This is a genomic window from Paeniglutamicibacter sp. NPDC012692 (assembly GCF_042901625.1).
Lineage (GTDB): Bacteria > Actinomycetota > Actinomycetes > Actinomycetales > Micrococcaceae > Paeniglutamicibacter.
In genome coordinates this window covers 1-226,671 of record NZ_JBIBDE010000002.1, presented here as the reverse complement: position 1 = coordinate 226,671, position 226,671 = coordinate 1, and the positions used below count along the sequence as shown (strand labels likewise).

204 protein-coding genes, 2 tRNA genes and 1 riboswitch (1 of these 207 only partly in view) are annotated in these 226,671 nt (G+C 65.5%); of the genes, 109 read left to right on the top strand and 97 right to left on the bottom strand.

The window, feature by feature from the left end:
* Both ACFY5D_RS09200 and ACFY5D_RS09195 read right to left on the bottom strand, forming a co-directional pair.
* Positions 1–36 carry the beginning of an amino acid synthesis family protein gene (locus ACFY5D_RS09200; RefSeq protein ID WP_387528191.1) on the bottom strand. The gene continues 633 nt to the left of window position 1, outside the view, so only the first 36 of its 669 coding nucleotides appear in the window; its start codon is at positions 34–36; its stop codon lies beyond the left edge, outside the window.
* A gap of 38 nt (positions 37–74) precedes the next feature.
* A complete protein-coding gene (locus ACFY5D_RS09195) occupies positions 75–779 on the bottom strand; it encodes a GntR family transcriptional regulator (protein ID WP_387528188.1) in 705 nt (234 codons plus the stop codon).
* 117 nt (positions 780–896) lie between these two features.
* Between ACFY5D_RS09195 and ACFY5D_RS09190 the strand changes: the two genes are divergently transcribed.
* From ACFY5D_RS09190 to ACFY5D_RS09180, 3 genes are all read left to right on the top strand, one after another.
* The gene (locus ACFY5D_RS09190; RefSeq protein WP_387528185.1) at positions 897–1,871 is read left to right on the top strand and encodes a flavin reductase; all 975 of its coding nucleotides are present in this window, start codon (positions 897–899) and stop codon (positions 1,869–1,871) included.
* Between the two features lie 221 nt (positions 1,872–2,092).
* Positions 2,093–3,532, top strand: a complete 1,440-nt coding sequence (locus tag ACFY5D_RS09185; protein ID WP_387528182.1) for a purine-cytosine permease family protein — start codon at positions 2,093–2,095, stop codon at positions 3,530–3,532.
* Complete coding sequence (locus tag ACFY5D_RS09180; RefSeq protein WP_387528179.1) at positions 3,529–4,107, top strand: cysteine hydrolase family protein; 579 nt, start codon at positions 3,529–3,531, stop codon at positions 4,105–4,107. Before ACFY5D_RS09185 ends, ACFY5D_RS09180 begins: the two co-directional genes overlap by 4 nt.
* Before the next feature lie 151 nt (positions 4,108–4,258).
* On the opposite strand, the gene purB is transcribed toward ACFY5D_RS09180, so the two are convergent.
* Positions 4,259–5,668: an adenylosuccinate lyase gene (gene purB / locus ACFY5D_RS09175; protein ID WP_387528176.1), complete on the bottom strand. Its 1,410-nt coding sequence runs from the start codon at positions 5,666–5,668 to the stop codon at positions 4,259–4,261.
* Between the two features lie 199 nt (positions 5,669–5,867).
* Between purB and ACFY5D_RS09170 the strand changes: the two genes are divergently transcribed.
* Positions 5,868–6,200: a hypothetical protein gene (locus ACFY5D_RS09170; protein WP_387528174.1), complete on the top strand. Its 333-nt coding sequence runs from the start codon at positions 5,868–5,870 to the stop codon at positions 6,198–6,200.
* Positions 6,201–6,208: 8 nt separating this feature from the next.
* Complete coding sequence (locus tag ACFY5D_RS09165; RefSeq protein WP_387528171.1) at positions 6,209–7,684, top strand: hypothetical protein; 1,476 nt, start codon at positions 6,209–6,211, stop codon at positions 7,682–7,684.
* Here the strand turns inward: ACFY5D_RS09165 and ACFY5D_RS09160 are convergent.
* Positions 7,665–8,057 carry a phage holin family protein gene (locus ACFY5D_RS09160; protein WP_387528168.1) on the bottom strand — a complete coding sequence of 131 codons (393 nt, stop codon included), beginning with the start codon at positions 8,055–8,057 and terminating at the stop codon, positions 7,665–7,667. The genes ACFY5D_RS09165 and ACFY5D_RS09160 overlap by 20 nt on opposite strands.
* A gap of 92 nt (positions 8,058–8,149) precedes the next feature.
* Between ACFY5D_RS09160 and ACFY5D_RS09155 the strand changes: the two genes are divergently transcribed.
* From ACFY5D_RS09155 to ACFY5D_RS09130, 6 genes are all read left to right on the top strand, one after another.
* A complete protein-coding gene (locus ACFY5D_RS09155) occupies positions 8,150–9,271 on the top strand; it encodes a histidinol-phosphate transaminase (RefSeq protein ID WP_387528165.1) in 1,122 nt (373 codons plus the stop codon).
* A 120-nt stretch (positions 9,272–9,391) separates the two neighbouring features.
* On the top strand, positions 9,392–10,540 hold the full coding sequence (gene pdhA, locus ACFY5D_RS09150) for a pyruvate dehydrogenase (acetyl-transferring) E1 component subunit alpha (protein ID WP_387528162.1): 1,149 nt from the start codon (positions 9,392–9,394) through the stop codon (positions 10,538–10,540).
* Positions 10,537–11,514 (top strand): alpha-ketoacid dehydrogenase subunit beta, encoded by a 978-nt coding sequence (locus ACFY5D_RS09145; protein ID WP_387528159.1) that lies wholly within the window; start codon positions 10,537–10,539, stop codon positions 11,512–11,514. The genes pdhA and ACFY5D_RS09145 overlap by 4 nt, the downstream gene beginning before the upstream one ends.
* Before the next feature lie 71 nt (positions 11,515–11,585).
* Entirely contained in the window at positions 11,586–13,016 is a 1,431-nt protein-coding gene (locus ACFY5D_RS09140; RefSeq protein WP_387528156.1) for a dihydrolipoamide acetyltransferase family protein, read from the top strand.
* A gap of 143 nt (positions 13,017–13,159) precedes the next feature.
* On the top strand, positions 13,160–13,915 hold the full coding sequence (locus tag ACFY5D_RS09135; protein WP_387528154.1) for a hypothetical protein: 756 nt from the start codon (positions 13,160–13,162) through the stop codon (positions 13,913–13,915).
* A gap of 105 nt (positions 13,916–14,020) precedes the next feature.
* A complete protein-coding gene (locus tag ACFY5D_RS09130; protein ID WP_387528151.1) occupies positions 14,021–14,644 on the top strand; it encodes a phosphoribosylanthranilate isomerase in 624 nt (207 codons plus the stop codon).
* A 27-nt stretch (positions 14,645–14,671) separates the two neighbouring features.
* Here ACFY5D_RS09130 and ACFY5D_RS09125 read toward each other — a convergent pair whose 3' ends face one another.
* From ACFY5D_RS09125 to ACFY5D_RS09100, 6 genes are all read right to left on the bottom strand, one after another.
* Positions 14,672–14,932 carry a hypothetical protein gene (locus ACFY5D_RS09125; RefSeq protein WP_387528148.1) on the bottom strand — a complete coding sequence of 87 codons (261 nt, stop codon included), beginning with the start codon at positions 14,930–14,932 and terminating at the stop codon, positions 14,672–14,674.
* Between the two features lie 263 nt (positions 14,933–15,195).
* Complete coding sequence (locus ACFY5D_RS09120; RefSeq protein ID WP_387528146.1) at positions 15,196–16,845, bottom strand: dipeptide ABC transporter ATP-binding protein; 1,650 nt, start codon at positions 16,843–16,845, stop codon at positions 15,196–15,198.
* Entirely contained in the window at positions 16,842–17,744 is a 903-nt protein-coding gene (locus tag ACFY5D_RS09115; RefSeq protein ID WP_387528144.1) for an ABC transporter permease, read from the bottom strand. Before ACFY5D_RS09115 ends, ACFY5D_RS09120 begins: the two co-directional genes overlap by 4 nt.
* The gene (locus ACFY5D_RS09110; RefSeq protein ID WP_387528141.1) at positions 17,741–18,682 is read right to left on the bottom strand and encodes an ABC transporter permease; all 942 of its coding nucleotides are present in this window, start codon (positions 18,680–18,682) and stop codon (positions 17,741–17,743) included. The genes ACFY5D_RS09115 and ACFY5D_RS09110 overlap by 4 nt, the downstream gene beginning before the upstream one ends.
* A 90-nt stretch (positions 18,683–18,772) precedes the next feature.
* The gene (locus ACFY5D_RS09105; protein ID WP_387528138.1) at positions 18,773–20,440 is read right to left on the bottom strand and encodes an ABC transporter substrate-binding protein; all 1,668 of its coding nucleotides are present in this window, start codon (positions 20,438–20,440) and stop codon (positions 18,773–18,775) included.
* A gap of 219 nt (positions 20,441–20,659) precedes the next feature.
* Positions 20,660–21,265: an NAD(P)-dependent oxidoreductase gene (locus tag ACFY5D_RS09100; RefSeq protein ID WP_387528135.1), complete on the bottom strand. Its 606-nt coding sequence runs from the start codon at positions 21,263–21,265 to the stop codon at positions 20,660–20,662.
* 109 nt (positions 21,266–21,374) lie between these two features.
* On the opposite strand from ACFY5D_RS09100, the gene ACFY5D_RS09095 reads away from it, so the two are divergent.
* Positions 21,375–21,752: a winged helix-turn-helix transcriptional regulator gene (locus ACFY5D_RS09095; protein ID WP_387528132.1), complete on the top strand. Its 378-nt coding sequence runs from the start codon at positions 21,375–21,377 to the stop codon at positions 21,750–21,752.
* A gap of 48 nt (positions 21,753–21,800) precedes the next feature.
* On the opposite strand, the gene ACFY5D_RS09090 is transcribed toward ACFY5D_RS09095, so the two are convergent.
* On the bottom strand, positions 21,801–22,583 hold the full coding sequence (locus tag ACFY5D_RS09090) for a DUF2182 domain-containing protein (RefSeq protein ID WP_387528130.1): 783 nt from the start codon (positions 22,581–22,583) through the stop codon (positions 21,801–21,803).
* Positions 22,584–22,611: 28 nt separating this feature from the next.
* Positions 22,612–23,217 carry a DUF1326 domain-containing protein gene (locus ACFY5D_RS09085; protein WP_387528127.1) on the bottom strand — a complete coding sequence of 202 codons (606 nt, stop codon included), beginning with the start codon at positions 23,215–23,217 and terminating at the stop codon, positions 22,612–22,614.
* Between the two features lie 305 nt (positions 23,218–23,522).
* On the opposite strand from ACFY5D_RS09085, the gene ACFY5D_RS09080 reads away from it, so the two are divergent.
* The 4 genes from ACFY5D_RS09080 (at position 23,523) to ACFY5D_RS09065 (ending at position 28,790) form a co-directional block, all read left to right on the top strand.
* Positions 23,523–25,154 (top strand): FAD-dependent oxidoreductase, encoded by a 1,632-nt coding sequence (locus tag ACFY5D_RS09080; protein ID WP_387528124.1) that lies wholly within the window; start codon positions 23,523–23,525, stop codon positions 25,152–25,154.
* A 68-nt stretch (positions 25,155–25,222) separates the two neighbouring features.
* Positions 25,223–26,521: a cytochrome P450 gene (locus ACFY5D_RS09075; protein ID WP_387528121.1), complete on the top strand. Its 1,299-nt coding sequence runs from the start codon at positions 25,223–25,225 to the stop codon at positions 26,519–26,521.
* Positions 26,522–26,652: 131 nt separating this feature from the next.
* Complete coding sequence (locus ACFY5D_RS09070; protein WP_387528118.1) at positions 26,653–27,105, top strand: DUF4383 domain-containing protein; 453 nt, start codon at positions 26,653–26,655, stop codon at positions 27,103–27,105.
* A 221-nt stretch (positions 27,106–27,326) separates the two neighbouring features.
* Positions 27,327–28,790, top strand: a complete 1,464-nt coding sequence (locus tag ACFY5D_RS09065) for an L-lactate permease (RefSeq protein ID WP_387528115.1) — start codon at positions 27,327–27,329, stop codon at positions 28,788–28,790.
* A gap of 35 nt (positions 28,791–28,825) precedes the next feature.
* Here ACFY5D_RS09065 and ACFY5D_RS09060 read toward each other — a convergent pair whose 3' ends face one another.
* The 4 genes from ACFY5D_RS09060 to ACFY5D_RS09045 form a co-directional block, all read right to left on the bottom strand.
* Positions 28,826–29,122, bottom strand: coding sequence for a DUF503 domain-containing protein (locus tag ACFY5D_RS09060; protein ID WP_387528112.1), 297 nt, complete (start codon positions 29,120–29,122; stop codon positions 28,826–28,828).
* Positions 29,123–29,155: 33 nt separating this feature from the next.
* On the bottom strand, positions 29,156–30,418 hold the full coding sequence (locus ACFY5D_RS09055) for a PLP-dependent aminotransferase family protein (RefSeq protein ID WP_387528109.1): 1,263 nt from the start codon (positions 30,416–30,418) through the stop codon (positions 29,156–29,158).
* A gap of 68 nt (positions 30,419–30,486) precedes the next feature.
* Positions 30,487–31,128, bottom strand: coding sequence for a GerMN domain-containing protein (locus tag ACFY5D_RS09050; RefSeq protein WP_387528106.1), 642 nt, complete (start codon positions 31,126–31,128; stop codon positions 30,487–30,489).
* A 93-nt stretch (positions 31,129–31,221) separates the two neighbouring features.
* Positions 31,222–31,623, bottom strand: a complete 402-nt coding sequence (locus ACFY5D_RS09045) for a helix-turn-helix domain-containing protein (RefSeq protein WP_387528103.1) — start codon at positions 31,621–31,623, stop codon at positions 31,222–31,224.
* Positions 31,624–31,745: 122 nt separating this feature from the next.
* Here ACFY5D_RS09045 and ACFY5D_RS09040 point away from each other — a divergent pair, with 122 nt between their 5' ends.
* The 5 genes from ACFY5D_RS09040 (at position 31,746) to ACFY5D_RS09020 (ending at position 36,844) form a co-directional block, all read left to right on the top strand.
* Entirely contained in the window at positions 31,746–32,570 is an 825-nt protein-coding gene (locus tag ACFY5D_RS09040; protein ID WP_387528100.1) for an AraC family transcriptional regulator, read from the top strand.
* 180 nt (positions 32,571–32,750) lie between these two features.
* Positions 32,751–33,725 (top strand): ABC transporter substrate-binding protein, encoded by a 975-nt coding sequence (locus ACFY5D_RS09035; RefSeq protein ID WP_387528097.1) that lies wholly within the window; start codon positions 32,751–32,753, stop codon positions 33,723–33,725.
* The gene (locus ACFY5D_RS09030; RefSeq protein ID WP_387528094.1) at positions 33,722–34,648 is read left to right on the top strand and encodes a siderophore-interacting protein; all 927 of its coding nucleotides are present in this window, start codon (positions 33,722–33,724) and stop codon (positions 34,646–34,648) included. Before ACFY5D_RS09035 ends, ACFY5D_RS09030 begins: the two co-directional genes overlap by 4 nt.
* Entirely contained in the window at positions 34,623–35,696 is a 1,074-nt protein-coding gene (locus ACFY5D_RS09025; protein ID WP_387528091.1) for an iron chelate uptake ABC transporter family permease subunit, read from the top strand. The genes ACFY5D_RS09030 and ACFY5D_RS09025 overlap by 26 nt, the downstream gene beginning before the upstream one ends.
* A gap of 17 nt (positions 35,697–35,713) precedes the next feature.
* Positions 35,714–36,844 carry a FecCD family ABC transporter permease gene (locus ACFY5D_RS09020; RefSeq protein ID WP_387528088.1) on the top strand — a complete coding sequence of 377 codons (1,131 nt, stop codon included), beginning with the start codon at positions 35,714–35,716 and terminating at the stop codon, positions 36,842–36,844.
* A gap of 272 nt (positions 36,845–37,116) precedes the next feature.
* On the opposite strand, the gene ACFY5D_RS09015 is transcribed toward ACFY5D_RS09020, so the two are convergent.
* Positions 37,117–38,877, bottom strand: a complete 1,761-nt coding sequence (locus tag ACFY5D_RS09015) for an ABC transporter ATP-binding protein (RefSeq protein ID WP_387528085.1) — start codon at positions 38,875–38,877, stop codon at positions 37,117–37,119.
* Entirely contained in the window at positions 38,874–40,553 is a 1,680-nt protein-coding gene (locus ACFY5D_RS09010) for an ABC transporter transmembrane domain-containing protein (protein ID WP_387528082.1), read from the bottom strand. The genes ACFY5D_RS09015 and ACFY5D_RS09010 overlap by 4 nt, the downstream gene beginning before the upstream one ends.
* A gap of 198 nt (positions 40,554–40,751) precedes the next feature.
* On the opposite strand from ACFY5D_RS09010, the gene ACFY5D_RS09005 reads away from it, so the two are divergent.
* The 3 genes from ACFY5D_RS09005 (at position 40,752) to ACFY5D_RS08995 (ending at position 43,998) form a co-directional block, all read left to right on the top strand.
* Positions 40,752–41,537 carry an ABC transporter ATP-binding protein gene (locus tag ACFY5D_RS09005; protein WP_387528079.1) on the top strand — a complete coding sequence of 262 codons (786 nt, stop codon included), beginning with the start codon at positions 40,752–40,754 and terminating at the stop codon, positions 41,535–41,537.
* A 248-nt stretch (positions 41,538–41,785) separates the two neighbouring features.
* Positions 41,786–42,961, top strand: coding sequence for an NADP-dependent malic enzyme (locus tag ACFY5D_RS09000; protein WP_387528076.1), 1,176 nt, complete (start codon positions 41,786–41,788; stop codon positions 42,959–42,961).
* A gap of 221 nt (positions 42,962–43,182) precedes the next feature.
* On the top strand, positions 43,183–43,998 hold the full coding sequence (locus tag ACFY5D_RS08995) for a Gmad2 immunoglobulin-like domain-containing protein (protein WP_387528073.1): 816 nt from the start codon (positions 43,183–43,185) through the stop codon (positions 43,996–43,998).
* A gap of 172 nt (positions 43,999–44,170) precedes the next feature.
* Here the strand turns inward: ACFY5D_RS08995 and cycA are convergent, their stop codons facing one another.
* Entirely contained in the window at positions 44,171–45,625 is a 1,455-nt protein-coding gene (gene cycA / locus ACFY5D_RS08990) for a D-serine/D-alanine/glycine transporter (protein WP_387528070.1), read from the bottom strand.
* A 207-nt stretch (positions 45,626–45,832) separates the two neighbouring features.
* Between cycA and ACFY5D_RS08985 the strand changes: the two genes are divergently transcribed.
* Together ACFY5D_RS08985 and ACFY5D_RS08980 are read left to right on the top strand one after the other, a co-directional pair.
* Entirely contained in the window at positions 45,833–46,678 is an 846-nt protein-coding gene (locus tag ACFY5D_RS08985; RefSeq protein ID WP_387528067.1) for an HpcH/HpaI aldolase/citrate lyase family protein, read from the top strand.
* A 195-nt stretch (positions 46,679–46,873) separates the two neighbouring features.
* Entirely contained in the window at positions 46,874–47,494 is a 621-nt protein-coding gene (locus ACFY5D_RS08980) for a class I SAM-dependent methyltransferase (protein ID WP_387528064.1), read from the top strand.
* Between the two features lie 51 nt (positions 47,495–47,545).
* On the opposite strand, the gene ACFY5D_RS08975 is transcribed toward ACFY5D_RS08980, so the two are convergent.
* The 7 genes from ACFY5D_RS08975 to ACFY5D_RS08945 form a co-directional block, all read right to left on the bottom strand.
* A complete protein-coding gene (locus ACFY5D_RS08975; RefSeq protein WP_387528062.1) occupies positions 47,546–49,099 on the bottom strand; it encodes a long-chain fatty acid--CoA ligase in 1,554 nt (517 codons plus the stop codon).
* A gap of 111 nt (positions 49,100–49,210) precedes the next feature.
* Positions 49,211–49,867 carry an SDR family oxidoreductase gene (locus ACFY5D_RS08970; RefSeq protein WP_387528059.1) on the bottom strand — a complete coding sequence of 219 codons (657 nt, stop codon included), beginning with the start codon at positions 49,865–49,867 and terminating at the stop codon, positions 49,211–49,213.
* Between the two features lie 87 nt (positions 49,868–49,954).
* A complete protein-coding gene (gene rraA, locus ACFY5D_RS08965; protein WP_387528057.1) occupies positions 49,955–50,419 on the bottom strand; it encodes a ribonuclease E activity regulator RraA in 465 nt (154 codons plus the stop codon).
* Between the two features lie 293 nt (positions 50,420–50,712).
* On the bottom strand, positions 50,713–50,973 hold the full coding sequence (locus tag ACFY5D_RS08960; RefSeq protein ID WP_387529758.1) for a GlsB/YeaQ/YmgE family stress response membrane protein: 261 nt from the start codon (positions 50,971–50,973) through the stop codon (positions 50,713–50,715).
* 366 nt (positions 50,974–51,339) lie between these two features.
* Positions 51,340–52,188, bottom strand: coding sequence for a fumarylacetoacetate hydrolase family protein (locus ACFY5D_RS08955; RefSeq protein WP_387528055.1), 849 nt, complete (start codon positions 52,186–52,188; stop codon positions 51,340–51,342).
* A gap of 111 nt (positions 52,189–52,299) precedes the next feature.
* Entirely contained in the window at positions 52,300–53,949 is a 1,650-nt protein-coding gene (locus ACFY5D_RS08950) for an amidohydrolase family protein (RefSeq protein WP_387528052.1), read from the bottom strand.
* A gap of 443 nt (positions 53,950–54,392) precedes the next feature.
* The gene (locus ACFY5D_RS08945; RefSeq protein ID WP_387528049.1) at positions 54,393–55,511 is read right to left on the bottom strand and encodes a polysaccharide deacetylase family protein; all 1,119 of its coding nucleotides are present in this window, start codon (positions 55,509–55,511) and stop codon (positions 54,393–54,395) included.
* 427 nt (positions 55,512–55,938) lie between these two features.
* On the opposite strand from ACFY5D_RS08945, the gene ACFY5D_RS08940 reads away from it, so the two are divergent.
* The 12 genes from ACFY5D_RS08940 (at position 55,939) to ACFY5D_RS08885 (ending at position 67,209) form a co-directional block, all read left to right on the top strand.
* The gene (locus ACFY5D_RS08940; protein ID WP_387528046.1) at positions 55,939–56,880 is read left to right on the top strand and encodes an amino acid ABC transporter permease; all 942 of its coding nucleotides are present in this window, start codon (positions 55,939–55,941) and stop codon (positions 56,878–56,880) included.
* Positions 56,877–57,641 (top strand): amino acid ABC transporter ATP-binding protein, encoded by a 765-nt coding sequence (locus ACFY5D_RS08935; protein WP_387528043.1) that lies wholly within the window; start codon positions 56,877–56,879, stop codon positions 57,639–57,641. The genes ACFY5D_RS08940 and ACFY5D_RS08935 overlap by 4 nt, the downstream gene beginning before the upstream one ends.
* A 48-nt stretch (positions 57,642–57,689) precedes the next feature.
* Positions 57,690–58,610, top strand: coding sequence for an ABC transporter substrate-binding protein (locus ACFY5D_RS08930; protein WP_387528040.1), 921 nt, complete (start codon positions 57,690–57,692; stop codon positions 58,608–58,610).
* 31 nt (positions 58,611–58,641) lie between these two features.
* Complete coding sequence (locus ACFY5D_RS08925) at positions 58,642–59,403, top strand: GntR family transcriptional regulator (protein WP_387528037.1); 762 nt, start codon at positions 58,642–58,644, stop codon at positions 59,401–59,403.
* Positions 59,404–59,458: 55 nt separating this feature from the next.
* Positions 59,459–60,238 carry a BtpA/SgcQ family protein gene (locus tag ACFY5D_RS08920; RefSeq protein WP_387528034.1) on the top strand — a complete coding sequence of 260 codons (780 nt, stop codon included), beginning with the start codon at positions 59,459–59,461 and terminating at the stop codon, positions 60,236–60,238.
* A complete protein-coding gene (locus ACFY5D_RS08915; RefSeq protein ID WP_387528031.1) occupies positions 60,235–60,765 on the top strand; it encodes an ureidoglycolate lyase in 531 nt (176 codons plus the stop codon). Before ACFY5D_RS08920 ends, ACFY5D_RS08915 begins: the two co-directional genes overlap by 4 nt.
* Positions 60,758–61,714, top strand: a complete 957-nt coding sequence (locus ACFY5D_RS08910) for a carbohydrate kinase family protein (protein WP_387528028.1) — start codon at positions 60,758–60,760, stop codon at positions 61,712–61,714. The genes ACFY5D_RS08915 and ACFY5D_RS08910 overlap by 8 nt, the downstream gene beginning before the upstream one ends.
* A 1,036-nt stretch (positions 61,715–62,750) precedes the next feature.
* On the top strand, positions 62,751–63,392 hold the full coding sequence (locus ACFY5D_RS08905; RefSeq protein WP_387528025.1) for an ABC transporter permease: 642 nt from the start codon (positions 62,751–62,753) through the stop codon (positions 63,390–63,392).
* Positions 63,385–64,665, top strand: coding sequence for an ABC transporter ATP-binding protein (locus ACFY5D_RS08900; RefSeq protein ID WP_387528022.1), 1,281 nt, complete (start codon positions 63,385–63,387; stop codon positions 64,663–64,665). The genes ACFY5D_RS08905 and ACFY5D_RS08900 overlap by 8 nt, the downstream gene beginning before the upstream one ends.
* On the top strand, positions 64,662–65,447 hold the full coding sequence (locus tag ACFY5D_RS08895) for an ABC transporter permease (protein ID WP_387528019.1): 786 nt from the start codon (positions 64,662–64,664) through the stop codon (positions 65,445–65,447). The genes ACFY5D_RS08900 and ACFY5D_RS08895 overlap by 4 nt, the downstream gene beginning before the upstream one ends.
* A 2-nt stretch (positions 65,448–65,449) precedes the next feature.
* Positions 65,450–66,442 carry a glycine betaine ABC transporter substrate-binding protein gene (locus tag ACFY5D_RS08890; RefSeq protein WP_387528016.1) on the top strand — a complete coding sequence of 331 codons (993 nt, stop codon included), beginning with the start codon at positions 65,450–65,452 and terminating at the stop codon, positions 66,440–66,442.
* A gap of 146 nt (positions 66,443–66,588) precedes the next feature.
* Positions 66,589–67,209 carry an NTP transferase domain-containing protein gene (locus ACFY5D_RS08885; protein WP_387528013.1) on the top strand — a complete coding sequence of 207 codons (621 nt, stop codon included), beginning with the start codon at positions 66,589–66,591 and terminating at the stop codon, positions 67,207–67,209.
* On the opposite strand, the gene ACFY5D_RS08880 is transcribed toward ACFY5D_RS08885, so the two are convergent.
* From ACFY5D_RS08880 to ACFY5D_RS08855, 6 genes are all read right to left on the bottom strand, one after another.
* A complete protein-coding gene (locus ACFY5D_RS08880) occupies positions 67,162–70,008 on the bottom strand; it encodes a molybdopterin-dependent oxidoreductase (RefSeq protein WP_387528010.1) in 2,847 nt (948 codons plus the stop codon). The two genes, ACFY5D_RS08885 and ACFY5D_RS08880, sit on opposite strands and share 48 nt — an antisense overlap.
* A gap of 5 nt (positions 70,009–70,013) precedes the next feature.
* The gene (locus tag ACFY5D_RS08875; protein ID WP_387528007.1) at positions 70,014–70,862 is read right to left on the bottom strand and encodes an FAD binding domain-containing protein; all 849 of its coding nucleotides are present in this window, start codon (positions 70,860–70,862) and stop codon (positions 70,014–70,016) included.
* A complete protein-coding gene (locus tag ACFY5D_RS08870; protein ID WP_387528004.1) occupies positions 70,853–72,067 on the bottom strand; it encodes an XdhC family protein in 1,215 nt (404 codons plus the stop codon). Before ACFY5D_RS08870 ends, ACFY5D_RS08875 begins: the two co-directional genes overlap by 10 nt.
* Before the next feature lie 30 nt (positions 72,068–72,097).
* Positions 72,098–73,594 (bottom strand): NCS2 family permease, encoded by a 1,497-nt coding sequence (locus tag ACFY5D_RS08865; RefSeq protein WP_387528002.1) that lies wholly within the window; start codon positions 73,592–73,594, stop codon positions 72,098–72,100.
* 14 nt (positions 73,595–73,608) lie between these two features.
* Entirely contained in the window at positions 73,609–74,100 is a 492-nt protein-coding gene (locus ACFY5D_RS08860) for a nucleoside deaminase (RefSeq protein ID WP_387527999.1), read from the bottom strand.
* A 408-nt stretch (positions 74,101–74,508) separates the two neighbouring features.
* Positions 74,509–75,330: a DUF4184 family protein gene (locus tag ACFY5D_RS08855; RefSeq protein WP_387527996.1), complete on the bottom strand. Its 822-nt coding sequence runs from the start codon at positions 75,328–75,330 to the stop codon at positions 74,509–74,511.
* A gap of 282 nt (positions 75,331–75,612) precedes the next feature.
* On the opposite strand from ACFY5D_RS08855, the gene ACFY5D_RS08850 reads away from it, so the two are divergent.
* A complete protein-coding gene (locus ACFY5D_RS08850; protein ID WP_387527993.1) occupies positions 75,613–77,088 on the top strand; it encodes an ABC transporter permease in 1,476 nt (491 codons plus the stop codon).
* A gap of 78 nt (positions 77,089–77,166) precedes the next feature.
* Positions 77,167–77,835 (top strand): ABC transporter ATP-binding protein, encoded by a 669-nt coding sequence (locus ACFY5D_RS08845; RefSeq protein ID WP_387529755.1) that lies wholly within the window; start codon positions 77,167–77,169, stop codon positions 77,833–77,835.
* Between the two features lie 93 nt (positions 77,836–77,928).
* On the opposite strand, the gene ACFY5D_RS08840 is transcribed toward ACFY5D_RS08845, so the two are convergent.
* Entirely contained in the window at positions 77,929–78,870 is a 942-nt protein-coding gene (locus ACFY5D_RS08840; RefSeq protein WP_387527990.1) for a LysR family transcriptional regulator, read from the bottom strand.
* A 78-nt stretch (positions 78,871–78,948) separates the two neighbouring features.
* Between ACFY5D_RS08840 and ACFY5D_RS08835 the strand changes: the two genes are divergently transcribed.
* The 3 genes from ACFY5D_RS08835 to ACFY5D_RS08825 all read left to right on the top strand — a co-directional run bounded on the left by ACFY5D_RS08835 (position 78,949) and on the right by ACFY5D_RS08825 (position 82,858).
* Entirely contained in the window at positions 78,949–80,688 is a 1,740-nt protein-coding gene (locus ACFY5D_RS08835) for an L-aspartate oxidase (RefSeq protein ID WP_387527987.1), read from the top strand.
* Between the two features lie 170 nt (positions 80,689–80,858).
* Entirely contained in the window at positions 80,859–81,407 is a 549-nt protein-coding gene (locus ACFY5D_RS08830) for a hypothetical protein (protein WP_387527984.1), read from the top strand.
* Positions 81,408–81,772: 365 nt separating this feature from the next.
* Entirely contained in the window at positions 81,773–82,858 is a 1,086-nt protein-coding gene (locus ACFY5D_RS08825) for a zinc-binding dehydrogenase (protein ID WP_387527981.1), read from the top strand.
* Between the two features lie 108 nt (positions 82,859–82,966).
* Here the strand turns inward: ACFY5D_RS08825 and ACFY5D_RS08820 are convergent, their stop codons facing one another.
* The 3 genes from ACFY5D_RS08820 to ACFY5D_RS08810 are packed head-to-tail and all read right to left on the bottom strand — an operon-like array spanning position 82,967 to position 85,912.
* Positions 82,967–83,605 (bottom strand): lactate utilization protein C, encoded by a 639-nt coding sequence (locus ACFY5D_RS08820; protein WP_387527978.1) that lies wholly within the window; start codon positions 83,603–83,605, stop codon positions 82,967–82,969.
* A gap of 4 nt (positions 83,606–83,609) precedes the next feature.
* Positions 83,610–85,115 carry a LutB/LldF family L-lactate oxidation iron-sulfur protein gene (locus ACFY5D_RS08815; protein WP_387527975.1) on the bottom strand — a complete coding sequence of 502 codons (1,506 nt, stop codon included), beginning with the start codon at positions 85,113–85,115 and terminating at the stop codon, positions 83,610–83,612.
* Positions 85,112–85,912 carry a (Fe-S)-binding protein gene (locus tag ACFY5D_RS08810; protein ID WP_387527972.1) on the bottom strand — a complete coding sequence of 267 codons (801 nt, stop codon included), beginning with the start codon at positions 85,910–85,912 and terminating at the stop codon, positions 85,112–85,114. The genes ACFY5D_RS08815 and ACFY5D_RS08810 overlap by 4 nt, the downstream gene beginning before the upstream one ends.
* Before the next feature lie 156 nt (positions 85,913–86,068).
* Between ACFY5D_RS08810 and ACFY5D_RS08805 the strand changes: the two genes are divergently transcribed.
* Positions 86,069–86,803 (top strand): FadR/GntR family transcriptional regulator, encoded by a 735-nt coding sequence (locus ACFY5D_RS08805; RefSeq protein WP_387527969.1) that lies wholly within the window; start codon positions 86,069–86,071, stop codon positions 86,801–86,803.
* Positions 86,804–86,903: 100 nt separating this feature from the next.
* Here ACFY5D_RS08805 and ACFY5D_RS08800 read toward each other — a convergent pair whose 3' ends face one another.
* The 5 genes from ACFY5D_RS08800 to ACFY5D_RS08780 all read right to left on the bottom strand — a co-directional run bounded on the left by ACFY5D_RS08800 (position 86,904) and on the right by ACFY5D_RS08780 (position 93,155).
* The gene (locus tag ACFY5D_RS08800) at positions 86,904–88,565 is read right to left on the bottom strand and encodes an amidohydrolase (protein ID WP_387527967.1); all 1,662 of its coding nucleotides are present in this window, start codon (positions 88,563–88,565) and stop codon (positions 86,904–86,906) included.
* 14 nt (positions 88,566–88,579) lie between these two features.
* A complete protein-coding gene (locus ACFY5D_RS08795) occupies positions 88,580–90,055 on the bottom strand; it encodes an MFS transporter (protein ID WP_387527964.1) in 1,476 nt (491 codons plus the stop codon).
* A gap of 145 nt (positions 90,056–90,200) precedes the next feature.
* Positions 90,201–91,469, bottom strand: coding sequence for an ROK family protein (locus ACFY5D_RS08790; protein ID WP_387527961.1), 1,269 nt, complete (start codon positions 91,467–91,469; stop codon positions 90,201–90,203).
* 245 nt (positions 91,470–91,714) lie between these two features.
* The gene (locus ACFY5D_RS08785) at positions 91,715–92,725 is read right to left on the bottom strand and encodes an NADP-dependent oxidoreductase (protein ID WP_387527958.1); all 1,011 of its coding nucleotides are present in this window, start codon (positions 92,723–92,725) and stop codon (positions 91,715–91,717) included.
* Positions 92,726–92,765: 40 nt separating this feature from the next.
* Positions 92,766–93,155: a DUF1304 domain-containing protein gene (locus ACFY5D_RS08780; protein WP_387527955.1), complete on the bottom strand. Its 390-nt coding sequence runs from the start codon at positions 93,153–93,155 to the stop codon at positions 92,766–92,768.
* 95 nt (positions 93,156–93,250) lie between these two features.
* Between ACFY5D_RS08780 and ACFY5D_RS08775 the strand changes: the two genes are divergently transcribed.
* On the top strand, positions 93,251–93,856 hold the full coding sequence (locus ACFY5D_RS08775) for a TetR/AcrR family transcriptional regulator (RefSeq protein ID WP_387527953.1): 606 nt from the start codon (positions 93,251–93,253) through the stop codon (positions 93,854–93,856).
* A 59-nt stretch (positions 93,857–93,915) separates the two neighbouring features.
* Here ACFY5D_RS08775 and ACFY5D_RS08770 read toward each other — a convergent pair whose 3' ends face one another.
* Positions 93,916–94,428 (bottom strand): cupin domain-containing protein, encoded by a 513-nt coding sequence (locus ACFY5D_RS08770; protein ID WP_387527950.1) that lies wholly within the window; start codon positions 94,426–94,428, stop codon positions 93,916–93,918.
* Between the two features lie 362 nt (positions 94,429–94,790).
* Between ACFY5D_RS08770 and ACFY5D_RS08765 the strand changes: the two genes are divergently transcribed.
* The 4 genes from ACFY5D_RS08765 (at position 94,791) to ACFY5D_RS08750 (ending at position 98,605) form a co-directional block, all read left to right on the top strand.
* The gene (locus ACFY5D_RS08765) at positions 94,791–95,441 is read left to right on the top strand and encodes a TetR/AcrR family transcriptional regulator (protein ID WP_387527947.1); all 651 of its coding nucleotides are present in this window, start codon (positions 94,791–94,793) and stop codon (positions 95,439–95,441) included.
* Positions 95,442–96,404 (top strand): ABC transporter ATP-binding protein, encoded by a 963-nt coding sequence (locus ACFY5D_RS08760; protein WP_387527944.1) that lies wholly within the window; start codon positions 95,442–95,444, stop codon positions 96,402–96,404.
* Positions 96,401–97,207 carry an ABC transporter permease subunit gene (locus ACFY5D_RS08755; RefSeq protein ID WP_387527941.1) on the top strand — a complete coding sequence of 269 codons (807 nt, stop codon included), beginning with the start codon at positions 96,401–96,403 and terminating at the stop codon, positions 97,205–97,207. Before ACFY5D_RS08760 ends, ACFY5D_RS08755 begins: the two co-directional genes overlap by 4 nt.
* Positions 97,208–97,360: 153 nt before the next feature.
* The gene (locus tag ACFY5D_RS08750; protein WP_387527938.1) at positions 97,361–98,605 is read left to right on the top strand and encodes an MFS transporter; all 1,245 of its coding nucleotides are present in this window, start codon (positions 97,361–97,363) and stop codon (positions 98,603–98,605) included.
* Positions 98,606–98,718: 113 nt separating this feature from the next.
* Here ACFY5D_RS08750 and ACFY5D_RS08745 read toward each other — a convergent pair whose 3' ends face one another.
* The 7 genes from ACFY5D_RS08745 to ACFY5D_RS08715 all read right to left on the bottom strand — a co-directional run bounded on the left by ACFY5D_RS08745 (position 98,719) and on the right by ACFY5D_RS08715 (position 105,673).
* On the bottom strand, positions 98,719–100,272 hold the full coding sequence (locus ACFY5D_RS08745; RefSeq protein WP_387527935.1) for an amino acid permease: 1,554 nt from the start codon (positions 100,270–100,272) through the stop codon (positions 98,719–98,721).
* Positions 100,273–100,863: 591 nt separating this feature from the next.
* Positions 100,864–101,409: an OsmC family protein gene (locus tag ACFY5D_RS08740; protein WP_387527932.1), complete on the bottom strand. Its 546-nt coding sequence runs from the start codon at positions 101,407–101,409 to the stop codon at positions 100,864–100,866.
* Positions 101,410–101,448: 39 nt separating this feature from the next.
* Positions 101,449–101,567: riboswitch (SAM riboswitch) on the bottom strand.
* 147 nt (positions 101,568–101,714) lie between these two features.
* Positions 101,715–101,990 (bottom strand): DUF4190 domain-containing protein, encoded by a 276-nt coding sequence (locus tag ACFY5D_RS08735; RefSeq protein ID WP_387527930.1) that lies wholly within the window; start codon positions 101,988–101,990, stop codon positions 101,715–101,717.
* Between the two features lie 343 nt (positions 101,991–102,333).
* Positions 102,334–102,660 (bottom strand): hypothetical protein, encoded by a 327-nt coding sequence (locus ACFY5D_RS08730; RefSeq protein ID WP_387527928.1) that lies wholly within the window; start codon positions 102,658–102,660, stop codon positions 102,334–102,336.
* Between the two features lie 211 nt (positions 102,661–102,871).
* A complete protein-coding gene (locus ACFY5D_RS08725) occupies positions 102,872–103,375 on the bottom strand; it encodes a MarR family winged helix-turn-helix transcriptional regulator (RefSeq protein WP_387527925.1) in 504 nt (167 codons plus the stop codon).
* 116 nt (positions 103,376–103,491) lie between these two features.
* Entirely contained in the window at positions 103,492–104,004 is a 513-nt protein-coding gene (locus ACFY5D_RS08720) for a MarR family winged helix-turn-helix transcriptional regulator (RefSeq protein WP_387527923.1), read from the bottom strand.
* Between the two features lies 1 nt (position 104,005).
* Entirely contained in the window at positions 104,006–105,673 is a 1,668-nt protein-coding gene (locus tag ACFY5D_RS08715) for an MDR family MFS transporter (protein WP_387529752.1), read from the bottom strand.
* Between the two features lie 246 nt (positions 105,674–105,919).
* Between ACFY5D_RS08715 and ACFY5D_RS08710 the strand changes: the two genes are divergently transcribed.
* Entirely contained in the window at positions 105,920–106,351 is a 432-nt protein-coding gene (locus ACFY5D_RS08710; RefSeq protein ID WP_387527921.1) for a VOC family protein, read from the top strand.
* Between the two features lie 72 nt (positions 106,352–106,423).
* Here the strand turns inward: ACFY5D_RS08710 and ACFY5D_RS08705 are convergent, their stop codons facing one another.
* The 3 genes from ACFY5D_RS08705 to ACFY5D_RS08695 form a co-directional block, all read right to left on the bottom strand.
* Entirely contained in the window at positions 106,424–107,254 is an 831-nt protein-coding gene (locus ACFY5D_RS08705; protein WP_387527919.1) for an SDR family NAD(P)-dependent oxidoreductase, read from the bottom strand.
* 44 nt (positions 107,255–107,298) lie between these two features.
* On the bottom strand, positions 107,299–108,033 hold the full coding sequence (locus ACFY5D_RS08700) for a LuxR C-terminal-related transcriptional regulator (RefSeq protein ID WP_387527916.1): 735 nt from the start codon (positions 108,031–108,033) through the stop codon (positions 107,299–107,301).
* Positions 108,034–108,155: 122 nt separating this feature from the next.
* The gene (locus tag ACFY5D_RS08695) at positions 108,156–109,175 is read right to left on the bottom strand and encodes a proline racemase family protein (protein ID WP_387527913.1); all 1,020 of its coding nucleotides are present in this window, start codon (positions 109,173–109,175) and stop codon (positions 108,156–108,158) included.
* Positions 109,176–109,528: 353 nt separating this feature from the next.
* Here ACFY5D_RS08695 and ACFY5D_RS08690 point away from each other — a divergent pair, with 353 nt between their 5' ends.
* The 17 genes from ACFY5D_RS08690 to ACFY5D_RS08610 all read left to right on the top strand — a co-directional run bounded on the left by ACFY5D_RS08690 (position 109,529) and on the right by ACFY5D_RS08610 (position 129,069).
* Complete coding sequence (locus ACFY5D_RS08690) at positions 109,529–111,478, top strand: glycoside hydrolase family 127 protein (RefSeq protein WP_387527910.1); 1,950 nt, start codon at positions 109,529–109,531, stop codon at positions 111,476–111,478.
* Between the two features lie 102 nt (positions 111,479–111,580).
* A complete protein-coding gene (locus ACFY5D_RS08685; RefSeq protein ID WP_387527907.1) occupies positions 111,581–113,275 on the top strand; it encodes an ABC transporter substrate-binding protein in 1,695 nt (564 codons plus the stop codon).
* Between the two features lie 127 nt (positions 113,276–113,402).
* Positions 113,403–114,266, top strand: a complete 864-nt coding sequence (locus ACFY5D_RS08680) for an ABC transporter permease (RefSeq protein ID WP_387527904.1) — start codon at positions 113,403–113,405, stop codon at positions 114,264–114,266.
* On the top strand, positions 114,263–115,258 hold the full coding sequence (locus ACFY5D_RS08675) for an ABC transporter permease (protein WP_387527901.1): 996 nt from the start codon (positions 114,263–114,265) through the stop codon (positions 115,256–115,258). The genes ACFY5D_RS08680 and ACFY5D_RS08675 overlap by 4 nt, the downstream gene beginning before the upstream one ends.
* Positions 115,255–116,115 (top strand): ABC transporter ATP-binding protein, encoded by an 861-nt coding sequence (locus ACFY5D_RS08670; protein WP_387527898.1) that lies wholly within the window; start codon positions 115,255–115,257, stop codon positions 116,113–116,115. The genes ACFY5D_RS08675 and ACFY5D_RS08670 overlap by 4 nt, the downstream gene beginning before the upstream one ends.
* Entirely contained in the window at positions 116,112–116,972 is an 861-nt protein-coding gene (locus tag ACFY5D_RS08665) for an ATP-binding cassette domain-containing protein (RefSeq protein ID WP_387527896.1), read from the top strand. The genes ACFY5D_RS08670 and ACFY5D_RS08665 overlap by 4 nt, the downstream gene beginning before the upstream one ends.
* Complete coding sequence (locus tag ACFY5D_RS08660; RefSeq protein ID WP_387527893.1) at positions 116,969–118,258, top strand: alpha/beta fold hydrolase; 1,290 nt, start codon at positions 116,969–116,971, stop codon at positions 118,256–118,258. Before ACFY5D_RS08665 ends, ACFY5D_RS08660 begins: the two co-directional genes overlap by 4 nt.
* A gap of 477 nt (positions 118,259–118,735) precedes the next feature.
* Complete coding sequence (locus ACFY5D_RS08655; RefSeq protein ID WP_387527891.1) at positions 118,736–120,208, top strand: alanine/glycine:cation symporter family protein; 1,473 nt, start codon at positions 118,736–118,738, stop codon at positions 120,206–120,208.
* A gap of 128 nt (positions 120,209–120,336) precedes the next feature.
* Complete coding sequence (locus tag ACFY5D_RS08650) at positions 120,337–121,242, top strand: dihydrodipicolinate synthase family protein (protein WP_209999925.1); 906 nt, start codon at positions 120,337–120,339, stop codon at positions 121,240–121,242.
* A gap of 95 nt (positions 121,243–121,337) precedes the next feature.
* Positions 121,338–122,339: a proline racemase family protein gene (locus ACFY5D_RS08645; RefSeq protein WP_387527888.1), complete on the top strand. Its 1,002-nt coding sequence runs from the start codon at positions 121,338–121,340 to the stop codon at positions 122,337–122,339.
* Positions 122,336–123,289 (top strand): ornithine cyclodeaminase family protein, encoded by a 954-nt coding sequence (locus ACFY5D_RS08640; RefSeq protein WP_387527885.1) that lies wholly within the window; start codon positions 122,336–122,338, stop codon positions 123,287–123,289. The genes ACFY5D_RS08645 and ACFY5D_RS08640 overlap by 4 nt, the downstream gene beginning before the upstream one ends.
* Positions 123,286–124,029, top strand: a complete 744-nt coding sequence (locus ACFY5D_RS08635; RefSeq protein WP_387527882.1) for a GntR family transcriptional regulator — start codon at positions 123,286–123,288, stop codon at positions 124,027–124,029. Before ACFY5D_RS08640 ends, ACFY5D_RS08635 begins: the two co-directional genes overlap by 4 nt.
* A gap of 8 nt (positions 124,030–124,037) precedes the next feature.
* The gene (locus ACFY5D_RS08630) at positions 124,038–125,219 is read left to right on the top strand and encodes an NAD(P)/FAD-dependent oxidoreductase (RefSeq protein WP_387527879.1); all 1,182 of its coding nucleotides are present in this window, start codon (positions 124,038–124,040) and stop codon (positions 125,217–125,219) included.
* On the top strand, positions 125,216–125,482 hold the full coding sequence (locus tag ACFY5D_RS08625; RefSeq protein WP_387527877.1) for a (2Fe-2S)-binding protein: 267 nt from the start codon (positions 125,216–125,218) through the stop codon (positions 125,480–125,482). Before ACFY5D_RS08630 ends, ACFY5D_RS08625 begins: the two co-directional genes overlap by 4 nt.
* Positions 125,479–126,930: an FAD-dependent oxidoreductase gene (locus tag ACFY5D_RS08620; RefSeq protein WP_387527874.1), complete on the top strand. Its 1,452-nt coding sequence runs from the start codon at positions 125,479–125,481 to the stop codon at positions 126,928–126,930. Before ACFY5D_RS08625 ends, ACFY5D_RS08620 begins: the two co-directional genes overlap by 4 nt.
* 75 nt (positions 126,931–127,005) lie before the next feature.
* Positions 127,006–128,469: an aldehyde dehydrogenase (NADP(+)) gene (locus ACFY5D_RS08615; protein WP_387527871.1), complete on the top strand. Its 1,464-nt coding sequence runs from the start codon at positions 127,006–127,008 to the stop codon at positions 128,467–128,469.
* 189 nt (positions 128,470–128,658) lie between these two features.
* Positions 128,659–129,069 carry a hypothetical protein gene (locus tag ACFY5D_RS08610; RefSeq protein ID WP_387527869.1) on the top strand — a complete coding sequence of 137 codons (411 nt, stop codon included), beginning with the start codon at positions 128,659–128,661 and terminating at the stop codon, positions 129,067–129,069.
* Here ACFY5D_RS08610 and ACFY5D_RS08605 read toward each other — a convergent pair.
* Positions 129,066–130,169 carry a PQQ-dependent sugar dehydrogenase gene (locus ACFY5D_RS08605; protein WP_387527866.1) on the bottom strand — a complete coding sequence of 368 codons (1,104 nt, stop codon included), beginning with the start codon at positions 130,167–130,169 and terminating at the stop codon, positions 129,066–129,068. The two genes, ACFY5D_RS08610 and ACFY5D_RS08605, sit on opposite strands and share 4 nt — an antisense overlap.
* Positions 130,170–130,345: 176 nt before the next feature.
* Here ACFY5D_RS08605 and ACFY5D_RS08600 point away from each other — a divergent pair, with 176 nt between their 5' ends.
* Together ACFY5D_RS08600 and ACFY5D_RS08595 are read left to right on the top strand one after the other, a co-directional pair.
* Positions 130,346–130,684, top strand: coding sequence for a bifunctional 3-phenylpropionate/cinnamic acid dioxygenase ferredoxin subunit (locus ACFY5D_RS08600; RefSeq protein ID WP_209999910.1), 339 nt, complete (start codon positions 130,346–130,348; stop codon positions 130,682–130,684).
* A gap of 93 nt (positions 130,685–130,777) precedes the next feature.
* Positions 130,778–131,989, top strand: a complete 1,212-nt coding sequence (locus ACFY5D_RS08595) for an NAD(P)/FAD-dependent oxidoreductase (RefSeq protein ID WP_387527863.1) — start codon at positions 130,778–130,780, stop codon at positions 131,987–131,989.
* 26 nt (positions 131,990–132,015) lie between these two features.
* Here ACFY5D_RS08595 and ACFY5D_RS08590 read toward each other — a convergent pair whose 3' ends face one another.
* Complete coding sequence (locus ACFY5D_RS08590; protein ID WP_387527860.1) at positions 132,016–132,828, bottom strand: hypothetical protein; 813 nt, start codon at positions 132,826–132,828, stop codon at positions 132,016–132,018.
* Positions 132,829–133,116: 288 nt separating this feature from the next.
* On the opposite strand from ACFY5D_RS08590, the gene ACFY5D_RS08585 reads away from it, so the two are divergent.
* From ACFY5D_RS08585 to ACFY5D_RS08575, 3 genes are all read left to right on the top strand, one after another.
* The gene (locus ACFY5D_RS08585) at positions 133,117–134,361 is read left to right on the top strand and encodes an MFS transporter (RefSeq protein ID WP_387527857.1); all 1,245 of its coding nucleotides are present in this window, start codon (positions 133,117–133,119) and stop codon (positions 134,359–134,361) included.
* Positions 134,362–134,481: 120 nt separating this feature from the next.
* The gene (locus tag ACFY5D_RS08580) at positions 134,482–134,937 is read left to right on the top strand and encodes a DedA family protein (protein WP_387527854.1); all 456 of its coding nucleotides are present in this window, start codon (positions 134,482–134,484) and stop codon (positions 134,935–134,937) included.
* A 118-nt stretch (positions 134,938–135,055) separates the two neighbouring features.
* Positions 135,056–135,550, top strand: a complete 495-nt coding sequence (locus tag ACFY5D_RS08575; RefSeq protein ID WP_387527852.1) for an Lrp/AsnC family transcriptional regulator — start codon at positions 135,056–135,058, stop codon at positions 135,548–135,550.
* Positions 135,551–135,581: 31 nt separating this feature from the next.
* Here the strand turns inward: ACFY5D_RS08575 and ACFY5D_RS08570 are convergent, their stop codons facing one another.
* Entirely contained in the window at positions 135,582–137,039 is a 1,458-nt protein-coding gene (locus tag ACFY5D_RS08570) for a GuaB1 family IMP dehydrogenase-related protein (protein WP_387527849.1), read from the bottom strand.
* Between the two features lie 240 nt (positions 137,040–137,279).
* Here ACFY5D_RS08570 and ACFY5D_RS08565 point away from each other — a divergent pair, with 240 nt between their 5' ends.
* From ACFY5D_RS08565 to ACFY5D_RS08555, 3 genes are all read left to right on the top strand, one after another.
* A complete protein-coding gene (locus ACFY5D_RS08565; RefSeq protein WP_387529749.1) occupies positions 137,280–137,573 on the top strand; it encodes a DUF1540 domain-containing protein in 294 nt (97 codons plus the stop codon).
* Positions 137,574–138,055: 482 nt separating this feature from the next.
* Positions 138,056–139,273 (top strand): NRAMP family divalent metal transporter, encoded by a 1,218-nt coding sequence (locus ACFY5D_RS08560; protein WP_387527846.1) that lies wholly within the window; start codon positions 138,056–138,058, stop codon positions 139,271–139,273.
* Between the two features lie 46 nt (positions 139,274–139,319).
* Positions 139,320–140,138 (top strand): putative hydro-lyase, encoded by an 819-nt coding sequence (locus ACFY5D_RS08555; RefSeq protein WP_387527843.1) that lies wholly within the window; start codon positions 139,320–139,322, stop codon positions 140,136–140,138.
* Positions 140,139–140,231: 93 nt separating this feature from the next.
* Here the strand turns inward: ACFY5D_RS08555 and ACFY5D_RS08550 are convergent, their stop codons facing one another.
* Positions 140,232–141,221 (bottom strand): adenosine deaminase, encoded by a 990-nt coding sequence (locus ACFY5D_RS08550; protein ID WP_387527840.1) that lies wholly within the window; start codon positions 141,219–141,221, stop codon positions 140,232–140,234.
* Positions 141,218–142,207, bottom strand: coding sequence for a nucleoside hydrolase (locus ACFY5D_RS08545; RefSeq protein ID WP_387527838.1), 990 nt, complete (start codon positions 142,205–142,207; stop codon positions 141,218–141,220). Before ACFY5D_RS08545 ends, ACFY5D_RS08550 begins: the two co-directional genes overlap by 4 nt.
* A gap of 306 nt (positions 142,208–142,513) precedes the next feature.
* Here ACFY5D_RS08545 and ACFY5D_RS08540 point away from each other — a divergent pair, with 306 nt between their 5' ends.
* On the top strand, positions 142,514–143,722 hold the full coding sequence (locus tag ACFY5D_RS08540; RefSeq protein ID WP_387527835.1) for an MFS transporter: 1,209 nt from the start codon (positions 142,514–142,516) through the stop codon (positions 143,720–143,722).
* Here the strand turns inward: ACFY5D_RS08540 and ACFY5D_RS08535 are convergent.
* The 7 genes from ACFY5D_RS08535 to ACFY5D_RS08505 form a co-directional block, all read right to left on the bottom strand.
* Positions 143,719–144,423, bottom strand: a complete 705-nt coding sequence (locus ACFY5D_RS08535) for a response regulator (RefSeq protein WP_387527832.1) — start codon at positions 144,421–144,423, stop codon at positions 143,719–143,721. The two genes, ACFY5D_RS08540 and ACFY5D_RS08535, sit on opposite strands and share 4 nt — an antisense overlap.
* A complete protein-coding gene (locus tag ACFY5D_RS08530; protein WP_387527829.1) occupies positions 144,420–146,924 on the bottom strand; it encodes a DUF4118 domain-containing protein in 2,505 nt (834 codons plus the stop codon). Before ACFY5D_RS08530 ends, ACFY5D_RS08535 begins: the two co-directional genes overlap by 4 nt.
* Before the next feature lie 3 nt (positions 146,925–146,927).
* Entirely contained in the window at positions 146,928–147,539 is a 612-nt protein-coding gene (kdpC, locus tag ACFY5D_RS08525; RefSeq protein WP_387527826.1) for a K(+)-transporting ATPase subunit C, read from the bottom strand.
* 71 nt (positions 147,540–147,610) lie between these two features.
* Positions 147,611–149,776 carry a potassium-transporting ATPase subunit KdpB gene (gene kdpB, locus ACFY5D_RS08520; RefSeq protein WP_387527823.1) on the bottom strand — a complete coding sequence of 722 codons (2,166 nt, stop codon included), beginning with the start codon at positions 149,774–149,776 and terminating at the stop codon, positions 147,611–147,613.
* Between the two features lie 6 nt (positions 149,777–149,782).
* Positions 149,783–151,450: a potassium-transporting ATPase subunit KdpA gene (kdpA, locus tag ACFY5D_RS08515; RefSeq protein ID WP_387527821.1), complete on the bottom strand. Its 1,668-nt coding sequence runs from the start codon at positions 151,448–151,450 to the stop codon at positions 149,783–149,785.
* Positions 151,450–151,539: a K(+)-transporting ATPase subunit F gene (gene kdpF / locus ACFY5D_RS08510; protein WP_387527818.1), complete on the bottom strand. Its 90-nt coding sequence runs from the start codon at positions 151,537–151,539 to the stop codon at positions 151,450–151,452. Before kdpF ends, kdpA begins: the two co-directional genes overlap by 1 nt.
* 236 nt (positions 151,540–151,775) lie before the next feature.
* Positions 151,776–152,297 (bottom strand): hypothetical protein, encoded by a 522-nt coding sequence (locus ACFY5D_RS08505; RefSeq protein ID WP_387527815.1) that lies wholly within the window; start codon positions 152,295–152,297, stop codon positions 151,776–151,778.
* Between the two features lie 250 nt (positions 152,298–152,547).
* Here ACFY5D_RS08505 and ACFY5D_RS08500 point away from each other — a divergent pair, with 250 nt between their 5' ends.
* Positions 152,548–153,288: a SurA N-terminal domain-containing protein gene (locus ACFY5D_RS08500; RefSeq protein ID WP_387527812.1), complete on the top strand. Its 741-nt coding sequence runs from the start codon at positions 152,548–152,550 to the stop codon at positions 153,286–153,288.
* Between the two features lie 33 nt (positions 153,289–153,321).
* Here the strand turns inward: ACFY5D_RS08500 and ACFY5D_RS08495 are convergent, their stop codons facing one another.
* Both ACFY5D_RS08495 and ACFY5D_RS08490 read right to left on the bottom strand, forming a co-directional pair.
* The gene (locus ACFY5D_RS08495; protein ID WP_387527810.1) at positions 153,322–154,575 is read right to left on the bottom strand and encodes a sensor histidine kinase; all 1,254 of its coding nucleotides are present in this window, start codon (positions 154,573–154,575) and stop codon (positions 153,322–153,324) included.
* On the bottom strand, positions 154,562–155,218 hold the full coding sequence (locus ACFY5D_RS08490; RefSeq protein WP_387527807.1) for a response regulator transcription factor: 657 nt from the start codon (positions 155,216–155,218) through the stop codon (positions 154,562–154,564). The genes ACFY5D_RS08495 and ACFY5D_RS08490 overlap by 14 nt, the downstream gene beginning before the upstream one ends.
* 167 nt (positions 155,219–155,385) lie before the next feature.
* Here ACFY5D_RS08490 and ACFY5D_RS08485 point away from each other — a divergent pair, with 167 nt between their 5' ends.
* From ACFY5D_RS08485 to ACFY5D_RS08470, 4 genes are read left to right on the top strand one after another with little or no spacing between them, the layout of a single operon-like run.
* A complete protein-coding gene (locus tag ACFY5D_RS08485) occupies positions 155,386–155,886 on the top strand; it encodes a hypothetical protein (RefSeq protein WP_387527804.1) in 501 nt (166 codons plus the stop codon).
* Complete coding sequence (locus ACFY5D_RS08480; RefSeq protein ID WP_387527801.1) at positions 155,883–156,986, top strand: peptidoglycan-binding protein; 1,104 nt, start codon at positions 155,883–155,885, stop codon at positions 156,984–156,986. The genes ACFY5D_RS08485 and ACFY5D_RS08480 overlap by 4 nt, the downstream gene beginning before the upstream one ends.
* Positions 156,983–157,681, top strand: a complete 699-nt coding sequence (locus tag ACFY5D_RS08475) for an ABC transporter ATP-binding protein (protein ID WP_387527799.1) — start codon at positions 156,983–156,985, stop codon at positions 157,679–157,681. The genes ACFY5D_RS08480 and ACFY5D_RS08475 overlap by 4 nt, the downstream gene beginning before the upstream one ends.
* Positions 157,669–158,862, top strand: coding sequence for an ABC transporter permease (locus ACFY5D_RS08470; RefSeq protein WP_387527796.1), 1,194 nt, complete (start codon positions 157,669–157,671; stop codon positions 158,860–158,862). Before ACFY5D_RS08475 ends, ACFY5D_RS08470 begins: the two co-directional genes overlap by 13 nt.
* A 285-nt stretch (positions 158,863–159,147) precedes the next feature.
* Here the strand turns inward: ACFY5D_RS08470 and ACFY5D_RS08465 are convergent, their stop codons facing one another.
* From ACFY5D_RS08465 to ACFY5D_RS08450, 4 genes are read right to left on the bottom strand one after another with little or no spacing between them, the layout of a single operon-like run.
* Positions 159,148–159,828: a GntR family transcriptional regulator gene (locus ACFY5D_RS08465; RefSeq protein ID WP_387527794.1), complete on the bottom strand. Its 681-nt coding sequence runs from the start codon at positions 159,826–159,828 to the stop codon at positions 159,148–159,150.
* A 41-nt stretch (positions 159,829–159,869) separates the two neighbouring features.
* The gene (locus tag ACFY5D_RS08460) at positions 159,870–161,612 is read right to left on the bottom strand and encodes an acetyl/propionyl/methylcrotonyl-CoA carboxylase subunit alpha (RefSeq protein WP_387527791.1); all 1,743 of its coding nucleotides are present in this window, start codon (positions 161,610–161,612) and stop codon (positions 159,870–159,872) included.
* A gap of 11 nt (positions 161,613–161,623) precedes the next feature.
* Entirely contained in the window at positions 161,624–163,264 is a 1,641-nt protein-coding gene (locus ACFY5D_RS08455; protein WP_387527788.1) for a carboxyltransferase domain-containing protein, read from the bottom strand.
* Positions 163,261–164,019, bottom strand: coding sequence for a LamB/YcsF family protein (locus ACFY5D_RS08450; protein WP_387527785.1), 759 nt, complete (start codon positions 164,017–164,019; stop codon positions 163,261–163,263). Before ACFY5D_RS08450 ends, ACFY5D_RS08455 begins: the two co-directional genes overlap by 4 nt.
* A 201-nt stretch (positions 164,020–164,220) precedes the next feature.
* Between ACFY5D_RS08450 and ACFY5D_RS08445 the strand changes: the two genes are divergently transcribed.
* Positions 164,221–164,409: a hypothetical protein gene (locus ACFY5D_RS08445; RefSeq protein ID WP_209999827.1), complete on the top strand. Its 189-nt coding sequence runs from the start codon at positions 164,221–164,223 to the stop codon at positions 164,407–164,409.
* 245 nt (positions 164,410–164,654) lie between these two features.
* On the opposite strand, the gene ACFY5D_RS08440 is transcribed toward ACFY5D_RS08445, so the two are convergent.
* Positions 164,655–165,785, bottom strand: a complete 1,131-nt coding sequence (locus ACFY5D_RS08440) for a D-alanyl-D-alanine carboxypeptidase family protein (protein WP_387527783.1) — start codon at positions 165,783–165,785, stop codon at positions 164,655–164,657.
* Between the two features lie 598 nt (positions 165,786–166,383).
* Between ACFY5D_RS08440 and ACFY5D_RS08435 the strand changes: the two genes are divergently transcribed.
* Together ACFY5D_RS08435 and ACFY5D_RS08430 are read left to right on the top strand one after the other, a co-directional pair.
* Positions 166,384–166,884, top strand: coding sequence for a DUF456 domain-containing protein (locus tag ACFY5D_RS08435; protein WP_387527780.1), 501 nt, complete (start codon positions 166,384–166,386; stop codon positions 166,882–166,884).
* 205 nt (positions 166,885–167,089) lie between these two features.
* Positions 167,090–167,452 (top strand): hypothetical protein, encoded by a 363-nt coding sequence (locus ACFY5D_RS08430; protein ID WP_387527777.1) that lies wholly within the window; start codon positions 167,090–167,092, stop codon positions 167,450–167,452.
* A 76-nt stretch (positions 167,453–167,528) separates the two neighbouring features.
* Here the strand turns inward: ACFY5D_RS08430 and ACFY5D_RS08425 are convergent, their stop codons facing one another.
* On the bottom strand, positions 167,529–167,768 hold the full coding sequence (locus ACFY5D_RS08425; protein WP_387527774.1) for a hypothetical protein: 240 nt from the start codon (positions 167,766–167,768) through the stop codon (positions 167,529–167,531).
* Between the two features lie 79 nt (positions 167,769–167,847).
* Entirely contained in the window at positions 167,848–168,513 is a 666-nt protein-coding gene (locus ACFY5D_RS08420) for a TetR/AcrR family transcriptional regulator (protein ID WP_387527771.1), read from the bottom strand.
* A gap of 109 nt (positions 168,514–168,622) precedes the next feature.
* Between ACFY5D_RS08420 and ACFY5D_RS08415 the strand changes: the two genes are divergently transcribed.
* The 8 genes from ACFY5D_RS08415 (at position 168,623) to ACFY5D_RS08380 (ending at position 177,335) form a co-directional block, all read left to right on the top strand.
* Positions 168,623–170,047, top strand: coding sequence for a flavin monoamine oxidase family protein (locus ACFY5D_RS08415; RefSeq protein ID WP_387527768.1), 1,425 nt, complete (start codon positions 168,623–168,625; stop codon positions 170,045–170,047).
* Between the two features lie 4 nt (positions 170,048–170,051).
* Positions 170,052–170,930 (top strand): universal stress protein, encoded by an 879-nt coding sequence (locus tag ACFY5D_RS08410; RefSeq protein WP_387527765.1) that lies wholly within the window; start codon positions 170,052–170,054, stop codon positions 170,928–170,930.
* Positions 170,931–171,018: 88 nt separating this feature from the next.
* Positions 171,019–172,548 (top strand): APC family permease, encoded by a 1,530-nt coding sequence (locus ACFY5D_RS08405; protein ID WP_387527762.1) that lies wholly within the window; start codon positions 171,019–171,021, stop codon positions 172,546–172,548.
* A gap of 224 nt (positions 172,549–172,772) precedes the next feature.
* On the top strand, positions 172,773–173,297 hold the full coding sequence (gene idi / locus ACFY5D_RS08400; RefSeq protein WP_387527759.1) for an isopentenyl-diphosphate Delta-isomerase: 525 nt from the start codon (positions 172,773–172,775) through the stop codon (positions 173,295–173,297).
* A gap of 128 nt (positions 173,298–173,425) precedes the next feature.
* On the top strand, positions 173,426–174,190 hold the full coding sequence (locus tag ACFY5D_RS08395) for an electron transfer flavoprotein subunit beta/FixA family protein (RefSeq protein ID WP_387527756.1): 765 nt from the start codon (positions 173,426–173,428) through the stop codon (positions 174,188–174,190).
* Between the two features lie 13 nt (positions 174,191–174,203).
* Positions 174,204–175,172 (top strand): electron transfer flavoprotein subunit alpha/FixB family protein, encoded by a 969-nt coding sequence (locus ACFY5D_RS08390; protein ID WP_387527753.1) that lies wholly within the window; start codon positions 174,204–174,206, stop codon positions 175,170–175,172.
* Positions 175,173–175,211: 39 nt separating this feature from the next.
* Positions 175,212–176,144, top strand: a complete 933-nt coding sequence (locus ACFY5D_RS08385; RefSeq protein WP_387529746.1) for a cytochrome b/b6 domain-containing protein — start codon at positions 175,212–175,214, stop codon at positions 176,142–176,144.
* Positions 176,145–176,198: 54 nt separating this feature from the next.
* Positions 176,199–177,335 carry an acyl-CoA dehydrogenase family protein gene (locus tag ACFY5D_RS08380; protein WP_387527750.1) on the top strand — a complete coding sequence of 379 codons (1,137 nt, stop codon included), beginning with the start codon at positions 176,199–176,201 and terminating at the stop codon, positions 177,333–177,335.
* Positions 177,336–177,433: 98 nt separating this feature from the next.
* On the opposite strand, the gene ACFY5D_RS08375 is transcribed toward ACFY5D_RS08380, so the two are convergent.
* The 5 genes from ACFY5D_RS08375 to ACFY5D_RS08355 are packed head-to-tail and all read right to left on the bottom strand — an operon-like array spanning position 177,434 to position 181,849.
* On the bottom strand, positions 177,434–177,850 hold the full coding sequence (locus ACFY5D_RS08375) for a Rid family hydrolase (RefSeq protein WP_387527747.1): 417 nt from the start codon (positions 177,848–177,850) through the stop codon (positions 177,434–177,436).
* Between the two features lie 60 nt (positions 177,851–177,910).
* Positions 177,911–178,675, bottom strand: coding sequence for an amino acid ABC transporter ATP-binding protein (locus tag ACFY5D_RS08370; RefSeq protein WP_387527745.1), 765 nt, complete (start codon positions 178,673–178,675; stop codon positions 177,911–177,913).
* The gene (locus tag ACFY5D_RS08365; RefSeq protein ID WP_387527742.1) at positions 178,672–179,592 is read right to left on the bottom strand and encodes an amino acid ABC transporter permease; all 921 of its coding nucleotides are present in this window, start codon (positions 179,590–179,592) and stop codon (positions 178,672–178,674) included. The genes ACFY5D_RS08370 and ACFY5D_RS08365 overlap by 4 nt, the downstream gene beginning before the upstream one ends.
* Positions 179,593–179,609: 17 nt before the next feature.
* Positions 179,610–180,551, bottom strand: coding sequence for an ABC transporter substrate-binding protein (locus ACFY5D_RS08360; protein ID WP_387527739.1), 942 nt, complete (start codon positions 180,549–180,551; stop codon positions 179,610–179,612).
* Positions 180,552–180,553: 2 nt separating this feature from the next.
* A complete protein-coding gene (locus ACFY5D_RS08355) occupies positions 180,554–181,849 on the bottom strand; it encodes an alpha-hydroxy acid oxidase (RefSeq protein ID WP_387527736.1) in 1,296 nt (431 codons plus the stop codon).
* A 128-nt stretch (positions 181,850–181,977) separates the two neighbouring features.
* Between ACFY5D_RS08355 and ACFY5D_RS08350 the strand changes: the two genes are divergently transcribed.
* Complete coding sequence (locus ACFY5D_RS08350) at positions 181,978–183,672, top strand: PucR family transcriptional regulator (RefSeq protein WP_387527733.1); 1,695 nt, start codon at positions 181,978–181,980, stop codon at positions 183,670–183,672.
* A gap of 90 nt (positions 183,673–183,762) precedes the next feature.
* Here ACFY5D_RS08350 and ACFY5D_RS08345 read toward each other — a convergent pair whose 3' ends face one another.
* The gene (locus ACFY5D_RS08345; protein ID WP_387527730.1) at positions 183,763–184,161 is read right to left on the bottom strand and encodes a RidA family protein; all 399 of its coding nucleotides are present in this window, start codon (positions 184,159–184,161) and stop codon (positions 183,763–183,765) included.
* A 144-nt stretch (positions 184,162–184,305) separates the two neighbouring features.
* Positions 184,306–184,782 (bottom strand): Lrp/AsnC family transcriptional regulator, encoded by a 477-nt coding sequence (locus ACFY5D_RS08340; protein ID WP_387527727.1) that lies wholly within the window; start codon positions 184,780–184,782, stop codon positions 184,306–184,308.
* Between the two features lie 396 nt (positions 184,783–185,178).
* On the opposite strand from ACFY5D_RS08340, the gene ACFY5D_RS08335 reads away from it, so the two are divergent.
* The 3 genes from ACFY5D_RS08335 (at position 185,179) to ACFY5D_RS08325 (ending at position 187,023) form a co-directional block, all read left to right on the top strand.
* Positions 185,179–185,391 (top strand): helix-turn-helix domain-containing protein, encoded by a 213-nt coding sequence (locus ACFY5D_RS08335; protein WP_387527724.1) that lies wholly within the window; start codon positions 185,179–185,181, stop codon positions 185,389–185,391.
* An 80-nt stretch (positions 185,392–185,471) separates the two neighbouring features.
* Positions 185,472–185,544 (top strand) — tRNA-Ala (locus ACFY5D_RS08330).
* A gap of 378 nt (positions 185,545–185,922) precedes the next feature.
* On the top strand, positions 185,923–187,023 hold the full coding sequence (locus ACFY5D_RS08325; RefSeq protein WP_387527721.1) for a hypothetical protein: 1,101 nt from the start codon (positions 185,923–185,925) through the stop codon (positions 187,021–187,023).
* Between the two features lie 616 nt (positions 187,024–187,639).
* Here the strand turns inward: ACFY5D_RS08325 and ACFY5D_RS08320 are convergent.
* Both ACFY5D_RS08320 and ACFY5D_RS08315 read right to left on the bottom strand, forming a co-directional pair.
* The gene (locus tag ACFY5D_RS08320) at positions 187,640–188,767 is read right to left on the bottom strand and encodes a Gfo/Idh/MocA family protein (RefSeq protein ID WP_387527719.1); all 1,128 of its coding nucleotides are present in this window, start codon (positions 188,765–188,767) and stop codon (positions 187,640–187,642) included.
* Positions 188,764–189,585, bottom strand: a complete 822-nt coding sequence (locus ACFY5D_RS08315) for a sugar phosphate isomerase/epimerase family protein (RefSeq protein WP_387527716.1) — start codon at positions 189,583–189,585, stop codon at positions 188,764–188,766. The genes ACFY5D_RS08320 and ACFY5D_RS08315 overlap by 4 nt, the downstream gene beginning before the upstream one ends.
* A gap of 116 nt (positions 189,586–189,701) precedes the next feature.
* On the opposite strand from ACFY5D_RS08315, the gene ACFY5D_RS08310 reads away from it, so the two are divergent.
* Positions 189,702–190,334, top strand: coding sequence for a TetR/AcrR family transcriptional regulator (locus tag ACFY5D_RS08310; RefSeq protein ID WP_387527713.1), 633 nt, complete (start codon positions 189,702–189,704; stop codon positions 190,332–190,334).
* Between the two features lie 33 nt (positions 190,335–190,367).
* On the opposite strand, the gene ACFY5D_RS08305 is transcribed toward ACFY5D_RS08310, so the two are convergent.
* From ACFY5D_RS08305 to ACFY5D_RS08295, 3 genes are all read right to left on the bottom strand, one after another.
* Entirely contained in the window at positions 190,368–191,642 is a 1,275-nt protein-coding gene (locus ACFY5D_RS08305; RefSeq protein ID WP_387527710.1) for an MFS transporter, read from the bottom strand.
* A 395-nt stretch (positions 191,643–192,037) separates the two neighbouring features.
* Positions 192,038–195,859: a PQQ-binding-like beta-propeller repeat protein gene (locus ACFY5D_RS08300; protein ID WP_387527708.1), complete on the bottom strand. Its 3,822-nt coding sequence runs from the start codon at positions 195,857–195,859 to the stop codon at positions 192,038–192,040.
* Positions 195,860–196,067: 208 nt separating this feature from the next.
* Positions 196,068–197,387: a HupE/UreJ family protein gene (locus ACFY5D_RS08295; protein ID WP_387527705.1), complete on the bottom strand. Its 1,320-nt coding sequence runs from the start codon at positions 197,385–197,387 to the stop codon at positions 196,068–196,070.
* Between the two features lie 343 nt (positions 197,388–197,730).
* On the opposite strand from ACFY5D_RS08295, the gene ACFY5D_RS08290 reads away from it, so the two are divergent.
* From ACFY5D_RS08290 to ACFY5D_RS08280, 3 genes are all read left to right on the top strand, one after another.
* The gene (locus ACFY5D_RS08290) at positions 197,731–200,937 is read left to right on the top strand and encodes a glycoside hydrolase N-terminal domain-containing protein (protein WP_387527702.1); all 3,207 of its coding nucleotides are present in this window, start codon (positions 197,731–197,733) and stop codon (positions 200,935–200,937) included.
* 201 nt (positions 200,938–201,138) lie between these two features.
* Positions 201,139–202,296, top strand: a complete 1,158-nt coding sequence (locus ACFY5D_RS08285) for a N(5)-(carboxyethyl)ornithine synthase (RefSeq protein ID WP_387529743.1) — start codon at positions 201,139–201,141, stop codon at positions 202,294–202,296.
* A gap of 200 nt (positions 202,297–202,496) precedes the next feature.
* The gene (locus ACFY5D_RS08280) at positions 202,497–203,168 is read left to right on the top strand and encodes an alpha-ketoglutarate-dependent dioxygenase AlkB family protein (protein WP_387527700.1); all 672 of its coding nucleotides are present in this window, start codon (positions 202,497–202,499) and stop codon (positions 203,166–203,168) included.
* 2 nt (positions 203,169–203,170) lie between these two features.
* Here the strand turns inward: ACFY5D_RS08280 and ACFY5D_RS08275 are convergent, their stop codons facing one another.
* Positions 203,171–204,157 carry an endonuclease/exonuclease/phosphatase family protein gene (locus ACFY5D_RS08275; protein WP_387527698.1) on the bottom strand — a complete coding sequence of 329 codons (987 nt, stop codon included), beginning with the start codon at positions 204,155–204,157 and terminating at the stop codon, positions 203,171–203,173.
* 344 nt (positions 204,158–204,501) lie between these two features.
* Here ACFY5D_RS08275 and ACFY5D_RS08270 point away from each other — a divergent pair, with 344 nt between their 5' ends.
* The 3 genes from ACFY5D_RS08270 to ACFY5D_RS08260 all read left to right on the top strand — a co-directional run bounded on the left by ACFY5D_RS08270 (position 204,502) and on the right by ACFY5D_RS08260 (position 207,775).
* A complete protein-coding gene (locus ACFY5D_RS08270) occupies positions 204,502–205,704 on the top strand; it encodes an NAD(P)/FAD-dependent oxidoreductase (protein WP_387527696.1) in 1,203 nt (400 codons plus the stop codon).
* Between the two features lie 236 nt (positions 205,705–205,940).
* The gene (locus tag ACFY5D_RS08265) at positions 205,941–206,225 is read left to right on the top strand and encodes a hypothetical protein (RefSeq protein ID WP_387527694.1); all 285 of its coding nucleotides are present in this window, start codon (positions 205,941–205,943) and stop codon (positions 206,223–206,225) included.
* Positions 206,226–206,539: 314 nt separating this feature from the next.
* Entirely contained in the window at positions 206,540–207,775 is a 1,236-nt protein-coding gene (locus ACFY5D_RS08260) for an MFS transporter (RefSeq protein ID WP_387527691.1), read from the top strand.
* Positions 207,776–207,784: 9 nt separating this feature from the next.
* On the opposite strand, the gene ACFY5D_RS08255 is transcribed toward ACFY5D_RS08260, so the two are convergent.
* Positions 207,785–208,390 carry a TetR/AcrR family transcriptional regulator gene (locus ACFY5D_RS08255; protein ID WP_387527688.1) on the bottom strand — a complete coding sequence of 202 codons (606 nt, stop codon included), beginning with the start codon at positions 208,388–208,390 and terminating at the stop codon, positions 207,785–207,787.
* A gap of 699 nt (positions 208,391–209,089) precedes the next feature.
* On the opposite strand from ACFY5D_RS08255, the gene ACFY5D_RS08250 reads away from it, so the two are divergent.
* Positions 209,090–209,162 (top strand) — tRNA-Ala (locus ACFY5D_RS08250).
* Between the two features lie 77 nt (positions 209,163–209,239).
* Here ACFY5D_RS08250 and ACFY5D_RS08245 read toward each other — a convergent pair.
* The 3 genes from ACFY5D_RS08245 to ACFY5D_RS08235 form a co-directional block, all read right to left on the bottom strand.
* Positions 209,240–209,599, bottom strand: coding sequence for a VOC family protein (locus ACFY5D_RS08245; RefSeq protein WP_387527686.1), 360 nt, complete (start codon positions 209,597–209,599; stop codon positions 209,240–209,242).
* Between the two features lie 110 nt (positions 209,600–209,709).
* Positions 209,710–210,627 (bottom strand): N-acetylglucosamine kinase, encoded by a 918-nt coding sequence (locus tag ACFY5D_RS08240; RefSeq protein ID WP_387527683.1) that lies wholly within the window; start codon positions 210,625–210,627, stop codon positions 209,710–209,712.
* Complete coding sequence (locus tag ACFY5D_RS08235; protein WP_387527680.1) at positions 210,624–213,650, bottom strand: alpha-mannosidase; 3,027 nt, start codon at positions 213,648–213,650, stop codon at positions 210,624–210,626. The genes ACFY5D_RS08240 and ACFY5D_RS08235 overlap by 4 nt, the downstream gene beginning before the upstream one ends.
* Positions 213,651–213,779: 129 nt before the next feature.
* Between ACFY5D_RS08235 and ACFY5D_RS08230 the strand changes: the two genes are divergently transcribed.
* Positions 213,780–214,592: a phosphotransferase gene (locus ACFY5D_RS08230; RefSeq protein WP_387527677.1), complete on the top strand. Its 813-nt coding sequence runs from the start codon at positions 213,780–213,782 to the stop codon at positions 214,590–214,592.
* A 46-nt stretch (positions 214,593–214,638) separates the two neighbouring features.
* On the opposite strand, the gene ACFY5D_RS08225 is transcribed toward ACFY5D_RS08230, so the two are convergent.
* Complete coding sequence (locus ACFY5D_RS08225) at positions 214,639–215,055, bottom strand: hypothetical protein (RefSeq protein WP_387527674.1); 417 nt, start codon at positions 215,053–215,055, stop codon at positions 214,639–214,641.
* Positions 215,056–215,369: 314 nt separating this feature from the next.
* On the opposite strand from ACFY5D_RS08225, the gene ACFY5D_RS08220 reads away from it, so the two are divergent.
* Positions 215,370–216,398: an SH3 domain-containing protein gene (locus ACFY5D_RS08220; RefSeq protein ID WP_387527671.1), complete on the top strand. Its 1,029-nt coding sequence runs from the start codon at positions 215,370–215,372 to the stop codon at positions 216,396–216,398.
* A 205-nt stretch (positions 216,399–216,603) separates the two neighbouring features.
* Here the strand turns inward: ACFY5D_RS08220 and galK are convergent, their stop codons facing one another.
* Together galK and galT are read right to left on the bottom strand one after the other, a co-directional pair.
* On the bottom strand, positions 216,604–217,749 hold the full coding sequence (galK, locus tag ACFY5D_RS08215) for a galactokinase (RefSeq protein ID WP_387527668.1): 1,146 nt from the start codon (positions 217,747–217,749) through the stop codon (positions 216,604–216,606).
* Between the two features lie 23 nt (positions 217,750–217,772).
* A complete protein-coding gene (galT, locus tag ACFY5D_RS08210; protein ID WP_387529740.1) occupies positions 217,773–218,858 on the bottom strand; it encodes a galactose-1-phosphate uridylyltransferase in 1,086 nt (361 codons plus the stop codon).
* A 376-nt stretch (positions 218,859–219,234) separates the two neighbouring features.
* Here galT and ACFY5D_RS08205 point away from each other — a divergent pair, with 376 nt between their 5' ends.
* A complete protein-coding gene (locus ACFY5D_RS08205; RefSeq protein ID WP_387527665.1) occupies positions 219,235–220,011 on the top strand; it encodes a DeoR/GlpR family DNA-binding transcription regulator in 777 nt (258 codons plus the stop codon).
* Between the two features lie 9 nt (positions 220,012–220,020).
* Here ACFY5D_RS08205 and ACFY5D_RS08200 read toward each other — a convergent pair whose 3' ends face one another.
* The 4 genes from ACFY5D_RS08200 to ACFY5D_RS08185 all read right to left on the bottom strand — a co-directional run bounded on the left by ACFY5D_RS08200 (position 220,021) and on the right by ACFY5D_RS08185 (position 224,529).
* A complete protein-coding gene (locus ACFY5D_RS08200; protein ID WP_387527662.1) occupies positions 220,021–221,043 on the bottom strand; it encodes a LacI family DNA-binding transcriptional regulator in 1,023 nt (340 codons plus the stop codon).
* A 50-nt stretch (positions 221,044–221,093) separates the two neighbouring features.
* Positions 221,094–222,833, bottom strand: a complete 1,740-nt coding sequence (locus tag ACFY5D_RS08195) for a glycoside hydrolase family 36 protein (protein ID WP_387527660.1) — start codon at positions 222,831–222,833, stop codon at positions 221,094–221,096.
* A gap of 77 nt (positions 222,834–222,910) precedes the next feature.
* Positions 222,911–223,903: an aminotransferase class V-fold PLP-dependent enzyme gene (locus ACFY5D_RS08190; protein WP_387529737.1), complete on the bottom strand. Its 993-nt coding sequence runs from the start codon at positions 223,901–223,903 to the stop codon at positions 222,911–222,913.
* Between the two features lie 416 nt (positions 223,904–224,319).
* A complete protein-coding gene (locus ACFY5D_RS08185) occupies positions 224,320–224,529 on the bottom strand; it encodes a hypothetical protein (RefSeq protein WP_387527657.1) in 210 nt (69 codons plus the stop codon).
* Here ACFY5D_RS08185 and ACFY5D_RS08180 point away from each other — a divergent pair.
* Positions 224,522–225,934, top strand: coding sequence for an ABC transporter substrate-binding protein (locus ACFY5D_RS08180; protein ID WP_387527655.1), 1,413 nt, complete (start codon positions 224,522–224,524; stop codon positions 225,932–225,934). The two genes, ACFY5D_RS08185 and ACFY5D_RS08180, sit on opposite strands and share 8 nt — an antisense overlap.
* A 93-nt stretch (positions 225,935–226,027) precedes the next feature.
* Positions 226,028–226,671 (top strand): ABC transporter permease (locus ACFY5D_RS08175; protein WP_387527652.1); only part of this gene is annotated, 644 nt, incomplete at its 3' end.

Below are 226,671 nucleotides of genomic sequence, written 5' to 3'. Positions count from 1 at the left end.
GATGGTGTGTGCCGTGGCGGCGAGGGGGCTGTTCATGTATTTTCCTTTGACTATCAGGTCTGGATGCCGAGGAGCTACTCGGCGTGCGCGGTGTCGTCGGCCTCGCGCAGCGCTGCCAAGACCGCGGACTGGCTTGAAGATGCGACGTGGCGGCGCATCACCAGCTCGGCTGCCAGGGGATCCTTCGAGATGATGGCGTCGATGATTGCCTGATGTTCACCTACGGAGTTGCGCAACCGGCCGGGCAGGCTCAGCGTCTGGGAGACTATGCGATGGTAGGCCAGCTGGTTCATGAGCAGGTCATAGTGCTCCGAGAGCTTTCGGTTGTCCGCTCCCGCGACCAGTGTGCTGTGGAATTCGTGCACCAGCTGCGAGTACCTTTCCGCATCCCCCCTTTCGACCGCTTCGGTTGCCTGTGCGACGTTCTCCTGCAGCATCAGGAGTTCCGGCACGTGGCCGCGGCGGGCCAGCAGTCCGGCAGCCAGTCCCTCGAAGGCCTCCTTGAGCTGGAACATCTCATGGATTTCCCGCTGGGTTGGTTTGCGGACGAAGGTTCCAACACGGGCTCGAACCTCGACAAGGCCCTCACGCTCAAGTTGCTTGAGAGCTTCGCGAATCGGGGTGCGACTGACCTCGAAGTCCTGGGCCAAAGCGGTCTCGGCCAGCAGGTCCCCGGGCTGCACCGACCCGGTGACGATCATTTGGCGCAGCCGGGTAAGTAGTGGTGGCTCGGTCGAATCCTGGTTCGGCTTCGATGCCAGCGAAGTATTCTCTTGCATGCAAGAACAATAGCAACACCTCCTCTTGCATGCAACAAGGTTCCTTCAAGTTCGCGTAATTTCAGAGAATTTTTGAAAACCTGTTGACTGGCTCACGCCGAATGCTACGATTCATGCATGCAAGATATTCAAGATTCACAGGTTCAGCTCACCAAGAACGCACTCGTGTCCGCTTGGGAGGCGGCATGGGACCGCGGAGAGGTCAACGCGCTGGATGCGGTGCTTCACCCGGAATACCGCCGCGAGAGCACCCAGTCCAAGCACGTGGCAAGCGCCCAGGACCTGAAGCAGGAAATCCTGGAAGTGCGTGCGGCGTTCCCGGACCTGGCCACTCACATTGACAACATCGTGATCGACACGGAAACCGGCACCGCAGCCATCTTCTGGCGCACCACTGGCACCTTCACCAACGACCTGCAGGGCGTGCCGGCAACCGGCAGCACGGTGGAGACCCGCGGGTCGAACCTGTTGCAGCTGCAGGACGGGAAGATCCTGAGCGAAAAGGTCACCTGGGACCAGAGCGAGCTGCTGGCGGATGTCGGGGTTCCCTCGCTGCGTTCCGCCTTCGAAACCCCCGAGGATACGGTGGTCGACGACCTGAGCGGAATTCCCCAGTTCGAGGAGCTCAAGGGCTTCAACCGCCAGTTCGTCACCGGAGTCACCGTGGTGACCACCATCGACGACTCCGGCAAGCCGCGCGGACTGGCTGCAAACTCCTATGTCTCGGTGTCATTGGAACCGCCGCTGGTGTTGGTCTGCGTGCAGAAGACCACCAGCACCTACTCCTCGCTGTTCAAGTCCACCCACCTGGGCATCAACATCATGAGCAACGAACAGCGCGACACCTTGGGCATCTTCGCCTCAAAGGGTGACGACAAGTTCGCCAACCTCCAATGGCATGAGGGCCCGAATGGCAGCCCGATGATCGACGGGTCTGCCGCCTCGATCGAGGCCGAAATCAAGGAACGCTTCCAGGCCAAGACGCACACCGTCTTCATCGCCAAGGTGAAGCATTCGGAAGTCGCCGAGCTTGCCCCCATGGTCTACAAGGCCGGTCGCTTCTTTGACGGGGCAGAGCTCACCGAGCTCTAGGCCCATCTTCCTCCCTCCGGGACCACGAGGTGTGTGAAACATGAAAACCAACACCGAAGACCGGGAACGTTCCGTACTGACAAGAGATGCGATGCCCAACGGCCGCAACCGAGCACGGGTGTTCAAGGGGGGATATCTGAACCCAACCACAGCACTTGGCTGTGGTTGGGTTCACCCTACCCAACGACAACCACGCAAACACTCGAGAAAAGGACAGTTCAATGTCGGTACCTGACGAAACAACGCCGGCCTACGGCACCTCGTTGACCAAGGCCGAACCGTTCGCCACGGAGCAAATCCCGGATTCCGAACGCCATGGCCACCCGCGCAGCCAGTTCACCCTGTGGTTCGCCGCAAACATGGTGCTGGCCGTGATGGTTTCCGGTTTCTTCTCCTCGCTCTTTGGCCTGTCGGTCATCCAGGGCCTGACCGCAGTGGGCGTCGGAACGCTGCTGGGCGTGCTGGTGATGGGCGTGCTGGCGGGCATCGGCACCAAGCTGGGCGTGCCGCAGCAGGTCCAGGGTCGCGGTCCGATGGGCTTCTACGGAAACTTCCTGCCGATCACCGTGCTCACCATCGTCTCGGCAATCGGCTGGACCGCGGTCAACACCGTGTTCGCGGTCATTGCGCTGCGGATGCTGGTCGATGTGCCGTTCGTCCTGGCCGCCGCGTCGATTTTCGCGGTGCAGTCGGTGTTCGCAATCTGGGGACACAACCTGGTGCACCTGGTCAACAAGATCGCCACCGTGGTGTTGACCATCCTGTTCGTGATCATCTCGATCCTCTCCCTGCGCGAGGCTGACTTCAGCCTCGGTGTGGACACCAGCGCCCCGTTCTACATGGGCAGCTTTGGCGGTTGGGTGACCTTCGCCGGGTTCTTCTTCGCCTACGTCATGACCTGGACCCCGTTCGCCTCTGACTTCTCGCGCTACCTGCCGCGCAACACCTCGCACGCCAAGGTCGTCGGGTACACCGCCGGCGGCAGCTTCATTGCCATGGCTTGGCTTGGAAGCATCGGCGTGCTGGTCTCCAGCTTCGCCGGGGAACTCGACGCGATCCCGGCCCTTGCCCAACTGACCGGGGACTGGGCGCCGGTGGCCATGCTCACCGTGGTGCTCTCCACCCTTCCGGTCAGCGCCATGAACCTGTACGGCGGATCCCTGTCGCTGCTGACCATCAAGGTCCCGGTCAGCCGCATCGTCGGCGTGATCATCGTGGCGGCGCTCAGCCTGGGCATGACCCTGCTGATGCAGACCAACCCGTACGGCGGGTTCTACGACTTCCTCTCGGTGCTGGCCTACCTGGTGGTTCCGTTCAGCGTGGTGCTGCTGTTGGATTACTATGTGCGCATGCGCAAGGACATGGCAGCGTCGGTCGCCGACCTGTTCAACACCGGACGCCGCTTCGAGTGGGGCTTCTTCGCCTGGATCTTCGGCTGCGTGGTCTCCGCCCTGTTCTGGAACACGAACATGTTTACCGGACCGTTTGCCTCGCTGGCCAACACCTTCGGTGATTTGGGCTTCGTCACCGGTGCGATCGCCTCCGCGGTGGCCTACCTGGTCCTGTACAAGCGTCCACTGCCGGCGGGCATGCGAGTGGCTGACCGACCCGGCATCGACGAACTGCGCCACGACCTGGAAAAGGAAGTGAACAACTCATGACGGACCTGACCCAGCCGGAACAGCGCAGCCGTGCGGCGCTGGTGTTGATCGACATGCAGCGCATCTTCCAGGAGCCCGAGAGCCAGTGGTCCGTCTCGAATTACCAGAAGGCGGAGGACAACATTCTCACGCTGCGTGACTCCTTTGAACACGTCATCTGGACGAAGTTCGTGCGCGACCCGCAGGAGACCGGCGCCTGGGGCGACTACTACCGCAGGTGGGACGAATGCCGCGAGGAACCTGAATCCCCGCGCTGGGACATCACGGTGCCGGTGCGGGAAAACGAGCAGGTGCTCTCCCTGCCGACCTTCAGCAAATGGGGAGCGGACCTGGCGCGGATGACCGAAGGCTACCAACACCTGGTGGTTGCCGGGGTTGCCACCGACTGCTGCGTGCTGTCCACGGTGCTTGGGGCGGTGGATGCCGGGAAACACGTCACGGTGGTCTCCGACGCCTGCGGCGGGGCCACCCCGCGCGCCCACGACCAGGCATTGGAACTGATGGAGCTGCTCTCGCCCATGGTGACGGTGCGATCCAGTGAAAGCATCCTGGGCGTGCCAACGGGCTCCGAATGACGCCTGCCTGCCGACTCGAGGTGTGGCACCGGCCGGGGACCGTTCCCCTTTACCGTTCACTTCGAGCCGTGTGAAACCGTCCTGAAAGCACGAGGCCCGCGGAACCGATCATCATCGGTTCCGCGGGCCTCGTTGCGTTAAGCCGTCGCTTCTACTTCTTCAGGTGGTCTACCAGCTGCGAGGCGATGCCGTTGTAGGTGCCCGGGGTCAGCGCCAGCAGGCGTGCCTCGGCCTCGGCGGACAGGCCCAGCTCGGAGACGAACTCCTGCATGCGCGCGGCGTCGACGCGCTGGCCGCGGGTCAGGTCCTTGAGTCGCTCGTACGGGTTTTCCATGCCCTCGACGCCGGCGATGGCCTCGGCGCGCATGACCATCTGGATGGCCTCGCCGAGCACCTCCCAGTTGTGGTCGAGGTCGTCGGCAAGAACGGCCTCGGCGACGTCAAGGCGGTCAAGGCCCTTGGCGACATTGGAGATCGCCAGCAGCGAGTGGCCGAAGGCGGTGCCGATGTTGCGCTGCGAGGAGGAATCGGTGAGGTCGCGCTGCCAGCGGCTGGTCACCAGGGTTGCACCCAGGGTGTCGAGCAGGCCGTTGGAGATTTCCAGGTTCGCCTCGGCGTTTTCGAAGCGGATCGGGTTGACCTTGTGCGGCATGGTCGAGGAGCCGGTGGCGCCTGCCACGGGGATCTGCGCGAAGTAGCCGATGGAGATGTAGCTCCACACGTCGGTGCACAGGTTGTGCAGCACGCGGTTGAAGCGTGCCATGTCCGCGTACAGCTCTGCCTGCCAGTCGTGCGACTCGATCTGGGTGGTCAGCGGGTTCCAGGTCAGGCCCAGGCCCTCGACGAAGGTGCGAGAGACTTCCTGCCAGTCGGCGGCAGGCACCGAAGCGTAGTGGGCGGCGTAGGTGCCGGTTGCGCCGTTGATCTTGCCCAGGAACTCGGTCTTCTCGATGCGGTCCAGCTGGCGGGTCAGGCGCCATGCCAGAACGGCAAGTTCCTTGCCCAGCGTGGTGGGGGTTGCCGGCTGGCCGTGGGTGCGCGAGAGCATCGGCACGTCGCGGGATTCCTCGGCCATGGCGGTGATCTGTGCGACCAGGGTGCGTGCGGCCGGCAGCCACACGTTCATGACCGCATCCTTGACGCCGAGGGCGTAGGAGAGGTTGTTGATGTCCTCGGAGGTGCAGCCGAAGTGCACCAGCGCGGTCAGGTCGGCGATGCCGATGGCCTCGAGGCGGCGGCCGATGTAGTACTCGACTGCCTTGACGTCGTGAACGGTCACGGCTTCGATCTCGGCCAGCTCGTTGACGGAGGCGGCGTTGAAATCGGTGACGATGGCGCGCAACGCTGCACGCTGTTCCTCGCTCAGCGGGGAGGTGCCTGGGAGCACCGAGTTGTCGGTCAGGTGGATCAGCCACTCGACCTCCACGTGGACGCGGTCGCGGTTCAGGGCCGCTTCGGAGAGGTGGTCGACCAATGGGGCGACTGCTGCACGGTAACGACCGTCCAGGGCACCAAGGGCAAGGGGTTCGGATGCAAGTGAAATGCGCGCGGAATCAGCCATGGTGCCCATTCTTTCATGTTTTGCCTCACTACGGCCGGGCGAGTGACGCCGCACACGCTCACGGGAGTGCTCCCGCGCGGCGGGATATCCACAATCCGGGAGCCACCGGGGGTTCAACGCCCCTTGCGGTTCTACCGTTGCACGCAATGGCGGCGTAACAAGGCGATGAACCGCAATCCGAAAGGGGAGTGAACCGAGGATGCTGGAGGCGATTGCCGACGAAATGCTGATGCGGGTGGTGGCCACCCAGGCGGTGGTGTACCGGGCGCGGGAGCAGCTGGGCGAGGTGCTCAACCTGCAATGGGAATCCCCGGCCGGCAGGGCGTTCAGGGACCGCGCCGCGGAGTTGGCCTCCAAGGTTGCCGACCTCGACGCGCGGCTGGAAACGGCGCGCGGCGAAATCTGGGCCGCCCGCGCCGACCTTGCCGAGCTGGAGGCTTCCATGCTGTCCGGGTTGACCACCCTTGGGCCGGTCTCGATGCCGGGAGGGTTGCCGGTCGGGCTGCTGGGCGGACTCGGGCTGGGGAACTAGGGGCATCGATGGGATACGAAAGCCGCGGGGGAGTGGCGGGGACGGAGTTTTCCCTCGAGGAACTCGAGCGGAGCTCCACCATGCTGGCGACCGCCGGCGCCGAACTGTTTGAGGGAGCCGCGAAATTGGCGCTTTCGCCCCAACCGCCCGCGGCGCTTCTGCTCCTGGGGGCCGTCCTGATGCGCCAGCGGGTGCTTGCCGCGGCGAACGGGGTGATCGAGCTTGCAGGGATGTGTTCGGCCCGGGCCGCGGAGGCTGGCGGTCTGGCGCTCAGGGTGCAGGCCGCACGCGAGGTCTATGAACAGGCCGAGTCGCAAGCGACCCGGCAAATCAACGATGCGCGGGGTGCGCTCTTGCCGTTGATCCTCATGTGGGACCTGGCGACAAACAAGGGCCGCCCGTGCACCGACACCATGGAAGACCTCATCAACCAGGCCCCGGCCATGATCGGTGCCCTGCTGCCGGGGCCGGCCGGCGCCGTGGCACTGCTGCGGGACCGGGAACACGGCGGCCTTTTTGACACGAGCGTGGCCCAACGGCTGTATCCGATGCTGGGGCCCGGGCTCGCAGGGCTGGGCCTCGTGCAAACGGGTCCGGTCGAGGTGGCGGCACTCAACGGGACGCGCACGGTGGAAACACGCGGTGCCCTGGATACGATGCTGGACCTGCAAGCGATCGCCGAGCAGGAACCTCCGGGAAGCCTCCTGGTCAGCACGGTTCAGGGCGGCGGTGCGCCGGTGCACATCGTCACCATCCCCGGCACACAGTCCGATCCGCTGCGCGAGGGGCTCGAATCGGTCAAGGGGCTCGCCGGCGTCAAGCAGGGGTCCACGGGAATGAACCCCTGGGACACCGCGGGCATTGCCGAGGCCATGGGATTCGGATCGCAGCATGTATCGGTGGCGGTGGGCGAAGCATTGGCGCAAGCGGGCGCCAAGCCGGGGGACACCGTGGTGCTCGGTGGATACAGCCAGGGCGGGATCCACGCGGCGAACCTTGCCGGGGACACGCGGCTCAGCGACACCTTCGACATGTCCTACGTGTTGACGGTGGGATCCCCGGTGGCGCTGGCGGCACTGCCGAAAGCAACGAAGGCGCTTCACTTGGAAGACCGCCGGGACATGGTGCCGGGGACCGACGGGTCGCGCAACCCTGCAGGAAGGAACCGCGTCACCGTCTATTTCGATGGCCCCGACCCGTCGGAGGAACTTCCGAACACGGGATTCGGGCCCGCACACAAGCTGGCCAACTACCGGGAGCATGCCCGCGAGCTCAAGGGCGCAGCGGATCCCGGCATCGCCGAATCCACTGGTCAGCTGGCAACGCTGCTGGCCGGGTCCGGCGCTCTGACCGTGCGTTCCTACCAGTTGAGGCGGGTCGTTCCCTCAGGCAAGAGCGCCGCGGCGCCCAAACTCGCGGAAAACGGCCGGCCGCTGAAGGGAAAGCTGAAGGACGTCCCGCCCGTTACTTCCGGCTGGGGGTGACCCAGCCGATCAGGGCGGAGACCAGCGAAATGATCAGCGAGGCGATGATCGCGTCCCAGAAGAAGTCGTTCACGTGCAGGCCAAACGGCATGTAGGTGGTGATCCATGAGGTCAGCATGAGCATGCCGGCGTTGATGACAACGGCAAAAAGCCCCAGCGTGAGGCAGGTGATGGGCAGCGAGAGCACCTGCACTATTGGGCGGACCAGTGCGTTGACCAGACCGAAAATCAGGCCAACGGTGAGGTAGGCCAGGACAATGCCGAGGGTCTTGTCGTCGGTTGGTGCCGGGGTGACTTCGATGCCGGGGACAATCCACGCGGCAGCGGCCAACCCAAGGGCATTGATAACCACACGGAGGATAATCGCAATCATGGCCCCATAATTGCATACCTTTATGTGAGCCGTCGGCGTACACGCGCACTTGCCAGCCGGTTCTCAGCTGCCCTATTCGATAGGCTGTGACCATGACCACGCAAAACCCTGTGTCCCACGATCCGGTTCAGCCCCGCACCATTATTGGTCGGATGCCGAAGTACGCCGCCGGGAAGCCTCCGACCGAAGTTCCGGGGCTGACGGCATTCAAGCTCTCCTCCAACGAGAACCCGCTGCCTCCGATCCCCGCGGTGCTTGATGCAATCCGCGAACAGGTGTCGGTCAACCGCTACCCGGACCCGCTCTCGACCAAGCTGCGCAATGCGCTTGCCGGGTTCCTGGACGTGCCGGCCGACGACATCGTCACCGGTGCCGGTTCGCTCGGTGCGCTGACGCAGATCCTGGCAACCTTTGCGGGCGAGGACGTCGACGGCGTGCAGGATGAGGTGGTTTACGCGTGGCGTTCCTTTGAGGCGTACCCGATCGTGGTCCAGACCGCGGGCGCACTGCCCGTGGAGGTGCCGCTGCTGGCCGACGGACGCCACGATCTTGACGCCATGGCCGAAGCCGTCAACGAGCGGACGTCGGTCATCTTGCTGTGCACGCCCAACAACCCGACCGGGCCGATCCTTACCCAAGACGAGGTCGAGGCCTTCATCGCCAAGGTTCCCGCAAATGTGCTGATCGTAATCGATGAGGCTTACCAGGAATTCGTGCGGGACGAAAACGCCGTGGACGGCATCAAGACCTACCGGGACCACGCCAACGTCGTGGTGCTGCGCACCTTCTCCAAGGCCCACGGGCTGGCCAACCTCCGCGTGGGATACTCGGTCTCGCACCCGGAGGTCACCAACTTCCTGCGCGTCGGGGCAACCATGTTCGCCGTTTCCTCGTTGGCCGAGGACGCGGCCGTGGCCTCGCTGGCCAACTATGACCAGGTTGTCGAAAGGGTACAAAAGATTGTCGACGAACGTACCCGCGTGGTCGATGCCCTCAAGGAACTCGGATGGGACATTCCGCGGGCCGAAGGCAACTTCGTCTGGTTGCCGCTGGGGGCGAATACCGCCGAGTTCGTTGAGCTTGCGCAGGCACGGGCGCTTTCGGTGCGGGGATTCGCCGGTGAAGGCGTGCGCGTGAGCATCGGCGAGGTCGAGGCAAACACCCGCTTCGTGGATCTTTGTCGGAACTATCCAAAAGGTTCTTCGCTTTCCTAGGGCGAATAAGTCGTAATCAACGACATTTCACCTATAGGCTTGAACTAATAAACCCGCTATATGCCCCATGCGGAATGCATTCCAATTGGGGCATATTTCATTTATGTAAGGACCCTCGGTATGACCCAAACCGTGCACGAGCCCTCGGACGAAACGCTGATCCAGCTACTGACCCCCGAAGGTGAGCGTCGCTCGCATGCCGAGTTCGACAGCTACATCCAAGACGTTGACGCCGCAATGCTTCGCGATTTCTACCGCGACATGGCGCTGACCCGCCGCTTCGACCAGGAAGCCACCGCGCTGCAGCGTCAAGGGCAGCTGGCCCTGTGGGTGCCGTTGCGCGGGCAGGAAGCCGCCCAGATCGGCTCCGGTCGGGCAACCCGACCGAACGACTACATCTTCCCCACCTACCGGGAACACGGTGTGGCGCTGACCCGCAACGTCGACTTCCCCCAGATGCTGCGCATTTTCCGCGGCATCTCCAACGGTGGGTGGGATCCGCGGGAAAACAACTTCCACATGTACACCATGGTGCTTGCGGCCCAGATGCCGCACGCCACCGGTTACGCGATGGGTGTGCAGCGCGACCAGGCCGGCTGGGACGCCGAGCGCCTGGAAAAGGAAGGCACCGCGGTCGTTGCCTACTTCGGCGACGGCTCGTCCACCGAGGGCGAAGTGCACGAATCCATGGTCTTCGCCGCGAGCTTCCAGGCTCCGGTGGTCTTCTTCTGCCAGAACAACCAGTGGGCGATCTCCGTGCCGTTCCACGTGCAGTCCAAGGTTCCCCTGGCCGAACGCGCCGCGGGCTACGGCTTCCCCGGCATCCGAGTGGACGGCAACGACGTGCTCGCCGTCCTGGCCGTCACCCGCTGGGCCCTGGAACGCGCACGCCGCGGCGAGGGTCCGGCCCTGATCGAGGCCGTCACCTACCGCATGAGCGCACACACCACGGCGGACGACCCCACCAAGTACCGCATGAGTGCCGACGAGGAAGCCTGGGTCGGCCGCGACCCGGTGGCCCGTCTTGAGAAGCACCTGCGCGACAACAACCTCGCCGACGAGGCGTTCTTCGAACAGGTCGTCGCCGACGGCCACGAAATGGCGAACCGCGTCCGCGAGGAAGCCATGGCGTTCCCCGAACCCGAACTGGCACAGTCCTTCGCCAACGTGTATGCCGAGGCGCACCCGCTGATCCAGGAGGAACTCAAGTGGCACCTGGAATACGAGGCAGGTTTCGCAGAGAACACCGAGGAAGGGGCCACCCGATGAGCACCACCATGACCCTGGCCAAGGCCATCACCGCCGGACTGGACAAGGTCCTGGGCGACAACCCGAAGTCCCTGCTGATCGGCGAGGACATCGGCCGCCTGGGCGGCGTGTACCGTGTCACCGACGGGCTGATCGACACTTACGGGCCGGATCGCGTCATCGACTCCCCGCTGGGCGAAGCCGGAATCATCGGCACCAGCATCGGCATGGCCATCCGCGGCTACTCGCCGATCGCCGAGATCCAGTTCGACGGCTTCGTGTTCCCCGCGTTCAACCAGATCACCACGCAGCTGGCCAAGATGCGCGCCCGCTCGGAGGGCCGCTTCGGCGCCCCGGTGGTCATCCGCATCCCGTACGGCGGCGGCATCGGTTCCATCGAGCACCACTCCGAATCCCCGGAAGCGCTCTTTGCCCACACCGCTGGCCTGCGCATCATGGCACCGTCCAACGCCCACGACGCCTACTGGATGATCCAGCAGGCCGCGGCATGCCAGGACCCGGTGATCTTCTTCGAACCCAAGCGCCGCTACTGGCTCAAGGGCGAGGTCGACACCGAGCACCCGGCCGCCGACGCCTTCAAGGCGCAGGTCATCCGCCCGGGCGAGGACGCCACCATCGTCACCTACGGCCCGTTGGTCCCCGTGGCGCTTGCCGCGGCGGAGGCCGCGCGCGAGGACGGGCGATCCGTCGAGGTCATCGACCTGCGCTCGGTGTCCCCGATCGATTTCGACACCATCACCGAATCGGTGGAGAAGACCGGCCGGCTCATCGTCACCCACGAGGCCCCGACCTTCGGCGGGCTCGGCGGCGAAATCGCCGCCCGCATCACCGAGCGCGCCTTCCTGTCGCTGGAGGCTCCGGTCATCCGCGTGGGCGGATTCCACATGCCGTACCCGGTGGCCAAGGTCGAGGAACAGTACCTGCCGGATATCGACAAGGTCCTTGAGGCGCTCGACCGCTCCTTCGCCTACTAACCCGGCCGCCCACCTCAACCGGTGCGTTAGCGCGCCACAGACCCATCAACGTTCCCGTAAGGAGTCAGACGATGAGTACCTTTAATCTTCCCGACGTCGGCGAAGGCCTCACCGAGGCGGAAATCGTCAGCTGGAAAGTCAAGCCAGGGGATACCGTGGCCATCAACCAGATCTTTGCCGAGATCGAAACCGCCAAGTCGCTCGTCGAACTGCCGAGCCCTTACGCCGGCGTGGTCAAGGCCCTGCACGCAGCCGAGGGCGAAACCCTCGTCGTCGGAGCCCCGCTGTTCACCGTCGACGAGGTCGGCAGCCAGCCCGTGCCGCTGACCAACGTGCCGGCCGTTGCCGACATCGCCGAGGCCGACACCCCGGTGGCCAGCGAGGAACCGGGCCCGCTGGTCGGTTCCGGCCCGAAGGCCGACGCCGTGAAGCGTCGCGCCCGCGTTTCACGCCCCGAACCCGCTGCCGCAAGCCGCCCGGCCCCGGCGGTCGCCCCCGCGCCGACCACCCCGGCCGCGCTGGCCGACACCATTTCCCGCCGTGCCGCCGAGATCGGCCATGCCTCAACGCGGCTGACCGCGGCCGCCAAACCGGCCGTCGCCGCACTCGTGAACCGCGTGCTGGCCAAGCCTCCGGTCCGCAAGGTCGCCAAGGAACTGGGAATCGACCTGACCGAGGTCATCGGCACCGGCGGCAAGGGCGAGATCACCCGCGAGGACGTGCTCTCCTACAAGGCGCAGCGCGAGGCCGAGCGCGACGCGGCCCCGACGTTCTGGTCCCCGAAGAACGTGGAGCTGGACCACCGCATCATCCGCACCCCGGTGCGCGGCGTCCGCAAGGCGACCGCCAAGGCCATGGTCGATTCGGCGTTCACCGCACCGCACGTGTCGATCTTCGTCGACGTGGATGCCAGCCGCACCATGGAATACGTGGCACGCCTGAAGAAGAGCCGCGACTTCGAGGGAATCAAGGTTTCCCCGCTGTTGGTTCTTGCCAAGGCCGTCATCTGGGCAGCCGCCCGCAACCCCTCCGTCAACGCCTCCTGGGTGGAGACGGAGAACGGCGCGGAGATCCAGGTCAAGCACTTCATGAACCTTGGCATTGCCGCGGCCACCCCGCGCGGACTGATGGTGCCGAACATCAAGGAAGCCCAGGACCTGTCCATGCGAGAGCTGGCCATCGCCCTGAACGACCTGGCCGAGACCGCTCGCGCCGGCAAGACCAGCCCCGCGGCAATGACCGGCGGCACGCTGACGGTCACCAACATCGGCGTGCTGGGCATCGACACCGGAACCCCGATCATCAACCCCGGCGAGGTGGCGATCGTCGCCTTCGGCACCATCCGCCAGAAGCCGTGGGTAGTCGACGGCCAGGTGGTTCCGCGTTGGATCACCACCCTGGGCGGCTCCTTCGACCACCGCGTGGTCGACGGCGACCTGTCGGCCCGCTTCATGGCCGACGTCGCCGCCATCATGCAGGAGCCTGCGCTGCTGCTCGACTGACCCGATTCGTGATCCAAGAGACCGAGTCCAACCACGCTGGAAACAGGGTGCATGGACTTGGTCTCTTGGTTTTAAGGAGCAGATCGGGCAGATTTGTGGCAATCAGGTTTTCACCAAGGCACCCATGCTCAAGGAGAACGCCCATGCACGCCACAAACCGCAGTCCGGTCCAATTTCCCATGCGCAGCAAACCATTTGTGTACTTGCTCGGCGCGGCCGCGGCGATGACCCTTGTGGCAGGTTGCGCCGCCACGCCGCTACCGGGGGCTGCCCCGGCTGCAACATCCGGCGCCCCGACTCCGTCGCCCACCCGGGCGCCACAGGTCGACACCTCGGACTGGAAGTCATTTGAAACCTTCGGCGTGGGTTTCAAGTACCCGGCCGAGTGGAAAGTCGTGGCCAAAAAGGACTGCGAGGGGTGCGAACCCGCGGGGGATCCCAAAAAGAACCCGTATGCCAAATGGAACATCGTCGACGCGGACGGCATCGAGATCGCCGAATTCAGCGCCGACTCGGCCGACGACAACTCCGGGGACGCCACCTACGTGCGGACGCGGCTTGAAACGATCAAGGTGGACTCCAACCTGGCGACCCCGACCGTGGTTCTCTTCGAACACTCGAAGGCCAACAAGCCCACCAAGGAGAACAACCTGACGGCCGCCCTGATGGTGGACGAAGCGACGCTGGCCGCTGAACGCGATGAGCTTCCGCAGATCGCCTATTTCCACCCGCGCAAGGATGTCTCCGCGATGCTGGAAACCACCAACGGCTTCGCCAAGAGCCTGGGGTTCAAGGTGCAGGACGTCAGCCTCGAGGACGCCAAGAAAATGATGGAGACGGACGGGTACCGGAACATGGTGGCGCTGATGCTCAGCGTCAAGGCGGTGGGGCAGAAATAGCGACCGCATCGCAAGGGCAGGCCCCGTCACGGATCCACTTCGGGGCGTCGCCACTTGGATACCATTGAATGGGTAACCAACGACTTGCAACGGGGAAGAACACCAATGCCACAGCTGTACATCAAGATCTGCGGGCTGAGCACTCCCGAGTCCGTCGCCGCTGCCGTGGAGGCCGGGGCCGACGCCGTGGGCTTCGTCTTCGCGCCGGGCAGCCCCCGCACCGTGGGAGCCGAGCTGGCACGCACACTCGGCGCGGCGGTGCCCGAGTCGATCGAAACCGTCGGCGTCTTCCGCAACCAACCGCTCGCCGAGGTCATGGATATCGCGGCGCGCGCGGCCGTGAGCACCGTGCAGCTGCACGGGGACGAGTCGCTCGACGACATCCGGGCGCTGCAGGCAGCGGGATTCAAGACGCTGCGGGCCTTTTCCGTCGACGCGTTCGAGGCACTGCCGGAGAACGAGCGTTTGCAGTGGGACGCGGAACGCATCCTGATCGACGCCGTGGAACCGGGAGCCGGCGTCACCTTTGACGCCACGAACGTGCTGGCGGAACCGCCCGCGGGCATGTGGCTTCTGGCCGGCGGACTCAACCCCGGCAACGTTGCCGGACTGGTCAAGACGCTCAAGCCCAGCGGCGTCGATGTTTCAAGCGGGGTCGAATCAAGCCGCGGGATCAAGGACAACGGGCTGATCACCGACTTCATCAGGGCGGCACGTTCGGCCGTGTGATCGGCTGGTTCCTTGCCCGGGAGCGGCTCAGCTGAAGATGAACGAGGTGGCGGCGGCGAACGACTTGACCTCGTAGCGGCCCACTGCCGGGACAACCGCCGGGGCGTGATCCTCAAGGAACCGACGCAGGTGCCACATGGCCCATCCCAGCCGGTCGGCCGGCAGGACCGTGGTGGGGACCGTGACCACAAAATGCGTGGCAACCGGGGCGCCTGTCGGGGTGCGGTCGGTGATGGTGGCAGTGACGCTGCCGATGGAGAGGGTTTCGGCGGCTACTTGGGTGCGCATTTCGGGGTCCTTTTAGGTCCTGCGGCTTATGGGGTTCGGATCGGCCTGAAAGGCCGGTTTGGAGGGTCCGGGTTTTGATTTAAGCATCCCGCCACGGTCCGACAATTTGCGCCCTGATCGGGCGGTCTGGCTAATATTTGTATGCCTTTGTTTATTGATGTTCGTAGCCGTCACGGTCTCGGATTGCGTTGCCAATGCAGTGGGCTGACGAGCCGGCATTCGGGCGTATTTTCGCCACGCGGCAATTTAGGTTCGCATCCGGCTCAATCGCCGGCGAAGATCCTCGGCGAGGCGCTGAGCAGCGCCCGGGTGTAGGGGTGCTGCGGGTTGTTGAAGACCGACTCGACGGGCCCGGATTCAACGACCGACCCACCCTGCATGACCAGCACGTCGTCGCTCATGTGCCTGATCACGGCCAAGTCGTGGGAAATGAACAGGTAGCTGAGGCCCAGCTTGCGCTGCAGGTCATCGAGCAGGTCGAGGACCTGCGCCTGGATCGAGACGTCAAGCGCGGAAACCGGCTCGTCGCAGATGAGCACGCGCGGGTTCGGCGCCAGTGCCCGGGCGATCGCCAGTCGTTGGCGTTGCCCGCCGGACAGCGTGGCGGGGTTCCTGGCAGCCAGCGAGGCCTCAAGCCCCACCAACCCGAGCAACTCGCCGATGCGCTCCCTGTCACGCCGCGGGTTGCGGGTGGCCCCGGCGCTGAGGGCGTCCGCCAGCAACTTCTCCACGCTCATGCGCGGGTCGAAGGAGGACAGCGGATCCTGGTAGATGGCGCCGAGCTTCGGACGCGTGGCCCGGCGCTCCGATTCGCGCAGGGAGCTCCACGGCTTGCCGAAGAGCTCGACCGACCCGGTGTCCGGGGCCAACAGCCCCAGCACCATGCGCGCGGTGGTGGTCTTGCCCGACCCGGATTCGCCGACCACTCCGAGGGTCTGCCCGGGCAAGAGTTCGAACCCGACATCCGACACCGCGGTGAAGTCCTTGCGTCCGGGGGTCCTGTACGTCTTGGACAGCGAGCGGGCGGTGATCACCGGGATGGCGTTTTCAACGCCGGTCGGCGCCGCGATCTCCGACGGGATTTCGACGCCCATCGGGGTTGCGGCGGCGGGGGAGAGCCGGGTGTGGCGCGGCTTGCCGGCCGGCACCGCGCGCAGCAGCCGCTTGGTGTATTCGTGCTGCGGGTCGCCGAGGACCAGCTCGGCGGGACCCGATTCCACGATGCGACCGGACTGCATGACGGCGATCGAATCGGCCACCCGGGACACCGCGGCGAGGTCGTGGCTGATCATCAGCATGGCCGAACCACGTTGGCGCAGCTCGCCCAGCAGGTCCAGCACCTGAGCGGCGATCGTTGCGTCCAGCGCCGTGGTCGGTTCGTCGGCAATGACCAGCGCAGGGTCCAGGACGATGGCGGAGGCTATCAGCGCGCGCTGGCGCATGCCCCCTGACAGTTCCCCGGAGAGCTGCCCGGCACGCGGCGCAGGGTCATCCAGCCCCACGGACTCCAGCAACTCCAGCACGCGCCCGGCGCGTTGGGCAGGGGATGCCGTGGTGTGCAGGCGCAGCGCGTCGTCGATTTCCCGCCCGATCCTGCGCAGCGGGTCCAGCGAGGTCAGGGCGTCCTGCAGGATGAATCCGACGTCCTTGCCGCGCAGCCTGCGCCACGTGCGTGGGCCGAGCGTCCGGACGTCGCGTCCGGCCAGCGACATGGTCTCGGCCCGCACCGTGGAACGGGGGCCGGCCAGCCCGATCAGCGAGCGCGCCGTGACGGATTTCCCGGAACCTGATTCCCCGACCAGCGCCAGGCAGGAGCCGGGCCGCAGGGAGAACGACACGTCGCGGACCACGTGGTTGGTGCCGAAGGAGACGTTGAGGTTGCGTACCTCGAGTGCGGGCGTGGGTCCGTTCATCGCTTCCCGCCGTCCTTGTTCAGCAGGCGCGAGAGCACCGTTGCCGCGGCGGCGACCAGCACGATGGCCAGGCCCGGGAAGAACGTCATCCACCATGCCAGGGACAGGTAGGTGCGCCCGGCGGAGAGCATCGCGCCCCACTCGGGGGCCGGCGGCGGGGCGCCGAGGCCCAGGAAGCTCAGCGAGGCGGCCCAGAGCACGGCCTGTCCCAGGCCCAGGGTGCCGAGCACCGCGATGGGTGCCAGCGCGTTGGGCAGCAGGTGCGTGGTCAGGATCCTGGCGCGGCTGCGTCCCAGCACCGTGGCGGCCTCCACCATGGGGGAGTTGCGCAGTGCTACCAGCTGGCCGCGGATCAGCCGGGCGTACCCGGGCGCGGTGGTCAGCCCGACGGCGACCACCGTGGTGCCCACGCCCGGTCCGGCCAGCGCGATGAACACAAGGGCCAGCAGCAGCCCGGGCAGCGCAAAGAGCACCTCGAGGATGCGCCCGACCCCGGCGTCCAGCCAACGGCCGCCGAAGCCGGCGATCGTTCCCAGGACCAGTGCCAGGCCCAGCCCGATGGCCGTGGCCGCGGCGCCGATCAGCAGGGAGGGCCGTGCGCCGTGGATGATGCGCGAATAGATGTCGCGCCCCGATTCGTCGGTGCCCAGCAGGTGGCCGGGGCCCGGGGCAGAGAACGCGTCGGCGGGGTTGATGGCCAGCGGGTCGAAGGGTGCCAGCCAGGAGGGAACGATGGCGGCAAGCACGAAGAATCCGAGCACCAGCACCGGGAAGGCCAGCTGGAGCCGGGTTCTCCACTCGGGCCTGCCACCGAGGACCCTCGGTTTGGCCCGGCGGACGGCGAGCACCGGGTCCCCGGGCGGCAGCTCGTGCGGCGGCTCGTGGTTCGTCGGGCTCATGCAGCACGCAGCCTGGGGTCGGCGAGGCGTTCGGCCAGGTCGGAGAACGCCATGATCGCCACGTAGGCGGCGGCCGAAAGCAGCGCGACGCCGGTGACCATGGGGATGTCGCGCGCGGTCACCGCGGAGAGCAGGCTGCGGCCCAGCCCGGGGCGGGCGAAGATCGATTCGACCACCACCGCGCCGGAGAGCAGCGAGCCGAACGCCCAGCCGGAGAGGGCGATGCCGGGCAGCGCCGCGTGGCGCAGGGCGTGGCGCAGCAGCACCCCGTTCTCGCTTTCGCCGCGGGCCCGTGCGGAGAGCGCAAAGGGGGAGGTGTGTGCCTCGAGCATCGAATCGCGCATGACCTGCCCCAGGAACCCGGCCAGCGGCAGCGCCAGGGTGGCCACGGGCAGCACCAGCCCGGCGGGGGTCTGCGTGCTCACCGGAGGCAGCCAGTCCAGCGTGGTGGAGAAGAGCAGGATCAGCACGCTGGCCAGCCAGAAGTGCGGGACGGCGGCGGAGACGATCTCCAGCCCGGAAGCCAGCGCGCGTCCCGCGGCGCCGCTGCGGATGGACGCGGTGGCCACTACCAGCGCCAGTACCCAGGCCACCAGCAGGGACAGCACCGCGAGGGTGAGCGTGGGCGGCACCAGTTCGCCGAGCACCTCGGCCACGGGGACCTTCAGCGAATAGGAGGTGCCGAGGTCGCCGGTGGCCAGCTTCCACAGCTGGCCGAGGTATTGGACCGGCAACGGCTGGTCCAGCCCGTATTCGGCGCGGGCCAGGGCCAGCGCCTCGGCCGAGGCCTGGGAGCCGGGTCCGCCCATGATCGCCTCGGCAGGGTCGCCCGGAATCATCCGGATCCCGAAGAAGATCGCCGTGGCAACCGCCCACAGCACAAAGATCCCGCCACCGATTTTGCCCAGCATCCAGTAGGCGACTTTCCCAAGTCGCATGCCGGATCGCGGAAGCGGTTTCATCGGTGGGCGGGATCTTCGTTCGCTGGTGGTGCGGCTACTTATTCAGGGTTGCCTGGGCCGGGGTGGTTACTTGCCCAGCCAGGTGTCGAAGAACGTCGGCGAGGCAACCGCGGTGGTGGTCCCCACGCCCTGGGTCTTGGCCGAGTACAGGAAGTGGTTCTGCTGATCGTACAACGGCAGCAGGTAGTAACCCTCGAGCACCAGCTTCTGCGCCTTGGCGTACAGGTCCTTGCGCTCGGCCTCGTCCTTGGTGGAACCGGCGGTTTCCAGCAGCTTGTCCAGCTCCGGGTTCTTCACCTGGGACAGGTTGGCGAAGTAGCCCGACGGGGCCGGGATCGTTGAATCCGAGTGGAAGAGGATGCTCAGCACGCTCGGGCCGACCTTGGTGTACGGGGCCGAAACCAGGTTGTAGTTGTGCTGGAACAACTCGCCGTACCAGCTGGAGAGATCCAGCAGGTTGATCTTGATCTCGATGCCCGATTCCTTGGCGGTCGCCTGCAGCTGCTCGAAGAGCGACTGCTCGGCGGGGATCGACTGGCTGGTGCTCACCGGGAAGACCAGGGACAGGCGCTTGCCGTCCTTGGTGCGGTAGCCCTCGGCGTCGCGTTCGGTGTAGCCGGCGGCGTCAAGCAGCTCGCCCGCCTTGGCCGGGTCGTAGGCAAAGAGCGATTCCTCGCTGAAGCCCAGCGGCTCGACGCTGGAGAGCGGGGAGTAGGAGCGCTTGGCGGTGCCGAAGAAGAGCGAGTCGATGCCCGCGTTCACGTTCACCGCGTGGATGAAGGCCTCGCGCACGCGCACGTCGTCGAACGGCGCCTTGGAGGAGTTCAGCTCGATGCGGTTGGAGGCGCCGGGACGCGGGGCGTCGAGGTGCTTGATTGAATCGTTCTTCGCGGCGGCGGCAATGGTGTCCGGCTGCGCGTTGTCGATGATGTTGACCTCGCCGGCCTGCAGGGCGGCGTAGCGGGTGGCGGCCTCGGGGATGAAGCGCCAGGTGATGCCGTCCAGGTATGCGGCGCCCGCGTGGGACGGGGCGTCGGTCGGCTGGACGTAGTCGGCGTTGCGGACCAGGTTCACCGAGTCCTGCTTCTTCCAGGATTCGACCTTGAACGGGCCTGTTCCCACCGGTGCCGCGCAGTTCTCCTCCTGGGAGCGCTTAAGCGCGGCGGGGGACTCGATGGCAACCCACGGCATGGAGAAGGACTCGAGCAGCGAGTTGTCAGGCGTCGAGAGCTTGAGTTCCAGGGTCGAGACGTCGACCGCCTTCATGGCCTTGATCTTGCCCAGGGCCAGGAAGCCCGTGGAGGAAGCGGTCTTCGGGTCGCGCAGGTGCTCGAAGTTGGCCTTCACAGCGGCGGCGTCAAGCGCGGTGCCGTCGGTGAACTGGATGCCTTCGCGGATCTTCACGGTGCGCGTGAGGCCGTCGTCGGAAACGGTGGAACCGGTGGCCAGCCACGGGATCAGCTCGCCCTTGGCATCCTTGGTGTAGAGCGTCTCAAGGTACTGGGAGGAGACGAGGGCCTGCGGGTAGTTGCCACCGACGTGCGGGTCGAGGCAGCTGGGCTCGGCGTCGCCGGAGGCGTAGACGAGGGTGCCGCCGGATACCGGGGTTCCGGCGGCGTTGCCGGCTCCCGGGGTCGGGGCGGGGGCGGAGGTGCAGCCTGCCAGGAGAAGGGCGGCGGCCAGCATGGCGCTCGTAGTGAGAACGCGGGGTGCCAGGGTGCGGGCGTGAATCATGGAACAACTTCCTGCATGAAGATGATGTCGTGGGGGTTGGGCACAGCACATCAACGTGCGCGCACCGCATCCACCATAGATCAGCCGACGGCGGGAGGGGTCGGGACTGTGCGCGAGGTCATAGCCTCAGGTGCGCGGTTGGTTGGCGGTTGAACGCGGCAGGGCGTGTGCCGCAACCCGGTGCGGGGTTGTGGCACACGCCCTGCCGCCAGATGATGGTTAGGCGCTGGCCACGGTGAAGCGGCGGTGCAGGTGCTTCGGGTCCTCGATCTCATCGAGAGCGGCAACGGCAAAGTCGCCGGTGCTCACGTGGTCGCCGGCCGGCGAATCGTTGCCCAAGACAATCGACCCGGTGGCCGGGCCCGGTGCGATTGCCGGCGCCGGTGCCAGCATGGTCCAGTCCAGGCCGGAGGCCGAGGTGTAGAAGTCCAGGATGGTGCCCATGGTGCGGGCCTCGGGCATGTACGCCTCGGGGAAGCCCGGGGTGTCGACCAGACGGACGCCGTTGACCTCGGTGGCGCCGGCTCCGCCGACGACAAAGAGGCGTGCCGGGACGAGGGTTTCGGAGATTTCCTCGTGGGCGTCGATGAAGGCCTGGTGGTCTTCGCCGGTGCGCGACGGCGGAACGGCGAGCACGACGACGTCGTTTTCGGCGGCGAGCTTGCGGTATGCGGAGATGTCCGTCAGGTCGGCGGTGGCGCTGGTGGGTCCCTCGACGGTCTTGCCCGAGCGCGAAACGGCCGTGACCTGGTGTCCGCGGTTCAAGGCTTCGGCAACGATCTGGCTGCCAACCATGCCGGTTGCTCCGTAAACGGCAATTTTCATGATGCGTTCCCTTCGGGTTGCTGGTGCGGGTTCTGGGCGTCCCGCACCGGGTAAGTATTTCAATAGTATCTACTTGATACCAAGTACCTCAACGTAATAGGGTTACCGCATGGATACTGAGGCCAAGGATTTTGACGTCATGACCCTCGGCTGCCCGTCGCGGGTCATCATGCAGCGGCTCGGCGACAAGTGGACGCCACTGGTGTTCCTGGCCCTCAAGGACGGACCGCGCCGCTTCTCCCAACTACGCAACGACATCGGCGGCGTCACCCCCAAGGTTCTCACCCAGACGCTGCGCACCCTAGAACGTGACGGTTTGTTGAACCGCACGATCTACCCCGAGGTTCCGCCCCGCGTCGAGTACGAACTCACGGAGCTGGGCCACACGGTGCTCGGGCCGTTGGAGGTCATCAGGGTCTGGTCGGAGGACCACGCCTCCCTGATCCTGCAGGCACGCGACGACTACGACGAGCGCAACGACGCCTAGGCCGTCGCGGGGACGCACGGCGTTCCCGGAAAGTGGCTGCGAGCCTTGTTACATACCCATTCCGGGGTCCATGTTTGAGGGCATTCCGGGGTCCATGCCCGGGTCCATGTACAGCCCCGGCAGCAGCTCGGGGAAGAACGGAACAAGGACGGCGAAGGCGATCAGGCAGACGCCGACGACGCGGCTGAAAGCGATCCCGTGCCGCCAGGTCTTCTCCAGAAGGACCACCGCCGCAATGACGGCCATCCACGCCAGGTTCATGGTGCCGACGACGATCAGCACGAGCATCAGGCCCCAGCAGCACCCGGTGCAGTACGCCCCGTGGTAGATGCCGGTCCGCACGTCCCGCAGCGGGCCCTTGTATCCCGACACGTGCAAAAGCAACGTCACGGGAGACCTGCAATGCCGGAGGCAGAAGTTCTTCAGCGGCGTGAGCTGGTAGGCCCCGGCGGCTGCCAGTAGGCCGGCACCCACCCACGGCGCGGCCGCCGGTGCCCGCGCGGCCAGGACCCCGCCGAGTGCCGCGGCACCGTAGGCCAGGATTCCGAACAGCGCCCAGACCGCCAGGTAGCCGACGACGAGGGCCACGGTGCGGGCCGTCCTGACCCATCCGTTGGGTGCCGACCGGAGGGACCTGAGATACGCGCCCAGAAGTGGTGCCAGCGCCGGCAGCATCATCGCCGACATCATCAGTTCCCAGCCGACAAGGTACCCGATCAGACCCAGTCCCATCGTGCCCGAGCCCGAAGGCATGCCGGCGGCGGTCGTGATCGTGAAATACCAAGCAACCAGGGCGCAGGCCAGCAACGCGAGCAGCCCAGGAAGCGGCATGACCGCCAGGGCTGCTCGCCCGGCCGTGTCAGGCTGCCCAGGCGAAGGGTGCCGAGAAGGAGTTCTTGCCGGCATTGTCCCATTCCATTCCGAAGACATCGACGGTGCCGGTGCTGCTGGTGCCTGCGGCCAAGGTGTCCGCGGGGAAGCCGACGCCGCTGACCCGGACCCCCGATCCGGTGGGATCGAGCGGGGAAACGAAGTCTTCGACCTCGACGTGGACGGCGTCGCCGACCTGGACCCGGTGGCGGCGTCCGTCGTCGGAATAGTTGATCTCGAGGGACTGCATGCCGGCCATCTCGCCGATCAGCGGGACCAGGCCCGCCATCGGCCCGCCTGCCTGGCCGCCGAACACGGAGCCGAGGGCCTCTGCCTGTTCGGGAGATGCTGCCGCGTCCATCAGGACGCCGATCTTCCAGCCCCCCTCGCTCATCATCTGCGGGGCGTCGCCGACCAGGCAAACCGTAAGCCCGCCGACTTCAATGCCGTTGATCTCCCCGGTGTCGACATGGAACGCCAGCGCCACCTGGCAACGTTCGTAGTCGGCCGGTGCGGTAAACCCCGAGGTTGCGCAGGGACAGATGGAATCGCAATTGCAGTTTTCGAAGTATGTGCCTTCAATATGCCAGCCCATGGTGGGCTCCTTCCGGATTTTCCCCCCAAGCTCGCATTAAGTTTGCGCCTGCCCGGAAGGTCGGTCAATACACGGATACCGACTGGATCCGATCCGTTTTGCAGGGTCTTGGACGCGTAGGGAACCGCCGCCGGTCCGGGGCTGTTCGCGTCGATTTCACCCGCCCGAGGGCCACTCGAACGGAGCCCACACGATCGCCGCAAAGCTCTCACACGGTACTGCCAGCTGCCGCCCTTTCCCTGCCCCGGTGCCACGCCTAGACTCAAAAATGATGCCCCAGGGTCGGAACAAGGAAAGAGTTCGATATGCGACTCGTCGTCGACCTCACCAAATGCCAAGGCTATGCACAATGCGCCTTCCTCGCGCCGGACGTCTTTTCCATCCAGGGCGACGAGGCGCTGGTCTACGACCCGAACCCGTCCGGGGAGCAGCGCCGGCGCGTGCTGCGGGCCGCGGCCGCGTGCCCGGTCCAGGCCATCAAGCTGGACCGGTTGGAGGGGGCCGCAGGTGCGTCCCAGACCGGCGAACCGCCGGAGGAGGCCGCGTCGGGCGACGGCAGCCAGGACACCTTCATGAAGACCGGGCGGATCGTGATTGTCGGCGCCTCGTTGGCAGGACTGCGTGCGGCCGAGAAGCTGCGTGAGGAGGGGTTCGCCGGGTCGTTGACCCTGGTTGGCGACGAGCCGCACGAGCCCTACGACAGGCCGCCGCTGTCCAAGCAGGTCCCCGCCGGCATGGTTTCCCCCGAACATACCGACCTGCCCCGGCAACGCGAGATCGACGCGGACTGGAAACTGGGGGTCGCCGCCACCGGGCTGGACCTGCACGGTAAGCAAGTGCGCCTGGCCGACGGCAGCGCGCTTGACTTCGACAGGCTGCTGATCGCCACGGGAGTGCGGGCCCGGCCCTGGCCGGACCCCGGGGAAGCTGCGTTGAAGGGCGTGCTGACCCTGCGCACCCGCGAGGATGGCGCCCGGCTGCAGGAGTTGCTCGCCGCCCGTCCCCGGCGGGTGCTGGTCATCGGCGCCGGGTTCATCGGCTCGGAGATCGCCTCGGTCTGCATCGAGCTGGGCCTGGACGTGACGGTCGCCGAGGCCGGGCCCGCCCCGCTCGGGGCCGCACTGGGCGGGGTGATCGGGGCGATCGCCGGGGAGATCCAGAAGGAGAACGGCGTCGACCTGCGTTGCGGGGTCCGGGTCACGGCCCTGGAGGGGGACGAGACCGCGCAATTGCGCAGGGTCCGCCTGTCCGACGGCACGACCCTCGAGGTGGACGTCGCGGTCGCAGCCCTCGGCGTGATCCGCAACGTCGACTGGCTGGAGGGCTCCGGGCTGGCCTGCGGCCCCTGGGGCGTTGCCTGCGACGCCGGCTGCCGCGTCATCGACGCGAACGGTCTTGTCACCGACGACATCTTCGTCGCCGGCGACGTGGCGCGGGCCCCGCAGCCGATGTTCGGCTACCAGTTCCTGGCTATCGAACACTGGGGCAACGTGGTCTCCCAGGCCGAGGTGGCGGCGCACAACATGGTCAGCGGCCAGGCAAGCCGTTGGCCGCACCTGGCCGTCCCGAAGTTCTGGTCGGTCCAGTTCGGCCACGAAATCAAGAGCGTGGGCGTGCCGTCGGTCGCCGACGCTGTCGTCATTGCCCAGGGTTCCGTGGCGCAGCGCCGGTTCCTGGCCGTCTACGGCTACAAGGGCCGGATCGTCGCGGCCGTCGCCTTCAACCAGAACAAGTGGGTGGAGTTCTACGAACCGCTGATCGAGCGGGCAGCGCCCTTCCCGCCGCCACTCGCCCTCGTCGACGAGCCCACGCATGCGGAGCCGGTTCCCGCCGGGTTCCACGCCATGGCCAGCCCCACCCAGGACGCGACGGTCGTGGTGACGGGGCACGACCCGGGGGAGCGCCGCGCCACGCTGAATCGCACGCCACTGCGCTAACTTCCCGCCACCGGCCGTTGAAGGGCCGGCACCCGCCAATCCTCCGCACGAAACAAGGAGCCAGCATCATGACCGAGCCAAGCATCTGGGACCGGGTCCTGGACTACTCCAACAGGCCGGACCCGTATCCGCTGTACCGGGAGATGCGCAGGACGCCGGTGAGCCAGCTGCCCGACGGCGCCTACCTGGTGAGCACCTACGCGGAAATCGTCTCGCTATTGCACGACCCGCGGGTCAGCTCTGACCTGTCCAAGAACCCCCACGCGCTGGCGATGGCGGCCGAAGCGGCAGGGGTGCGCGGCGCCGAGGAACGCATCGAAGCCGCGGCCGCAGCCCAAGCAGAGGGGGATGGGGAAGGAGAGGGTCGGCAGGGGATGTCCAAGACCTTCCTGCTGATGGATCCGCCCGAGCACGACCGCATGCGGCGGTTGGCCATGCGGCATTTCGGGCCGCCGAATTCGCCACGGAGGATCGCGGACCTGGAACCCAAGATGCTGCAGCTGGTCACCGAGTTGATCGACGCCATGGAGGGGAAGACCCGGATCGACTTCGTCGAGGACCTGGCCTACCCGTTCCCGGTGTCGGTGATCTGCGAGCTGCTGGGGGTCCCCGACGAGGACAAGGCCCGCTTCCGCGTCTGGGTGGACATGGCCCTGCAATCCACGGACCCCGGCCTGGACCCCGAAACGCAGAAGGCGCGCGGCGAGGAGGCGGGCAAGGAACTGAACGCCTTCATGAGCGAGCTCGTCGCGGCGCACCAGGAAAACCCCGGCACCGACATGCTCTCCGCCATGGCTGCCGACGACGGGCCGGAGGGCAGGATGACCACCGAGGAGCTGGTCAGCGTCGGGCTGCTGCTGCTCATCGCGGGCCACGAGACCACGGTCAACCTGATCTCCAACGGCGCGCTGACCCTGCTGCGCCACCCCGAGGTGCTCCAGCGGCTGCGGGACGACCCGGACCTTGCCATCCCGATGGTCGAGGAACTGCTGCGCTACGAACCCCCGGTGCACTTCGTGCCCTTCCGCACGGCGCTCGCCGACATCGAGGTCGCCGGGACCACCATCCCGGAGGGCTCCGCGATCACGCTGGTCCTGGGGGCCGGCAACCGCGACCCCGGCCACGTCGCCGACCCGGACAGCTTTGTGCCGGAGCGGGAAAACAACGAGCACCTCGGCTTCGGCGGCGGCATCCACATGTGCTTCGGTGCGCCCCTGGCCCGACTGGAGGCCCAGGTAGCGCTCTCCGAAATGGCCCGGCGGTTGCGGAACCCGCGGCTTGTCACCGACCCGCCGCCGTATCGGGTCAGCCCGATCCTGCGCGGCCCGCTGCACCTGGAGATGGATATCGACGGCATCGAAGATTAGCGGTTGGCGCTGTGGCGGGTGGGTTCGAAAAGTTTTGGGCCGCCGCCCAATCCGCCAGGCCTAGAGCTCCGAATGCACAGTGTCAGCAACGCAGCAGGCGTTGGAGAACAATGTGATTCAAGGAGTTCATCATGGTTTCAACACACGCCACCACCCACCGAGCCCTGGTGCAATACGCGGCACTGGCCGTGGGTGCGGTCTTCCTGCTGGTCGGAATTCTGGGGTTCATCCCGGGGGTCACCAGCAACACCGAGCACCTCGGAATGGCCGGCCACCACTCCGGCTCCATGCTGCTGGGGATTTTCCAGGTCTCGGTGCTGCACAACATCGTGCACCTGCTCTTCGGCATTGCCGGCCTGACCCTCTGGCGCAACGCCGTGGCGGCCAAGCGCTTCCTGGTCATCGGCGGCGTGATCTACCTGGCGCTCGGGTTCTATGGCGTCTTCATCGACCAGGCCAGCGCCGCCAACTTCGTCCCCGTGAACTCGGCGGACAACGTGCTGCACTTCGCCCTCGGAGTCGGCATGGGAGCGCTCGGGCTCATCCTGGGCAGGAGCGCGACCCCCGTCCACCGCATGGCCTAGGAGATCGCTCCACCCTGAACCCGGGGCCCGGAATCCACCGTCTGTTCACCTCCATCAAACAGGCCGGCGGGTTTCGGGCCCTGTGTCGTGAACATGAAGCGGAAGGCAGCTCCGGAATCGGCAGGCATCAAGCCGCACGGGTATCCTCGGCCTCGAAGGAATCCGTCCGAAGGGCGTGCTTCTGATGACCACCGAGAGTAATCCAAAGGGGTAACCAAGACATGTTGGCCATCGCAGCCGCCCTGCCGATCGTGGTGGCCATGGCGCTTTTCCTTGCCCGGGCCAAGGCCATCAACATGGCGCTCTGGTCCCTGGCCACCGGGCTGGCCGTGGCACTGGTGTTCTTTCCCGTCGGCCCCGAAAAGTGGCTGGACGCGGGGGTGCTCTTCGGCCCGACCATCGTCGAGGTGTTGCTGATCCTCTTCGGCGGCGTCCTGCTCTCCCGCATCACCACGGAGACCGGAGCCATGGGCAACATCTCCGGCTGGCTGGGGCGCAGCGCCTCGCACCCGCAGGCCGGTACGGTGCTGGTGGTGTTCGGGCTGGTGCCCTTCGCCGAATCCGTGACCGGGTTCGGGATCGGCGTGACGGTGGGTGTCCCGTTGCTGCTGCGGCTGGGCCACGACGTGCGGCGCGCAGCGGTGCTCAGCCTGCTGGGCCTGGTGGCGGTTCCGTGGGGAGCGCTGGGGCCCGGCACGTTGGTGGCCGCGGACCTGGCCGGTCTTTCGCTTTTCGACGTGGGCGTACGCTCGGCGCTACTGAACCTGCCCGTCATGCTGGGCTCGGCATTCACCTGCTGGCTGGTGCTGCGCCGCGGGGCCGAACGCCCCGGCCGCCTGCTGGCCCATCTGGTTGCCGCCGCACTGCTGCTCAACGGCGGAATCCTTGCCGCGAACCTGCTGATGGGCACGCCGCCGGCCGGGATCGTGGGCTCGCTGGTGGTCATCCTGGCTCACCTGGTGGCGTTCAGGGTCGCCGGGAGCCTGGTTCCGGCCGGGCCGCAGGTGCTGCGCTCGCTGCTGCCCTACGCCGTGCTCGCCGCCGGTCTTTTGCTGGCCCGACTTGCCACCTCCGGGATGGAGGCGTCGCTGCTTAAGCGGGCGCTGGCCAGCGGAGGCGTCTGGCTGCTGATTGCCTGCCTGGTCGCGCACCGCTTCGCCCCGGCATCGGGAACCGATTCGCGGCAGCTGGGCAGGCGCCTGCGGGCGGCCTACCGTTCGTGGATCCCGGTCGGGGTGACCACCGGGGCCTTCACGGTGCTCGGTGCGATCCTGGCGCTTTCGGGCATGGGGCAGGAACTGGGGTCGGCCCTTGCCTCGATGGGGCCGGCCTACCTGGTGCTGGGGCCGGTGGCAGGCGGGTTCGCGGGTTTCATCTCCGGATCCAACACGGGGGCGAACTCGATGCTTTCCGCCACCCAGGCGCAGGCGGCGCTGGCCATGGGTTCGTCCGTGCTGCAGCTGGTGGCGGTCACCAACGTGACCGCCTCCATGGCCACCATGCTGGCACCCTCGCGGATCCTGCTGGCCTACGAAATGGCCGCGCTGGATCCAAGCCGCGAGTCGGATCCCGACGCCGAGCACCCCGGCGAGCAGGAGGTCACGGCGTGGGTCGCCCCGAGGATCGCCGCGCTGCTGGCGTGCGTGTGCCTGCTACTGGGCGTTGCCACCTGGGTGATCCACTAGCCCGCTGCCGGCAGGCCGGCCGTGTGCCGGAGCGACTATTCGTCCTCGGAAGAATGCAGCCGGCGCCGGGCACTGAGCAATTCCACCTCCGGCCGCGCCGCGACCAGCCGCTCGATGCCGTCGAGCACCTCGATCACGTGCGCGGCGTCGGCAGCGACAAGCCCCGCCGCCACCCCGGCGCGCCGGTGCAGCTCCAACTCCCCGGTCTCCGCGACCGAAACATCGAACCGGCGCCTGATCTCGGCCATGATCGGGCGCACGACGGAGCGCTTGGCCTTAAGCGAGTGCACCTCGCCCAGCAACAGGTCGAACTCGATCCATCCAAACCACATGGATACATCATGCGCCACGGGCCGTGGGCCGTTCTAGGCGCGTGCGTTGGCCTCGATCGCAGCGGCGAGCACCGGCGCCAGGCGCCTGACGCCCTCGCGGATCTTCGCCTCAGGCACGGCGCTGAACGCCAGCCGGAGCCTGTGGCTCGGCGAGTCGTGCGGGCTGAACGCAGCGCCCGGGATGAACACCACGCCGGCCTCGATGCCCTTGGCCAGCAGCGAGTAGGTGTCGATGCCCTCCGGCAGCGTCACCCAGATGAAGAAGCCGCCCTCCGGGCGGGTGTACTGGACGCCCTCGGGCATGTGCTCGTCGAGCGCCTCAAGCATCGCTTCGCAGCGTGCCGAGTAGAGCGAGCGGTATTCGTTGATCTGTCCGCGCCAGTCGTGGCCCTTGAGGTACTCGCTGATCAGCATCTGGTTCAGCGTTGCCGGGCAGAGCGAGACGGCCTCGGCGGCAAGGTAGAAGCGGCGGAACAGGTGCTCCGGAACCAGCGCCCAGCCGATCCGCAGTCCGGGGGCCAGGATCTTGGAGAACGAGCCCATGTAGATCACGTGGTCTGGGTTGCCTGCGCGCAGCGGCTTGATGGGCTCGCCGGAGTAACGCAGCATGCCGTACGGGTTGTCCTCCAGCACCAGGATGTTTTCCGCGGCGCAGATGTCCACGATTTCCTGGCGGCGTTCGGCGGCCAGCGTGATGCCGGAGGGGTTGTTGAAATTCGGGATCGTGTAGAGGAACTTGATGTTCGCGCCGGCCTGGCGGAGTTCCGCGATGCGCTCGCGCAGTGCCGCGGGGATCAGTCCGTGCTCGTCGGTGGCGATCGGCTCGACCTTGGCCTGGTAGGCCTCGAACGTGTTCAGCGCGCCCACGTAGGTGGGATCCTCGCAGAGCACGGTGTCGCCCGGGTTGCAGAACACCTTGCAGGCCACGTCCTGGGCGGACTGGGATCCGGTGGTGATCACGATGTTGTCGGGGTTCACATCGGTGATGCCTTCCTCCGCCATCACCTCGCAGATCTGCGCGCGCAGCTCCTCGGTGCCCTGGCCGCTGCCGTACTGCAGGGCGCTCATGCCCTCCTCGACGATCAGCCGGTTGGCCATCTCGCCGAGCTTGGCCAGCGGCAGCGATTGCAGGTACGGGTTTCCACCGGCCAGCGAAACAAGCGTCGGGTCGAGCGAGAGTTCAAAGACGTCTCGCACTGCCGACTGCTTGATGTGGGACGCGCGTTCGGAGAACAAAGTCTCGTGGCGTGAAAGGGATGCGGCGCGCGCCAGCGCAAGCTCGGATTCGCCGCTCATGTCTGCTTCAGTTTGTGACCTCACACACGCACCTTATCAACATTTGTTGCCTATAAGTCAACAGTTTTCTATTTTTGGCTCAGCAAATCTTCGATGGCCGATCCATTGACCAGGATCCGCGCGCTGCCGACGCCCGCGGCAACCTTGGCCGTGTACTTCAGCTGCTCGATGATGCGCGGGTCATCGCAGGTGCCGCCCGACATGACGGTTCCGGTGAGGTTGACCGTGACCTGGTCGCCTTTCACGGTGGAGGACTTGAATTTCAGGTTGGATGCGGCAACCGCGTTCTTCAGTCCCGACTCCCCGTGGGTCGAGGAGTCGTCCTTCAGCAGGGCATTGATTGCCGCCTCGACCTGGTTGGTGAATTCCACGGGGCCGGTTTCCGTGGCCACCAGGGTGTCCCCGCAGCCGATCTTCGGTCCCGAGACCCCCTCCTGGTTGTCAACGGCCACGTAGAACACCGTGAGTTTCGCCGTCTTGGTGCTGGGCGATGCCGGCGCGCTGGAGGGGATCGACGATGCCGATGGGCCGGAAGGGCTTGCGCTCACGGTAGGTGTCGGCGTCGCGGAGGCTGTGTCGCTTGGTGACTGGCTGGCCGAGGCGCTCCCTGGCGCGGGGGGCTCCGCGGGCGAGCAACCGCTCAGGGCCAGCCCGAGCAGGCCGGTGAGCAAAACCGTCACATAAGGGGCGGGCTTCTGGCTGAACGACATGGTGACCTCCTGGATCGGGGATTCGCAGACACCTATGCCCACCGTAGTGAAGCGTAGATGGCGAAGTGAAGCGCAAAAAGGTTGCGCTTTGGCCTATTCCGCGTTTCCGTCCTGCGGATGTTCTCGGGTTTCCAGCCATGCCTCGATCGCCGCGGGGCGGATGCGGCGATGGGTGCCGCGGTACTCAACCGGAATGACGCCGGAGTCGGTGAGCTTGCGCAGGTAGCTCGGCGAGATGCCGGCCATCTGGGCCGCCTGGGATGTATTGAGCAGCGACTCGACGGTGCTGATGCTCACCTCGTCCCCGCGCGACATCCTGTGAAGGACCTCGATGAGTGCCGCGTGGGCCGTGTCGGGCAGTTGCAGGGCGGTGCCGTTGACGAAGATCGTGGTGTCGGCGGATTCGTCGAGGGCCGCTGCCAGCTTGGTGGCGAGCTTCGGCTCCAAGGCGGGGAACGAAGCGGCCTTGGCTAGTGACGTGGTCGGAGAAGGCATGCCTCCATCGTATCCGTCGACCGGAGCAACGCCCCTGAACACCACGCGCCTCATAATTAGGCAACCCTGCTGCTGTTAGTATCAATAACGCAAGGTTATCCTTCCTAAATTAATGGTCCCCCATGGCATCTGCATCCCCGACCGTCTCGGTCGAGCGTCAAGCACCAACCGACGCGTCGCTGACGTGCTTCGATAGCTCCTGCCCGCGGTTCTATCGTGTGCACACCGGCCTCTTTGCCACGCCTTCCGGCCAGGCCTGGGAGTCGCATTGGCACCAGAACTTTCACGAGGTGCTGTGGGGGAGTCGGGGCGTGCTGACCGTGGAGACCGGCCGCGGCGTTTTCATGGTCCCGCCGGGGCTCGGCCTGCTCGTGCCGGCCGGCGAGGATCACGCGGTCCTGGCCGGGCCCCGCGCGGAATTCCGGTGTACCTATTTCCATACCCAGCTGGGCGCTGCGCCGGGGTCCGGGCCGACCGCGATTGCCATGCCGACCGTCCTGCAGGAACTTCTTCTTCATTTCGAGCGCCGTGACGACGATCTTGCGTTGCGGCGCGACGCCGAAAGCGTCGCGTTCCGCATGCTGCGCCCGACCGATCTGCGCGTCGTGGACATCGTGCTGCCGGAGGACGACCGGTTGCGCACCGTTGCCCGCGGCATCCTCGATGACCCCGCGGAGGACTGCACGCTCGAACTGTGGGGGTTTCGGGTGGGAGCCAGCCCCCGCAATCTCTCCCGCCTTTTCATCCGGGAAACGGGCATGACGTTTGCCCAGTGGCGCCTGCAGGCCAGGCTGCGCATCGCGTTGAACCTGTTGCTCGATGGCCTTCCCGTTGGGCAGGTCGCCCGACGGGTCGGATACCTGTCGGTGAGTGCTTTTGTGGCGGCGTTCCGCAAAGAGGTTGGCCAGACGCCGGGTGCCGTCCAAGGGGAACTTCTCGAGGCCTAGGCCTGTCGATTGTCCATCCGAGTATGTCGCCTGCAAGCCATTGCCTGTCCGATTCGCGGCATGGGGGCGATTTAGTGTGGAGGTACAAGATAGGTAACCCTAACTTCCTGGTGGGTATTTTGAGACGCCGGGGTTGCCGAAAGCTTTCCCTCCACAATCACTCGCAGAATCGGATTCCCCATGAAAACCCTGTCGACCAAGTACCTCGGCGTTGTTGCGGCCCTCGGGGCCTCACTCCTGCTCACCTCCTGCGGCGCAGGTGCCGCTGCCCAGGGCCAAACTCCGGCCCCGGCGGAAGCCCAGACGATCTCGATCAGCAACGAATACGGCACGGCCGAGGTTCCCTCGGAACCGCAGCGCGCCCTGGGTTTCTACACCACCGACACCGACATCCTGATCACCCTGGGCATCAAGCTGGCGGACCAGCAACCCATCCGGGGTGACAACGGGTTCACCGCATTCCCCGACTTCTTCCCGCAGGAAGCCCTTGCGAACGTGAAGCCTTTCGCGAACTACCCGGAGTTCAACTACGAGAAGGTCCTTGAAGCCAACCCCGACTTCATCCTCAACGGACTCTCCTACGACACCGAGATCCCCAAGAAACTGAACCCGATCGCGCCAACCTACAACTACAACGGGTTCGACGGCGCCGACTGGCGCACCCACTTCAAGAAGACGGCCGAAGCGCTCAACCGAACCGAGCAGTACCAGGCCTGGATGGACAAGTACCAGGACCGCATTGACGAGGTCAAGGCCAAGATCAAGGCCGCAGGCATCGACCCGGTCGTGGCCAACATGTCCTTCTACGACGGCAAGGTCGGCCTCGACTGCTATGGCATCGCCTGCCTCGTCTTCGACGACCTCGGGCTGAAGATCACCCCGTTGGCGCGCGACAACGATGGGGCAGGCACGCAGCTGAGCCTCGAGCAGCTGGACAAGCTCAAGGGCATCGACGAGGTCTTCACCTCGGTCGGCGTCGGCGAGGACAGGACGCTGCTCCAGACTTCCGACAAGCTGAACGCCAGCAGTGTCTGGAAGGACCTTGGCTTCGTCAAGGACGACCAGATCACCGGCTTCAACATGGAAATGGTCTACGGCTCGCCCAGCGGCCAGATGGCACTGATCGACGTCGTGGAAAAGGCGCTGCTGCCATGAGCGAGGCTACGCTGAACGAGTCCGCGCGGGATAAAACCAAGCTGGAGAACCGCATTTACCGTGCCGTGGTGATGCGCACCGAGCGCCTCACCGAGGGCATGATGCGCATCGTGCTGGGTGGTCCGGACCTGGCAACCTTCATCTCCACCGGGATCGGCGACGAATACATCCGGCTCTTCCTGCCCGAACGCGGCGAGACGATCCCCGTGTACCCGCATCCCGAGGGCGACTACTGGGAGTACGCGCCAGACCAGGTCGCCGGCCCGATGCGCACCTACACCATCCGCTCCGTCGACCCGCGGGCCGGGGAAATCAGCGTCGACTTCGTGGTGCACCCCGGCGGGATCGCCGCGGACTGGGCACTTTCGGTCCGGGCTGGCTCCGAGGTCGGATTCAACACCCCCACCGGACTCTACGAGCTGCCCGCGGACGCCACCTGGCAGGTGCTGCTGGCCGACGCGACCGGCCTGCCCGCCGCGGCACGTCTGCTGGAGAACGCACCGGCCGGCATCCACACCACCGCCGTCCTGGAGGTTTCGGGTCCGGCCCACGAACAGGCACTGGAGCTCGGGGACGAATCGCACGTGCGTTGGATTCACGGCGGAAACGGGAATTCACCGAGCCGCCTCGCCGAGGTGCTGCGCGGGCTGGACCTGCCGGAGGGCCCGGGCTATGTCTGGGTTGCCGGCGAGGCGCGGGTGACCCGCGAGGCCCGCAAGCACCTGCGCAAGGAGCTCAAACTCCCCGTCACCCACTTCAAGGTCGTCGGCTACTGGACCGACAAGGCCGAGGAATGGAACGAACGCTACGAAGCCCTCGGCGAGGACTTCAAGAAGTGGCTCGAAGAACTGTGGTCCACGGACAAGGACCCGGAAATCATTCAGGATGAAGTAGCCGATGCCTTCGACGCCAACGGTCTCTGAGACCGCTTCACGGACGGCGCAGGAGCAGGCCGCCGCCCCGGGGTTGATGCGCGTGAATTCGCGCCGCATCGCCGGGGCGGTGGCAGCCCTGGTGCTGTTGCTGGTGGTCATGGCCGCCAGCCTGCTGCTCGGATCGCGAGAGGTCAACCCGATGATCATCGTCGAGTCGCTGACGGGCCAGGGCTCCACCCCGGACCACGCGGCGATCATCGACTTCCGGGCCCCGCGCACCCTGGTCGGGCTGCTGGTGGGCATCGCACTGGGCATCTCCGGTGCGCTGATCCAGGCGCTGACCCGCAACCCACTGGCGGATCCCGGCATCCTGGGCGTCAACTCGGGCGCCGCCTTCGCCGTGGTCATGGGCGTTGCGTTCTTCGGTGCCAGGGAGATGGGCGAATTCGTCTTCTACTCCTTCGCCGGTGCGCTGATGGCCGTCTCCGTCGTCTACTTCCTGGGATCCCGCGGCCGCTCCGGCGGGACGCCGATCAAGCTCACCCTGGCGGGCATCGCCTTCGGCGCGGTGCTCTCCGGCATCACCCAGGGATTCATCCTGCTCGATGAATCCACGTTCAACGCCATGCGCTTCTGGGGAGCCGGCTCGCTGGCAGCAACACCCTCCGGCGCGCTGGGCTGGCTGTCCGCATGCGTGGCGGCGGGCGTGCTGATCGCCCTGTTGGTTTCCCGGTCGCTGAATGCCACGGCGCTGGGCGACGACCAGGCCGCTGCGATGGGCGCGAGCCTGGGACGCACCCGCGTGCTGGTGGTCATCGCCGTCACGCTCCTGTGCGGCGCGGCGACCGCGGCGGCCGGCCCCATCGGCTTCATCGGGCTGATGGTCCCGCACATCGCGCGCTGGATCACGGGCCCGGACCAACGATGGATCCTGCTCTACACGGTCCTGCTGGCCCCCAGCCTGCTGGTCGGCTCTGACATCGTGGGCAGGCTCATCATCAGCCCCGACGAGTTGCAGGTCGGCATCGTCACCGCATTCATCGGTGCCCCGGTGCTCATCTGGCTGGTGCGCCGGAAGTCGGCGAGCACCCTGTGAAAAGAGAGGACACACTCATGCTCACGGACCTTGCTGCGGATCCCGCGACTCGGGAAGGCCGGAGGGATTCCCCGCCGCCATCGAAGCCCGCCGAGGTTGCCCGGATCGACTTCGGGGAACGCGTCTGGCGGCTGCGCCTGGGCGCACACGGCCCCTCATTCATGGTGCGGGCGCGCCCGGCGCTGACCGGTGCCGTCGCGGTGCTGCTCATCGGCGCGCTGGCGGTCGCCGGCATGTCCATGGGCAGCTTCGTACTAACCCCCTCGGAGGTCCTCCAGACTCTGCTGGGGCAGGGCACTGCCAAAAGCGACCTGGTGGTCATCTCCTGGCGACTGCCACGGGTGCTCATGGCAGTCGTGATCGGCGGGGCGCTGGGCATCAGCGGCGCGATCTTCCAGTCGCTGACCCGCAACCCGCTGGGCAGCCCCGACATCATCGGCTTCAACGCCGGCGCCTACACCGGCGCGCTGGTTTCCATGTTGCTGCTCGGCGGCGGATTCGTGTCCACCACCGTCGGCGCCTTTGCCGGGGGACTGGCGACTGCGGCGGTGGTGTACCTGCTCGCGTTCAAGCGCGGTATCCAGGGCTTCCGGCTGATCATCGTCGGCATTGGCATCAGCGCCATGCTCGGATCCATCAACACGTGGCTGATCATCAAGGCGGACCTGCATCTGGCCATGATGGCGGCGATCTGGGGTTCGGGCACGCTGAACACCGCGGGCTGGGAGCGTGCGGTCCCGCTGCTGGTCATCGCTGTGCTCATGGTCCCCGCGCTGATGCTGCTCTCGCGCCCGCTGCAGGCCCTGGAAATGGGCGACGACGCCGCTGCGGCGCAGGGCATCAGCACCGAACCGGCCAAGTTGTGGCTGCTGGTGGTCGGCGTGTGCCTGACGGCGATCTGCACCGCCGCCGCCGGGCCCATCGCGTTCGTGGCACTCGCCGCCCCGCAGATCGCGCGGCGCATGACCGGAAGCGGGCGCGTGTCGATGCTTTCCGCAGGTGTCTTCGGCGCCCTGCTGCTGCTGGCCAGCGACCTGATCGCGCAGCATGCGCTGGCGCCGATCCAGATGCCGGTCGGCGTGGTCACCGTCAGCCTCGGCGGGATGTACCTGGTGTGGCTGCTCTTCCGCGAGGCCACGCGCAGCTGACGGGAATTGGATGCAGTCGTCAAGCAACGACCTGCCTCAGGACACAGGCAAGAGGGTCCGCCCACCGAATCGGTGGGCGGACCCTCTTGTCGTTTCCATTGCGCTTGACCCAAGGAGATGCAGCGCGGACGGGGCAGGGCGTTGAACCCAGCGCCCGACCCGAATCCGCAACGCTTTATCCGAACCCAAAGGGCCTGCGGGTGCCGGCCGATGTCCGCGGTCCTTTGACCACGAGGGTTCCCGCTCAGTGGGTGTTGGCCGCGCGAGGAAGGCTAGCCTCGGGCGCTCCAGGCTTCCCACAAGGTGGCGTAGGTTCCGGCCGACCCGAGCAGTTGCTCGTGGCTGCCCTGTTCCACTATCCGCCCGTCCTCCATGACCAAGATTCGGTCCGCCTGGGCCGCCTGGGACAGCCGGTGGGCCACCACCACCCCGGTGCGGCCGCGGGTGATGCGCATGGCCACGCGTTCCATCAGGGCGGCGCTTGCCGAGCCTGCCTCCGCGGTCGCCTCGTCGAGCACCACCAAGCCCGCCTTGTTCAGCAAAGCCCGGACCAGGGCCAGATGTTGCGTTTGTTCCCCGGTCAGGTGCAACGCACCGTGGCCCACCACGGTGTCCAGCCCATCGGGCAACGCCAGGACCCAGTGGGCCTCGGCCTCGTTCACGGCCCGGACCAGTTCCTCCGTGGTGCTTGCGGGCGCGGCCAACAGCAAGTTTTCGGCGACGGTGCCGCTGAAGACGTGGACCTCCTGGCTGACCAACAGGGTGCTGTGGCCCAGCTTCGGAGCCGCGGACGCATCGAGCAGCACCGTTCCCGCACTGGGGTCCAGGCTTCCGGCCAGCACGCGTGCGAGCGTGGTTTTTCCGGCGCCGCTGGAACCCACCAAGGCCACCAGCTCGCCCGGGGCGATGCTCAACTCGAAGTTGGTGATCACGGCCGGGGCATCCTGGTAGCCGGCCGACAGCCCGCTGACCACTACGCCGGGTGCGGTGCCCGGGGTACCACCGGCTGCGGGGTCTTGCCGCTCGCGGTCCGAATCGATCAGCCCGACCAGGCGCGCCAGCCCTGCCCCCGCCTTCTGCAGCTCGTCGACATTGGCCAGCAGGGCGCCGATCGGGCCGAACAGCCGGTGGAAGAACAGAGCCGCCGCGGTCGCCGCACCGATGGTGACGGCATCGGCGCGCACCAGGAAGAACCCGGTGGACAGGATCGCGGCCATGCCCAGCAGCTCGGCCATGTTCAGCCACCCGTAGAACCGCGAGGAAACCACCACGGCCTTCAGCATCAGGCCGACGGCACCGCGGCTGGAGGCGGCAACCGTTGCGACGTGGCGCTGCTCCGCACCCAGTGACCTGATGGTGTCGGCGCCGCCGGTGGCCTCGAGCAGGTGCTGGCCGCGTTCGGCCTCCGCCACGCGCATCGCCCGGTAGATCGGGCCGCTGCGGCGCAGGAAGGAACGCAGCGCCAGGGCGTGGATGGGGACACACAACAGGGTGACGGCTGCGAAGCGCCAGTCGAGCACCCCGAGTCCCAGCAGCGTGAGTGCAATGGTGAACAGCGCGGAAATGAAGGTCGGCAGGATTCCGCCGATGGCCTCGTTGGTGGCGTCCACGTCGCGGGATACACGGGAAATCAGGTCCCCGCTGCCGGCCCGCTCCAAGCGTTCCTGGGGCAGCTCCATGGCGGATTCGAAGACTTCCTCGCGCAGCTGGGCCAAGCCGCTCTGGCCCAGCTTGGCCAGCAGCACCTGGGAGATGCCGGTCAGGATCCCGGTGGCCAGCGCCGCAATGAACAGCAGCCCCAGCGAATTGAGCAGCGCCTGTGCGCCGCGCTTGGCGGAGACGACATCCACGATCACGCCGAGCAGCGCGGGAATCGCCAGCCCGGTCACCGCGACGCACAACAGCGTGAACGCCGTCAACGCCACCAGCCAGCGCCTGGCCCCGAAGATCCGGATGACGTGGCGCCAGGTGGCCCGGCCGTCGGCGATCGGCAGCCTGTCGGCCGCGGGAACCCCGGTGGTTGGCTCGCTCATGGGTTTACTCCGGCCGTGTGTAGGGAAGTGGTGTCGACGACGGTGTCGCAGGCCCCCAGCAGCAGCGGGGAATCCGAGATGATCAGCAGGGCCGCATCGCGGAGGGTCCCGAGTGCCGCGGCGATGCGCGCCTCGCTGACCGAATCCAGGGCCGTGGTCGGATCCGTCAGCACGACGACAGGCTGGCGTTGGTGCAGGGCCCTGGCCAGCAGCAGACGCTGGCGCTGGCCGCCGGAGAGCGCACTGCCCTGTTCACCGACCCGTGCGTCCAAGCCCAGCGGCAGCCGGGCGCAGATCTCGGCCAGGCCAGTGGCTCCCAGCACGGCGTCCAGCGGCTCGGGCGCGTGCAGGTTGTCGCGGATGGAGCCGGTGAAGATCGCCGCGTCGTGGTCGGCCACGAACACCGTGGAACGCAGCGCCGCAAGCCCGCCGGCGGCAACTCCGTTGATCAGCAGCCGTGCGCCGGCGTCTTTGGTGCGCCCGGCCAGCAGCACGGTCAGCTCGCGCGCGCTTCTCGCATCGGTGCGCAGGCCCGTGATGCTGCCGGGCAGCAGCCGGATATCGGGGTGGTTTCCCTCGCCGCGGACCAGCAGTTCGCTGAAAGCCACCGCACCGGTGACCGCGGAATCCGTGGATGTCAGGTGCGCATCCGCACCGACTTCGGTGTTCAACAGCGCGGCGATGCGTTTGGCCGCGGCACGCTTTTGTGCGAGTCCCGCGGGGTAGTACGCCAGGGAGCTGAGCGGCTCCTGGATGAATTGGGCCAGGCCGATCACGGTGACCAACTGGCCGATGCTGATCTCGCCGGCCAGCGTCATGGACGCGGCCACCCAGGTGATCGCGGCCAGGAACATGGCGCTCAGGCCGAGGGTGACGGTGGAAAAGAGGGCCTCGGACTTTGCCGTGCCCAGGGCCGCCTGCAGCGAGGCCCTGCTGGTTTCCTTGTAGCGTTCGGTGGCGGTGCGGGTGGCGCCCAGGCCCTGGAGCACGCGCAACCCGGTGACCAGATCGGTGGCCAGGCCAGTGGCCTCGGCCGCGCGTTCCTGCTGGAGGTGCGTGCGCCGCTCCAGCGGAGCGGTGATGAAGTGCATGAGCACCAGGAACACCACGGTGGCGACCAGGACCAGCAGGCCCAGCTGCCAGGAAATCAGCAGCAGGGAGGTAGCGGCCGTGATCAGTGCCGCGAGGCTGGCACTCATCTGGGAGACCAGCCAGCTCAGGCCGGCGGTGATCGCGGTGTCGGAGGTGGCGATGTTCAGCGTTCGCCCGGCACCGAATTGCTTGCCGGTGGCCCGCGGATCAAGCACCTTGGCGATGACCATCTGGCGCAGGGAGTGATCACCGAATCCGTAGACCCTGTTGGTCAGCCGGTAGCCATGCCGCCAGCTGTAGGTCAGCGCCAGGAAGAGGCCGGCCAGTCCGCCGAGGGTCCAGAGCAGGGCACCCAGGTCCGAGGGGCCGATGGCCTTGTCGATGCTCACTCCGATCAGCACCGGCACCAGGGCCTCGCAGACCTGGTGGATCATCAGCAGGGCGGTCGAGGCCCCCAGTTTCAGGCCGCGCCCTTCTGCGAATGCGCCATGGAGCAGGGCGTGTTTGCCCCGGGTGATAGCTGAGAAATCCGGGGACAAGTCCCGGTCTGCGGAGCGACGGTTGTTGGTTTTTGTTGGTGCCACCCCAAGAGCCTATGCAATGCCCGTGGGGCGGGCTGGACATGCTGTGTCGCCAGACGGACACATCGGCGAAAAACGGCATGAATCGGCGATTCTTCCTGCTTTGCTTGTGTTGTAGGCAACGCCGGAGACAACAGCGCCGTCCGGCTTCGAGCAGTCGCCCCCATCGGGGAAACCGACTAGATGTGAAAGTAACGTTCCATGGCACTTGCAGCAGAGACCATCACCCTGGGCTACGACGAGCGGGTGATCTCCCGGGACCTGAGCATCGAGATTCCCGAGGGGGCCTTCACCGTCATCGTGGGGCCCAACGCGTGTGGAAAGTCGACGCTGCTTCGGGCGCTCTCGCGCCTGCTGAAACCCAAGACCGGTTCGATCGTCCTCGACGGGCGCACGATCCATTCCTACAAGGCCAAGGAGGTGGCGAGGAAACTCGGGTTGCTTCCGCAGACCTCCACGGCACCGGACGGGATCTCGGTCGCGGATCTCGTGGCACGCGGCCGTTACCCGCACCAGTCGATGATTCGCCAATGGTCCAAAAACGACGAGGCAGCCGTCGTGGATGCCATGGCCGCAACGAATGTCACCTCGCTTGCCGGACGACAGGTCGACGAGCTCTCCGGCGGCCAACGCCAGCGGGTCTGGGTGGCCATGGCGCTGGCCCAGCAGACACCGACGCTGCTGTTGGACGAGCCGACGACGTACCTGGACATCGCCCACCAAATAGAATTGATGGAACTTTTCAGCCGGCTCAACCGCGAAAACAACCAAACAATGGTCGCGGTCCTGCACGACCTGAACCATGCCTGCCGCTACGCGACGCACCTGATCGCAATGAAGGACGGAAACGTGGTCGCCGCGGGCAACCCCTCGGAAATCGTGACGGCCGATCTGGTCGAGGAGGTCTTCGGGCTACCCTGCATGATCATTCCGGACCCGGTGTCCAACACCCCGTTGGTGATCCCGCTGGGGTCCGGCAGCCGCTAGACCAGATGAACATTACGCATTACGGTGGTCAATTTACGTCCCCATGCCGTATGGTGAGGATCACGGTCTAAAGAAAGTACTGACCAGCGCGGCACTGCCGTCAGCCCCCACCCCGGGCCGGCATACGCGCAGCGAGGCGAAGAAAGAGCGTTCGACACGACGACGTGTGAACCCAGCTCTCCAAGCCCAACGACTATTTGGTTCGTTTCCTCGCTTCCTCTTCGTTCAGAACTTTCAAGGAGACCTTCATGTCTGTCGACACCTCTATCAACGCTGCCGCCACCATCACCGACGCCGATATCTTCGACGCCCACATCGGGGGCAAGCTCACCGTACAGAGCACGATGCCGCTGACCTCCAAGCGCGAGCTGTCCATCGCCTACACCCCGGGCGTCGCCCAGGTCTCCCGCGCCATCGCCGCGGATCCGGCGATGCACGCAACCCACACCTGGGCCTCCCGCCTGGTGGTTGTCGTCTCCGACGGCACCGCCGTGCTGGGACTCGGCGACATCGGCGCCGCGGCATCGCTTCCCGTCATGGAAGGAAAGAGCGCCCTCTTCAAGGAATTCGGCGGTCTCGATTCGATCCCGTTGGTCCTGAACACCACCAACGTCGACGAGATCATCGAGACGCTCGTGCGCCTGCGCCCCAGCTTCGGTGCGGTGAACCTGGAAGACATCTCGGCCCCGCGCTGCTTCGAGCTCGAGGAACGCCTCATCGAGGCCCTGGACTGCCCGGTCATGCACGATGACCAGCATGGCACCGCCGTCGTGGTCCTTGCGGCACTCATCAACGCGGCCAAGGTCGCGGGCAAGACGTTCGGGCAGATGCGCGTCGTCGTTTCGGGTGCCGGGGCCGCGGGCATCGCGGTTGCCGAGATCCTCATCAATGCGGGCGTCGGGGACGTTGTCCTGGTCGATTCCAAGGGCACCATCCACCGCGACCGCGATGACCTGAACAGCATCAAGGCAAAGTACGCGGCCCTGACCAACAAGGACGGAATCATCGGCGGCATCCGCGAGGCCCTCGACGGCGCCGATGCCGTTGTCGGTGTCTCGTCATCCAAGTTCGCGGAGGCAGACCTGGCCCAGATGAACGACGACGCCATCATCTTCGCCCTGTCCAACCCGGACCCGGAGGTCATGCCGGAGGTCGCCCGCAAATATGCAGCGGTGGTGGCCACCGGACGCTCGGACTTCCCGAACCAGATCAACAACGTCCTGGCGTTCCCAGGCATCTTCCGTGGCGCACTGGACGCCGGCGCCCGCCGCATCACCCCGGAAATGAAGATCGCCGCGGCCCACGCGATCGCCGCACTGGCCGAGGACAAGCTCTCGAGCGACTACATCGTTCCCTCCCCGCTGGACCCGCGCGTCATGCCTGCGGTCGCCGCGGCCGTCGGAAAAGCCGCACAGGACCAGTAGCGCGCCGGCTTCCCTGAACGGCTCCGGCCCGGCCACCCCGCGGGGTGGCCGGGCCGGAGCCGTCCGTGGTCGATGACCTATCCGCTCCGGGGAGGGGAAAAGGGCTCTCGCGCCGACTCCGAGGAGGCGCTTTTCCGGGCCGTGTTGTGCTCCGAAAACGTCGCCGAAACGCGGCCTGCCCGGGCTTGTTGGCGTGGCGTCCGCGCTGTTACGGTGCGCCCATGAACGAAAACCCAGCGCCGTCCGTACGCGGCCGGAACACCGTTATCGCATTGCTTGTCGCAGCACTCGTGGCGGCCGCTGTCTGGATCGCGATCCTGCTGATGCAACAGGCAGGCGGCCCCGGCCAGAATGGCCCGGGAACGACCGCGACACCGGAAACCACCACGCCGCCCGGCCCCTCCGCTACGTCAGCGACCCCGTCGCCGACGGCGAGTGCCTCGGATCTGCCCGCCACCCCGCCGGTGCCGCTACCCGCCGCCGAGGCTGCGACCGTCGTTTGGCCGGACCCGGGAGGCACCCTGCGTTACGGGGCCCCGGAGGACGCTGCCGGCGGATTCGCCGAGGAGTTTGCCGGTTTCGCCGACCCGGTCTATGGCGAATTCATGCAGGGGGATGCACGCTCCGGTGAGCTGGAAGTCCGCTCCAGCGAGGGCGGAGCAGTGACTACCGTCTTGCTGCGGCAGCTTTCCGACGGCCAGTGGTACGCCATCGGGGCTTCCAGCAGCGAGATCCAGCTGGATATGCCGGTGGCCGGTGACAAGATCTCTTCCCCGGTGGCGCTTTCCGGTTTGTCGCGAGCCTTCGAAGCGACAGTGGTTGTCGAAGTCCGTTCCCACGGGACGGCGCAACCGCTCGGAACCGGGATCGTCATGGGCGGATCCGGACCCGATTTGGAACCATTCAGCGGGAGCATCCAGTGGGGCAATCCCGGCAGCAGCGGCGGCGGCGCGCTGCTGCTGCTGATAACCAGCGCCAAGGACGGAAGCGCGTGGACGGCCGCCGCGGTGCCGGTCGGGTTCGCCGCGCAGCCCTAGACCCCGCACATTGCCCGGGGGTCTTCGTCGGTTCCGGCGGCGAGCCGCGCCGACGTCGTCGTCCGGGAAAACACCGGAAGGCAAATCGCCGGCAGGCCGGCACGGGGTACGCGAAACGGCGGGCGGGAAACCCCGAACAGGGTTTCCCGCCCGCCGTTGGGGCACATGGAGGCTATGCGTTTACGCGCTCCCTGAGCGCCGCGTACTCCGCCCTGACCTTTTCGCGGTGCGCCTCGCGCAGGCGAAGGTGCGCCGGGTTGCGGCGCAGCACCAGGTAGCCGATTCCCACCAAGGCAAACCAGATGGGGGTGAAGATGAGGGCCTGCCGCGTATCGGCCTGGGTCGTCAGTGACCACAGCACGAACGCGAAGAATGCCAACACCACGTACGGCATGAACGCGCCGCCGGGAACCTTGAAGTTGCTCGCCCGGTGCAGCTCGGGGCGGCGGCGGCGGAACACGATGTAGCTGATGAGGATGATCGACCACACGAACATGAAGCACAGCGCGGAGACCGTGGTGACGAGCGTGAACGCCTGCGATACCGAGCCGCCCGCATAGAGCAACACGACAGCCCCCAGCAGGAACATGCAGGAGAACACCAGCGCGTTGCGCGGGACCCTGCTGCTCGAGAGCTTCCTGAACGCCTTCGGAGCCGAGCCCTCGTTGGCCAGTCCGTAGATCATTCGGGAGGTCGAGTAGATGCCCGAGTTCGCGCTCGAGGCGGCGGAGGTGAGCACCACGAAGTTCACGATGCCTGCCGCGCCGGCCAGCCCCGCCAGCGCGAACATTCCCACGAACGGGGAGTTCTCGGCGTCGAACATGTCCCACGGCTGCACTGCCATGAGGATGACCAGCGAGCCCACGTAGAAGAGCAGGACGCGCACGGGGATCGAGTTGATCGCCTTGGGCAGGGTCTTGGTCGGGTCCTTGGTCTCGGCCGCGGTGGTGCCGACCAGCTCGATGCCCACGAAGGCGAAGACGGCGATCTGGAAGCCTGCAATGAAACCGGTGACTCCAGTGGGGAAGAGCCCTCCGTGTTCCCAGAGGTTGGAGAACGAGGCCTGGGTGCCGTTGTGCTCGAACCCGGTGAGGATCATGGTCAGGCCGATGATGATCAACGCGGCAATCGCAACGATCTTGACCAGGGAGAACCAGAATTCGGTTTCGCCGAAGGCCTTGACGGTCGGAAGGTTCAATCCGAGCAGCAGAAGAATGGCGATGAGCGCCGGAATCCAGAGGGACAGATCGCCCCACCAGAAGGCCACGTAATGGGCGATGGCGACGACGTCGGCGATGCCCGTGACAACCCAGCAGAACCAGTAGGTCCAGCCGGTGAAGAATGCAGCCCAGGGACCCAGAAGGTCGCCTGCGAAGTCAGAGAAGTTCTTGTAGTCGAGATTGCTCAGTAGCAATTCACCCATGGCCCGCATGACGAAATACAGCATGAAGCCGATGATCATGTAGACAAATATCACAGAGGGGCCGGCAACCGAAATGGTTTTTCCCGACCCCATGAACAGTCCGGTGCCGATTGCACCGCTGATGGCAATGAGTTGAATATGGCGGTTCGTAAGCCCGCGCTCTAGGTGCGGAGACGATTGCTCCGCCGTACTAATTTCGGGCATATTGGTCGAGCTTCCTGCTGGCGGGCCGTGCTCAGATGTCCACTCTGCGGCCCTACGGTTTGGTGCACGCAATCAACCACCAATGTGGTTTCCTACACCAAAAGATTACGCCCGCTTGGGACGACGTCGAATCCGGGTGCTCCGGGGCGAGTCTTGGAAGCGACGCTAGGTGGAAGGTTGGGTAAAGAACTCGGTAGGCTATCTGATATGGCATTCCGTAACCGTCGCGCAGCTTCCCTTCCCGCCAAACTTTCGCGCTCTTGGCTGCTCGTAAACGCTTCCAAGCCGGAAGACTTCGCACCGGCACTGGCCTCCGAGGCCGACTCCGTTATTTTCGATATGGAGGCCGCGGTCCCGGACGACAAAAAGGACGAGGCCCGCGACAGTGTCGTGGAGGCCCTCTCCACCGGAATGACGGCCTGGGTCCGCGTCAACGGCATTGACACCGATTTCTGGGCCAAGGACCTTGCGGCGCTTTCCAAAACGCCCGGCCTTCGCGGCGTCATGCTTGCGATGACCGAAAAGCCCGAGCAAGTCACCTACACCGCCATGCGCCTGCAGGCAGGCACCCCGGTGCTCGCACTGATCGAATCGGCCATCGGCATCGAAAACGCAACGGCCATCGCTTCGGCACCGGGCACCTTCCGCCTGGCCTTCGGCGTGAACGACTTCCGCAAGGACACCGGCGTATCCGGCGACCCGCTGGCCCTGGCCTATGCGCGCGGCAAGCTGGTCGTTGCATCCCGCGTCGGCAAGCTGCCGGGCGCCATCGACGGCCCGCCCGCCCCGGGCGCCGGCGCCGAAGAGGTCCTGGCCGAGTCGGCCATCACCGCCTCCATGGGCATGACCGGAAAGCTGGCGCTGTCCCGCACCCAGGTCGACGAGATCAACATCGGCCTCTCACCGAGCGCCGATGAACTGCACTGGGCCCACGACATGCTCGATGCCCACGCCGCCGGCGCCTCGGTGGGTGACGGTTCCTACCTGCCGCGTCTTGCACGTGCGCAGAAGATCGCAGAGCTGGCCGACTCCTACGGATTGTGGAACGCCTAAAGCTTCACCGGACCCCGGTTCCGGGCATCATGCCGCGGCATCGTTCCTTCCTTCCCCGCCATGGGGAAGGTGCGGGAACAGATGGCCGCGGTTTTTGCCTTTATCGCGCCAGCGTGGGCATGCCCGATGGCTTGTCGGGGCACCTTCGGGCGGCCACACTTAAAGCGGTGCCGCGGCCAGGGAACGGAGCGCAAAATGGCCAACATCTACGAACGGCTGGTGCTGCCCCGCTTGATCGCGGCCTCCTGCGGCAACAAGACCCTGGTGCCGCTGCGCGAGCTGGTCTGTGCGTCCCTGTACGGAAACGTCGTTGAAATCGGCTTCGGCTCGGGCAGCAACGTCCGGCACTACCCGTCCGCGGTGGACTGCGTTGTTGCCGTCGAGCCCTCCGATGCCGCCTGGAAGCTGTCGGCCAAGGCACGCGGTGCCTCGCCGGTCAAGGTGGTGCGCGGTTCGCTGGACGGACAGCGGCTGGCCGAAGCGGACCAGAGCTTCGAGACAGCGCTGAGCACCTTCACGCTGTGCACCATCCCGGATCCGGCAGCGGCGCTGGCCGAGTTGCGCCGCGTGCTGAAGCCCGGCGGGGAACTCTATTTCCTGGAACACGGACTGGCCCCCGACGAGCGCGTCCGGCGGTGGCAGCGCCGCCTTGAGCCAGTCCAGAAGGCCCTGGCCGGTGGTTGCCACCTGACCCGGTCGAATGCCGCAATGCTGCGCGAGGCGGGATTCCGCATCACCAAACTGGATTCCTTCTACCAGCCGGGGGTGCCGCGCTTCGAGGGCGCATTCAGCCTGGGCACGGCCGTGCGCGACTGAACGTCGTGCACGGCCGTGGGGCGGGGAGTGCGGTGCCCCGGGCGCCGGTGCTCAGGACTTCTGGTACCTGGCGACGAGCTCGCGCTTGAGGATCTTTCCGCTGGGGCCCAGCGGGAACTCGGTGAGGATCTCGATGCGGCGCGGGAACTTGTAGGCGGCCAGCCGCGATTCCCCGTAGGCACTGATTTCCCGACCGGTCAGCGTGCTCCCGGCAACCAGGGTGACCGCGGCGGCAACCTCCTGGCCGTGCTTGTCGTCGTGGACGCCGAAGACTGCGACATTGACGATGTCCGGGTGGGTGATGAGCGCTTCCTCGACCTCGCGCGGGTACACGTTGTAGCCGTTGCGCAGGATCATGTCCTTCTTGCGGTCCACGATGGTGAGGTAGTCGTCCGCGTCCTTGGTGCCCAGGTCGCCGGTGCGGAACCAGCCGTCGACCACCGCCTCCGCGGTGGCCTCCGGGCGGTTGAGGTAGCCCGAGAAGAGCAGGTGCCCGCGCACCACCAGCTCGCCGAGTTCCCCGCGCGGCAGCAGCTCGATGGCGTCGTGGACCTCGGCGCGGGCGATCTCCACCTCGACGCCCCAGATCGGCTGGCCGATGGTCCCGGGGCGCGGTTCCTTGCCGACGTGGTTGAAGCTGGCGACCGGGGATGTCTCGGTCAGCCCGTAGCCCTCGTGGATGAGCGCACCGAAGCGTGCGTTGAATCCCTCAAGCACGGTCAGGGGGAGCGCGGCGCCGCCGGAGACCGCGTAGCGCAGTTCCGGTGCGGCCTCGGTGCGGGACTTCGCCGCCTCCAGCAGCCCGACGTACATGGTGGGGACGCCCGCGAAGATGTGCACGCCCTCGTCGAGAATCATGGACAGCGCTGCCTCGCCGGTGAACTTGGGCATCAGCAGCAGCTCGGCGCCGGCGCGCAGGCCCGCGTTGAGCACCACGGTCTGTCCGAAGGTGTGGAAGAGCGGGAGTCCGCCGAAGATCTTGTCTCCCACGCGGATGTCCAGGGTGTTGAGCAGGATGACATTGACCTGCTCCACCAGCGCCAAGTGGGTGCCCAGGGCGCCCTTGGGCTTGCCGGTGGTGCCGGAGGTGTAGAGGATGGTGGCGATGTCCAGCGGGTTGCGCGGCAGGTAAGTGTCGATCGGCGTTGCCGCGGCGGCAAGGTCCTCGAGGCGGGGGAGTCCGCCGGCCTCCGGGGAGAGCACCGTGAGCACCTCGGCCCCGGCGGCCTGGGCTCCGGGTGCGCCCTCGCCCAGTAGCGGGGCAGCGCAGACCATTAGCTTCACCTGGGCGTCGGCGAGCATGTACTCGATCTCGTGGCGCTTGAGCAGCGCGTGGATCGGAACGGCAACGGCGCCCAGAGACAGGACCGCGTAGTAGACGCGGGCGAAGTCGGTGACGTTGGGAATGAGCACCGCAACGCGGTCGCCCTCGCCGATTCCCGCGTCGCGCAGGGCACCCGCATAGGCGCGAGTCTGCTCCCACAATTCCCCGTAGCTGGTGCTCACGCCGCCGAAGGTGATGGCCGGGCGGTCGGTGTGGCGACGTGCCGATTCGGCCAGGATTGCTGCGACTGACAGGGTTGCGTTTGCCGTGGGGATGTTCACTGCTGCGACTCCATGGGTTGATATGAGCTGTGTCACGTCAGTCTTTCGTGAGACTCGGGTTCATGTCAAGGAACTGGGTTCCACTCCTGGCGAGCCGCGGGTACGCCGGGGTCAATCCCGTGCGGCGGAGACGGCCCGGGTGACCGGAACCGTTCCGTCGGTGAAGTTGATGGTGCGCCCGATCGTCGACGGGTCGTCAAGCGTCGCCACGATCGCCAGCGCGACGTTGCCCCGCGAGGTGCTGGTGTCACCGGTGGCGTCCGGCGCGGGATCGAGCAGCCCGCTGGGCTCCCGGGCTGTCAGCGCCCCGGGACCCAGGATCGTGTAGTCGAGCCCGCTGGCGCGCAGGTGCTCGTCGGCGGCGATCTTAGCGGCCATGTAGGGGTAGAACGGGTCATCCAGCGGCACCAGGTACTCGGGGTCCGCGGTCAGGAAGGAGACCATCACGTAGCGCCTGGTGCCGGCCAGCTCGGCCGCGTTCATGGAACGGATCGCCGCGTCCCTGTCCACCGCGTAGGTCCGCTCCGGGTTTCCGCCGCCGGCCCCCGCGGACCAGACGATCGCGTCGGAGCCGGCGAAGGCCTCCGCGAGCTCGGTGGCGGTTGCCGCTTCCACGTCCAGCACCAGGGCGAGCGCGCCGGTGTCCGCGACATCCGGGACATGGTCGGGATTGCGGATGACCGAGGTGACCTCGTCCCCGCGGCCCGCCAGGTTCCTTGCCGCGAGCAACGCGATCTTGCCGTGTCCGCCGATGATCGTGACCTTCATGGTGGTGCCTGCTTTCGTGGAAGGGGACGGTTGGCCGTTGGGCCAGGCAACCGTCGCTCGGGAAGTGCGGGTTGGGAAGGCTGAGGGCTAGGAGGAGACGAGGATTCCGTCTTCGTCGCTCCACAGCGTCGCGCCGGGCCTGAAGGCGACCCCGCCGAAGTCCACGGTGACGTCGACGGCGCCGACCGAATCCTTAGCGCTCTTGCGCGGGTTGGAACCCAGCGCCTTGATGCCCAGCTCCGTCTGCGCCAGTGCCACGCGGTCGCGGATGGCGCCGTTGATGACGACCCCGGCCCAGCCGTTCCTGACCGCGGCGGCGGCGATCATGTCGCCCATGAGGGCGGACTCCAGGGAGCCGGCCCCGTCGACAACCAGGACCGCGCCGTCTCCGGGGGAGTTCAGCAGCGACTTGACCAGGCCGTTGTCGCGGTAGCAGCGCACCGTGCGGATGGGGCCGGAGAAGCGTGGGCGGGCGCCGAAATCGGCCAGCTGCAGCGAGAGCGACTGCAGTGTCTCGTCGGCATCGAAAAGATCGCAAGTAGTGAAGCTCATGAGCCCAGCCTACGATTCGAGCGCGGAAAAACCGCGGGGTGTTACGCGATGGTCGCGCAACACCCCGCGGGGAGCCCCCAGGCGCGAACGCTCAACCCCGGAACGGTGGTAATCCAGACCATGCGAGACAAGGAGTACGGCGAGTCAACACTCGCCCAGGGCACAAGCGTCCCATTGAGGCCCGCGGCTCGAAGCCCAGGAATGGGTCACCGCCTACGAACTAAGGGGCACCGATTGAGAAAGCGAAAGAGGCCCCAACCCCGAAAGGTTAGAGCCTCCTCCACATGCACAATCTATGCCTTCTTGCGCGTCACCAATCCCCAGAGAATGAGGACGATCAACGATCCGCCGATGGCCAGCAACCAAGTCGACAGCGACCAGAACTCGCTGATGTTCACATGGAAAATCAGGGAGCCCAGCCAGCCACCAAGCACGGCGCCAACTACACCCAGCAGCAGGGTGGCGAACAAGCCGCCGCCCTGTTCACCTGGCTTGATCGCCTTAGCGATCGCGCCGGCAATGAGGCCTAGAACAATCCAACCAATGAATCCCATGACTTTTCTCCGTTCGGATGAAGTTACGTCGTTCAGCATCAGGATCGCGATGCACGTAGTGAACCTTACTCGTGAGTATTGCCCGAGTGTCCCGACACGCCTAGGTAAAGGAGAAGCAACACATGCATGCTGATACTCCTGCAGGCGGGTGGCAACTTGTTTGATCTGGCCGCGCTACGCACCAGAGTGAAAGAGCCAACGGCCCTTGCGATTGAGTTCTTTAGTCGGCAGGGCCACTATCGCTGAATGAAAACCGGGCTCGGGCCAACAAGCCTCAAGACGCTCCCGGCCGAGGCTGGGAATCGGTGGTTGCTGCGCATTGAACTGCTGGGGATGGACACGGTGCCTCCTTGCCGGACTGGGGTGCTAGACGAAGGTGTTGCGGCTGGTGCCGAGGGATTCGATCTCGGTTTCCAGCACGTCGCCCGGCTTAAGCCACGGGTGGCGGCCCGACTCGTTGCGGCGGCCCAGCGCCACGCCCGCGGGGGTTCCGGTGAGGATGACGTCGCCCGGGCGCAGTTCGTTCAGCACGGACAGGTAGGCGACCAGCGCCGCGGGGGAGAAGACCAGGTCGGAGGTCGAGTCTTCCTGGACCACTTCGCCGTTGACCCGGGTGGTGATCTTGGCGCCCGGGGCGAAGTCCTCGGCACTGACCAGCCACGGGCCCAGCGGGGAGGCCGCGTCCCAGCACTTGCCCTGCGTCCATTCGGTGCTGCGGCCCTGGTAGCCGCGCATGGACACGTCGTTGGACACCGCGTAGCCGGCAATGTGGTTAGCCGCCTCCGACTCGGCGATGCGGCGTCCCTTGGCGCCGATGACGATCGCCAGCTCGCCCTCCCAGTCGATCCGGTGGTCCTCGGCGGGGATCTCGATGTCGTCGTTGGCGCCGGTGAGCGAGGACGCGAACTTGGTGAAGACAGTCGGGAACTTGGGTTCCTGCTTGCCGACCTCGGCAATGTGGTTCCGGTAGTTCAGCCCGATGCAGTAGACCTTGGCGGGGTTCAGGATCAGCGGAGCGTAGTCGGCCGAGGCGAGCGGGACGGCGGTGTCGATGTCGACCGCCGCGTCGAGCGCGTCCATGCGGGCCCCGTCGGATGCGGCCAGGAAGGCCCCGACGTCGGCGAATCCCGCGAGCTCGAAGGCCGTGTCGCCCTCGATGAGTGCGGCAAAGGTCTGGTCGGTGGCACCGGCTCGGCGCAGCGTTGCAAGTTTCATGGAATCATCACATCACAGGTGCCCCCGCGCCGCGGCAAAGAAGACCCGGGTGTCCGTGCGCCCCGGGTTCCCCGCGCCTCGGCACGGGCCCGGGGCACCCCGGCGGTGCATTTACGAGGCCTGCGCCGTCCCTTCCGGGGTGCGGCGCAGGGCACGGCCGGCCAGCGCGCCGGTGGGCCTGTGGTCGTCGACGGCACACACGCCGTTGACGAAGACGTAGTTGATGCCCGCGGCGGGCTGCCGCGGGTCGGCGTAGGTGGCCATGTCCAGCAGCGCGTCCGGATCGAAGACCACCAGGTCGGCCGCGTATCCGGCGCGCAGCAGGCCGCGCTCGGCCAGCTTGAGCCGGGCCGCCGGGCGCCCGGTGAGATGGTGGATCATCTCCGCCACGTCCATCAGGCCCAGGTCGCGGGCGTAGTGGGAAATGAACCGCGGGAAGGTGCCCCAGCCGCGCGGGTGCGGCTTGGTGCCGACCAGCATGCCGGCGGATCCGCCGGTGTGCGTGCGGTGCCTCATGATGGCCTGGACGTTTTCCTCGTTGCCCACATGCAGCAGGACGCCCGTGGCCAGACGGTCGGCGCTGAGCACGTTGCAGAAGACGGTGAACGGCTCGACGCGCTGGATTCGGGCGATCTCCGCGATGGTCTGCCCGGCCAGCACGTGCAGCTGCGGGGTGTCGACCGAGGCGATCTCGATCGAATCCCAGTCGACGGGCATTCCGTGGGATCCGTCGGAACCGTTGACCTCCATGTCGTGGCGGATCTTCGCGGCCGTCGCATCGTCCTCGAGCCTGCCGATGACGGTTTCGGCGTCCCCGGCCGCGGCCCAGCCGGGCAGCAGCGACGCCAGGGCGGTGGCGCCGGAGACGTACGGATAGGTGTCGCAGGTGACGTCCACCCCGGCCTCCAGCGCGGCGTCAAGCATCGCGAGCAGTTCCGGTGCCTTGCCCTCGTTCGGGGCGAAGTCCAGGGTGGCGTGGGTCAGGTGCAGTGCCACCCCGGATTCGGCGGCGAGCGCGATCATCTGGGCGTAGGCGTCAAGGGCGCCGGCGCCGTAGGAGCGGTGGTGCGGCGCGTAGTATCCGCCGTAGGCCGCGACCGTGGTGCAGAGCCTGGCCAGCTCGGCCTCGCCAGCGTACAAGCCCGGGGTGTAGGTGAGCCCGGAGGACAGGCCCACGGCTCCCTGTTCCATGCCGTCGGCCACCATCTTCACCTGGGCGCTCAGCTGCTCGGGAGTCGGTTCGCCCGGGCCCAGTCCCATGGCCAGCGCACGGATGGTGCCCTGCGGCAGCAGGTAGGCGGCGTTGACGCCGATGCCCGCATCCAGCCGGTCCAGGTACTCGCCGACCGTGCGCCATGAGTACTTCAGCTTCGAGGGGTTCCCGTTCCAGCCGGCGAGCTTCTGGCGCATCGCCCCGAGCGTGGCGTCGTCCACCGGTGCGTAGGACAAGCCGTCCTGGCCGAGCACCTCGGTTGTCACTCCCTGGGTGAGCTTGGCCAGGTGCTCCGGGTGCAGCAGGATCTGCAGTTCGGAGTGACCGTGCATGTCGATGAAGCCTGGGCAGGTGATCAGCCCTGCGCCCTCGATCACCCGGGTGGTTCCGGTGACATCGGCGTAGCCGCCCGGCGGCAGGATCGCGGTGATCTTGCCGTGTTCGAGCACCACGTCCCCGAGGTAGGCGGGCGCGCCGCTTCCATCGATGACGCGGGTGTGGGTGATGACGGTGGGCTGGGGATTGGGACGCACTGGCTCGCCGCTCACCGGAAGGAGGGGGTGATCGGGCGTCTGGGGCTGGCGGAGCGGAGGTGCAAGATTTCTCCTTGTTGTCGGCTGCATTCCCCGATTGCGCGTGCGGCAACCCCTGCCGCGAGAAGGCGCGCCCATGTTCGGCACGGGCCCGAATCACGGGTCGGGAGCTTGCAGCGCAACCCTCGGTGGAGCCCAAGTGGGAACGTGAATACATGAGGGTACTCACGCGAGTCTATGCCGCGAAGGTGAAACGAAGGCCGTGCCCACTCCGGAGAGTGTCGAGGAGCTTGAAGCCGCAAAACAGATTCGCCAAGTGATCGCAGGTCATCCGCCAGGTTTAGCGAACGTGGCGGCCAGCGAAAACACCGGCGGGGCGAAGCTCGGATCGCCCCGGACTGGTCCGCGTGAAAACGTGCTGGTGATGCGCGTTGATTGTTCCGGGGCGGCGGCTTTGTCTAACAGGGCAAGGAATTCGGAAGATCCAGCGGGGTCTTTTCAACGGCTCCGTGCCCATCGGCACCGTGATAAGCCCGGCAGAGTTTGACATTCTTCTTGCCCAGCCGATCCCGAATCTGCTCGATTGAATTCGGGGTGAATCCGTACCACTGCATGTGCATGAGTACGGTTTCCCCGGGGCCGGCGGCCGCGGCACGCGAAATGGTGATTTTCTTGCTTTTGACGTCCCAATCCCGCGTGCTCCGTGTCCATGTCCAGATGGACATGTGGGCCTTCTTGAAGGCGCAGCGGACGTTGTCATTGATGGCGCCATAGGGCGGCCGGCCAACGTTCGTGGCTATGCCGCCGCCTGTGAGTTCCTTGGCGCCGGCGGCACAAGACAGTGCGCGCATGTCCGGGTGCGTGGCGGTATGGCTGATGACCCATTGGCCCTTGGCACGGGCAATTGCCGCAATATCCACGCCGTACTTCTTCTTGAACTTCTTCAGGCACTTTCCGGTCGGGGCAATCACCAGCCCGATGTTGCTTCTTTCCGCGAAGCCCAGGACTGATTTGTAGCCTTTCAGGTTCAGCGGGCAATCGTCGTAGGTGAGGACGACTCGTTTGGTCCGGTTTGGCCCCCTGTTTTGGTTGAATTTTTGGGAAATCGTCCGTGACTTTGTCGGCGCCACGGCATATCTATGGCTAACCCATCCGGTCCGGGATTTGTACTTCACTTTGTACCAACCATTTGTTGCCCGTTGAAGCGGGGAAAGCACTTTTGCCTGTGGAATCGTCAGCAGTGCTTCGGATTCCACACGGGCACTTTTCCTCAGGTTGGGGGCTACCGTGGTTTTCATCTTGGCCGGTGTCTTGACTGCGGCCGCGGTCTTCTGGCCCACGAGCGAGCTCTCTGTGTCCGGCTTCTGGTGAGGTATAACGATTCCCTGTACTGTGTGCGGCTCCGAAGCTCCGGAGCCGCCAATCATCCCCACGCATAGCGCCAGAACGCCGAGTGCACTCAGAGAATGCCTACTCATCCGCGATAGTCGCTTCACGGGTCCCCCCAAAAAAATGCCGACCGCTGTTTGATGGTCAAGTCTTGCCGAACCTGCACCGTGAAGCCATAGCAGCGCCACGCCGATCTCGTTTTCCTTACGCGTTCTGGTTCGTATCGTGGGGCGCCACGGGGTCCGCATGCGGTCATGCGGCGTCATGGAACGCCGCGGCGTCCAAGAGTCCAATTTCTCGCTCCACGGGAAAACCGGCGATTCCCGACAAGTTCGAGGTCCGGGCAGTGTCCTCCGTGCCTGGTTTCCGGGTGGACTGCCGTTTCCGTACTTGAGTTGGTGTTTCTGGCAGTGCCCGTCATGCGCGGGGCGGACGGCCGCACCTTGTGGAGGTGCGCCCGGTGATTACTCCATTCGAAGTGCCGCTCGGGGTCGTTGGGAGACCAGAAACCCGGCAGGTGAGTCACATTGGGAAAATTCTTGACTCATATCGGGCGTCACCCTAAATTCAAGTTGTACACCTGACCATACAACTTGGAGATTGAGGACCATGCCGATGCTTTCCCAAATGGCCTCGGACACTACCCGTGTCGGGGCGGATGCTCTGCAACAGCGCAGTTACAAGATCGTCCGACTCAGGCATCCGGGGCGGTGGCTGTCCGGCGCGATCGTGGTGGTTCTGCTTGGCCTTCTGGTCAAGGCGTTCGCCGACGGCCAGATCCAGTGGGATGTGGTGGGCAAGTTCCTCACCGCCGAAGTTATTCTGCGCGGCTTTGCCAACACCCTGCTCATTTCCTTCTTCGCCATGATCATCGGCGCCGGGCTGGGCACGCTGTTTGCCGTCATGAGGCTCTCGCACAACCCCGTGACGCGGTTCGTCGCCTGGCTGTACGTGTGGATCTTCCGGGGAACCCCGGTGCTGCTGCAGCTGCTGATCTGGTTCAACATCGCGCTGGTCTTCCCGACCCTCACCATCCCGGGGCTGTTCGAGGCCAGGACGGTGGACGTGGTGACGCCGTTCGTGGCGGCGCTGCTGGGCCTGGGCATCAACGAAGGCGCCTACATGACCGAAGTGGTCCGCGGCGGCATCAGCTCCGTCGACCACGGCCAGACCGAGGCCGCGCAGACACTGGGCATGTCCCGCTTCCAGACCCTGCGCCGGATCATCCTGCCCCAGACCATGCGGCTGATCATCCCGCCGATGGGCAACTCCGCCATCGGGATGCTGAAGTTTTCCTCGCTGGCCACGGCCATCTCGTTCACTGAAATGCTCAACGCCGCCCAGCAGGTCTACTTTGTCAACGGCGCCGTCATCGAACTGCTGCTGGTCTGCGCCGTCTGGTACCTGCTCGGGACCACCGTGCTGAACATCGTGCAGTTCTACATCGAGCGCCACTACGGCCGCGGCGTGGCCCACGGCGCCACCCGCCCAGCCTTCCGATTCAGCTTCGGCCTGTCCCGCACCGCATCCCGGCCCGTCAACGAGGAGCAGTCATGACCACCGTCGTCAAAGCCATCAATGTCCACAAGAAGTTCAACGGACAGGAAGTCCTGAAGGGCGTCGACCTGGAGGTCAGCGACGGCGAGGTCCTGTGCATCCTGGGCCCCTCCGGCGGCGGCAAGAGCACGCTGCTGCGTTGCCTGAACCACCTGGAGACGCTCGACGACGGCGTGGTGTGGATCGATGGTTCGATCATCGGCTACGAGCTGCGCGACGGCGTGCTGCGCGAACTCCCTCCGCGCAAGGTCCGCCAGCAGCAGCGCGAGATCGGCATGGTCTTCCAGCACTTCAACCTCTTCCCGCACATGACCGCACTGCAGAACGTGATCGAGGGCCCCATGACGGTCCGCAAGGAATCGCGGGCCTCGGTCACGGCCCGGGCCACGGAGCTGCTTGCGGCCGTCGGGCTCGGCGACCGCGGCGGGGCCTACCCGTCGCAGCTCTCCGGCGGGCAGAAGCAGCGCGTGGCGATTGCCCGGTCGCTGGCCATGAACCCCAAGGTCATGCTGTTCGACGAGCCCACCTCCGCGCTGGACCCGGAGCTGGTGGGCGAGGTTCTGGACGTGATGCGAAAGCTTGCGGCCTCCGGCACCACCATGATCGTCGTGACCCATGAAATCGCCTTCGCCCGGGACGTGGCGGACCGCGTGGCCATCATGGTGGACGGCACCATCCGCGAGATCGGCCCGCCGTCCGAGGTGCTGGCCAACCCCCAAGATCCACGCGTGCGCAGTTTCCTCACGCGTGTCCTGAACTAACCATCCATCACTCTAACCATCGCTCCACCCATCGAAAAGGAATCAGCAATGACGATGTTTTCTTGGACCACAAAGACCGCGAAGTTGACCGCCGCCCCGGCGATCCTGGCGTTGGCCGCCACCCTGGCCCTGACCGGCTGCGGCGGTTCCGGCACGGCCGCGGCCGGCAGCGAAACCAGCGCGGCCACCCCGGCCAACCCCGAACTGCAGGCCATGCTGCCCGCCAAGATCCGCGACGCCGGAACGCTCAACGTTGCCATCAGCCTGGCCTACCCGCCGATGGAGTACTCGGACGCCGGATCCACGGAGCTCAAGGGCGCCGACATCGACATGGCCAAGGAAGTAGCCGCGCGGCTGGGTCTCAAGCCGAACTTCCAGAATGTCGACTTCGCGCAGCTGATCGTCTCGGTGACCACGGGCCGTGCGGACATCGTGTGGACCGCCTTTTCGGACCTGAAGAAGCGCCAGGGCCAGCTCGATTTTATCGACTACTTCAGGACCGGCAACCAGTTCTTCGCCCCGGTGCAGAACCAGAAGGACATCAAGACCCTTGCTGACCTCTGCGGCCGTACCGTGACCGTCTCCACCGGAACCAGCTGGGTGCAGTCCACCGAGGAACTGAGCAAGTCGACCTGCGCGGCCGACAACCCCATCAAGATCCTCCAGATCCCCACCCAGGCCGAGGAGATCCTGCAGATGCAGCAGGACCGCGCGCAGGCATCGCTGATCGGCTTCGAAGGCATTCTTGACCTGCAGAAACAGCAGCCGGACAAGTTCTACACGATCGGTGATCTACTGGAACCAGGCAACTACGGCATCGGCGTTGCCAAGGAATCCACGGAGCTCCGGGACGCCATCCAGGCCACCATGGAGGCCATGCGGGAAGACGGCACCTACCTGCGGATTCTTGACCAGTACGGTCTCAAGGACGCGGCGTTGGAGAAGATCACCATCAACGCCGGCAAGTAAGAACTGAAACACACGAGGGGGACAGATACGCATGACAGCTGAGTTTGCGCTCGATCCACAGGATTCGGCACCGCTGTACGCACAGCTCTACAGGGACCTGCGCCAGCGGATCCTCGAGGGCGATTACGCGGAAGGCGAGGCAATCCCTTCGGAGACGGTGCTGCGGGATTTGCACGGCATTACCCGCAGCACGGTCAGGCATGCGGTGTCGTTGTTGGTTGCAGAGGGTCTGGTCCGCCAGATCCGGGGCAAGGGGACCATCGTCACCTACACGCCCATCAACCACAGCATCTGGAACTTCGGCGGCTTCACGGACTTTTCACGGGCACGCAACGAACGACCGGTCACGGAGGTCCTGTCCCAGGAAGTCCAGGACGGCCCCAACGGACCGCAACTGCGGCTGGTCCGTGCCCGCGGCGTCGCCACGGACGATTCGCCCACGTTCCTGAACCTCGACACGTCGGTGCTGGATCTGGGCCGGTTCCCCGGCCTGCAGGAATTCAGCTTCGACAAGCTGTCCCTCTACCAAGTGTTGCGCGAACACTACGGTGTCGCGCCGGTCCGCTCCGAGCTCACGCTGTCCGTGGCGCTGCCCTCGGAGCTGACCCGCCAGGTGTTCGGCGAGCTCCCGGATACGCCGGGGTTCATCTGCGCCAGCGGCGAGGTGTTCAGCAGCGACGACGAGCTGGTCGAACACACCTCGGTGATCTACTCGCCAGCGCTGGAAATGCGCGTCGGCACGGCCTGGAACGGGACGCAGCCGGGGCAAGACTCCAAGCTGCGGGCCGTCTAAGGCTTTCAACTCCGGCGCATGCCGGATACCCCCATACACAAGTTAGGACTTTCCCTTGACCATCGGAGACAGCCGGTTCAGCCGGACCTTCAACCAACCCAAGCCCATCCTTGGCATGCTCCACCTTTCGGGCGACTCCGCCTCCGAACGGCTGGACATTGCCCGGGAGGAACTGGAAATTCTCCGCAGCCAGGGTGTTGACGGCGTCGTCGTGGAAAACTATTTCGGCGACAAGACCGACGTGCGCAATGTCCTGGAATGGCTGGAGGGCAAGCACCCCGACCTGTTGGTGGGCGTGAACGTCCTGCACGACCACCTGCTCGCCTTCGAGCTGGCGCGCCAGTTCCGCGTCGACTTCATCCAGATGGACTCGGTCGCCGGACACCTGGCACCTGAAGCCGACGAGGAATTCGCCCGGGAACTCCAGGAGCTCCGCGGGCAGGTGGACTCCGTGCTGTTCGGCGGCGTGCGCTTCAAGTACCAGCCGGTGAACTCCGGCCGCACGGAAGCGGAGGACCTGGTCATCGGCATGGACCGGTGCGACGCATTCGTCATCACCAGCGATGCCACGGGCCAGGAAACCGACATGGAGAAGGTCAAGCGTTTCCGCTCCGTCGTGGGCGACTCATTCCCGCTGCTGATCGGTGCCGGGTTGACCGCGTCCAACGTGCACGAACAGCTGGAGTCGACGGACGGCGCGATCGTGGGCAGCTTCCTCAAGGACACCCACGTGGACACCGGGCGGATCTCCGCCGCCCACGTCGAGCTGCTGATGCGCGAGGTGAAGTCGGTGCGCGCACTGGCCGCCACCTCCTACGGCAAGGCAGCCCGGTGAAGCTGCAGGCACTGCCCGTGACGGCCGAGGACTTCGCGCCGTTCGGCCGCGTGCATGCCATGGTTCCGGCGCTCCAGCCGGAGGACCCGGCGTCCCGGCTGGTGGTCTCGTCCGGCGACGGCTGGTCCGACGTCTACACCGCCAACCCGCTGATCAGCACGAACGGATCCCTCGGGATGACCCTGGGCAGCGGCGCGCCATTCAGCACGCGGCGCATGGAACGCCACCTGTCCACCGAGGAGGCCCTCTTCACCGCGGGCTCGCCGGTGGTCCTGGCCGTCGCCGCGCCGACCGACGCCGGGCACCCGAGCGCCGCGGACGTCCGGGCGTTCGTGATCAACCCGGGCACCGCCGTCGTCCTGCACCAGGGCACCTGGCACGACGCCTGCCACGGCGTTGACGGGGACGCCTATTACTACTGGATGGCAACCTGTGGCGGCGACGGGGGTTCCACTTGGACCGATGTCGCCGATGGGCCCGTGCACGTGGAGGTCGGCGTGCCCGATGCAGGGAACGGCCGTGGATAGCGCGGCCGTGCGGTCCACGGCGTTCTTCATCGGCGACGTGGCCCTGGATGACTACTACACGGCGGAACGCTGGCCCGAGCTGGCCGACAAGGCGCCGTTCGATGCCACCGGAAGTTACGTGGGCGGCATGATCGCCAACGCCGCTTCCGTCCATGCCGGGCTCGGCGGCCCGACGGAGTTCATCTCGCTCCTGAACGACGGCCCGCTGTCCCAGAGGCTGTGTGCCGACCTCGGCAACCACGGCCTGGGGACCACGCACATGCTGTACGACCCCGAGGTTCCGGATTCGCGGAACATGATCTTCCTGGTCGGTGGCGAACATGTGGTCCTCTATGCGGAGACCGGTGACAGTCCCATGATGCTGCCGCCTACGGCAATGGAGGCGTTGAACGCCCCGGGGTTCCTGTACACGACACTGTCCCGGGCCAAGAGGCTGCGTGCCGGGACCAGCACGGGCGATGCGGTGCTGGCCCAGCTGCGCGGCCATGGCCGCCGGGTGGTCTTCGACCTGGACGTCGAGGGATTCGTCGCCGGAGACGAGGGCTACCTGCACGGCGCCGAGGTCATCATCATGAACCAGATCGGCTTCCAGCTGTCCTTTGGGGAGCCTGATCCGGCTGCGGTCGCCGCGTGGATGCGCAAGCACGAGGTCGGGACGGTCATCCGCACGCTGGCCGCTGCAGGTGCGGAAATCCATGACGGCACCGGTGTCCAGACGGTCCCGGGCTACACGGTGCCGGTCGTCGACGTGACCGGAGCGGGGGACACCTTCGGGGGAGCCCTTGTCTTTGCCCTGTCGGAATCCACAGGCCTGCGCCCGGCGGTTGAGTTTGCCGTGGCTGCAGCATCGCGCGCCGTCACCATCGAGGGCCCGCGGGGCGGGGTCGCCGCACGGGAAGACGTCGAGGAATTCCGGCGGGCCCGGACGGCGTCCGAAGCCAGAACCTAGACGGGTAGTTTCAAGGCACCTTCCCAAAGCGGGGGCGGTTCTGAAGATCGACATCGATTATCAGAACCGCCCCCGCTTAGTTGTTGCCGCCGGCGCTGCCTGATGTTGATAACTGAATACCGCACCAATGAGCCAGAAATTGATGTGCATAATTGGATTTATTTTCCTGAAATTTCAGGCAGCAAATATCCGGTCAATTCGTTGCGCAGAAATCGGTTGCGGCAGGGCTTCTGTTGGATGGCGCGGTGGAAATCCTTGATCGATTTCTGGACTGTCTGGAATCGCGCGGGAACGCTTGGTGGCAATGTAGGTCCCCGGAAACGCTGTAGATTGCCGTTCCTTTGAAAATGAAGATACTTCCGGTGTCTGCGTCGATTGCGATGGCCGCGGTTGCGGGCCTTGGGCGGTTGCGAAAGGTGAGAGGTGCCGCCGCCGGTGCCGGCGGGAGCGCCTCGTTCACGGTGATGACTAGTGCCGCCCCCGGGTTGGTGTCCAGGTTCGCTGGGTGTAAACGCTGCGTTTCCGGGGACAGGAAAATTCACTTTCTTCTTGTCAGGAACAATATTTCATGGCAGTCGATGGCGCCAGGGGATGCAGGAGCGGAAGATGACCCCTGTGGAGCGCCAGCCGTCGCGGTGCCGGGTACGAGTCCGAGGGGTCGCTTCGAGGGTGTTTCGCGACGTGGAATCCGCCGGCCGGGCGGCCCGGTGGCCGGCTTGGGAGGGCAGGGGGCGTGGTGCCCCCAGCTGGGTATCTGCTGGTGCTTGGCCGAGTGCCGGGTGGGGGAAATTTAGTAAAACCATCGATAATTCGAAAGATTCCATGGTGATATTCGTCATTGTCCCAAAGCTTGAACAGTTGACTAGTGAGAGACGAATTTTCATCGAACATCGACAATTGCAAACTAATCACAGTATTGCCTAAGGCTGCTCTCAGTTGGATATGAGACAAGCAATCAGGTTACGTTGGGTAAGTATCCTAGGTCCGATGGGCCGAAGAGAGCGCGCTACGTAACCTAAGTGAAGCAGGTCTTGATGTGTTTGAATTTGTTGGCGAAAGATACCGCCAAATACTGTTTGCCTCCTGGCAGCATTTTTCCCTCGTTGTGCAGTGTCTGATCCTCGCAACGATTATCGCCGTGGCCATCGCGGCGCTGGTTTACCGCAATAAAACCCTGTCGTCGCTGGCGAACGGGGTGTCGGCCGTCGGCCTGACGATTCCGTCCTTCGCCGCCATCGGGCTCTTGATTGCACCGTTCGGATTCGGGGTGACCCCGGCGGTGATCGTCGTGGCGTTCTTCGCGGCACTGCCCATCCTTCGCAGCGCCATCGTGGGGCTGGCGGGAATATCGCCGGCAACCGTGGAAGCAGCCCGTGGCATCGGCATGAGCCGCATGCGCACGCTGGCCACCGTCGAACTTCCGATGGCCTGGCCCATCATCCTTTCCGGAATCCGGGTATCGGCCCAGATGGTCATGGGCGTGGCAGCGATTGCCGCCTACGCGCTCGGCCCTGGGCTCGGCGGATTCATTTTCTCCGGACTTTCCCGCCTGGGCGGTGCCAAGGCATTCGACTCAGTACTGGTTGGAGTGATCGGCGTGGTCATCCTGGCGTTCATTCTCGATCTCATTTTGCTCGGCATCGGCCGACTCACCACACCGCGAGGTATCCGTGTCTGAAAACAATGGCGCCGTCACCGGCGCATCGATCTTGCTTGACGAGGTCACGAAGCAGTACCCCGGCCAGGTCAAGCCCGCCGTCGGCGGACTCACCCTGGAGATCCCCGCCGGAAGCATCGTCATGTTCGTTGGCCCCTCGGGCTGCGGCAAGACGACCACCCTGAAAATGATCAACCGCCTGATCGAACCCACCGGCGGAAAGATCGTGATCAACGGCGAAGACGTGACCAAGATGGACGGCGACACCCTGCGCCGCCGCATCGGCTACGTCATCCAGGCGGGCGGTCTCTTCCCGCACATGACCGTCGCGGCAAACATCGCCATCGTGCCCAAGATGCTTGGCTGGGACAAGGCCAGGATCGCCGCACGCGTCGATGAACTGCTCGAACTCGTGTCCCTCGATCCGGCCATCTACCGCGACCGCTACCCCAAGGAACTCTCCGGCGGGCAGCAGCAGCGTGTGGGCGTGGCCCGCGCGCTGGCCGCCGATCCTCCCGTGCTGCTCATGGACGAGCCGTTCGGCGCCGTTGACCCGATCACCCGCCAGCGCCTGCAGGACGAACTGCTGAACATCCAGTCCGAGGTCCAGAAGACCATCGTGATGGTCACCCACGACTTCGACGAGGCCGTGAAGCTGGGGGACTGGATCGCCGTCTTCGACGAGGGCGCGCAGCTGGTCCAGTACGACTCGCCCGAACGGATCCTGGCCAACCCGGCCAACGAATTCGTGGAGAACTTCATCGGCTCGGGTGCGGGCCTCAAGCAGCTGACCCTGACCAAGGTCCACGAGGTCGAGCTCAAGGACGCGGTCACGGCCCAACCCGGCGAGCTGGCCAGCGACGTGCTCTCGCGCGTCCAAGGTGCCGGCGATTCACTGGCAATCGTGCTCGACAAGCGGCGCCGCCCGGTGCGCAGGCTCACCCGCCGTCAGCTGTCCCGATTGCAGATCATTGACGACACCGTCGACGAGTCGATGCCCGTGGTCGGCGACCGGGCGACGCTGAACGACGCCCTGGACACCATGCTGGTGGCCAGCTCGGAATCCGCGGTGGTCACCGGACGCCGCGATGTCTTCCGCGGCGTGATCAACGTGAAGACCATCATGGAGGCCATCGCCCAGGCCAACGCCACGGCGGAGGCCGCCGCGGGCGACGCCCCGGTCGGGCTGAACTCCGGTGCCATCCCGGCCCTCGCAGTGGCAAACGCCGTTGCCGCCGACGCCTCGCATGCGGGGGACAGCGAGCCGACGCAGGGCGTGGAGGAACCACGATGAGTTCCCTCGCCGCAATCGCGCAAACATCCGCGCAGGCGTCGGGGCCGGCCAAGCCGGTCGATCGGCCGTGGCGGACCCTGGTCCTGCAATTGCTGGGAATCCTCGCGGCGTTTGCCGCCGTGGTGGTCTGGCTCTCGGTCTCCGACCTGACCGAGACCGAGCGCACCACGCTGGACCCGGCCACCCTGTGGGGGTACACGGTGCAGCACCTGAGCCTCACGGTGGTCGCCGCACTGATCGTGCTGGTGATCGCCATTCCGCTGGGCATCGTGCTCACCCGTCCCTCGATGCGCCGCTTCACCAACCCGGTCATGGCCGTTGCCAACATCGGCCAGGCGGCACCGGCCATCGGACTGGTCGTCATCCTGGCCTTCTGGATCGGGTTCGGGTACTGGGCGGCCGTCATTTCGCTGGTCGCCTACGCGGTCCTGCCGGTGTTGACCAACACCATGGTGGGGCTGCGGCAGGTGGACGAGCGGCTGGTCGAGGCCGGCCGCGGCATGGGCATGACTTCCCTGGCCGTGCTGTTCAAGGTCGAGCTGCCGCTGGCCGTTCCTGTCATGCTCTCCGGCATCCGCACCGCGCTGGTGCTGCTCGTGGGCACCGCGACGCTGGCCGCATTCATCAACGGCGGCGGGCTGGGCATCCTCATCACCACCGGGGTGAACCTGAACCTCACGGTCGTGCTGGTTGCCGGCTCCCTGCTGGTGGCGCTGCTGGCCCTGGTCATCGACTGGCTGGGCCGCATCGTCGAACAGCTGGCCCGCCCGAAGGGATTGTAAGAATGAGATTTGGAAAATTGTTCACGTCGGCCACCCTGGTGGCCGCGGCCGGCATCCTGCTGACGGGTTGCGGGTTGTCTCCCGCCGCGTCCTACGTTCCCGAAGCCGGGCCCGGCAGCATCGCCCCGCTGGACGGCCTGCCGCAGGACGCGCGCATGACGGTGACCAGCAAGGCCTTCACCGAGCAGCTCGTGCTGGGCAAGATCGCCGTGCTGGCCGGGCAGGCCGCCGGCTTCAAGGTCACCGACCTGACGAACGTCCCCGGCAGCCAGCCAGCCCGCGAGCTGATCCATTCCGGCCAGGCCGGCATGATGTGGGAATACACCGGCACCGCGTGGATGACCTACCTGGGCAACGAGCAAGGCATCGCCGACCAGAAGGAACAGTGGCAAAAGGTCCACGACCAGGACCTGGGCAACGGGATCGAGTGGGGCAAGCCCGCACCGATGAACAACACCTATGCCATGGCCGTGCGCTCGGAAGCCGTCGGGAAGCTCGGCGGCATCACCAAGATGTCGCAGCTGAAGGATTTGCCGGCCAAGGACCTGACGTTCTGCGTCGACGCGGAATTCAACTCGCGCGCCGACGGGCTGAACCCGATGCTCGAGCACTACGGGCTCGAGCGCGGGGACGCCACGTCGGTTCCCGACTCGAACGTCGGGGTCTACGACACCGGTGCCATTTACAGCGCCACCGACTCGGGGGACTGCAACTTCGGCGAGGTCTTCACCACCGACGGGCGCATCCAGGCGCTGGACCTCACCATCCTGGAGGACGACCTGGGCTACTTCCCCGCGTACAACGTGGCGCCCGTCTTCAACGGTAAGTTCATCGAGCAGTACCCGGGCATGGCCGACGTGTTTGCGAAGATCGCCCCGCTGCTGACCGACACGGAACTCCGGGCCATGAACCTGGAGGTGGATGTCAACGGGCGCGAGCCAGCCGACGTCGCCTTTGACTGGATGGTCAAGCAGGGCTTCATCTCCAAGCCCTGATACCGAGTTACGACAGAGCAACCGGGGTGGGTTGGTTTCACGTGAAACCAACCCACCCCGGTTGCTTTGCAATGCGCCCAGACATTTCGCAGGTGCTCGGTCGCGGTGCCTACCCGTCGAGCGAGAATGCATTCTAGGATGGGCAGATGACCAATCCCGCCACACGGCCACCCTGCTACGGCGTGGTGCTTGCCGCCGGATCCGGATCGCGGCTGGGCCGCGGCCCCAAGGCACTGCTTACGAAAAGCAACGGGGAAACGCTGCTGAACTCGGCGGTCCAGGCCCTGCTTCTGGGCGGGTGCGACGAGATCGTGGTGGTGCTCGGCGCCGAAGCGCAACGCGTGGCTGCGCACCTGGGTGACGTCGGGGTCAAGATACTGATCAATGATCGTTGGTCCACCGGGATGGGCTCCTCTTTTGCTCTGGGGATGGCTGCGGTTCCATCCGGGGCCGGCGCGCTGGTGGCGCTGGTGGACCAGCCCGGCATGGATGCCGAACTGGTCCGGCGGTTGATATCCGCCCACCGCCCCGGACGGATCACCGCTGCCGGCTACCGCCAGGGGACCGAACCCCTGAGGCGCGGGCACCCGGTGCTGTTCGCGCCGGAGCACACGCAACCGGCAGCGGCGGCTGCCGCCGGCGACGCGGGGGCCCGCGACTACCTGGCCGCGCACCGGGGTCTCATAGACCTCGTCGATTGTTCTGACCTGGACACGGGCTCAGACGTTGATACCGTCCTGGACCTCCACCTCCTCGGTGAGCACTAGCGGAGGGACCTTGCCCGCCGCCCGGAGCGCCAGATAGATGTCGTCGCGGCGAATCGGGGTCCTGGTGAACCGGATGCCCGTGGCATCGCGCACGGCGTTGGCGAGCGCCGGCGCCACCGGATTGAACGGGCTTTCGCTCATGGACTTGGCCCCGCGCGGACCCAAGGAATCGCTGGTCTTCGCGAAGTAGACCTCGCTGCGCGGCACGTCGGCAAAGGTCGGGACGTGGTATTGCCGCAGCACGTCCGTCTCGACCGTTCCGCCCTCGTCGATGAGCACTTCCTCGTAGAGGGCCGCGCCGAGCGCCTGGGCGATGCCGCCCTCGATCTGGCCACGGCACTGCCGGGGGTTGACCACGACGCCCGCGTCCGCCGCCTGCACGCTTTGCAGGATGCGCAGCTCCCCGGTGCGCGAATCGATGGCCACCCGGAAGCCATGGACGTTGAAGGCCACCGAGCGCGGCGTGCCGCCCCACCGGCCCTCGGCTTGATGCCGCCCTGCCGGGCGGGCCGCGGCAAGCAGGTCCGCATGGGGAACCAGCGTTCCGGCGCAGGAGACGCCCGCGGGGACCAGCAGACACTGCTCGAGGGGGATGCCGCTGATTTCCGCCGCGGTTTCCCGAAGCTGCTGGGCCAGCTCCTGCGCCGCGGCAAAGGTCGCCTTGCCGGCCACCACGGTTCCGGCCGAGCCGAAGGCTCCGGTGTCGTGGTCGGTGAGGCCGGTGTCGGACTGCCGCAGGACCATCGATTCCGCGGTGGTTCCCAGCGCATCGGCCGCCAGCTGCGTGTGCACCGTGGAGGTGCCGTTGCCGAACTCGGCGGTGCCCACCTTCAACAGGAAGCTGCCGTCGCCCAGGGACTCGATGGTGGAATGCGAGTAGTGGCCGCGCGGGGGAACCGTGGCGATCATGGACAGGGCCGCGCCCTCGCCGACGAGCCAGTGTTCGTCCAGGTCGCGTCCGTCGGCGCCGCGCTCGGCGCCCCGGGCCAGGGCGTGCCGGGCCAGGTCGACGCACTGGTCGAGCCCGTAGGAACCGTACAGCAGGTCCTCCTCGGGCTCGGCGTGGAGCGAGAGCATCGGGTCGCCCTCGCGCAGCATGACGTTCGCCTTGAATTCCAGCGGATCCAGGCCCAGGCGCCGGGCGAGCTCGTCCAGGGCCGACTCCACCGCGAAGATCGTCTGGCTCAGCCCGTAGCCGCGGAAGGCCCCGGCGGGCACCGTGTTGGTGTACACTGCGGCGGCGTCCACCCGCTTGTTGGCGGTCTTGTACACGGCAACGGACTCGGAGCAGCCGTGGAACATGACCCCGGGTGCGTGGTTGCCGTACGCGCCGGTGTCGCTGAGGACCTCGATGGCCAGGGCGGTGAGCTCGCCGTTCCTGTTTCCGGCCACGCTGACCTTGACGTTGAAGGGATGCCGGGTGGTGGTGACGGTCAGTGCCTCGGTGCGCGTGAGCTCGAGCTGCACCGGGCGGCGCAGCTTGGTCACGGCCAAGGCGACGACGTCCTCCACCAGGACCTCCTGCTTCCCGCCGAAGCCGCCGCCGACGCGCCCGGCGACAACGCGCACCGAATCGTGCGGCAGGCCGAGGATCCTTTCGAGCGTGCGCTTGACCAGGAACGGGACCTGCGTCGAGGTGCGCACGGTGAGGATTCCCGCCTCGTCGTACCACGCGGTCGCGGCGTGCGTCTCCAGCGAGACGTGCTGAACGCGCTGGGTGTTGAAGGTTTCGGTGTAGCTGGCGTCGCTGCCGGCCAGGGCGGCGTCCACGTCGCCCATCTCGTGGTGGACCTCGACCACGATGTTGCGCGATGCGTCGGCAATGCGCGAGGCGGCGGGCTTGCCGGCGTGGATTTGGGGTGCGCCGTCGGCGATCGCCTCGAACGGGGAGAAGACCGCCGGCAGCATTTCGTAGTCGACCACCAGTGCCCTGACCCCGGCCTCCGCTATGGCCACGGAGTCGGCCACGACCGCCGCGACGCGCTGCCCCTTGAAGCGCACGACGGAATCGAAGATGAGCGAGTCGTCGGGATCGTCCTCGATGAGCTCGTGCTGCGCGGCAGAGAAGAGCACGCCCGGATCGTCCACGTGGCTCAGCACCGCCCGCACCCCGGGAATGGCCAGGGCCGCGGCGGCGTCGACGTGCAGGATGCGTGCGTGGGCGTGCGGGGAGCGGGCCAGCTTCATGTGCAGCAAGCCGGGCAGCTCCCCGGCGGGGATGTCCAGGGCGTAGCGGGCCCGGCCCGTCACGATGGCGTTGGCGGCGGGGGCCGAGACGTTGCTCCCCACGGGGCCCGACGCGCCGGCATCGGGCTCGTCCAGGGCGCAGCTTTCCTCCGGCGGGTGCGAACAGCCGTCCCCGTCGCGTCCCAGCACGGCATCCTCGATGGCCCGGTAGCCGGTGCAGCGGCAGAGGTTTCCCTTGAGGTTCCGGGGCAGGTCCTCCAGCTGCTTCTGATCGAAGGTCGAGGCCGTCATGATCAGCCCGGCGGTGCAGAAGCCGCACTGGAATCCCTGGGCCCTGGCCACCTGCTGCTGCATGGGTGCCAGCGATCCCGCGGTTCCCTGGACCGCGGCGAGGCCCTCGATGGTGGTGACCTCGTGCCCCTCGGCACGCACCGCCGGGTAGATGCACGAATGCACCGGGACCGAATCGACATGGACGGTGCAGGCGCCGCAGTCACCGCCGTCGCAGCCCTTCTTCACGCCCAGCGCGCCCTCGGCACGCAGGAAGGTGCGCAGGCATTGGCCCGGCTCGGGGGTGGTGGATGCCGGATTCCCGTTGATGTGGATGGACATTGGACTCAACCTTCGATCGGGCCGCGGGGCGCGGGCAGCAGCTCGGCCAGGACTTCCAGGCCCAGGCGGTGGGTCATGGCCTCGCGCCACGGCGGGCGGCCGTGGATGTCGTCGTGATAGGCATCCGGGGCAATGCGGGACTTCAGTTCGGCCAGGAGCTCCGCGGGGCGCGGGTGGTGGCCGGCTGCAAAGCGCAGCTGGACGGGGCGCTTGGTGGATCCGCTGACGGTGAGCGTGAAGAGACCGTCGTCGTCGACGCGTCCGATGACCATCACGCCCGTGCGCCCGAGGTTCGAGAGCGAGAGCCGGCGGAACGCCGTGCGGGCGCGCAGCGCATGGGCGGGGACGTGCAGCGAGCGGATCAGCTCCCCGGGTGCCAGGGTGTTGCTGCCGTTGCCCGTGACAAGGTCCGCCACCGGCTGGCGGCGCACGGTCCCGCCGGGTCCGTGGATTTCCGCGACGGCGTCCAGCGCCGAGCACAGGGAAATGATCGGTCCGGCCGGCAGCGAGGTGGCGATGTTGCCGCCCATCGTCGAAAGGTTCCAGACCTTGAACGAGGCGACGAACGAGTCGCAGGCGGGCCGCACCAGCTCCAGCGCTTTCCAGTCGCCCGGCAGGGCGGGGTCCCCGGGCAGGGCGTAGAGTTCGGCGATGGTGCAGGTCGCGGCGAATTCGATGCCGTCCTCGCGCACGGTGATCGCCTTCCATCCCGCGGCGGTGATGTCCAGCAGCCGGGTCAGCGTTTGGGACCCGTAGGAGAAGAGCACGGTGCCCCCGGCAAGCCAGGCGTCGCCGTCTCGGTACTGGTCCGGGTCGGCGGTGGGAACCACCGCCTCGATGGTGTTCATGTCCATGCCGGGACCTCCTGTGTCATGCCCTGGTTGGCGTTGCCGGCGGCGGCCGCGGAGACGGCCCGGGCCCGGGTGTGGATGGACCCCGACCGGGTGTTCAACGGAGCCATGGTGGCATGCTCCGAGCGGCCGGCGATGATTTCGGCGGCAATGCTGATCGCCACCTCCGAGGCGGTTGCCGCCTGCAGGTCGAGCCCGATCGGTGAGTGCAGCCGGGCCAGCTCCGGCTCGGAAACCCGTTCCGCGCGCAGGGCGGCCATGCGTGCCTCGTGGCTGCTTCGCGAACCCATGGCACCAATGTAGGCAACGGGTTGGCTCAGCGCGAGGGTCAGCAGCGGGATGTCGAACTTGGGGTCGTGCGTCAGGATGCACAGCACGGTGCGCGAATCGATGCGCCCCGCCGCGATCTCGCCCGCCAGGTACTCGTGCGGCCACAGGGTGGAAATCTCGTCCGCGGTGTTGAAGCGCGGCTGCAGCGTGAATGCGGCCCGGGGGTCGCACAGGGTGCCCTGGTAGCCCAGCATTGCGGAGAGCTTGAGCAGTTCCTCGGCAAAGGTGTTGGCGCCGAAGACGATCATGCGCGGCGGGCTGAGCCGTGACTCGACCAGCAACTCGATGGTGGTTTCGACACAGGAAGCCCCCTCGCCCTCGAGGCTCACGATGCCGGTGCGTCCGCCCGCAACCAGCTGGAAGCTGAGCGTTGCCGCCAGCGAGCTGGCGTCTTGGCCGACCACCGGGACCAGGAGCTCGGCGAGGTCCTGGATGCCCAGGTGTCCCGGGTTGGAAACCAGCACAGATCCGGAGGACCCGATGTCGATCCGGCGGATCAGTGCCACGGGATCCGTGGCGTGAAATGTTGCCAATTGGTCCAGCACTTGGTGCATGGACGATTCCGGCGCAAAGGGTGCAATGTGCACGTCGATTTCGCCTCCACAGGTGAGACCGACGGCGAATGCGTCGGTGGGTGAGTAGCCGTAGTGTTCGCGGCGGGGGTGGCCGTCTTCGAGGGCCTCGAGCGCGGCGGCGTGCACCGCGCCTTCCACGCATCCGCCGGTGAGGGAACACGTCGTCGAGCCGTCGGCATGGATCAGCATCGAGGTGCCGATGGGGTGCGGGGTGGAACCGGTGGTGCCCACGATGGTGGCAACGGCGAACGGATCGCCGGTAGCCACCATCGCGGTGTCCAACCCCGAATGGAGATTGAGCATTGAAACAGTGTCCTTCGGGAAACCCCGGGGCTAGGCGCCCAGGAGCAGGGAGATGGGTCCTCTTGCGAAGTAGACCAGGAAGCCCGCCGAAACCACCCACATCAGCGGGTGGATCTTCGATCCGCGTCCGGCCAGCGAGTTGATCAGCACCCAGGAGATGAATCCGACGCCGATGCCGTTGGCGATCGAGTACGTCAGCGGCATGGTGACCAGGGTGAGGAACGCAGGCATGCCCACGGAGAAGCGCTTGAAGTTGATCGCGCGAATCTGCCCGGCCATCATGGTGCCCACCACCACCAGGGCGGATGCTGCCACCTCGATGGGAACCACCGAGGTCAGCGGGGTCAGGAACATGGCCCCCAAGAACAATGTGCCGGTGACCACCGAGGCCAGTCCCGTGCGTGCGCCTTCGCCGATGCCTGCCGCGGAATCCACGTAGACGGTGTTGGAGGAGGTGCTGGTCATGCCGCCGAACACGGCGCCCATGCCCTCGACCACGAAGGCCGACTTGATGCGCGGGAAGGTGCCGTCCTTGTGGGCGACGTTGGCGCTCTTGGCCAGGCCCGTCATGGTTCCCATGGCGTCGAAGAAGTTGGTGAACACCAGGGTGAAGACCAACATGGTCGCGGCCAGCGGGCCGATGCGTGAGAACGCACCGAACATGTCGAACTGCCCGATGATGGAGAAGTCGGGGATGGACAGGACGTGTCCCGAGAGTTCGGGAACGTTCAGGTGCCAGCCGCCGGGGTTTGCATCGTTGGCGGCCCCGATGTGCAGGATATTTTCGGCAACGACGGCCAGGACGGTGGTGGCGATGATGCCGATCAGCAATCCGCCCTGGACCTTGCGGGCCACCAGCCCGCCCATGAGCACCACGCCGATGATGAAGACGATGGTCGGGAAGGAGGAGATGGAACCGTCGTTGCCCAGCTGGACGGGCGGGCCGGCCGGCGTGCGGGTGACGAAGCCGGAGTCGACGAATCCTATGAAGGTGATGAACAGGCCGATGCCGACGGTGATGGCAGCCTTCAGGTCCTTGGGGATGGCCCGGAAGATGGCCGTCCGTGCGCCCGTCAACGCGAAGAGCACGATGACTATGCCGTTGAGCAGGACCAGGCCCATGGCCTCGGGCCAGGTGACGTCGCCGATGACGGAGACGGCCAGGAAGGAGTTGATGCCCAGTCCGGCCGCGAGCCCGAAGGGCAGGTTCGCCACCAGCCCGAAGACGATGGTCAGCAGGCCGGCGGTCAGGCCCGTGGCCGCGCCGACCGCCGCGGCGGGAAGGAAGTTTCCCGCCACGTCCACGGGGGCGGCGTCGGGGCTGAACCCGCCGAGGATCAAGGGGTTGAGCACCACGATGTAGGCCATGGTGAAGAAGGTGACGATGCCGCCACGGATTTCCCGCTTGACCGTTGATCCTCGTTGGGCGATCTTGAAGGTGCGTTCCAGCATCGAGCCGCCGGGCTGGACCGGTGGTTCGATGGTTGCCGGTTGGGTCTGCTCGTGGTTCGAGTTGACGATGGTCATCTGACTCGCCCTGCCTAGTACTCGACGCGGGTATCGAGCGATGACCAGAGCGCGAAGGGCTCGAGGTGGTCAAAGCCGTCGTCGGGGACACGTTCAACCGGCATGAGCTTGGCGCGGTCGGCGGCGTCTCCCTCGAAGAATTCGTAGAAGGCGGCATCGTCGAATCCGGCGTCCGCCGCATCGTGACGGTTTGCGGCGTAGACGACGCGTGAGACACGTGCCCAGAGCGCAGATGCCAAGCACATCGGGCATGGTTCGCAGCTGGTGTAGAGAACGGCTCCGGTCAGGTCGAAGGTGCCCAAGCTGGAGCAGGCGTTGCGAATGGCCGTGACTTCGGCGTGGGCCGTGGGGTCGTTGTTTGCGGTGACCCGGTTGACTCCCTCGAAGCGTGATCCGTCGGCGGTGACGATCAGGGCGCCGAAGGGACCTCCGGCATTGCGGACATTTTCCGCGGCGATGGCGACAGCTGCCGCAAGGTGTTCCGTTGAAACGATGGTGCTAGACATGGTGGCGACTTCCTTATGCTCCAGACGAAGAGCTGGATCGGTGTCGCCGATGGTTCATATCCCCGTGGCGACCGTCCGCAGCTTCGAAATGGCTGATGGATTAGTAGCGCCTGGTAGATAACTTCCCGACCGGGAAGCCCGCCTTTGGCAAACACAAAGATAGCAAGATCATGTGACCTGCGCCACCCATTCTGCGGAAGTTTTTATCTGCATCGTGAAATTTTTGAAGGTTTCTGGCCCCAAGCGGGAATGACTGCACTTGGGCCGGGAAGGGGATTTTGCCGCACTTCCTTGCGTCGGAGGCGGTGTTCAAGTAGTCGAAATATCAACTGATATGACTGTATGCAGAATGCAATGCGCCCCCGGATCGGTGATCCGAGGGCGACAATGACGCGGTCGTGGCAGCGGTCAGGCCTGGGTGCCGGACCCCGCGGCAACACGTAACTTTTTGGCTACAGTTACGGCGTGCCACACGATTGCGTAGACCACCAGTGCCACGGCCAATGCGGCCCCGCCGTGGGTGATGCTGGTCCAGAGGAACGTCTCGGGAGTGAATGCCGTGCCGATGGACAGTTCCCCCGCCACGGCGAAACCTGCGACGGCAAGGGCGGGTATGGCGAGCGCCGACAGCAACAGCGTCAGGCGCAGGCCTGCACCTTTCGCCTTGCCGCCGCGTTCCGGAACAGGGGCTGCCTTGACTCGCTTGAGGTACCAAAACGCCAGGATCGCCAGGCCGGCCAGCGTGCTGCCGTGCTGAAGGATGCGATAGATCGGCACCCCGGCGATCGGCTGCGCGGCCAGGAACGGAAGCTTCTGGACCACCCAGCCGTAGGAGTGGGTGAACGAGTCCCACACGATGTGCGTGACCAGGCCCAGAATCAGCGAGTAGAACGTCCAGAGGGCAATGCGCGCGCTGCTTGGTCGGCGACCGCGGATTCCCGCCTTTGCCGGAACCCATGCATCGGGGACCGCCCAGCGCACCGGCTGCGCCACAAGCCACAAAACCGCGGCGAGCAGCAGCGACAGCGGGAATCCAACGGTCAGGATCTGCGCCAGGTCGTGCGAATTGCTGCCGTTGACCAACGACTCGTACCAGGAACCGCTGGCCGTGGGGATCTTGAGGAAGTATGGAACATCCGGAGCCATGGCCCCGGCGACCAACGCGATCGGGACGAAGGGCTGGCGCAGGAACGGTAAGACGGCGGCCGGGTGGGCCAGTGTGAATGGCAAGAGAATCCTCGAGAGTCGTTTCAGAGCCCACGGTGCAGCAATGATTTGGAGCGAATGGGTTCGCCCTTAAGCCTAATCGCAGCCGCCGACACGAGGGACCGTGTCGAATGTTGGCACCAACACGTCCACCGCGGGCGTTCGGTGGACGGCCGCACAGCTTGGCCACAGTGACGGCACAGCCCACCCTTATTAAGGCCACAGGCCAGCCCAAGTCAGGGCACAGAACTTGGGCATAACTTGAACTTCGAGCGCGGCAAGTGCCCGCGCAATGAAGGGATCGGCATGTTCACACGCTATTTGAGACGCGAGCTTTCGGGGCGGCGGAAACAGACTGCCATCATCGCGATCGCCATGGCCCTGGCCATCGGTCTGGTGGTCATCGTCAACTCCCTGTCCGCCGGTGTCAGGGATGCGCAGGGCGCGGCGCTTGCGTCGGTCTACGGGGTCGGCACCGACATCACCGTGACCGCAACGCCCACGCCCCCGGCGGCAGGCGAGGGCCGCGGCGGGCCCCGTTTCGAGTTCGACGCCGATGCCGGAACCGCAACCTCCGACGGCACCACGGCGGTGTCCCAGTCGGTGTTGATGAGCGGCCGCGGGACGGCGACCTTCGATGCGTCGGCGGTGGACACCGTCAGCGGGCAGGACGGAGTGAAGGCCGCCTCGGGCGTGCTGGCACTGACCAACTCCACGTTCGACGGCGAGCTGCCCCAGCGGGGGACCACCGGATCGACATCGGGCGGCACCAACGCAACCCCGCCGCAGGGAGCGGGCCCGGGCGGCGGAGGGCAATTCGACGTGAACTCCTTCAGCGTCATGGGAGTCGATTCCAAGGCCGATACGATCGGCCCGCTGGCCTCCGCCACCCTGCAGGACGGCAGGCTGCTGTCCGCGGACGACGCGGGCAAACACAACCTGGTGGTCGATGCCGCCTACGCAACCACCGAGGAACTGAAGCTCAAGGACAAGGTGGAGATCGCCGGGACCAAGTTCACGATCGTCGGCATCGTCGCCGGGTCGGGGGCGGACGCCGAAACCGCGTCCAACACCTACATCCCCCTGGATGTTGCCCAGAAGCTTTCCGACAACGCCAAGAAGGTCAGCACCGTCTACGTGCAGGCTGCATCCGCCTCGCAGATCTCCACGGTCAAGGCGGGGCTGCAGGCGGCCCTGCCGGACAACACCGTCAACACCCAGGAGGACCTGGCCGCCACCGTGTCGGGTTCGCTGTCCACCGCATCCGGACTCGTGTCGTCGCTGGGCACCTGGCTGTCGATTGCCGTGTTGGCCGTGGCGTTCCTGCTGGCGATCCTGCTCACGCTTTCCGGGGTGGCACGCCGCACCCGTGAGTTCGGCACGTTGAAGGCGATCGGATGGCGCAATTCGAGCATCGTCCGCCAGGTGGCCGGCGAATCGCTGGTGCAGTCGCTGCTGGGCGGCGCACTGGGAATCCTGATCGGACTGGCCGGGATCCTTGTCATCAACTTCTTCGCCCCGACGCTCAGCGCCTCGGCCGCGGCCACGGGCCCCATGGGAGCCGGCGGCGCCGGCGGGCCGGGCGCACTGCAGGGCGGCCCGGCCGCTGCCGCCAACGCCGTGGGCAGCGCCGCGGAAGTGGTGCTGAACCTGCCCATCACGCCGATGGTCGGCGCGGTCGCCGTGGCCATCGCGATCGCCGGCGGACTGCTGGCGGGAATTCTTGGCGGGTGGCGCGCCGCGCGCCTGCGTCCGGCCGAAGCCCTGCGCTCGGTTGCCTAGGAACCAGAGGAGCTTACAAACATGAGTGAACAAACAATGACCCAAGACCTGGTACCCGATACCGGGACCGAACAAGCCATGTTCCGGCTCGAGAAGGTGGAAAAGGCCTACACGCAGAAGTCACGCAAGGTCCATGCCCTCAACGGCGTGGATCTGGTGATCCCAGCGGGGCAGCTGGTGGCCATCCAGGGGCCGACCGGCGGCGGAAAATCGACGCTGCTGCAGATGCTCGGCGCGCTCGACCGCCCGTCGGGTGGGACCGTGAGCCTCGCGGGCAAGCCGATCTCAACCCTGGGTGACGGCGCCCTGGCCGATATCAGGGCACGCCAGATCGGCTTTGTCTTCCAGCACTACAACCTCATCCCCACCCTGACGGCGCAGGAAAACGTCGAGATGGGGCTGGCCCCGCTGAAACTTCCCTCCGCCGAGCGTGTCGCCCGCGCGGCCGCATCCCTTGCCTCGGTGGGGCTGGGGGAGCGCGGAACCCACCTGCCCGGGGAACTCTCCGGCGGCCAGCAACAACGCGTTGCCATCGCCCGCGCCCTGGCCAAGGACCCCAAGGTGCTGCTGGCCGACGAGCCAACGGGAAACCTGGACGAGGCAACCCGCGACGACATCATGGATCTCTTCGAGAAGCTGTGGCGCGACGGGCTGACCATCGTGATGGTCACCCACGATTCGGCGGTGGCGGCACGCGCCGAACGCCGGCTGAACATCAAGGCCGGACGCGTCACCGAGGCGGACTAGACCGTGAGGCTCGTGGCTCCGCGCCCCTGCAAGTGGGCGGAACCACGAGCCACGCGAAACGGCCATCAGCTGATGGAGAAGGCCCAAACAGGGTTACACGGCGCGGGTGATCAGGGCGTCGGTTGCGGCGTCTTCGGACGACAGGATGTTGGCCGTGTCGATGATCAGGCGTTGCATGGCTTGGGCCGCCCGCGTCAACGTCACGTCGTTGCGGTGGGCCAGGCTGATCGAGCGTGCGAGTCGGGGTTCGGCGAGCCGCACCGAGCGCAGGCCGGGGCGGTCCACCAAGACCATGGCCGGAACCACCGCGACGCCAAGCCCGCGTTCCACGCACCGCAAAACCGCATCCATTTCGGCCCCCTCGAGGACCACCTTCGGGGTCAGCCCGGCGTCGTGGAAGGCCTGCATGGTGGCCGCCCGCAGGTCGTAGCTTTCATGGAAGGTGATCTGTGGCAATGCTGCCAGTTCGGCGAGCGTGAGCACGCTGACGCCCTCGAGAATTGGGCTTTCGATCGAGGAGATGACCACCAATTCCTCCGTCAACAGCGGGATCCGCTGCAGGCTCGCGGACGCGGCCGAACGATCCTCCGACGTGGTGATGAGCGCAAGGTCCAGGGCCCCTCCGGCAAGTTCCTCCAGTAGGCCGCGCGAACCGCGCTCGGTCAGGTGCAGGTCGATGCCCGGATATGTCGAATGGAACGAGGTGAGGACCTCGGCAACCAGGCTGATGCACAGCGTCGGGGTGGCGCCGAGGCGCACCCGGCCCTTGTTCAGGCCGGCCAGCTCCTGCATTTCGTAGCGGACGGTATCCGCATCGGCGAGCATGCGCTTGGCCAGCGGCAGGAGGGATTCCCCGGCGTCCGTCAGTGTGATGTTGCCCCGGGCACGGTGGAAAAGCGCTGCACCGAGGTCCGATTCCAGCGTGGAAATCTGCCGGCTCAGCGAAGGCTGGGCCAGGTGTAGATGCGCGGCCGCACGCGTGAAATGGCCGATTCGGGCGACTTCCACGAAGCTTTGGAGCTGTTCCAGATTCATGCTCAATAGCCTATATGCATTGAAACGAGTCGAAGGATTCATTGGACTAATCAAAGTGCCGTTCTTAGCGTTGAAGACATGAGCGCAACAACAAAGAATGAACGACAGATTTCCACCACCGTCCTTGTCATCGGTACCGGAGGATCGGGCCTCAGGGCCGCCATCGAGCTGGCCGAAATGGGGGTTGACGTGCTCGCCGTGGGCAAGCGCCCGCGCAACGACGCACACACCTCGCTCGCAGCGGGCGGCATCAACGCGGCCCTCGGGACCATGGACGAGGAAGACAGCTGGCAGCAGCACGCGGCGGACACCATCAAGGAAAGCTACTACCTGGCCAACCCCCACACGGTGGAGATCGTCGCCCGCGGCGCGGCCCAGGGAATTGCCGACCTGGAACGCTACGGGATGGGCTTCGCCCGCGAGGAAGACGGGCGCATCTCCCAGCGCTTCTTCGGGGCGCACACCTTCCGCCGCACCGCGTTCGCCGGGGACTACACAGGCCTGGAAATCCAGCGCAGCCTGGTCAACCGGGCCCAACAGCTGGACATCCCGATCCTCGACGAGGTCTACATCACCCGACTGCTGGTGCGCGGAAACCAGGTTTTCGGCGCCTACGGCTTCGACATCAACAGCGGACAGCGTTACCTCATCCACGCCGATTCCGTCATCCTGGCCGCGGGCGGGCACAACCGCATCTGGCGCCGCACCTCCTCGCGCCGCGACGAGAACACCGGCGACTCGTTCCGCCTGGCCGTCGATGCCGGTGCGCGGCTCCGTGACCCGGAACTCGTGCAGTTCCACCCCTCGGGCATCATCGAACCCGAGAACGCCGCGGGAACCCTGATCTCGGAGGCGGCCCGGGGCGAGGGCGGCATCCTCCGCAACGGGCTGGGGGAGCGGTTCATGGAACGCTACGACCCCATACGCAAGGAACTCTCGACCCGCGACCGCGTGGCGCTGGCCGCGTACACCGAGATCAAGGAAGGCCGCGGCACCGCAAACGGTGGCGTCTGGCTCGACGTCTCGCACCTGCCGCGCGAAACCATCATGGACCGGCTGCCGCGCGTCTACCAGACCATGCTGGAACTGCAGATGCTCGACATCACCCAGGAACCGATCGAGATCGCTCCCACCGCGCACTATTCGATGGGCGGGGTCTGGGTCCGCCCGGAGGACCACAGCACGGATGTTGACGGCCTCTACGCCATCGGCGAGGCGTCCAGCGGCCTGCACGGAGCCAACCGACTGGGCGGCAACTCGCTGATCGAGCTGCTGGTCTTCGGCCGCATCGTGGCACGGGCCGCGGCCAAATACTCGTCCTCGCTGGATTCCCAGCCGCGTTCTGCCGAGGCGCTTGCCCTGGCCCGGGCGGAGCTGGACAACCTGCTGGCCGCGGACGGCCACGAAAATGTCCGGGCACTGCAGCGCGCCATCCGCAACATGATGACCGAGCATGCCGGCGTGGTGCGTGACGAGGAGGGCCTAAAGGCAGGGCTGGCCAAGCTCGACGAGATCGAGGAGCGCATGGGGAACGTGGGCATCCACCCGGACATCGCCGGGTACCAGGACCTTGCGCACGCATTCGACTTGAAAGCTTCGGCCCTGGCTGCACGGGCAACCCTGGAGGCTGCGGTCGAACGCCGCGAGACCCGTGGCTGCCACAACCGCAGCGACTACCCGGAGATGGACCCGTTGCTGCAGGTCAACCTCGTGTGGTCCCCGTCCACGGGCGTGGTCCGCGAGGAAATCCCGGAGATTCCCGGGGAGATCGCGGAGCTCATCAAGGAGGTCTCGACCGCGGGCAAGCTGGTCGAGTAACGGCCGGGCCAACACTGCCCGCATTGCGGGGTGTTTCCCGTTGTCACAGTTCGTTGCCAGCTCTCGAACAGTCCCGGCATAACAGCGTCGCGCAATGTTGGTAGGGAACCGGCGAGGAATGCCGGACCACCAACTGGTACCGCTCCGGGCGGCCACTGAAGGGAACACTCATGGCAATGAAAAAGAAGATGGCATTGGGCACTTCCGCCGCGGCTTTGGCTCTGGTCGCCGGGCTGGGTCTGGCGGGGGTCGCGTCCGCCGCGGATTCCAGCTCCTCCGGAGGGGCCGCCAGCACCACGCAGTCCGCACCGGCCGAACGCGGAGGGCCCGACGGACACCGCGGAGGGGGCCTGGAAATGGCCTCCGGCCTGGCCGAGAAGCTGGGCGTCGATGAAAGCAAGCTCAGCGACGCGTTGGACACCTTCAGGAAGGCGAACAAGCCGGCCGAGCGTCCTGCGGATGGGGCCAAGCAGGACGGCACCAAGCCGGACCGCACCGCGATGGATGCGGCGCTGGTCAAATCCCTGGCCGACTCGCTGGGCATCGAGGAATCCAAGGTCACCTCGGCCCTGGAGGAACTCCGTGCAGACGCCAAGAGCGAGCGGGCGACCGAACTGAAGTCGAAGCTGGATGCGGCGGTGGGCGACGGAACCCTCACGCAGGCCGAGGCGGACGCCGTCACCAAGGCCATCGAGAAGGGAGTGATCGGCGGGCACTAGCCCGAAGACGCGACGCAAAATGAAAACGAGGTGGCACCCACGATTCGTGGGTGCCACCTCGTTGCGTCCAGGGTCAGGGCCACTTGCCTGCCCAGTTGGCTATCACCGTTAATGTGGCTGGCTATCGCCTTGCGCCCGGCCGGGCATCACCATCCATGTCGGAATATCCCTGAGTCCCATGGCGCCTCGGATTGAAGTCCCAAGTCAGGCGTTCGTTTGGGTGGCGAAAACCTCGCGGGGCGAAGCGGGGGAAGTGCCCGAGGGGCGGTGGGCCGGAAGGGATTGAGCCAAAAACGGACGCCATATAGTGATCCGAACCACAGGGGGTGCCCTTCTGGTGAGCTCGAATCAAGGAGAAACCAAAGATGAAAGCAGTTGTCGTGCGTGAAATTGGCGGCGGATTCGACGTCGAAGACATCGCCATTGACGATCCGATCGGCCAAGAGGTCCTGGTCGAGGTCAAGGCATCCGGGCTTTGCCGCACCGACCTGAGTGTGGCGGGCCACCGGCATGATCACCCGGTGCCGGCGGTATTCGGGCACGAGCTTGCCGGCATCGTGACCAAGGTCGGGCCCGAGGTCTCGGACTTCACGGTTGGCGACCATGTGGTCGGATCCCTCATCCAGTTCTGCGGGCATTGCGCGAACTGCCTAACGGACCGCAGCTTCCAATGTCTCCAGCGGGAGGCCACGCTCCGCAACGCCGACCAGCCGCCGCGGTTGACGCGTGACGGCACCGAGGTGGCACAGGGCTTCGGTTTGGGCGCCTTCGCCCAGCAAGCCCTCGTCCATTCCAACCAGCTGGTGAAAATTGCGGACGAGATGCCGTTTCCCCAGGCGGCGCTGCTCGGATGCGGTGGACTCACGGGTACTGGCGTGGTGCTCAATACGGCGAGGGTTCGCCCGGGCGAGAGCGTCGTGATCGTGGGAGCCGGGGGAGTCGGGCTCAACGGGGTCAACGGCGCCGTGATTGCCGGGGCATCCCCGATCATCGTGATCGATGTTGCGAGGGAAAAGCTCGACAAGGCGCTGGCGTTTGGCGCGACGCATACCGTCAATTCCGCGGAAGTGGATCCTGTCGCTGCGGTCAAGGAGATCACCGGTGGCGGCGCTGACCATGTCTTCGACTTTGTGGGCATCGGAAAGGTCCAGGAGCAAGGCATTGCGATGCTGGGCAAGGGCGGTGGCCTGTATTTGGTCGGAGTGACCCCCGGCCAGACGATGAACGTCGACGGACGGGCCCTGCTTCAGGGGCAGAACTCCATTACCGGTGTCCACATGGGCTCGGGCGTCCTGCGCCGCGACGTGCCGAGATACGTTGACATGTACCTCGCGGGAAAGCTCCAGCTCGACGGCATGATTTCGAAGGAAATCGGTTTGGACGAGGTGGAAGCGGGCTACGAGTCGTTGAAGGATCCCGCCGTGACCAGGGTTGTCATCACCCGCTTCTGAGGCGACGCGGCGGAACGGGTTCCTTCCGCCAGCCAGGTCAAATACCTGGGGAACCCCGCCACGAGCGCGCCATGGCGCACCGGCGGCGGGGTCCCTTGAGCTCGGAAGCTAAAGCCCCTTCACGATGATGACGTCCAGCCGGCGCGGGCCGTGCACGCCCTCGACGCGCTCGAGCTCGATGTCGCTGGTGGCGCTGGGCCCGGAGATCCAGGTCAGCGGGCGGGTGATGTCCATGCGGGGCAGCGCCTCGGGCAGCAGGCGCACGATGGTGGATACGGGAACCACGCACACGTGGTGGTCCGGAACCAGGCTGATCGCCCGGCGTCCCTGGTCGGGGGTTCCGTCCAGCACGATGGTGCCCGACTCTGCGATCGACACCGCCGAGGAGGTCAGCACGGCGCCGGTCTCATCCAGATCGGTCACGCCCAGCACGGCACCCGGTGCATCGACGCGGCGGCGGGCGTCGTCGGCGAGTGCCGCGTCCGCAAGCCACGCCTCGTCGATGCCGTGGGGAACGACGTAGCTTGCCGCATCCTTGAGCCGCTCGGCGATGGTGGCGGGAAGCTCCGCCTCCTCCACGACATCCACGTGGGCCTTGTAGTCCTCGAGCCTGTCGACCAGCAGTGTGACAAGCTCCGCCTGCGGCATGTCGGAGGTCATCCGGTACTCGCGGGGGACGGACGCGGGGACCGGGGCGTCGTGAAGCGCGGAGGCAATGCGGGCGAGGATTTCTTCCTTGGCGCTCATCTGCTTAGTTCTCCTGTTTGTTCGTGGGGGCGGCCGGCTTACGGTCCTTCTTCCACCAGTCGCGGAAGGACTTTGTGGGCGGCGCGGGCACGTCGCGGGACTGGGTCCAGCCGGCGGCGATGCCGGGCAGGGCCTTGATCTTCTTGTCGCGCCCGGCGGCGAGCTTGCCCAGCGGCAATCCCTTTTCCAGCAAGGCCAGGTGCTTGCCGGAGGAGAACGCCCAGCCGGCGCCCTTCATCATCAAATCCATCTGGGTGGGCAGCTTCTTTTGGCCGCGCTTGGAGTCGACGTCCTCGCCGCGCAGGTGCACCAGGATCTCGGGGATATTGATCTTCACCGGGCAGGCGTCGTAGCAGGCGCCGCACAGCGAGGAGGCGTAGGGCAGCGAGCTGTTTTCCTCGGACTTGATGCCGGTGAGCAGCGGGGAGAGGATCGCGCCGATCGGGCCCGGGTAGGTGGAGCCGTAGGCATGGCCTCCGGTGCGCTCGTAGACGGGGCACACGTTCATGCAGGCCGAGCAGCGGATGCAGTTCAGCGCGGTGCGCCCGTACTTGTCCGCCAGCGCCGCGGTGCGCCCGTTGTCCAGCAGGACCAGGTGCACGTTCTGCGGCCCGTCGCCCTCGGTGACGCCGGTCCACAGGGAGGTGTAGGGGTTCATGCGCTCGCCGGTGGAGGAACGCGGTAGCAGCTGCATGAAGACCTCGAGGTCCTCCTTGCTCGGCAGCAGCTTCTCGATGCCCATGACGGTGATCAGGGTCTCGGGCAGCGTCAGGCACATCCGGCCGTTGCCCTCGGATTCGACGACCGCCAGGGTGCCGGAGTCGGCGAGGGCGAAGTTGGCGCCGGAAACCGCGACCTTGGCGGAAAGGAACTTGCGGCGCAGGTGGGCGCGGGCGGCCATGGCCAGCTTGCGCGGCTCGTCGGTGAGGTCCGGGTCCACGTTCGGCATCTCCTTCAGGAAGATGTCGCGGACCTCGGTGCGGTTCTTGTGGATGGCCGGGACCAGGATGTGGCTGGGCTTGTCGTGGCCCAGCTGGACGATCAGCTCGGCGAGGTCTGTCTCGAAGGCGGCGATGCCGCGTTCCTCGAGGTACTCGTTGAGCCCGATCTCCTGGGTGGCCATGGACTTCACCTTGACGACCTCGGTGGTGTCCTGGTCGCGGATCAGGTCGGCGACGATCTTGTTGGCCTCGTGGGCGTCGCGGGCCCAGTGGATGGTTCCGCCGCGGGCCGTGAAGTTCTTCTCGAACTCCTCGAGCAGTGCCGGCAGGTTCGCCATGACGTGGTTCTTGGTGGCGGAGCCGGCGTCGCGCAGTTCCTCCCAGTCGGGAAGCTCGGCGACCACCTTCAGCCGCTTGTCGCGGATGGTGTGGGTGGCGTGGCGCAGGTTGGCGCGCATCTGGGTGTTGCCCAGTTCGCGGTGGGCCGCGGCCGGGAACGGCTCGTCGATGTGCAGGTTGCCGTCGCCGAAGACCGGGAGCGTGGGCATCCCCATGAAGACGTTGCTCATCGCTTGCCGCCCTTTCCGACGAAGACCTCGCCGGTCACGGAGACCGGCTCATCGATGGTGCTGGCCAGGATCTCGGCGAAGTGCAGCGTGGTCGCCGCGGACTTGGTGCGCGAGAGCCCTCCGCCGATGTGCATCAGGCAGGAGGCGTCCCCGCCGGAACACAGCGAGGCGCCCGTGGACTTCACGTTGTTGGTCTTGTCCTCCAACATGGCCGAGGAGACGTCCGCGTTCTTCATGGAGAAGGTGCCGCCGAAGCCGCAGCACTGGTCGGCCTCGGGCAGGTCGGCGACCTCGATGCCGCCCACGGACTTGAGCAGGTCCAGCTGGCGATCGCCCAGGCGCAGCGAACGCATGCCGTGGCAGGAGGGGTGGTAGGTGATTTTGTGCGGGAAATGCGATCCGAGCTGTTCGGCGGCGTCGGTGACCCCCAAGACATCGACCAGCAGCTGGGAAAGCTCATAGGTCTTCGCTCCCACGGCCTCCGCGCGCGCCTTCAGCGCGGCATCGCCGCAGCGTTCGGCCAGCACCGGGTGCTGGTGCTTGACGGAGGCAACGCACGAACCGGACGGCGCCACGGCAACGTCGTAGGACTCGGCCTCGAACGCCTTGACGTGGTTCGCGACCACCGGAAGCGCCTCGTCCATGTAGCCGGAGTTGATGTGCATCTGCCCGCAGCAGGCCTGGCCGGCGGGGAAGACGACCTCGTGCCCGAGGCGCTCGAGGATCTTCACCGTGGCTCGCGCGGTTTGCGGATACATGGCATCGACGATGCATGTGGCGAAAAGTGCGATCTTCATGGGGACCCTTCCGGCGTGGACTGCCGAGGAAACGATGTGGTCTGACCATACTAGGTCGCCGACGCCCGCGCGTCCATCCACTAGGGAAGGCCGTGTCTTATCCCGGTGCCCGGGCTCGGCTCCGGGCACACTGGACAGGCATGGGAAAATGAACGGGTGACAAGCAAACCAAGCACGCCGCAGGTTCCCGCCCGGGCCTACGAAACCGTCCTGAACAGCATCGAGGCGGATCTTCGCGCCGGCAGGATCAAGCTGGGGGACCAGCTTCCAGGCGAGCGCACGCTGGCCGAGACCCACGGGATTTCCCGCGCCTCGGTGCGCGATGCCATCCGCATCCTCGACGCCATGGGCGTGGTGCGGACCTCCACCGGCTCGGGCCCGAATTCCGGTGCCGTGGTGATTTCGGAGCCCGCGATCGGGTTGTCGGCGACGCTGCGCCTGCATGTGGCATCGCGCCAGCTCTCGGTGGAGGACATCGTCGAAAGCCGCATCCTGCTTGAAACCTGGGCGGCCGAATCGGCCGGCCGGAACACCGACGTCGAGCACCGAACCCGCGTGCTGCATGAAACCGCGGAGTTGCTCCGGGCCATGGACGCGCCGGACCTCGACCGCGGACAGTTCCACGACCTCGACGCCCGATTCCACGTGCTGCTCTCATCGTTGGCCGGCAATGCGGTGATCGAGGCGATGATGGAATCCCTGCGACTGTCCATCACCGACTACGTCAGCGACTCGGTGGCCAGCGACGGAAGCTGGAGCAAGCTCGCGGAGACCTTGCGTGCCCAGCACCACGGGATCCATGAGGCGGTCAGCGCCGGCGACGGAAGTCGGGCGGCGGAGCTGCTACGCGAGCACATCCAGTGGTTCTACGCGGAAACCCAAGGAACCTAGCACGCTTCGGGCCGGGAACCGGACAAGAAGCGGCCACAAAGGCAGGCTGGCCCGCGCATCCGTTGTTCGGAAACGCGGGCCGGCCTGGTGGTTTCGGCGGCTAGAGCGCTACGGCCTTCACCGGAATGCCGGCCTGGACACGGCGTCCGTCGACCCAGGTTTCCAGGATCCGGATGTTCCCCAACTCGTTGGCGGGAACGTCCAGGGGATTCCGTTCCAGGACGACGATGTCGGCGAGCTTCCCGGCCTCCAGCGACCCGACCTCGTGGTCCGAGAAAAGCTGCCAAGCCGCGTCGATGGTCTGGGCCTTGATGGCATCGATGATTCCGATGCGGAATTCCGGGCCCAGCACCTTGCCCGAGGGCGTCTGGCGGAGGATTGCTGCCTGCATGTTGAGCAGCGGCGATTCCGGGGTCACCGGGGGATCGTTGTGCAGCGAGAACCGCATGCCGACCTCCGCCGCGGCCCCGGCGGGTGTCCACGCCTCGGCGTTATCTCCGAATAGCCCCGAGAGGATGTCGCCGTAGTAGTGGATGTGCGCGACAAAGAAGGAGATACCCACACCCAGATCCCAGGCGCGCCTCACCTGCTCGGGGGTGATGGAGCCGCAGTGTTCCATACGCAGGCGGCCGTCGGCGCGCGGGAACTCGCGCTGGACCTGCTCAAAAACGCTGAGCACGGTGTCGACGGCAATGTCCCCGTGCACGTGGCACGCCATCTGCCAGCCGTTTGCATAGTGCTGGCGGCAAATGGCCAGCAGTTGTTCCTCGGTGTAGTTGGAGCAGCCCTGGTGGCCGGCACTCAGGCCGATGGACTCGGTCTGGACGCTGTCCTCGTATCCGAAGCTCGTCGCGATGTTGCCGACCCACGGGGAGCCGTCGGTCCACACCTTGACGCCGGTGGGGCGGAACATCGAGGTCCCCGGTCCCATCAACGGATCGGTGCCCGGGGCCGGGATGCATTCGCGGATTCCCGACATCTCGTAGGAGCGGATGCGTGCAGGCGGTTGGTGCGTGCGCTGGTATTCCTGCATCAGGGGGTAGGAATCGGGATGGAACGCGAGGTCGCCGGTGGTGGTGACACCTGCGGCGGCCATGCGGTGCAGCTCGAAGTCCAGGAGCTCGGAGAATTTCTCGGCACCGGCATGCATTTTCGGGCCCATGACGTTCATGACGGCCGGAATCTCCAGGGCCTCGCCGGTGAGTTCGCCCGTCTCGTCACGCAGGTATTGCGATGCGCCGGGGTCCTCCGAGTTGCGGTCGAGCCCCAGGGACTGAAGCGCCGCATCGTTGGCCCACGCCGAATGCGCCGAGTAGTGCATGATCGACAGCGGAACCGTTGGAGAGAATTCGGTGAGCCAGGCGCCGCTGATGCGCGGGAGCTCGGGCAGCAACAGCGGGTCCCAGCCGAAGGCCGCAACCCATGCGCCGGGCCCGGCCGCTTCGGCCTCGGCCACGGCCGTGCGCAGCTTCTCAATCACCGCCTCGGCGTTTCCGCACAGCGAAGCCCGGATGTCGACGGCGTCAGGACCGATGAAGTTCATTTCGGCGGTGGGGTGCCCGTGAGCCTCCACGAAACCGGGAAGGACGGTGCTGCCGTCCAGATCCAGGATCTCGGTGTCGGGCCCGGCCGTGGTCATCACATGTTCGGTCGAACCGACGGCAAGGATCTTGCCGTCCTTGAAGGCGATGGCCTCGGCGGTGCCGAAATCCTTATCGACGGTCAGGACCGTGGCGTTGTGGAAGATGGTTGTTGCGTTCATGGTGGCCTCTCCGATTACGCCGTTGCGCGGCGGTTGCGCGGGGTCAGCAGCAGGAAGATCAGCACGGCGGCGATGACGAAGAAGATCGCTTGGACCGCCAGCCCCATGCCGTAGGCGTGGGCGGTCATGACCCCGTCCTGCATGAAGATGGTGGACATGGGACCAGCCAGGGCGAAGCCCAGACCGAACCCGAACTGGCCGACGGCGGGCTTGACGGCGCCCACGGCGCCGAGCTGGTCGGCGGGTGCCGATCCCATGATGACTGCGCTTTGCGGGTTCTGCATCCACATGACGGCGAAGCCCACTACGAACAGCCCGGCGGCCGGCAACGCGATGTTGTGCGGGTCCTGTAGGAAGATCTGGCTTGCAAGCCCGGCGGCGCACAGCAGCAGACCGCTGGTGAACATGGTGCGGTTGGTTGCGCCGAAGCGCTTCTGGGCGATGCCCGCCATGGGAGCACCGCAAATCATGCCAATGTACATGATGGCGACGACCACCGAGACTGCCGAGGCCGGGACCCCGGCGGGCAGCGCCAGCGCCGGGTACTGGCCGAGCAAGGAAGCGTCCGCCCAGTTGAAGAGGACGCCAGCCAGGCAGGCTGCGGCGAATGCGGGCTTCTTGAAAAGCTCCACAGGGAACGCGGGGCTTTCGATGCGGCGTTCCCACAGGGCAAAGACGCCCAGGACGACCATCGCCAGGAAGATCCCGCCGATGACCAGCGGGCTGCCCCAGCCGCGGGTGGAAGCCTGCCCGATCGAGTAGACGAGTGCGATGAGTCCCACGGCGGCAAGAACCACGCCGACGGTGTCGAATTTCCGCTGGGCCGAGGTGCGGTTTTCCGGCAGCAAGCGGACGGCGGCAATTGACAGGGCCAAGCACAACACGGCCGTGCTGACGTAGGTTGCACGCCAGCCCATTGCGCCCTGGATCGACCCGGACAAGGAGGTCGCGAGCACGATGAGGGTGGCCCCGGCGCCGAAGAACAGGCCGAAGGCCTTGGGTAGGTCCTTCTTCTCAAAGAGCGTGGGGATCAATGCCAGGCACATGGCGAAGGACATGGCCGTGGAAACACCCATCAGCACACGCCCGGCCCCGAAGACCAGCGGGGTCGGAGCCGCCGCCGTGACAAATGCCGCGACGCCCATCAGCATGACGCCTGCAACCAGCATCTTCTTGCGTCCGTGGCGATCGCCGATGATGCCGACGCCGAGCATGCTGGCGGCGAGCACGATGGTTCCGATGCTCTTGAGGAAGGACGCCAGTGAAGGGTCCATTCCGAGGGCCTTGGCAGCGGCAGGCATTGCAACGGAATGCAGTGCAGGGTCGACGCCCTGCATTCCGCCGACCAGCGCAATGCAGATCATTGCGGCCACGACGGGCTTGCGGGCCCGCAGGCGATGTGCCGGCCAAGCCTGTTCGGTGGGTGTCTGGATATGCGGCGTCGTTGCCGTGCGCGCTGCGGCGCGCGGGGGAGTTACTTGGGTTTCCATGGCAGGGGTCCTTGGTGGGATGGAGTCTGGGTGTGCAGGCCGGCCCCGAGCGAGAGTGTCGGGTGCTGCGCGTCACAGTTAGCTTATTCCACGCCATGGAAAATGTCGACGACATTTTTCCACGGATACCGATTCCACGGATTTTCTAGTGTGCGGCTGCCCCTGGATGCTGCGCCACTGCGAGTCCTGCGGCAATTTGCATGCCTCGGTTGACGGGGACAAACGGGTCCTCCGCGAAGGTTATTCCCAGATCTGTGATGGACGGCAGCGAACCGATCGACGCCAGCTGTTTGTCCATTTCGGGTCGGAGGAATTCTTGTAGCGCGGCGAGGTAGCCGTCGACAACGAGCACCCGCGGATTAACCACGGCGGCAATGGTGTCCACGGTGATTCCGAGCCAGTATCCGGCTCGATCCAGCTCCTGAAGAACCAATCGTTCGCCGGACCGCGCCCTCGCCAAGAGGTTTTCGACCATTTCTTCGTGCCGTTGGGCAAGCTGCGGCACCAGGTTGGCCTCCGTGGTGCCCGAATCGCTGCAACGGGCGTAGATGCCGGCAAGCCCGAGCCGCGTTTCCACGCAACCGCGCCGACCGCACCAGCATTGGGCGCCAGCGGGATCGATGACAAAGTGCCCGAATTCCCCGGCCAGGCCGGTCGATCCATGTTCGAGAGCCGAACGGCTGTAGATGCCACCACTGACGGCATAGAGTCCGCCCAGGTGCGCCGCCGTATCAATTTCACCGGGCAGGTCCAGGTCCCGCAAGCGGGACAGCAGCGAGTAGTTGGTGGCACGGTCGATCCCCACCAAGATCGAGGGTGAAACCCCGCCGTCGATCTCCGAGAGCAGATTCAGGAGCACCTGGCGAAGCGGGTATGGGCGGGACCATCCATTGAGGATTGAGCGCATCATGACGCCGGAGGAGTTGTTGGCGGCTCCGGGGATTGCCGCTTCGACGGCGAGCAGTTCCCGCCCGGTGTTGCGGCACTCCTCGGCGATTTGGTTGAGGGCGATGCCGACGTAGTTGATGTATTCGTCGATCTCCAGCGACACGGGCGTCGGGATGGAGAACGTCGTGTTGTACTTTCCGTCGATTCCGCCAATGGCCACGTGGATGGTGCCGTTGTCCAGGCTCAATGAGGCGGTCGCCCAGTGGTGTCGGGCCAGGGCAATGAGGGTCGTCGGCCGGCCCATGGCCGCCGGGTTGGTGTCGGAAACTTCCGCCACGAGTTGCCTGTCGCGTAGCTCCGCAATGAGTTTGGTCATCGCGGTGATTCCGAGCCCTGTGCGTGCCGCGATCTTCGAGCGCGAGAGAGGGGACTCTGCGGCAAGTGCCAGGAGTATTTGTGAAAGGTTGTGCTCCCGCAGGTGCGCAATCGACCCACCGCTTGTGCCAAGCGGTCCTGGCGGATTCACGATAGTCATCCTTGCTGTTGCCGGCCCATGGATACCCAGTCTATGCGGCGGGGTTGCGCTTCTGCGTCCGCTCGATGCGTGGCGTCGCCCTTGCGTCTCTCGGGTTCCCGTCAGGGATTTGTGGATGCGATTCGGGTGAAAGCAACCCTTCGCCGAACCGGCGGCAGCCGGGCCTGCTCCGCCCACGAAGAAACGTGCTGTGTGCGGAGCAGGCCTGGCTTCTCTGCTGGATTTTATGTGCGGGACTAGAGCTTCACAACCATCTTGCCGGTGTTGGCACCGCGCATCAGTTCGATGAGCGCCTCGACGGAGTGGTCCAGGCCTTCGACGACGGTTTCATCGAAGACGATCTTCCCTTCGGCGATCCATGCGGACATGTCGGCCATGAACGCCGGGTAGTGCTCGGCGTAGTTGCCGACGGTGAATCCCTTGAGGTTCAGGCCGCGGGTGATCATGTTGCTCATGTTCCGCGGACCGGCGGGAGCCTCCGTCGCGTTGTACACGGAGATCGCTCCGCACAAAGCGCCCCGGCCGCCCGGGTTGAAGGAATCCAGGGCCGCCTCCAGGTGTTCGCCGCCGACGTTGTCGAAGTACACGTCGATGCCCTCCGGTGCTGCCGCGCGCAGCTGTTCGCGGACCGGTCCGTCCTTGTAGTTGAAGGCGGCGTCGTAGCCGTACTTCTCGGTCAGGAGTTCCACCTTCGCGGCGCTACCGGCCGAACCGATGACTCGCTTGGCGCCCTTGAGGCGCGCAATCTGGCCGGCGGCACTGCCCACGGCGCCCGCGGCGCCGGAAATGAACACGGTTTCGCCGTTCTTGAGTCCGGCGATTTCCAGCAGTCCAACATACGCGGTGAAGGCTGTCATGCCCAGGATGCCGAGGTAGGCCGAAAGCGGCAGGCCCGGAATGTCCTGCACCACGCGGAAGTGGCTGGCGTCGCCCTGGGCAACATCGCGCCACCCGAGCTGGTGAAGCACAGGGTCGCCGACGTTGAATCCCTCGGCGCGGGATTCGACCACACGCCCGACTGCGCCGCCGGTCATGACCTCATTGAGTGCATACGGTGCCGAGTAGGACTTGGTGTCGTTCATGCGTCCGCGCATGTAGGGGTCGACGGACATGAACTCGTTGGCAACCCGGATCTCGCCCTCGGCGAGTTCGGGAAGTTCCACCGTGACGGTGGAGAAGTTCGCGTCGGTCGGCCAGCCGATGGGTCGGCTGGCCAGGTGGATCTGGGTGCTGCTTGGCGTGGACATGAAGTCGTTGCTCCGTTCGGTGGGGATGGGGGAGGGGAGGTTAGTTGGTGAAGGCGAACAGGCCGAAAACGATGGCCAGGGCCGGGGCGGTGAGCTGGAACATCGCTGCGCGCGCAAGCTTGGGCGATGAAATGAGCAGAACCAGGCCCGCGGCCAGCATCGAGCCGGTGCCTGCAAATATCAGCGTCGCTCCGATGACGGGGGAGGACGCAAGTACGAATGCCATGCCCGCAACCGTCATGACCGCCAGGAACAGGTTGTAGAAGCCCTGGTTGAACGCCATCGGCTTGGTTGCGCTGGCTTCGGCGTCGGTCTTGACCCCGAAGGCCTTGCGGGTGGCCGGAAGGTCCCAGCGCAGGGACTCGAGGATGAAGATGTACACGTGGATTGCGGCGGCAAGACCGGCGAAGATCATGGAGATCGGCAGCATCTGGTTTGTCCCTGGGTCGACGGAGTGATTGTGTAACGGTCGTTCCAATATATACTGGAACGACCGTTACACAAAACGAGGGGATTTTGGGACTCATGGCCAGAATGCAGGAATTCGACACCAGCAAGGCACTCGGCGATGCCCGTCGCGTCTTTTGGGACAAGGGATTCGAGGCCACCTCGATCACCGATCTCGAAATGGCCACGGGCCTGGGCCGCTCAAGTATCTACAACGGATTCGGCTCCAAGCGGGGGCTTTTCGACGCAGTGATCCAGGACTACATGGACACGGTTCTGCGACCCCGCCTGAAACAACTGCACGGCTCATCGCAGTCGAACGACGGCATCTCAACCTACCTGCGTTCGTTGTCCACCGACCTGGCCAAGGCCTCGGAGCAGACCGCGAACCGCGGCTGCCTGCTGATGAACACCGCCGCGGGCATCGCGGGCAACGACGAGGCACTGCGGCTGCTGATCGACGGCTACCAGATCGAGTTGCGCGACGGCGTGGCCGACGCCCTGCGGTCCATGGATCCATCTCAATCCGATTCCTTGGTCCTTGCGCGGGCGCGCATCGTCGCCGGGCTGGCGATGAGTGCGTTGCTCCTGGCGCGGCTGAACCTGACCGAGGCCTTGGCGACCTTGGAAGCTGCCGAAGGGCAAGTGCGCGAGTGGCTTCCGGAGACCCCACGGGTTCCGTAGGTCCTGCCCTGCGCCTTCGGCCGCCCAGGGAAACCGTGTTGCCCGTGGTCCGTTCCCCTTCAGATCATGGGTGGCGTCAACCCGTAGCGGGCGATGATGCCCGGTAGCCACGGGGCCTCGGGGAACTGGATCCCGTAATGGGCTGCCAGCTTGCCGAGGGCCTCGGGGTCGAGCGGCCCCGTTTCGAGCTGGTTGGCCAGCCCCCAGAAGAAATGCTCAAACCCCGCCGGGTTGATGATTTCGATCATGCGCGCGGGGACCTTGCCGGCGTTCCACATGGTGTGCAGCTCCCCGCGCGGCTTGGCGATGTACCCGCCGGGGCCCAGCACCACCTCGCGGTCGCCCGACCTGAAGCCGATCTGGCCCTCAAGGACGATCGAATACTCGTCTTCACGGGTGTGCAGGTGCGGCGGAACCAAGGCGCCGACGGGGAACGGATGCTCCACGATCGAGATCTGCCCATTGGTTTGCTCGCCGAGTAATTTGAAGACAACCCCGATGCTTCCGAGGTCGCCCTGCCGGCCTTGCCCCGGCTGCACGATTGTCAGCCGCGATTCCCCTTGAATGCCCATGACGGGCCGTCCCTTCTGGCTCGTTGTACATGTGTCTATAGCGAAACTGTCCAGCTGCGGGGGACCGCTGTCAATGCCCTGTTGTCCCAAATAAGCACCTCCGGCAATGAACCGCTGGTTGGCTTGGAGACAGGCGAATTCAGTATCGACTGCGACCGTCACCAGCCTGGATGCAAGCGGCGCGAATGACGCGGCTTGATTCAATTTTCCTCATCGCTGGGACGGGACGAGGGTCTTGACGGGCACCGAGGATGTCGGGGCGTCTCAGTGCCGATGGTGCCGAAGCGGCCCGGGCGAAGAAATCCCCTTGTTGGTACTTTCGCCCCTTACCAAAGCCTGAACAAGTGTTTAGCATCTTAAACATGCGTACAGATACCGCGGATCTCACCACGAGATCCAAGATCAGGGACGCGGCCATCGACCTCTTTGGCCGGCACGGCTTTGCGAACACAACCATCCGCGACATCGCCGCTGCTGCGCAGGTCAGCCCGGGGCTGGTAATCCACCACTTTGCCTCGAAGGCAGGCCTCCGGGAGGCCTGCGACAGGCATATCCTCGGCATCAGCTCACAACGAGCCGTGGAAAAGGCGGACGTTGCCTCCCTGCAAAGAATGATGGCCGAATACCTCAGCAAGCCCGATACCTACATGGCCGAGACCGCGTACATCCGCCAAGCGATCATGGACGACTCGGCCCTGGGCGACTCGTTCTTCGACGCACTCGTTGCCATGACCGAGGACATGCTCGAAGCCGGCATCGCGAACGGGAGCATTCGCCCGATTGAGGACCGGCGGGCGACGGCGGTCGTGCTGGCGACCAACTCCATGGGCATGCTGGTTCTTGGCCGACACGTGGCCCGAAGCATGGGGCAAGTGGAGTTCGGCGTCGCCACCGTAAACCTCCTAGGAGTCCCCGTGGTGGACCTCTACACCCACCCCCTGTATGCGGACGACCGCTTCCTGGTTGCGGCCCGTGCCGCCATCCAAACCGCTGCCGAAACCGAGGAGCACTAAGTGGATCCCGCCATCGAAGTCACGGGCCTCAGCAAGAAGTACGGTGGCAAGGAAGTCCTGCACGGAATCGACTTCAGCGTGCAGCCCGGAAGCATCTTCGGGGTCATCGGGCCCAATGGCGCGGGCAAGACCACGACCATGCGCTGCCTGCTGGACATCATTCGCCCCAGCGCAGGGATCATCGAGGTCCTCGGGAAAAACCCGACGCAGGGCGGCCCGGAGCTGCGCAGGCGGATCGGGTACCTTCCCGGCGAACTGATCCTTGAAAGCCGGACCACGGGGCGCAAGATCCTTGAACACTTTGAGGCCATCAGCGGGCCGGTCAAGCCGGGCATGGTCGAGTCGTTGGCCGAGCGCCTGGCCCTGGACCTCGACAACCAGGCCCGACGTCTCTCCAAGGGCAACAAGCAAAAACTGGGACTCGTCCAGGCCTTCATGCACGAACCGGAACTGCTGGTCCTCGACGAGCCGACCAGCGGCCTGGATCCGCTGATGCAACGGGAGTTCCTGGCGCTCATCCGCGAGGCGAAGGACAACGGCCAAACGGTGTTCCTCTCCTCGCACGTGCTTAGCGAAATCCAGCAGGCGGCCGACGAGGTCGCGATCCTGCGCGAAGGCTCCATCGTCACGGTCTCCACCGTGGACAACCTGCGCGAAAGCGCCATCCGGCACGTGCGGGCGCTCTTCCCCGGCCACGACCTGCAAGGCGCGCGAGACCTGTGCGCCGGCATCCCCGGGATCCACGACCTTGAAGTCCGCCAGGTCCACGACGGAGGGGACCGCGGAGTGATCGAAGCCAGGGCCAGCATCGAGGGATCGGTCGAACCGTTGATTTACGTCCTGTCCCGCACCAGGGTCCTGGACCTGGTGATCGAGGAACCGGATCTCGAGGAAGCGGTGCTGAAAATGTACTCATCGGACAGGGGAACCGATTCCCCTCTGCCGCGGGAGGCACGCACATGAAACCCCAACGCCATCCGTTGATGCGCAAGGCGCTGACAGATTCGTGGCGCTCAACCCTCGGATGGGGCATTGGCCTGCTGGCGATCATGTCGTTGTACCTGCCGTTGTACCCCAGCATCGGCGGCAGCGCGCAGATGCGCGAGCTTTTGGCCTCCCTGCCGCAGGAAATGATCAAGGCGTTGAACTACGACCAGATCGCCTCCGGCCCCGGCTACACCCAGGCCACGTTCTTCGGTCTCACCGGGTTCCTGCTCATGTCCATCGCATCCATCTCGTGGGGAGCCGCCGCGATCGGCGGGGACGAGGAAGCCGGGCTCCTGGAACTCACGCTCGCCCACGGGGTGACCCGCGCGCAGGTGGTGCTGGAACGCGCGGCGGCGCTGGTCCTTCGCATGCTCGTGCTGGCCGCCTTGGTGCTGGCGGTCATCCTGGCGCTCAACGGGCCCGCGCAATTGGGCATCGACCCGGCCAAGGTGTTCGCCGGCGTGCTCATGTTTGTGCTCCTGACGCTGCTGGGCGGAACCGGCGCACTGGCGGCAGGTGCGCTGAGCGGGCGCCGGATGTACGGCATCGTCGCGGGCACCGCTATCGCCGTGGTCGGCTACGTCTTCAACGCCCTGGGAAACCAGAGCCAGGACCTGGCCTGGCTCCACAACTTCTCGCCCTATTACTGGGCCTATAGACACTCGCCCCTGACAGCCGGGGTCCCGTGGTCGGCGGCCGCGGGCCTCTGCGGACTGAGCATTGTGTTCATCGCGGTGAGCGTGCTGGCGCTGCGGCACCGGGACGTCGGTGCATCCTAGATTCGGCGGGATCCGGGGTGGAAGGAGCTGTCTTCAGGCATTCTGCCGGCGGAAGCCGGAACGTTCGGACTGTCCCGAATTGATGACTTGATGTGAGCAATCTTGCCACCGGCCCATTGGCACCCGAACAGTCCTGCCACGTACCCTGTGAGCATGCCCAATACGGAAAAACCAAGAGCAGACAACGCAACTTCCCAGCCGACCCCGCAGCGGGTCTCCCGTGGATTCATGTTGCTTTCGCTGCTTGCCGTGATCCTGGTGGGGCTGAACCTGCGTGCGGGCATCACCAGCGCCTCGGCGCTCTATCACGACCTGCAGCAGTTCCTCGGCTACGGGCCGTTTGTCGCGGCGCTGCTTCCCTCCATCCCGACGCTGGTCTTCGCCGCGGCGGGCACGGCAACCGCGTGGGTTGCCCGGCGCCTGGGGCTCAGCGGAACCATCATGCTGGCCCTGTGCATCCTCGCTGCCGGGCTGGCCTTCCGCGGGATTCCCGCCACGTGGGCGCTGCTGGCCGGAACCGTTGCCGCGATGTGCGGCATCGCGCTGTGCAACGTGGCCATGCCCTCGTTCATCCGCGAAAACTTCGCGCACAAGACCTCGATGATGACCGGCGTCTACACCATCACCATGTCCATCGGCGCCACCGCAGCATCATCGCTCAGCGTGCCGCTGGCGATGGCGGCGGGGTCGCCCACGCTGGGATTGGCCGCATGGAGCGTGCTTGCCCTGGCCGGTGCGTTGGCCTTCATCCCCTTCATCCTGATGGCGCGCAGCGGCAAGCCGACGCCTGCTGCCGGTCCCCGGACCAGCGTCCTGGGCCTCCTGCGCACCAAGCGCGGTCTGGTGATCACCGGGCTGTTCACGGTCCAGGGAATCCTGGCCTACGCGATCATGAGCTGGCTGCCGACCATCCTGATCTTCCGGGGCATGTCGACGGCACAGGCCGGCATCATGCTCGGGCTCCTGCAGATCATGTCGATCCCCGCGACGATGTTCGTGTTGTGGATGGCGAACAAGCTCAACAGGTTGCGCTCGGCGATGGTGGTCTGCTCCGTGGCCGCGGGGATCGGCGTGGCAGGGTTGCTGCTGTTGCCGTTGGGCCTGGCCTGGATCAGCGCGATCGCGCTGGGCATCGGCTTTGCCATCTTCCCGCTGGTGCTGGTGGTCATCTCGCACAGCGGCGAAACGCCGGAGGAAACCACTGCCATGAGCACGCTGGCGCAGTCCATCGGTTACCTGGTGGCCACCAGCGGACCGTTCGGCATGGGGCTGCTCTTTGCGCTGACCGGCGCCTGGACCGTCCCGCTCATCCTGCTGCTGGGCGTGGTGGTGCTCCAGCTGCTGCTGGGCATCGCGGCAAGCGCCTACCGCCGGCCCGCCCTGCGGCGCGTGCAGTAGTTTTCCCGCCGGGGCCAGGCCCCGGGCGATGACGAACAAAGCCGCAGCCGTGCAGGACCAATGGTCCTGCACGGCTGCGGCTTTGTTTCCGGGACTGGGCCCGGCCGGGCTAGTTAGCCGACCTTGGCGACAGCTTCCTCTTCGACGTCCTTGGGGCCGGAAAGGTCCATCTCAAGCAGCGGCACGACGCGCGACTTGGTGACATGGCGGTGGACGATCCACAGCCCCAGGAAGATCGGGATGCCGATGTAGGAGGAGAGCACCTCCATGCCGCGACCGGCCAGCACTGCCTCGTAGTTCTGGCCCGCGATCACCACGATCAGCACGGCGAAGGCCAGCAGCGGACCGACGGGGAAGAACGACGCCTTGTAGGGCAGGTCGCTGACCTTGTTGCCCTGCGCCAGGAACCCGCGCCGGAACCGGTAGTGCGACAGGGCGATGCCTGCCCAGACGATGAACCCGCACAGGCCCGAGACGTTCAGCAGCCAGGCGTACGCGGCGCCCTGCCCGACGATGGCGCTGAGGAACCCGAAGAGTCCCACGGCAGCCGTGGCCAGCAGCGCGTTGATCGGAACGCCGCGGGAATTGGTGCGGCCGAAGGCCTTCGGGGCCTTGCCGTCGTGGGCCATGGCGTAAAGCATGCGCGTTGAGGCATACAGGCCGGAGTTGCCCGCGGAGAGGATGGCCGTCAGGATGACTGCGTTCATCAGTGCCGCAGCAAAGGCGATGCCCGCGCGCTCAAAGACCAAGGTGAAGGGCGATGCCGCGATGTCCGCTTCGCCGGAGGCCAGCAGGCTCGGGTCGGTGAACGGAATCAGGCAGCCGATCACGAAGATGGCGCCGATGTAGAAGATCATGATGCGCCAGAAGACGGAGCGGATGGCCTTGGGGACTTCCTTGCGCGGGTTCTTGGCCTCGCCTGCTGCAACGCCCACCAGTTCGGTGCCCTGGAAGGAGAACCCGGCGATCATGAAGACGGAAATGATCGATACCCAGCCGCCGTGGAACACGTCCTCGCGGTTCTGCCAGTTGCTGAGCCCCGGGGAGCTGTCCCCGAGAATGCCGACGATCATCAGGACGCCGGCAACCAGGAACAGGATGACCGCCACGACCTTGATCAGGGAAAGCCAGAACTCGCTTTCGCCGAAGGCCTTGGCCGAGAGCGCGTTGACTCCCGTGAGCAGCACCAGGAACGACCCGGCCCAGATCCACCCGGGGACTCCGGGGAACCAGAAGTCCATGATGATGCCGGCGGCCACGAGTTCGGCGGCCACGGTGATGGCCCAGTTGAACCAGTAGTTCCAGCCGATCGCGAATCCGAAGGACGGGGAGACGAACCGGGTTGCGTAGGTCTGGAATGAACCTGCCACGGGGATCTTCGCCGACATCTCGCCGAGCGACTGCATCAGCAGGAAGACCATCAGGCCGACCAACGCATAGGCAACGAGTGCGCCGCCGGGTCCGGCCTGCGAGATCGTGCCTCCGGAGGCGACGAACAGGCCGGTGCCGATGGCGCCGCCGATGGCGATCATCTGGAGGTGGCGGCTGCTTAGCCCGCGCTTGAGTTCGTTGTCCGGTTTCCCGGTGTCGGGGTTGCCCCCGGTCTCGATCACGGTTCCACGCTGAACCGGTGATTCGTTTTCAACTGCCACGGAAATTCTGCTCATGGGTGTCATGCAACACCACCGAGGGCAACTGACGCGACTTTGCTCACAGGGGCGCCGTGTGTTGGGGCCGTTGCCCGAGGTGTGTTTGGTTTCTCACACGCAGCACTTCCCTGTATTTGTGCGGTTTTTTCCGGGGAAAATCGGGGTGGTGGACTATACAGAGCGTGACTCAAGGTTGCGAATCCGAAGGCGTGAGCCACAGATGGTCGAATGGATAACCTTGCTCTTGTTCGCCCCGAGGCACAGTGTTGCTGATGCATTGCTAGCTTCCCGGCGGTGGTCTATCTGGATCAAGACCATGCCACAGTCGTTGATCTGGGCCTGCTAGGCCCGGAAATGTCGCTCGTTGGTACCGTCTGATTGCTCCGATTCAACGAAACGACACTGACTATTATGACGGGCGTTCGTCACAAAACTGGAATCGGGCCACCCCCGGGAGGCCTTGGCGGTGGCCCTGGGTCGGAGTCCATCCGAAGCGGGTGTGATATAGGGTCGCTCGGCCGAATGCACCCGGCATCGGCCGCCCACACGCGACGAGGGGGCCACCCGCCGGATTGGCGGATGGCCCCCTCGATCGATTGCTGCAAGCGGTTAGTCGGCGGTGATCAGTTCAACCGTGACCGGCGTGGGGTTCGCGATGATGTCGAAGACAGGGCAGTGCGCGTCAACGGCAGCCTGCAGCTCCTCGTAGCGTTCTCGGGTCTCGGGACCGGACAGCTTCACCTTGAGCCGGACGCCGCCGAAGCCCGGGCGAACCGCCTCGTCGATTCCGAAGAGCCCGCGCACGTCGAGGTCGGCCTCCGCGTCGATGTCCAGCGAATCGATCTTGAGCCCCAACTGGTGCGCGTACAGGCGGTAGACGACCACCTGGCAGGAGATCAATGCTCCGAGCGCGTACTCGACGGGGCTTGCCGCGGCGTCGTCCCCGGCCAGTCCGACGGGTTCGTCGACCAGGAAGCTGTGCTTGCCGGCGGTGACTTCGGTGGCAACCGAGCCGACGGCGGTCCCGTTCGTCTTGAACGTTAGCGAGGCGTTGGCGGTGTTTGCCGCGATGCGCTCGCCCCAGGCGTTTCCGGCCGTGCTGAGCTTCTCGGCGCGCAGGATGTCGGGGGTGTTTTCGAGCAGGGTCTCAGACATGGGAGATCGATCCTTCCGTGGTGGCGCGTGCCAATCACGACGCCATACTTACGCCGATCCGGTTGGACGGCGTCGAATCTTCACCTGGAGCACCCCGCTATGACGAAGGGGGTTGCCGTCCAACCGACCAGGGTCGTGAATGGTTGGAACTCGTGATTCTGTTGACAAGTGTGCCGGGGATACTGCGAGGGTGACAAGCAAATGCTTCACGCAGCGTCATGAAGCGTGGACGATCCTGCGCCAGTCAAGAACAGCGGTTCGCCCGGGGCATGCCGGGTGAATCGCCGCTTTCGCCGAGAGGCAAGTTAGTGGCCGGTCGAGAAAAAGAACGGGCTGAGCAACAGGAAGGGGATGAGTAGCAACAGAGGAATCACTGACAGGATCCACAGGATGGTGCCGACCCAGCCCGTCACCTTGCCGACCGTCGCGTCGGTGTTCAGCTGCTCGGCCTCTTTTGCCTTGTTGATGGCAATGATGCCCAGGGCGATGCCGACAAGGGGAACGAAAAGGGAAAGGATGCCCAGGATCATGGAGGTCTGGGCTAGCTGTTGGCCTCGGTCTTGTTCCGGGTACTGCGTCATGTTTCCTCCATTGCGATTGCTCCGGTTGCCGGAAGCCATGCGGCAGAACATCCGGTTGAATCGAGACTAACGGAGTCACGCGGCAAAAGCGCACGCTGCCATGTTGAGGGCCCACAATCTCACCTCAGCTGGGCTTGAGGCTTGCCTGTGAGCCACGAGTGCGGGCCCTGGATCCTCAAAAAAGCCTTGAGGCATTCCCGAATACCGCAATCGGAATATTCCGATTCGTTGAAAACCAGATTGGTTCCACGTGGCGCATGAAGACCGGAAAGGACACAAAAATGGCGGCCCTTCAAGATTTGAAATCTTGGCGGGCCGCCATCTTCATGGTTTCGCGACGGGTCTACTGCTGGGAAGCGCCGACGAAGAGCATGACCACGAAGAACGCGGCCCAGAGGAGGCCCAGGATGCCGAAGATCGTTCCGATCCAACCGGTCACCTTGCCGACGGTTGCCGCGGTGTGGAGCTCTTCTGCCTTCTTGGCCTTGGAGATGGCGATCGGGCCAAGAATGATTCCGACGACGAAGAGGGACAGAATGCCCAGGATCATCGAGGTCTGTGCAAGCTGGGCGCCGCGCAGCTGCTCGGGGCTGTTCTGGATGTAGGTGGGTGCACCCTGGTACGGGGCTGAACCGTTGAACTGTGGCTGGTTGTCGGCCGGCTGAGTCATTTTTCCTCCGCGAAAAAAGATGTTGATGCAAGTGAATGATGTCTAAGGGACATCCTTAGATTTTGAGCGTACCGGCGTTTGGCCATGAAATGGCGAAAAGCACCGCCGTTTGGCGCAACGAAATGATCACAAGTGCCACCGGTGCCGCGTAGGGCATGAAAGCTCGACCGCTTGGGCCCCTACAGCGGCTTCGATCAAGTCTCGGCGGAGACTAGCCCTCGCTGTGGTCCGATTCCGAGTCGTTGAGCCGTGCCAGCAAGTCCGCAAAACGCCGAATCTCATCCGGTTCCCAATTCGACAGCCGCTCACGCATCAGGATTCTGGCCCGTGCCCCGGAGGCGATCCAGGATTCCCGGGCCACATCCGTGATGCTGACCAGCATGGCGCGCCCATCGCTCGGGTCGGGCTCCCTGGTCACCAGGCCCTGGCCCTGCAGCTGCTTGATGGTTCGGCTCATGGTGGCCTTGTCCACGTGCAGTTCCGATGCCAGGACAATTTGTTGCTGCGCCTGCTGCCTCACCAAAATCGAAAGCACCCTGTAGCCCAGCGGCTGCAGATCCGGGTGGATTTCCAGTGCACGCTTGCGAATCGCGGTGCGGGCCTTGACAGCCATGATCGAAAATTGCTTTTCGACCTCTTGCATCAATGGTTCCAGCACCTGCGGATCGGCGGGCTTGTCGACGTCGGGGGTTCGCTCGGAGCTAGGGGGTTCCATGGAGTCCATATTAGTGCGTTTCCCCGAGGTCACCGGGCGGAAAGCCGGAGAACGGCGAAGGCCCCGCGCCTTCCCTGTTACGGGACGGTGCGGGGCCTTCGGCAAGCCAATCCGAGCTACCCTTCGTGCCTCAACACGTCGCTGACGTTGAGCCTTGCGAGCAACTCGGAGAAACGCTTGATTTCGACCGGTTCCCAGGTGGAGAGCCGTTCGCGAAGCATCGACCTCGATCGTGAACCCGAGGCGGCGAAACCTGCCCGCGCGGACTCGGTGATGCTCACGAGCATGGCCCGGCCATCGGCCGGATCGGAAACTCTGTCGACCAGCCCCTGGCACTCCAGCTGTTTGATGGTCCGGCTCATGGTTGCCTTGTCCACCTCAAGCTCCTCGGCCAGGACGACCTGATGCTGGGCATGTTCCCGCACCAGGATCGACAGGACCTTGTAGCCCAGGGGCTGCAGTTCCGGATGGATGGACTGCGCCCGTTTGCGGATCGCCATGCGGGCCCTGATGACCATGGTCGAGAATTCCTTCTCGACCTCCTGGATCAAGGTTCCGAGAACCGGATCTTCGCCCAGCGGCACTTGGGAGGGAGCCTCGTGGGAGAAGCAAGACAGTTGGGCATCCATGTCAGCGCCCGGGTGCCGATTCGAGTTTGTCCGCATCGAGGGTGGAATCCGTGGTGTTAGCGACAACCGCCCCGGTGCCGGCGGCTGAGGGCAGTTCCCCGGCCTCGGTGTCTGCCGTTGCGGATGCCTCTTCGACCTTGCTGCGTTCGGTGCGCGTCATCCGGCTCAACGGCAGGTTCGGCAGGAAGGCCACGGCGAGGATGGTCAGGAAGCCCAGTGGTGCGGCGATGGCGAAGACATGCGCCACGGCGTCTCCGTAGACGGACTCGATGATCTGGCGGATCGACTCGGGAAGCTGGTTCATGGCGGGCATGGTGCCCGAAGCCAAGGCCTGGCCGACGTCATTGCCTGCGGCTCCCAGGTGTGCCAGGGCCGCACCCATCTCTTCCTTGCGCTCGGCGAGCATTTCGGGGATCCGGAGGGCCAGGATGGAGCCGAGGGCTGCAACGCCAATGGTGCCGCCCAGCGAGCGGAAGAACGTCACGGCCGAGCTGGCCACACCGAGTTCCTTCTGAGGAACCGCGTTCTGCACAACCAGCACCATGTTCTGCATGACCATGCCGACGCCGGAGCCAAGCAGGAACATGTAGGCGGAAAGCAGCAGGAAGTTAGTGTCGTAGTGGATGGTTCCCAGGGCGAACAGGCCGATGGTCTGCATGACGGAACCCGCGACCACGAAGGCCTTCCACTTGCCGAATCGGGAGATCATGGCACCGGCAATGGTGGAGACGATCAGGACGCCGGCCATCATCGGCAGGGTCATCAACCCGGCGCTGGTCGCCGTGGCGCCGCGGGCCATGATCATGTACTGCGAAAGGAACACCGAGGTGCCGAACATCGTCACGCCCACCGAGAGGGAGGCGATGACGGCCAGCGTGAACGTGGCGTTCTTGAACAGGCCGAGGTTGATCAGCGGCTCGGAAGCGCGGATTTCAACGACCACGAAGGCGATCAGGGCGAGGACCGCGCCGCCGACCATCCATGCGGTGGTGGGGGAGGCCCACTCGAAGTTGGTGCCGGCCATCGAAACCCAGATCAGCAACAGCGAGACGCCTGCGGAAAGCAGGATGATGCCGAAGTAGTCGATCTTGACCTTGCGCTTGGCAAGCTCCGGCAGGTGCAGCGTGCGCTGGATCAGCCAGATGGCGACGACAGCGATCGGCAGGGCGACGAAGAAGTTCCAGCGCCAGTTGATGCTGTCCGTGATGAAGCCGCCGATCAGCGGCCCGGCGACGGTGCCCACGGCCATGATGGCGCCGAAGAGACCCATGTACTTGCCGCGCTCGCGCGGCGAGATGATGTCGGCCATGACCACCTGGCTTAGCGCGGCCATGCCGCCGCCGCCCAGGCCTTGGAGCACGCGCATCGTGATGAGCATGTTGGTGTCCTGCGAGAAGCCGGCGATGGCCGAGGCGATCACGAAGATCGCGAGGGACAGCTGCAGGAGGAGCTTGCGGTCGACGAGGTCGGCAAGCTTGCCCCAGATCGGGGTGGAAATGGTGGTCGCGAGTAGGGTCGCGGTGACCACCCAGGTGTAGGAGGTCTGGCTGCCGCCGAGGTCGGAAACGATGATCGGGAGCGAGCTCGCGACGACGGTGCCGGCGAGGATGGACACGAACATGCCCATCAGCAGGCCGGTCAGGGACTGCATGACCTGGCGGTGCGACATTTTTGCCGGTTCGCCGGGATGAAGCGTTTGGGTGGTTGACACAGAGGGGTCCTCAAAAGAGCCGCGAATGGTTGATTTGAGTCAACTATAAAATTATTGGTTGCATCTTGTCAACTAATTATCCCGTGGTGTGACCGGGCGCACGGTGGTGAATTCGGGGCAAACACGGTGCAGGGCTCTTCCGTTTTGTCCTTGTCGCAGGGCAGAATGGCAACTTGCTAGACCTCGACAAGTCAGGAGAACAGCATGGCCACAATCCTTAATCCCTACATCAGCTTCCGCGGGGAAGCCCGCCCGGCGTTGGAGTTCTACCAGTCGGTTTTCGGCGGTGAACTGGACCTGCGCCCCTTCGCGGACTTCGACTTCGCCAAGACCGACAATCCTGCGGATGACGCAAAGATCATGCACGGGCACCTGCGCGGATTGAACGGCCTGAACATCATGGCTGCGGACACCCCGGAATCAATGGAGTGGAAAGGTGGCACCGCCATCTCGATCACGCTCAGCGGCGAGGACAAGGACGAGCTGCAGGGCTACTGGGACAAGCTTTCGGAAGGCGCCACCATCGGCCAGCCGCTGGCACAGGCTCCGTGGGGCGACTGGTTTGGAATGCTGAGTGACAAGTTCGGCATCGACTGGATGGTCAACATCGCGGGATCGCCAAACGCCGGAGCCTAGCTCCGACAAATCGGCTTCTGGTGGGTGGCGGACCCAGGGTTGTTTCGCCACCCACCAGTCTTGCGTTTCCACTCAGCTGTCCTTGAGCAGGGCCTCCGTGCGTGCCCACAAGGAACTGCTCAGCCCGGGACGCCTGGCCTGCGGGTTGGTCCGAGAAACCTTTCGGCGCGTGAAGTACTCGCCCGCTGGCCAGTCGACGCGGGCGGTCCCATTGGCCAGCCAGACCAGGGTGTCTGCGCCTTTCCTGGGTGAGGCAAGGAACTTGGAGAGAATCTTGTTGCCGTAGACCCCTTCCATGGAGGAACCCGGCGAGCTGGAAAAGCTTGTGGCGACTATGCCCGGGTGGAATGCCGCGGCGGAGAGCCCTCGGGAGCCGTAGCGTTTCTGCAATTCGCGGGTGAACAGGATCTGTTGCAGCTTGGCGTTCCCGTAGGCCCGGTTGGGGCTGTAGAGCCTCTCCGCATTGAGGTCGTCCAGATCAACCCTTCCATACAGGCGGTTCGCAAGGCTTGAGGTGTTCACGACGGTGGCCTGCGAGTCGAGTAGCCGGTCAAGCAGCAGCTGCGTCAGCAGGAACGGTGCCAGGTAGTTGACCTGGAAAGTGAGTTCAAAACCATCGACGGTGGTCTCCCGGATGGGCGAGAAAATCCCGCCGGCATTGTTTGCGAGGACGTCGATGCGCGGATAGGCGGCCAGGAGTTCGGCGGCCAGTCTGCGCACCTGGGCCAGGTCGGAGAAGTCGGTGAGATGGAATTCCGCCCCCAGCTCCGCTGCGATGGCCTTTGTCTTCTCGGGGTTTCTGCCGACCACAACCACCTGATGGCCAAGGTCCTTGAGCTGTCGGGCGGAGGACGCACCGATTCCATCGCTGGCGCCGGTGATGACGATTGTCTTGGCTGGCATGTGGTGCCTCTCGAACTGATGGGGTGTGCTGCTTTTCAGCCAGCCTACGCCGCGCTCATGGCTCCCAGTTGAAAGCGGCTTGTTGCCCCGAAGCTTCTCTGGATGGCTTGCACCTTGCGCTGGATCGTCCGCAAACTGACGCCGAGCGCGCGGGCGATTGAATCGTCGGTGAGGCCGGTTGCCAGCAAGCGCAGTATCTCTTGTTCTTCACCGCTCAGCCGCGGCGAGGTTGCCATGCGGTCGTTGGCCGGGTGCGTCGCCGATCTCCAGATGGTTTCAAACGTGTCGTTGAGGAACGCGGCGAACCACGGGTCGTGGATCCGAACCCCCAAGACCCCGCTCGGGTGGTTTGAGCTGCTGAAAACCAGCGATTCTTCCCCATCGCGGATGACCAGGCGAGTGGGAACGATCGATGAGACGCGCGCGCTGGATTCGTGAAGGACGGATCCCGGATCCTGCGTAGCTCGCGACTCCCGCTTGAATGCCGCGGGATCGTAAACCACCCGGTAATGAACGCCACGTTCCAGGGCGTCGCGTCGAGCCCGCTCCATCCCCTCGGTATCGGGTGCATCGAGTCCGCGGTCGAAAGCCTCGAGCGAGCGGCGTGCCCGGTATTGAATGTCCGCGTACGCAGTGGCAAGGCTTTTCCGGACGGTAATGAACTCGATCTCCGAGTGGGGGAGTGGCCTCGCGGGCATCGATTCGCCGGCAGCTGTTCCCGCTCCGGAAGTCAGAACGTCGAACTGCCGGGATAACACATCCAGCCCAAGGTCGATCAACGGGTACTCTCCATTTCGTGGAAGCTTGCCTGGCCGCCCGAGCCAAGGCGGAAGCTGGCGGGCCGCAGGCTCCCTGAAAGCCTGCGGCCAGCCGGCGAAAACCGGCTCAACGCTGACGGGATTTAGAACAGGGTGAAGCCGGTTCCCAGCTCGTCATCCGGGTTGAGGTCGAACTGGTGGCGTCCGGTGCGGTACGCCATGCCGGTGACGATCGGGATGACGGCAGGGAACTGTGAGCCGGACACGTCGTGGGGACGAACGGTGCCGATGAAGGTCGAGCCCACGATCGAGTCGTGCTTCAGCGAATTCTCGGTGATCTCGCCCGTGGCGGCCAGGCAGGCCAGGCGCGCCGAGGTGCCCGAACCGCAGGGGGAGCGGTCGACCTCGCCGTCGGCGAAGACCGTCATGTTGATCTGGTTCGGTCCAGTCGGCAGGTCCTCGAGCTTCTGGAACAGGATGGTTCCGTAGATACCGCTCTGGCGTGGGTCGGAGTGCTGGGCCTCGGGCAGGTCGTTGCACGCCCATTTCACGGCGCGGCCGATGGCGCGCAGCTCGGAGTAGTTCTCCTTGGTGATGTCCAGGTCCAGCTGGGCAACGTCGAGGCATGCGTAGATTGCACCGCCGTAGGCCAGATCGACAGTGAACTTCTTGCCGTCGACGTCGACCTTGAGGTCCTGCCCCACGACGTAGGACGGAACGTTCTCAAACGTGACGCCGCGAACGATGCCCTCGCGGGATTCGACGTGTGCGGCAACGCGGCCCGACGGGACGTCGATCACGACGACGGTTGTTCCGTTGGGATCGGATTCAACGATTCCCTCTTCCACGGCCCAGACGCCCAAGGCCATCGTGCCGTGTCCGCACGCGGTCGAGTATCCGTCCTTGTGCCAGAAAACGGCACCGAAGTCTGCGCTTGAGTCGTCGGGCTCGGTGATGAAGCAGCCGTACATGTCCGTGTGGCCGCGGGGTTCCTGGACCAGGAGCTGGCGGATCTTCTCGACGGCGGGGCTGTTCTGTGCCGACACGCGGCGTTCCGCGACAGTCTGGCCATCTAGCTCACCGTAGCCATCGGTGACAATCCGGAACGGCTCACCACCGGTGTGGTAATCGATGCTGCTGATCTGGATGGATGCTGTCGTCATGTTGTTCGGATCCGTTCTCATGCGTGTCGGGTTGGCGTGAGGGGCAGCCGCCAGAAACCTGGCGCCCAAGCCGCGGGAGATGGTGCTCGCGCCGCCGGTCTCGGTGCCCAGAGGGGTGATATTTGCCGTGTTCCCGGCGTTTTTGGGTGTGGCACATCCCGCGCCGAGACTGTGACGCAGTACACCGCTATGCAATAGTACATGGCATAAAAACGAACCTGTCAAAGTCGATGGCCGCGCGTTCGGTCGGGTTCGGAATATTTGCAAAATGTTGAAATTGTTACTTGCGCCACTGGGTTTCGCCACCTAGGCTTCTATGCAATATCACATGACACGTTGGCAAGGAGTGGGCTTTGGCGCGATCGCGTGACGTTTTGCAGGCCGATATGGCCATGCGTGGAGCCAGCAGCACCCTCCCCCGCAGCGGTCGCTTCGGAACTCTTGGGTCATCGCACGTCCGGCTTCTCTCCGGCGAGTTGGCCCAATGGCAATCGCTGAACAGGACGGCAACGATCGGTCACTCGCTTCGTGAGCTCCGAGCCGCGGGCAACCTGGAAAACCTTCGGACGCTCGCCACCGCGGACCCGGAACGATACCGAGGAAAATACCCGTTCCTGGACACGGACCTCTTCAAGACCCTCGACGGCCTGGCCTACGAAATCAACCGCCCAGGCATGGAGCCCGACCCCGAAACGGCTGCGTTCTTCGAGGAGTCCGTAACGCTGATTGAGGCGGCGCAGGCAGCGGACGGTTACCTGAACAGCTTCTACCAAAACCCGCACACGGATGCCGAGCCGTGGAGCGATCTGGCATGGGGCCATGAGCTATACAACCTTGGCCACCTGATCCAGGCTGCGGTGGCCGCCAACCGCCAGCTTGGCGATCGGCGCCTGCTGGACGTGGCCGTCCGCTTTGCGGATCTTGCGATCGAAAACTTCGGAACCGCCGGAGCCCCCGAGGTCTGCGGCCACCCCGTAGTCGAGATGGCCTTGGTTGAGCTGTACCGGGAAACCGGCGACCGGTCGTATCTGGACCAGGCTAAGTTGTTCATCGACCGTCGGGGCCACGGCACGATCAAGCTCAGGACCTTCACTGCGGAGTACTTCCAGGACAACCAACCCCTCCGGGAGCTTCCCTCGGTTACGGGCCATGCCGTACGCATGGCCTACCTTGCGGCAGGTGCTGCAGACGTGGCCCTGGAATCGGGTGATCCCGGGTTGTTGGCCGAGCTCGAGCGGCTGTGGGACGACATGGTCTCCAGCAAGTTGTACGTGACCGGCGGATTGGGCTCGCGGCACTCGGATGAGGCCATCGGTGACCGTTTCGAGTTGCCTTCAGAACGCTCGTACTCCGAAACGTGCGCGGCAATCGCCACGATGCAGTGGGCCTGGAGAATGTTCCTGGCACAGGGCAATACCAAGTACCTGGACACGTTCGAGACGATCCTCCACAACGCCTACGCCGTGTCGCTCTCCACCGACGGCAAAGCGTTCTTCTACGACAACACGTTGCAGCGCCGGGAGGACCACGAACAACGCTCGGGGTGCGAATCCGGCGGCGAGCTGCTGCGTCGTGCGTGGTTCGGCTGCCCCTGCTGCCCTCCAAACATCATTCGCTGGGTGGCGGAACTCCAAGACCATCTTGCCGTCACGGAGCAAGGGGTCCTGCGCATCGCCAACTATGCGAGTGCAAGCATTGCCGCGGCCGGCCTGCGAATCACGATGCACACCGATTTTCCCTGGAACGGAGCGGTCCGTGTAACCGTCGACAGCGCCTCCCTGGAAACGCAGGGATTGGCTTTCCGGATCCCGGCCTGGGCGAAGAACGCCGAGCTGTCCATCAACGGCGAACCGCAGGACGTCGGCGTTGTCGGCGGATGGCTTGAAATCAACAGGTCCTTCACCGCCGGCGATGTCCTGGACCTGAACCTCGAGATGGCCTCCCGCTTCCTCGGGTCGCACCCGCACCTCGATGCCACCCGGGGCTGCCTTGCGGCGACCCGGGGCCCGATCGTCTACTGCCTGGAACAGGAAGACGCCCCGCGGGACATCAACAACCTGGTCCTGGATTCCCTGGCGATGAGGGAGGTCAGGGAAGTGGCCAACCCCGTCCCGAGGGCCGTTCCCAGCGTTGCGCTTTCCCTTTCCCTGAGGCTCGAACCGCGGGCCAATGACCAGCTTTACCCCGAGTACACCGGCGCCACACCTGTCGGTCAAATGCGTGAAAACGTCACCCTCATTCCCTATGCGCATTGGGGAAACCGTGAACCGCGAGCCATGCGTGTATGGCTCAGAAACGCCTGAAACTTTTCACTCGCGAGCTACATAGCAAGTCCGGCACCATCCCTGATCGGTTCAACGGTGGCTCAACGACGCCCACTTGGACCCCAATTTGAAGGAAATGCAATGAAAAGCAAGAAATTCGTCCTGGGCCTTGCCCTGACGTCGGCATTGTTGCTGACAGCCTGCGGCGGTGGCAGCAATTCACCTGCGCCGAGCGGCAGCGCCGGTGCAGAAGGGACCTCCGGCGGTTCCGTCCGGGTATTGCTCAACGCCGACTACTCGCACCTCGACCCGGCCATGGGTTTCGACACGGGCGTCAAGAACTTCTACCGGTTGATCTACCGGACGCTGACGACCAACTCGACGGAGGAAGGCAAATCCGGTGAAATGAAGCCCGACCTTGCCACCGACTTGGGAACCCCGTCCAACGGCGGCAAGACCTGGACGTTCACACTCAAGGACGGCATCTTCTTCGAAGACGGCACGCCTATCACCAGCGCCGAGGTCAAGTTCGGTGTTTCCCGTTCCTTCGACCCGGAAATCGGCATTGGTTCCCCGTGGGCCAAGCAGCTGCTCGACGACGGCTCCGGCTACAAGGGCCCGTACATCGACAAGGGCAAGGACTTCAAGGCAATCGAAACACCCGATGCCAAGACCATTGTCTTCAACCTGAACCAGCCGTTCGCCGACTTCGGCTCGGTCGTCGGCCAGAACAACTTCGTTCCGTTCCCGGTGGGTTCGGGTTCCGGCAAGGGATTCGACGCGAAGCCGATTGCTTCCGGCCCCTACAAGGTCGATTCCTACACCCGCGGCGGAGAGCTGAAGCTGTCGCGCAACGAGAAATGGGACGCAAAGACCGATACCGTTCGCCCGGCCAAGCCCGACAACTATGAATTCCTCTTCGGCATCGACGGCGCGACGATCGATGAACGCATGCTGGCGGGCCAGGGCGAAGACAAGAACGCCATCGCCGGCGGCGCGCTCCAGCCCGCAAACGTCTCGCGTCTCCAGGACCCAAGCGTCAAGGACCGTGCGGTCCGTGCCGACCCCGTCTGCACCACCTACCTGACGTTGAACACCACCAAGAAGCCGCTGGGGAACTTGAAGGTCCGCCAGGCCATCAACTACGCCATCGACAAGTCGAGCCTGCAGACCGCCGGCGGCGGGTCCCAGCTGGCAACCGCGGCAAACACCATCATGGTTTCCTCGCTGCTGGGCTGGCTGGACTTCAACGCCTACCCGACCACGGACAACAAGGGCGACATCGAGAAGGCAAAGGCCCTGCTGGCCGAGGCCGGATACCCGGACGGCATGGAGCTGACCCTGGACACCCGTGGCACGCCGAAGATGCAGGCCTACTCGGAATCGGTGCAGCAGTCCTTGGCGAAGGCCGGCATCAAGGTCAACCTGAACGTCATCGACACCTCGTCGTTCTACGAGGTCATCGGCACCACCAGCCAGCAGAACGACATGGCCATCACCGGCTGGTGCCCGGACTGGGCCTCGGGCCAGACCTTCCTGCCGCCGATCCTGCACGGAGACAGCATCGTGGAGAAGGGCAACCAGAACGTCCCCCAGCTCAACGACCCGGCCATCAACAAGCGCATGGATGAGATCGCGGCCATGACCGATGTCGCCGCGGCCAACAAGGCCTACGGCGAGCTCGACAAGCAGATCATGGAAACGGCCGCCCCCATGGTCCCGATGGTCTACGAAAACGTCATGCAGCTGCGCGGCAGCAACGTCGATCCCGGGATCGTCGGCTTCGACGCCGGCATCGACCTCGTGACGCTCAGCCTGATCGATCCAGGCAAGTAAAGGTCCCACCATGTCAATGCTTCCCGCTGGCCTCCTGGCCGAGCCCGGTGAAGTGACGCCCGCACCAAGCGGAGGACCGTCCTCATCCCGAGGGCGGTCCTCCGCGGCGTGGCGCATTACTTCCGCAATGCTTGCTTCCCCCGCCGCCGTGCTCAGCGCGGCCTTCATCGTGCTGATCGTCCTGGTGGCGATCGCAGCGCCAGTGCTTGTCAAGTGGAGTGGTTGGGATCCCTTCCAATACGACGACACGGCAATCAACCCCGACCTGGGCGGCCTGCCCGCGCTGCCCTGGGGTGGCATCAGCCCGGAGCACTGGTTCGGGGTCGAGCCGCAGAGCGGCCGCGACGTCTTTGCCCGCATCGTCTACGGGGCACGCGTCTCGCTGACCATTGCGTTTGCCGCCGCGGCCATCACCACCATCGTCGGCGTGGTCCTTGGCATGCTGGCCGGATTCTTCGGCGGCTGGGTCGACCAGGCCATTTCCCGCGTGATGGATTTCCTGATGGCGTTCCCGTCGCTGATCTTCATGATCGCGCTGCTGTCCGCACTGCCGGCCGGCAACCGGCCGGTCCTGCTGGTCATGGTCCTGTGCATCTTCGGCTGGCCGTACACGGCCCGCGTCATCCGCGGACAAACCATGTCGCTGGCCCAGCGCGAGTTCGTCGAGGCCGCCCAGGCCTCCGGCGCCAGCAAAGCGGCGATCGTCTTCAAGGAGATCCTGCCCAACCTCACCGGAACCATCATCGTCCTGGTGACGCTGGCCGTCCCCTCCTACATCGGCACCGAAGCGGCGCTGTCGTTCCTCGGCGTCGGCGTGGTCCCGCCCACCCCGTCGTGGGGCCAGATGATCGCCACGGCCGTGCCCTGGTACGCGACCGATCCGATGTTCTTCTTTGTCCCCGGCCTGTTCCTCTTCCTGACGGTCCTTTCCTTCACGGTCTTCGGGGACCACCTCAGCCGCGCTATTGACACGGGGGATACCTCAAAGTGATTACGTATCTAGCCAGACGGCTCCTGGCGGCGGTGGGTGTGCTTGCCCTGGTTGCGCTGCTGACCTACTGGATCTTCTTCGCGCTGTCGCCGGACCCGGCCGTGATGATCTGCGGAAAGACTTGCACGCCCGAACGCATCGACCAGATCCGGGCAACGCTCGGGGTCGACCAGCCGTTCATGACCCAGTTCTTCACCTTCCTCGGCGGGATCTTCATGGGACGGACCTACGGCACGGGGGAGAACGCCATCGAGTGCGCCGCACCGTGCCTTGGCTTCAGCTTCCAGACCAACCAATCGGTGCTGGAAATGATCGGAGACCGCATGCCGGTTTCCATAACCATTGCCGTCGGCGCGGCGGTCCTCTGGCTCCTCATCGGTGTCAGCGCCGGCGTCCTGAGCGCGGTCCGCCAGGGCTCCTGGTGGGACAAGGCAGCCATGATGGTCGCCCTGAGCGGCATCAGCCTGCCCAACTACTTCATCGCCCTGGTGCTGCAGTACGTGCTGGTGGTCGAGCTGCAGATCCTGCCGTTCCCCTCCACGCCGGCCTTCGGCGAGGATCCGATGTTCTGGTTCCAGTCCTACCTGATGCCGTGGAGCGTGCTCGCCTTCGGCTATGCCTCGATGTATGCGCGGCTGACCCGGGCGAACATGATCGACACCCTGGGCGAGAACTTCATCCGTACTGCACGGGCCAAGGGGCTGTCCTCCGGCTTGGTGCTGGGCCGCCACGCGCTGCGCCCCTCGCTCACGCCGATCGTGACGCTGTTCGGCATGGACTTCGCCGGCCTGCTCGGCGGCGCGCTGATCACGGAAACCGTGTTCGGGCTCAACGGCGTCGGCAAGATGACTTCCGATGCCATCAGCAAGAACGACCAGCCGGTCATCATGGGCGTGACCCTCATGGCCGCGCTGTTTGTCATCGTTGCCAACATCGTCGTCGACATTCTCTACACCACGCTGGATCCACGCGTAAGGACAAAGGTCGCATGAAGCATGTAGAACCCGCCGGCTCGACGCCCCTGCTGGAAATCGAGGACCTCACGGTGACCTTCGCCTCGCGCGCGGGAACCGCAACCGTGGTCCATGGCATCAGCCTGGCCGTCGAACGCAACCAAACCGTCGGCATCGTGGGGGAGTCCGGTTCCGGCAAGTCGATGACGAGCCTGGCCATCATGGGCTTGCTGCCGGCCAAGGCAACGACCACCGGCAGCATCAGGCTGCAGGGCCAGGAGATCCTGGGCAGCCCGGAGCGGCACCTGCGCAAGCTGCGCGGGGAACGCATGGCCATGGTGTTCCAGGACCCGCTGTCCTCGCTGAACCCCTACTACACGGTGGGCAAGCAGATCGCGGAGGCCTACAAGGCCCACCGCGGCGGATCGCTCAGCGCGGCCAAGGCCGTGGCCGTCGACGCCATGGGACGGGTCGGGATCGCCGATCCCAAGCGCCGGGTGGACAACTACCCGCACCAGTTCTCCGGCGGCATGCGCCAGCGCATCATGATCGCCATGGCCATGTGCTGCGAACCCGACCTGTTGATCGCCGACGAGCCGACCACGGCGCTGGATGTCACGGTGCAGGCGCAGATCCTGGACCTGATGTCCCAGCTGCAGGCGGAATCGGGGACCGGCATGGTGTTCATCACCCACGACCTGGCCGTCGTCTCGCAGGTTTCCCAGCGCGTGCTGGTCATGAACAAGGGCCGCGTCGTGGAGAACGGGAGCACCGAAGAGGTCTTCTCCAACCCGCGCGATCCCTACACGCAGGCCCTGCTGGATGCCATCCCGCGGATCGACGATCCCATCCGGGCCATGAAGAAAGTGGAAACAGGACTGGTGAAAGAGGCATGAGCGTCGCCATGGATACACCCGTGAACGATCCGTTGCTCGAGGCCCGGAACCTGGTGCGCGAATTCCAGGTCAGCAAGGGCGGCGCCTTCGCCGGCACGGAGACCTTCCGCGCCGTCGACGACGTCTCGCTGACCCTGCACGCGGGGCGGACCACGGCACTGGTCGGCGAGTCGGGGTCGGGCAAGTCGACGACGGCCCGCATGATCGCCAAGCTGTTGGACGTCACTTCCGGGTCGATGCACTTCGAGGGCCGGGACGTGACCCGAGCAAGCGACACGACGCTGCGCCGCTTCCGCGCCAACGTGCAGGTCGTCTTCCAGGACCCGTTCTCCTCGCTGAACCCCAAGCACACCGTGGAACGCATCATCACCGCGCCGCTGGACTACCAGGGGATCAAGGGCGCCGACCGGCGGCTGCTGGTCAAGTCGCTGCTGGAGCGCGTGGGGCTGAACCCGGACCACAGCGCCAGGTACCCCAGCCAGTTCTCCGGCGGGCAGGCCCAGCGCATCGGCATTGCACGCGCGCTCGCGGTGGAGCCGAAGCTGGTCATCTGCGACGAGGCCGTTTCCGCGTTGGACGTCTCCGTCCAGGCGCAGGTCATCAACCTGTTGCGCGACCTGCAGCAGGAATCCGGGTACTCCTACCTCTTCATCGCCCACGACCTGGCGGTCGTGCGGCAGATCGCCGACGACGTCGCTGTCATGAACAAGGGCAGGATCGTGGAGCAGGGCACGACGGAGCAGGTCTTCGAGAGCCCCGTGGAAGAATACACCCGGGCGCTGCTGAAGGCAGTTCCCGTCATCAATCCCGAGTGGGAAATCCGTAGGCAGCAAAACATGGGGAGAATGGCACTTTGATCACCGCAGAATATGTGGCAGCAGGCATGCAGGTTCGTGACCACGTGGTCACGGCGCCGCTGGACTGGGCCCGGCCCGACGAGCGGACAATCCAGGTGTTCGCCCGCGAGCTGTGCTCCGCGGAGAAGGCAGGTCAGGACCTGCCGGTCCTGTTGTTCCTGCAGGGCGGCCCGGGCGGCAAGGGCCCGCGCCCGGTCGACAAGTCCGGGTGGATCGGCGAGGCTCTGAAGACCCACCGCTTGCTCTTGCTTGACCAGCGCGGCACCGGACGCAGCAGCCGGATCACGGCCGCTTCGATGGAGCGCTTCGATAGCGCGGCGGACGGCGCCGAGTACCTGGGCCACTTCCGTGCCGACTCGATCGTTTCCGACGCCGAGTTCCTGCGCAAGACCGTCTTCGGCGGCCGGAAGTGGTCGACGCTGGGGCAGAGCTACGGCGGATTCCTCACGCTGACCTACCTCAGCCAGGCGCCCGAGGCATTGGACGCCTGCTACATCACCGGCGGGCTGCCGAGCCTGACCCCCGATGCGCTGGAGGTCTACCGCCGGACCTATGTGCGCACCAAGGGGAAGAACCTGGAGTTCTACGCACGCTACGGACACCACGTGGAAACGATGGCGAAGATCGCCGACCGGCTGGCAGTCGGCGACGTCTACCTGGCCGACGGCGACCGGCTCACGGTGCGCCGCTTCCAGTCCCTGGGCATCGACTACGGCATGAAGCCGGGGTTCGAGCGCATGGCATGGCTCATCGACGAGGCGTTCGACGACAGCGGCGAATTGAGTGACACCTTCCTGGCCCAGGTCCAGGCGCGCAGCAACTACGCGGAGAACCCGTTGTTTGCCGTGATGCAGGAAAGTATCTTCGCCGACGGCGCCAGCGGTGCAACCGCGTGGGCGGCGCAGCGGGAGCTTGCGCGTCACCCGGAATTCGCCGAGTCGGCACGCCCGCTGATGATGACCGGCGAAATGATGTACCCGTGGATGTTCGAGGAGATCCGCCTGCTGAAGCCATTCGGTGCCGCGGTGAACGAGATGGCCCGCCGGGACGACTGGGGCCCGCTCTACGACCCGAAGATGCTGGCGGAAAACCAGGTTCCGGTCGCAGCCGTCGTCTACCACGACGACATGTATGTGGATGCGCCGCTGTCGCTGGAAACCGCGGCGCAGGTGGGGAACCTGCAGGCCTGGGTGACCAACGAGTTCGAGCATGACGGAATTTCGTCCCCGAGCGTGTTCCCCCGGCTGGTGTCGATGGTCGAGTCGGTCGGCGGCCCGCTGGCCTAGCTACGGAGCGCAGTCCGAGCTTGTTCGGGAGGGCCACTGCTGTGGATTTGGGAGCCCGACCCGTGGATTGATTTCCACGGGTCGGGCTCTTTTCATGTGTCCGCATATTTGCATAAACACAGTGAGAGTCGGAATGCTTCGATCTGCGCAATCCGACATCGTTTCGATCCGCTGGCGATTCAAATTCGGGCCATAAAATCCTTGATTCACGAAAATGTGACATGTACCATTGCATAGATTCGTGATGCAGAACACGTGGGCGAGGTTGTCCATGCGACCCAAGGTGAGCCATCGAGCGGCAGTGGGGTTCGAGAGCTTGCGCATCTGGGTGGAATGCGGCGGGGTGGATCCCGGCCTATTCCGCGAAATTAAAGGCTAAGAAACTGCCGGAATGACTGGCTTCGTCGCAACGGGATGTTGGTCCGTTTTTGAAGGATCTCCGGTGCGTTCGAGAAGACGTTAGGAAAAAATATGGACATGCTCACCAGCATCAACGATGCGATCTGGAACCCCATGGCGTACTTCGCCCTGGCGGTCGGACTGTTCTTCACCGTATTGACGGGATTTGTCCAGTTCCGGCGGTTCCCGGACATGATCCGCCAGATCCTGAGCAAGAAGAACAGCTCTGACGGAATCTCTCCGGTCCAGGCGTTGCTCCTGACTCTGGCAAGCCGTGTGGGCGTGGGCAACATCGCCGGCGTCGCAACGGCAATCGCAGCCGGCGGCCCCGGTGCGCTGTTCTGGATGGTCGTCTGTGCGCTGCTCGGATCTGCCAGCTCCTTCGCCGAATCCACGCTGGCCCAGGTCTACAAGCGCCGCATCAACGGCGAGCACCGCGGTGGCATGCCGTTCTACATCGAGCATGGCCTGAAGCTCAAGTGGCTGGCCGTCGCGGTGTCGCTCGTGGCCATGGTCGGCTACGGATTCGTGTTCCCGGGCGTCCAGTCCAACAACATCGCCACCAGCATCGAGACGGCGTTCAACGTGCCGCCGCTGGTGAGTGCCATTGGCATCACCGTGCTCATGGCCTTTGTGATCCTGGGCGGCACCAAGCGTGTAGTCGGTGCCGCGCAGCTGATGGTTCCGGTCATGGCCGTGGGTTACATCCTCGCGGCACTGGTGATCGTTGCCGTGAACTTCGAGCAGATCATCCCGACCATCAGCCTGATCCTGTCGTCGGCCTTCGGCGCCCACCAGGTCTTCGGCGGCATCGTCGGTGCGGCCGTGGCCTGGGGCGTGCGACGCGCGGTATTCTCCAACGTTGCCGGCGTGGGGGAGGGGACCTATGGAGCCGCAGCGGCATCGGTGTCCCACCCCGCCAAGCAGGGTCTGGTCCAAGCCTTCTCGATCTACATCGACACCGTCGTGGTCTGCTCCGCCACCGGCCTGATGATCATCATGACCGGCTCCTACAATGTCACGGCCCCCGACGGCACCGTCCTGATCCAGGGCGTGCCCGACCTCAAGGCCGGCGCCGCGTACACGCAGCAGGCCATCAGTACCGTGTTGCCCGGCGTAGGCCCGGGCTTCGTGGCCGTCGCACTCTTCTTCTTCGCCTTCACCACGCTTGTCGCGTTCTTCTACATCGCCAAGACCAACCTGGTGTACCTGGTTGGCCGCGATGACAGCCCCGTGTTGGACTGGGCCCTGAAGCTGGGCATGCTTGGCATCACCTTCTTCGGTGGCGTCATCAGTGCGGATGCGATGTGGGCCATCGGCGACATCGGCTACGGAACCCTCGGCTGGATCAACATGCTCTGCCTGCTGGCGCTCACCTCGGTGGTCTACAAGGTCACCCGCGACTACGACAAGCAGTGCAAGGCCGGCCTCGACCCCGTCTTCGACCCCATCAAGCTAGGCATCCGAGGGGCCGACTTCTGGGTCGAGGAAGCCGCCGAAATCGCTGAAAACCAGGCAGTTTTGGCCTCGGGCGGGGACCGGAAAAACTAATTTTCGCCAACCGCTTCCATCTGTACAATGTCACATGATACTATTTGAATGTGATGTACGGCATGGAGTCGAAAGCATCACCCACAACTTTGCAAATCATTGAAAAGTCCCCTTGAAAGGAACACAACATGAGCACCACCAAGAAGCCCTGGCACGGAGTCATCGTCGCATCGGCGCTGCAGTTCAAGGATGACTACTCGGTCGATTACGAAGCATTCGCCGATCACGTTCGCTTCCTTGCCAGCAGCGGCTGCGACGGCATCGCCCCGAACGGTTCGCTCGGTGAGTACCAGACCCTGTCCGACGAAGAGCGCGCCAAGGTCATCGAGACCGCAGTTGCAGCAGCTCCGGAGGGCTTCGTAGTCATGGCCGGCGTTGGCGCCTACGGCGGACTGCAGACCCAGAAGTGGGCACAGCAGGCCAAGGATGCTGGCGCACACGCCATCATGTGCCTGCCGCCGAACACCTACCGCGCCACCGACGACGAGGTTGTCGAGCACTTCCGCCTCGCCGCCTCCGCCGGCCTGCCGGTTGTTGCCTACAACAACCCGATCGACACCAAGGTCGACCTGACCCCAGCCCTGGTTGCACGCCTGTTCCACGAAGGCCTGATCGTCGGCATCAAGGAATTCACCGGCGATCCGCGCCGTGCCTACGAAATCAAGGAACTGGCACCGGGCATGGACATCCTCATCGGCACCGATGACACCGTCCTGGAAATGGGCCTCGCCGGCGCCGTTGGATGGGTTGCCGGTTACCCGAACGCCATCCCGCACGCCACCGTCGAGCTCTACCGCCTGGCAACCTCCGGCAACCTTTCGGACATGGAGCGCGCCCGCGAGATCTACCGCGACCTGCACTCGCTGCTGCGCTGGGACACCAAGACCGAGTTCGTCCAGTCGATCAAGCTTTCGATGGACGTCGTCGGCCTCAACGGCGGCGTGTGCCGCCCGCCGCGTGGCCCGTTGACCGACGCCGTGCGCGCCGCGGTCATCGCCGATACCGAGGCTGCAGTGGCCAAGGGTTACAAGTAACCTCGAAACTGCATTGCCGTTGGCCGGCCCCGTAGACACGGGGCCGGCCAACGGCGGCACCGCAATCAACGTCGATTCACCAGAGAGTTTGCACCATGCGCACCAGCAGGATCTTCCACGCAGTGGATTCCCACACCGAAGGCATGCCGACCCGCGTCGTCACCGGCGGCATCGGCACCATTCCCGGAGCCACCATGGCGGAGCGCCGCCTGTGGTTCATGGAGCACAGCGACTGGATCCGCACCCTGTTGATGTGCGAACCGCGCGGACACGCCTCGATGAGCGGCGCGATCCTGCAGCCCTCCACGCGCCCCGACGCCGACTTCGGCGTCCTGTACATCGAGGTCTCCGGACTGCTGCCGATGTGCGGGCACGGAACCATCGGCGTCGCCACCGTGCTGGTGGAAACCGGCATGGTCGAGGTCCACGAACCCGTGACCACGGTGCGCCTGGACACCCCGGCCGGCCTGGTCATCGCCGAGGTCGCCGTCAAGGACGGCGCGGCCGAATCCGTGACCATCCGCAACGTGCCTTCCTACAGCGACCGCCTGGACGCATCGGTCGAGGTCCCGGGCTACGGCACCGTGAACTACGACCTGGCCTTCGGCGGCAACTTCTACGCCGTCGTCGAGCTCGACGACCTGGGCCTGCCGTTCGAACGCGAACGCAAGGACGACCTGATCACCGCCGGCCTGGCCATCATGGACGCCATCAACGCGGCCGACGAGCCCGTGCACCGCGAACGCGACGACATCCGCGGCGTCCACCACGTCTACCTCAATGCCACGGGCTCCACCGCGGAGCACTCCCGGCACGCCATGGCCATCTACCCGGGCTGGTTCGACCGCTCCCCGTGCGGCACCGGCACCAGCGCCCGCATGGCCCAGCTCCACGCCCGCGGCGAACTGGCCCTGGACACCGACTTCATCAACGAGTCCTACATCGGCTCGCAATTCACCGGCCGCCTGGTCGAGGAAACCACCGTCGGCGGCCTCCCGGCCGTCATCCCCACCGTGACCGGACGGGCCTGGCTCACCGGAACCGCCCAGTACTTCCTCGACCCGAGCGACCCATTCCCGGAGGGATTCCTGCTGTGAAGCTGCCATATTTCGACGCCGCCGAGGTTCGCGCCTCGCTTCCCTTCGACCGTGCCATCGGCGCCATCGAGGACGCGCTGCGCGGCCAGACGGACCCGGAAATCGACGGGCCGCGCATCTTCGCGCCGGCGCCGGACGGCGAATTCCTGCTGATGCCGGCCATCGGCCAGGGCTACACCGGACTCAAGGTCGCGACCATCGCCCCGCTGAACCCGGCCAAGGGCGAGGAGAAGATCCAGGGCGTGTACCTGCTCTTCGGTTCCTCGAACCTCACGCCCATCGCCTCGATGGACGGCGCCGAACTCACGGCCATCCGCACCCCGGCGGCGACGCTGACCGCGGTCAAGAACATCGCCGAGGCCCCGGGCGACGCCCCGTTCACGCGGACCCCCAAGGTCCTGGTCTTCGGCGCCGGCATCCAGGCCGTCAACCACATCCGCGCGGCCAAGTCGGTCTTCCCCGAGGGCACCTTCGCCGTGGTGGGCCAGCGCGCCGAGCGCATCCAGGCACTGATCGAGCAGCTGGCCACCGAGGGCATCACCGTCACCCGCGGAAGCGTTCAGGACGTGCCGAACGCCGACGTGATCCTGTGCGTGACCTCCTCGCCGACCCCGCTTTTTGACGGTTCGCTGCCGGCCGAGCACGCCATCATCGCCTCGGTGGGACAGCACGGGCTGGACGCCCGCGAGGTCGACGAGACGCTCGTCAAGCGCTCCGAGGTCGTCGTCGAGGGCCGCGCATCCTCATGGCGCGAAAGCGGGGACCTGATCCCCGCACGCAGCGTCGAGGAGTGGAAAGAGATCAATCCGCTGAACCTCAAGGACCTTGTCAACGGCAAATTCAGCCGCGTCCCGGGCAAGCCGACGCTTTACACGGGTGTGGGCATGGCATGGGAAGACTTGGTTTCCGCCGCAGTGGTGTATGAAGATCACAGGAGTAAAAACGCGTGAGCACACCTGTGGAAATCGGAGAACAAAGCATGATCGGCAATTCAAGGTTCACCATCGAAAAACTAGACCGCCAGATGAGCCTGCGCGAAACCGTCACCGAACGGCTTCGCACCTCGATCATCTCGGGCGACTTGGTGGAAGGCGAGCTGTACTCGGCCCCGAGCCTCGGCGCCGCGTTCGGAGTGTCCGCGACCCCCGTGCGCGAGGCCATGATGGACCTCGTCCGCGAGGGCCTGGTGGAGACCGTGAAGAACAAGGGATTCCGGATCACCGGCATGACCGACGCCGAGCTGCAGGAAATCGCCGAGATCCGCCTGCTCATCGAGCCGGAGGCGACCAAGCGCGCGCTGGCCTCGATCCCGGCCGAAAGCATCCCAGAATTGCGTGCGCTGGCCGACACCATCGTGCGCAAGGCCAGGGACAAGGACGCCGACGGCTACCTCGCGGCCGACCGCGAGTTCCACGCCCGGCTGCTGAGCTTCGCCGGCAACAAGCAGCTCGTGGAACTTGCCACGTCGCTGCGCCTGCGCACCCGGATGTACGGGCTGAAGTCCCTGATGGACAACCACCAGCTCGACGGCTCGGCCCAGGAACACCACGAAATGATCGACTGCGTGGAACGCGGCGACGCGGACGGCATCCGCGACCTGATGATCCGCCACATCAGCCATGCCCGCGGCCTGTGGAACACCGGAACCCCGGAACAAGAAACACCCGCACCAGAGCAAAGAACACCATAGGAGTAATCATGAATGCGCCCAGCGACGTCATCGTCATTGGTGCCGGAGTAATCGGTTCGGCGATTGCATACTTCGCCGCTCAGCAAGGACTCTCCGTCACCGTGCTGGAGCGCGGACTGCCCGCCAGCGGAACCAGTTCCGCCTGCGAGGGCAACATCCTGGTCTCCGACAAGGAACTCGGCCCGGAGCTCGAGCTGACCAAGTTCTCGCTGGACACCTGGCGCGGCGACCTGGCCGAGCACGCCTCGCACTGGGAATTCGAGTCCAAGGGCGGCATCATCGTCGCCTCGCGCGAATCCTCCATGGCCTCGCTGGACCGCCTCACCAAGGCCCAGTCCAACCACGGCATCGACGTCGAATGGGTCGACATCCCGCGGCTGCGCGAGTTGGAACCCAACATTTCCCCCAACGCGCTGGGTGCCGCCTGGTACCCGGACGACTGCCAGGTCCAGCCGATGCTGGTTGCCGGCCACCTGCTCAAGCTGGCCCGCGCCGCGGGGGCCAAGGTACAGAGCCACACCACGGTCACCGGGTTCGTGCGCAACGGCGAGACCGTCACCGGCGTCAAGACCGATCGCGGCGAATTCCACGCCCCGGCGGTCGTCAACGCCGCCGGCAGCTGGTCCGAGGACATCGCGGCACTGGCCGGGGTCAACGTGCCGGTGAAGCCCCGCAAGGGATTCGTCATGGTCACCGAACCGCTGCCACCGATGGTGCACCACAAGGTGTACGCGGCCGAATACGTGGACAACGTGGGCAGCTCCGATGCCGGACTGCAGTCCTCCCCGGTGGTCGAGGGAACCCCCGCCGGATCCATCCTGATCGGCTCCTCCCGCGAGCGCGTCGGATTCGACCGCAGCGTCAACACCGACGCCCTGCGCCAGATGGCCGCCAACGCCATCGCGCTCTTCCCGTTCCTGGAGAAGACGCGCATCATCCGCCACTACCACGGCTTCCGTCCCTACTGCCCGGACCACCTGCCGGTCATCGGGCACGACCCGCGCGCACCGGGCCTCTGGCACGCCAGCGGCTATGAGGGCGCCGGCATCGGCCTGTCCGCCGGCACCGGAAAGCTCGTGGCCCAGGCGCTGGCCGGGCTCGTCCCGGACATGTCCCTGGCGCCCTTCGCCCCCGAACGCTTCGGCGAATTCACCCCTGCAACCAAAGTCCCACAGGAGTCGGCAGCATGAGCACCAAACCGCAGCGGATCACCGTGACACTCAACGCCACGCAGGTGACGGCCGATGCCGGCCAGAGCGTCGGCGCGGTCCTCATGGGGCAGGGCATCAAGGCCTGGCGCACCACCCGCAACGAGGGCAAGCCACGCGGCCTCTTCTGCGGCATCGGCGCCTGCTACGACTGCCTGGTCACCATCGACGGCCAACCAAACCAGCGCGCCTGCATGGTCGAGGCGTGCGACTCCATGAACATTGAAGGGGACTTCGACGCATGAGCACGCAGACGGAATTTGCCTTCGACGTAGCGGTCATCGGCGCGGGCCCGGCCGGCCTGGCCACCGCCGTTGCCGCGGCCGAACGCGGCGCCAGGGTCGTGGTGCTGGACGCCGGCAACCAGCCCGGCGGCCAGTTCTGGCGCCACCGCCCCGAGTCGGTTTTCCCCGAGCCCGACGGCCACGGCCACCACGGCTGGAAGACCTACCTGGACCTGCGTTCGCGCTTCGACGCCGCGATCTGCCGCGGTGCGCTGCGCTACCTTCCCAACACCCAGGTGTGGATGACCGAACGCGAGGACTCCGGCCGCTTTGTGCTGCGCCTGACCCCCGCGACCGGCACCGCGCTCGAGGCCGCAACCGTCCGCGCCGACAAGCTTGTCTCCTGCACCGGCGGCTACGACCGCCAGCTGCCGCTGCCCGGCTGGGAACTGCCCGGCGTCATGGCGGCCGGCGGAATCCAGGCGTTCATCAAGGCCAACGGCACCCTGCCGGGCAGGCGCTTCGTCGTCGCCGGGACCGGGCCCTTCCTGCTGCCGGTGGCCGCAAACATCGCCGAGGCCGGCGGCAAAGTCGTCGCCGTGTGCGAATCCGCCTCGCTGGCCAACTGGCTGCCGCACCTGGGTGCCGCGAGCGGCGTCCCGGGCAAGGCGCTGGAGGGCGCCGAATACGCGGGCATCTTCGCCAAGCACCGCATCCGCTACCGCACCCGCACGGTTGTCACCGAGGTGCTGGGGGAGACCAGCGCCAAGAGCGTGCGCATCGCCAAGGTCGGCGCCGACGGCGCCGTCATCGCGGGCACCGAACAGCTGCTGGAAGACGTGGACGTCGTCGGCTTCGGCTGGGGCTTCACCCCGCAGATCGAACTCGCCGTTGCCCTGGGTGCCGAGACGCGCATCGACGCCGACGGCTCGCTGGTCTGCGTCGTCGACGGGCAACAGGCCTCCAACGTGCCCGGCCTCTACCTTGCCGGCGAAGTGACTGGCGTCGGCGGGGCCGTGCTGGCCGTGGCCGAGGGCCTCGTCGCCGGTGCCGCAGCGGCCAACGGCGACAAGCCGGGCGCCGGCACCGCACGGCAGATCCAGCGCCACCGGAAGTTCGCCGGGGCCATGCACCGGGCGCACCCGGTCCCCGAAAAGTGGGACGACCTGCTCACCGACGTCACCTTGGTGTGCCGGTGCGAGGAGGTCAGCCACGGCGAGGTCGTGCACGCCCGCGACGAACTGGGCGCCACGGACGCGCGCACCATGAAGTCCTTCACCCGCACCGGCATGGGCTGGTGCCAGGGCAGGGTCTGCGGCTTCGCGGTCTCCTGCCTTTCCTCCAAGGGGAACGACGAGACCGGGGCCGTGCGGGCCTCGCTGGCGGCCTTCGCCAAGCGCCCCGTCGCCGCCCCGCTGACCCTGGGCGAGATCAGTGCGCTGGATTCCCGCCAGCCCCTGGACTCCTGACCCCCCCACAAGCTTTCGACCCGCGGACCACCACCGCGCCACCACCGACTTCCCCGTGAAAGGACCACACCCATCATGACGACCACCACCACCGTCACCCCGACGACCGCCACCGAGCTCGAGGAAATCCTCGTCGCCGCCCAGCAGGCCGCCACACCGTGGGCCGCACTGCGCCCGTCGGAGCGTGCCGACGTGCTGGACAAAGTAGCCGACGCCCTTGATGCGGCCGCCGGCACCCTCATCCCGATCGCCATGGCGGAGACCAGCCTGCCGCAGGCCCGCCTGACCGGCGAGCTCAAGCGCACCACCTTCCAGCTGCGCATCTTCGGCGAGGTGCTGCGCGACGGCGCCTACCTGGACGCCCGCATCGACCACGCCGATGCCCAGTGGCCGATGGGCGCACCGCGCCCGGACCTGCGCCGCGTGCTCGAGCCGGTGGGTCCGGTCGTCGTCTTCGCCGCCAGCAACTTCCCGTTCGCCTTCTCCGTGGCCGGCGGCGACACCGCCTCCGCATGGGCCGCCGGCAACCCGGTCATCCTCAAGGCGCACTCGGGCCACCCTGAACTCTCCATCGCCACGGCAAACGCCATCGCCGAGGCCCTGGCTTCCGCCGGCATGCCGGCCGGCGTCTTCGCCCTGGTCATGGGCACCGAGGCCGGCGCCACCGCGCTGAAGGACCCGCGCGTCAAGGCAGCGGGCTTTACCGGATCGATCCCCGGCGGCCGCGCCCTCTTCGACATGGCCAACGCCCGCCCGGAGCCGATCCCGTTCTACGGCGAGCTCGGTTCCAACAACCCCGTCTTCGTCACCGCCGCCGCGGCAGCCGAGCGTGGCGCCGCGATCGCCGGCGAATTCGTCGCATCCTTCACCATGGGTGCCGGCCAGTTCTGCACCAAGCCGGGAACGATCTTCGTCTCGCGCGGCTCGGAGATCGTCGAGACCCTGCGCGCCACCGAGCTTCCGGCCGCCGCAGCCCTTCTCAACGGCCGCATCCAGGCCGGCTACGTCGAGGTGCTTGAGGCCCTGCAAGGCCACGAGAAGGTCCAGGTCCTGGCCCAGGGCTCGGACCCGCTGGCCGATCCGCCAAGCCCGACCCTGCTGCTCACCAGCGCCGAGGACCTGCTGGCATACCCCGAGTCCCTGCAGACCGAGTGCTTCGGCCCGACCGCACTGGTCGTCGAGTACACCGACGAAGCCGAACTCGTCGCCCTGGCCGAAAGCTTCGAGGGCCAGCTGACCGCCACCCTCGTGGGCACCGAGAACTGCGACGTCACGGGGCTGATCGAGGTGCTCTCCCGCAAGGCGGGCCGTGTTCTCTGGAACCAGTGGCCGACCGGCGTCTCGGTGACCTACGCGCAGCAGCACGGCGGCCCGTACCCGGCAACCACCTCCGTGGGCAGCACCTCGGTGGGCACCGCCGCGATCTCCCGCTTCCTGCGCCCCGTCGCCTACCAGGGCTTCCCGCAGGCACTGCTTCCCGAGGCGCTGCGGGACGCCAATCCGCTGAACGTGCCGCAGATGGTCAACGGCAAGCGCTAACCGTTCGCCGCCGGAAACCCCGGTGGAACGGCCCGATGTTCGGGCCGTCCCACCGGGGTTTCCGTTTGTGCCGAGAACGTCAGCTTGATGAACGCCCGCGCTGGCCAACAAGATCGCCGATCGGCGTGGGCTGCGTGGCGTTTGCGGAAACCACCCTCCGCAACCGGGCCCTGGCCATATCATGTAGCTGTGCGTGAAATCCTTGCGGCCATCGGGCCTGCACTAGAACTCTTTGGCTGGATCGCGCTGTTCGGTGCCATCGGATTTTTTGTGGTGGCGCGGGTTTCCCGCCGCAGCCAACAAAATTGGCGCGAAGCACCCTGCGAAGTCACCGAGCTCGAGGGCCAGGCCTGCCTTGTCTGGACCAGCGCCGACGGCACCGCCCACAGCCGGGCGCTCGACGAACTGGAACCGGGCCCGTCCGGCAACCCGGACCGGGTGTACTACAAGGTCACCGCGCCCCAAAAGATCCAGATCGAACAGCCCCGTTCCCACGTGCGCTTCATGCTGGTCCTGGCCTGGACCATGTTGGGCCTGTGGGCGCTGTGCAATGTCGTGCCGCTGGTCCTGCACCAGATGATGATTTCCGAACCGTTCTAGGACGGGCTCCGAACGGGCAGGGAGAGCGAAACGATCCGCGAGCTTTCGCCCTCGTTGGTGGCGATCCACAGCTCGGAATCGGACACCGCGAGCACATCGCGCAGGCGGCCCTGCCCTCTGAGAACCACGCTGGCGTCAGGCAGGGTGCCTCTGGATGCCGGCTCGCCAGCGGGAAGCCCCAGCCTCCAGAGCCGTTCCCCGCGCAGGCACGCCACGTAGGCGGCGCCGTCAACGATCGCCAAGGCGCTCGGTGAAGCGTCGGCCGTCGACTTCCACACATGGACCGCGTCGATGAATTCTTCCCTATGGGGCGCGCCCGTCACGTGCGGCCAACCGTAGTTGCCGCCCGGGACCACCAGGTTCAACTCGTCGTTCTTGTCCGGTCCCAGCTCGCTGACCCAAAACCGGCGCGACGAATCCCACGCGAGCCCCTGCACGTTGCGGTGGCCGAACGAGTAGACGGGGGATCCGGTGAACGGATTCCCGACGGGAATGCTGCCGTCGGGATCCAGGCGCAGTATCTTCCCGTTCAGCCGGGCAGGGTCCTGTGCCGCGGCCGAATCCGTTGCGTCCCCGGTGCCCACATAAAGCAGGCCGTCGGGGCCGAACTTGATCCGCCCGCCGTTGTGGATGGTGGCCCGGGGAATGCCCACGAGAATCGGTTGGGGTTCCCCGAGCTCGTCGGGGCCCAACTCGAACCGAAGCACCCGGTTGTCGTTCCGGGTGCTTGTGTAGGCGTACAGCCATTCGCGGCCGCCCTCCTGCAACGTTTCGAGTCCCAGCAGTCCGCCCTCGCCGCCCGGGACAACGCCGGGCACCTTGGCAAAGGTCTCGAGCGTCCCCTCGGGGGAGAGGAGCTTGACCAGCGCGGTGTCGCGTTCGGAAACCAGGGTGCCGCCGTCGCTGCGACGTGCCATCGACCAAGGGGTGGACAGGCTGCTGGCGATCACCACCGGGCGGTTCACGGGCTCCGGGGAAATCGGATTGGGCTTGAGCGGGTCCGTACATGAAGACAACACGGCCAGCGTTCCCGCCCCGGCCAAGAGCAGAAAGGACCGCCGACCCACTCCGATTGGCACTCCGGGCTGCACCACCGTCATGGTCAGAGTCTAGGTCGAAGTTCCGCGTGCTTCCAGAGGAATCCGCGACTTCGACGCCGTGAGCGATCAGGCTTTGGGTCTGGCGGGCATTGCGCGGGATGATGGAGTCACATGTATTGAGTTCTTATCTCCCCGTGCGGTCCGCGGCGGCGATGACACCACCAGGAGGCACCCTCATGAGCGAAGCCATCAACATCGGTTCCGTCGACAGCATCGACGAAGGCGAAGCCATCGTCATTCCCGCCGAAGAAAACGGCACCAAGGACGACATCGCGGTCTTCCACGCCGAGGACGGCAACTTCTACGCCATCAACGATGAATGCACGCACGAGACCGCCTCGCTTGCCGACGGCTGGATCGAAGGCACCGAGGTCGAGTGCCCCGTGCACGCCGCAAAGTTCTGCCTCAAGTCCGGCGAGGCGCTCTGCCTGCCGGCCACGGTCGCCGCACGCACCCACAAGATCCAGGTCGAGGACGGGGAGCTGATGCTTTACCCGGACACCCCGGCCGTCTAAGGCGCTTTTCGAACACGGCAAGGCCTGACGCACCACCGCCAGCACGCAGGTCGGCGAACCACCACCCCAGCAGAAGGACACATGCCCCACACCATGAACGTTGAATCGATCCTCATCATTGGCGGGGGCCTGTCCGGCTTTGCCGTGGCACAGAACCTGCGCAACCGCGGGTTCGACGGCAGCATCGGCATCATCGACCCGGCGGGGATACCCTACGACCGCCCGCCGCTGAGCAAGGCCTACCTGCTGGGAACCAAGGACGCCGAGGGCATCGAGCTGGCACCCCGATCCTGGTTCGACGAGCACCGGGTGGACATCATCCAGGGCACCGCCGCCGAGCTGCTGCTGGACCCCCTGGGCGTCCTACTGGAGGACGGCAGCCGCCTGCATGCCGACCGCCTGGTGCTTGCCACCGGCGGTTCGGCCAGGCCGCTGCCCATCGAGGGCGGGGAACTGGACTCGGTGTTGGCGCTGCGCAACCGCCAGGACGCGGACCTGCTGCGCGGCAAGCTCCGCCCCGGCGTCCACCTGGCCATCGTGGGGGCCGGGCTCATCGGCGCCGAGGTCGCCTCCGCGGCCCTTGAACTCGGCGCCCGCGTGACGCTGATCGACCCGATCGACCCGCCCCTGGTGCCGGCCGTGGGCCCCGAGCTGGCCCGCCGCCTGCATGACATGCACGCCACCGCGGAGATCGACACGATCCAGGGCACCCCCGAGCGCATTGTCCGTTCGGAGGGCAAACACCTCATCGAGCTGTCCGACGGACGGACAATCACCAGCGACGAGGTGCTGGTCGGAATCGGCATCGTGCCGAACGCCGAGCTGGCCGCCTCCGCGGGCATCAAGACCGACAACGGCGTGATCGTCGACGGAAACCAGCGCACCAGCCACCCGAACATCTACGCCGTGGGGGACCTGTCCCGGACCCAAACCGACGCCGGCGAACTGTTGCGCCGCGGCGAGCACTGGGAACACGCGATGAACACCGGTGCCACGGCGGCGGCGGCGCTGCTCGGCCAGGAATTGCCGCTGCACGGGGCCTCGTGGTTCTGGTCCGACAGGCACGGGGTGCACGTCGAGGGTGTGGGCGAAATGAATGCCGAGGGGCGCACCGTCCTGCGGCTTGTCGACGGCGAGCCCGTTGCGGCGTTCCGTCTCGACGCCGGGGGCCGCATGCTTGGCGCGGCGGCCATCGACGGCGGGCTGACCATCCGGGCGGCCCGGCGCATCATCGACAAGCGCATCGTCGTGGACGCGGCAGCCCTCGCCGATCCTTCGGTGCCGTTGAAGAAACTGGCGCGCTAGCAGGGGGCCGGCAGTCGATCGCCGTACTAGACGGCGGGCGATTGCCTCTGCGTGTCCGGGCCCAGCCCGGACACCGTCGCCAAGGCCGAATCGGTGCCCAGCTCGGCGCGTTCCGCCGGGTGTTGCAGGTAGTGCGCCAGCGTGCGGAGCAGGGCGTCCGGGTTCGCCGCGAGCTCGTGGACCTGGATCCGCAATCCGCTGGGGCCCTTGGACGGACCGGCCAGCGGGGAGCCCTCCTTGCTTTCTTCCGTGCACGTGACAAGAATCCAGGCGGGTCCGCGCTTGCCCAGGGGCTGTCGCTGCGGGGGATCGGCGGCTTCGACGGATGACACGTCGTTCCAATAGATTTCGTGCATGCCCCGTGAACCGTAAAGCACGATGCGGCTGCGCGTGAGGTAGACCCCGGGGTTCTGGGCGGTCGCGGCAATGCGGGCCATCCTCAGTCCCCGGAACATCAGGAAGACTCCGCAACCGATCAAGGCAATGCCCAAGAGCACGATCAGGAACAGCGGACTGTAGTCGTGCAGGAACATGAGCCGGGCACTGAGCGCGATGCTTGCCACGAGCACCACGACGGAGAGCCCCACCACCACCGCGGCCAGGATGGCCGAGCTCCTGAAGATCGGGAACCACGTGGCCGCCCGTTGGCCGGTGCTGGTTTCGACCGCCGCGGTTTCCACGGGGCTGTCACGGGTAGGGCGCCGGAACGCGGAAACCACGCCGAGCAGAAGGGCCGCGGCGCTGGCAAGCAGCGCCGTCGAAAGGGCCGCTTTTCCATGGGCGATGGCGTAGGCGCCGGCCGCACCCAGGAAGATGATCAGCAAAAAGGTGGCCAACAAGTGGTGAGCAAGATTCCAGCCGCGGTGTCTGGGTCTCCACACCAAAGGTCCGAATCCCGATTCGCTCATATCAATAGCCTAATCTGGCAATCCTCCAAATCGAGAAATCTTCCTCACTTTTCCGCTTTGCAAGTCGCTGATTCATTTAGAACTCGTTTACGATGAACGCATTATGGAATCAATGCGTAAACGTGCAAAATTGGTCACTTGGCTGCTTATCGGTGCTTTGGTGCTAGGCGCCGGTGCCGGCCTGCTCTCGGGGTTGGTCTAGTGCAGATGGATGACAGTATGACAGGCACGCTGCCGGAAGCGCTGCAAGCGCCCACGAAGAGGGTTTCTCGCGGGTGGATCACCTCGGTGGTGCTGGTCAACCTGGGCATCAACATTGTCATCTTTGCGCCATTGAATGTCCTGCTGGGGTTGCAGGCGACCGCCATTGATGCGGGGAGCAAGGAAGCAATCCTGTCATTGGTGACGGCCTGCGGAGCGGCCGTTGCGCTGGTGTCAAACCCGCTGTTCGGGGCCCTGTCGGACCGGACCGTTTCCAAAATGGGCCGCCGCTCTCCATGGATCCTTGCCGGTGCAATTCTTGGTGCGGCATCGTTGCTGATGCTCTCCGGAGCCACGACGGTCGGGTTGATGCTCATTGGCTGGTGCGCGTTGCAGGCTTCGGTCAACGCTGCTTATTCGACGGTGACCGCCGCTGTTCCCGACCGGGTTCCATCTGCCAATCGGGGTTCCGTTGGCGGATTGGCGGCCATGGGCCAGACGGTCGGCATCCTTCTCGGCGCGGTGGTTGGATTCGTGATTTCGGGCAACGTTGCCGTCGGCTACATCATCTGCGCCGTGGCATTGGTTGTTTCGGTCGTCCCCTATGTGCTGCGGCCGAATGATCCGCAGCTGCCCAAGGAATGCAGGGCGCCGTTCAAGTTGGGTGAATTCCTCAAGAGTTTCTGGATCAACCCGGTCAAGCACCCGGACTTCGGATGGGCCTGGCTGACCCGCCTGATGATGAACACCGGCAACCAGATGACGATCGTCTATCTCCTGTTTTACCTCACGGATGTGGTCCGCCATCCGGATCCGGCCGGTGGTGTCCTTGTGCTGACTGGTACGTATGCCGTCATGGTGATCATCAGTGCCGTGATTTTCGGGCCGATGAGCGACACGAGCGGCAAGCGCAAGATCTACGTCATTTTCTCCTCCATCGTGGTGGCATGCTCGGCCCTGATCATCGCCGTTTTCCAGACTTTCCCCGGCGCGATTGCCGGCGCCGCGGTTCTCGGGTTGGGCTTTGGCGCCTATCTGGCTGTCGACTTTGCCTTGCTGACCCAGGTATTGCCGTCGTCGCGTGCGAGGGCCAAGGACATGGGCGTCATCAATATCGCGAACTCGCTGCCGCAGGTCATTGCCCCTGCGCTGGCGTTCTTTGCCGTGACGGTCATTGGAAGTTATTCGGCATTGTTTGTCGTTGCTGCCTGCATCGGTCTGGTCGGCGCATTTCTCGTGCGCAACATCCGTTCGGTTCCCTAACAGGGCAAGGCGAGTTGGGCCGGGCCCCAGCCGGGGTCCGGGTCGATCGGCCGGGGTGCGCGCTGGATGTCAGATGGCTCACCAAACGCCCAGATAGATGCAATGCACCGATAGGCTTTGATGATGGATTGGTTACGAGATGCACCCTTTGGTTGGGCATATGCATTCTTGTTCCTATTGGCCATGGCGAGGGCCAACACCACCTACTGGCTTGGTCGCGGTATTGCCGCGGGAGTGAAGCACACAAGATTCCAGCATTTGATGACCGGCTCGATCTATCAGCGTGCCGAACGATTCATCCAAAGATGGGGGATCTTCGCCATCCCGCTCTCGTTCATGACGGTGGGAATCCAGACCGCGGTCAACGCCAGTGCCGGAGTGGCCCGCATGCCCTTGGCCAGGTACATTCCCTCGGTCATCGTCGGCTGCCTCATCTGGGCCACCATATATTCCACCGTGGGAATGGCCGTCGTTTACGCATGGATCGCATTGGGGTGGCAGTGGATTGTCGCCGGTGCGCTGGTCGTGGCGATCACGACCTTCGCTTGGATCCGCTACCGCCGGCAAGACGGCTAACCACCGCAACCACTGCGCACCTCAAACCATTTTTGTTGCGGCGCGTTGGGGTATTTTGCGAATTTTCATCGGTATTATCGATGCAAATAGGAAATGCTTGCGAAAGTCGGGTAGCTCGGTGGCCATTACAGCAAAGAATTTTCGACCGACCAATCCGGTCGAACTGGACGACATCGACCGTGGCCTGCTGCGCATGCTCACCGAAAATGCGCGCCGCACCAACAACTCCTTGGCCGAGGAACTGGGCATAGCCCCTTCCACGTGTCTGGCGCGGCTCAATGCCCTGCGCTCTGCCGGGGTTATCCGGCGTTTCACCCTGGAAATCGATCCGGTCGTCCTGGGCCACGCACTCGAGGCGTTGATCTTCGTGAAGATTCGCCCGGGAGCCCGGCACCTGATGTCGACCTTCGCCGAGGAGATGCGGGCCAAGCCGGGCGTCACCCAGCTGTTTTTCCTGGGCGGCGCCGACGACTTCCTGATCCACGTGGCCGTGAGGGATTCAAACGACGTTCGTCAGTTTGTGCTCGACAACCTCTCGGCAAACCCCGCCGTGGCAACCACCCAGACATCGCTCGTGTTTGAGCACAGCCAGGGCGCAGTGCCCTGGCTGTGACCAGTGCCTTGGGGAATCGGCCGGACCGACCTCACCACGAGGTGTCGCGCGGGCGTCCTTCGTCGTAGCCGGCAGCCGACTGGATTCCCACGATCACGCGTTCACGGAACTCGGCAATGGACGAGGCCCCTGCGTAGCTGAACGATGAGCGCACACCGGAAATGATCGAATCGATCAGGTCCTCCACGCCCGGGCGCTGCGGGTCTAGGTACATCCGGGAGTGCGAGATGCCTTCCTCGAACAACGCGGCGCGGGCCCTGTCGTAGGCTGACTGGTGCCGGGTGCGCTGCTGGACGGCGCGCGCCGATGCCATCCCGAAGCTTTCCTTGTAGAGGCGGCCTTGCCCGTCGCTGGCCAGATCGCCCGCGGATTCGTAGGTCCCGGCGAACCAGGAACCGATCATGACGGAGGCCGCGCCGGCGGCCAGCGCCAGGGCGACGTCGCGCGGGTACTTCACGCCGCCGTCCGCCCAGACCTCGGCGCCGAGCTCCTGCGCCGCGGTGGCGCACTCGAGCACCGCGGAAAATTGCGGGCGGCCCACGCCCGTCATCATGCGCGTGGTGCACATGGCTCCCGGACCCACTCCGACCTTCAGGATGTCGGCGCCGGCTGCCACCAGGTCCCGGGTGCCCGCGGCCGAAACGACATTGCCCGCAGCCACGGGAATCCTGCGCCCCGTCCGCTGGGTGAATTCATCGCGGGCGGCAACCACTTGGGGAAGTGCCTCGATCATCTTTTCCTGGTGCCCGTGCGCGGTGTCGACGACTATGACGTCGACGCCGGCCGCGAGCAGTGCTGTGGTCTTGGCTCTGACGTCGCCGTTGATGCCCACCGCTGCACCGACCATGAGCCGTCCGTCCGGGTCGAGGGCCGGGACATACATGGAGGAACGCAATACGCCCTTGCGGGTGAGCACCCCCGCCAAGTTCTCCCCGTCCAGCACCGGCACCATGCCCAGATGCCGGGAGCTCAGTGTTTCAAAGACCGAATCCAGGTCCGCGTCCTTGGAAACCGTGACGATTTCCGAGGTCATGACCTGCTGGACGGGGGTGAACCGGTCGACCTCCAGACAGTCCTTCTCGGCGATGATCCCCACCGGTCGGTGCCCGTCCAACACGACCGCCGCGCCGTGTGAACGCTTGCCCAGAAGTGCCAGCGCGCTGGAGACGCTGTCACCGACCTTGACGGTGATCGGGGTTTCAAACACCGTGTGGGCGCTCTTGACCTTGGAAACCATGTCTTGAAGCGCCGTCAGGGAAATGTCCTGGGGCAGGATGGTGATTCCGCCGCGGCGCGCCACGGTCTCCGCCATGCGCTTGCCGGCCACCGCCGTCATGTTGGAAACGACCAAGGGAATCGTGGTTCCCACCTGGTCCGGGGTGATCAGATCCACCGAGGTTCGCGAAACCACTGCGGAGCGCGAGGGCACCATGAAGGTGTCGCTGTAGGTGAGGTCGTGCGTGGGCTGGGCGTCATTGAGAAATTTCACTCGATCAGGCTACAACCAACAGGGGTGGTCGTGTGACTGTGGTCACGCGTGCTGGTGGGGTGCCGTAGTAAAAAGGCATGAATGACTGGCCAAATTATGCCACTCTGGGGGCGTGGTTCGATGTTGTGCCAAGCAAATTAGGGCCGAAAACCAGCACTAATTTGTTTGGCGATTCCGGGCGTATGGTGGGTTCAAGTGCGGCTCGAATTCCGCGTGGCTGCCAACCTTTGGGAGAGCATCATGGCCGTTTCTGTCCCCGTCGCCGAGTGCGCCGTCGCAAATTGTTCGTTCAATGATCATTCGCATTGCGGTGCAGCGGGAATCACCATCGGCGGCAACGCCGACCACGCGCAGTGCGCCACGTTCATCGATACCGGAGTTCATGGCGGGCTGCCGAAGGTTCTGGCCTCGGTAGGCGCCTGTCAGCGCACCGAATGCTCCCACAATGAGCACCTCATGTGCGCCGCCACCGAGGTTCGGGTTGGTCCTGGTGCCGACAACGCCGACTGCCTGACCTACGATCACAAGTACTAGGCTCCGCAAAACCAAAATGCCGCCGGCATGAACCCGTGGAATCAACGGGTTCATGCCGGCGGCATTTGCCGTTTGGGCCATCTGTTGCCGACTCCCGATGGCTGCCCCCGGGGCCATGCCATCAATGTTGCGTCAGCTTCCTGGCGCCGCGTTCACTGGCGCGCGTCCCGGACTCTGGTTCCGCCGTTGGGCCACGTAACACCACGCCGTTTTGGTCGGGAGGGTGGCTCCCTTAAGCGGGTGGTTCCGGTATCTTCGTTCTGCCGTGGCCGTGATGGTGGTTTTCCTTGCGACTAGGTGTTGTCTCTGATGGGCCGTAGCGATTCAATGAGAGGAAGATGGCCTCCAAGCATTGTGGGCGCACCCGTATTGCCTCAATTGTTGAACAACCCTCTTGCCATGATTGTTCAACAACATGTAATGTACCTTTCATTGCTCCCCACCTGTGACAGCTGTCACCCGCACTCTTGACGGACGGAATCATGGCTACTCCCACCACAAAACCGAAGCTCAGTACTTCAGCCCGGCGCACGGCACTGCTCGGTGCCATGTTCCTCATGGCGACCAGCGCCATCGGCCCGGGCTTCATCACCCAGACCACTGAATTCACCGTACGGATCGGGGCATCGTTCGCCTTCGCCATCGTGGTGTCGATTCTCGTGGACATCGCCGTGCAGCTGAACGTCTGGCGCATCATCGGCGTTTCCGGCCTGCGCGCCCAGGAGCTGAGCAACAAGGTCCTGCCGGGTGCCGGTTGGGTCCTGGCGGCCCTCGTCTTCATCGGCGGCATCGTCTTCAACATCGGCAACATCGCAGGCACTGGCCTGGGCATGAACGCCATGATCGGCATCGATCCCAAGATCGGCGGCGCAATTTCCGCGGCAGTTGCCATCCTGATCTTCCTTTCCAAGCGTGCGGGCATGGCCCTGGATAAGATCGTGGTCCTGCTGGGCGCCATCATGATCCTGCTGATGCTCTACGTGGCCATCGTTGCCGCACCTCCGGTGGGAGAAGCACTGAAAAACGCAGTGCTGCCCGAGCAGATCGACTTCCTGATCATCACCACGCTGATCGGTGGAACCGTCGGCGGTTACATCACCTACGCAGGCGCACACCGCATGCTGGATTCCGGTGCCACCGGCATAGACAACGTCGGAGACATCACCAAGAGCTCGATCCTGGGCATCATCGTCACCGGCATCATGCGCGTCCTGCTGTTCCTGGCCATCCTCGGCGTTGTCGCCGGCGGCGCCGTGCTGGTCACCGACAACAAAGCGGCAGAGGCCTTCGGCATCGCGGCCGGCGAGATCGGCATGCGTTCCTTCGGCATCGTGCTCTGGGCCGCCGCGCTGACCTCCGTGATCGGCGCCGCGTACACCTCGGTCTCCTTCATCACCAAGTCGACCACCCCGGAGCGCACCCGTAACCTGATCACCGTCGCCTTCATCGGTGTCTGTGCTGTCATCTACCTCTTCCTGGGCCAGGCCCCGCAGACGCTGCTGATCTTCGCCGGCGCCTTCAACGGGCTGATCCTGCCCTTTGGTTTCGCGATCCTCCTCTACGCGGCATGGCGCCGCCGGGATCTGCTGCAGGGCTACGCCTACCCGAAGTGGCTGCTGGGCATCGGTGTCGCCACCTGGTTGCTGACCCTGTTCCTCGGCTGGAACTCGCTGGCCGGCCTGGCCAAGCTCTGGGCCTAACCCTGCAGGTTTCTCCTCCCTCCATGCGCATCGAAAGGACATCCAAATGACGAGTACCGGCGAACGCACCAGCACGCTCCCCGAAAACCGAGCAGGTCTTTCCCCTGCGGAGGCGCGCGAACTGTTCCGCGACGGGCTGGTGGTCCCCACCGCCGGTTTCTCGCTTGGATATGCACAGGCAAACCTGATCATCGTGCCCAAGGACCAGGCGTTCGACGTCCTGCTCTTCGCCCAGCGCAACCCCAAGTCATGCCCGATCCTGGGAGTGCTGGACGCGGGGGAGACCAGTGGGGAACTGCTGAAGGGCGGGGACATCCGCACCGATGTCCCGCAGTACTTCGTCTACGAAAACGGCGTGAAGATCGCCGAGCCCACGGACCTGTCCGAGTACTGGCGCGATGACCTGGTGACGTTCATCGTGGGCTGCTCGTTCACGTTCGAGACGGCGCTGATGGAGGGCGGCATCAAGATCGCCCACATCGACCAGGGCGTGAACGTACCCATGTTCAAGTCGAACATCCGCAGCGCCTCCGCGGGGTCCATGAGCGGCCCGATGGTGGTGTCGATGCGCCCGATCCCCGCCTCCCAGGTGGCGGACGCGGTGCGTATCACCTCCCGCTACCCGGCGGTGCACGGGGCTCCGGTGCACATCGGCAACCCGGAGGAACTGGGCATCATGGACCTGTCCAAGCCCGACTTCGGCGACCCGGTGGAGATCCCGGAGGGATACATCCCGGTGTTCTGGGCCTGCGGTGTCACTCCCCAGGCCGCGGTCATGGAGTCCCGCCCGGCGTTGGCGATCGGCCACGCCCCGGGGCACATGCTCATCACCGACGCACGGGACAGCAACTACCTGGTGCCGTAGCAAGCAAGCCGCATCAATACGCAGCAAGAGAAAGCAATGCCCGCCCTGTTCAACAGGGCGGGCATTGCTTTGCTCAGGGGTCCTGGCTCGAATCTAGCGTGATCCCAGCCAGACGTTCACTTCGCCCAAAAGCATGGCCTTGGTCGGATCGTCGAGGAAGGAAGCCTCGATCGAGTTCCTGGCCAGCACCGCCTGGTCATCGCGGCTCAGGTCGAACTGCCCGATGACCGCGGCGAAGTTCGCGTCCAGGTAGCCGCCGAAGTAGGCGGGGTCATCCGAGTGGATGGATACCTTCAGGCCCAGGTCCAGCATCCGCCGCAGCGGATGATCGGCGATGGTATCCACCGCCCGCAGCCGCACGTTCGAGAGCGGGCACACGGTCAACGGCATCTGCTCGGCCACCAGCCGTTGTACCAGGGCCGGGTCCTCGAGGCAGCGAATTCCGTGATCGATGCGTTCGACCTTCAGCAGGTCAAGGGCCTGGACGATGTACTCGGCGGGGCCTTCCTCGCCGGCATGGGCAACGACGTGCAAACCGTTTTCACGGGCGTAGGCGAAGACCTCCTGGAACAGGATCGGCGGGTAGCCGAGCTCCGAGGAATCCAACCCGATGCCGTCGATGGCGTGCTTCTCCTGCACCAGGGTGCGCAGGATCCCCATGGCGGATTCGGCGGGGGCATGGCGCCAGAAGCAGGCGATGAGCCGGTGCGTGATGCCCCAGCGGGCAAGCCCCTCGTCGAGGCCCGCGCGGATCCCGGCGATCACCTCGGTCAGCGTCAGGCCGCGTTCGAGGTGGGCCTGCGGGTCGAAGAACAACTCAACGTGCCGCACGCCCGATTCGTGGGCGCGCAGCAGGTAGGCGGTGGTGATCTCCTGGAAGTCCGCGGCGGTGCGCAGAACAGCCATGTTCGTGTAGAACAGGTCGAGGAAGGACTGCAGGTTGCTGAAGTCGTACTGTTCGCGCAGCTCCTCCAACGAGGGCCACGGCAATTCGATGTTGTTTTGCCCGGCCAGACGCAGGATGGTCTCGGGCTCCAGCGTCCCTTCCAGGTGTATGTGCAGTTCGGCAACAGGCAATTTCACGGGCGGGCCACCGACTGCGCGTCGGCCAGCGCCAGGGTTCCGCGCATGATCTCCTCGATGGCGCCATCCTCGGCTTCCAGCACCACGCGGCAGTGCGCGCCCGACGGCTTGGGGTAGCCCTTGTAGAGCCCGCGCAGGTCGCAGATGGTCTGCCCGCGGCCGGGGCCGTCGGTGGCGTCCACGACCACGCGAGCGTACGGGGCAGAGGTAGCCTGCACCCGCCCGACGGCGATGGCCGCGGCCAGCGGATCGTGCATGACCGAGCAGCGGCGGCCGAAGACGCCCTTGTAGAAGTCGAAGTAGTAGTCGAGCATCGACCCGACGGCCTGCACCGCGGGGGACTCGCTGGCCTTCAGGCGTTCGAGATCGGCCTCCTCGAGCACGTGGGACATCGTCACGTCCAGCGGCACCAGGACGATCTCCCAATCCGCGGCGAAGACCTCCGCTGCGGCTTCCGGGTCGTTGTGGATGTTGGCCTCGGAGGCCGGGGTGATGTTGCCCGGTGCCATGGCGGCGCCGCCCATGATGGTCAGCTCGCGGACGAGGCCCGGAAGCTCCGGGTCCAGGCGCAGCGCCGCGGCGATGTTGGTCAGCGGGCCGATGGCGATGACGCGCAGCTGGCCGGGGGTTGCCCGGGCCAGGCGCACCAGCATCTCGGGTGCCGTCTCGGGGGCGAGTTCCAGGCCGGCGTCGGGCAGCTCGACTTCGCCGATGCCGTTCTGGCCGTGCACGTGGGGAGCGCCGCCGCCGTAGGGACGTGCCTGCGGGTCGTGGTGCCCCAGGGCCACCGGGACGTGCCCGTGTCCGGCCAGCGCCAGGAGGTTCTGGGTGTTGGTCGCGCCCTGCAACGCATCAGTGTTGCCGCTGACCGAGCCGACGCCCACGAGGTTCGCCCCGGATCCGAGCAGGTATGCAAGTGCCAGGGCATCGTCGATCCCGGTGTCGCAATCGAGGAATACGGGGGCGTTGTCGGGGGTGGTGTTCATGCGTTGGTCCTTGGCTTTGGCGTGCGAGTTGGCTACAAGGATACCTGCCACGCTCCGGGGAGCCGGTGTTGGACGCCGTTGGTCGTCCCGGTGGAATGGGGCGTTTCCGGATCCGGGTTCCCCTGGCCGAGCGTACCCGCAGGGGCCGCCTTCGCGGGGGAGAAGGCAGGGCCGGCCGTCATCAAACCCGTGGACATAGGTCAAACATGAAACACTGGCCTGAAATGCGTTTGTGCAGCCACGCAGGCCATCGTGCCGAGGAGCCTGTCGCGCACCCTGTCGATCTGAAAGCCGAGCCCCGCCGTCGTGTCACGACCCGCAAGACCCTGGTTCCCCGCAGCGCTGTCCCTGACGATGGTCGGCTGGGGTGCCAACCAGTTTGTTTCCCTGCTGGTCTACTACAGGCAGCACCACGGCTTCTCCGAGGTCCTTGTCACCTCGATGCTGGGCATCTACGTCGCGGGCCTGGTTCCGGCGCTGCTGTTGGGCGGGCGCTATTCGGACAGGACCGGCCGCAAGCGCGTGACGATTTTTGCCGTGTCCCTCTCGATGGTCGCGAGCGTTGCCATGATGGGCGCGGTCTTCGGGGCCGCGCCGCTGTTCATCGGCCGCCTCCTGGCGGGAACCGCCACGGGCCTGGCGATGGCCGCGGCGACCAGCTGGGTCAAGGAACTGTCCCAGGCCCCGTGGGACCTGAAATCGGTCCCCGGAGCCGGAGCCCGACGGGCCTCCCTGATGACCGCGGCCGGATTCTGGCTGGGCCCGGTGACGGGCGGTCTGCTGGCGGCTTGGGCGCCGGCCCCGGAGGTCCTGCCCTACGCGGTGCACATCCTGTTGTGCGTTCCGCTGCTGGCAGTACTGGCCCGGATGCCCGAAACCACGACGGCGCACCAGCCACGGACTTCCCTCGCATCCGGTGCGCCGCACCCTGGCGAGGGACGCAAGCGCTTCCGGCTGGTGGTTGCCCCGGCCGCGCCGTGGGTGTTCGCGGCCGGGACCACCGGCTTCGCCGTCATTCCCGCCGTGGTTCCCGGTCTGGGGGAGGGCCGCCTGGCCTACGCCACGGCGGCCGTTGCCATCACGCTGGGCTGCAGCGTGCTGATCCAGCCGTTGGCCAGACGAGTGGACACCGTCCGCAACGCCAGGTCCTTGCTGACGGGGCTTTGCGTGGTGCTGCTGGGCCTGTGCCTGGTGTTGCTGGCGATTCTCACTGCAGTCCCGGCGCTGGGGCTGGCGGCCTCGGCGGTCCTCGGCTGCGGCAGCGGCCTGCTCATGGTCGGCGGGTTGCTGGAAATCCAGCGTGCGGCCGGGGCCCACGAGCTCGGTGCGCTGACCGGGTTCTTCTACACGCTTGCCTATGCGGGATTCCTGGCCCCGACCATCGTGGCGTTCCTGGCCCAGTGGATCGGCGGCGCCTGGATCCTGGCGGGCATGGTCCTGCTGTGCGCCGCGTCGCTGGCCACGGTCGCACTGAACTCGCGCAAGCACCTGCCCCACGCACTCGAGAGGGTCTAGACGGTACCGGATCCCTCGGCCCGGTCCGGGACGAACCTGTAGCCCATGCCGGGCTCCGTGAGCAGGTAGCGGGGCTCGGCCGGGGCGGCCTCCAGCTTCTTGCGCAGCTGCCCCAGGTAGAGGCGCAGATACCCGGTCTCCTTGACCAGATGCGGCCCCCACACCTCGGTCAGCAGGGTCTGCTGGGTGACCAGCTTGCCCGGGTTGTTCAGCAGCACCTCCAGCACCCGCCACTCGGTGGGCGTCAACCTGACGGGCTTTTCCGGGGTTCCCCGGGTGACTTGCTTGGCCGCCAGGTCGACGTTCACGTCCCCGAACCGGATGACCGGGACCTCCGGCGCGCCGGGAGTGCGCCGGGAGAGCGCGCGGATCCGCGCCAGCAGCTCCTCGGTGGAGAACGGCTTGGTGACGTAGTCGTCGGCCCCGGCATCGAGCGCCGCGACTTTGTCCGAGGCGTCGCTGCGCCCGGAGATCACCAGGATGGGAATCGAAGACCAGCCGCGCAGCGCGGCGATCACCTCCAGCCCGTCCAGCTTGGGCATGCCCAGGTCCAGCAGCACCAGGTCCGGGTGGGCCGCCACGGCCAGGCGCACCGCGGCCGCCCCGTCCGCGGCGGGAACCACCTCGTAGCCGTAGGCGCCCAGCGTGATGCGCAGGGCGCGCAGGATCTGCGGGTCGTCGTCGGCAATCAAGATCTTCATGCGGTTGGTCCTGCATCCTCGGGTTCCGGTGCCGCCGGCAGCGACAGCACCATGGTCAATCCTCCGCCGGGGGTGTCCTCCGCGGCCAGCGACCCGCCCATGCCCTCCGCGAAACCGCGGGACAGCGCCAGGCCGAGGCCCAGGCCTGTCAGGTTGTCGGTGTCCCCGTGGCGCTGGAACGGGACGAAGATCGCCTCCTTTTCCGCGGCGGGGATGCCGGGGCCGAAGTCGATGACGCGGACCTCGGTGCGGCCGGCAAACTGGCTGGCGGCCAGGATCGGGCGCCGGGCGCCGGCCCCGTAGCGCAGGGCGTTGAGCAGCAGGTTCACCACGATGCGCTGCATCAGGACCGGGTCCGCGGTCAGCTGGTCCAGGTCCTGCGGCACGTCCACCTCGATCTCGGCGGGCCCCAGCCCGGCCTCCTCCAGCGCGGGCAGCAGCACGTCCTCGACGGAAACCACGGACATGTTCACGCCCAGCATGCCGGCCTGCAGCCGCGAGACGTCCAGCAGGTCGGTGACCAGGACGGAGAGCGAGTGAAGCGACTCGTCGGCGGTCTCCAGCAGGTCCGCACGGTCCTGTTCGCTGTAGGCGACCTCGGTGGAACGCAGCGACGTCACGGCCGTGGTGGCGGCGGTGAGCGGGCGGCGCAGGTCGTGCCCGACGGCCTGCAGCAGCGCGCTGCGCACGCGGTCCGCCTCGGCCAGCGGTGCCAGTTCGCTGGCGGCGGCGGAGACGGCCCGGAAATCCAGCACGGCCTCCAGCTGGGAGACGATCGCGGTGAGAGCCCGCCGGTCCGCGGCGGGCAGGTCCCGGCCGTGGAGCTCGAGGACCGCGTGTCCGCCGACCGGCATGGTGGTGCCCGCGGGCCCGGGGCCCGGGGTTCCGGCGGTGTGCACCTCGCCGTTGGCCTCGACCAGCCGCACGCCGCCCAGGGCAAACGCCTCGCAAGTCTGGTTGACCAGGGCCTCCAGCGCGTCGGCGCCGCGCAGCACGGAGCCGGAGACGGTGGCCAGCAGCGCGGACTCCGCGGCGGACCGGGTGGCGGCGCGGTGCCGCCGGGCGGCCTGGTCCACCACCACGGAGACCAGGATGGCGATCAGGATGTACAGGATGAGCACCACCAGGTGCGTGGGCTCGGCGATGGTGATGGTGTACAGCGGGGCGATGAAAAAGAAGTCCAGCGTCAGCCCCGAGAGCAGCGCGGCAAAGACCGCGGGGAAGAGCCCGCCGACCAGTGCCACGACGACGACCAGCAGCTGGTAGGCGAGCACGTCGACGGTGATGGAGTCGTCCGACGCCTGCAGCCCCTTGAGGAACCAGGTCAGCAGCGGCCCGCCGAACAGCGCCAGCACGAATCCGGCCAGCGTCCGGCGCCGGGTCAGCGCCCCGCGGGAACGCGGCAGCCGGTGCCCGGTGGCGGCCGCGGCGTGGTTGACCATGTGCACGTCGATGTCCCCGCTCAGGCGCACGATGCCCGCCCCGATGCCCGGCCCGGTCAGCGCCGTCGCCAGCTTGGAACGCCGCGAGGCGCCGATGACCAGCTGCGTGGCGTTGGAGGCCCGCGCGAACTCGACCAGCGCGGACGGCACATCCTCCCCGATCACCTGGTGGTAGGTGCCGCCGAGCCGCTCGACCAGCAGCCGCTGGTCGGCCAGCACCTTGGGGTGCGCGGCGAGCAGCCCGTCGGGGGCCGTGACGTGCACGGCGGAGAGTTCCCCGCCGCTGCTGCGCGCGGCGATGCGCGCCCCGCGGCGCAGCAGCGTCTCCCCCTCCTCGCCGCCGGTCAGCGCGACCATGACGCGTTCGCGGGTTTCCCAGCGCGTCGAGATGCCGTGTTCGGCCCTGTACTTTTCCAGCGCGGAGTCGACCTCGTCGGCCAGCCAGAGCAACGCGATCTCGCGAAGCGCGGTCAGGTTGCCGAGCCTGAAGTAGTTGGACAGCGCGGCGTCGATGCGCCCGGGCGGGTAGATCAGGCCCTCGCCCAGCCGGGCGCGCAGGCCCTCTGGGGTCAGGTCCACCAGCTCAATCGCGTCGGCGGCGCGCAGCACGGCATCGGGGATGGTCTCGCGCTGGGCGGCCCCGGTGATGTCGCGGACCACGTCGCCCAGGGACTCGATGTGCTGCACGTTGACCGTTGAGATCACGTCGATCCCGGCGTCGAGCAGCGCGTGCACGTCCTGCCAGCGCTTCTCGTTCCCGCCCGTGCCCACGTTGGTGTGCGCCAGCTCGTCCACCAGCGCGATCTCCGGCGCCCGGGCCAGCACCGCGGCCAGGTCCATGTCGCTCAGCTGCACCCCGCGGTGGGTGAACGCCCGGCGGGGCACCACCTCCAGGCCGTCCACCAGGGCGGCGGTGGGTTCGCGGTCGTGGGTTTCCACCAGCGCGAGAACCACGTCGCGGCCCTCGGACGCCAGCTGGTGCCCTTCCTGGAGCATGGCGTAGGTCTTCCCGACGCCGGGGGCGGCACCCAGCAATACCCGCAGCGTTCCGCGTGTCATACGTTAATTCTCCAGCCCCGCAAGGGCAATGTTCAGCTTCAACACGTTAACCCGGGGTTCCCCGAGGAAGCCGAGGTCCCGCCCGATGGTCTGCTCGCGGACCAGCGCCACCACCTGGGCAGGGTCCAGGGAGCGCGCCTTGGCCACGCGTGCCGCCTGGTCCAGGGCGTTGGCCACGGAGATGTCCGGGTCCAGCCCGGAGGCGGAGGCGGTCAGGGCGTCGGCCGGAACCACGGCGGTTCCCGGGTTCGCGGACAGGTAGGCGGCCTTGCGCTCCGCGATGGCCTCCAACAGCTTGGGGTTCTCCGGGCCGAGGTTGGATCCCGAGGACGCGGCGCCGTCGTAGCCGTAGCCCGCGGCCGAGGGTCGGGGCTGGAAGAACGCGGGGTCGGGGTTGCCGGAGGCGTCGTTGAACGCCTGCCCGATCAGCGCCGAGCCGACCGGGCCCGCAGGGGCCGGGGCCTCAAGCAGGGAACCGTTGGCCTGAGCGGGGAAGGCGAGCTGCCCCGCGCCCAGGATCGCCGCCGGGTACAGCACGCCGAGCGCCAGGGTGAGGATGAGCATGGTGCGCACCGACACCCAGAGGGTGCGGGGCCAGGATCGTATGGTGGCCATGATGTGGGGTCATTCCTTTTCGGAGGAAGGGACGGGGGAGGGGGCAAACGGTGGGACAAACGGGACGTGCATCAGAAGCCCGGGATCAGCGAGATGAGCATGTCGATCAGCTTGATGCCGATGAACGGGACCAGCACTCCGCCGACCCCGTAGATCATCAGGTTGCGGTTCAGCGTGGCCGCGGCCGAACGCGGGTGGTATTTCACCCCGCGCAGCGCCAGCGGGATCAAAAAGACGATCACCACGGCGTTGAAGATCACCGCGGAGAGGATCGCCGAGGCGGGGGTGGAGAGGCCCATGATGTTCAGGACCGCCAGACCCGGGAACACCACGGAGAACATGGCGGGGATGATCGCGAAGTACTTGGCCACGTCGTTGGCGATGGAGAACGTGGTCAGCGCGCCGCGGGTGATCAGCAGCTGCTTGCCGATGCGCACCACGTCGATCAGCTTGGTGGGATCCGAATCCAAATCCACCATGTTGCCCGCCTCCTTGGCGGCGGAGGTGCCGGAGTTCATCGCCATGCCCACGTCCGCCTGCGCCAGGGCCGGGGCGTCGTTGGTGCCGTCGCCGGTCATGGCGACCAGGTTGCCGCCGGCCTGCTCGCGCTTGATCAGGTCCATCTTGTCTTCCGGCGTGGCCTCCGCCAGGTAGTCGTCGAGGCCGGCCTCCGCGGCGATCGCGGCCGCGGTGCGCGGGTTGTCGCCCGTGATCATGACGGTGCGGATGCCCATGGCGCGCAGCTGGGCGAAGCGTTCCCTCAGCCCCTCCTTGACCACGTCCTTGAGGTAGACGACGCCCAGCACCGACGCGGTGTCCCCGGTGCGGGTGGCGACCACCAGCGGGGTTCCGCCGGCGTCGGAGATCTTCTCCACCACCGCGTCGAGTTCCTTCCTCCGTGCGGCATCCAGCGGCGAGACCTCGGCGGTCCAGGCCAGGATCGCCGAGCCGGCGCCCTTGCGCAGTGCGCTGCCGTCGGCGAAGTCGATGCCGCTCATGCGGGTCTGGGCGGTGAATTCGACGGGAACGCCGTCCGGGTTCCGGTTGGCGGCCACGCCCAGGGTCGCGGCGAGCGCCAGGATCGACTGGCCCTCGGGTGTCGGGTCGGCTCCCGAGGCGTCGGACGCGGCGCGTGCCAGCTCCTGTTCGGTGCATCCGGCCAGCGGGTGGAACTCGGCGGCCTGGCGGTTGCCGTAGGTGATGGTGCCTGTCTTGTCGAGCAGGAGCGTGGTCACGTCGCCGGCGGCCTCCACCGCGCGCCCGGACAGGGCCAGCACGTTGTGCTGGATGAGCCTGTCCATGCCGGCGATGCCGATCGCGGAGAGCAGCGCCCCGATGGTGGTGGGGATCAGGCAGACCAGCAGCGCAACGAGCACCGGAAGCCCCACCTGGGCATTGGAGTAGGCGGCCATCGGGTTCAGCGCCAGCACGACCACCAGGAAGATGATCGACAGCGTGGCCAGCAGGATGTTCAGCGCCACCTCGTTGGGGGTCTTCTGGCGCTGGGCGCCCTCGACCAGCCTGATCATCTTGTCCACCAGCGAATCGCCGACGGCCGTGGTGATCCGCACGACGATCGCGTCGGAGATGACCTTGGTGCCGCCGGTGACGGCCGAGCGGTCGCCGCCGGATTCGCGGATGACGGGTGCCGATTCGCCGGTGATGGCCGACTCGTCGACCGCGGCGATGCCGTGGACGATTTCCCCGTCCCCCGGAACCAGCTCTCCCGCGACGACCCGCACATGGTCGCCGATGCGCAGGTCGGTGGAGGGAACCTGCGTGGTCGGCTGGTTGGTGCCCGCGGGATCTACTGTGGGGTCGTAGCGATCGAAGCGGGCCGCCATGGTGGAGGTGCGGGAGGCGCGCAGCGATGCGGCCTGCGCCTTGCCGCGGCCCTCGGCCACGGCCTCGGCCAGGTTGGCGAAGAGCACCGTGAGCCACAGCCAGAGGGACACCGCGGCGGTGAAGCCGACGGGGGTGCTGGCGTTTTCGGCCGCCGGCGGAAGGAAGGGCTCGGCGATGGCCAGCGCGGTGGTGAGCACCGCTCCGATGAGCACGATGAACATCACGGGGGAGCGCCACATCTGCCGCGGATCCAGCTTCTTGAACGTACCCGGAAGGGCGGCGCGGATCTGGGCAAGGCTCAGGGCGCTGGACCGCGGGGCGTGCGGATGGTGGTGGGCAGGGGCCGCCGGTTCGACCGGCGGTTCTGTCGGGGGCTTGGTGAGAGTGGACATGGGAAGTTAGAGCAATCCTTCGGCTAGGGGGCCCAAGACAAGGACCGGGAAGAACGTCAAGGCCGTGACGATGAGGGTGATGCTGCCCAGCAGGACCGAGAACTGGGGTTTGTGGGTGGGAAGGGTTCCCGCGGTGACGGGGACGCGATCCTGAGCCGCCAGGGTGCCGGCCAGCGCAAGCACCCAGAGGATGGGCAGGAAACGGCCGAGCAGCATGACGATGCCCAGGGTCGTATTCAGCCAGGGGGTGTTGGCGGTGAGCCCGGCGAAGGCCGAGCCGTTGTTGTTGGCGGCGGAGGTGAAGGCGTAGAGCACCTCGGAGAAGCCGTGCGGACCGGGGTTCAGGATGGAGACCGATTCGATCTCGGCGCGGATCCCCGGGATGGCGAAGCTCAGTGCCGTGAAGGAAAGGATCAGCGTCGGGACCGTGAGCAGGTAGAGCGAGGCGAGCTTGATCTCGCGCGAGCCGATCTTCTTGCCCAGGTACTCGGGGGTGCGGCCCACCAGGAGGCCGGCGATGAACACCGTGATGATGGCCAGGACCAGCATGCCGTACAGGCCGGATCCGACGCCGCCGGGAGCGACCTCGCCCAGCATCATGTTCAGCAGCGGCAGCATCCCGCCCAGGGCGGTGAAGGAGTCGTGCATGGAGTTCACTGCGCCGGTGGAGGTCAACGTGCTGGTGGTGCCGAAGAGCGTCGACCCGCCGATGCCGAAGCGTTGTTCCTTGCCCTCCATGGCGGCGCCCGCGGCCTGCGGGCCGGTTCCGGCCCCCGCGTATTCAAGCAGCGTCAGTGCTGTGAGTGAGACCAGGAACAACCCGGCCATGACCGCCAGGATCGTGTAGCCCTGCTTCTTGTTTCCGACCATGACGCCGAAGGTGCGGGTCAGGGCAAAGGGGATGGCCAGCATCAGCACGCACTGGAACAGGTTGGTCAGCGGCGAGGGGTTTTCGAAGGGGTGGGCGGAGTTGGCGTTGAAGAACCCGCCGCCGTTGGTGCCCAGGAGTTTGATGGCTTCCTGCGAGGCCACGGGCCCGCCGGGAATGGACTGGACCCCGCCGCTGAGTGTGGTCACGTCGGTGAACCCGTTCAGGTTCTGGATGACGCCTCCCGCCAGCAGGAGGATTGCCGCGATTGCCGCCAAAGGCAGCAGTAGTCGCACAGTGCCGCGCACCAGGTCAACCCAGAAGTTGCCCATGGTCGAGGCCTTGCGTGAAGCCAGACCGCGGATGAGTGCCACCGAAACGGCCAGACCGACCGCGGCGGAGGCGAAGTTCTGAACGCCCAGACCGGCAGCCTGCACGAAGTAGCCCATGGTTGATTCGCCGGAGTATGACTGCCAGTTGGTGTTGGTAACGAACGAGGCGGCGGTGTTGAAGGCGAGGCCCGAGGGAACCGCCGGCAACCCCAGGGCCAACGGCAGCCAGGCCTGCAGGCGCTGGAGCGCATAAAGCAGGACCACGCCGATCAACGAGAAGGCCAGCACCGAGCGTGCGTAGGCCTGCCATGTCTGGGCGGCGGAGGGATTCACGCCCATGGCCCGGTAGAGGCCGCGTTCGACCTTCGTGTCCCGCGTGGAGGTGTATACCCGGGCCATGTAGTCGCCCAGCGGGCGGTAGAGAACTGCAAGGACCAGAGCCAGGGCTGCGGCCTGGGCGATGGTGAACCACATCAGAATCGCTCCGGCTTCAGCAGTGCGACGAGAAGGTAGGCAACTCCGGCGACGCCGAGCGCGGCGGCGACAAGCTCAAAAATGATCAAAGCTTTTCCACCGCCCGCACCACGAGTCCCAGCGCGCCGAACAGCGCGAGGGTGGCGAATAGATACAAGATGTCGAGCATGATGGGCGACGGCCCTCCTGATGGATACGGTGATGACATTTCCATCAGATACCCGCCGGAGCGTCGTGAACCCGATCCTCACGAAATCCTTACGCCACCGTGCCAAAGCCCTACGCCGCGCTGACGCCGGCGGCAGGGAAAGCCGCTGTCAGCGCGCTATTCGACGACCCGGAACTCCTCGTATGGGGTGGCGCAAGCAACGCGTATGACGGCCAAGCCGGACTGGCCGAATCCCGGATTCTCGATGCGGTTGTTGCGGCCGGTGTCGTCGCACCAGTCGACGCCATAGGGCGTGGCGGAGACGCTGTAACTGCCGGGTTTCGTGGTGGCCGGAATGCGCAGGGTGTGCTCAAAGGAGCCGGCATCGCCCATGGGTGCCAGCTCGGTGAGAATCACCGCGGACTGCTCGTCCAAGAGCTCGATCTGGATTTGGGCGCGCTCGCCGTAGCGCGGATTGCAGGTGGCGTCCGGAGCCGAAACGGTGAGCGATTCACCCGCCTTCAGGCTTGTGGAATCCAAGACGTATTCGGGCGGCATGCACGGCGGTGCACCGGAGAACGGCGGTTGGCATCCCGAGACCAGCAAACTCGCAGCACCGGCCAACGTCAGGCCGAATACCGTGCGGATCAGGCGTTTTGTAGCGCGATCGGTGTGGCCGGAACGTGAATGGAAGTTCATGGACATCATCCTCCCGTACCGAATGAGGATTATCTGTGACGAATCCAAATCGTGATGCATATGTCGAGGCGCTGCGGCAACACACCGACCTTCTCCCGCAACCTCGCTGACGACGACGCAAAGGCTGGTGCCCGGAGGCCCCCGTTGACGGGAACGCGGTGGACGTTCGGATTCAGCCCGGTGCCAGCTGCACCTGTTAGTGTTCCAATGGTTGTCTTAGCACCGGGAGTGAACTGTGAATAAAAAGTGGATGGCGTCCATCGTCCTGATTGCCTCGTTGTCGTTTGTGACTGCGTGCAGTGCATCGGCCGAGCCGGAAGCCAGCCCATCTGCCAGCGAATCCACACCGGCGTCACCAGACGCCGAGGCAAGTGCGCCAAAACCAGACCTGTCGGGCGTTCCCGATCTGGTGGCCACGGTGAACGGCGAGAAGATTTCCAAGGCCGACTTCACCCGCATCTATGAGGGGCAGTTCCAGCAGGTGGCGTTGCAGGCGCAAATGTCGGGCCAGGAACTCGACCAGGCGCAGCTGAAGAAGCAGACGGCCGAAGGCCTGGTGAACACCGAATTGCTGATCCAGCAGGCGGCGAAGGAAAAGATCTTTGCCACGCGCAAGGACCAGGAGCAGGCGCTGGCCGATGTTGCCAAGAGCAACAAGATGAGCAGCACCGAATTCCTGAAGTCGATGGAAGCCCAGGGGCTTGACGAAAAGTCGGTCCGCGCCCAGCTGCGTACCCAGCTGGAAGTCGAACGCCTGATCGCGAACGAGGTGGGGGATTTCAAGCCCACCGAGGCGGAACTCAAGGCAGCCTATGACGTGCTGCTGGCGCAGCAAAAGGCGAAGGGTTCGCCCGCGAACACCGAGGTCCCGAAATTCGACCAAATCAAATCGGAGTTGGCCCAGCAGCTGAAGCTGCAAAAGGAAGCCGCCGCGGTCAAGACCTATGTGGAGAAGCTCCGCAAGGGCGCCGAAATCAAGATGTACATGTAGCCAAACACTCGAACTGTGGCACAGTCCGCCCGGCTATTCGCTGGGAACGCTCGCGCCGGGGAACGTCACCGTCACCCGCAGCCCGCCTGTTGGCTGTGCCTCCAAGGCCAGCGCTCCGCGATGCCGCTCGACGATGGCGGAGACGATCGACAGGCCCAACCCGTGTCCCTTGCTGCCCGACGAGGAGGTGCGGCCCGCCGCCCGGAAGAAGGGTTCGGTCAGGCTTTGCACCGTGCCCGGATCGAGCACAGGCCCGCTGTTGGTCACTACGACCGTTGCCTCGCCGTGGGCCCCCGACGAGGCAGTGCGGATGGACAGGTGCCCGTCGGCATCGGTGTTGTGCCGGATGGCGTTCTGCACCAGGTTCGTCAGCAGCTGGCGGATCAGCACCGGGTCCCCTGCCATGGGGGCGGCATCCAGCGAGAGTTCCACCGTGATCCCGCGGCCGGCGGCTTCCGCGGCGCAGGCCTGTGCGACCTCGGCCGCGGTAGCGGCCAGGTCGATCGGCTCGGTGCGGGCGGTTGAGGAATCGACCCGGGCCAGTTCCAGCAGGGCACGGGTGATCTCGATGCTGCGCTCGTTCATGATGCGCAGCCGATGGAACACCTTGGCTACGTCGGGGTCGTCGTGCCGGGCGATGGCCACATCGAGCATGGCGCGACTGGTGGCCAGCGGGGTGCTCAGCTCGTGGGAGGCGTTCGAGGCAAAGCGCTTGGACGCAGCGAAGGAACGCTCCAGCTGTTCGAGCATGGTGTCGAAATTCGTCGCAAGCTCGGAGATCTCGTCACGCGGACCGGTGAGCCCGATGCGCTGGCCCAGGTCCCCGTGTGTCGCGCCGCGTACTGCCGCATTGATGTACTGCAGCGGCTTGAGCATGCGGCCCGCGACCGCCCAGCCCACGGCAACTCCGATGACCGCCAAGATCACCAGGACCACCACAGAGACCGCCAGCAGCAGGTTGAGCATCTGGTCGGTGGAGGTGACAAGCAATTCGGAGGAAGGCACCGACGGCACCGCGGGGATACCGTCCTCGGGGATGCCGACAACGGGCGCCGACGGATCGGGAGTGGTGCCGGGAACTGCGGTCGCCGCCGGGGCAACAGTGGAGGCCGCCAGGTCATAGGTCGGAACGAAACGCATGAAGACATATACGAGGCCGAGCATGACGAACCCGGACCCGGTGAGCAGTGCGGAATAGGTCAGGGCGAGGCGCATGCGGACCGTGGCCCGGTATCTGCGGATCCCTTGGCTTGGTGCTTCCTGGTGCGGGATTCTAGACGAAGGCATATCCGGCTCCCGAAACGGTCTTGATGGGGCTGGGCTCGCCGAGCTTGCGGCGCAGCGTGCTGATGGTGACCTTGACGGCGTGGGTGAACGGGTTGGCGTTTGCATCCCATGCCTGTTCCAGAAGGGTCTCGGCGCTGAGCACCCCGCCGCCCGCCTGCATCAGCAATTCCAAGACGGTGAATTCCTTCGGGGTGAGCTGGATCGGGGTCCCGTCCCGGCTCACTTCCCGCCGGGCGGAATCAACGCGGATCCCGCCACGCTCGAGCACCGGCTGCAACGTGGTGAATTTCCGCCGGCCCAGGGCCCGCAGTCGCGCAATCAATTCGGAGAACTCGAAAGGCTTGGCCATGTAGTCGTCTGCCCCGAGTCCCAGACCGGCCACGCGTTCCTCGAGGTGTCCGGCCGCCGTGAGCATCAGGACCGCCGGGGCCTGCGGGTCCGCGGCCAACCGGCGGCAGACCTCGTCGCCGTGGACCCCTGGAATGTCCCGGTCGAGCAGCACCACGTCGTAGTCGTTCTCCAGCAACGCGGCCAACGCCGCATCGCCGTCACCAACCATGTCGGCCGCGATCGCCTCCATCTCCAGCCGTGCGTGGATCGCCTCGGCCAGGAATTCTTCGTCTTCCACGATCAGGACCTTCACGTGTGCCGTCCCGCTCCCTTCGCGATTCGCCTGCTGGTTACCCTCACAAGTCAATCAGGAAACCGGTTGTGAAAAGGTAAGGGCCGCCCTTTACCTTCCTTAAACCCTGTTTCTGGTGTGGTTGTGCATGAGAGAAAACGCCGCCCATCCCACGCAAGGACAACGCCATGAACAACACTTCCACCGCCCGCCGACTGTCGGCCTTCGCCGGCATTGCCCTGGTCCTGGGCCTGACCGCCTGTGCGCCGGGAAACACGCAGGGAAACGAGCTGAAGACGGATTCGAAGCAGATGTCGATGGTCGACTGGCGGCAGAAGACCGATGACTGCATGAAGGCAGCGGGCTTCGATATTTCCACCGCTAGCGCCGGCGAAGGCGGAATGACGGGCTCGATCGACATGTCCCAGTTCGACATGGAAGCCTTCGACATGGCCTACAAGAAGTGCGCCGAAACCGTCGGTGAACCCCCGGTCGATGAGAACCAGCCCACCGAGGCAGAGATGTTTGAATCCCAGCTGGCCTTTGCCTCCTGCATGCGCGATGCCGGCTACGACTACCCCGACCCCGTCAAGGGAAACCCGATGACCTCGGCCATGGGACCCGAAATCGATGTAAAGGTTGTTGACGCCTGCTCGGCCAAGGCCAACGGGCAGGAGACCGGCAAGTGAGCTCACACAATGCCGCCCGCTTCGACGAGCCGCCGGTGACCGGCGGCGCCAAGCGAACCAGGCACACGCTGCTCATCGCAGCCCTGGGCCTGCTGGCCGTGGCCCTGGTGCTCGGAGTCATGGCGCTGGCGCGTCCCCCGGCACCCGTTGCCGAGGGCGGGGCTCCGCTGGATCTTGAACGTAGCCAGGTGGTTCGCGGGGATCTGGTCGAAAACGTGCGGGTGCAGGGAACCCTGGGCCACGGCGCTCCGCGCGACATGGGAACCACCCTCGAGGGGACCGTCACTGCGACCCCGGCGCCGGGCACCGTGGTCTCGGCGGGAGACGAGCTCTTCCGTGTGGACGACAAGCCGGTGGTCCTAATGAAGGGCAAGTTGCCGGCCTGGCGCGGCTTCTCCGAGGGCATGGCGGACGGAAACGACGTGCTCCAGCTTGAGCAGTCCCTGGCTTCCCTGGGCTTCTTCCACCTGACCCCCGATACAAAGTTCACGCCGGTCACCAAGACAGCGGTCAAGTACTGGCAAAAATCCCTTGGCATGAAGCAGGACGGGACGATCGAACACGGTCGGGTCGTATTCTCCGCCAAGGACGTCCGCATCCAGGAAGCCAAGGCCAAGGCCGGGGCTGCCGCCGGACCCGAGGTCGTCACTGTCACGGGCGTGGAGAAGGAAGTCCAGGTCTTCCTCAACACCTCCCAGCAGTCCCTGGCCAAGAAGGGTTCCAAGGTCAAGGTCTCGCTGCCGGGCGGCGCCACGGAACACGGTACCGTGCGTTCGGTCGGCATCCCGGTGGAGAAAGAAGGGTCCGACGGGGCCACCCGCAAGATCCCCGTGACGGTGGTGCTGAACAAGGAGAAGGCAGTCGCCGACCTCCAGGACGTGCCCGTCGGCGTGCAATTCACCCAGGCCAAGGCCAAGGACGTGGTGCAGGTTCCGGTCTCCGCACTGCTCGCCCAGCCCGGCGGCGGATTCGCCGTCGAGGTTTCCGACGGAGCGAACGTGAAACTGGTTTCCGTGAAGCCCGGGGTCTTCGCCAACGGGTTGGTCGAGGTGACCTCGGGGGACTTGAAGGCCGGGGACACCGTGGTGGTCGCCAAGTGAGCACCCCCATCATCGAACTGCGTTCGGTGGGCAGGACCTACGGGTCCCCGCCCACCACTGCCCTCACCGGGGTGGATCTGAGCATTGACGAGGGCGAGATGCTCGCCATCGTCGGCCCCTCCGGCTCGGGCAAGTCCACCATGCTGAACATCATCGGCTCGCTGGACCGGGCCACCGCCGGGGACGCGCGCATTGCGGGGCACGACCTGGCGACCCTCGACGATGCCGGGCTCTCGGCCCTGCGCGCCCACACGATCGGCTTCATCTTCCAGCAGTTCCATCTCTCCGACGGGGTCAGCGCCCTGGAGAACGTGGCGACGGGCCTGCTCTACACCGGGATTCCGCCGCGCGAGCGCAGGGCCCGGGCTGCGGCCGCGCTCAAGCGCGTGGGGCTCGGCCACCGGCTGGGGCACAACCCCCGGCAGCTTTCCGGCGGAGAGCGCCAGCGCGTGGCCATCGCCCGGGCCGTGGTGGGCAACCCGCGGCTGATCCTCGCCGACGAACCCACCGGCAGCCTGGACACGACCTCCGGAGCCGAGGTCGTCTCCGTGCTGCGCGAACTCAACGCGCAGGGGGCAGCCGTCGTCGTGATCACCCACGACACCGAGCTGGCCGAACAGATGCCGCGCCAGGTGCGAATCCGCGACGGCCGGATCGTCTCCGACCAACGAAGGGAAGCCGCATGGGTCAGCTGAAACGATCCCGGCTGCGAGCCGGGGACCTGTTCGCCCTGGGTTTCCACGGGCTGCGCGCCCGCCCCATGCGGGCAGTGCTCTCCTCGCTGGGCATCGCCATAGGCATCGCCGCGATGATCGCGGTGATCGGCATCTCCACCTCCAGCCAGGCGCTGGTGAAGGAGAAGCTCGCGGTGCTTGGCACCAACCTGCTCACGGTTTCGGCAGGCACCGACGTGATGGGGCAGGACGTCGAGCTACCCGCGGATGCGGTGGCGAAAATCCGCCGGATTCCCGGGGTGCAGCATGTGGGCTCGCTCGGCACGCTGGAGGGAGTGAACGTCTACCGCAACGCCGAGATCGAGCCCTCGCGCACCGGCGGGCTGATCGTCTCGGCAGCAGGGGACGACCTGCTGGCGGCCACCGGCGCCAAGCTCCTGCACGGCAGCTGGTTCAACGAAGCCACACGGAAGCTTCCGGCCACGGTGCTGGGACGCACCGCCGCCGAACGACTGGGCATCCAGCAGGCCGGTTCGATGGTTTGGCTTGGCGGGCAGCAGTTCACCGTGGTGGGCATCTTGGATTCCTCGCCGTTGGCGCCCGAGCTGGATTCCACGGCGCTGGTCGGCGAGCCGGTGGCCCGCAAGCTGCTGGATTACAAGGGCACCCCGACGCTTGTTTTCGAACGCTCTGCGGAGGACAGAGTGGCCCAGGTGCGCGAGCTGCTGCCGCCGACCATCAATCCGCAGGCGCCTACCGAGGTGAAAGTTTCGCGTCCTTCCGACGCGCTGGCCGCGAAGAACACGGTGGACCAGGCGTTCACCGGGCTGCTGGTGGGCGTGGGGTCTATCGCGCTGCTGGTCGGCGGGATCGGGGTTGCCAACACCATGGTCATCTCGGTGCTCGAACGCCGCAGCGAGATCGGATTGCGGCGCGCACTCGGTGCCACGCGCAGGCACATCCGCCTGCAGTTCCTCTTCGAGGCGATGCTGCTCTCGGCCCTGGGCGGGCTGGCCGGAACGCTGCTGGGCTGGCTGGTCACCGCGATCGCGGCCAGGTCCAACGGCTGGGCCGTGGCGATCCCGCCGGCCGTGCTGTTTGCCGGGATCCTGGTGACGATCGCGGTGGGCGCCATTGCCGGGGTCCTGCCCGCAGTGCGGGCCTCGCACACCGCGCCGACCGCGGCCCTGGCCTCGGCCTAGGACTCGCGGCGGAAATGGAAGCGGGGGGGGGGGGGGCGGGGGGGGGGGGGGGGGTTTTTTTAATTTTTTTTGGGTCGGGGGGGGCGTTTGGCCGCCCCCCGGGGGGGCGGGGTTTGGCCCCGCGCCGCGCCCCGGAACCCCCCCCCCCCCCCCCCCCCCCCCCCCCCCCCCCCCCCCCCCCCCCAACCCCCCCCCCCCCCCCCCCCCCCCCCCCCACCCCCCCCCCCCGCCCCCCCCCCCCCCCCCCCCCCCGCTTCCATTTCAATTTTGATGTCGGACGGGGCGCTAGTTGCCCTCGCCCAGGTGGTCCAGGAGTTCCGCCTCGGCCCGATCCAGGTAGCCGCGCAGCGCGCCTGCGGCTTCCTCGCGTTGCCCGGCGACCAGCAGGTCAACCAGCGAGGCGTTGAGTTCTACGTAGTGGGAGTGGAAATCCGGGGCGTCGCTCATGGCGTGGAAAACCAGGCGCATCTGCGCCAGCACCCGCGTCATGAGTTCCTGCAGCCGCTCGCTTCCGGTCGCCCGGACCAGTTGCTCGTGGAAGCACTGGTTGGCGTCCGCCATCTGGGCGATGTCCCCGGCGGCCAGCGCCGCCCGGGCGTCGACGACGATCGCGGCCAGGGCCTCGACGTCCAGGTCAGGGCCCCACAGCACCGCTGCTGGCTCGATGACGCGCCGCACCCCGTAGATTTCCTTCACGCCGCTGGCGCCCGGGGAAGAGACGAAGACCCCGCGGTTGGGGATGCGGGTGATGATCAGCTCGTTGTCCAGCACGGCAAAGGCCTCGCGCAGGGTGTTGCGCGAAACCCCCAGGGCCGTGGACAGCGACTGCTCGGAGAGCTTGGCCCCGGGCAGCAGCTGGCCCTCGGCGATGCGCGAGCGCAGCACCGCTGCCACCCACTCGCCGGTGTGCGCGTGGGTGGAACCCTCGGCGAGGGGCAACGACGAAAGTACGGAGTTCACCAGCATCTTTCCAATCTAGTTGATACCCGCCCAGAGACAGCGATGCGTTAAGCGATGCTCCCGAGTGCTTCGCCGCGGGTGATGGCGGTTCCCGGTTCCTGGGCGCCGCGGGTGAAGGTGCCCGCGCGGTGCGCAGCGATGGCCGACTCCATCTTCATGGCCTCGAGGACCGCCACGGTGTCGCCCTCGGCGACGACCGCGCCTTCCTCGACTGCCCACTTGACCAGGTTGCCGTTCATCGGGGCCGCCAGCGTCGACTCGTCGGCCGCAGCCGCGATGTTCTCGGCGGCCAGGTCGAAGGCCATGCCGGTGCCGCCGTGGCGGATCGACTCGACGAGGGAGGCGGGCAGGCCGATGTTCATGGCCTTGCCGTCGACCTCGATGGTCAGGGTTTCACGCGCGGAACCCGGCTCCGCCGCGGCGATTTCCGGGCTGGAGGCCAGTGCCTCGGCGAACTCCGACTCGATCCAGGTGGTGTACACCCCGTAGCGCTCGTTGTTGGCGAACTCCGCGTTGCGCACCACGGCGCGGTGGAACGGCAGCACGGACGGCACGCCGGAGATGACCATCTCGTCCAGGGCGACCTTGGCGCGGCGCAGCGCCTGGGCTCGGGTGGCACCGGTGACGATCAGCTTGGCCATCAGCGAGTCGTAGTGCGGGGGAATCACCGAGTCGGTGCGCACGCCGGAGTCGACGCGGATGCCCGAACCGGTGGGGACCTCGAACGCGGTGATGCGGCCCGGGCCGGGCAGGAAGCCGCGGGCCGGGTCCTCGGCGTTGATGCGGAACTCGAAGGAGTGGCCCTGCGGGGCCGGGTCCTCGGTGAAGGAGATGGCCTGGCCCGAGGCGATGCGGAACTGCTCGGCGACCAGGTCGACGCCGGTGGTCTCCTCGGTGATCGGGTGCTCGACCTGCAGGCGGGTGTTGACCTCAAGGAAGGAGATCAACCCGTCCGGGGCCACCAGGTACTCGACGGTTCCGGCGCCGTGGTAGCCGGCCTCGCGGCAGATGGCCTTGGCCGAGGAGTGGATGGAGGCGCGCTGCTCGTCGCTCAGGAACGGCGCGGGCGCCTCCTCGACGAGCTTCTGGTGGCGGCGCTGCAGCGAGCAGTCGCGGGTGCCGACGACCACGATGTTGCCGAGGGTGTCGGCGAGGACCTGGGCCTCGACGTGGCGCGGCTTGTCCAGGAAGCGTTCCACGTAGCACTCGCCGCGGCCGAAGGCCACGGTTGCCTCGCGCACTGCCGATTCGAAGGCGTCGTCGATTTCCTCGAAGTTGCGCACGATCTTAATGCCGCGCCCGCCGCCGCCGAAGGCCGCCTTGATGGCAACCGGCATGCCGAATTCCTCGGCGAAGGCGCGGACCTCGGCGCCCGATGCCACGGGTCCGTCGGTGCCCGGCACCAGCGGGGCATTGGCGCGCACGGCGATCTCGCGTGCGGTGACCTTGTTGCCCAGGGCGCGGATCGAGTCGGGGGAGGGACCGATCCAGGTCAGCCCGGCGTCCATGACGGACTGCGCGAAGTCGGCGTTCTCGGCGAGGAAGCCGTAGCCCGGGTGCACGGCGTCGGCGCCCGAGCGGGCGGCGATCTCAAGGATCTTGGGGATGTTCAGGTAGGTGTCCGCGCCCGAGGCGCCGTTCAGGGCGTAGGCCTCGTCGGCGCGGCGCACGTGCAGCGAGTCCGCATCCGGATCGGAGTAGACGGCCACGGAAACCATGGATGCGTCGGCGCATGCGCGGGCAATGCGGACGGCGATTTCGCCGCGGTTGGCGATCAGTACTTTCTTCATGCGTGGATTCCTTAGAGGGTGCGGGAGCCGGTGGCCCGGGCTGCGTGGGAGACGTGGTGGGCGTGCGGGTCGATCAGGGCAAAGCGGATGCCGGCTCCGGGCGGGAGCTGGGCCGCGGCGCCGAGATCCTCCGCGATGACCCCGGCGATGACCGGGTAGCCGCCGGTGACGGGGTGGTCGGCCAGGAAGAGCACCGGAAGGCCCGACGGGGGGACCTGCAGCGCGCCCATGGCGACGCCCTCGCTGGCGAGTTCGCCGGAACGGGTCCGCTCCAGCGCGGTGGCGTCCTCGCCCAGGGCCAGGCGGACGCCGACGCGGTTGGATTCGGCCGAGACCTTCCAGACCTGGCCGGTGAGCCGGGCCAGCCCGGCGTCGCCGAACCAGTCGTCGCGCGGTCCGGCGCTGATGCGCAGCGTGTACACGCCGTCCTCGTCCGGAACCGGGAGCGTGGAGGGCTCCGGGTTGCCGACCACGTGCGCGCCGTGGACGGCGCCGACGGGCAGCACGGATCCGCGGGTGAGCGGGGCCGGGCCGATGCCGGACATCGAGTCGGTGGAACGCGAGCCCAGCACCGGGGCCACGTCGATTCCGCCGCGCACCGCGATGTAGCTGCGCAGGCCCTGCCCCAGCGGGGTGAGCGTGACGGTCTCGCCGTCCAGCAGGGCAAAGGGGGTGTTCATCGGGACCAGGCGTTCCTCGTGGAACTCGTCGTCCTCGACCGGCACGATCGCGATCTCAGCCTCGGCGCCGGACACGGCCAGCACCTGGTCGCCCGCGGCCTGCAGGGTGAGGGAACCCATGAGGTTCTCGATGAGCGCCGAGGAGCTCTTGTTGCCGACCAGGCGGTTGGCCTGGCTGGCGGCGCCGGTGTCCGCGGAGCCCGCGGCGGAGACGCCGAGGTTTCCGAAGCCGGGGCGGCCAAGGTCCTGGATGAGGGACTGCAGCCCCGGGTCCACGACCAACAGCGTGCCGTGGGCGGAGGCCGGAGCAGCCGGCGCCGGGGCGGCCGCCTGGGCCGGGGCCACCTGCAGGGAGGTGCGCGAGGGGATGAAACGCACCCGGTCCTGCGGGCGGATCAACGCGGGGTTCGGGCGGTCCAGGTCCCAGAGCACCGCGTCGGTGTGGCCGATGAGCTGCCAGCCGCCGGGGGATTGGCGGGGGTAGACGGCCGAGTAGTCGCCCGCGAGCGCCACGGCGCCGGAGGGGACCACCTTGCGCGGGGTGTCGCGGCGCGGGACGTTCAGGAGCTGGTTTTCGCCCAGCAGGTAGGCGAAGCCCGGGGCGAAGCCGCCGAAGGCCGCGCGCCAGGTCTGCTGCGAGTGGGCGTTGACGACGCCCTCGACGCTGAGGCCGGTCAGCCGGGCAACCTCGTCGAGGTCTTCGCCGTCGTAGTAAACCGGTACCTCAACCAGGGAACCCGCATCGGCCGGGGCCGAGCCCAGCTCCATGGCGAGCACCGCGGCGGAGATCTTCTGGGCGCTGGCCCAGCCGTCTGTCTTGATGAACAGCGTGCTGGCCGCCGCAAGGACGTCGACCTGGCCGGGCAACGGGCTTGCCTCGAGCAGGGCGCCGAGGGCCAGGACCGAGTCGAGGTCGGAGAGCTCGACGAGCACCGAGCGGGTGCCTGCAAAACGGGTGGAAATGATGCTCATGCGAAGCTCTTGATGCCGACGCCGGCGTTCTCGAGTCCGCTGCGCACCGCGGCGGCCATGGCGACGGCCCCGGCGGTGTCCCCGTGGACGCAGATGCTTTCCGCGTTCATGGAGATGACCGAGCCGTCGACGGCAACGATGGTGCCCTCGGTGGCCAGACGGATCATGTTGGCAGTGACCAGGGCAGGGTCATGCAGCACGGCGTTGGCCTCGCGTCGGGAGACCAGGGTGCCGTCCGGGTTGTAGTTGCGGTCGGCGAAGGCCTCCGCGACCGGGCGCAGCCCGGCTGCCTCGGCCTTGGCCAGGGCGACGGAGCCCGGGAGCAGGAGGACGGGGAGGTCGGAACCGAACGCGCGGATGGCGTCGATGACGGCCTGGGCGTGGACCTCGTGGTGCACGATGGTGTTGTACAGGGCGCCGTGGGGCTTGACGTACTTGATGGTGGAGCCCGCTGCGCGGGTCAGCGCCTCGAGCGCACCCAGTTGGTAGAGCACGTCGTCGGCCAGCTCGGTGGGGGAGCAGTCCAGGAAGCGTCGGCCGAAGCCGGCAAGGTCCCGGTATCCGACGTGCGCACCGATGGTCACCGATGCGGCGACGGCGTCGCGGCAGGTCTGGGCAATGACGCTGGGGTCACCCGCGTGGAATCCGCAGGCAACATTTGCCGAGGAGACGGAAGTGAAGATTGCGGCGTCGTCGCCCATGGTCCAGTTGCCGAAGGATTCTCCGACGTCGGAATTCAGGTCGATGTATGGCATTTGTGACCCCCGTCTCGTGATGTGGTTCCTTTAAGGATGCACTAATTTCACGGATTGTTCAACAATTCTCCGGGGCTGGTATTCCGTCGATTCGTCGAGGACCCATGTATCAGAATCATGGCATAGCGGGTTGCCGGTGCCTAGGATAAGGGAACAGGACGTGACGCCGCTGGGCATCACCGAACCGAGGGGCGGGAGAACATGAAATTTGTTTTCGAGATCGACATGAACACCGATGCGGTCAAGCTGGACCCCGAGGCCGAGATCACCAGGGCCCTCCGGTATTGGGCCGGGAATCTCAAGAACTACCCGATGGAGCAGGGCGCCGAGGAAGACGTCTACGACAGCGCCTATGAGCGCGTCGGCAGCTGGTGCATCATCGACGACTGACGGCGCGTCGGTTGGCTTGCGCCGATGTGTGTCGGTTGGTCGCAGGGGGAGGGTATCGCTGACAAAAGCGGGCAGTCCACCGACCCCCACCGCTTGGTTGACTGCCCGAGTCTTCATGCTTTGGCCGGCCGCCGTCGCAGGGTCCCTGGACCGGATCGGCCTTGGGCCGCGCGTTTGTCCGGCATTCTGCCGGGCATCTCGAAATCCGCCCCGGTTGGCCGGGCGAATGATGTCTGGCGTGGTGTTTAGCCGTAGTACTCGAAATGCCAGGCTTCGGCGTACGGGCTGCCCTCTTCGAGAATCTTGCGGTGGATCCAGCCGTACTTGCTCGAGTTCTGCTTGAGCCACTTGTAGTACTTTCCTCGGAACGAGTAGTCGTACGTTTCGGGGAAGTCTATGGCCGTACCCCAGCCGTGGTTCGAGGTTCCGGGACGCGCGGCAATGTAGGGTCCGAGGTCCTTCCAGTAGAAGTCCTGGGTCGCCCGGGTGCGGTAGGACAGGTCGATGGTGAGGTCCTTGCCGAACTTCTTCTTGAATGCGGTGTTCATCCTGGTCAGGGACGCTCCCGCGGGTGCGGCAATCAGGGTCTTTTCCGTGTCCCACGAAACCGTGGCCAAGGCCCCCTGGTCGATCTTGCCGTTGGTCATGCGCTTGATGGCCGCGTAGCTGTATTTCTTGGGGTTGCCTGTCGGAGCACTGGAGCTGCGCTTCAGCGCCGAGGATTTGACCCAACCGGACGTGCCTTGGGTGCGGACGAAGTACCAGCCGGAGCGTTGCCCGCCCTTCTTCTCCAGTTTCAGATCGCGATAGGCCACCGAATTGCGCGGGATGTCCTTGATCCGCACGGCTCCGCCAACACTTTGGTAAAGGCTGGTGATCTTGTCCTTTGTCCAGTACCTGTCGGTCAATCCGGCGCGGTTGGTGCTGTACTTGCCGGTGACCACCTTCCTTCCGCCGGAAGGCTTCGTTGCAGAGGGCTTCTGTGCTGCAACCCTTTTTGCATGGGCATTCGAGATATGCCCGATGGTGCCCCTGTGGCTCACTTTGTACCAGCCGTTTGAGGCCTGCGCGGTAGCTCTCAGGGTCGTGTTAGCCGGGATGATCTTCAGGGATTTCTTCTTGACCGATGCACCCTGGCGGAGATGAACATTCGCGGTGGTCTTGACCGAGATGTTGATCCGCTTGGCGCAGGCCTTCGATGTGCCTTGTGCCGCCGGCGTGGTGGCGTGGGTCGCTAGTGGTGCGCCATTCGCCGGCGATGCGGCAATGGAACCCAACGCAAGGCTTGCTCCAAGGCCCAACAGGAGCCCCTGTTTCCAGAAGCGGTGGCTCACCGGTTTCTTGGGTGAATCGGAAAAGAACGAAATTTTGGACATGACGAAGTACGGCCCCTGCCTGTGGCTATGAACAGCAATGAAAAGGGCACGAATCATGCCCGTCCGAGTCTTCGTGCTGTGTGATGAAGAAGATGCAATCCTAGCAATTTCAAGCCATTGACTTCCCTGAATTCACTTGTCAAGGTGAGAAAAAGCGCTCACGATCGCTCGACGGGGCAGAAAATGCGTTATGCGGAATGAAGTTACTCAATGGCTTGCGTTCCACGTGTTGTGCGGGCAATGAATTCTTTTGGGGAAAAGTTGAGTCGGCACGCGTCAACCCATGCGGATTGGGTGGAAAAGCGGCACATGCCCACTCCGCGGCATGAAACTATTTGTGTCGCGTCGGGTGAAGATTCGGGGTCCCGACCCACCGGGGTTCAAGCGGGCAGGACCTCGCTTCCATTGGGAGGTATCCACATGGCATGGGGAGTATTGGCTGCCCGGGGCATTCGTGAAATCCAGTGGACCGAGACGCCACCCGGGAACGGGGCAAATGCTTGCTGGGTAGGGCAAGACCGGGCCGTCGATCCTCCCAAGCCGAGGCCGATCGCGGTGCGGGTACAAGTCCCTCGGGGCTTCCTGACAGACTTGGTGCGTGGACATCCAAATCATCACAACCGTCATCGCCGGAATCCTGCTGGCCGTAGCTGCGCTGGGAACCATCATCCCGGTCCTGCCCGGAAGCCTGCTCGCCGTCGGCACCCTCCTGGCCTGGGGCTGGATCATCGGCAGCCCCGCAACCTGGTGGGCAGCGGGAATCGGCATGGCCATTGCGCTCGCTGGCTGGAGCGCCTCCACCGTCCTCACCGGACGGAACCTCAAGCAGCAACTTATTCCGCGAGGATCCATCTTCCTTGCCATCGTTCTGGCCATCGTTGGAATGTTCCTCATCCCTGTGGTCGGGCTGTTCCTTGGATTCGGCGTCGGGCTGCTCGCGGGCGAGTACGCGCGCCGGAAGAACCTGCCCGAGGCGCTGCGTGCCTCGGGATCCGCGCTGAAGGCGATGGGCCTGGGCATGCTGGTGGAATTCGGCTGTGCGGCGCTGGCCTCCTCGGTGTGGATGATCGGCGTCATCGTGCATTTCTCCACGCGCTGACGCCGTTTGTGCGCACCGGCACAGGACTGCGGCGGTGTGGGCCACACACCCCTGTGAGTTTGCCAACCGTTCTCCCCGTATTCGGGGGCTGCCCCGCCATCGACCAGTAGTCTCGAAAAGGAAGCGACTGAGAAATCCGCGGGTGTCCATTCCCTGCGGCCGGGTGAACTTGAAGGGGTATGCAATGCGGCTTGCACAACGAACGATGCCACTTGGTGAAGACATCTTGCTGGCCCGCCACGGGGATCGCATCGTGGACATGACCCAGGATCGCAAGAACAACGTGACCCGGGCCCGCTTGTCCGATGGCACCAGCGATACGGCTTCAAACTTCCTGGTGAACCTCAACGCCATCGCGGCCGTCACCCCCGCAGAGCGTCTCAGCAAGGTGGCAGGCGACTACTCCGCCGATCGCCTGTCGATCAGCCGCAAGGAGATCCGTCTGATGATGCGACTTTCGGCGGTCTGGGCCGTCGTGAGCGCGGCCATCGTCGGCGGCCTGACCTGGGCCATCTATTCCTACGGAGACCCTGAGACGCTGGTACAGATCATGGGCACCTCCTTCTGACACAGACAGCGATCGCCTCGATGCGCAGCCAACACCGGTTGGCCGTGCCTCGAGGCGATTTTTTTGTTTGTGCGGCCTAGCGCTTTCTGAAGGAAAAGCGCCCGACGACCCAGCCGATCAGCAGCACCACGCCGAGGGCAATCCACAGCGGCGCATTGAGATTCAGGAAAAACAGCTCGATGCGAACGTGCTGGCGGTTTTGCACGATGAAGACCACGGCAAGGATTGCCCCGATAATCGCGATCCAGTTCTTGGCAGTAAGTTTGGACAGGAACCCGATGACGGGATTCTTGCCGCTGCTGGGTGTTTGGCTCATGGCACTACTCTATGTTCTGCAAGGCGCGCATGCACCGGATAGCCGCGGATTGCTCCGTCCCTTGTCGCGAGGGTTTTTTCTAGTTGCTGGAAGCCGACGCCAGCAGGCCTCCGATGATGGCTGACAGTCCCGTGAGGAACGCGGTTTCTGAGTTGTTCTTGCCGGTGGCTCGTTGGGCATCGAGGGCGCCCTCGAATTGCGGCAGTTTTCCTGCATATTGGCCGGGGTTGAAAATATCGAGCGGGGCGGTGGCGTCCAACGCCGAGCCAAAGATGAAGGATTCCAGCGCGACGATGGCCGGGATGATCGCGTCCTGCTTCCACCCCGCACGCACGAAACCCCCTGCCACGGCTTCATACATTTCCAAGGTCCGAGGGGAGCCGGAGACCGGCAGCACCGCGATCATGGGGATCAGCGGGGAATGCTCCGCAAAGACGTCCCGGTACGACTGCGCCCAGCGAAAGAGTGCCTGGTCCAGCGCATGCGTCGCAAACACCGAGGAATCGACCTCGGCCATGACGATTTCCTGGATCCATTGCATGAGCTCCTGCTTGGACTCCACGTGGTTGTACAGCGCCGACGGCGAGACGCCCAGCGACTTGGCCACGGCAGACATTGTCAGTGTCGAGTACCCGTGCGTCGAAACCAGCTTCAGGGCAGCCCGTGCGATGAGTTCGCGATCGAGCACCACCGAACGCGGACGGCCGGCTCTGCGGCGCGGGGATTGCGCTGCTACTTCGGGCACAAGGGGCTCCTCACGTGGCTTACTTCACATTATTTCGGTTCTGCCCTACTATTAAACCAGTCTAGTAAATGAACGCCATTCATTTAGCGCAACGAAAGAAGTGGAAATCATGACAACTCTGGATCGTGACGTCGTCATCATCGGAGCTGGCCCCTCGGGCCTGACCGCGGCATACGAGCTGCGCAAGGCCGGCAAGACCGTCGCAGTGCTCGAAGCCCGCGACCGCGTGGGCGGCCGCACCTGGAGCCAGAACATGGACGGAGCCACCATCGAAATCGGTGGCCAGTGGATCTCCCCGGACCAGACCGGCCTGTACTCGCTGATCGAAGAGCTGGGCATCGAAACCTTCGAGCGCTACAAGGAAGGCAAGTCCGTCTACATCGCAGAAGACGGCACCCGCACCGTTTACGAGGGCGAAGATTTCCCGGTCGGCGAAGCCACCATCGCCGAAATGAACAAGCTCATCGCCGAGATGGACCGCCTCACCGCGCAGGTCAATCCGGACGCCCCGTGGGAGCACCCGCAGGCCGCGGAGCTGGACATGATCTCCTTCCACCACTGGCTGCGCAGCATCTCCAGCGACGAGGCCGCCTGCAACAACATCGGCCTGTTCATCGCCGGCGGCATGCTCACCAAGCCGGCCCACACTTTCTCCGCGCTGCAGGCACTGCTGATGTCCTCCTCCGCCGGTTCCTTCTCCAACCTGGTCGACGAAGACTTCATCCTCGACCGCCGCATGGTCGGCACCATGCAGGGCGTCTCCATCGCCGTGGCCGAGCGCCTGGGCACGGACGTCTACCTGAACAACCCGGTGCTGAAGCTTGACTGGTCCGAAGATGGCGTCACCGCCTACGGCGCGGATGTCACCGTCAACGCCAAGAAGGTCGTCATCGCGGTTCCGCCGAACCTGTACTCGCGCATCTCCTACAACCCGCCGATGCCGCGTCGCCAGCACGTGACCCACCAGCACCAGTCCATGGGCCTGGTCATCAAGGTGCACGCCGTCTACTCCACCCCGTTCTGGCGCGAAGAGGGCCTCTCGGGCACCTGCTTCGGTCCGAACAGCATCATCCAGGAGGTTTACGACAACACCTACCACGGCGAGTCCACCGGCACCCTGGTCGGCTTCATCTCCGACGTCAACGCCGATGCCATGTTCGAGCTCTCCGAGGCCGAGCGCAAGGAAACCATCCTCAAGGGCATCGCCGAGTTCCTGGGCGAAAAGGCGCTGACCCCGGAGGTCTTCTACCTCTCCGACTTCGGTTCCGAGGAATGGACCCGCGGCGCCTACGCCACCAGCTACGACCTGGGTGGCCTGTTCCGCTTCGGACCGGACCAGAACAAGAACGTCGGCCCGATCTACTTCTCGTCCTCGGACCTGGCCGGCGAAGGCTACCAGCACGTCGACGGCGCTGTCCGCATGGGCCGCCGCACCGCCGCTCGCATCGTAGCGTCCGTCGACGGCACCGACTACGACCCGAACTACGACGGCGTCATCTCCAAGTTCGGCGCCGCGCAGGAACAGAACGCCTAATTCCATGCGCTACCTCGTCGGATACACGGCCGATGCCCGCGGCGCCGAAGCCATCGCCCTGGCCTCGGCCATGGGCGGAGCCAAGGCGCACCTGGACATCGCCATCGTCCTGCCCGAAAACACCCCGTTCTCCGCGGTGTACCCGGGCAGCGACCACGGCTACTCCTCCATCCTGGCCGACAAGGTCGATGACTGGGCGAAGCAGGCCCTTGCGCTGGTGCCCGAGGGCATCAGTGCAAGGGTGATCGCCCGCTCGGTTCCGTCCCCGGCCGAGGGCCTGATCCTGGTGGCCAAGGAAACCGGCGCACAGGTCATCGTGCTCGGTGGGCGCCGCCGCCACATGGCCGGCTTCTTCGCCCCGGGCTCGGTAGCCAGCGCGCTGCTGCACGCCTCGCCGGTCCCCGTGGCCATGGGTTCACCGGAGGCCGTCGCCTCGCTGGAAAAGGCCAACGGAAAGCTCAGCCGCGTCACCGCATTCGTGGGAACCAAGCCGGGCCTGAAGGGCGTCGTACAGGCGGCGGCCGCTGCCGCGGCAGCCCAGGGATTGCCGCTTCGCGTGGTGTCACTGGTGGCACAGGACCAGATGGATGCGGACGCCGCATCGCTCGAGGAGTCGATTGCCTCCACGCGCGCCAAGGTCGGCGAGATCGTCAGCTCGCTGGAGCTGGACGCCGAGGTGCTGGTTGCTTCGGGGCTCAGCATCGATGACGCAATCGCGGAACTTAGCTGGGAAGACGGCGAAATTGCTGTCGTCGGTTCGAGCCGTCTGGCTCGCAAGCGGCGACTCTTCATGGGCCCCACGGCCCAGCGCATGCTGCGGACCTTGCCGGTTCCGCTGGTTGTGGTTCCCAAGAACTACAAACCCGGGTCGGCGCAGTCCTAGCGTTACTCACCACTCGATGCCGCTTCACCCCCAAACCCCATCTTCCGGGACGGGGGATGAAGCGGCATCCGGATGAAAGAATCACAACATGAGTCGTCCAGAAGCGACCGGCGCGACCTCGCCGGTGCTAGAGACCGAATCGGGCCTCGGCGAAAAGGGACTGAACAAGGGCGTCGTTGGCGTCCTTGGCGCGGTCGTCATCGGGATTTCCTGCATCGCCCCCGCCTACACCCTGACGGCGGCACTCGGCCCGACCGTCGCCGAAGTTGGCACCCAACTCCCGGCCATCTTCCTCGCGGGCTTCCTCCCCATGCTTTTGGTGGCCCTTGGCTACCGCGAACTCAACAGCGCGATGCCCGATTCCGGCACCTCGTTCACCTGGGCCACCCGTGCCTTCGGGCCCTGGATCGGCTGGATGGGCGGTTGGGGCCTGATCGCCGCAACCATCATCGTGCTCTCAAACCTTGCCGCGGTCGCCGTTGACTTCTTCTACATCCTCCTGGCCCAGCTCACCGGCAACGAAGCCATTGGCGAGCTGACCAAGAACCTGTGGGTCAACATCCCCACCACGCTGGTGTTCATCGCCCTTGCCTGCTGGATCTCCTACCGGGGCATGCAGACCACCAAGATCTTCCAGTACGTCCTGGTGGCCTTCCAGCTGATCGTGCTGGGCTGGTTCGCCATTGCCGCGTTCGCCCACGTGAACAACGGAACCGCCTTCGACGCGACCCCGATCAGCCTCGACTGGTTCAACCCGATGGCCGTCGAATCCTTCTCGGCCTTCGCCGCCGGTGTCTCGCTGTCGATCTTCATCTTCTGGGGCTGGGACGTCACCCTGACCATGAACGAGGAAACCAAGGACCCCGACAAGGTCCCCGGGCGCGCCGCCACCATTACTGTGCTGGTCATCATGGCCATCTACATGGTCGTCGCTCTCGCCGTGATCTCCTACGCGGGCGTCGGTGACACCGGGCTCGGCGCCGGAAACCCGGACAACCAGGAATCGATCTTCGCGGTTCTCTCCGGCCCGATCATGGGACCGTTCGCGATCCTCATGTCCCTGGCGATCCTCTCCTCCTCGGCAGCCTCCCTGCAGTCGACAATGGTTTCCCCGGCCCGCACCATTCTGGCCATGGGCTACTACAAGGCGCTTCCCGAGCGCTTCGGAAACGTCTCTCCGCGCTTCATGTCCCCGTCGGTGGCAACCATCACCGCCGGCGCCGCGGCCGCGGCGTTCTACGTCATCACCCGCCTGCTCAGCGAAAACGCCCTGTGGGACACCATCACCGCCCTTGGCATGATGATTTGCTTCTACTACGGCGTCACCGCGCTGGCCTGCGTCTGGTACTTCCGCCGCGAGCTGTTCTCCTCGGCACGCAACATCGTCTTCAAGTTCCTCGCCCCGTTGGTCGGCGGCGTGGTCCTCTTGGTCATGTTCTTCAGCACCGCCAGGGACTCGATGAGCCCGGACTACGGATCGGGGTCCAACATCGGTGGCCTGGGCATGGTGTTCATCCTGGGCATGGGCGTGCTGCTGCTCGGCGTGATCATCATGGTCGTGATGCGCGTGCGTCAGCCCGGCTTCTTCAAGGGCGAGACCCTCAAGCGCCTGAAGTAGGTCCGTGCCGCAACGGCACACACAAGCCAGCTACCCCGCATCGTCTTTGACGCCTCTTCGACGGTGCGGGGTAGCTTTATGTCCGGATGCAGAGCCCTCGCCTGGTCGCGCCGGCCGAATGGCTCCCTGATTCCGGACATGGGATGATCAAGGGAGGCGCCGCAGCAGCAACCCAAGTGCGACAGCGGTGCAGACCCCTGCAAACCCCTTGATGGAAGAGTGTCATGAGCGAGGAATTGGTGGTGCTGCTGGATCAGGCAGGCACCCGCATCGGAACCGAATCCAAGGCCCGTGTGCACACCGCCCAGACCCCGCTGCACCTGGCCTTTTCCTGCTACCTTTTCAACGAGGCGGGCCAACTCCTGATGACCCGGCGGGCGCTGTCCAAGAAGACCTGGGCGGGGGTCTGGACTAATTCCTTCTGCGGGCACCCTGGCCCCGGGGAATCCTTCGAGGACGCCATCGCGCGCCGGGCGGAACAGGAGCTGGGAACCAGCATCACCTCGATCCGCAGCCTGCTGCCCGACTTCCGATACCGAGCCGTCGACGCGTCGGGCATCGTCGAGAACGAGATCTGCCCGGTCTTCGCCGCGGTCATCGGTGCCGATCTGGAACCCAATCCCGACGAAGTCTCGGAGTATGCCTGGGTGGAACCCTCGGCCCTACGATTAGCCGCGGAAGCGACCCCCTTCGCGTTCTCGCCCTGGCTGCTGGAACAGATCGCCCAGGGTTCGCTCGACGCCAAGTAGCCTGAGGCCAACACCCCGCGCGGGGCATCGTCCACGCACCACATTTTGCTAGGAAGCCCTAGTAAATCCGGAGCCATCCAAGTAGTCTCACGATTGAGCGAAAAGCCCAGCATCGAGGGAGCACTTGGATGAAAATCGTGGTCTTGATCAAGCAGGTTCCGGACACGGCGGAGGAACGCAGGCTGGAGCCGGACACCGGCAGACTGGACCGCGACGCCAACGAACCCGTCATTGACGAAATCACCGAACGAGCCCTGGAACTGGCGCTCTCGGTGAAGGACAAGGACAAGTCGACCGAGGTGGTCGTGCTGACCATGGGTCCGCCCGAAGCCACCAAGGCCATCCGCAAGGCGCTGTCCATGGGCGCAGACTCGGGGATCCACGTGCTCGACGATTCCCTCGCCGGGGCGGACCTCACGGTCACCGCCGCGGCCCTGGCCGCCGCGCTGCGCGGCACGGACGCAGACTTGGTCATCGCCGGCAACGAATCCACCGACGGCCGCGCGGGACTCATCCCCGCCATGGTCGCCGAGCACCTGGGGCTTCCGCTGCTCGGATCGCTGGTGTCCGCCGACGTCACCCGCGGCATGGTGAGCGGCGAACGCCAGACCGAGGCCGGAACCCAGCGGGTCCGGGCCGCGTTCCCCGCCATGCTGACGGTCACCGAACGCTTCGACGAGGCCAGGTTCCCGAACTTCAAGGGCATCATGGGCGCCAAGCGGAAGCCGGTCGCAACCCTTTCCTCCTCCGAACTCGGCGTGGGGTCGGTACCCCGGAGCAGCGTGCTGGACCTGGCCGAACGTCCCGCGCGGACCGCCGGCCGCAAGATCGTCGACGAGGGAGCCGCCGCCGCCGAGCTCGTCGATTTCCTGACCGCCCAACGGCTGATCTAGCAAAGGACCGAGCATGCCGAACATCGTGGTTCTCATTGAACTCACCCACACCGGACACGTTCCCGCCTCGGCCCGGGGCCTGCTGGCCGTCGCGGCCCGGCTGGGGACCCCCGTGGCAGTCACCGTCTCATCCTCTCCGCTGGATCCCGAAACCGTCGCCGTGCTCGGCGGGCTGGGTGCCGCGCGGATCCATGCCGCCCAAACGGAGGCCGCACACACCATGCTGGGCGCACCCCTGGTCGATGCACTGGCCGACGCCGTCGCCGCGCACGCCCCGTCCGCGGTGCTCGCCGCCGCCTCGGTGGACGGGCGCGAGGCCGCGGGCCGGCTGGCCGTCCGCACCGGCGGGGGAGTGCTCGCCGACGTCGTGGATGCCGCGCTGGCGGACGGACGGATCGTGACCGAACACTCCGTCTTCGGCGGGAGCTACACGGTCCACGCCACGGTCCCGGACGTCCTGCCGATCATCACCGTGCGTTCGGGGGCCATCGACGAGCAGGCCCCCGCGGCGACCCCGGAGGTGACCACCGTTCGGCTGGCCCCGGCCACGGGCAGCCTGGCAACCATCGATTCCTATGCCGATGCCCCCGAAAACCCGTCGCGCCCCGAACTGCGCGGCGCGGCCACCGTGGTCTCCGGAGGGCGTGGCCTGGGCTCCGAGGAAAACTTCGTGCTGGTCGAACAACTCGCCGACGCGTTGGGCGCGGCGGTCGGGGCTTCCCGGGCGGCCGTGGATGCGGGGTTCATTTCGCAGACGGCCCAGGTCGGCCAGACCGGCGTCAGCGTTTCCCCGCAGCTGTACGTGGCACTGGGCATCTCCGGCGCCATCCAGCACCGGGCGGGCATGCAGACGGCCAAGACCATCGTGGCGATCAACCAGGACGAGGACGCCCCGATCTTCGAGATCGCGGACCTGGGCATCGTGGGGGACGTCTTCACCGTGGTTCCCCAGGTCATCGAGCTGCTCAAGAACCGTTCCTGATCGGGGCAACAAGTACATGTCTGCGAGGTGTTGGTGATGATGGCCCAGTCCACGGCGAAGAAGAAGCAGGCCGGCAACAAGTGGGTGCGCGCCGGGATCGTTTCCGGGTCGTTGGTTGTGCTGCTCATGGTGGCGGTGCTGGTGGCCCGGTGGCTGACGGGGCTGGACGGGGTCAAGGCCTGGATGGCCGCCTACCCCGGGCACTCGCCGCTGCCCGAGGGCGCGCCGGTCGGGCTTCCGGCATGGCTGGGCTGGCAGCACTTCCTGAACATGTTCTTCCTGGTGCTGATCGTGCGCACAGGCTGGCAGGTGCGGACCGTGACCCGGCCCTCGGCGCACTGGGTCCGCAACAACAAGGGGCTGATCCGGACCAAGGGAGCCCCCACCCGCATCAGCCTTGACCTCTGGTTCCACCTGACCCTCGACGCGCTGTGGGTGCTCAACGGCATCGTCTTCGCCATCGTGCTTTTCGCCACCGGGCAGTGGATGCGCATCGTGCCGACCAGCTGGGACGTGTTCCCCAACGCCGCTTCCGCGGCGCTGCAATACCTGTCGCTTCACTGGCCCACCGAGAACGGGTGGGTGAACTACAACGCCCTGCAGCTGCTGGCCTACTTCGCCACGGTCTTCATCGCCGCCCCGCTGGCCATCATCACCGGCCTGCGCATGTCGGCGGCCTGGCCCAAGAAGGCCCCGAAGCTGAACAAGGCATACCCCATGGAAGCGGCCCGGGCGCTGCACTTCCCGGTGATGCTCTACTTCGTCGCCTTCACGGTCGTCCACGTGGCCCTGGTGTTTGCCACCGGCGCCCTGCGGAACCTGAACCACATGTACGCGGCCAACAACTCGGAGAACTGGACGGGGCTGGTCATCTTCGCCGTCTCGATCGTCGTGGTCGTCGGCTTCTGGTTCCTGGCCCAGCCGATCTTCCTGCGGCCCGTGGCCGCGCTGACCGGAAAGGTCGGCAAGTAGCGCACCGAGTATCCGCAGCAACCCGCGAATTCCCAGCCAAGAACAGGAGCCCAGATGTTTGACCTGACCGAGGAGCAACAAGCCATCGTCGAAATGGTGCGCGACTTCGCCACCGCGAGCATCGCCCCGAACGCCGTCGAATGGGATCAGGCCAAGCACTTCCCGGTCGACGTGCTGGCGCAGGCCGGGGAACTCGGCATGGGCGGTGTCTACGTGCGCGAGGACTTCGGTGGCTCCGGGATGAGCCGGCTGGACGCCGCCCTGATCTTCGAGGAACTGGCCAAGGCCGACCCGACCATTTCCGCCTACATCTCCATCCACAACATGGTCGCCTGGATGATCGACGAGTTCGGCAACGAGGGGCAACGGGCGGCCTGGCTGCCGGGGCTGTGCAGCATGGAGACGCTGGCCAGCTACGCCCTGACCGAACCCGGCGTCGGCTCCGACGCCGGGGCGCTGATCACCCGGGCGGTCCGCGACGGGGACGACTACGTGCTCAACGGGACCAAGCAGTTCATCTCCGGGGCGGGAAGCTCGGGGGTCTACGTGGTCATGGCCCGCACCGCCGACACCGGCAGTGCCGGGATCACCGCCTTCATTGTCCAGGACGGCGTCGAGGGCCTCTCGTTCGGGCCGCTGGAAAAGAAGATGGGCTGGAACGCCCAGCCCACGCGCCAGGTGGTGTTCGAGAACATGCGGATCCCCGCCGGCAACCGGCTGGGGGAAGAGGGCAGTGGATTCGGCATCGCCATGAAGGGGCTGAACGGCGGCCGGGTCAACATCGGCGCCTGCTCGCTGGGTGGCGGGCAGGCTGCCCTGGACAAGTCGATCGCCTATCTGAAGGAACGCTCGGCCTTCGGCGCCCCGCTGATCGGCCAGCAGGCGCTGCTTTTCCAGATCGCGGACATGCAGACCGAGCTGGAGAGCGCCCGCACCATGGTGTGGCGGGCCGCGGACGCGCTGGAGCGCGGTACCAAGGACACCGTGCGGCTGTGCGCCATGGCCAAGCTCGTGGCCACGGACGCGGGGTTCAACGCGGCGAACACCGCGCTGCAGCTTCACGGCGGCTACGGGTACCTTGCCGACTACGGGATCGAAAAGATCGTGCGGGACCTGCGCGTGCACCAGATCCTGGAGGGCAGCAACGAGATCATGCGCCTGATCATCGGGCGCCTGGCGGTCGAGCGCTAGCCGCGTCGCGGCCACCGGCAGACCGCGGGCACACGGACAGGGTGCGTAGCGAAGAGCCCGTGCGGCCCCTCGCTACGCACACCGTGTGGCGTTGGCTATCAGTTGCCGGCTTCGACCGGCGGGACGACGGCCACGACGTCGATCTCCACGAGGAAGTCCCCGAGGAACGAACCCACGGTGGTGCGGGCCGGGTAGGGCTTGACCATGAACTGTTCGTAGATCGCATTGAACCCGGCGGAGTCGCGGCCCGGGTGGTGCAGGTGCACGGTCGCCTTCACCACGTGGGAGAAGTCCAGACCGTGGGCGGCAAGCACCGCCGCAAGGTTCTGCATGGTGCGGGTGGTTTGTTCCTCGATCGAGATGCCGACGGTTTCATCGGTGATCGGGTCGTGCGGCGTCTGCCCCGCGGTGTAGAGGAAGCCGTTGGCGACGATGCCCTGCGAGTAGGCCCACGAGGGAGGCGGTGCGTCCGTGGTGGAGACCTGCAGGCGGAGCGTGTTGGCTGATTCTGACATGGAGACTTTTCCTAGCGTGTTGGTGGTCTTGGGTCTTGGGCGTCCAGTGGAACGGGACGCTTAGAGAACCTTGGAGAGGAACGCCTGGGTGCGTTCGTTCTGCGGATTGTCCAGGACCTCGGACGGTGGCCCGGATTCGACGACCACGCCGCCGTCCATGAAGACCACGTGGTCGGCGACCTGGCGGGCGAAGCCCAGCTCGTGCGTCACCACGACCATGGTCATGCCCTCCTCGGCCAGGTCCTTCATGACGTCGAGGACCTCGCCGACGAGCTCCGGGTCGAGGGCCGAGGTCGGCTCGTCGAAGAGCATCAGCTTCGGCTTCATGGCCAGCGCGCGGGCGATGGCCACGCGCTGCTGCTGGCCGCCGGAGAGCTCCTGCGGGTAGGAGCGTCCGCGGTCGCCCAGCCCCACGCGGTCCAGCAGGACCTGGGCCTCGGCCGTGATTTCCCTGCGGTTGCGGCCCTGCACTTGGATGGGTGCCTCGATGATGTTCTCCATGATGGTCATGTGCGGGAACAGGTTGAAGCGCTGGAACACCATGCCGGAGGCGCGGCGGGAGACCGCCGTCTGCTTGTCCTTCATTTCATGCAGGCGGCCGTTGCGTTCGGTGTAGCCGACGAGGGAACCATCGACGTAGATGCGGCCCGCGTTGATCTTCTCCAGGTGGTTGATGCAGCGCAGGAACGTCGTCTTGCCCGAGCCCGAGGGGCCGATCAGGCAGGTGACCGAACCGCGTTGGACCTGCAGGTCGATTCCCTTGAGGATCTCGAGGTGTCCGTAGCTTTTGCGGACTCCCTGGGCCTCAACCATGACGTTGCTCATTTTGCGCTCCTGGCTTTGCGTGAACGCTTGCGCTTGATGACAGAGTCAAAGCCGCGTCCGTAGTGACGTTCGAGTTTTTCCTGGAAGAAGCTCAGGACGGTGGTCATGAGCAGGTACCAGAGGCTGGCGACGATCAGCAGCGGGATCGTCTGGTAGTTCTCCGAGTAGATGATCTGCGCCGAGTACAGCAGGTCGGAGATCGCCAGCACGGACACCAGCGAGGTGCCCTTGAGCATCGAGATGACCTGGTTGCCGGTCGGCGGCAGGACCACGCGCATGGCCTGGGGCAGGATGATGCGGCGCATCAGCTTGGAACCGTTCATGCCCAGGGCCTTCGACGCGTCGTACTGGCCGCGGTCCACCGAGCCGATGCCGCCGCGGATGATCTCGGCCATGTAGGCTGCCTCGTTCAGCGACAGGCCCAGCAGGGCCGCGCCGAGCGGCGTGATCAGCACGTTGGCCGAGCCCAGGACGATCGAGGGGCCGCCGAAGGGCAGGCCCAGCGCGATGACCGGGTACAGCGCCGCAATGTTGTACCAGAAGATCAACTGCACCAGCAGCGGGGTGCCGCGAAAAAACCAGATGTAGCCCCGGGCGATCAGGCTGAGGATCGGGTTTTCGCTCAGACGCATGATGGCCAGCGCGGCGCCGAGCGAGATGCCGACGGTCATCGAGACGACCGTGAGCATCAGGGTCAGTGCGGCGCCGGTGAGGATGCGCGGGGCGAAGAGGTAGTCGACGACGACGTCCCAGTGGTAGCGCTCGTTGAGCGCCACGTCCATCGCGGCGAGTGCCGCGATGATGACCAAGACCAAGGCGATGGCGTTCCGTACGGGGTGTTTCAGGGGAATGACCGGGGCCGATTCCTCAGCGTCCGTGGCCTGCGGAGCAGGGGATAGGGCGTTCTGGGGTTGCATGGTTTTCACTTCCATTGCTACTGGGCGAAGTTGACGCGTGCGTCGGTGATGGCGCTGGCATCCAGGCCGTACTTGGCCAGGACCTGCTTGTACGCGTCGGACTTGATGATTTCGGCCAGGGCGGCGGCGACCGGGGCTTTGAGGCCCGATTCAATGGGGACGCCGGCGGCCACGGGGGTGAAGTCGTAGGCCGAGGCGATCTCAACGGTCGGGTTCTTCGATGCCGCGAAGTCCAGGATGGGCGAGTCGGCGAGCACCGCGTCCTGGCGTCCGCTGGTGAGCGCGGAAATGGCCTGGCGGGTGTCCTGGTACTGGTTGGAGATGATCTCCGGCTTGCCTGCGGCCACGCAGTCCTTGTTGTAGTCGGGGATGTTCACGGTCAGCTGGTACGAGCCGGTGAGCAGCCCGACCTTCTTGCCGCACAGGTCCTGGTACTTGGTGATCCCGGTGGGGTTGCCCTTGGCCACGGCAATCGAGTTGCCCATGGCCATGTAGTCGACGAAGTCCAGCACCTTCATGCGTTCGGTCGTCGGGGTCATCGAGGAGACGGTCATGTCATAGCGACCCGCGGCCATGCCGGGGATGATGGAGTCGAAGTTGGCCACCTGGATTTCGACCTTCAGGCCCAACGATGCGCCGATCAGGCGGGCGATGTCCGGGTTGACGCCGGTGAGCTCCTGCGTGCCCTCCAGGAAGTACTGGGTAGGCTGTTCGTTGGTGGGGATGCCCACGCGAAGAACCTTGGAGGCCTTGATCGATTCGGGCAGCAACTTCACCGCGGCCTCGTTGAGGGCGATTTCCGGGACAGCGGTTCCGGCGGCGACGGCGGCCGAGGAGGTCGCTGCCGTGGGGGAGGAACCGCCACAGGCGGTCAGCGCCAGCAGTGCCGTGGCCGCCACGGCGGTGGCTGCAGCAAAGCGGCTGCGCCGTGAACGGAGGCGGGGTGTCTCGTTTTTCATGGTTACAGGCTCGTTTCTGCGTAGCTGTTCTCGGAATCCGCCGGCTTCTTGGCCGGTGCGGAGGGGAAGGACTCGGACTTGTGGCGGAGCAGTTCGCGGCCGTTGGTGCGAAGTTCCTCGATGCTGGTGACGCCGAGCATCATCATGGCTCGCATCATCTCGTCGCGGAACAGGTTGATGACGTGTTCGACGCCGACTTCGCCGGCTGCGGCGAGGCCGTAGAGGTACGGGCGGCCGATGGAGCAGGCAGTTGCGCCCAGGGCGATGGCCTTGACCATGTCCGAACCGCGGCGGATGCCGCCATCGACGATGATCTCCAAGCGGCCGTCGACGGCCGTGGCGATGTCCTCCAGCACGTCCAACGGGGAGGCCATGTGGTCCAGCTGGCGTCCGCCGTGGTTGCTGACCTGGATGGCATCGAAGCCGTATTCGGCGGCGAGGGCCGCGTCCTTCGGGTTGACCACTCCCTTGAGGATGATCGGTCCGCTCCATCGCATGCGGATCTCGCGCAGGTCGTCCCAATCGGTGGGTTCGTAGGCGCCCGCAAGCAGGGTGCGCCACATGTCCGGGCTGCTGGCCAGCGGACCGGTGGGCTCCTCGGCGTCGAGGTTCGGGAAGGCGATGGCGTCGTTGGCGAGGAACCCGAGGGCCCAGCGCGGGTGCAACGCGCCCTCGACGACGGTCTTCGGCTTGATGGTCGGCGGGGCGGTGAAGCCGTTGCGGTAGTCGCGTTCGCGGTGGCCGATCGAGCGGCAGTCGACGTTCACGATCAGTGCCTCGTAGCCGGCGCGGCAGACGCGGTCCAGCACCGCCTGCAACTCGACCTTGTCGGCGATCGGTTCGAGGTTGAACCAGCGGCGCAGAGTCGGGGCGGCGGCGCTGACGTCTTCCATGGTGGTGGTGCTCAGGTGCGCCAGTCCGTAGGGGATGCCCTGGGCCAGGGCTGCACGTGCCACCGCGGTTTCGCCCTTGGGGTTGAACAGGCGGGTGCCGCCGGTGGGGGAGAGGTAGAACGGCAGCGACGTCGGGCCGCCCAGCAGTGTGGAGCTCAGGTCCATGTTGTCGACGGATCCCCACTTGGGCATGAACGCCCAGTCGTCGAAGGACGAGCGGTTGCGGCGCATCGAGAACTCGTCCTCCCCGCCGCCTTCGATGTAGTCGAAGATCGACTTGGGAAGGCGCTTCGACGCGAGCTTGCGCATGTCCTCCACGCTGTGGCAGCTCCGCTTGAGCCGCTCGGCCGGCGTGCGGGCCGGGCCCTGGATGGAGGCTAGTGCCAGGATGTCTTTCAGTCGCATTGCTTTTCCTCAAATTTCTAACGTGGAAGTCCGTTCCACCTGCTTCATCAATGGTGATCTAAATCTCTCCGCTTATTCATGTGAGAACATCCATAAGATGTTTCTGGTCTTTGTGATATCTTCCAAAGATGGATGCGAAGAGCTATGTAAACCAGATCCCCGGTGCAGAATCGGGGCTGGTTCGCCTCTCCGACTGCATCGAGTTCATGCAAGCTGACCTGGTCCATGTGAACCCGACGCCCGAGAACCTTGGCCATCTGGTTTCCGATGTGCTGATGTACGACCCGCTGGACGAGTGGACCCACATCGACGGGCGCATCATCCTCGCCGTCGGGATCACCTACGGGTCCGCGGACTTCGAGCAATTGCTGCACCGGGCTTCCAACAGCAACGCGGCAGCGGTGATCGTCAAGGTCCGGGGCGCCCACATGGATCAGCTGCGGGCGGCGGCGATCCGGAATTCCCTCGCCGTGCTGGTTGCGCCCCGTAATGCCGACTGGACGCGCCTCGTGGCCCTGGCCCGGGCGTCGGTCATGGGGGCCGCCGCGGACTCGGTCTCCGGGGTGCGCCTCGGCGACCTGTACGCGTTCGCCAACGCGGTCGCGTCGATCACCAATGGCGCGGCAAGCATCGTGGATCCGCTGGGAAGGGTGCTGGGCTACTCGACGCTGCCGGGCCAGCCCATCGACGAGCTGCGGCGCGTGACGACGCTGGCGCTCCAGGAATCCAAGCCGCCTGCCTTCGACGTGGATTTCAAGGCGGTGTACGCCTCCTCGGGGGCGCTCTACATTCCGTCGACCGACGAGGGGGTGGGCAGGCTGGCGCTCGCCGTTCGTGCGGGCGGCGAACTGCTGGGCTCCATCTGGATCATCGACCCGGGAGCGGGGCAGGCGCAGGTGGCGTTGGAGGCCCTGGACCGGATGGCACCGTTGGCCGGGCTGCACATGCTCCATGCACGTTCGGCGTCGGATTTCGGCGAGCGGCGCAACGGGGACCTGATCCGGACGCTGATCGACGACCCGGCGCACGCATCGTTTGCCGCGGCCCAGCTGGGCCTGGATGTCACGCAGGGGCTTGCCGTTGCGGCCCTGACGATCGCGAGGCCGGAATCCGGTTCACTGGATTCGGTGCGCGAGATCCAGCGCCTGCTCCAGCTGGTCACCACCGTATGCAACGTGCAGTTCAAGACCAGCCACAGTGCGCTCATCGGGTCGGTCATCTATGCGATGTTCCCGGCCCCGGGGCGCGAAGCCCGCGCGTTGCATCGTCGGGTGGTGCAGGAGATCGGTGCGTACGCACACACCATCAGCGCGCACCCGCTGATCGCCACCGTCGGCAGCATCGTGCACAACCTCGACCAGTTGCCCGAATCCCGAACCGAGGCGCTGCAGGCGCTTGAATACCTGTTGAACCGCGAATCCTTGGCTGACACCTCGGGGGCGGGCAAGGCGGTTCCAGCCGTGGCGCTGTATGAAGACCACCGGATTCCGTTGAACCTCATGAAGATCGGGAAGTTCATGGATGCGCAAGGGATGGCGGGCGCCGACGCCATCGAGGAGATCAGGGCCTACGACGAAGCGCACCAAACGGACTACTTGGACACCCTCCGGGCCTTCCTGGTTTCCAGCGGCAACATCGCGGTGATGGCCGCGAACCTCCACGTCCACAACAACACGGTGCGGTACCGGATCGCGCAGATTGCCAAGAACTTCGGCCTGGATCTTGAGGACCCGCAGCAGCGGCTCTGGCTCTGGCTGCGCGTGACCGCCATGGACCTGAGCACACAAACCACGCTGCGCCGGATGACCCGGCGGGATTCCTAAGGCCCCTGCCGGGTAGCAAAACGCCCCCTGCGGGTGCTCGGCGCCGGGATCCGGGGCCGCGCACCCACAAGGGGCAACAGGTCTGCGGGGTTACTTGCCGGCCCAGGCGGTGGCTTGGACCTCGACAAGCAGCTTGTCGTTGAGCAGCGGGGCCACGATGGTGGCGCGCGACGGGCGGTGCCCGGCGAAGGTGTCGACCCACGCGCGGTTGTACTCGCCGGCCATGGCAGCGTCATTGATGTAAACGGTGGTCGTCGCCACCGAAGCCAGGGTCAGGTCGTAGGCGGCGAGCACCTTTTCCAGGTTCTTCAGGGTCTGGACGGTCTGCGCATAGATGTCGCCCTCGCCCACCAGGACCTTGTTCTCGTCCTTCGAGACCTGGCCCGAAACGAAAATGAAGTCACCTGCACGGGTGGCGCTGGGGAACGGGCTCTGGTCGGTGGTCATGCCTGCAACGTCAATGTTGCTCAGGCCTGTTGAAGTGCTCATGGTGCTCCTGGATTGACTGGTGGTGAGGCCTGTCGTGACCCCTTGAAAAGCCTAGGGCATCGGCATGAGGTGCCGAAACACGTTCGGCCGTTTCCATGGGAAACGGCCGAACGGTCAAATGGGGTTCCGGGGTTGCATGACGCCCTAGCCCAGGTTCTTGAGCAGCTCCGTGGTGCGGTACGGGATCACGTCACGCAGGATCATGGACGTGGAGGTGCGGGTGATGCCGGGGCACAGGCGAATCTCCTCGCTCACGCGGTACAGGTCGTCGGGGTCGATGGCCACCGCGCGGATCAGCAGGTCGGTGTCGCCGGCGGGGGCGACGCATTCCAGGACCTCGGGGATCTTCCGCAGCGCCTCGATGGCCTCGTTGAGGTGCGACTGGTCGAGCTCCGCGCTCACCATGGCAGAAACGCCACGACCGACGGACGCCGGCTTCACGCGGCTGGAATTCGGGCGCAATGCGCCGGAGGAGGCCAGTCGCTCCATGCGGGTCTGCACCGTGCCGCGGGCCAGTCCCAGGCGCTGTGCAAGCATCATGGTCGGAACGCGGGGATCCTCGTCCAGGGCCAAAAGAATGCGCCTGTCCGTATCATCCAGTTGGTACGATTCCGGCGTCATTCCGACTCCTTAGGCTAAGTGCGGTCAAATTGACCAAGTTGTGCGGTTGCTACCGCTCCATGTTAGTCAAAATGATCAGCGATTCCCAACTGTGTTGCACGGTATGACCGATCGTTGCTTTAGTGGTTGTTAGCAGCTCAAGCAAGGCCACAAGCCGCGGCGAGCAGACCCCCGGTCCGGGAACCTACTAGGTCCCGTGTCTGGGTTGACCCACAAGGTTTCAGGTCGAATTCAAAGGTGGTCCGCAACGATTCCAAGCACTTGGAGTTGTCGCGGACCACCTTTTGGTTAACGAAGGATATGTCCGGGCTCGTCCGGTGTAGGCATGGATATCCACAGATTGGGTTTGACGCGTTTCTCGCCCGGCATGGGGGTAACGTTCTTTGTATGAGATTCATGCGTCTTGAAGATGTTGCCGACGAGTTGAACGTCAACCTGCCACAGGTACGTTCGCTGGTGCGCAGCGGAGATCTCCCCGCCATCAAGATCGGCGGCCGCGGTGTGTGGCGTGTGGAACGCAGCGAGCTCGAGGCCTATATCCAGCGGCAGTACACCGTTGCGCGGGAATCCATCGAGGCAGGTTCGATCGAGAACGAGTCCGGCGAATAGGCACCTGGCGTCACCGTATTTTGTTTGCAGGGTTTTGTGGGTTTAGGCTATGAATCGTTGAGGGCCTTGGCCCGAGACTCGGGGCATTAGCTCAGTTGGTAGAGCGCTTCGTTCGCATCGAAGAGGTCAGCGGTTCGATTCCGCTATGCTCCACTAGATTCATGGTCTGACTAGTCTTGTTTGAAGATTGGTCAGGCCAGTTTTCTCTTAAATTACGCGTTTAGAACGCAATGAAGATCCGGTAGTGCCGGCGTAGGCTGCTTCCTCTACGTGAGGGCCTGTAGTCGATGGTTGCTCAGGGCAAAAAACCGCTGATGTGACTGAAGTGGCCGGTGCCCGCAGTTGATAAGAATTTCGTTTTAAGGATTTCTCGCGTACTCATTGGTGGCTGTGGCTGGGGCAGGAAGCGGCCGAAGTGCTCGGTTCCATGGAATGGCGTCCGCTAAGGGCACTGTTCGCGCAAGGAGTTCGAATTTATCCCGTTTGAGTAGTTCAAGGCACCTGCCACAGGTGGGAGGGCTATTTCCCCGGATGCCATTCAATGTATTGTTTCGTTCAAGACCATCGCTCCATCAAGAAGTGCCGGCGGGGGAACACATGAAAAGCCGAGATTTGAATCAACGAATGCTGTCCGCAGTCGCCGCAACCGTGTTGGCGATAGGTGGTGCTGTCGTTGCCGTTGCCCCCGCTCAAGCAAGCAGTGCGGCAGTTGAGGGACAAGTCCTTGACGCCTCGGGCAAGCCCATCAAGGGCATCGGTATTGGGGATGCACCAGGGTACGCGTATACGACGTCGAATATGTCCGCGCCCATCTCGCTGCGTATCCTCACATTCGCTACAACGGCGAAACCGACCATCACGGGGACGCCGCAAGTGGGCAAGCAGCTGGTTGCCAATGCAGGAGCATGGACGCCGGGGACCACCCACTTCGCGTACCAGTGGTACCGCGCCGGCGAAAAGATTTCAGGAGCCGTGGACCAGCAATATATTGCTACCATCGCCGACTACGACAAGGACATCACCGTCGCGGTCACCGGATGGGCACTCGGGGACAGTCCAGTCACCGCGATCTCGGCACCGACGGCCCGAGTCGCCTGGGGCGGCCCCGTTTACCTTCCCGGTGTGGAGCTCTCGGCAAGCCGCGGCAAGATCGGTAGCAAACTCACCGCGTATGCCATGGACGCTGCTTTGGGTGCTGAAATGAAATACCAGTGGTACCGGTCCGGAAAGCCCATCAATGGGGCGAACAACGAGACCTACCGGGTTGTCGGGGTGGATGGAGGGCGGAGCCTCAAAGTATCGGTGACCGCGTCGTTGCCCGGGTACGACAACGCGACCAAGTATTCGGGATCCATCTCAATCCCCAAGGGCACTCTCACAACCAAAAAACCGACGATCACCGGTACTAAGAATGTTGGCCGTACCCTCACTGCCAAGCACGGAACCTGGACCTCCGAAACCAAATTCAAGTACCAGTGGTACCGCTCGGGGAAGCCCATCAAGGGTGCGGACAACAAGACCTACAAGCTTGCCAAGGCCGACCGGTCACGCAGCGTCAAGGTCCAAATCACCGGATCGAAGACGGGGTACAAGTCGACCACACGGTATTCGTCGACTCACCGCATCCGATAGCGGTGCGCCGCGGGTCGAGGTTCCCGCGGGGCCGTAAAATTCAGGGCAAGGAAGCTTCCAAGGAACTTGTCCGGAACGAATAACTGGGACATAGTGATCGCAAAGGTTCGAAGTCGATCCAGCTTCGGCAGCGTTTGGGGTGGGGACGCTCGGGGACTGAAAACGCGAGTCCATTCACAAGCAGGGTGAGAGGGTCTCACTCCGTGTGCAAATGCCCAACCTACGTCCGCATACGAATCCAAGAGGCCAGCGGTTCGATTCCGCCATGCTCCACTCAAAAATCGTTGAATTTACGCGATTTTGGTGTGACTTGCTGACTTTAGAACCATTTCTTCGTGCATCGTGAGCACATTTTTGATCGCAAAGATGCGCACACTACTTTATGGAGCGACTGAACAAGCTCTCCCATCCGGACACTGGTGAGCCGTGAATTTGAGTTCCAGTCATGGCATCCACGGCGTCTAACGTGGCATTTGCCGACGCCTTCGGCTTGGTTCCGCGTGAGCGGGCGAAGAGCACGATGCCAGCGGAACACATCGGTACTGCGTGATTCTGCAGTTCTGGCGGCCCCCACCGGTGGGAGGCCGCCAGAACTGGACTGCCGGAACGCTCGGGACTAGAGGGTCCGGGCGAAAGGGTCGAAGTCGACGGGCATCGATGGAACCGATGCCGCGGAGCTGTTGACCGAAACGAACTCGCCGGTTGCGGCGGACTCTTCTGCCGAGAGCATCACATCAAGTACGTGGTACCCAACCTCTCCGTTTGCACGATGAGGCCTGCCTTCGGCGATGGCTCGAGCCATTTCGAGCAGGCCGAGGCCGCGGCCGACCACAACGCCTTCCTGCTCGATCTCGATCCACTCCTGTGTAAAGGGGAATTCCGTCGGGATCTCGCTCAGCGGCTTCACATACGCAATTCGTCCCTCGAACATGTTCGGATCGGGAATCACCAGCGTGCCCTCCGTGCCGCTGATCTCCACCACGCCGTGGCGTGAGAGCGCGGAGTCGAAGGACAGCATGCTTTGCGCGTGTTGTCCTGCCTCGAACTCGGTGAGCACCGAGATGGTGGACGGTACCTCAACGGGGAACCTTTCCCCGGTCTGGGGACCTGTCTGAATGACACGCTCTTCCTGGCCGCGAAGGCCCAGGGCGGCGACCTTGCTGACAGGGCCGAACAGGTTGACGAGCGCAGTGAAATAGTAGGGACCCATGTCAAGCAGGGGGCCGGCACCCTTCGCAAACAAGAATGAAGGGTTGGGGTGCACCAGGTCGGGCCCCTGCCACTGCATCGTCGTGGAGGCGAAGAGCGGCGTGCCGATGACACCGTTCTCGATGGCGCGTTTGGCTGTCTGGAGTCCGGGGCCAAGCACCGTGTCGGGAGCGACTCCGATGCGCAACCCGGCAGCGTCGGCCTGTTCCAGCAATGCCGCGGTGCTGTTGCGGTCCAGGCCGATGGGCTTTTCGGTCCACACATGCTTGCCGGCTGCGACGGCACGAGACGAGATCTCGGCATGTACCGCGGGGATGGTCAGGTTCACGATGATCTGCACCCCGGGGTGTGCGAGCACATCGTCCGCCGTGCCGAACTCCTGCACGTTGAACTTTTCGGCTTGGGACTGCGCGCGCTCGGTGTCCATGTCGCCGAGGATCACCACACGGATATCGGGGAACGATGCGAGGTTTTCGAGGTACGTATCGCTGATCATGCCTACGCCGATGAAGCCGACGCCTACTGGTGCGGTCATTTTACGAGCCCTTCTGCGTGGAGGAATGCAAAGCTTGCAGCGATGTCGTCGAAGACATCGGTGGGGGCCTTGTCGTATTCGATAACTGCGTATTCGATGGCGTTGTTGGCTCGCATGGCCTCGGCCAGTGGGATGTCGCCGGTGCCTGCGTGCTTTTGAACGAGGCTCGCGGGATCGAGAGCTGGACTGCCCGGAGCCCAGGGGTTGGCCATCGAGGCGCCGTCCTTGACGTGGACCGCGAGCAGGCGGGAACCGATCTGCTTGGTCAGCGCCGGTACATCCTGGTCTGCGACAGCCGCCCAATACAGGTCCAGCTCAATCTTGACCCGCTCATCAATCCGTGACACGAAGCGCTCGTAGGCACTCACGCCGTCGAAAAATGCCACGAATTCTTGGGCGTGGTTGTGGTATCCAACGTTCAGGCCGTAGCTTGCCGCGAGTTCCGCGGCCGTGTTGAGTCGGTCCGCGATGTCATCGACACCTTCAATGGTGAGCCAGCGCGCGGGATCGACGAAAGGGTCGATGACGGTCTGGATGCCGGCTACGGCGGCTGCCTCGAAGACCCGCTCGGGCTCCGGGGTCGGGATTGATCCGCCCGGTGTCCAGAGTTCGTCGGAGAGGAGGGGAGCGTGTCCTGTCGGGGCACTCAGGCCGCTGTCGTCCAGCGCCTTCCGGATTTCCGGAGCGCGCTCGACAAAATCAAAAGCTTCAACGTGCCGCAGCCCGATTTCCGCGAGCTTGTCGAGCGATTGGCCCATGTCCGCGGAGAATTCCTTGGCCAGCGAATAGAGCTGAACGGAAGGTAGAGGGAGAGTCACTAGCGATCCTTCTTTCGTGCTTTGTTGTGGAGTAGAAGATGTGCTGGAGCGATGCGGATCACACTATCACCAATACATCCACGTGGAGGTTTTTTGATTGCGGGTAGTTTGTAATCATGACGAATGATGAGAGTGAACTGATTGGCCGTAGCGGCTCATACCAAAAAGGCGTGGCCCGAAGGCAGGAAATCCTCGACCGTGCCATTGAGGTATTTGCGGAGCGCGGAGCCGATGGCACGTCCTTGCGTCAGATCGCCAAGGAGATTGGCGTATCCCATGCCGCGCTCCTGCACTACTTTGATTCCCGTGAGCAGTTGCTCGTTGCGGTGTATGAGCATGCGGAGCGGGTTCGATCCGAACGAACTGGGCTCCGTTCCATTGAAGACCCCGTGGGAATGTTGGTTGAAGCCGCGACTCACAACGTGGCGGTGCCCGGACTGGTGCAGCTCTACTCGACGCTGGTGGCTGCTGCGCTGGAAAGTCGCAACGAAGTCAGCAGGAACTTCTTCACCGAACGATTTGAGGTCACGCGACGGGAGCTTGCCGGCCTCATAGCGCGCGACCAGGATAGGGGCCTTATCCGCAAGGACGTCGACGCAAGCGCGATTGCGTCCCTGCTTATTGCCGCCTCCGATGGCCTGCAGACGCAGTGGCTGCTTGATCCAAATGTTGATCTGAGGGGCTTTTTGCAGCTCTTTGACATCCTTCTCACGCCGGCTGTTCAGCCGCAAGGGTCCCGGGCTGATTGAAATCACGGCTCTCCCGTATCCCACGGCCGAGATTCAGCGAACTCGTTTGATGGGGATGATCATGAAGGCTCCGGCGGCAGCCACCAAGCCGGCCGCCCACAGCATTGCCGTGTAGTTGGTGTTGTTTGCCGCCCCGATGCCAAGGAAGAACAGTGCGAGTGCCGGTGCGATCGATTGCGGCAGCGCATTGGCGATGTTGAGTACACCCAGGTCCTTGCCAGGGTGTTCGGGGTCGGGCAGGACGTCGATAACCAGTGCCTGGTCGACGGCCGTGTACACGCCGTAGGCCAGCCCCATGATCACTTCCGCCACATAAAACGTCTGGACCGACTGCGCCTGGGCGAGAATGACCAGGCCAATGCCGAAGATGAGCGTGGATCCGCCAACGAAGATCTTGCGGCGTCCAAGTTTGTCTGAAAGCCATCCCGAAACGGTGGTGCTGAGCAGCAGTGCTGCGGTGTAGAACATGACTCCGAGTGCAACGGCGGCAGTTGCCTCCCCTGCGTCTTGGATGCCTAGATGCTGCTGCATGTAAAGCAGCCGATAGGTCGTGAACATGAAAGTTGCGAGGACGATGAGGAAGCGCGACCACCAGGCGAAGCCGTAATCTGCATTCTTGATCGGGTTTGTCCAGAACGACCCCAGGATGGTCGTCAGCTTCAAGGGCGCCGGCTTTTCCTCGGGCAGGTCATCGCGCATGAGGAACGTGTAGGCGAGAACCAAGAGCACGGCAAGAATGCCCGGGGCGATGAACAGCATGGGCAGGTTGCCGACGAGGAAGGCGGCAAGGTACGTGCCGGCAAGAATCGCCGCATTTTGTGCAATGGCAATCACGCTGGACCCCGTGCCGCGCTGGAACTCCGGCACGTTGTCGGCGAAGCTTGCGATCATTGCCGCAAGTGTCGCGTTCGCCGCGACCTGGCACAAAACCCATGCGACGGTGAGTGAGAGTTGGTCTTGGGCGAAGGCGACGAATGCCAAGCCGAGCGCGAGCCCAATCACGCCGCCAAGAAGCCACGGACGGCGTCGTCCCCAGCGGGTCCTGGTGCGGTCGCTGAGCATTCCGGCCAGGGGGTTCGCGAACAGTGCGCCCAGTGCGCCGAATGGTAGTACTGCCCCGAGCAGGCCTGCGGGATTCTCGGGCGCGAGCTCTTGGACCTTGAGCTGCATGCTGACCATGACCGGTGCCAGCAGCGCAATGATGAGGCCGAACTGGCCGAGGAAAATTCCGACGAAATACTTCCGTGGTGCTTTGGCCGTGGTGAGCGGCGGGTTCAGACGAACCGCAGGGTTGGAAATTAAGGGCATCGACGCCTCCTTGAGTCAAGAAACTAACCAGTGGTTAACATTGATCACCATAAGGTGATCTGCGTCTCATTGCAACCCCCTTTTTGGGCCTTTAGCGGATGGCGGCCAATCGGAACTCGAGGAAATCGTTGGCGGTTCCGCGTATTATCGCGCCGGAGGTTCGGGCGATCGGTGGAGAGTTCGCGCGGGTTTGAATGACTCGCCGCAGAGTACACTGATGGGTTCCCTTTCATGCTTTCGGGGAGTGTCGCGTTTGTTTGGGGGCCTTTTCTTGTCCCGAAAACACCCATCCGGCGAAGGGCCGGAGGGCACACGAAAGCGGCTCCCGGTTCATTGAACCGGGAGCCGCTTCCCTATGTGACCAGGTGACAAACGTTGCTACATTTCAGTAGCCGTTAGCCTCCGTTCGGTGCGGAATTGGTGGCAACCAGGGCGTGCAAGGTTCCGTCATCCGTCAGGGCGAACAGGGTGTTGCCGCTGACAGACATGGCCGAGGTGACGGCGCCGCCGAGGTTGTACTCGGCGAGGCGCTGGCCCGTTGCCCGGTCAAGTGCGACCACGCGTCCGTCACGGGTCGCCGCGTAGACGACGGTCTCGGTGGCCAGGGCGTGGGCGGCCGGCGAACCCGGACCCGCACCCTTGCAGCCGGCGGCAACCTTGATCGGGTCATCCATCGGGCTTTCACCCGGGAGGTAACCCAGCGGCGTTTCCCAGACCGGGACCTCGGGGGTGGCTGAGGTCGTGTCGTAGGCGCGGACAACGCCATCCTGGCTGGCCACGTAGGCCGTGGAGCCGAAGGTTGCGGGGCTGGTGACCGGTGCCGGGCCGTCCTCGCAAGTGCTGGAGGTGCCGAGCTTGGCGTGCCAGGTCTTGGCGCCGCCGGCCTTCGGGTTGTGTCCGCGGGTGCCGGAGACCGTGGTGGTCACCAGCTGCGCGTCGCCTTCGTCGGGGTTCGTGAAGGCGGGCGAGGACTGGGTGAACAGGTCGCCGGCGGTGTCCACAGAGGACAGCTGCCCGCAGGTGGATAGGTCCATGCGGATCAGCGACTGGCTGGAGCCGGAGTGCAGGTACGCGGTGGTGGAACCCGGTTCGCGGACCGCGGTGCTGCGGAACTGGCCCCAGCCCGCGGGGGCGGAGAAGCCGCCGGGCAGCTTCTCGCCGGTGTCCGCGTTGCGGCACATGACCCTGTCCCATTCCTGGTAGACGGCGACGGGGGGCTTGCCCTCGAGGTCGAACACGCTGACCGGGCCACCGGCACGGCCGTAGCGGCGGACGGTGTCACCCTTGATCTGTTCGCTGCTGATGGCCTCCCAGGCCACGGAACCGTTCTTGGTGTCGAGCGCGTACACGCGTCCGACGCCGGTGGTCAGGTAGACCTTGTCTCCGTGGACGGTGGGGGAGGACTCGGCGTCGCCGTCGAGGTAGGTGCGCCAGGCCTCGGCACCCGTGCGGGCGTCGTAGGCAAGCATCATGCTGTACGGGGAGTCCAGCGCGCGGGAGGCGACGATGACCTTGCCGTCGACCACGGCGGCGCCGTTGAGGTGGAACTGCTCGCCGGTGTTTGCCGACCAGCGCAGGTCCAGGTCCGCACCCGGGTTGTCCGCGCTGTCCGATCCGCCGGACTCGTCGCGGCCCTGGCGAAGCCAGTCCTGACCCGGTGCTGCCTGCGAGGCTCGTACCTCGGCGACGACCTTGAACTCGTTGACGACCTTCGGCCACGCCTTGCCGGCGGTGTCGACGGCGTTCATGGTCGCGACGTAGTTGCCCGGGGTCAGGCCCTCGATGTGGGCGCCTGCCCGGGTCCAGGAGGTCCTGACCTCGGGGCACTTCTCTGCCTTGCCGCCCGGGGGCGTGTAGCAGTTCACGATCCCCGTGGCCTTCTTCTCCTTGCCGAAGGCCAGGGCGCCGTCCTCCCAGACGGTCTTGCCGTTTTCCTTGCGCTTCACGACCAGCGACGCGGTGTCCGGGGTGCGGCCGTCGTCCTCGACGAAGAGCTGGACGGGCACGCCCGCCTTGTGGCCGTGGGTGCTGCCCGCGGCGGGGCTGACCATGGCCACATCGTCGTTCACGCCGAACTGGCGGTGCGTGCCGCCGATGTAGCCGGTGTCCTCGTTGGCTTCGGTTGCCGGGTCATCGGTGATCCCGGAGAAATCGACGATCTTGTAGTCGGGGCGGGCGGAGTCCAAGCCGTAGGTGCCCATGTTGTTGACCTCGACGGAGCGCTTGAACGCGCCGCGGCGGTATTCGGCCTGCTGGTTGTGGCCCGCGGCGAACATGCGCACGTCGTACTTGGCGAGCTCGTCGACGATCGGCTGCATGCCGGCGCCGGGGCCCCACTTGGTGAACAACGAGCGGTGCGCGAAGACCACTACCTGCTTGCCGACCGCGTGGCGGCCCAGGTCTTCCTTGAGCCACTCAAGCTGCGGTGCCAGGCCGGCGGAGTCGTAGTTGTTTTCCAGGACCACCACGTGGCGGCCGTTGCGGTCGAAGCTGTACCACTCCGGGCCCATGTTCTTGCGCCAGTACTCCAATGATCCGCCGTAGCCGACCGAGGTGGCGGTGCCGCCGACGTCGTGGTTGCCCATGACCGGGTAGAAGGCGTGGCCGAGCTTGCCGGCGGTCAGGCCGTTGCGCAGCACGTCGTAGCCGCCCTGGCGGCGCGGTTCGGCCGCGTAGTCGGTGACTGTCAGGTCGCCGGTGGTGATGGTCATGGTGGTTTCGCGGTTCTCGGACATCGCCTTCACGCGTCCGGTCCAGGTCGGCAGGCCGGAGGCGGCCGAGGCGTCGGTGGTGTTGCTGACCTCGACGTCGGAGATCAGTGACCACTTCTCGTTCGGGTTCTCGGCGTTCTTGTCCGCCACCAGGGCGAAGTCCAGCCCGGTCAGCGGCGACGGGCCGGCGGGCACGTTGCGGAAGTACTGCGGCACGGAGTCGGCGCGCAGCGCGGGGGTGTAGCCGTTCGGGGACACGATCTGGACCAGGTCGGTTTCGCGGCGTGCGCGGTCCATCTGGAAGCTGTAGGTGCCGTCCGCGGCGCTCTTGGACCAGACCTCTCCGTCGGTGACCGAGACGCCGCCCATGCCGGGCTCGCCGGAATCGCGGACGCCGTTGGCGTTGAGGTCCTTGAACACGGTGCCCTGGACGACCGCGAGGTCGGTGCTGGTCGTCTTGGCCAGCGTGAAGGTGATCGGCTCGGCCAGCGGCGCGTAGCCGTCCTTGGCCATGAAGTGCGCGGTCCAGGTGCCGGCACCCAGCCCCCCGCTGCCCAGGGTGATGGTGCCGTCGGGCTTGGGGGCGTAGCCCCAGGTGCGTGCGGCGATGGGGCCCGGGGTGTCCTTGGGTCCGTAGATTCCCACCCAGTTGTTCGACGCCGGGGCATCGGTGACGTAGCGGAAGGAGAGCTGCTGCCCGACCTTCGGGTCCTGCGTGGTGAGGCTCAGCCCGGGGGTGGTGGAAGCGGTTTTGGCAGTTGGAGCAGCTGGGGCAGTCGAAGTGGTGGCGGGGGCGGGGTCCGCACCGGGTGCGGGGGTTTCGGGGGCTTCGCTGGCTGCAGGGGATTCCGTGGCGGCGGGGGATTCCGGGGCAGCGGGGGCGGCGGTGGCCGCGGTCGGCGCCAGCACCAGCAGCGGGGCGATCAAGGCCACGGCCAAGCCGCCGCTGGTCGCAACGCGGAACTTTCCGGTCCGCGCGGGGCGCGGGCGCCCAGAGCCGGACTCGGAGTCAGCCGGGACCTTGCGGCGGGCAAGGATGACAACCAGTGCCACGCCCAGTCCCAAGGCCAGGATCAGCAGGCTCTGCGGCGGCAGCTCGAGGGCTCCGGTGGGTGCCGGTGCGTGTACGCCGTATGCGTCGACGACGGGGGTCGCGGCCGTGGCGACGACGGTGTTTCCGTCGAATTCGACCACGAGCGAGTCCATCTCGGCCGCCTTCAGCAGGGCGGACAGGTCAAGCTGGTCCAGCTTGCAGTCCCAGGCCAGCTGGAGGACGAGGGACCCGGGTGCGCCACCGGTCTCGCCGGCCACGCCTTCCGCGGTGAGGGGGCAGGCCCCGGCGAGCAACGTCTGCGCCCATGCGGCGGACTGCTCGATGCCTATGATCTCGTTGCTCAACATCATGTGGCCGGTGGAGGTCGTCCCGCTGGTCGAGACGACGAGCTCTCCATGGTCACGGCTCTGGTGGGCGTTTGCCACGCCCACGGAGGATAGTAGGAATGTCATTGTCGCTATGAATACCGCGAGAATGTTTCGACAGGTAATGGGTGCGCTGCGCGCGTCAGGTTTCACGCCGACAAACGTAACGATTCAACGTGTCGGGTCGGTGTCTCCAACATGAACGCAGCCTGACCAGCCCATCTTCTGAAGTTAAGGCGGGTTCACGCCGGTTGCGGGAAGCCCTCGGGCCGGGTCATGGGCCTCCCGCAGGCGACTATCTGGCCGCGGTCAGGGCATCGTCCTTCGCGTTGGACTTGTGCGTCGAATTGGACACGGACTGGGAGCTGCCCTCCGGCTCGGCCGCACTCTTGCCTGGGCTCCGGCCACCGGCGAACCCCAGCAGCAGCATGGCGCCGATGAACACCACGTAGGAGAGCAGCGGGTTGGCGGCGATGCCGTCGAAGAGCGGGGTCAGCACCGAGTCCGTGTCCGTCCAGATGCCCACCACCCAGGCGGCCGAGGCCGCCACGCCGAACGCCGCGACCACCTGGCAGAACCGCCCGTAGTACCTGCCGTTGGCCGCGATGTGGATCAGCGGGACCACCAGGAGCACGCCGAGCAGCTGGGCCAGCTCGATGCCGATGTTGAAGCCGAGCACGGCCACCAGCGTGTCAGCCAGGTTGAGGTTCATCTCCAGGATCGTCGTGGCGAAGGCCATGCCGTGGACCAGCCCGAAGACGCCGGCAAGCATCACCTCCCCGTGCGCAAACATCGGGCGGACCAGGTTCCACGCCGCCACCGCGATCGAGAGCGCCACGAAGGTCTCGACGTAGCGGACCGGAGGAGTGAACCAGCCCAAGCTCACGACCAGCAGCGTGAGGGAGTGGCCGACCGTGAAAGCCGTGACGATGGACAGGATCCGCTTCAGCGACGGGCCGAGGCCGGTCTTGCGCTGGCTCCAGCGCCATCCGGCATTGGTGCGCACGGCCACCAGCGGGGCCGAAAGCAGCAGCACGGCGAGGAACAACAGGTGGTCGTAGCCATCGGCAATGTGGTGCATGCCGTGGCCGATCATCGCCCCGAGGCCCGCCTTTTGCGAATGTGCGTCGATGACCAGGGACTGCTGGGTCGCGGTGATGACTCCGAGCAGCTCCGCTTCCTCGCCGTCCGCGGTGCGCGAGACGTAGACCTTGTGGTCATCGAGCACGTCGGTCAACAGCGAGGACCGCACCGTGAAAGGGGCCGACCCGATCGGTGAGACGGCAACCATCGTCACGACGACGGCGTCGCGGTCGTTGATGGTGCCGTGCGCGATCCCGGTGATTTCCGTGGTGCAGGCTTCGCCGCCCGCGGTGATTGCGACCTTCTCGTCGAGGAGCCGCTCGATGGTTCCGGCCGGAATCGGATCGCCCGCCGTCAGGTCAAGGCCCGGGTACTTGTTCAGCTGGTCGAGCTGCAGCTGCAGGGTCAGCGCCAGCCGGTCGCCCTCGACTTCGACCAGCATGCCGGTGGTGCCGACGGGGTGGGCCTGGGCCGCGGCGGCGGGGCCGAACAGGAGAAGGGAGGCGATGAATATCATCACGAGGCGGCGCATGGAAGCTCCATTGATTGGTCTAGATCGGTAGACACACATTGAGTCATGACGCCATGAATGCCGCGGGAAGGCCAGGTGAGGTGCAGGCGGCCGCAAGGTTAACGGTTGGATCTTGCGGGCGGCGCTCGACGGCCGGAGCCGTCACGGGTTCCCGCCGCCGGCCGGCCCGCGATTCCGCGCCAAGGATTTGGAAAAGTTGTCCACGTCACAAATAAATTCGCGAGCGTTGGTGCTATACATCGGATGTCTGTCATGCAAAACTGTCATAGCGCGGCGGTAGGGCTTGGGGGTGCCCCGCATCTAGGAGCTAAACAACCGATCAATGAAGCATTGGAGATTGTCCATGGTCTACGCATCACCCAGTCGACGCCAGGTTCTCAAAGTGGGCGGTCTGCTGGCGCTCACGCCGCTCGTCACCCAAATCATCGCCCAGTCGGCCAGCGCCTCCACGGCCCTGGTTCCGGCGGTCGGGCTCCTGAAGCACCCGGCCCTTTCCGGCCACACACTCTGGTACCAGCGACCCGCCACCGACTGGCAGTCCGGCGCCCTGCCCATCGGCAACGGCCGCCTCGGGGCCATGTTCTTCGGCGACCCGGACCGCGAGCGGATCCAGTTCAACGAGCAGAGCCTGTGGGGCGGGATGAACGACTACGACAACGCCCTGGCCGGCCAGCCGGACGGCGCCTACGACACGAGCGTGACCGGGTTCGGTTCCTACCGGAACTTCGGCGACGTGGTGGTGACCTTTGCCGAGCAGGCCGTGGTGACCTCGCCGGGCGGCCCGTACAACACCTCCTCCTCCGAAACCGTGGCAGCAACGATCGACGGCAACAGCGGCACGAAGTGGTGCATCGACGGCCCGCCGGCCAAGGTGCAGTGGCTGGTCAAGCTGCCCGGCCCGGTGAGCGTCGCCCAGTACACGCTCACCAGCGCCAACGACGTCCCGGCCCGCGACCCGCGCAACTGGACCCTCTCAGGCTCCAACGACGGCGAGAACTGGACCGTCGTCGACACCCGGGCGCTGCCCGGGCCGTTCGAGGCCCGCCGCCAGGCCAAGGACTTCACGGTCGCCAACCCCGGGTCCTTCAGCCAGTACCGCTTCGACTTCACCACGGTCCCGGGGGTCAGCCACTTCCAGGTCTCCGAGATCGCACTGGCCGGCGTCTCCTTCGGCGGCGGCGCCAAGATGTACGTCACCTCGCCCACCGGGCAGGCCGACGGCGAGGGCCCGGGTTCCGACATCCTGCGCACCCTTGACGGGTCGACCGCCACCGCGTGGACTGTCGCCAAGCCGGGCGAGGAGGTCATCTGGCAGGCGGAAATGGCCAGCGCTGTCGTGCTCAACTCGTACTCGTTGACCTCGGCGGCCGACGCCCCCGCTGCCGACCCTCGGGAATGGACGCTGGAAGGCTCCACCGACGGCCGGACCTGGACCGCGCTGGACACCCAGTCGCCAGGTGCGCCGTTTGCCTCCCGCGGCCTGGAAAGGACGTTCACGATCGCCGGCGGCCGGAGCTTCAACGCCTACCGCCTCACCCTGCGCGGTGCGGCCGGCGCTGATCGTCTCCAGCTCGCCGGAGTGGTGCTGGCGGGACCGTCGTTCAACTCGCGCAAGTCCTCGGCCGTGGCCGAGTACAAGCGCGCACTGGACCCCAGCGTCGGCATCCACGTGACCCAGTTCGGCACCACGGGCGACCGCGTGCAGCGCGAGGCGTTCGCCAGCCGGGACTCCGACGTCATCGTGCTGCGCTACGAGACCGACCGGGCGCAGGGACTCACCGCGGGCATCTCGCTGGCCTCCGCCCAGACCGGGGCGCCGACCACGGCCGACGCCGCAGCCGGTTCGCTGTCCTTCTCCGGCGAGATGGCCAACAAGCTCAAGTTCGCGGCCACCCTGGCCGTCACCGAGACCGACGGAACCATCGGCGCCAAGGGCGGCTCGCTGTCGATCACCGGTGCACGGAAAATGACGGTGGTCCTGGACGCACGCACCAACTACAAGCTCGATGCCCAGGCGGGCTGGCGCGGCGCCGATGCCGCAACCGCCGTGGCCAAATCCGTCGCGAAGGTGTCGACGCAGCGCTACGAGGACCTGCGCGCGGCCCACCAGGCGGACATCGAAGGCATCATGGGACGGGTCAACGTCAACTGGGGTACCTCGACGTCCGCGGTGTCGGGCGTTGCAACGAACATCCGCCTCGGCGCCTACTCCGCTGGCCAGGACGACCCGAGCCTGGAACAGACGATGTTCGCGTTCGGCCGCTACCTGCTGCTGAGCTCCTCGCGGCCCGGCGGACTGCCGGCCAACCTGCAGGGCCTGTGGAACGACAGCAACTCCCCGGCGTGGGCCTCGGATTACCACACGAACATCAACGTGCAGATGAACTACTGGGGTGCCGAGACCGCCAACCTCAGCGAGAGCCACGAGCCGCTCATCGAGTTCATCCGGCAGGTTGCCGTGCCAAGCCGCGTAGCGACCCGCAACGCGTTCGGGAAGGACACCCGCGGCTGGACCGCGCGCACCAGCCAGAGCATCTTCGGCGGCAACTCCTGGGAGTGGAACACCGTGGCCAGCGCCTGGTACGGCCAGCACATCTACGAGCACTGGGCCTTCAGCCAGGACAAGGCCTACCTGCGCAACACCGCGCTGCCGATGCTCAAGGAGATCTGCGAGTTCTGGGAGGACCGGCTCGTCGAGGACGCGAACGGCAAGCTGGTGGCCCCGGACGGATGGTCGCCGGAGCACGGCCCGCGCGAGGACGGCGTCATGTACGACCAGCAGATCATCTGGGACCTGTTCCAGAACTACCTCGACTGCGAGGCCGCCATGGAGTACGACCCGGTATTCCGCGACAAGGTCGCGGGCATGCAGGAACGCCTTGCCCCGAACAAGGTCGGCAGCTGGGGCCAGCTGCAGGAATGGCAGACGGACAGGGACAACCCCAAGGACATCCACCGGCACACCTCGCACCTCTTCGCGGTGTACCCGGGCCGCCAGATCACGCTCGAGGACACCCCGGAACTGGCCGCCGCCGCCCTGGTGTCGCTGAAGGCCCGCTGCGGCGAGGTCGCGGGCGTGCCGTTCACCGAGGCATCGGTGTCGGGCGACAGTCGCAGGTCCTGGACCTGGCCGTGGCGCGTGGCGCTGTTCGCCCGGCTGGGGGAGGCCGACCACGCCCGGCTGATGCTGCGCGGCCTGCTGCGCTTCAACACCCTGCAGAACCTGTTCTGCAACCACCCGCCGTTCCAGATGGACGGGAACTTCGGCATCACCGGCGCCGTGGCGGAAATGCTCGTCCAGAGCCACGGGGAAAAGATCCACGTGTTGCCCGCACTGCCCACCGCCTGGCCCGACGGCTCCTTCACCGGCCTGCGGGCACGCGGCGGCTACGAGGTCAACGCAACGTGGAAGGACGGCAAGGTCACCGAGGTGTCGGTGATCGGCGACAGGTCCCCGAACCAGGGCAACATCACGATGCTGATCAACGGGAAGGACTGCAAGGTCAAGCCGACCATGCGCGGCCACAAGCCCAAGCCGTTCCGCCCGTAGTTCCCGCGACCGGGGCCCGGCGTTTCCCTGCCTTCGCGGCGGGGGAGCGCCGGGCTTTCGTCTTTGGGTTTCGGAATCAGAAGTCGCGTCAATACGCCCGCATGAAACGTGCGCGGACTTGGGTCAAACCCGGACGCCCAGCCGGGCAGTGTACCGTGAGCCCTAGGGGAACCGCGGGTTCCCCACATAAAAGGGGCGTATATCGTGGCCATTTCTAATGAACTTTCATTGGGTCTCATCGCAACTTCGCACAAGGTGGATGAACGGCGCTTGCCGATCCACCCGGCACATTTTGAACGGATCGATGAGCATCTCCGTAGCCGAATCATGATTGAATCCGGCTACGGCATGTCCTTCGGATTCGACGACGAACAGCTGGCGCCGTTTGTCGGGAAGATCGGCTCACGCAGCGAGGTCTTCGCGCAATCGGACATCCTCTTGCTGCCAAAACCGCAACTTGCCGACCTTGAGGAGATGCGTGACGGGCAAACCCTGTGGGGCTGGCCGCATTGCGTCCAGGACAGGGCGATCACGCAGCTGGCAATCGACAAGAAACTGACGCTGATCGCCTTCGAAGCCATGAACCACTGGGGCACCGACGGCAGCTTCGGGCTTCACGTCTTCCACAAGAACAACGAGCTTGCCGGCTACGCATCGGTCATCCACGCGCTCCAGCTTTGCGGTTCCACCGGTGACTACGGCCGGAAGCTCACCGCGGTTGTCATCGGCTTCGGTGCCACGGCCCGCGGCGCAGTGACGGCGCTGCGCGCACACGGCGTACATGACATACGTGTCCTGACCAATCGCTCGGTCGCCGCGGTGGCATCGCCCATCCACTCGGTGCAGATGGTGCAATTCGAGCATGAAGGAGGACCTCACCTCAGCGAGGTCTTTACCGACGAAGGCCGGGTGCCGCTGGCTCCGTTCCTTGCCGAGAGCGACGTGGTGGTGAACTGCACGCTTCAGGACCCCAACGCACCCTTGATGTACCTGCGCACCGGGGAGCTGGCCGCCTTCGCCCCGGGCAGCATCATCGTCGATGTGTCCTGCGACGAGGGCATGGGGTTCGAGTGGGCCATGCCGACCACCTTTGCCGACCCCATGTTCACCGTGGGAAAGAACATCAACTACTACGCGGTCGACCACAGCCCGTCCTACCTGTGGAACTCGGCAAGCTGGGAAATCAGCGAAGCGCTTCTGCCGTTCGTCGAAGACGTGCTGGGCGGCCCCGGAGCATGGCAGGCGAACAACACGGTGGCCAAGTCGATCGAGGTCCTCGACGGCGTCATCCAAAACCCCGCGATCCTCGAGTTCCAGCACCGGGCAAAGACCTACCCGCACCCCGGAATGGCCGGCTGACCAGAGGCACATGTGAAAAGCCGCCGCAGGCTGGTGCATGCGGCGGCTTCCGGGTGCGTATCGGGCGGGGTCGGGATCATGCGATGATCTCGTTGCCCCGGATCAAATGTCTTTTCAGCTGTCGTAGCCGCTCGGCCTGCATAATCGAGGCCATTGGAATTTGCGGTGCCCCGCTTGCCGAATCAGTTCAAGGAGTACATTTGAGCACGCTCTTTTCGGAAAGTTTCCTCGACCGACCCCGGCGGGAACTCGGCCCCGGCGCCGTTTGGGTTCCCGACTGGCTCAGCCTGGAGGAACAACGCTGGCTTGTGGACAGGTTCCATGAGTGGGGGCGTGGGCCCGTGCCGCCGCGCGCGGCCAAGATCGGTTCGGGCGAAATGTCGGTCCAGACGGTATGCCTGGGCTGGCATTGGCAGCCCTACGCCTATTCCCGCACGGCAACCGACGTCAACGGAAACCGGGTGCTCGAGTTCCCCGATTGGATGGTCCGGTTGGGCCGCAAAGCCATTTTCGAAGCCACCGGGGATGCCGAGGCCGCTGCGAACTACACGCCCGACACCGCATTGGTGAACTACTACTCGGACGATTCCAAAATGGGAATGCACCAAGACCGGGACGAACAATCGACCCAGCCGGTGGTTTCGATCTCCATCGGGGACACCTGCCAATTCAGGTTCGGCAACACCCTCAACAGGAACAGGCCCTACGAAGACATCGCGTTGGCTTCCGGGGACCTATTTGTCTTTGGCGGCCCGGCACGATTGGCCTACCACGGAGTCACGAAAATCCTGCCCGGTACCGCGCCGACGGAATGTGGATTGGCTTCGGGCCGTATCAACATCACCATGCGGGTGACCGGGCTGGACGATTAGTCTCAGGACCCCGGAAGGTTGACGGTGGCCCGCACGGCAAGGTGGTCGCTTTCCCCTGCGGGGACCACGGTGTTTGAGGTAACTTCAAGGCCGCGTTGAAGCACGTGGTCCAAGCGCATGAACCCAAAGGGCTCACGCGGCCAGGTGAAGCCGAACATGCCCTCATCCTGGTTTGGCTCATCCATGGTTTCGGTCAGCGCGGAGAAGGACCTGTCGCTCGACGTCGCATTGAAGTCGCCCACGGCAATGACAGCGGAGCTCGCGTCGCCACGCAGTGTTGCCGCCAGCTGGGCAAGCATTTCATCCCGGTTCTGGTGGTCGTTTGGGCGTGCCGATGCGGCATGCACGGCATAGAGCCGGATGCTTCCAGCCCCGGTGTCGATCTGGGTCGTCAAGGCCCGTTTCCAGCCCAAGCCGAGATCCAGTGGCTGCGATTGCGAGAGCGGGTACTTGCTCCAAACCCCCACGGTGCCGACCACATAGTGGTGGGGGTAATCCGCATGAAGTGCGGCGGTGACGTCTTGCCCGCTGCCCGCGTCCAGTTCCTGGAGTGCGATGACGTCGCTGCCCCCGCGGGCCAGTTCGCGTGCCGACTCGACGGCCGCCCCGGTGCCCGCCTTGATGTTCTGGCTGCCGACGGTCAAGGTATGCGCCGAGGCCTTCGGTGCGGTCCAGGAAAGCGGAACGATGGACGCGCCGAAAAGCGCGAGCCAAACCAGCCCTGGGGCCAAAGCGAAGGCGATGGCACTTCGGCTCTTGGTGATCAGTGCCGCAAGCACCAGGACGGGCGCCGTCAAACCCAGCCACGGGGCGGAGTTGTCCACCACCAGCGAGAAGCCCATGAAATCGGGCACCCGGGAACGGAACACCATCAGCAGCGTGCTGAGAAGCGCACCGAGAAGCACGACCGCCCGGAGTTGGCGTTGCCAGCGACGCAGGCTTCGGGGCTTGCGTCGCCGGGGCTGAGTGGAAGTGGTTTGAACTGACATCGCTATCAAGGGTCGCATATGGAACTGGTACATCCATGGGATAAATCTGTGAACCAACGGAACGCGGGGATCCGGAACGTGCCTGGACCCCCGACCCCGCCTGCCAATTCGCCCAGCAGTGTGATCTGCGGCAAACTCTTCCGCCGGATCGGTCGGAGGAAATCCCGTTCGCGAACCTATCGACTGGCACTGGGCAAAGTGCCATTCTGTGGTGAGGGGTACTCGCCGCCACCACGACCTTCAACGCAACGACCGAACCGACCGGTGGCCTCATGTTGTAGGAGATTGCAGCTATGTCCGGAGTCAACGACGGGAATTCCGCGGAAGAAAACGAGGCAGGAACCGTGGTGATCGGCGGTGGACTGGCCGCTGCACACTGCGTCCACGAACTTCGCAAGGGAGGCTACGGCAAGCCCATCACGATCGTCTCCGATGAGGATGTTATCCCTTATGAACGGCCGCCGCTTTCGAAGGAGTTCCTGCAAGGCAAGAAATCCGTCGTCGATTTCCAGCCCTTTCCGGAGGAATGGTATGCCGCAGCCTCGGTCAGCTTGCGTCTGGGCGTGGCAGCCACCCGAATCGACACGTCCAACAAGATGGTCGGCCTGTCCGATTCCACATCGATCGGCTACGACAACCTCGTCATTGCCACGGGATGCCGCTCAAGGCTGGGTGGCCGCGCCTCAAACATGACGGGATGGGATCTTCCCGGCGTCCATACCTTGCGTTCCCTGGCCGATTCACAAGCGCTCAAGGAGCAGCTCGTTGACGGCAGACAGTTGGTGATCATCGGTGCCGGGTGGATCGGCATGGAGGTGGCGGCTTCGGCCCGGAGTGCGGGCGTGCAAGTCATCGTGTTGACGCCGGACGAGGTGCCGTTGGCTGTCGCCATGGGAACGGAATTCGGTTCCCATGTCGCTCGTCTGCACATCAAGAACGGGGTTCACTGCCGGTTTGGAACGACGGTCAGCGGGATCGCCCTGGAACCGGAATCGGGATTGAAGGTCATGACGTCTTCCGGCGACGTGCCGGCTGACCTCGTGCTCCTGGCCATCGGCGCCGTGCCCAACAATGAGCTGGCGACGGAAGCCGGCCTGGAAGTCGGAACCGGCGTCGTGGTGGACGCCCAGCTGCGCAGCAGCGACCCGAGCGTCTTGGCGATCGGCGATATCGCGGAGGCGTTCAACACGACGCTTGGTCGTTCCCTGCGAGTTGAGCATTGGGACAACGCGATTCGCCAGGGCAAGCTTGCCGCGGCAACCATCCTGGGACGCGAGGAATCCTACGACTGGCTTCCTTACTTCTTCACCGACCAGTTTGATTTGGGCATGGAATACGTCGGCGACCGAGCCGCCGATGATCATGTGGTGCTTCGTGGAGAACCGGGTAGCGGGGAATTCATCATCTTTTGGTTGCGCAAGGGACTCATCACGGCCGCCATGAATGTGAATATCTGGGACGTGAACGACCATCTGCGAAGCCTCATTGGCAAAAGCATCTCCGCAGACAGGCTCGCCGACACCTCGCTGGATTTGCGCTCTTTGTAGCCCTGTGGATGCAACGAACGGTACCTCTGCTGTTGCTGCATGCCGCGAATCCGCGCGATCAATGCCATGGTGCTGAGCCCGGATCGGGGCCTCAAACAGTGCATTGGCTGGGGCTGGTTGCTCCCACAACAGAATCGTGTCCCAAATCCCAAGGTTCTTTTGTGAGCCGTGCCATACTGTTTCTAGCTGGCCGGGGAGCCGGCACCAGTGGGGCAGGTCAAGACTGAATAAGTGGAATGAAAGAGGACACAATTCATCGGAGATGTGCGCGGTCCGAGGCTTTCAACGGTACTTGGGGCATCGGGGGCAAGAAGGTGGCGGAAGCGGGCAAGCTTGCCATTCCGGGCAAAGCCGCGCCGGCCGTTGCCACCCCGAAAGTGCCTGCGCTGCGACTGAAATCCGCGGCCGAATCGCCAAGGCGGACCGACACCCGGGAACTCGAGTTCGTTGCGGAGAATCCGAAACCACCCACTACCGGCACGCCGACCGATGGATCGGCACGCCGCCACAAACTGAGCTAATTGCTCACTCGCGGGTTCGTGAATCATCCCCAGTTCATGAGCCCAGCCGTCGGGTGTTCATTGCGTTCCCCAAACCGCGAACGCCCGGCACATAGCCGTACCCGATCCCGATTCCCCAATCGGGGCCGGGCGGCTCGACAACGGGAGGTGGGTTTCGTTTCTGGTAAGCGAAACCCACTTCCCGATTGTATTGGCGCGGTGGGGACGGTCACGTTCGGTGTTGCGGGCAGGATTACTGCCCGTAGGCTGTTAGCAGGTGTCGACGCAACAAACCTGACACCGAGCACACCCAGCTGAACCTTGAAAAGGCACCCGTGAATTCTGACGCCCCCGCAATTGGCACAAACCCGGCCATCCGATCCACGCAACTAACCGGCAAGGCATTGTTTCTGGCCGTCGTGGCGCTGGCGATGGGCGGCTTCGGCATCGGAACCACGGAATTCACCATCATGGGGTTGATGCAGGAAGGCGCTGCGGACCTCGGGGTTACCAACCCGCAGATGGGTTTGTTGATCTCGGCCTATGCGCTGGGAGTAGTTGTTGGTGCACCCGTTCTCACGGCGCTCGGCGCCAAGGTCGCTCGCAAGACAATGGTTTTGTGGCTCATGGCCTTCTTCACGCTTGCCAACCTCAGCTCGCTTTTGGCCCCCAACTACGAGTCAATGCTCGTTTCGCGTTTCCTGGCGGGGCTTCCCCACGGGGCATACTTCGGCATTGCGGCCATTCTTGCCGGGACGTTGGTGCCAGTCTCGATGCGCGGTCGGGCCATCGCCTGGGTCATGATGGGCCTTGCGGTTGCCAACGTTCTGGGCGTTCCGTTCGTGACATTCCTCGGGCAGAGCTATGGATGGCGCTGGATGTTTGGTGTCGTCGGCATCGTCGGAGCGTTGACGTGGATTTCCATTCGCGTTTTCGTACCCTACTCGCCGGCGCACGAAGGGGCCAGCATCCGCAGGGAACTCACTGCTCTCCGTAGCGGGCAGGTGTGGATGGCAATGCTGACCGGAATCGTCGGCTTCGGCGGATTCTTTGCCGTGTACTCATACATCAGCCCGATCCTTACCGGTGTCACGGGCCTGGACCTCAAGACCATACCCGTGGTGCTGGGCATCTACGGGGTCGGCATGGTGGCCGGATCCATGATTGGCGGCAGGCTCGCTGACTGGTCGGTACACGGAGCGATCTATGTTTCCATGTCGGCCATGGTGGTGTTCATGGTGCTCTTTGGGCTGTTGTCCAGCTACGTGGTGCCGACGTTGATCATCATGTTCATTCTTGGAGCCACCGGATCCGTGCTGGTTCCGGGGCTCCAAGCGCTCCTGATGGATTCTGCGCCGCATGCCCAGTCGTTGGCGGCGTCCTTGAACCACTCGGCCCTGAACGTGGCCAATGCCCTAGGAGCGGCGCTCGGCGCCGCCGTCATCGCAGCGGGACTTGGTTACCGCGCGCCTGCGTTCCTCGGTGCGGGACTTGCGGTACTCGGGTTGATGCTGGCGCTGCTGACGGGTTGGCGGGCGAACAGGATCGAAGCCCAAGCCGCCGCGCGGTAGCGATTCAGCCTATTCTGCGGTTGCCGGCCCGACCTGCTGCCCTTCGACGTTTGTGCGTACTTGCTGCAGGAAGATCTCCATCGTCCCTGCGACATCGACATCCCGATCCACGAGCCATTGCTGCTGCAGGCCATCTGCCATTGCCAGCGACGCACGAGTCATCGAGCGGAAGAACGCCAGTTCAGCCTCCGTCGGGTTAGGCCTGTCCTCATAGTACGAATCCTCGGCCAGCTTCATCAGCCGGTCGTACCGTTCCTTGAAGTAGGCTGCGGCGGGGTGCGCGGGGTCTGCCGCAGCGGCCGCCATCGTCACGTACAGGGCGACGAGGCCCGGTTCCTGGGTGTTCCTGTTGAGTACTGTGGTGAGGTTTCCCTGTTGCTCGACATCGTTGCCCACGATCTCGTCTCGCAGATCCTTCTTGCGCAGGATCTGGACCAGCAGGTCTTCCTTGGACTCGAAGTAGTGCATGACGCCTGCGAGGGAGAGGTTGCAAAGGTGCGCGACCTTGCGAAGCGACGTTCCCCGGTAACCTTCTTTCGCGAAGACTTCCAGGGCAACGTCGAGTATTTCGGCTCGTTTAACGATGCCTTTTGCGTATGAACCACGTGTTGCCATGTTGATAGAGTAGCGAGAATTTTCGCCTTCGCTTACTAACCGGACATTCAAAGGTTTTAGTACCAGTCGGTAACTTTTTTAGTACCAGTCGGTAACTTTGTGATTGCCCGGAGAAAGCATGTTGGGAACGGCGTTGGTGTCGAAAATTTGTGATGATTCCGGCGAAAATGAATCGCTGGCACCGGAAATCCGCATTCCTGGCTCATGCCTGATTTGTGGCGGCTTTTATGCGCTTTTCCGGCGTCACAGATTCGTCACAAGGCCCGGCATGGCGTTGGAATCAGACCTTCAGTGGGTGGCGTCGGCGCGGGTTTGGGCATGGTGTCGTATGTAGCACCCTTCGTTGCAGTGCTCGACGCCAAGGTGCGGTCCCCGCCCTTGGCCGCTATCGCCGTTATAGCCAGTTTTCCGTTTGTTGAACCATGTGTCGTTCCAATCGGCCGCTTCGCCGAAGTGGGCTCAGGTCATCACTGGCCAAGCGTGAAGTTGCCACCCTTCGAGCATGGTGATGGATGTCACAAGTGGTGCATGAGGGGTGGAAAATTCCCGGAAACAAGGGGAGTTTGGGGATCCTTTGCCTGGCCGGGCGTCGGGCTGGGCGGTTGGCGGGATTCTCGATTGGTGTTTCGGGGTGGTTGTGCTGTAGATTATTATCTCGGTTCGGCAGTCCTCCGGGAAAGCCAAATACCAACCCGATTCGGGGGTATGGCGCAGTTGGTAGCGCGTCTGCATGGCATGCAGAAGGTCAGGGGTTCGAATCCCCTTACCTCCACGAATCAAATGAGGCTCTGCGATGCGGAGCCTCATTTGTTTAAGCGTGTTTCGCTTCGGGCCTGGCGGGATCCTGACTTAGTGGGGATCTGAAACGCAGAAGATGTTCCCGTGCGGATCCCGAAGCACGTCCCAGGCGAATCCTTCCATCCTCTGCTGGTCGACCAGGGACGCCCCGCCGGCAACGAGCTTCGCAACAACGGGTTCGCGACCGCCTGCGCTTGATGTTGCGGCCAGATCCAGGTGGATGCGGTTTTTGCCCGCGGTTGGCTCTTCGACAAGCTGGAAGGCCAGGGGAACGGGCAGCATGGGGGTCTTGACGATGCAGAAGTATCCGTCGTTTTCCTCGACTACTTCCCCGTCCAGCTGACCGGCCCACCATTTGGAGAGCTCGAGTGCATCGCTTGTATCAAAGGTGATCATTCCCAACGTGAGCATGCCGAGGTTCCTTCTTGGAGAGGTGGTTGCACAACAAAGGTGCCGTTGAGCTCGACGCTATTGCCCCGGGCCGTTCCCGGTCAAGGAAAACGATCCGCCGGGCCGGCTGCCTATGCGTGGGAAATGCTCGCGAACAGGGGGTGGCCGGGGGACAGCTCGCCAAGCAGCTCGGCGCCGTCCAACGGGTCGCCCAGGGCGGGAAGCAGGCGGGCGTCCGGCCACTGCGCGGCAAAACGCCTGCCGAGTGCCTGCGCCAGGACCTGGCTGCGCACCACACCGCCGGTCCAACAGACGACCGGGGCATCGGCAAAAGTGAACCCGGCCTGGCGAAGGGCCGCATCCATTGAGGCGTAGAGCTCGTTTGCCGCATGCATTGCCACGTCCGCTGCAACCGCGTCCCCGGCCTCGGCCGCATCCAGAACCACCCGAGCGAAGGATGCAACGGAGCTAACCCTGTCGGGATCCGACTGGATGCGGAGGTACGCTCCGGCAGGCTCTCCGAACAAGGCAATCAGGTCGTCGAGCAGGACGGTGGATTCCCCGCGGCCGTCGTAGGCCCGCATCGCCGCCTCCAGGCCCGCACGCCCTATCCAGAACCCGCTGCCGCAGTCACCCAGCAAATACCCCCAGCCATCGACCCTGTGCACGCCACCGGTGCCCACGCCCAGGGTAACCACGCCGGTGCCGACTGCTGTGGTCACGCCTAGTTCAGTGCCGGCCGAGCCCAGGTATCCGGAGATCGAATCGTGGGCAACCCGCACAGCTGCCGAAGCCAGCGCCGGAACAAGGCTCTTGAGTCGCCCGGCAAGCTCCGGGCGGAAATCGACGCCGGAGGTGCCCACGTTGGCGGCGTCGAGGACCAACCCCGGCTCGGCGGCGATGCTGTCGATCGCGGCCGCCAGCTGGGTGATGACATCGCTGTCGGTGCGCACTCCCGGACGGGAAAGCTCACGCGAGGAACCGTCTGCCCCGCGCAGGCGTACGCGCATTCCGCTTTGGCCGGCGTCGATGGACAAGGTCGTCATCATGCTCCAGTGCTCATCTTGAATCGAAGTGTCCGCACTTCGAAGGGCTTCAATTCAAGGGGGACGGTTGTGTCGCTCCCGCCGGGGGCATCCTCGAGCAGGTCCTCGATCAGGCTCGCGGTTGTCCACCCGTTGATCCGCGCGTTGATGCTCAATGAGCCGGAGGAACGGCGGCCCAGGGATTCGTAGAGCCGAACGATCACGTCCCCGGAGCGGTCTGCCGCGAGCTTCACCGAGGAAAGCAGCAACCCTTCCCCGTCGATGGAGACGAGGGGATCGAATCCGTTGCCACCCGGAACCAGGCGGCCTGGTGCGTTCAGGGAAATGCCTGCGGCCGTTGTCTGCCGGATGTCCGCCCCGACCACCATGCCGTAGCGGTGTTCGTGGATGCCCTGGTCGGCTTCCGGATCCGGGAAGCGCGGGGCGCGAAGCAGTGAGAGACGGGCGGTGGTTGTCACGTTGGCCTGTTCGTCGACCTGGCGGGTCACGTCGTATCCGTAGCTCGAGTCGTTGACCAGGCCGACGCCGAAGCCCGGCTCCTCGACCTGGATGAAGCGGTGCATAGAGGTCTCGAACTTCGCCGCCTCCCAGCTGGTGTTGGCATGGGTGACCCGCTTGAAGTGCCCGAACTGGGTCTCGGCGATCGTGTGCTCGGCCCGGATGTCCAGCGCGAATGCCACCTTGAGGAACTTCTCGGTTTCATGCCAATCGGTGACCTGGTGGAAGGACAGGGTGCGCGAGCCCGGCTCCAGCACGATCGACTGGCGCACCGTCGAATCCGCGGAGATCGGGCGAACGATTTCCAGCGTGGCGCTTCCGTCGGGGTTCTCCGTGGCGTCCATCGAGGTGACCCCGCGCAGGTCGGTGACCCGGTTCCGGTAGAACCTGTCCACGTCCCAGGCGTCCCACTGGTTGGGGAAGTCCTGGTGAAGCTGCAGCAGGTTCGCGACCTGGCCAGGCGCGATCGCCTCGCGTCCGGTGGCCAGGTCGACCGCCGAGGTGATGAGCCCCTCCGGGGAGAATCGGATGTCAACGAGGTCGTTGAGCAGCCTGATGCCGGAGTCGTCCGAGATGACCTGCACGGCGGGCAGCCGGTTTGGCTGCGCCTCGCGGCCACCGCCGGCGGGAACGATTCCCGCAACCGTGGTCGGGTTCACCGAAATTAATTTGTCGCCAGGTCCGGCAAGCGAGCCTAGGGCCCGCTCGATGATCAGCTGCGTCGCGGCGATGATGCGCTCGTACTCGGTGACCGCCTCGCGGTGGACCCACGCGATGGAGGTGCCGGGCAGGATGTCGTGGAATTGGTGCAGCAGCACGGACTCCCACAGCGCGTCCAGTTCGTCGTAGGGGTACGCGAAGTCCCCGTACTGCGCCGCCGTAGTGCACCACAATTCCGCTTCCACCAGGAGGTGTTCGCTGCGGCGGTTGCCGGCCTTCATCTTGTGCTGCGACGTGAGCGTCGCACGGTGCAATTCCAGGTACAGCTCGCCGACCCAGACCGGCGGCTGCGCGTACTCTTCCCGGGCACGCCCGAAGAAGTCGTTGGGGTGTTCCCAGCGAACCGTGGGGTTGCCCTCGAGGTCGGCCATGCGGGCGGCCTTGCCGGTCATCTCGCGGGTGGTTCCGCCGCCGCCGTCGCCCCAGCCCACGGGGGCAATCGAGCCCGAGGCCGCGCGGGCGTCGCGGAACTGGCGTTCGGCCAAGGCGACCTCGGCACCCGAGAGCTGGCCGTTGTAGGTGTCCATGGGCGGGAAATGCGTGAAGACCCGCGAACCGTCGATTCCCTCCCAGGAAAAGCTGTGGTGCGGGAACCTGTTGACCTGGTTCCAGGAGATCTTCTGGGTGAAGAACCACTCGAATCCCGCACGGCGGGTGAGCTGCGGCAACGCGGGGGAGTAGCCGAAGCTGTCCGGAAGCCAGACGCCCTCGCAGCTGACCCCGAATTCCTTCCGGAAGAAGCCCTGCCCGTATAGGAACTGCCGGACCAGGGATTCGCCGGAGGGCATGACGGTGTCCGACTCGACCCACATGCCGCCGAGCGGCAGGAAGCGGCCGTTGGCGACCGCCGTCTTGATCCTCGCGAAGATCTCCGGGTACTGCACCTTCAGCCACTTGTACTGCTGGGCGCTGGACATGCCGTAGATGAAGTCGGGGTCCTCGTCGATGAGCTCGAGCATCGAGGAGCAGGTGCGGGCCACCTTGCGCATGGTTTCGCGCACCGGCCACAGCCATGCCGAGTCGATGTGGGCGTGGCCGATCGCCGACAGCGCGTGGGCGCTGGCCGATGCCGGGGCGCTGAGGGCCGGCACGAGCCTTGCTCGCGCCGCGGCGGCGGTTCCCGCGATGTCCTGCAGGTCCAACTCGTCCAGGGAGTCGTCCATGGCTTGGTGGATTTGCGCGCGGCGGGTGCCCTCGGGCAGTTCCGCCTGCAGCTCCAGGAGCACGTCGAGGTCCAGGGCGAGCTCGTAGACATCGCGCTCCAGGACGGCAAGGTCGAAACGCCGCGTCCTGTACAGCGGTTCCCTCGACGACGTGAGGATGTCGCCTTCCCGGGTCGGGAGGAACGGGTGGTTCTCGAGCAACACCGGGTTGGAGGCGGCTTCAATGAACAGCAGCACCTCTTCGCCGCCGGCAGCAGACTCGGCGACCGGCACCCATTGGTTGCGCGGGTTCAGGGACTTGATGGTCGATCCGTCGGGCCTGTACACGAGGCCCTCGCATTGGAAGCCCGTCTTGGAGACATCGAAACCGAGATCCACCAGGAGCTCGACGCGCTTGCCGCTCCAACCGGCGGGCACCGTGGCACGAACCTGGAACCAGGTCGTTCCCCACGCTGCGCCCCAGGCGCTGCCCACCCGGAATGGCTCGTAGTCCAGGGCCAGGCCCTCGTGCGCGGGGATGGGTTCGGAGGGCAATTCATGGAATGACACGGTCGCCGGCCGGTGGCTTGAATGGATGGCCGGACGGATTCGTTCCTCGAGGACGCGCCTGGCGCGGCCGACGGTGAGGGACGTTTGATCATGCATGGAAAAGCCTCTCAGCCCTAAACGGATACGTCACCTCATTGTTACAGCAAACTCGGGCAAATGGAGATATTCGCCGCCGCGGCGCTGCCGTCGGCTGCGACGCACCGCTGACTAGGGGATCATTTAAACATGAGCGTGAAACCCCTGGCATTTATCCCCGAATACGACGTGGTTGTTCCCGACAGCGTGCTGGGACTTGCCCGGGGAGACTCGGTTCGGCCGGTCTGGGTCAACGGGGTTGGCGGCGTGACCTTCAGGATCGGTGAAGGCACCCGGCGGGAACGCTACGTCAAGTACGCGGCCGCGGGAACGCCGGAGAGCGACTTCGCCAGGGAAGCCGAACGGATGGAGTGGGCCGGGCGGTTCAGCCCGGTGCCCCAGGTGCTGGAACAGGGCGCCGATGAGGAGGGCAGCTGGCTGGCGACCCGCGCGATGGTCGGTGCCTCGGCGGTGGAGCCGGTGTGGATCGCTCGCCCCGAACAGGCGGCGCGCGCCGTGGGTATCGGCCTGCGGGCCATGCACGATGCCCTTCCGATTCAGAGCTGCCCGTTTTCCTGGTCGGTGGAGGACCGCCTGTCGGGGTTCGAGGCCCGCATCGCCTCGGGGGAATCCCCGGCGGACTGGGGGAACGGCTATTCGCGGTTCACCGTGGGACAGGCCCGTGACATGCTTGGCGCACCGCCGTCGATCGATAAACTGGTGGTTTGCCACGGTGACGCCTGCGCGCCAAACACCCTGCTGGACATGGACGGGAAATTTGCCGGGCACGTGGACCTGGGTGACATCGGGGTGGCCGACCGCTGGGCGGACCTTGCCGTCGCTGCCTGGAGCACCGAATGGAACTACGGCCCCGGATACGAACGCCTGGTCTACGAGGCATACGGTGTCGAGCCCGACGCGGAACGCATCGCCTATTACCGCATGCTCTGGGACCTGACCTAGCTTCCGCAGGACCTGGCAACCCAAGCGCTCATGCAGACAAACGTGGTCAGCCCGTCCACCGGTAACCCGTCGTGCCGACCACGCCGCGCAACCACGTGACCAGCGGATCGAGCCTTGTGAGGGTCGGTTGGGTTGCATCGACCGCAAACACCGGAACCTCTCCGCGCATGTGCTTGGGCAACATGTGCAGGATTCGATCGTCGTCCCCGACGCCGGTCAGCAACAGGGCCGTGGGCTTGAAGCCAAACGAGGCCTTGATCAGGGACAGCCCGTGCATGCGGGAAAAATGAAGGGGGCCGGCGAGCACCACGGCGTCAAAATAGATCAGTTCGTGTGCCGATGCATGGGCGACGTCGCGCAGTTCTCCACGCAACTCGTAGGCACGCAATTTTTCCGCAAGCTCCAGGGCAAGCACCTTGGAATGCGCATCGCGTTGGTAGTGGACAATGGCTACGTTATCCATCAGGAATCCCTCCCGAACCGAAGTGGTTGCGCCGCCGCCGGAGCATCCCTTCGCGGCTTGAACCCATGCGATTCAACGCTAGACGCGAAGCCGGTGAATTGGCTGGGAGTCCGGTAAATTCCTGGTACGCCGCACCTGGAAGCCCATGGGGGAGCGGCTGTTTGCGTCTCGAAATCGTTAGCTAGAAGCAACGCAAGAGGACGAACCCAACGATTGGCACACGAATCGAATTCTCCATTGTTTCGGCTCTGGGCGGGGTAGAGACTGAAGGCTCATAGTCCTCACAATGCACGACTCGCGAAGGGTGCAGGATCATGTTGAAGAAGTCCAAGAATTACGGATTTGCGCGCGGAATGTTCGGGAGCATTTTGGCGGCCGCCCTTGTCGCTGCGTCGGTTCCCCTGGCTACTTCGGCGTCCGAGCCGACATCCCGGCCCAATGTACTTTCCGAGACTCAATCGCTTGCGCCACCGCTGGGGGTATCTGCGGTGACATTGCCGGCCAAGGTGCGCACCACGGCCAATCTCAATCTCCGCAGCGGCTCGTCCACGAGCCACAAGGTCCTGCTCACGATTCCTTCGGGAAAAGTGGTTCCGGTCTCCGGAAAAGCATCCAACGGTTGGTACAAAGTCAACTATTCGGGTCGCACGGGATGGGTGAGCAACAGCTATGTCTCGGCAAACACCAAGACCCCGGTTGCGCCACGGGCACCCCGATCGACTGGACCCAACAGGACCTCGCGGGTGGTGCTGACCTTTGACGATTGTCCCCGTACCTTGAGCGCATTCACGAGCGCCGTCAACTACGCATCGGCCAACAACATCGGATTGGTGCTGGCACCCACCGGGGACTGTATCTCATCGTTCAAGTCGCGCTACGGGGTGGATATCGCAGCCAAGGCCCGGGCCAAGGGGCAATGGGTGATCAACCATTCCATCAGCCACCCTGACCTGCGCAAATTGAGCTGTGCGGCAGCAGCGAGGCAACTGGGCGGAAGTGGTGTGCACACGAACTTCGGCAGGCCCCCATACGGTGCCATCGACGCCAGCGTGACCTGCGCGTATGCCAAGGTCGGCATGGCCATCTGGACCTGGTCGCGCGACACCATGGACTGGAGCGTGAAATCCAAGTCCATCACGGTGGCCAGGGCATCGGCGGCCAAGCCCGGGGATACCGTCCTGATGCACATGCAGTGGTACGGATTCGCGCCGGACTCCATCCGCCAGATCAACAAGAACCTCAACAAGCGCGGCGTGAAACTCTGCAGGGCATACCACGGCACTGACGGGACAGGCGCTGTGGCCACCACCCCGGTGCGCCTGCCGAGTTCCCTGCCCTGCTGAACGGATCCAAACGCCTCGAAAGCGTCTGGAACCAACCGGCCGAGAAGACCGCAGACGGGCAACCGATCACGTGCCGCCCGCGGGGCACCTGCCTACATAGCGCATGATTCTCCGGCCGCTCCGGGAAATGGGGCGGCCGGAGAATCATGACGTTCCACGGGGCAGCCCGATTGGGAACGGAAGATTCGCTCCGGCGATAGGAACCCTACAGCCGCTGCGCGCCGGGGCCCGGCACCACCGCGAAAATTTCCGGGGTGGTGTAGCCGGCCTCGGCGAAGTCCTTCAGCACCCGCTCGGAAACGGCCTGCGCCCGCGCGGACTCCACCAGGGCGATGGCCGAACCGCCGAATCCTCCGCCCGTCATGCGGGCGCCCAACGCCCCGGCCGCCATGGCGGCGTCGACGGCGAGGTCCAATTCCTCGCAGGAGATCCCGAAGTCGTCCCGCATCGACGCGTGGCTCGCCAAGAGCAGGTCGCCGATCGCTGCGGGGCCGTTGGCGTCCAGCTGTTCGATCGTGTCGAGCACCCGCTGGTTCTCGGTGACGATGTGGCGCACGCGGCGGTAGATGTCCGGGTGCAGGAGCTGCTTGGCTTCCGGCAGCCGTTCGGGAGAGACGTCGCGCAACGCCGGAACGCTCAGTTCCCTGGCCCCGCGGGTGCATGCCTCGACCAGTTCCTTGTAGCCGCCCGAATCATGGGCGTGGCTCACGCGTGTGTCGATCACCAGGATCTGCAGGTTCTCGGCTTCCAACGGCAGGTTCACCTGTCGGGATTCGCGGGTTCGGCAATCCAGGAACAGTGCATGGTCGGCGGTGCTCAGCAGCGACGCGGACTGGTCGAGGGTGCCGGTGGGTGCGCCGACGAAGTTGTTCTCGGCATTTTGGCACAGCAGCACCAGTTCCTCGCGGCTCAGGCCCAGCCGCAGCATGTCGTTCAAAGCCAGGGCCACGGCGCACTCGATGGCTGCCGAGGAGGAAAGCCCCGCGCCGATGGGAACCGTCGAGTCGAGCAGGATGTCGGCTCCGGGCAGGGTGAAGCCCTTCTGCTCAAAGGCCCAGAAGACGCCCGCGATGTAGCGGGCCCACGGCGTGACTTCCTCGGCCACAAGCTTGCCCAGGTCCGCCTCGATGACGTCCCCGCCCATGGTGGATGCCACGCGCAGGGTCCGCGCCTCGGCGGAATGGTGGATCTTGACGGCAATCCGGGCGACCCTGTCGATGGCGAACGGCAGCACGTAGCCGTCGTTGTAGTCGGTGTGCTCGCCGATGAGGTTCACCCTGCCTGGCGCGGCGAAGTGCCCGTCCGGGGCGTGGCCGAAGAGCGCGGCGAAGGATTCGGTAATGGTGCTCATGGGGTCGACTTTCGTTGGGGTGTTCATGCGTCGCCGTTGGCGCGCGATGCCGCGTCCCGCAGGGACTTGGCGGACGTTTCCGGGGTGACATCGCCGATGAAGGCGCCCATGGCTGCCTCCGAACCGGCCAGGTACTTCATCTTGTCTTCGGCCCTCCGGGGTGAGGTCAACTGCAAGTGTAGCCACGCCTCGTCCCGGTTCGGGTGTGTGCGCGGCGCCTGGAACCAGCCGGCGATGTAGGGCGTCGGCGTCGAGTACAGCGCATCGACGCTGCACAGCAGCCGGTGGTACATCTCCGCCAGTTCGTCGCGTTCCTCCGCGGTGAGCTCGCCGAGCTCGGCGACCTGCCTGTTCGGCACCAGGTGGACCTCGATGGGCATGCGGGCGGCGTAGGGGACAAATGCCGTCCAGTGGGTGCCGCGCTCAACGATGCGCTTGCCGTCGGCGAGCTCGAACTCCAGGATGTCGGCCATGAGGTTGCGTCCCGTGCGTTCGCGGTGGGACACGGCCCGGGCCAGCTGGTTGGCCGTTCGCGGGGTGGTGTACGGGTAGGCGTAGATCTGCCCGTGCGGGTGGTGCAAGGTCACGCCGATCTCTGCCCCGCGGTTTTCGAAGACGAAGACCTGCTCGACGCCCTCGAGGTTACCCAGTTCCGTGCCGCGGTGTGCCCAGGCGTCGATTACGGTGCGGACCCTCTCAACGCCCAGCGAGGCAAGCGAATCGGTGTGCCCCGGGCCGAAGGCGACTACCTCGCAGCGTCCGTGCGACGGGGTGAAGGCACCGAGCCCGGCGGCGACGTCTGAGCTGTGCTGCTCGGGGCCGAAGGACGGGAACCGGTTTTCGAAGACCACGACGTCGTAGGACGTGGCGGGAATTTCGCTGGCCATCTCGCTGCTGGTCGGGCACAGCGGGCATTCGCTGGCGGCCGGCAGGTGGGTTCGCGTTTGGCGGTGTGCCGCGAAGGAAACCCACTCGCCGCTGAGGGCGTCGTAGCGCAACTCCGACACGGGAGGCCGCGACGGCAGTTCCCGGGCGTCCGCCGGGGCGACGAAGTCCGAGCTCCGGTCGGGGGTGTCGAAGAAGTAGAGCAGTTCCCGGCCATCGGCCATGGCGGCCCGAACGGGGCCGCGACCAAGGGAGCCGCCGCCGAATGCTGTCTGGCTGGGGCTTGATTGCTTGCTCACGATTACTCCTAGGGCCGGTGCGGCAGCCATGTCGTTGACTGGGGGAAAATGTTTCATAAGTTAACAAAACCGATCATATTCGATCGCGTCCCTGTTGTGCCAGACCTGGGGAAATGTTGCGTCGGAAATGGAGGTCCGGCACCCGGTCTCTTCGGTGACGCCCTGAAATCGGCCGATGTGGGGTGCGCCGGGGGCGAATATGAACGTCCGCGACTTTCAGAATCGAACATATAAGTACTTTCAGTGTTCGATTGTCGCTAGGATGTTGGTGTTCACCCGACAAACTGATGACTGGACGCTCATGACCGAGATGCTCGCAACGGCGCGACACCAACGAATTCTGGATCTACTGAACCGCCATGGGCAGGTTCGGGTGACGTCGCTGGCCCGTGAGCTGGGCGTTTCGGAAATGACCGTGCGACGCGACCTGAGCCTGTTGGCAGCCGGCGGTGCCCTGGTCAAGGTGCATGGCGGGGCAACAACCAATGCGGCGCCCACCAGCAGGGAGCCGGGCTTCGTCAACAAGCTGTCCCTGGAAGCGGCCGAAAAGCAGTCCATAGCCGCCGCGGCAGCCGCAATGGTGAAGCCGGGTATGTCCATTGCCCTGAATTCGGGCACCACCACGTTCGCGTTGGCAGCGCAGTGCACGGGCATCAACGACCTGACGGTGGTGACAAACTCCCCACGCATTGCCGAGGCCTTCTACGCTGCCGACAATTCCAGCCAGAACATCATCCTCACTGGCGGAATCCGGACCGTCTCCGATGCGCTCGTGGGGCCGCTGGCGCTGTCGGCGCTGGGCCAGCTCCACGTCGATGTGCTCTTCCTCGGCGTGCACGGCATGACCGTCGAGGACGGGTTCACGACGCCCAACATGCTTGAGGCACAAACCAACCAGGCGTTCATGCGGGCGGCCGCCCGGCAGGTCGTGGTCGCCGACCACACCAAGTGGGGGATCACCGGACTGTGCCAGATTGCGCCGCTGTCGGACGTCGACGCGCTGATCACCGGTGAAGTCCTGGATCCCGAAACCGCGGCGATCCTGGGGCAATCCATCGATACGGTGGTGCTCGCTTAAAGGAGGCGCCTAGCCGCGGGCTGCCGTGTTCGAGTGCGCTTCCGGGGTCAGGTGGAAGCTGTCGCGAACAATGAATTCGGGCTGGATGTAGGTTCCCTCGGTGGGCACCGGCTGCTTGCGGATCTGCAGCAACAGCTGTTCGACGATCTTCTCGGCGATGGCGGTGAGCGGCAGCCTCACCGATGCCAGCTGCGGTGTCAGGAACTGGCACAGCGGCAGGTCGCTGAAGCCCACCACCGCCACGTCGGCTCCGACCCGGAGCCCGACAGAGCGAACCGCGTCGTAGACACTCATCGACAGCACGTCGTTGCCGGTGACAACCGCGGTCGGTGCCTTCGGGCCCTGCAGCTTGGCGCACAACCTCTCGATGAGTTCGTCCTTGTGGTTCCCGTGGGACGGCGGCTCGTGGATTTCCGTGACCGACATGGACAGCGCGCGTGCGGCGTCGGTGAAGCCTTCGGCCCGCTTCAGGAGCCACGGGGTGGGGGTGTTCGGATAGACATAGGCGACATTGCGATGGCCCTGGGCGGCCAGTGCCCGTGCCACTTCCTGCATGCCGCTGGTGTTGTCGACATCCACCCAATGCTGGGGCATCTCCGGTTCCGTGCGGCCGAAGGTCATGAAGGGCAGGCCCAACTCGGCGAGCCGCTCAACGCGCACGTCGTTTTGCAGGATGTCCGAAATGATGAAGCCGTCCACCTGCCGGGCCGCGGCAAGCGTGTCGATGGCCCGCTTCTGGTCGTTCGTGGGACGGAAGAGCAGGATGCGGTAGCCCGCGACCGCCGCGGCGTCGCACAATGCGGTGAGGAAGCCGCCCATGACGGGGTTCGGGTTCAGGGGGTCGTCGTCCGGGGCCATGTACCCGATCGTGTAGCGCAGCCCGGTCTTCAGGCTGCGGGCCGACTGGTCGGGGATGTATCCCAGGGACTCGATCACCGCGATCACGCGGCTGAGGGTCTCGGCCCGAACACGTTGCGGTGCGTTCAGGGCGTTGGAGACGGTTTGTCGGGACACCCCGGCTACGCGAGCCACATCTTCAATGGTGACGCCGCTGCCGGAGTGTCCTCGACTGGTATTAATTGTTATGCACCTTCTGCGCCGTCAATGGAAAGAGTCAACAGGCCGCCCAGCGGTACGGAGACCGTGGCGACATTCTGTTCGAAACTTACCATTTGAGAAGCAACTTCGCGGCCCTGTGAGTCTTGAACCGTAGCACGAACCTCTGCTGCGGGTCCGCCGGTCAGGATCACCTGGGAATCGGCATCGGCGTTCGCAACGAGGAACGTCGACCAGCCGGTTTCCGGGACGGCGATGGGCAGCGGCGCGTAGCGGGCAACCGCGACGGCGTCGCCGTGCGCGCCGCGGATCATCGGGTAGCCGAGCTCCGGGCGTGCCGGTTCGATGATGCTCAGCTGCAGCAGGTCCTCGTACTTGCTGAAGATGCCAAGCCAGAACTTGATCGTGGCGAGCTGTTCCGGCGACTGGGTTTCCAGCGCCACGGAAATCTGCGGCACGGAGAAGAGCACGTTGATCAGGTGGACCGCGACCTGTTCCGGGGTTTCCTCGGTGTGCCACATGAGCATGTCGGCGTGGATGGCCAGCGGGCCCTGGGTCATGCGCAGGTCGGCGATGCGCTGGCGGTTCTCGTGCGGGCTCAGCGGGCAGTCGGTGGCGCGGATCATGCTGGTGTACGGCCACAGACCGTGGCTCACGTACGGCTGGCGGTGCTCGACCATTGCCTCGGGGTTCGCGGCGGTGATGCGAGCGTGGACCTCGCTGAGCAGCAGCTGGACACCTTCGGAAACCTCGGCGCAGTCGGCCTCGGGACCGGCTTCGGGGGCATCCGGGGTGGCGAACCAGTCGACGAAGTCGACCTTCAGGCCGTCCATGCCCCATTCGCTGACGGCGCGCGACAGGCGTTCGGCCAGGTAATCGCGGACCATCGGGTAGCGCGGATCGACCACGATGGCCTGCATGTGCTCAAGGTTGCGCAGGCCGTAGTCCTTGAACTTGTCCCACACCGGGGAATCCCAGCCGACGAACGGGATGGCGTACCAGAGCATGTACTCGAGACCGATGTCGTGCACGCGCGCAACGTGTGCCGCGGTGTCGAGAAGCGAGATCGGGTTCCATTCGCCGCAGTGGCCGTAGCCGCGCGTGCGGTCGGTGGTCATCCAGCCGTCGTCGACGATGATGACCTCGCAGCCGACCTCCTTGGCCAGCGTGGCCTGGTGCTCGACCTTTTCGGGGCTGAGGTCCTGGTGCATGGAGTACCAGGTGGAGTAGGCGGGCTTACGGGCGGCCGAGGGAACGTGGTAGCTCTTGCCCTCGCCCCACCAAGCGGCGAAGGAGGCCAGGGACTGGGCGTAGTGCTTGTCCGAGGTGTCGATGCGCACCGTCAGGTTGTCCTCTGCCTGGATCCAGACACGGAACTCGCCGAGCTCCTCGATGACGCCGGCGCTCACCAGCGCTTCGGTTTCCATGGCGGCAAAGGAGCAGATGTTCTTGTCGCCGGTGCCGATCAGCGAACCGACGGCGCTTCCGCGGGCCAGGGTGCTGGTGTGCGGCTTCATCCAGGCCGGCGGCAGCCAACGCGAGCTGGAACCTTCCGGGCTCCAGTAAGCGGTGGCCGCGGTGCAGGGGAATCGCCAATCGATGCGCACCGGGCCGTTGCCGGTTGCTTCGATCTCGATGACGCCGTCCTCGATGATCTTGTGGGTGGCAACACCGTTGTAGATCGATAGCTTGAGTCCGCCGGCCACAAATTCGGTCGGTCCATCGGTGCTGGCCTGAGGCGCGTGTGGTTCCCAGATAGTGATCATCTAACTAGCCTTTCTAATTGCCGTGAAGTTGGCAGCATTGGGTGAAACAAAGGGGAGTGGCGAAACGCCGGGTGAAGCTAGCGGCTTCGCGCAAGGCCCAGGGAGGCCAGGCTCTCCGAGAGCATTTCCACCGACGCCTGCGAGGTGGTGGCGTGGGGCGACAGCCGGATCCAATCTCCACGCCGGGTGGAGTGGACGCCCGCGTTTTCCAGTCGGGCAAACAGCTCCGCCGGGTCGACGCCGGGCATGCGGAAGGTCGCGATGCCGCTCTGCGGCGATGGGTTCCTGATTTCTCCGCCGGCCTCGAGCACCGCCTCCAGCAACAAATCCAGGTTCCCGCGAATGGCTGCATTGATTTCGTTGAGGCCTGTCGCGTTCACCAGATCGACGGCGGCACCGTAAGACGCGACTGCGATGCTGTCGGGATTGGTCACCGTGTGGGCGAGCGCGCCGGGAAGAGTGGGATGAGGAAGCGCTTCCGGGCCCAGCGGATCCACGACGCCGGACCATCCGCCCAGGCCTGGAAGCAGTTTGTCTGCCACCCGGTCCCTGACGAGCAGTGCCGCGGCGCCCCAACCCGCGCGAAGCCATTTCTGACCGCCCGCGGAAAGGATGTCTGCGGCTTCCACATCGAACGGCACCGCGCCAAAGGCCTGAACGGCGTCTACCGCCAGGATGCGGTCGTTGCCGATGATCTCCTTGATCCGGGCCAGTGGAGCCAGGAAGCCGGTCCCTGCGTCGACTGCCGACACCGCGACTGCCTTGACGCTGGAGTCGAGGGCCTCGCGCACGGATTCGGCGGTGACTGGGCCGTCTATCCAGCGGACGGCAAGGCCGCCCCGTTCTGCGGCCCGGATCCACGGGTAGGTGTTCGCGGGGAAATCGTTTCGGGGGACTAGCACCGTGCCGGATTGCGGGCTCAATGCCTGGGCCGCAGCAAACATTCCGTGACTGGTGGAGCCAACGAATGCGACCTCGTGGGTTTTGGCGTCGAGCAGCATCGAAGTAGCCTCACGCGCTTTATCCACCAAGTTGTCTAAATGCTCAAGAACTAACGGGCCGGCCGTCATCATGCGCTCTATATTGGCTATCTTTTGCTTGGCCACAATGGCCGAAAGTGGTCCGATGCGCGCAAAGTCCAAGTATCCCGCTGATTCCGAGAATTGTTGCCTGTAGTCCTCGAGTGCCAGGGCTTTTTCAACACTATGAACGTTCATTCAGCTGTCACAATTTCGCTCGTATCCATGGATAAATCCGTATATGAACGTTCAATATACATGGAATGTGATGCATGTCGCAAGCGATGCCGCTTTCGGGGTATCCTGTTTTCCGGGCCAAAGATTTGAACGTTCGAAATCTTTGGCCGAAATCCTTGACAGGCAAAAGGGTGTCTGGTTTATTTCATGGGGTTGAATAAGTGTGAATCTGATCACGAAAATGATCTAACCTTACTGACGAACCTCTTCGGCTGGAATCTCCGCCTGGATTAATCGTTGGACGAGAGGAATGAAATGTTGAAGAAAAACCTGATCGCTGTTGCTGCAGCGTCGGCTGCCTTCATGTTGGTGGCTAGCGGTTGCAGTTCCACTGCCCCCGCGCCGGCCGCCAATGGCGAAAAGACGCTGACGTTTAATACGGGTGAGCCGAAGTCACTGGTGGCCAGCAAGGATGCTGGTAGCCAGTTGGCCATGGCCATGTGCGCGAACCTGATGGAAGTCAACGTAGAGACCCAGGAATACGAGCCGTTGGCCGCCAAGTCCGTCACGAGCAAGGACGCCAAGACCTGGAAGATCCAGTTGCAGGACGACTGGACGTTCCAGGATGGCTCCCCGGTAGTCGCCTCGTCGTTCGTCGACGCCTGGAACAAGACCGCCACGGGCTCCAACGCCTGGCAGGGCAACGCCTACTTCACGGTCTTCGAAGGCTACAAGGACCTGAACCCGACCGACGGTTCCAAGCCGACCACCGACAAGCTCTCCGGCGTGAAGGTTATCGACGACAAGAACATCGAAGTCACCTTGAAGGCTCCGAACGCCGACTTCCCGATGCTGCTGAGCACCAACGCACTGTGCCCGCTTCCCAAGCAGGCCTTCAGCGATCCGGAAGGCTACGAAGCCAACCCGATCTCCAACGGCCCGTACCAGTTCACCTCCTGGGACCACAACGTTGAAATCGTGATGACCAAGTGGGACGGCTTCAAGGGCGCCCAAGGATTCTCGGGCGGAGCCGACAAGCTCGTCGGCAAGATCTACACCGCCATCGATGCCGCCTACACCGACATGGTTGCCGGCAACCTGGACATGATCCGCGCCGTGCCTGCCTCCATGATCACCAAGGGCAAGTCCCAACTGGGCGATGACGCCGTTTACCCGATGTCCATCGGCAGCGCGCAGCAGACCCTGCAGTTCCCGGAGTACGTCGAGGAACTGAAGAACCCGGACCTGCGCAAGGCCATCTCGATGTCGATCGACCGCGAGGCCATCGCCAAGTCGTTGCTTGAAGGCCAGGCCACCGCATCGGATGCACTGGTTCCGCCGTCGCTGGCTTCCTACCGCGAGGGTTCCTGCGACTCCTGCACCTTCGATCCGGAAGGCGCCAAGAAGTTGCTGGAGAAGGCCGGCGGCTTCGACGGCACCCTGTACATCGAGTTCGGTGGCACCACCTACCAGCAGCTGGTCCAGGTCATCTCCAAGCAGATCCAGGACAACCTGGGCATCAAGGTCCAGATGAAGCCGATGCTGGGCACCGAGCTGGAAGCGCGACGCAACGGCAAGAAGCTTGAAGGCGCCGTCTTCGGCGGCTGGGGCTGGGCCTACAAGAGCCCGGACCAGTTCCTGAGCCAGTACGAAACCGGCGGCGACGGCAACGCAACCTCCGGCTACTCGAACCCGGCCGTAGACAAGCTCATCAAGGAAGCCCGTGCCGTTCAGGATCCGACGAAGGCCGGCGAAGTTTACGCCGCGGCCGAAGCCGAAATCATGAAGGACATGCCTTCGATCCCGCTGTTCATTCCGGCCGATCCGGGCCTGCACTCCAAGTGCGCCGTGATGAACGATTCGCAGGGCGACCTGCAGTACTACCGCGCCGGCTACGCCTGCTGATCTAGCTCAACCCTTATTCCGAGGCCTGCCAACCATTCCAGTTGGCAGGCTTTGGAGTAGGACGACCACCTGGTCGCGAAAGGAAGCAGTTGCATGCTTGGATACACACTACGCAGGGTCCTGCAGATGGTCCCCGTGGTCCTGGGCGCCACGTTCATCATCTACGCCCTGACCTTCTTGATGCCCGGGGACCCGGTCGCCGCGCTCACCGGCGCCCGCCCGCTGCCCGAGTCCACCGTCGCCCAGATCCGCCTGGCCTACCACCTCGATGACCCGTTCCTGGTCCAGTACGGCAACTACATGCTCGGCCTGCTCCGGGGCAACTTCGGCATCGACTTCTTCGGCCGCCCCGTGCTCGGGCTGATCCTCGAGCGCCTGCCGGTCACCTTCGCCCTGGCGATGACCGCCTGGGCGCTGAAGATGGCCATCGGCCTGGCCATCGGCGTCTACGGCGGCCTGCGCCACGGCCGGGCCGGGGACCACTTCGCCCTGGTGTTCACCGTGGTGTTCCTGGGCATCCCCGGCTTCGTGATCGCGCTGGGCGCCCAGACCGTCTTCGGCGTGCAGCTGGGCTGGGTGGACCCCGCCGGCATCCGCGCCGGCTGGCCGATGGCCTTCATCCTGCCCGCCCTGGTCATGGCGATCGAGGCCTCCGCGGGCCTGGCGAGGCTGACCCGCACCTCCCTGGTGGACGTGCTGCGCGCCGAGTACCTGCGCACCGCCCGCGCCAAGGGCCT

Excerpts from the sequence above, each read along its gene's own strand:
- ACFY5D_RS09195 (WP_387528188.1), bottom strand. The coding sequence starts at position 779 with ATGCAAGAGAATACTTCGCTGGCATCGAAGCCGAACCAGGATTCGACC.
- ACFY5D_RS09190 (WP_387528185.1), top strand. The coding sequence starts at position 897 with ATGCAAGATATTCAAGATTCACAGGTTCAGCTCACCAAGAACGCACTC.
- ACFY5D_RS09185 (WP_387528182.1), top strand. The coding sequence starts at position 2,093 with ATGTCGGTACCTGACGAAACAACGCCGGCCTACGGCACCTCGTTGACC.
- ACFY5D_RS09180 (WP_387528179.1), top strand. The coding sequence starts at position 3,529 with ATGACGGACCTGACCCAGCCGGAACAGCGCAGCCGTGCGGCGCTGGTG.
- purB (WP_387528176.1), bottom strand. The coding sequence starts at position 5,668 with ATGGCTGATTCCGCGCGCATTTCACTTGCATCCGAACCCCTTGCCCTT.
- ACFY5D_RS09170 (WP_387528174.1), top strand. The coding sequence starts at position 5,868 with ATGCTGGAGGCGATTGCCGACGAAATGCTGATGCGGGTGGTGGCCACC.
- ACFY5D_RS09165 (WP_387528171.1), top strand. The coding sequence starts at position 6,209 with ATGGGATACGAAAGCCGCGGGGGAGTGGCGGGGACGGAGTTTTCCCTC.
- ACFY5D_RS09160 (WP_387528168.1), bottom strand. The coding sequence starts at position 8,057 with ATGATTGCGATTATCCTCCGTGTGGTTATCAATGCCCTTGGGTTGGCC.
- ACFY5D_RS09155 (WP_387528165.1), top strand. The coding sequence starts at position 8,150 with ATGACCACGCAAAACCCTGTGTCCCACGATCCGGTTCAGCCCCGCACC.
- pdhA (WP_387528162.1), top strand. The coding sequence starts at position 9,392 with ATGACCCAAACCGTGCACGAGCCCTCGGACGAAACGCTGATCCAGCTA.
- ACFY5D_RS09145 (WP_387528159.1), top strand. The coding sequence starts at position 10,537 with ATGAGCACCACCATGACCCTGGCCAAGGCCATCACCGCCGGACTGGAC.
- ACFY5D_RS09140 (WP_387528156.1), top strand. The coding sequence starts at position 11,586 with ATGAGTACCTTTAATCTTCCCGACGTCGGCGAAGGCCTCACCGAGGCG.
- ACFY5D_RS09135 (WP_387528154.1), top strand. The coding sequence starts at position 13,160 with ATGCACGCCACAAACCGCAGTCCGGTCCAATTTCCCATGCGCAGCAAA.
- ACFY5D_RS09130 (WP_387528151.1), top strand. The coding sequence starts at position 14,021 with ATGCCACAGCTGTACATCAAGATCTGCGGGCTGAGCACTCCCGAGTCC.
- ACFY5D_RS09125 (WP_387528148.1), bottom strand. The coding sequence starts at position 14,932 with ATGCGCACCCAAGTAGCCGCCGAAACCCTCTCCATCGGCAGCGTCACT.
- ACFY5D_RS09120 (WP_387528146.1), bottom strand. The coding sequence starts at position 16,845 with ATGAACGGACCCACGCCCGCACTCGAGGTACGCAACCTCAACGTCTCC.
- ACFY5D_RS09115 (WP_387528144.1), bottom strand. The coding sequence starts at position 17,744 with ATGAGCCCGACGAACCACGAGCCGCCGCACGAGCTGCCGCCCGGGGAC.
- ACFY5D_RS09110 (WP_387528141.1), bottom strand. The coding sequence starts at position 18,682 with ATGCGACTTGGGAAAGTCGCCTACTGGATGCTGGGCAAAATCGGTGGC.
- ACFY5D_RS09105 (WP_387528138.1), bottom strand. The coding sequence starts at position 20,440 with ATGATTCACGCCCGCACCCTGGCACCCCGCGTTCTCACTACGAGCGCC.
- ACFY5D_RS09100 (WP_387528135.1), bottom strand. The coding sequence starts at position 21,265 with ATGAAAATTGCCGTTTACGGAGCAACCGGCATGGTTGGCAGCCAGATC.
- ACFY5D_RS09095 (WP_387528132.1), top strand. The coding sequence starts at position 21,375 with ATGGATACTGAGGCCAAGGATTTTGACGTCATGACCCTCGGCTGCCCG.
- ACFY5D_RS09090 (WP_387528130.1), bottom strand. The coding sequence starts at position 22,583 with ATGCCGCTTCCTGGGCTGCTCGCGTTGCTGGCCTGCGCCCTGGTTGCT.
- ACFY5D_RS09085 (WP_387528127.1), bottom strand. The coding sequence starts at position 23,217 with ATGGGCTGGCATATTGAAGGCACATACTTCGAAAACTGCAATTGCGAT.
- ACFY5D_RS09080 (WP_387528124.1), top strand. The coding sequence starts at position 23,523 with ATGCGACTCGTCGTCGACCTCACCAAATGCCAAGGCTATGCACAATGC.
- ACFY5D_RS09075 (WP_387528121.1), top strand. The coding sequence starts at position 25,223 with ATGACCGAGCCAAGCATCTGGGACCGGGTCCTGGACTACTCCAACAGG.
- ACFY5D_RS09070 (WP_387528118.1), top strand. The coding sequence starts at position 26,653 with ATGGTTTCAACACACGCCACCACCCACCGAGCCCTGGTGCAATACGCG.
- ACFY5D_RS09065 (WP_387528115.1), top strand. The coding sequence starts at position 27,327 with ATGTTGGCCATCGCAGCCGCCCTGCCGATCGTGGTGGCCATGGCGCTT.
- ACFY5D_RS09060 (WP_387528112.1), bottom strand. The coding sequence starts at position 29,122 with ATGTGGTTTGGATGGATCGAGTTCGACCTGTTGCTGGGCGAGGTGCAC.
- ACFY5D_RS09055 (WP_387528109.1), bottom strand. The coding sequence starts at position 30,418 with ATGAGCGGCGAATCCGAGCTTGCGCTGGCGCGCGCCGCATCCCTTTCA.
- ACFY5D_RS09050 (WP_387528106.1), bottom strand. The coding sequence starts at position 31,128 with ATGTCGTTCAGCCAGAAGCCCGCCCCTTATGTGACGGTTTTGCTCACC.
- ACFY5D_RS09045 (WP_387528103.1), bottom strand. The coding sequence starts at position 31,623 with ATGCCTTCTCCGACCACGTCACTAGCCAAGGCCGCTTCGTTCCCCGCC.
- ACFY5D_RS09040 (WP_387528100.1), top strand. The coding sequence starts at position 31,746 with ATGGCATCTGCATCCCCGACCGTCTCGGTCGAGCGTCAAGCACCAACC.
- ACFY5D_RS09035 (WP_387528097.1), top strand. The coding sequence starts at position 32,751 with ATGAAAACCCTGTCGACCAAGTACCTCGGCGTTGTTGCGGCCCTCGGG.
- ACFY5D_RS09030 (WP_387528094.1), top strand. The coding sequence starts at position 33,722 with ATGAGCGAGGCTACGCTGAACGAGTCCGCGCGGGATAAAACCAAGCTG.
- ACFY5D_RS09025 (WP_387528091.1), top strand. The coding sequence starts at position 34,623 with ATGCCTTCGACGCCAACGGTCTCTGAGACCGCTTCACGGACGGCGCAG.
- ACFY5D_RS09020 (WP_387528088.1), top strand. The coding sequence starts at position 35,714 with ATGCTCACGGACCTTGCTGCGGATCCCGCGACTCGGGAAGGCCGGAGG.
- ACFY5D_RS09015 (WP_387528085.1), bottom strand. The coding sequence starts at position 38,877 with ATGAGCGAGCCAACCACCGGGGTTCCCGCGGCCGACAGGCTGCCGATC.
- ACFY5D_RS09005 (WP_387528079.1), top strand. The coding sequence starts at position 40,752 with ATGGCACTTGCAGCAGAGACCATCACCCTGGGCTACGACGAGCGGGTG.
- ACFY5D_RS09000 (WP_387528076.1), top strand. The coding sequence starts at position 41,786 with ATGTCTGTCGACACCTCTATCAACGCTGCCGCCACCATCACCGACGCC.
- ACFY5D_RS08995 (WP_387528073.1), top strand. The coding sequence starts at position 43,183 with ATGAACGAAAACCCAGCGCCGTCCGTACGCGGCCGGAACACCGTTATC.
- cycA (WP_387528070.1), bottom strand. The coding sequence starts at position 45,625 with ATGCCCGAAATTAGTACGGCGGAGCAATCGTCTCCGCACCTAGAGCGC.
- ACFY5D_RS08985 (WP_387528067.1), top strand. The coding sequence starts at position 45,833 with ATGGCATTCCGTAACCGTCGCGCAGCTTCCCTTCCCGCCAAACTTTCG.
- ACFY5D_RS08980 (WP_387528064.1), top strand. The coding sequence starts at position 46,874 with ATGGCCAACATCTACGAACGGCTGGTGCTGCCCCGCTTGATCGCGGCC.
- ACFY5D_RS08970 (WP_387528059.1), bottom strand. The coding sequence starts at position 49,867 with ATGAAGGTCACGATCATCGGCGGACACGGCAAGATCGCGTTGCTCGCG.
- rraA (WP_387528057.1), bottom strand. The coding sequence starts at position 50,419 with ATGAGCTTCACTACTTGCGATCTTTTCGATGCCGACGAGACACTGCAG.
- ACFY5D_RS08960 (WP_387529758.1), bottom strand. The coding sequence starts at position 50,973 with ATGGGATTCATTGGTTGGATTGTTCTAGGCCTCATTGCCGGCGCGATC.
- ACFY5D_RS08955 (WP_387528055.1), bottom strand. The coding sequence starts at position 52,188 with ATGAAACTTGCAACGCTGCGCCGAGCCGGTGCCACCGACCAGACCTTT.
- ACFY5D_RS08940 (WP_387528046.1), top strand. The coding sequence starts at position 55,939 with ATGCTTTCCCAAATGGCCTCGGACACTACCCGTGTCGGGGCGGATGCT.
- ACFY5D_RS08935 (WP_387528043.1), top strand. The coding sequence starts at position 56,877 with ATGACCACCGTCGTCAAAGCCATCAATGTCCACAAGAAGTTCAACGGA.
- ACFY5D_RS08930 (WP_387528040.1), top strand. The coding sequence starts at position 57,690 with ATGACGATGTTTTCTTGGACCACAAAGACCGCGAAGTTGACCGCCGCC.
- ACFY5D_RS08925 (WP_387528037.1), top strand. The coding sequence starts at position 58,642 with ATGACAGCTGAGTTTGCGCTCGATCCACAGGATTCGGCACCGCTGTAC.
- ACFY5D_RS08895 (WP_387528019.1), top strand. The coding sequence starts at position 64,662 with ATGAGTTCCCTCGCCGCAATCGCGCAAACATCCGCGCAGGCGTCGGGG.
- ACFY5D_RS08890 (WP_387528016.1), top strand. The coding sequence starts at position 65,450 with ATGAGATTTGGAAAATTGTTCACGTCGGCCACCCTGGTGGCCGCGGCC.
- ACFY5D_RS08885 (WP_387528013.1), top strand. The coding sequence starts at position 66,589 with ATGACCAATCCCGCCACACGGCCACCCTGCTACGGCGTGGTGCTTGCC.
- ACFY5D_RS08880 (WP_387528010.1), bottom strand. The coding sequence starts at position 70,008 with ATGTCCATCCACATCAACGGGAATCCGGCATCCACCACCCCCGAGCCG.
- ACFY5D_RS08875 (WP_387528007.1), bottom strand. The coding sequence starts at position 70,862 with ATGGACATGAACACCATCGAGGCGGTGGTTCCCACCGCCGACCCGGAC.
- ACFY5D_RS08870 (WP_387528004.1), bottom strand. The coding sequence starts at position 72,067 with ATGCTCAATCTCCATTCGGGGTTGGACACCGCGATGGTGGCTACCGGC.
- ACFY5D_RS08865 (WP_387528002.1), bottom strand. The coding sequence starts at position 73,594 with ATGACCATCGTCAACTCGAACCACGAGCAGACCCAACCGGCAACCATC.
- ACFY5D_RS08860 (WP_387527999.1), bottom strand. The coding sequence starts at position 74,100 with ATGTCTAGCACCATCGTTTCAACGGAACACCTTGCGGCAGCTGTCGCC.
- ACFY5D_RS08850 (WP_387527993.1), top strand. The coding sequence starts at position 75,613 with ATGTTCACACGCTATTTGAGACGCGAGCTTTCGGGGCGGCGGAAACAG.
- ACFY5D_RS08845 (WP_387529755.1), top strand. The coding sequence starts at position 77,167 with ATGTTCCGGCTCGAGAAGGTGGAAAAGGCCTACACGCAGAAGTCACGC.
- ACFY5D_RS08840 (WP_387527990.1), bottom strand. The coding sequence starts at position 78,870 with ATGAATCTGGAACAGCTCCAAAGCTTCGTGGAAGTCGCCCGAATCGGC.
- ACFY5D_RS08835 (WP_387527987.1), top strand. The coding sequence starts at position 78,949 with ATGAGCGCAACAACAAAGAATGAACGACAGATTTCCACCACCGTCCTT.
- ACFY5D_RS08830 (WP_387527984.1), top strand. The coding sequence starts at position 80,859 with ATGGCAATGAAAAAGAAGATGGCATTGGGCACTTCCGCCGCGGCTTTG.
- ACFY5D_RS08825 (WP_387527981.1), top strand. The coding sequence starts at position 81,773 with ATGAAAGCAGTTGTCGTGCGTGAAATTGGCGGCGGATTCGACGTCGAA.
- ACFY5D_RS08820 (WP_387527978.1), bottom strand. The coding sequence starts at position 83,605 with ATGAGCGCCAAGGAAGAAATCCTCGCCCGCATTGCCTCCGCGCTTCAC.
- ACFY5D_RS08815 (WP_387527975.1), bottom strand. The coding sequence starts at position 85,115 with ATGAGCAACGTCTTCATGGGGATGCCCACGCTCCCGGTCTTCGGCGAC.
- ACFY5D_RS08810 (WP_387527972.1), bottom strand. The coding sequence starts at position 85,912 with ATGAAGATCGCACTTTTCGCCACATGCATCGTCGATGCCATGTATCCG.
- ACFY5D_RS08800 (WP_387527967.1), bottom strand. The coding sequence starts at position 88,565 with ATGAACGCAACAACCATCTTCCACAACGCCACGGTCCTGACCGTCGAT.
- ACFY5D_RS08795 (WP_387527964.1), bottom strand. The coding sequence starts at position 90,055 with ATGGAAACCCAAGTAACTCCCCCGCGCGCCGCAGCGCGCACGGCAACG.
- ACFY5D_RS08785 (WP_387527958.1), bottom strand. The coding sequence starts at position 92,725 with ATGTCCACGCCAAGCAGCACCCAGATCCACCTGGCCAGCCGACCCATC.
- ACFY5D_RS08780 (WP_387527955.1), bottom strand. The coding sequence starts at position 93,155 with ATGCTGCCGATCTCCATGATCTTCGCCGGTCTTGCCGCCGCAATCCAC.
- ACFY5D_RS08775 (WP_387527953.1), top strand. The coding sequence starts at position 93,251 with ATGGCCAGAATGCAGGAATTCGACACCAGCAAGGCACTCGGCGATGCC.
- ACFY5D_RS08770 (WP_387527950.1), bottom strand. The coding sequence starts at position 94,428 with ATGGGCATTCAAGGGGAATCGCGGCTGACAATCGTGCAGCCGGGGCAA.
- ACFY5D_RS08765 (WP_387527947.1), top strand. The coding sequence starts at position 94,791 with ATGCGTACAGATACCGCGGATCTCACCACGAGATCCAAGATCAGGGAC.
- ACFY5D_RS08755 (WP_387527941.1), top strand. The coding sequence starts at position 96,401 with ATGAAACCCCAACGCCATCCGTTGATGCGCAAGGCGCTGACAGATTCG.
- ACFY5D_RS08750 (WP_387527938.1), top strand. The coding sequence starts at position 97,361 with ATGCCCAATACGGAAAAACCAAGAGCAGACAACGCAACTTCCCAGCCG.
- ACFY5D_RS08745 (WP_387527935.1), bottom strand. The coding sequence starts at position 100,272 with ATGAGCAGAATTTCCGTGGCAGTTGAAAACGAATCACCGGTTCAGCGT.
- ACFY5D_RS08740 (WP_387527932.1), bottom strand. The coding sequence starts at position 101,409 with ATGTCTGAGACCCTGCTCGAAAACACCCCCGACATCCTGCGCGCCGAG.
- ACFY5D_RS08735 (WP_387527930.1), bottom strand. The coding sequence starts at position 101,990 with ATGACGCAGTACCCGGAACAAGACCGAGGCCAACAGCTAGCCCAGACC.
- ACFY5D_RS08730 (WP_387527928.1), bottom strand. The coding sequence starts at position 102,660 with ATGACTCAGCCGGCCGACAACCAGCCACAGTTCAACGGTTCAGCCCCG.
- ACFY5D_RS08725 (WP_387527925.1), bottom strand. The coding sequence starts at position 103,375 with ATGGAACCCCCTAGCTCCGAGCGAACCCCCGACGTCGACAAGCCCGCC.
- ACFY5D_RS08720 (WP_387527923.1), bottom strand. The coding sequence starts at position 104,004 with ATGGATGCCCAACTGTCTTGCTTCTCCCACGAGGCTCCCTCCCAAGTG.
- ACFY5D_RS08715 (WP_387529752.1), bottom strand. The coding sequence starts at position 105,673 with ATGTCGCACCGCCAGGTCATGCAGTCCCTGACCGGCCTGCTGATGGGC.
- ACFY5D_RS08710 (WP_387527921.1), top strand. The coding sequence starts at position 105,920 with ATGGCCACAATCCTTAATCCCTACATCAGCTTCCGCGGGGAAGCCCGC.
- ACFY5D_RS08705 (WP_387527919.1), bottom strand. The coding sequence starts at position 107,254 with ATGCCAGCCAAGACAATCGTCATCACCGGCGCCAGCGATGGAATCGGT.
- ACFY5D_RS08695 (WP_387527913.1), bottom strand. The coding sequence starts at position 109,175 with ATGACGACAGCATCCATCCAGATCAGCAGCATCGATTACCACACCGGT.
- ACFY5D_RS08685 (WP_387527907.1), top strand. The coding sequence starts at position 111,581 with ATGAAAAGCAAGAAATTCGTCCTGGGCCTTGCCCTGACGTCGGCATTG.
- ACFY5D_RS08680 (WP_387527904.1), top strand. The coding sequence starts at position 113,403 with ATGCTTGCTTCCCCCGCCGCCGTGCTCAGCGCGGCCTTCATCGTGCTG.
- ACFY5D_RS08670 (WP_387527898.1), top strand. The coding sequence starts at position 115,255 with ATGAAGCATGTAGAACCCGCCGGCTCGACGCCCCTGCTGGAAATCGAG.
- ACFY5D_RS08665 (WP_387527896.1), top strand. The coding sequence starts at position 116,112 with ATGAGCGTCGCCATGGATACACCCGTGAACGATCCGTTGCTCGAGGCC.
- ACFY5D_RS08655 (WP_387527891.1), top strand. The coding sequence starts at position 118,736 with ATGCTCACCAGCATCAACGATGCGATCTGGAACCCCATGGCGTACTTC.
- ACFY5D_RS08650 (WP_209999925.1), top strand. The coding sequence starts at position 120,337 with ATGAGCACCACCAAGAAGCCCTGGCACGGAGTCATCGTCGCATCGGCG.
- ACFY5D_RS08645 (WP_387527888.1), top strand. The coding sequence starts at position 121,338 with ATGCGCACCAGCAGGATCTTCCACGCAGTGGATTCCCACACCGAAGGC.
- ACFY5D_RS08630 (WP_387527879.1), top strand. The coding sequence starts at position 124,038 with ATGAATGCGCCCAGCGACGTCATCGTCATTGGTGCCGGAGTAATCGGT.
- ACFY5D_RS08625 (WP_387527877.1), top strand. The coding sequence starts at position 125,216 with ATGAGCACCAAACCGCAGCGGATCACCGTGACACTCAACGCCACGCAG.
- ACFY5D_RS08620 (WP_387527874.1), top strand. The coding sequence starts at position 125,479 with ATGAGCACGCAGACGGAATTTGCCTTCGACGTAGCGGTCATCGGCGCG.
- ACFY5D_RS08615 (WP_387527871.1), top strand. The coding sequence starts at position 127,006 with ATGACGACCACCACCACCGTCACCCCGACGACCGCCACCGAGCTCGAG.
- ACFY5D_RS08605 (WP_387527866.1), bottom strand. The coding sequence starts at position 130,169 with ATGACGGTGGTGCAGCCCGGAGTGCCAATCGGAGTGGGTCGGCGGTCC.
- ACFY5D_RS08600 (WP_209999910.1), top strand. The coding sequence starts at position 130,346 with ATGAGCGAAGCCATCAACATCGGTTCCGTCGACAGCATCGACGAAGGC.
- ACFY5D_RS08595 (WP_387527863.1), top strand. The coding sequence starts at position 130,778 with ATGAACGTTGAATCGATCCTCATCATTGGCGGGGGCCTGTCCGGCTTT.
- ACFY5D_RS08585 (WP_387527857.1), top strand. The coding sequence starts at position 133,117 with ATGACAGGCACGCTGCCGGAAGCGCTGCAAGCGCCCACGAAGAGGGTT.
- ACFY5D_RS08580 (WP_387527854.1), top strand. The coding sequence starts at position 134,482 with ATGATGGATTGGTTACGAGATGCACCCTTTGGTTGGGCATATGCATTC.
- ACFY5D_RS08565 (WP_387529749.1), top strand. The coding sequence starts at position 137,280 with ATGGCCGTTTCTGTCCCCGTCGCCGAGTGCGCCGTCGCAAATTGTTCG.
- ACFY5D_RS08560 (WP_387527846.1), top strand. The coding sequence starts at position 138,056 with ATGGCTACTCCCACCACAAAACCGAAGCTCAGTACTTCAGCCCGGCGC.
- ACFY5D_RS08555 (WP_387527843.1), top strand. The coding sequence starts at position 139,320 with ATGACGAGTACCGGCGAACGCACCAGCACGCTCCCCGAAAACCGAGCA.
- ACFY5D_RS08545 (WP_387527838.1), bottom strand. The coding sequence starts at position 142,207 with ATGAACACCACCCCCGACAACGCCCCCGTATTCCTCGATTGCGACACC.
- ACFY5D_RS08535 (WP_387527832.1), bottom strand. The coding sequence starts at position 144,423 with ATGAAGATCTTGATTGCCGACGACGACCCGCAGATCCTGCGCGCCCTG.
- ACFY5D_RS08530 (WP_387527829.1), bottom strand. The coding sequence starts at position 146,924 with ATGACACGCGGAACGCTGCGGGTATTGCTGGGTGCCGCCCCCGGCGTC.
- kdpC (WP_387527826.1), bottom strand. The coding sequence starts at position 147,539 with ATGGCCACCATACGATCCTGGCCCCGCACCCTCTGGGTGTCGGTGCGC.
- kdpB (WP_387527823.1), bottom strand. The coding sequence starts at position 149,776 with ATGTCCACTCTCACCAAGCCCCCGACAGAACCGCCGGTCGAACCGGCG.
- kdpA (WP_387527821.1), bottom strand. The coding sequence starts at position 151,450 with ATGTGGTTCACCATCGCCCAGGCCGCAGCCCTGGCTCTGGTCCTTGCA.
- ACFY5D_RS08505 (WP_387527815.1), bottom strand. The coding sequence starts at position 152,297 with ATGAACTTCCATTCACGTTCCGGCCACACCGATCGCGCTACAAAACGC.
- ACFY5D_RS08500 (WP_387527812.1), top strand. The coding sequence starts at position 152,548 with ATGGCGTCCATCGTCCTGATTGCCTCGTTGTCGTTTGTGACTGCGTGC.
- ACFY5D_RS08495 (WP_387527810.1), bottom strand. The coding sequence starts at position 154,575 with ATGCCTTCGTCTAGAATCCCGCACCAGGAAGCACCAAGCCAAGGGATC.
- ACFY5D_RS08485 (WP_387527804.1), top strand. The coding sequence starts at position 155,386 with ATGAACAACACTTCCACCGCCCGCCGACTGTCGGCCTTCGCCGGCATT.
- ACFY5D_RS08470 (WP_387527796.1), top strand. The coding sequence starts at position 157,669 with ATGGGTCAGCTGAAACGATCCCGGCTGCGAGCCGGGGACCTGTTCGCC.
- ACFY5D_RS08465 (WP_387527794.1), bottom strand. The coding sequence starts at position 159,828 with ATGCTGGTGAACTCCGTACTTTCGTCGTTGCCCCTCGCCGAGGGTTCC.
- ACFY5D_RS08460 (WP_387527791.1), bottom strand. The coding sequence starts at position 161,612 with ATGAAGAAAGTACTGATCGCCAACCGCGGCGAAATCGCCGTCCGCATT.
- ACFY5D_RS08455 (WP_387527788.1), bottom strand. The coding sequence starts at position 163,264 with ATGAGCATCATTTCCACCCGTTTTGCAGGCACCCGCTCGGTGCTCGTC.
- ACFY5D_RS08450 (WP_387527785.1), bottom strand. The coding sequence starts at position 164,019 with ATGCCATACATCGACCTGAATTCCGACGTCGGAGAATCCTTCGGCAAC.
- ACFY5D_RS08445 (WP_209999827.1), top strand. The coding sequence starts at position 164,221 with ATGAAATTTGTTTTCGAGATCGACATGAACACCGATGCGGTCAAGCTG.
- ACFY5D_RS08440 (WP_387527783.1), bottom strand. The coding sequence starts at position 165,785 with ATGTCCAAAATTTCGTTCTTTTCCGATTCACCCAAGAAACCGGTGAGC.
- ACFY5D_RS08430 (WP_387527777.1), top strand. The coding sequence starts at position 167,090 with ATGCCACTTGGTGAAGACATCTTGCTGGCCCGCCACGGGGATCGCATC.
- ACFY5D_RS08425 (WP_387527774.1), bottom strand. The coding sequence starts at position 167,768 with ATGAGCCAAACACCCAGCAGCGGCAAGAATCCCGTCATCGGGTTCCTG.
- ACFY5D_RS08415 (WP_387527768.1), top strand. The coding sequence starts at position 168,623 with ATGACAACTCTGGATCGTGACGTCGTCATCATCGGAGCTGGCCCCTCG.
- ACFY5D_RS08410 (WP_387527765.1), top strand. The coding sequence starts at position 170,052 with ATGCGCTACCTCGTCGGATACACGGCCGATGCCCGCGGCGCCGAAGCC.
- ACFY5D_RS08405 (WP_387527762.1), top strand. The coding sequence starts at position 171,019 with ATGAGTCGTCCAGAAGCGACCGGCGCGACCTCGCCGGTGCTAGAGACC.
- idi (WP_387527759.1), top strand. The coding sequence starts at position 172,773 with ATGAGCGAGGAATTGGTGGTGCTGCTGGATCAGGCAGGCACCCGCATC.
- ACFY5D_RS08395 (WP_387527756.1), top strand. The coding sequence starts at position 173,426 with ATGAAAATCGTGGTCTTGATCAAGCAGGTTCCGGACACGGCGGAGGAA.
- ACFY5D_RS08390 (WP_387527753.1), top strand. The coding sequence starts at position 174,204 with ATGCCGAACATCGTGGTTCTCATTGAACTCACCCACACCGGACACGTT.
- ACFY5D_RS08385 (WP_387529746.1), top strand. The coding sequence starts at position 175,212 with ATGGCCCAGTCCACGGCGAAGAAGAAGCAGGCCGGCAACAAGTGGGTG.
- ACFY5D_RS08380 (WP_387527750.1), top strand. The coding sequence starts at position 176,199 with ATGTTTGACCTGACCGAGGAGCAACAAGCCATCGTCGAAATGGTGCGC.
- ACFY5D_RS08375 (WP_387527747.1), bottom strand. The coding sequence starts at position 177,850 with ATGTCAGAATCAGCCAACACGCTCCGCCTGCAGGTCTCCACCACGGAC.
- ACFY5D_RS08370 (WP_387527745.1), bottom strand. The coding sequence starts at position 178,675 with ATGAGCAACGTCATGGTTGAGGCCCAGGGAGTCCGCAAAAGCTACGGA.
- ACFY5D_RS08365 (WP_387527742.1), bottom strand. The coding sequence starts at position 179,592 with ATGCAACCCCAGAACGCCCTATCCCCTGCTCCGCAGGCCACGGACGCT.
- ACFY5D_RS08360 (WP_387527739.1), bottom strand. The coding sequence starts at position 180,551 with ATGAAAAACGAGACACCCCGCCTCCGTTCACGGCGCAGCCGCTTTGCT.
- ACFY5D_RS08355 (WP_387527736.1), bottom strand. The coding sequence starts at position 181,849 with ATGCGACTGAAAGACATCCTGGCACTAGCCTCCATCCAGGGCCCGGCC.
- ACFY5D_RS08350 (WP_387527733.1), top strand. The coding sequence starts at position 181,978 with ATGGATGCGAAGAGCTATGTAAACCAGATCCCCGGTGCAGAATCGGGG.
- ACFY5D_RS08345 (WP_387527730.1), bottom strand. The coding sequence starts at position 184,161 with ATGAGCACTTCAACAGGCCTGAGCAACATTGACGTTGCAGGCATGACC.
- ACFY5D_RS08340 (WP_387527727.1), bottom strand. The coding sequence starts at position 184,782 with ATGACGCCGGAATCGTACCAACTGGATGATACGGACAGGCGCATTCTT.
- ACFY5D_RS08335 (WP_387527724.1), top strand. The coding sequence starts at position 185,179 with ATGCGTCTTGAAGATGTTGCCGACGAGTTGAACGTCAACCTGCCACAG.
- ACFY5D_RS08325 (WP_387527721.1), top strand. The coding sequence starts at position 185,923 with ATGCCATTCAATGTATTGTTTCGTTCAAGACCATCGCTCCATCAAGAA.
- ACFY5D_RS08320 (WP_387527719.1), bottom strand. The coding sequence starts at position 188,767 with ATGACCGCACCAGTAGGCGTCGGCTTCATCGGCGTAGGCATGATCAGC.
- ACFY5D_RS08310 (WP_387527713.1), top strand. The coding sequence starts at position 189,702 with ATGACGAATGATGAGAGTGAACTGATTGGCCGTAGCGGCTCATACCAA.
- ACFY5D_RS08305 (WP_387527710.1), bottom strand. The coding sequence starts at position 191,642 with ATGCCCTTAATTTCCAACCCTGCGGTTCGTCTGAACCCGCCGCTCACC.
- ACFY5D_RS08300 (WP_387527708.1), bottom strand. The coding sequence starts at position 195,859 with ATGACATTCCTACTATCCTCCGTGGGCGTGGCAAACGCCCACCAGAGC.
- ACFY5D_RS08295 (WP_387527705.1), bottom strand. The coding sequence starts at position 197,387 with ATGCGCCGCCTCGTGATGATATTCATCGCCTCCCTTCTCCTGTTCGGC.
- ACFY5D_RS08290 (WP_387527702.1), top strand. The coding sequence starts at position 197,731 with ATGGTCTACGCATCACCCAGTCGACGCCAGGTTCTCAAAGTGGGCGGT.
- ACFY5D_RS08275 (WP_387527698.1), bottom strand. The coding sequence starts at position 204,157 with ATGTCAGTTCAAACCACTTCCACTCAGCCCCGGCGACGCAAGCCCCGA.
- ACFY5D_RS08265 (WP_387527694.1), top strand. The coding sequence starts at position 205,941 with ATGAAAGAGGACACAATTCATCGGAGATGTGCGCGGTCCGAGGCTTTC.
- ACFY5D_RS08255 (WP_387527688.1), bottom strand. The coding sequence starts at position 208,390 with ATGGCAACACGTGGTTCATACGCAAAAGGCATCGTTAAACGAGCCGAA.
- ACFY5D_RS08245 (WP_387527686.1), bottom strand. The coding sequence starts at position 209,599 with ATGCTCACGTTGGGAATGATCACCTTTGATACAAGCGATGCACTCGAG.
- ACFY5D_RS08240 (WP_387527683.1), bottom strand. The coding sequence starts at position 210,627 with ATGATGACGACCTTGTCCATCGACGCCGGCCAAAGCGGAATGCGCGTA.
- ACFY5D_RS08235 (WP_387527680.1), bottom strand. The coding sequence starts at position 213,650 with ATGCATGATCAAACGTCCCTCACCGTCGGCCGCGCCAGGCGCGTCCTC.
- ACFY5D_RS08230 (WP_387527677.1), top strand. The coding sequence starts at position 213,780 with ATGAGCGTGAAACCCCTGGCATTTATCCCCGAATACGACGTGGTTGTT.
- ACFY5D_RS08225 (WP_387527674.1), bottom strand. The coding sequence starts at position 215,055 with ATGGATAACGTAGCCATTGTCCACTACCAACGCGATGCGCATTCCAAG.
- ACFY5D_RS08220 (WP_387527671.1), top strand. The coding sequence starts at position 215,370 with ATGTTGAAGAAGTCCAAGAATTACGGATTTGCGCGCGGAATGTTCGGG.
- galK (WP_387527668.1), bottom strand. The coding sequence starts at position 217,749 with ATGAGCACCATTACCGAATCCTTCGCCGCGCTCTTCGGCCACGCCCCG.
- galT (WP_387529740.1), bottom strand. The coding sequence starts at position 218,858 with ATGGCCGATGGCCGGGAACTGCTCTACTTCTTCGACACCCCCGACCGG.
- ACFY5D_RS08205 (WP_387527665.1), top strand. The coding sequence starts at position 219,235 with ATGACCGAGATGCTCGCAACGGCGCGACACCAACGAATTCTGGATCTA.
- ACFY5D_RS08195 (WP_387527660.1), bottom strand. The coding sequence starts at position 222,833 with ATGATCACTATCTGGGAACCACACGCGCCTCAGGCCAGCACCGATGGA.
- ACFY5D_RS08190 (WP_387529737.1), bottom strand. The coding sequence starts at position 223,903 with ATGACGGCCGGCCCGTTAGTTCTTGAGCATTTAGACAACTTGGTGGAT.
- ACFY5D_RS08180 (WP_387527655.1), top strand. The coding sequence starts at position 224,522 with ATGGCCATGTGCGCGAACCTGATGGAAGTCAACGTAGAGACCCAGGAA.
- ACFY5D_RS08185 (WP_387527657.1), bottom strand. The coding sequence starts at position 224,529 with ATGGCCATGGCCAACTGGCTACCAGCATCCTTGCTGGCCACCAGTGAC.